Raw genomic sequence first — 230,686 nt, 5'->3', positions numbered from 1 at the left:
TTCAGGATATAAACATAATAATCCAGTAATCAGTAACAGCGGCACTAAACCAAACATCACACCTAAGTAAGCGAGTTGTTGAAGTGGGTTAAACTTATCAGTTTCAGTTGCTGCAAAAGGATGAGGTTCGCCTTTCATTATGCCATAAAGATAAAAGCGAGCTTGTTTGATACAACGACCAATTAGTCCACTAAATCTTACTTTATAATGCACACCGTTACTGGTTGTTAGATTGATAAGGATAAAACCAATCCAAAATGCAATCAGCACAAAGCCACAGATCTTATGTAATAGCACCATTGAAGTGACATTACCGATAGAGAAGTGCCCTAAAAATCCACTCAATAGTAATAGGATAAACAGTAAAGCATTACCCCAGTGCCAAAAACGAATTGCTTTAGAGTATAAATAAACGCGTTCTTCTTCATAATGACCAGAATGTTTTGGTGCAAGGGCATAGCGTAGTAGGCCGTGGATCACCAATACAGCTATCATAGCAACGATTAATAAACCGGCTGCCATTAACCATACAGGCCAATAATCTGGCGTATAATGGAGTTCTGCTCCCCAGATACTAGTCATGCTTTATCTCCCTGATGGATTTCTTTACGACGGAATAAACTTGGTTTTCCGACATTATCTAATTGGTATTGATAAACGGATTTTTGTTTGATCCAAGCCTGAATTTCAGGTGAGTCAATGCGACCAAAAGCAAGCGCATCTGTTGGGCATACCGATACACATGCAGGTAATTCACCTTCAGCTAATCGAGTATCAGAACAGAAGTTACATTTATCTGCGATATGCGTCATTGGGTTGATATAACGAACATGGTAAGGGCAAGCACCAACACAGTAATCACAGCCGATACACAGCTCTTTTTTCACCTGAACGATACCATTCTCGTCAATAAAAGAAGCGCCAGTAGGGCAAACAGAAACACAAGGCGCATCTTCACAATGCTGGCAAGAAACACGGAAAAATTGGTAATGTGGATTACCTGCTTCGTCGTCATGAGGACCTTGAATTTGGACTTGAAGTCGGCTAAATCCTTCAGGAATGTCATTGATGACTTTACACGCAACAGTACAAGCTTGGCAGCCGATACAACGTTTCTCATCATGTAACATGACAAATTGTTTATCATTATTGTTCATCGTTATTTTTTTCCTTAAGCCCGACTAATTCTGACACCTGATGTATGCACATCAGTACCTGATACAGGACTAATTTCATGAGGTAATAAGTTGCCACAGTGAACGCCTGTTGTAGTCGCTGCTGTTCTCGCACCTGCTTTTGCACCTGATCCCATATAAACAAATACAGTGTCAGGGCGAATGCCTTCTGTTATCAAAGCATGTGCTTTTTCTTTGCCTATACTGTTTTCCAGAATGATTTCATCACCATGTTTAATTCCATGGTTTTTAGCTGTTTCAGGGTGAAGCCAAACAGGGTTTTCCCACATTAATTCAGCTAATAACGGTACATATTGTGTTGCACCATTAGTATGAACGGCGACTTTACCTTGGATAAAATAAAGCTCGTCTTTTTCTTTTAATGGGAAGTTGTGGAAGCGTGGAATGCCGTAGTTTTCTAAACGGCTTTCTAATTCTTCAGAGTAGATTTCAATTAAACCACTTGGTGATTTAAATGAGAGGGCTTTTTCCATTGTATTGTTGCTATCAACATGCTTAATTGCATCTGGATATTGTTCAACAAAGGCTTTTACATAAGAAGGTTCGCGTAATAATAGTGGAACACCATAAGAGATATAGCCTTTTTTATGCATCTCTTTATAAAGTTCTTCGCTACCATTAACTTGATAAAGCTGCCTTACTCCCATGTTTTCCCAAGGGAAACAGGCTTCTAATCCTAATGCTTTACCTAATTCCATCCAAATTAACCAACTTGGTTTAGTATCACCAATAGGTTCGACAACTTGTTGGCGTAATGCATAAGCTGGGTTTAAACCTGAAACGTCAGCAACTTCTTCATCACGTTCTAAATAAGTACATTCAGGTAAAAGGTAATCGGCATAAGCAGCACTTTCACTTAAATAAACATCACAACTAACAATTAAGTCTAATTTTTGTGCGGCTTTTTCTAGCTCAGGGCGGCAACTGACTGTTTGGAATGGGTTATGACGAGACATAATCCATGCTTTTGTTTGATACGGTACACCTTCTAATGTTGAATCAATAATTGACTGAACAATTCCTCCACCTTTATTGATGTATTTAAATTGAGGTGCTGTGGCATCAATGCGTTTTGCGGTAATTTCAGGCATACCTTTAACGCTAGGTTTTGCTAATTCAGGCGCAACATTAATACCTGCTAATTTATTGTATTTTGCTGCTGCTTTTTTCTGATACATGCCGCCTTCACGTTCAATGTTGCCGAGTAACGCATTGAAGGTGAAGATCATTCTGCGCATATTAATTTCTTCTTTATTAAAGGTTGCGCGGTGACCAGGCATGATCAGTGCGTGAGGTGCTTTTGCTGCAATCTCACGAGCAATACGAACAATATCTTTAGCTGGAACATCAGAATGTGCTTGAGCCCATTCAGGTGTTGTATCTTGTAGAACTTCTTTTAATTGTGGTAAACCAACAGTAAATTTCTCAACGAAATCTTTATCGTAGAGATCTTCTTTAATTAAGATATGGCACATAGCCATTAGAACAGGCAAATCCCCACCTGGGCGGATCGCGAACCACTCATCTGCTTTACTTGAAATAACAGACAAACGAGGATCAAAACTGACGAGTTTTGCACCGCGCTCTTGTGCTGTCATCAGTTCATGTGTTTCGGCGACTTCAATACCTTCATAAAGGTTATGGCCAAAAGAGAGAATATATTTAGCATTCGCTAAATCCATTGCAAGATCACCACCCATCATAACGGATGCGGCAATGGCTTTACCTGCTGGGCAAGTGGTTGCGTGTGTAAACGTATTTGGAGAGCCAAATGCGGCTGCTAAATGGAAAAGGTGAGAAGAGAGTGAACCTGATTTAGATGAAAAAGAGATACTTTCTGCACCATAATTTTGTTTTATGGTGTTCATCTTTTCTGCAATTTCTTTATAAGCTTGTTCCCAGCTTATCACTTCCCATTCACCAGCACCTCTTGGGCCTTTGTGTTTCATGGGTTTGACAATCCGGTTTGGATCATTAACTAGGCTAACACCACTTCCGCCTCTTGCACAAACTCGGCTACTTTGGTGTTCAGCATTTCTATTTCCTTGGATAAAGACGGTCTTATTGTTAACAACCTGAGCTTCTATCGGACAACGATAAGAACACATTTCACACAGGCTAGGTGTTAATTTTGACTGACCCTTAAGAGAATCTACAGGATTAAATGCAAGTGCACCCGGTGAGTAAACTACTCACGGTACAACCCACACATCCTATCCCCATCCCCTTAATGAAAGAACGACGACTAATACTCATATAACCTCCAGTTTCTTCTTATAGCTAAATATTATATACGGACGGTTAAATAAATATTTGAAGGCGTCTCCATTTTATTAATCCATAAGTGATGAGTTAGTTGTAAATAATAAATAATAGAGAATAAGAAGTTAATAAATGTCACTAAATAAATTAACTAAAATAGACAAAATTAAATGATAATTATTTTCTTCTATTGAATACTATTATAGAAGTTTGGTGAAGGAAAAGGGGATTTTAATGGATATAGCAGTTACGGATACTCCTTTTAAATTCACTGACTTATGTTATTAATCTATTTTATTAAAGTGTATTTAAAATGTATGATTAATAATAATCAAAATTTGACAAAAAAGCCTATCGATATATAATTATTTATATACCGAAATGACATTATATTGTAATTAATTTGTTATTTAAAAATCAGAATAAATAATATTTTTGATGCTATTTAAATCCAGTTTCTTCTTAAATTATCTTCTTATGAAAAATAGCTAACTTATTATTTTGATGATAAATACAAATAAAGTAGAAAAATAAATAGGTGATTTTTAGTACAAAAAACACTCATCAAAACGTAATCAGACTGATACTGAATATGAGACAATTTATAAATTATTGTTCATTATGTTTAAATATTAATTAATGATATTAATCGTTATAGAACTGTATCGCGATTGTCAAAAAGAGACGTTCTTTTGTTTTATGTGTCTTAATAGCATTAACGCTAAGTGAAGGCGCGTAGGAAAAAGATGAGGTGAAATGTTAAAAAAATGGCGACTCTCTTGAATACTCAAAGCCACCATCTTATGTGTAGTCGTTATTGTTTTCTTCGTTGCTTGTTGTCTTTGTATCTTTTATATAGAAGAAAGGATTTAAAACAGCATGACAATTAAAACAAGGCTCAGTAACAGAGGATAAACTCTTGCGTGCCATTTATCAGGAATGCGAGATAAAAAACGTTCAGAGATCTTCAAGCCAACCCAAGTACTACAAATCAGAATAAGTGCAGCTTTTAGCCAAATATAACCAATAAAACCAGATTCACTATTTAAAGGTGACGTAAAAGAAAGGGCGATATAAGTAAATGTTGCCGTGAGAGCTAAAGGTAAGGTTAATGCATTTGCCATTGCTGCTGATTGCGCCATGGGGGTTCCTCTACGGCGCAATAAAGGTACTGTCATCACACTCCCGCCAACGCCTAGAAAAGCAGCAATAATACCAATTACTGTGCCATTAACTGTTTCTCTTGCTTTAGTTACTTTTTTTGAGTTGTGAGTAGGAGCCATAAAACCGGGGCGAAAATAGCAGTCTAAAATAGTGACAAAGAGATAACCAATAAAGATCCATTTGATCCACGTACCTTCAACTGTTAATGCGAGAAGAGCACCTAAGATCCCACCAAAAGCGATACCCATAAATAAAATAGACATGATATTCCAATCAAGCCTTTTGGCTTTATGGTGTTTAATGGTTGTGACTGTTGCAGAAAACAACATAATTAATGCAGAGGTAGCAACTGCGATTTGCATAGCATGTTCGGCAGGTAAGCTGTCTATTCCCCAAAGTGTCAGAATAAGTGTATAGAGTAAGGGAACCGTGACAAAACCACCGCCAAAGCCAAATAACCATGTTGTGATGCCTGAAATTAAACCAAAAGAAATCAGCCAGAGTGTCATTTCAAATCTCCTGTTGAGTCAGGAGATTAACAATATAGAATAAAGTGATGGCTTACCCACGCGATAATGACAAGTTTATACGAATTTAGGACAATTTAAATATTATGCGTAATATCGATATCAATAATGTGGATAATCTTCCTCGCGATATTTTGGCATTAGGCTCTGATTATCCTTATGACACATTACTTGAAGCTCATCATCACCGACGAGCGCAATTTTTATATGCTCCTAATGGAGTAATGAAAGTTAAAACAGAAGATGGTCAATGGATTGTATTACCTTACAGTGGTGTGTGGATACCTGCAGAAAAGGTACATCAAGTACTAATGTTGGGTAGTAGTACTTATAGCCTTTATATTGAGCCGAATAAGATTCCTCGCCATTCAGAATATTGTGAGGTTTTACAAGTTTCGCCTTTGCTTCATCAGTTATTACTTTCAGCCAATGAACTTCCTTTACTTTATGATTTAGGGGGACGAGATAGCGCATTATTGACGTTACTTTGTCATGAATTAGCTCAAGCTAAACCATTACCTTATTTTACGCCATTACCGCAACATGCTTTATTAGATGAATTGTGTACTGAATTTATGTCACAACCTAATATTCGCACGACACCAGAAATGTGGGCTGAAAAATTAAACAAGAGTCTACGTACTTTTACTCGTCTTTTTCATAAGGAGACAGGACTTTCTTTTCGAGATTGGCGTCAAAAAGCGTGTTTAATGTATGCATTAACCGCTTTAAAGAAAGGCGATTCAGTCACTGAAGTTGCTTTAGAATTGGGTTATGAAAATCCAAGCGCTTTTAGTGCAATGTTTAATAAAGAGATGGGATATTCACCGAAATTGTTTTTAAAGCAATTGAAAGAGTTTTAATAAAACAGACATATATAAGAATAAACATAATCAGTGATGATGATATTTATCAGATGCTTTTTAAGTCAAATTACATTGTTCAAAAAAGAAACAAAAAAATTCCTTCCAATATCAGTGCGTTAAAACTTGATTAATAGAGAGTGAGGGGGGTAAAATATAGTCCGTCCATAAGTCATACTTGATTTTCCCACGTATGTTCCCTTAGTTAAATGGATATAACAAGCCCCTCCTAAGGGCTAGTTACAGGTTCGATTCCTGTAGGGAACGCCATCTATTACCCAATTCTGTAAATTTAGAAATTATTCCTAGAGCAGTGTTTATCAATTCACGCTATTATCTCTATTGTTTTTCTTCCTCATTCAATAACCAAGAATAAATTTAGGTTTTTATATGGACATAAAATCAATTAATAATATTCGATATTTAAAGTTTTTATTTATTGCTTATTTTTTTCTGCTGATGGGGTGTAACTCTAGACCTACAGATATGCTTGTACCCCCTGAGAATTTTTATCAAGTTTCAGAAAAAGTTTACCGTTCAGGACAACCGACTCCGGGTGAAATGAAATGGTTAGAAGCTCAAGGTATAAAAACGATTATTAACTTACGTGAATATCATAGTGATAGTGATGATGTAAAAGGCACGCAATTAGAAACTTTTCACGTAAAAATGAATGCAGGTAGAATTACTGATAAGGACGTTATTGAGGTATTACGTAAAATAAATAGCACGTCTGATCCTGTGTTAGTGCATTGTTGGCATGGTAGTGATCGCACAGGAACTATTATAGCAATGTATCGGCTAATATTTGAGAATTGGACAAAAGAGCAGGCAATTGCTGAATTAAGAAAAAAAGAATATGGCTATCACGAACTCTTTTTTCCTAATATTGTTCAATACTTAGAAGAAGTTGATATTTCCGCAATAAAACAACAAGTATTTAATCAGCAAGTTACAGATAAATAAACAATTTATTGATTTAATACGCTATTTAAGAAATTAAAATAGCGTATTCTAAATAATAAAGATGATGTTTATAAATTTACGTGGAAATAAAATGTCAAACAATCAGATTAACTTGATGTCAGAAATTACTTGCCCGCATTGTCATACGAAAAAAATGGAAACAATGCCAACGGATGCTTGCCAATGGTTTTATGAATGCACACATTGTCATACTTTATTAAAACCCCTTGAAGGAGACTGCTGTGTATTTTGTTCTTATGGAACAGTGCCTTGCCCACCAATCCAAGAGGCGAGATTATCAGAGAAAACATCATGTTGTTGCCAACATGAGAGCAAATAATTATTTATCTATAACAGTTAAATAAAACAGTTTTATATTCAAAGAGAAATTAAACATCAATTAATTTATTGCTTTGATTTTAAAAATATATTCTTGTTTAAAAAATAAATTACTGCTAGATTTTATTTAGTCTATTTATAAGGTTTATTTTTATGTCATATTTTACAACCTCTCCAGCAATTATTATTACCATCACTTAGTGGTGGGGATTGGTTGTATTATGAACCCGCCAGATAAGCGGGTTTTTTTATTTTAAACTCCTTATCTGGTACAAAGATAAGGACAAAAAATGTTTACTCCACAAGAAGTTGATCAACATACCCTATCGCTAACACAACTAATTGCAAATGCAGACCAAGCTATCACTGACGAAAATTTTGAGTATCTAATGAATTTTTATACTGAAAATGGCACGTTGGTAGTTAAAGATGATTTGTATGTTTCTGGTAAGCCTTCACTAAAAAAAGCATTTATGGCGATCGCTGGATTTTTTAATCACTCATTACAAGTCTCTCAAGGAAAAGTAAAAGTTATTTTTGGTGAAGATTGTGCGCTTGTTTTAGCACAAACACTTTTAAGTGCAAATATGCCAAATGAAGGAAAGTTTAATACAATAAGAGAAGCCACTTATGTTTTTAAACTTATCAATGACCAATGGCTTTGTGTTATCGATAACTCTTATGGTACTGATTTATTAAAATCATCTTCTGATGCTCGTTTACATTTTTTCTGTGGAAAAATTGCTTCTGGTAAATCAACGTTAGCAAAATCATTTGCTAAATCACCCAGAACGGTATTAATCAATGAAGATGAATGGCTATCGCGGCTTTACCCAAATCAAATAAAGACAGTAGCTGACTATATTGAAAAAAGTGAGTTAGTGAAGAGTGTATTAAGCGAACATATTGCAGTTCTTCTTAAAGCTGGAAATACCGTTATTATGGATTTTCCGGCGAATACACCGAAGCAGCGACAATGGCTAAAATCATTAGCGGATAATACAGGGATGCCTTATTTATTCCATGTTTTGAAAGTAGAAAGTGCTGAGTGTAAAAAACGATTATCTTTACGTAATCAATCAGATGAGAACCCGTTTAAAACCACAGAAGTAGAGTTTGATTTTATTACACAGCATTTTTCGTACCCTGATCCAGAAGAGCGATTAGTGATAAAAGAATATAATTAAATAACCTCATGTATTTAAATATTAGTCCATAACATTGGGCTAATATTTTAAATCAGCTCAATAAGATAATCACAAAAACCGAATTATCTTATAAGATCAAAACCTAATAAAAGTACCACTTATCATGCATTGACAGTATTATGTGTAGAGTTTATGAATATGCGAACTATGATGCTGCCCATCATAAGATAATTAGCGGAGAACATTATGAAGTATCGCCTGTGCGGTGTTGCTCTTTCAGTCGCCTTACTTTCAGGATGTGCAAGTACCCCTAATAATGGGGAGGGGCGCTCTGACCCATTGGAAGGGTTCAACCGCCAGATGTTTGATTTTAACTACTATGTTTTAGATCCCTATATCTTACGCCCTGTTGCGGTTGTTTGGCGTGATTATGTGCCACCACCAGCAAGAAATGGCTTATCTAACTTTTTAGGTAACTTAGAAGAGCCTGCAAGTATGGTGAATAGTGTGTTGCGTGGTGACTTTGAGAAAGGTGCGAAACACTTTGGTCGTTTCTGGATTAATACCGTTTTTGGTATGGGTGGCTTAATAGATGTCGCTGGTATGTCTAAAGAAACGATGGAAAAAGAAGTCCCAATGCGATTTGGTAGCACGTTAGGTCATTATGGTATGGATTATGGCCCTTATGTGGTTGTACCGGGCTATGGTAGCTTCACTGTCCGTGAAGAAGGCGGTGACTGGGCTGACTTAACGTATCCTATGCTGAGTTATTTAACGTTTTGGATGTCAGCAGGTAAGTGGGCATTAGAGGGAATTGAAACACGGGCACAATTGCTCGATTCAGATGCGATTTTACAAAACTCTTCTGATCCATACTTAATGATGCGTGAAGCTTATTTCCAGCGTAACGATTTCCAAGCAGATGGCACTGTAAAAGAAAATCCTAATGCGAAAGCCATTGAAGATGACTTAGATTCTATCGATTAGTTTATTATCTTTGTTAGCTTGATGAATAAATAAAAAATGGTCTTAAAAAAAGACCATTTTTTGTATAAAAAGCACCGTGAAAAATTAGAAACGGTAGTTAAAGTTCATACCGTATAACCATGCTTTACCTGATGATTCAAACTCATAAGCAGGTAATGGTAAATCTTCAGATAATTTCTCTTTGATGGTGACTTTTTTACCGTGCATATACGCTAAGCCGACATCAACAGACATATCTTTATTAAATGCATAAGTTGCACCCGCACTTAACCAGAAACGGTCTTGGTCTGGAATAGAGATTGAGCGTTTATCAGCAGGAACTGGGCTATCATCGAAGGCAATACCAGTACGGAATGTCCAGTTATCATCGTGATAATAGGTTGTTCCTAATGCAACACGCCATGCATCACGGAAGCCTTCTTCTTTCTTGAATAGTTGCTGACCATCACTCTTACGTGTGGCTCTTAACTCTTCAAATGCGCTCCAGCTTGTATAAGCGAAGTTATAGTGAACTGCCCATTTTGGTGCTACACGATGATAAGCTGCAAACTCCCAAATTTCAGGTAGGTTAAGGTCAAGTTTACCTTTAATGGTTCCACCTTCTGTTCCAATAATAGAACTACCATTTGGAAGAGGGATTGTTTTTAAATCGCTCTGGAACTCACCGTCTTTAAATTTCACTTTAATTTTTGAACGGTAAGTAAAACTTACACGGTTGCCTTCGTCGAATTCATATAATAAACCCGCGTTCCAACCAAAGCCCCAAGCATCACCTTTCAATTGAGCAAAGCGATCACTTGGAGATAGACTGGACACATAGCCTCCTAACGGAGGTGGTAATTTATTTCCTAAAACTTTACCCGCTTCACCCACATGGCGAGTAATTTCAGCATCAGCATAAAGGGCATTTAAGCCTAAACCAACACTGAGTTGGTTATTAACACGATAACCTGCACTTAAGTTTAAGTTCATGGTTTTTAAATCGGTTTTGCCACCGATAAGCCCTGCTGGGTAATCGCTCGGAAAATCTGTTGCTAAACCAAAGTTTGTTGTACCTGATGCACCAATCGCCCATTTATCATTAATAGGGGCAACAAAGTGGATATTAGGGACTAATGCACTTGGTGCGATATCTTTTGCGGTGGTATCAGTACCAGTAAGAGGTGATTTACCTTTAACATCAACGCCTGGATTAATAATGATAGCACCGACAGAAATCTCAGGGCGATCGAACATGGTAAGAGCTGCTGGGTTACGGCTACCTACGCTTGCGTCATCGGCGATGACGCCTTCCCCTGAAAATGCACGCCCTAGTGCTGAAGTAGAATATTCATTTAACTGAAAACCGGCAGCGCCTGCTTGAGAGGAAATTGCTCCTACAATGGCAGCTAGTGCTGTGCGAGTAAACAGGTTTTTACGGTTCATGACCTAAACCCTCATAATTTTTTTAAGTTAGTAACTTCTGATTAGAAGCGCTGGATTTTAGGTGCGGTTGTCGTTATGACAAATCAGACCAGTTGATTAAGTATAAAGTTGATTACCCTAAATGTTGCAAGTATGTTTTACAAATATTGCCATTTAGATTCAATAATTGAGATTTGGTTAACATATTTTTCACAAAATATGCCAATAAAGATGTTTTTGATTGTTAAATAAACAGGATAATCAATTATTTTTGTAAATTTGTAATAAAATTTGAGCTAAAGCAGTTTATTTTATTTTTTTGCGATTATGATAGATAATTAACATTTCTTTCGTTGGGAGACTAAAATGGCAGACGCAATTAATCGTTGTAGTGCAGAAGAAACCGCTGCTTGCTGTTGTGTAGATGTGGGTACTATTATTGACAACAAGAATTGCACAGCGTCATATCAGCATGTCTTCGCTGATAAAGTACAAGCGCAAGCAATGTTAGATCAACTTAGTGCAAAAGCACAATCTATCGCTTCAGAGCCTTGCAAAATCAATCAACAATTTGCTGATGTTGATGGTGGTGTTCAACTTACCGCTGATTTTACATTCTCTTGTGAAGCAGAAAACCTAATTTTCCAGTTAGGATTACGTTAATCCTCTGAAATTAATAGATTTAAGGCTGTTGAAATTCAACAGCCTTTTTTATATCCCTCGAGCACCCCATTCTCTTTTCTATCACTATTGTTAAGTTTCAGACATTTCATCGAAATATTGAGCGCTAACTCCCACTTCTCGTAAAATGACGTTTCTGAAAAGTGAAATTTTTGTTAACACTATTGTCAGGTCAGACCTCTTTGGTGTCAGGAAATCATTTTATCAGGAGCCGTTATGAAGTCATCAACGAACAGTGCTATGAAAGATCGCATCGCTATTGTCAGCGGGCTACGCTTACCTTTTGCTAAACAAGCGACTGCGTATCGAGGAATACCTGCGGTTGAATTAGGGCGTTCAGTGGTTCAAGAATTAGTGACTCGCAATGAAATTCCTCCCGAAATTATTGATCAACTTGTTTTCGGTCAAGTGGTTCAAATGCCAGAAGCACCTAACATTGCCAGAGAAATTGTACTCGGCGCAGGATTAAGTGTAAAAACTGATGCTTACAGTGTAACAAGAGCATGTGCAACAAGCTTTCAGGCGATTGCTAATATTGCTGAAAGCATGATGGCAGGGCATGTTTCTGTCGGTATTGCTGGTGGTGCAGACTCTTCTTCAGTTTTGCCTATTGGTGTTAGTAAAAAGCTTGCAGATGTTCTATTAAGCCTTAATAAGGCCAAATCATTAGGTCAGAGATTAAGCTATTTAAGCCAATTACGATTTCGTGATCTCCTTCCTGTAGCACCTGCCGTTGCCGAATATTCAACTGGGTTACGTATGGGTGATACTGCGGAACAAATGGCCAAGACTTACCATATTTCAAGAGTTGCTCAAGATGAATTAGCACATCGCTCTCATCAATTAGCAACGAAAGCATGGGATATGGGTAAATTAAATGATGAAGTTATGACGGCGTTTTTCCCGCCTTACAAAGAAGGCTTTCATCAAGATAACAATATTCGTAAAAACTCCATTCTTGATTCTTATGCCAAACTCAAACCTGCCTTTGATCGTCGCCATGGCAGTGTCACTGCCGCAAACAGTACGCCATTAACCGATGGCGCAGCGGCTGTATTGATGATGAAAGAATCTGTTGCTAAAAGCTTAGGCTATCAACCTCTTGGTTATCTACGTAGTTATGCTTTTACAGCGACCGATGTTTGGAAAGATATGTTATTGGGACCATCATATGCCACGCCACTTGCACTTTCTCGCGCTGGTCTTGCATTGGGTGATTTAACGTTAATTGATATGCATGAAGCTTTTGCCGCACAAACATTAAGCAATTTGACACTATTTGCCAGTGAGCGTTTTGCTAAAGAGCAACTAGGATTATCCAAGGCGATTGGAGAAGTGGATATGGATAAATTTAATGTGCTAGGCGGTTCTATTGCTTATGGGCATCCATTTGCAGCGACTGGCGCAAGAATGGTCACACAGACACTACATGAGCTTAAACGTCGAGGCGGAGGGTTTGGGTTAACCACTGCTTGTGCGGCTGGTGGATTAGGTGCAGCGATGATTTTGGAGGTGGAATAATGGAACAACAACAAACAACACTAGAAAAATCATCTGTTTTTCAATTCTCAGTTCGTAATGACAAAGTGGGCGTTATCACTATTGATGTTATTGGTGAAAAAGTAAATACGCTAAAAGCCGAGTTTGTGCAGCAGTTTCAAGATGTTTTAAGGCAAGCTCAGCAACACTCTGGTGTAAAAGGATTGATTATCACTTCAGGTAAAACAGACAGTTTTATTGCGGGTGCGGATATCTCCATGATTGCGGGTTGTAAAACCAAAGAAGAAGCGAGTGCATTAGCCAAAGCAGGGCAGGATCTTTTTACGCAACTTGAAAACTACCCATTGCCTGTTGTGGCTGCTATTAATGGTGCGTGCCTTGGTGGGGGGCTTGAATTAGCTTTAGCCTGTCATGGGCGAATTTGTTCTGATAATAGCAAAACGCGTTTAGGACTTCCTGAAGTACAACTTGGATTACTGCCGGGCTCTGGCGGAACTCAACGTTTACCTCGTCTTATTGGTGTGACATCTGCGTTAGATATGATCTTAACGGGTAGACAAATTAATGCGAAACGAGCCTTAAAATTAGGTCTTGTAAACGATGTTGTTTCACAAGACATTCTATTAGAAGTTGCGGCTAAATGGATTTTATCGGGTAAAAAAGAGCAGAAAAAGCATTCGACAATGGATCGCTTTTGGGCAAATACGACTTTAGGTAGAAATATACTGTTTGGGCAAGCAAAAAAACGCACATTAGCCAAGACGAAAGGCCACTATCCAGCAGCAGAACGTATTCTTCATGTCATTGAACGAGGCCTTGAGAAAGATATTCAAACAGGTTTTAAAGAAGAGGCAAATGCGTTTGGCGAACTAGCGATGACACCCGTTTCATCGGCACTAAGGCATCTCTTTTTTGCCTCTACGGCACTTAAAAATGAAACAGGATCATCCGAAAAACCAGATAATTTACACCATATCGGTATTTTAGGTGGTGGATTAATGGGCGGTGGTATTGCTTTTGTGACTGCGACAAAAGGTAATTTACCAGCAAGAATTAAAGATATCAGTGATAAGGGAATTGCTCAGGCGCTTAATTACAGTTGGAAAGCGCTTTCAGCTAAAGTAAGTAAAAAAAGATTATCTGCACGCGAACGTCAGCGTCAAATGGGGTTGCTGTCAGGTTCATTGGATTACAGTGGTTTTCACCAATCAAATATTATTGTTGAAGCGGTTTTTGAAGATCTGACGTTAAAACAGAAAATGGTCGCAGATATTGAAGAAGTGGGGAAAGGTAAAATTATTTTTGCTTCAAACACCTCTTCACTCCCTATTCATAAAATTGCAGAAACAGCAAAATACCCAGAAAAAGTGATCGGGCTTCACTATTTTAGCCCAGTAGAAAAAATGCCTTTAGTTGAAGTTATTCCGCATGAAAATACCGATGAAAAAACCATCGCCACAACCGTAGCGTTTGCTAAAAAACAGGGCAAGGTTGCAATAGTTGTTGGTGATAAACCGGGATTTTATGTTAATCGTATTCTTGCACCTTATATCAGTGAAGCATTGACATGCTTAGTACAAGGAGAGCCTATTGAGAATATTGATAAAGCACTTGTTCAGTTTGGTTTTCCCGTAGGGCCTATTCAGTTATTGGATGAAGTGGGGATTGATATTGGTACTAAAATAACGCCAATATTAGTGAATGCATTTGGAGAAAGATTTGCCTCTCCTCCTGCTGTGGATGCCATTATTGCTGATGATAGAAAAGGTCGTAAAAATGGCCGCGGATTTTATCTCTATGCAAAACATGCATTACCTTTCTCATTAGGTAAAAATAAAAAACAGCCTGATCCTGCTATATATCGGTTATTACAAATTAAGCCGAAAAACCAATTGTCTTCCTCTGAAATTACGGAGCGTTGTTTATTATTAATGTTAAATGAGGCCGTTCGTTGTTTAGATGAAAATATTATTAAACAACCACGAGACGGTGATATCGGTGCTGTATTTGGTATTGGTTTTCCTCCATTTTTTGGTGGCCCATTCCGTTATATGGACAGTATGGGAACAACAAAAGTGGCAGAGAAGCTCAATCAACTTGCCGATAGGTATGGAGAGAAATATCGCCCTTGTGAGCGTTTAGTTGAAATGGCTAAACGAAATGAACGTTTTTACGATTAACATCATCACTTTACCATTGCTTTTTCCTTTTGTGACACTTGTTTTGATTGAGGCGCTTAGGCGCCTTTTTTCTTGTACTTTTTGCGTCAGATTAATAATTGGTGAATTTTTAATGGAAAAAGAGGTCGAAAGTGTTAATGATAGCCAGATATGGCAAAATAGTTATTTGAAAATAAATTTAAAAACGAAGTTTTTTAAAATAAAATTCTGAAAATGATGTTGATTTGTAAACCAACAGCATGATCTTAAAAAGATTAATAATGCTATTGCAATTAAGGTATTGAAGATTTTTATATGGGGATATATTGATTTAAACTGAATTAAATTAAGTATCTTAAAACTGTAAATACCAGTAATTACAAAAATAAAATAGGTTTGATAATTTACTATGCAAATTTTTATTATGCGCCACGGAGAAGCAGCTCTTGATGCTGCCAGCGATGCACTAAGACCACTGACTGAACGTGGAAAAAGTGAATCAATAAAAATGGCTGAATGGATGATAAAGCAAGGACATATAATTGATTATGTTTTAGTCAGCCCTTATTTGCGTGCTCAACAGACATTGGATGCAGTAAAAGTAGATTTAGCGCTACCTAATAAAATAGAAACAGATGATGGACTTATCCCTGGAGGTAATCCTTCACATGTTGCACATTACTTACGTGCCTTGGGTGATACAGGATATAAAAATATTCTTGTTATTTCTCACTTACCTTTAGTTGGTTATGTTGTCGCTGAACTCTGTCCTGCGGTATGTGCTCCTATGTTTTCAACATCAACCATTGCCTGTGTTGATTTTGATTTATCAAAAGGTGCAGGGGAATTGCTATGGCAAGTGTCGCCCTCAACATTGAAATAAAATTTAAATCAACTAACTAAGTAAATAATTAACACCTTATTTCACCCGATAGGTGATTTAAGGGTTAATGCAATAGAATTTTTGAGGTTTAGCGGCGAGCAATATCGTCGTTTTCCACGAGTACTAATAATGCAGCATCACCTCCCCATTCTTTAGGAGCTTGATGAAAAGCAATTACATCGGGGTGTTGTGCTAACCAAAGAGGTGTCTGTTGCTTTAAAATATGTTTGCCATGTCCGTGCATAATACAGGCACAATAAACATGTTCTCGTCTACATGCTGCAATCAATGCGCCAATCTCTTGTTTTGCAATTAACTGTGTTAATCCGTGTAAATCTAGAAAAAATTCAGGTACATAATCACCACGACGTAGCTTTTTTAATTCATAAGCATTAGCGCCTTCTCTTAAATAGCGCATTGGGCCTTCTGTGGCTAAGTTAGGCTGAAATTCATCTGAAAAATAATAAGAGGCATCAACTTGCTCTTGTTGCAGACGTTCAGGTGCGTAATGTGTCACTTTTTTACGTTTTGGCGAATGAAGTATTTTATCTTGAGGTAATTTCTTAGTGCCTTTTATCATCTCCTGAAACAACTCAATTTCAGAAGGCGGTAATGAAAATTTTTTATTCATTTTTTACGATTCTTCATAGTGTTACTGTCTTTATAAGGCAATAGTACATGAAATAGCGTCAGAGATAAAAAAGTATAGGCCATAAATTTAGCATAAAAAAAGGCAGGGAATTTACCCTGCCGAAATAGTCACATAGTTAGCAAATATAGGCTGGTTAACAAGTTGCTCTACTCATAATATCTGTGGAACATAAAACGTTGTTATATCTTCAGGTTGCGATAAAAAACGATAAAAAGATATTTAAATAGTCTTTAAAATTAGTTATTTGCTTTCAAGTGACTACATATTAAATGAAAAACATCTATAGGCGCATTTTGGTACACAGTTAATTCTTTCATGCTCTAAGTATGGTTCAATTCTATTAACTTGCTAATAAAAGTTAAATTAAAAGTATAAAACGCCAATCTTTATTTATGAATAGATTATAAATTTTGCTTTTGACTATATGATTGAAGCTTAAAACCGCAATAAGAGTGTGGTTATAGTAAAAGTAATAATAGCGTAATGATGTTTTTTTATGGTTTCCCGCTGATTTATCGCTATCTTCATGGCAAACTACAGACTTTCTATTTCTTCAGAGGACAACAGTTTTGGATATAACACTAAAAGAGGAAGCGGTTGCTGATCTAAGCACGATCCTAGATATGTTACGTTGGGCTATGAGTCAGTTTAATTCATCTGATATTTACTATGGTCATGGCACAGATAACGCGTGGGATGAAGCATTACAGCTGGTATTACCGACGATTGCGCTTCCTTTAGATATTCCAGATGCACTGTTATCAACCAAGTTAACAACTTCTGAAAAGATGGAAATTATTACGCTGATCGAAAGCCGTATTGAGCAGAAAATCCCAGTTCCTTATTTAACGCATAGCGCTTGGTTCTGTGGCCACGAATTTTATGTCGATGAACGTGTTCTTATCCCTCGCTCTCCTATTGGTGAATTAATCAATAATCATTTTGATGGTTTAATTCAGCAAGAGCCAGCACGCATTCTCGACTTATGCACTGGAAGTGGCTGTATTGCGATTGCTTGTGCTCATGAATTTGAAGATGCTGAAGTCGATGCGGTTGATATTTCTGAAGATGCACTGGAAGTGGCTGAATTTAATATTGAAAATCATGGTTTAGTGCATCGTGTTTATCCAATGCAGTCCGATTTATTTAATGCCATTGTTCCAACACCATACGATATTATTGTGACAAATCCGCCGTATGTTGATGTAGAAGATATGGGCGATTTACCTGATGAATACCAAGTTGAACCTGAATTAGCACTAGCTTCGGGTATTGATGGTCTTGATATCACAAGACAAATTTTACTAAAAGCCCCTGAATACCTGAGTGAAAAAGGTATTTTAGTGTGTGAAGTGGGGAATAGTATGGTTCATCTTATTGAGCAATTCCCTGAGGTTCCGTTTACATGGCTTGAGTTTGAAAATGGTGGACTCGGTGTCTTTATGCTGACTCGTGAACAACTCGTCGAATATTCAGCGTGTTTTTCTACTGATAAACGTTGATGTAACAGCAATGAGACGGTAGATTGTTATTTATTGCAAATAACATATTGATAACATCACACAGTAAAAGATAGGAATAAAGGGATGGCAGGAAACAGTATCGGACAATTATTCAGAGTCACGACTTTCGGTGAGTCTCATGGTATTGCATTAGGTTGCATTGTTGATGGTGTACCGCCTGGATTACCTTTAACAGAAGCCGATTTACAAGTTGATTTAGATAGACGTAGACCTGGAACTTCGCGTTATACCACTCAGCGCCGCGAACCTGATCAAGTTCGCATTTTATCAGGTGTATTTAATGGTGTCACAACAGGGACAAGCATTGGTTTACTGATTGAAAACACTGATCAGCGTTCTCAAGATTACAGTGAAATCAAAGATGTTTTTCGTCCTGGTCATGCTGATTACACCTACGAACAAAAATATGGTTTACGTGATTATCGTGGCGGTGGGCGCTCTTCTGCACGAGAAACTGCAATGCGTGTTGCTGCTGGTGCAATCGCAAAAAAATACCTAAAAGAGAAAATGGGTATTGAAGTAAAAGGCTATCTTTCTCAGTTAGGCCCAATTACTTGTGATCTTGTTGATTGGTCTATCGTTGAAACCAACCCATTTTTCTGTCCAGATCCTTCTCGTTTAGAAGCACTTGATGAATATATGCGTGCGCTTAAAAAAGAAGGTAACTCGATTGGTGCAAAAGTGACCGTGGTTGCAGAAGGTGTGCCAGCAGGATTTGGTGAGCCGGTTTTTGACAGACTAGATGCAGATTTAGCACATGCATTAATGAGTATCAATGCTGTTAAAGGAATTGAAATTGGTGATGGTTTTGGTGTTGTAACCTTAAAAGGCACTGAAAATAGAGATGAAATCACTAAAAATGGTTTTACTAGTAATCATGCAGGGGGCATTTTAGGCGGGATTAGCAGCGGTCAGCCAATCGTTGCACATATCGCTTTAAAACCAACATCGAGCATTACTATTACAGGTAAAACAATTAATCGTGATGGTGAAGAAGTCGATATGATAACCAAAGGTCGTCATGATCCTTGTGTAGGAATACGCGCTATTCCTATTGCAGAAGCAATGATGGCAATTGTTTTGCTCGATCATGCATTGCGCCAACGTGGTCAATGTGGTGATGTTGTACCTCCGTTAATGCAATGGTAATCATTCTACGTCAATAACGTGGTCGATAAACTGTTGTAAGTTTGATGTTAGCTTTAAAGGTGTGAGCGCCTAATTTTATTATGCTCAGATCGTGTTGCTGTGGTTTTTTTAAATAAATGAGATAAACACAGCAACACGTCCTTCATTCCTAATAATTCGGATAGATAAATGGATTGGCTCTTTTCAGATGGCATCTACCTTCTTCTCTTCTTTGTTGCTTTAATTGCAGGTTTTATTGATTCAATAGCAGGTGGCGGTGGGTTAATCACCATTCCAGCTTTGTTATCAGCAGGCATTCCTCCCGTTCAAGCTCTCGCAACAAATAAATTGCAATCAGTAGGTGGCTCGTTTTCGGCGACGCTTTATTTTATACGTCGAAAGGTTATTGATTTAAAAGCGCAACGATTTGCAATTTTAATGACTTTTATTGGTGCAGTTTCTGGCGCCATGTTAGTGCAGTTTATTAATCCCGAAATTCTTAAACAAGCGCTTCCTATTCTTACCATCGCCATTGGTCTCTATTTTCTTCTCACTCCATCAATAGGTGCTCAAGATAGTAAGCAACGTATTGGTTACTATACTTTTGGGGCAATATTAGGGGGTGGTGTCGGTTTTTATGATGGTATTTTTGGACCGGGTACAGGTTCTTTTTTCGCTTTAGGTTATGTCATGTTACTTGGATATAATCTTTCAAAAGCGACCGCTCATGCTAAATTGCTTAACTTCACCTCTAATTTTGGCTCTTTACTGTTTTTTATTATTGGTGGGCAGGTTATTTGGACTATTGGTTTAGTTATGCTTTGTGGGCAATTTATTGGTGCTCGTTTAGGTGCAGGCTTAGTATTAACAAAAGGGCAAAAATTAATAAGACCTATGCTGGTCATTATCTCCTTTTTGATGAGCATCAAACTGATTCATGACAATCATGGCGATACTATTACACTTTGGTTTTCTGCACTTTTTAATTAGGAATAGATGGTTTTTAAATGTCAGCACATCATTATCAACAGTTAATTGATATCTTTAATCAATGTTTTAGCGAAAGTTTCCAAACCCGTTTAGTTAAAGGGGATGATGAGCCGATTTATTTGCCTGCAAATGAAGAGACACCTTATCACCAAATCATTTTTGCTCATGGTTTTTATGCCAGTGCATTACATGAAATATCACATTGGTGTATTGCTGGAGAGGCTCGTCGCCAACAAGTTGATTATGGTTACTGGTATTGCCCAGATGGACGAGATGAAACCACTCAAGGGCAGTTCGAAGTTGTAGAAATCAAACCTCAAGCATTAGATTGGTTATTTTGCCAAGCTGCTGGTTATCCTTTTAATGTCAGCTGTGACAATTTAGAAGGTAACTTTGAACCTGACCGTTATGAATTTAGAAATAAAGTTAGAGAACAAGTACTCGCTTATTTACGAGATAAAAACACGCCACCTCGTGCACAGCTATTTATTAATGCGTTACATTTGTTTTACAATACCCCAGAGCTAACCGAAGAGATGTTTCCGTATCAGGAAAATCCTTTAGTTAATTAAGGATTGCGAGAATAATTATCGCCTATCCACTGTGAAGGTTTTACCCAATAGGGTGGAGTCTGAAGTAGTAAGGTTGCTAGAACACATGTATTTATATCCTGTTAATATGGGGTAAATATAAAAGATAGCAACATTATATATTGAGGATAAATAATGCTTTCTGAGTATGAAGCGTACTTATTAGATAAAATTGATAGCCGTGTTGAACAAGCCACTGATGATGAATTATTTGCAGGCGGATATTTACAAGGCCATATTACACTGGCTATTGCTGAACTCGAGCAAGAAAATAACACACAGTTAGAAGCGTTAAGAGCGCGTGTAGAAGAGAGCATTCAAAAGGCAATAAAAGCAGGTGAGCTTTCACCACCTGATCAAGCGTTAGTTTTATCTACTTGGCATGATTTAGTTAACTCAATTAATTAATCCTGCATGTCTATTAAGAGAACAACCGGCATAAATCGGTTGTTTTTTTCTTGCTTAATATCTTATTAAAATCACAGCCTCTAAGTTATATTTAAGATATTTACTGTTGAATTAGATTGGTTTTTATACAAAAATTGATCCTTACTATTTATCAATTGTTTTTATTTGATTTTTCAAAGTCGATGTATCTCTCATTGATTAAGCATAATAGTGCTATCTTTTGTAACTCCTTGCCATTTCTGTAAAATTACTTTTAAATGTTTTTTAGGAATGTTTCTCGGGATGCAAATGATTTGCATAGAATATTTATGATAAGGATAACGATACGATGAAAAATTTCTTTAAAATAGGCCTACTGACTAGCGCAGTTTTATTTTTATCTGCTTGTGATCAATTCGATTTGGATAATAAAAAAAATAAGTTTTATTACAGTAATCCAAGCGAAAAAGTCATTAGTTTTAGCGTCGATGGTAAAGAATATCAGGTTGAACCGGGTAAAAATGGTTATATAACGCTGTCACCTGGTGAGCATAGTTTAAAAAATAGTGCCGGTAATGATGCCCGATTTATGGTTTATGACCAGAATAATGGTGGCATACTAAATCCTGATAATTTTATGTATTACACCCTTTCAGAAGTTTATGCAGTAAAGGGAAAAACAGATCAATTTAAACCTGTCGATCACCCCGTTATTATTAATGGCTATGAATTTGAACTTCCAGTGCGTAGCACTAATGCCACATTAATCGATGGTAATATTTTTCAGTGTACTTATGCCTTAGGTGAACCATTTCCTAATGAAATTCGCACTCGAAATAAAAATAATGATGGTGGCATAAAAAATAAATGCTTTGATAAACCTGAATTTATTAAATATATTTCAGCGGAATACAACAAAGACTTAGAGCCGTTTACTCAAGAAGATGAATATCACGATTCTGTTAATCTTGATTTAGACTATATGTTGCCGACAGCAGAATTTACTGATCCTGATATTCAAGCTGAAGCAGAAGAGCTTGTTTCATTATTAAATCAAATTCAAGAAAGTGAAGATCCGAAGATCCATAACACACTAAAAGATAAACTTCATAAGGCGACACTTGCTGTTGTTCGCGCTTATAGTAACCGTGTGGTGAAGGATTCAGTAGAAGACAACATGTACTATAATCGTTTTATTATAGAGACTCAGAAGTTCCAATCTTACGGTATATTACCTAAAGATTAACGACTTAAAAATAAGAAGCCATTTTAGTATTAACATAAGCCATCCAACAGGATGGCTTTTTAATAAATTAAGCATAAAAGTATAAAAACACCTGAGCTGGAAAAAGAAATGACAACAACACAAAACAAAATAAAAAATAACGATATTACGATCCGTCAAACACAAATCGATGATGCCACTAAATTGCCTGCTATTGAGCAATCAGCAGGACAACTCTTTAGTACTTTAGAAGACTTACGCTGGATAAGTGAAAGTGGCGTACAAAGTGTTGAAAAACATTTAGTGTTTATTCATCAGCAAGGGCATTGGGTAGCAGTTAATAGTGATAACGAGCCAGTTGGTTTTATTATGACGACAGTTTTACCAGAAAGCTTATTTATTCATGAACTTTCAGTGAGCCAAGATTGGCAAAATAGAGGGATTGGTAAGTTACTTATTCAAAAAGTAAAAGATGAAGCAAAAGCACATAAATTTGACTCTGTTACGCTGACAACATTTCGCCATGTTCCTTGGAATGCACCGTACTATCAACGTTTAGGTTTTTCTATTTTACCAGAAAACGAAATTCCTTATTCTTTGCAAAAAATCTTAGATGATGAAGTTGAAAGCGGCGGCTTTTTAAAGGAAACGCGCTGTGCAATGAAGCTTGAGATTTAGCTTCTCTTTGGATGTGATGATCTCGGATATAACAGCGAGATAATCAAAAAGTAAAAAATAAGCAACCGAGGTCGGTTGCTTATACATTTATTTCACTTCAATCGGCTTCCCACGCAGTAATGGTCTTACCCAAAAACGATTAGGGTGTAAGGCATTCAACACATTATCTTCAACCGGAAAAGGTTCATCAAAAATTTGGCTTGCAAGAATTTCGGCTGATAAAGGCGCTGAACATAATCCACGAGAGCCTAATGCACTGATAATATAAAGTTGAGGATAAGCAGGAGCTAAAGCTGGCGTTTGTCTTCTGCGTTTAAATCTATCTAAATGCGTATATGCTACTCGCAATTTTTCAAAATCAGGTACTTCGCCTAATAACGGTAGGTGGTCACGTATAGTGCAACGAATACCTATTCGCGCTTCGTTTCGGCTAAAATCAACGTCTTTAACCCAAGGCGCATTTGCTAAACACTGAGTAAGATGAGCTTGGTTATTTTCTTGCTCTTGCGTTGAGACTGCCAAATCTAATCTATCGCGGCGAAAACTTGCTCCCACACAATGCAAATTATCTTGGGTGTCAACAGGTGTAAAATAGCCATCATAACAAAGCACCGTTTTTAGTTTTGATAATGTTTTTGTTGTTGGAATATGGCTAACTTGCCCTCTAACTGCGCTAATAGGTAATTTTGCACTTTGAGTAAAGTCTGTAATTCGATGTCCATTTGCCAAAATAACGCAATCATATTGTGACTGAAATTGTGTTGTACTTTCTCCATCGTGATGAACAACCTCTAAGCACCAAGACGCTTCTTGTACACTTATTTGAGTAACTTGATGATTAAATCGCAACGTTAACCCTAATTGTTCAGCGTATTTTAATGTATTGATTGTAAGCTCAGTCGGTGAAAGCCAGCCCGCTTGTGGGTAAAACAAAGCATCATAATTAACGCCTAATCCGCTGAGTTTATTGACTTCGTCTTCATCGAGGTAACACGCTAATTGCGTAAAGGGGATAGAGTTATCGATAATTCTCTGTGCTTTTTTACGAACTTTTTCGTTATAAATAATTTGTGCAACGCCAGACCATTGATGTGAAAAAGGAATACCTGCTTTACTTAGGTTGTCATAAGTGCGATGAGCAAATAAAAACGCGGTTGTAAAAAATTGTTCTAGTTCATCGGATTTGCCATTGAGTAAAGGATATAACACACCTTGTCGATTACCTGAGGCATTAGTTGCAGGTTGTCCATCTTCACAATACAAGGTGACATTGGCACCTCTTCTTAGGCAGGAAAGCGCGGCAAATGTGCTGGCAATGCCACCGCCTATAATTGCAATGTTCTGTGCTTTGGTTGCACTTGGTCTTGCATAGTAAGGGAGAAATTCAGGAGAGGGAGGATGTGGAAAAACACCTGTCAGCATCTCTCTTTTTTGGCCAAATCCTTTGATTTTATTTATCTCAAAACCAACACTTTGCAAACCTCGCTTGACAATCCCAGCAGCGGTAAACGTTGCAAATGTACCGTTTTCTCGCATTGAATCAGCCATCGATTGAAAGAGAGTTTCGCTCCACATTTGTGGGTTTTTAGAAGGAGCAAAACCATCTAAGAACCATGCATCCACTTTATTATGTAGTGCTTGGCGAGTTTGGGGTAACAAGATATTGATATCACCAAACCATAAATCCAGTGTAATTGCCCCATCAGCAAGAATAATGCGATGGCAACCCGCAATGGCTAATGGCCATTGAGCACAAAGCGATTGTGAATATTTTTCGAGTTCAGGCCAATGGCAGTGTGCCGATTGTAAGTCACTTTTTGTAAGAGGGAATTTCTCGAAACTAACATAATGAAGACGTTTTAAACGAGAGTCAGGGGATGTTTGCCTAAATTGCTCGAAAGCTTGCCACAGTGTTAAAAAATTAAGCCCAGTACCAAATCCTGTTTCTGCGATAACACATTCAGAGCGTACATGTGTACCAAAACGTGATGGAAAATGATTTCCATGTAAGAACACATGTCGAGTTTCTTCTAGACCGTCTTGGTTTGAAAAGTAAATATCGCCAAATTGTTCAGAGATAGGCGTACCAAGTTCATTCCAACTTAAAGACGCAGTATTTATCGGGCTATTATTCACGGAACTGCCTGTATTTCTCGAAAAAATTAACTAATATCTTAGCGCCGTTAGGTTGCTTGTGCCAGCCTTAAAGGGGAAAGTGTTTTATCAGCTTATCTGTATTTTTGTAAAAAAGATCCTGATCGGACTTGTTCGGCGTACAACTGTACGCTAAAGTGCTACTCAGAAATCCCGCAGCTACAACTATTATTGTAAAGAGGTATGAATGAAGCGCGCAGTGATCACGGGTCTGGGTATTGTTTCGAGCATTGGTAATAACCAGAAAGAAGTGCTGGATTCTTTAAAAGAAGGTCGTTCCGGGATAACTTTCTCAGAAGAATTTAAAGAGATGGGGCTTCGTAGCCACATTTGGGGCAACGTTAAGCTTGATACTGAAGGTCTTATTGACCGTAAAATCCGCCGTTTTATGAGCGACGCATCGGTTTATGCCTATTTATCTATGCAAGAGGCGATAGCTGATTCAGGTCTGACTGAAGACCAAGTTTCTAATATTCGTTCTGGCTTAGTCGTTGGTTCTGGTGGCGGTTCTCCACGTAACCAAGTCCAAGGTTCTGATGGCATGAGAGCAAAAGGTCTACGTGGCGTAGGTCCTTATATGGTAACTCGTGCAATGGCATCAGGTGTTTCAGCTTGTTTAGCAACACCGTTCAAAATTAAAGGCGTTAACTATTCAATCAGTTCTGCTTGTTCAACATCGGCACACTGTATTGGTCACGCCGTTGAGCTCATCCAGTTAGGCAAACAAGATGTTGTATTTGCTGGTGGTGGTGAAGAGCTAAGTTGGGAAATGACCTGCGAATTTGACGCAATGGGTGCACTCTCAACTAAATATAACGAAACTCCAACCAAAGCTTCTCGTACTTACGATAAAAACCGTGATGGTTTTGTTATCGCAGGCGGTGGCGGTATTGTGGTGGTTGAAGAGTTAGAACACGCATTAGCGCGTGGTGCACATATCTATGGCGAAATTGTAGGTTATGGCGCAACGTCTGATGGTGCAGACATGGTTGCTCCTTCAGGTGAAGGTGCTGTACGTTGTATGCAAATGGCAATGCAAGGTATTGATAAGGTTGATTATATCAATACACACGGTACTTCAACACCCGTTGGCGATCTAAAAGAGCTTGAAGCTATCACTGAGGTGTTTGGTTCGCATACACCAGCTATCTCTGCAACAAAAGCAATGACGGGTCACTCATTAGGTGCGGCTGGTGTGCATGAAGCAATTTATAGCTTACTGATGTTAGAACATGGATTTATTGCACCAAGCATCAATATTGAAGAATTAGACGATAAAGCAATGGGTATGAACATCATTACTCAACCAACAGAGCAGAAGCTGGAGACTGTAATGTCAAATAGCTTTGGTTTTGGTGGTACAAATGCTTCATTAGTCATGAGTAAATATAAAAAATAGTTAGATATACTTATATTTTCTTATTAAAAAAAGCAGGCTTCATTTAAATGGAGTCTGCTTTTTTATTTTAAATTCATTATGCAAAATAATTTATTATTCTAATAAAGATATTTTTCGAATAAAAATCATTAAAAAAAGATTATATAAATAACGCTTAAAAATACCCTCCCTAATAGTTACTTGTTTTATTATTCTAATAAAATAGACAATTTTTGTTAATATGTTGTTTACATTGAGAAAATTAAATCAGGTTCATTTTATTTCAATCGTTTAATTTATTTTTACCCAAAGTCATTAAATGTTTTGTTTTATATGGAGTTAGGGGAATGGAAAACTTGAATAAGACAAAAAGAGCGCGAAAAAATTGATCTGGGTTATTTTATTACAAATAAGTAGGAGCTATTTAATATAAAAGTTGGTAATGTTTGCCACGGATACTTGTATTACTTTATATTTTATACTTTGATTTCTTGTGTCAGTTTTATTTATTAAACCTAACATTATGAATGTGACCGGCTAAGAATTTAGCCGGCATTTTTTTATTGTTGTCTTTTTGACATTGACTCACATCTCCTGACGACAATCTGCTTTTTTCTGAGCAGACGGACGTCGGAAATTCAGTGGCGTTCTGAGTTGTTGCACTAAGAGCACGCCAAGTAACACAATACCACCACCCACTAAGTGATAACTATGCATTTCTTCACCAAGAAGCGCGATAGCGATCATTGCAGTAAATAATGGCATTAGGTTCATAAAAATAGAGGTCGTATTTGCACCTAATTTCATCACACCTAAAATCCACAAATAAGGCGCAAGAATAGAAGCCCCGATACCTGCGAAGATAACTAATCCAATATTATCTTTTGTTAACGCAACACTTTCGGCGAGAAAGAAGTTTGGCAATAATAACAGAACACCAAATCCAATTTGCACATAAAGTGATTGCCAGTTAGGTAGGGCAATTGACCAGCGTTTTGTTAATACTCCATAGAGGGCGTATGACGCCGAAGCAATAAACATCATCAGCTCACCATAACCCAAACCTTGGGAAAGCAACTGAGAAGGTTCGCCACGGCTAATTAACCAAACTAAGCCACTAATTGAAAGCACTGTGCCTAAAACAATACCTACTGTAGGTACAACACGTAGAACAAAAATACTAATAATAACGGTTAATAATGGGATGAGAGAATTCAAAATCCCCATAAATGTTGCGCTAACATAATGCGCTGCATAATAAGCCAAACTTTGGTACATCACCATCCCCAATGCACCAAGAATAAACAATTTCCACCAATATTGTTTGACGGTTTTACGATGATGCCAAACTGGCATGATCAAAAAAGGTGTCATAATTAAAAAGGCGAGGAACCAACGATAAAAAGAGATTGCAGCAGGATCGATAACAGACGCGGCTGCTTTATTGACGACTGCATTAATGGACCAGATTAACACCGCTAAAAGCGGAAAAATTGCGTTTTTCATTGTTCTCACATCTATTTTTAAACCAGGTGGCTATTGTAAGCCTGTCTGATTAGATATATATAATGAAAACCAGACAACTGATAAGCCAATAAAGACAACATGACAAGAGAACAATATAAAGATGACAATTGAACAACAAAAAATGCAATGGTTATTGTCTGATCCTGATACGGTTCGATTCCGTGACGAGCAACTATTAGCTGAAACAGAGTTTGTTTATCATCAACATGATTTTGGTCAGCTGCTTTATGTCATTTCCGGTGTCATGGACTTAGAAGCAGGGGGACAGCGATTTTTAGCACCACCAGAGTTTAGTGTGTGGATCCCAAAAAATGTAGGGCATGCCAGTTACAATAAAAAAACACTCTCTTTTAAGGTGCTAGATATCGCGCCAAATTGGTGTGAAGGACTATTAGATAAACCTTGTTTGATTCAATTGAGTGCTATTTTTTCAACCATATTTTCTGATTTCTTCCATCGTGGTGTGTGTAAACCACAAACAGAAGAAGATTTTCGCTTAGCCCAAGTACTGATTGATCAACTTAAAGCATCACCAATACATCATACTTATTTACCTTCCTCTAAAGATAAATTACTTGCCCCTATACTTTCTGTATTAGAGCAAAATCCGGCAGATAATACCTCGTTAGAAGAATGGGCTAAAAAACGTTATACCTCAGAAAGAACACTTTCTCGTCGTTGCCAACAGGAATTAGGTATGTCTTTTAGCGAATGGCGTAAGCGCCTACGCTTTTTACATGCAATTTCTTTATTAGAGCAAGGGAAAAGCGTGAATGAAATTGCATTTGATGTGGGATATAGCTCTTCATCTTCATTTATTGCGATGTTTCAACAATTTGCTGGCACAACACCGGAACGTTTTCGTCGATTACCCAATTGTTAAACCTTCTTTTCATATATTTACTTAAAATCTAGGCAGATTTTACTGTCAATAATAGGCTTTGCTGTGAATAAGTGGCAAAATAGACCGCTTAATTTTGTTTTTCGATTGATTGCTTACACACATAAATACCAAATCAGTGAGATAACACCGTGAAAATTCTGGTTGATGAAAATATGCCTTATGCGGAACAACTTTTCCGCCAATTAGGTGAGGTAAAAGCTGTTTCTGGTCGCCCATTACCTACTGATGAGCTTAATGATTCTGATGCCTTAATGGTGAGATCAATTACTAAAGTCAATGAATCTTTATTATCAGGCAAGCCAGTGAAATTTGTTGGAACTGCGACTGCGGGTTTCGATCATGTCGATATTGCATGGTTAGAACAACAACAAATTGGTTTTTCATCTGCCCCAGGTTGCAATGCTATCGCGGTTGTTGAATATGTATTTTCTGCACTGATGATGCTAGCAGAGCAAGATAGCTTTCAACTAACCGATAAAGTTGTCGGTATTGTTGGTGTGGGAAATGTGGGTGGTCGATTAGCAACACGCCTTCGTGCATTAGGTGTCAATGTTTTACTTTGTGATCCACCAAGAGCGGATAATGGTGATGATGAAGAATTTCATCCATTGGAAACATTGTTAGAAAAAGCAGATATTCTAACTTTCCATACACCTCTCAATAAATCAGGCCCATACAAAAGTTATCATTTAATTAATGAGAGCAATCTCGAAAAATTACCTGAAGGACGCATTTTAATTAATGCGAGCCGTGGCGAGGTTGTTGATAATCAAGCATTATTATCTGTACTTGAGAACGGTAAATCCTTACGCGTTGTATTGGATGTTTGGGAGCCAGAGCCAGATCTTTCTATTGAGTTATTAAATAAAGTTGATATCGCAACACCACATATTGCAGGTTATACCTTAGAAGGTAAGGCGCGCGGTACAACGCAGGTTTTCGAAGCTTATTGTGATTTTATTGGTCAGCCCCAAACAGTTGAATTATCAACGTTGTTGCCTGCGCCTACTATTTCCACCATTTGTGTGCAAGGCGAGTTAACACAAACACTTTTAAAACAACTTATTCATCTTGTTTATGATGTGCGTCGTGATGATGCTCCATTACGAAAAGTGGCGGGAATAAAAGGGGAGTTTGATAAATTACGCAAATTTTACCCTGTACGTCGTGAGTGGTCTTCACTACACGTCATTTGTGACAATCAAACCACCGTTGACACATTAAATGCAATTGGCTTTAGTGCTACATATAAAAGTGCTACACACAAATAAAGCAAAATATTATTTTAAAAATTTTATGGTATTGGAGGATATCTTATGGGAGAAGGTTGGAATATTGCAGTTGTTGGTGCAACAGGCGCTGTTGGCGAAGCGATTTTAGAACTGCTACAAGAGCGAGAATTTCCCATTGGTGAATTAACTGCAATCGCAAGTGAAGATAGCATTGGGAAATCAGTGCGTGTAAACAGCAAAAGTGTTGCGGTTCAAGGTATTCACAATATCGAGTGGGCTGATATTCAATTAGCTTTCTTTGCCGCACCGACAGAAATCAGTGCGCAGTATGCACAACAAGCGGCTGATGCTGGCTGTATTGTCATTGATTGCAGTGGCATCTTTGCAATGGATTGGGATGTGCCATTGGTTGTTCCGGGCGTGAACAGTGCAATGCTTGCGGAATACCGTACTCGTAATATTGTTTCAATTGCAGATAGCATGGTGAGCCAATTATTACGTGCCATTAATCCATTAACAGAATCTGCGGGATTAACGCGCCTCAGCGTGACAAACTTAATGTCCGTTTCTCGTTTTGGAAAACAAGCCGTCGATGAACTGGCTGGGCAAAGTGCTCGTTTACTTAACGGTATTCCTCCTGAATTAGGTCGTTTTAATAAACAGTTAGCATTTAATATTTTACCTTTAATGGTTGATGACGAAGGCTCTATACAAGAAGAGCGCCGTATGGTTGACCAAATTCGTAAAGTTTTACAAGATGAAGGCTTGCCAATCTCCGTTACTACGCTGCAAGCGCCTGTTTTCTATGGTAATGCACAGTCGGTTCAATTAGAAACCTCACGCCCGATGGGTAGTGATGAAGCGCGTGAAACATTACAAGAAAATGAAGATCTTAATATCAGTGATGAAAATGATTTTCCAACTCAAGTCACCGATGCATCTGGTAATGTGAGCTTAAATTTAGGTTGTTTCCGTAATGATTATGGTATGCCAGAAGCTTTACAATTCTGGTCAGTCGCAGATAACGTGCGCTTTGGTGGGGCATTAATGGCTGTCGAAGTTGCAGAGCAATTAATGCAGGAGCAGTTTTACTAATGAATGCGCAAGTGAGTGCTGAAGTAACAGAACAATCCTTGACTGAGTCAGTGGTTATTTCTGAAAGCACAACAATCAAAATTGCTCTAGGCGTTGAATATGATGGTAGCCGTTATTATGGCTGGCAACGCCAAAATGAAGTGCGCAGTGTACAAGAAAGGTTAGAAAAAGCACTTTCACAAGTGGCTAATGAACCTATATCTGTGTTTTGTGCGGGAAGAACTGACGCTGGAGTACATGCAACGGGGCAAGTTGTTCATTTTGAAACAACCGCGCACCGTAAAGATCCCGCTTGGACAATGGGCGTTAACACTCATTTACCTGCGGATATCGCAATACGTTGGGTAAAAACAGTTTCTGATGATTTTCATGCTCGCTTTAGTGCAACGGCAAGACGTTATCGCTATGTGATTTTTAATCATCGTTATCGTCCCGCTATCTTGTCATCTGGCGTGACGCATTTTCATTATCCTTTAGACGCTGAACGTATGCATCAAGCAGCGCAATGTTTACTGGGTGAAAATGATTTTACCTCTTTTAGGGCTGTCCAATGCCAATCGCGAACGCCGTGGCGTAACGTTATGCATGTCAATGTTTCTCGATATGGTGACTATGTTGTTGTGGATATTAAAGCGAATGCTTTTGTTCATCATATGGTGAGAAATATTGTTGGCAGCCTTTTAGAAATAGGGTGTGGCAATCAGGATATTACTTGGATGGCTGAATTATTAGCCTTAAAAGACAGAACCAAAGCCGCAGCAACAGCTAAAGCGAATGGATTGTATTTGGTCTCTGTGGATTATCCTGATCATTTTGAATTACCAAAACCTGCAATGGGCCCACTATTTTTAGCGGATAACCCTATTGAGATATCTCAATCATAAAGACACCCAGTTTTCTGAGGATTTATGGAAATATTAACGCAATTTGTTGATTTAATTAAATTTCTAATTGATTTCATTTTACATATTGATGCGCATTTAGCAGAGCTTGTTGCGCAATATGGTACATGGGTCTATGCCATTTTGTTTCTGATTATTTTTTGTGAAACAGGGCTTGTGGTAACGCCTTTCTTACCCGGAGACTCCTTATTATTTGTTGCAGGTGCTTTAGCTTCATTAGAAACCAATGATGTGAATGTTCATATTATTGTTTTACTGTTACTTTGTGCCGCCATTTTAGGTGATGCCGTTAACTATTCTATTGGGCGACTTTTTGGTGAAAAACTATTTAGTAAGCCTGATTCAAAGATTTTCCGTCGTGAATATCTAGATAAAACTCATGCTTTTTATGAAAAGCATGGTGGTAAAGCGATAATTTTGGCAAGATTCGTGCCGATTATCCGAACTTTTGCGCCATTCGTTGCAGGAATGGGTAAAATGTCATATCGTCATTTTGCCTTTTATAATGTTACTGGGGCAATTGTATGGGTACTGCTATTTACTTATGCAGGATACTTTTTTGGTGACTTAGATATAGTTCAAAAGAACTTAAAATTGCTAATTGTTGCCATTATTGTTATTTCTATTTTACCGGGCGTTATTGAGATCCTACGCCACCGCAGAGCGAGTGCAAAAGCAAAGAAAGAAAGTGATAACAAAGAGGTTTGAGCAGTTATCATAAGTTTTTGCCGTAGAATAGCCATAATAAAGAGATGCGCTGAAATTCAGTAAGCGGTATCATCATAAACTTTGCTAACCACACAGCCAGTGCATTGTGGTTGATACGCTAACAATAATTTTACTGGCGAAGGTCAGATTCAGACGAAAAGGTCCATTAATGAGCTGGATTGAAAAAATTCTAAACAAAAGCACTATCACAAGTTCACGTAAAGCCAATATCCCTGAAGGGGTTTGGACTAAATGTGACAGCTGTGGGCAGGTACTCTATCGCGCAGAATTAGAGCGCAATTTAGAGGTTTGCCCTAAATGTGATCACCATATGCGCATTTCAGCGCGCCGTCGCCTTGAGACTTTCCTTGATACAGGAAGCACAACAGAATTAGGTAGCGAATTAGAACCTAAAGATATTCTGAAATTCCGCGACTCTAAAAAATACAAAGACAGAATCAGCGCTGCTCAAAAACAAACGCAAGAAAAAGATGCATTAATCGTGATGAAAGGAACGCTGAAAAAGATGCCTGTTGTTGCAGCATCCTTTGAATTTGCGTTTATGGGCGGTTCAATGGCTTCTGTTGTAGGTGCGCGTTTTGTTCGTGCTGTTGAACAAGCATTAGAAGATAACTGCCCATTAGTTTGCTTCTCTGCAAGTGGTGGTGCGCGTATGCAAGAAGCGCTGATGTCATTAATGCAAATGGCAAAAACCAGTGCGGCATTAGCAAAAATGCAAGAACGTGGTTTGCCTTATATTTCAGTAATGACTGACCCTACAATGGGCGGTGTTTCTGCAAGTTTAGCGATGTTAGGTGATATCAACGTTGCTGAACCTAAAGCACTGATTGGTTTTGCAGGTCCTCGCGTTATTGAACAAACAGTACGTGAAAAACTACCTGCTGGTTTCCAACGCAGTGAGTTCCTGTTAGAAAAAGGGGCGATCGATATGATTGTTCGTCGTCCTGAAATGCGTGATGAGCTGGCTGAATTACTGGCTAAGCTGACTCAGTATGATTTAGTTGAAGATGAAAATGAAGATGAAATCATCAGTGAAGAAATGATTGCTGATGAAATTGAATCTACAGACAACGAGCCAGAAATTAACATCGAAACGAATAAAAAAGAAGATGTCTAATATCATAACTGCTCCTAAAGCCACATCGCCTTTGTCGGTGTGGCTTTCTTATCTTGAACATTTGCACTCCAGCGCCATTGATATGGGGTTAGAGCGAGTAGGCAAGGTAGGAAAAATATTAAATGTGTTACGTCCTGCACCTAAGGTAATTACTGTCTCAGGTACAAATGGGAAAGGCACAACCTGTCATATGCTAGAGTCAATCTTGATGGCATCAGGATTGAAAGTCGGCGTTTATAGCTCCCCTCATCTTGTTCGTTATACAGAACGTGTTCGTATTCAAGGCAAAGAACTGTCTGAAGATGCTTTTTGTGAAGTTTTTGCAGAAATTGAACAAGCTAGAGGCGATATCTCGCTGACCTTTTTTGAATATGGCACTCTGGCTGCGCTGAAGTTATTTCAACAAGCACAACTTGATGTTGTTATTCTTGAAGTAGGATTAGGCGGTCGATTAGATGCGACGAATATCGTTGATGCAGATATTGCTGCTATCACAAGTATTGCACTCGATCATACTGATTGGTTAGGTGCAGATAGAGAGCATATTGGTCACGAGAAAGCAGGTATTTTCCGCACTAATCACTACGCGGTTGTGGGTGAGCCAGATATGCCTCATTCTATTGCTGAAGTTGCCAATGAAAAACAGGCTAAGCTTTTCCGTCGAGGAACGGATTGGTCTTTTGTTATTGAAGGTGATCATTGGCATTGGCGTTGTGCTGATTGTGAATTTGATGCGTTGCCGATCCCTAATATTCCATTAGCTAATGCGGCGACAGCGATGGGTGTTATTCGTTGCTTGCTCAAGTCTGATGATAAAGTCAGCCAAGCAATAACACAGCAAAGTATTGTTGAAGGTATGTCTCGCGCGCAATTACCGGGTCGTTTTCAGGTAATTTCTCAACATCCTTTGGTTATCTTTGATGTGGCTCATAATCCTCATGCAGCAGGATATTTAGCGGAAAAATTATCACAATTACCACAAAAATCTGATACTCAGGTGCGTATTGTGGTTGGTATGCTGGGTGATAAAGATATTGCAGGAACATTAGCGTGCTTAACACCATTGGCTGATAGTTGGTATGTTGCTCCACTTAATGAGTTTCGTGGTGCTTCTGCGGATGTATTAGCTCAACATCTTGAAAAACCAATGGTATTTGATAGTGTTGAAAATGCATGGCAACAAGCAATGTCTGATGCTGCTCCTAACGATATTGTTGTGGTTTGTGGCTCATTTCATACTGTCGCGCATGTGATGGAACTTTTGGAAAAGGAGAGTGTGGGTGGCAAGTAAATTTCAAAATCGCTTAGTCGGTGCCGTTGTATTGGTGGCAGTAGGGGTTATTTTTTTACCTGCACTGCTTGACGGCGATAAGAAATATAACGAAGACCAGTTCGCCTCTATTCCTTTAGTACCCAAACCCGGTGATGAGCAAGAAATAGAATCTATCGCTCCGATAGAGCAAACTTCAGTGCCTTCTACTCCGTCAGAAGGCGCGTCTGAAGGTATGCTTTCTGAAGCAGTGACAGGTGTTGAGCAACCTACTGTTACAACACCTGAACCACCAGCTGTTGTACCTGTTACACCACCGGTACAACCACCACAACAGCCAACACAACAGCCAACACCTACACCAGAGCCTCCTGCTGTGGTTACGCCGCCAGTACAACCACCAGCGCCACCGGTGCAAGAAACTAAGCCACCGAAAGGCGAGGCTTGGGTTGTTCAATTAGGTGCGTTGAAAAATGCGGCGAAGGTAGAAGAAATTATTGCGAAAATGCATTTCTCAGGTTATCCGGTATACACCGTACCTGCCCGCCCAGTTGCAGGGCAAGTGACTCGAATTTATATCGGGCCTAGTGCCTCTAAGTCAGAATTACAGGCGATTTTGCCTCATTTAAAAGAGCTTACAGGCTTACAAGGTGAGGTAAGGGCATATAAGCCTTAATTTTTTCTAAACGAGTCATCAGATGAGTGATGTAACAAAGCGTTAACTTATTGCGGCGATTATGATTTTTCATATCGCCGTAAATTATTTTGAAATTAGCGAAAATTAGCATTACGCAAACGTTTTCGTTTTCTGTTAGAATGCTTCCGTATTAATGCGGAGCATCATTATTGGATAAAGAATTTATGGTCTGGATAGATTACGCCATCATTGCCATTATTGGTTTTTCCGCATTAGTCAGCCTGATCCGTGGCTTTGTTCGTGAAGCATTGTCACTCATCACCTGGGGTTGTGGTTTCTTTGTTGCTAGTCAGTTTTATCCTTATCTTGCCGTCTATTTTACCCGGTTTGAAGATGAGCTGGTTCGTAACGGGATTGCAATAGTCACGTTATTTATTGCGACACTAATTGTCGGTGCTGTTGTGAATTATGTGATTAGCTCTCTTGTTCAACGCACAGGGTTATCAGGTACAGATCGTGTATTGGGGGTCTGTTTCGGGGCTTTAAGAGGCGTGCTGATAGTTTCAGCATTACTTTTTGTTTTAGGCGCATTTACGCCTATGGCAGATAGCGCTGATTGGCAACGTTCTGAGCTTATTCCTCAATTCAACCATATTATTAGGTGGTTCTTTGACTACCTGCAAAATGCGTCAAGTTTCGTGTCGGAGAGAATATAACCTCTCCGTCTGGCTGATGAGGATCTATTCATGTGCGGTATTGTCGGTATCGCTGGAGCTAATCCAGTAAACCAATCAATTTATGATGCGTTAACGGTGTTACAACACCGAGGTCAAGATGCAGCAGGCATTGCAACGATAGACGGTAACAACGGTTTCCGTCTTCGCAAGGCTAACGGACTGGTTAAAGATGTGTTCGAAACCCGTCATATGTTGCGTTTAAAAGGTACTATCGGGATAGGGCATGTCCGTTATCCAACAGCGGGTAGTTCTAGTGCATCAGAAGCGCAGCCTTTTTATGTGAATTCACCTTTTGGTATTACGTTGGCGCATAATGGTAATTTAACCAATGCGCATTTGTTACGTCGCCAATTATTTGAAACAGCGCGTCGCCATATCAATACCACCTCTGATTCTGAAATTCTGCTTAATGTATTGGCATATGAATTAGACCGTTTTGACCATTTCCCTCTTGAACCTGATAATATTTTTGCAGCCGTTGCGGCAATGCATAAAAAACTCCGCGGTGCTTATGCTTGTGTTGCTTTGATCATCGGTCATGGTTTATTGGCTTTTCGTGATCCCTTTGGTATTCGTCCTTTAGTATTAGGTAAACGTACCTTAGAAGATGGCCGCCATGAATATATGGTCGCATCTGAAAGTGTTGCACTTGATACTTTAGGTTTTGAATTCTTACGTGATGTTGCACCGGGTGAAGCCGTTTATATCACAGAGCAAGGGCAACTCTTTACTCGCCAATGTGCTGAAAATCCGCAATTAATGCCTTGTTTATTTGAGTATGTTTACTTTGCTCGCCCCGATTCCTTTATCGATAAAATTTCGGTTTATAATGCACGTTTACGCATGGGGCAGAAATTAGGCGCTAAAATTGCGAAAGAGTGGGATGATTTACACATTGATGTTGTGATCCCAATTCCTGAAACATCTTGTGATATTGCCTTAGAAATTGCGCATATTCTCAATAAACCTTATCGCCAAGGCTTTGTAAAAAATCGCTATGTTGGCCGTACTTTTATTATGCCGGGTCAGCAAGAGCGTCGTAAGTCAGTTAGACGTAAACTGAATGCAAATCGCGCAGAGTTTCGTGATAAAAATGTTCTGTTGATTGATGACTCTATTGTACGTGGCACAACATCAGAACAAATCGTCGAGCTTGCAAGAGAAGCAGGTGCGAAGAAAGTCTATTTTGCATCAGCGGCACCAGAAGTTCGCTTCCCTAATGTGTATGGTATTGATATGCCAAATGCCAATGAGCTTATTGCTCATGGGCGTGAAGTGGATGAAATTCGTAAATTAATTGGTGCTGATGGGCTTATTTTCCAAGATCTCACTGATTTAATTGCCGCAGTACAAGAAGAGAATCCTGATATTAATCAGTTTGAATGTTCTGTATTTGACGGTGTTTATATTACGAAAGATATCGACCAAGATTATTTAGATTACTTAGAAAATCTACGTCGTGATGATGAACATAAAATTCGTGATCAGAATGAAATAGAAAATTTGGAAATCTATAACGAAGGCTAATTTTTCGGTAAGATATCCCCCTTATAAAGCGTCGATGCCAGCGTGTTCTGCATCGACGCTTGTTTTTTGAGGGTTAATCATCATAATGATTAACAAAGGTATATATTCTGAGGATCATAATGAAAAAGCTGATAGTTGGGCTAACAGGTGCCAGTGGTGCAATTTACGGTATACGTTTATTAGAGATACTAAAATCAGTGCCATCAGTTGAAACACATTTAGTGATTAGCCAAGCTGCACGCCGTACTATTTCATTAGAAACCGATTATTCGCTAAAAGATATTCATGCTTTAGCGGATGTGATTTATGATGATCGCGATATTGGCGCATCTATCTCTTCAGGATCGTTTCGCGTCAATGGAATGGTTATATTACCTTGCTCAATCAAAAGCCTGTCAGGCATTGTTCATAGCTATACAGATACCTTAGTGACTCGCGCTGCGGATGTGGTATTAAAAGAAGGGCGTAAGTTGGTGTTATGTGTGCGTGAAACACCACTGCATTTAGGCCATTTGCGATTAATGACACAAGCTTCCGAGTTAGGTGCAGTGATTATGCCACCTGTACCGGCATTCTATTTTCAGCCTAAAACCATCGATGATATTGTCAATCAAACCGTTAATCGTGTACTCGATCAGTTTGAGATTGATTTGCCTGATGATTTGTTTGAAAGGTGGAGTGGGGATAAGCCTGCTCGCTAAGTATACTCGTCATACTCTTACTCGTCATACTTCAAGCGTTCATTAGCACTAGTCACATACTATTGTATGCTCCTAGCGACTCATTTACTTGTCGCCTAGCTACACCTTGAATTATTTAGAGTATCGACTCGTTATGCTTCAAGCTGTAGCTCTTGGATTATTTAGAGTATCTATTAGGTAGAATATTTATTCGTACTAGTCACATCGAATTATTGAAAATAGAAAAAGAGATTATTTTCCTGTGGTAATAATATCTTTTAATGCCTCTTCTAAATGTGGGTAGCGAAATTCAAAACCAGCATTAAGTAATTTTTCAGGAATGGCTTGTTGCCCACCTAACACTAATGTGGCGCTTTCTCCCATCACTAAACGTAATATGCTTTCGGGTACCGTCATTAAAGCTGGGCGATTGAAGGCTTTTCCTAATAGGCGAGTAAACTCTTTATTTTGTACAGGCTCAGGCGCTGTTAAGTTAAAAGCGCCTTTAGCATCTTGGTTTTTAAGCAAGAAAATAATCGCATTGACCATATCATCAATATGGATCCACGGCATATACTGTTTCCCACTTCCCAATTTGCCGCCCAATCCTAACTTAAAGGGTTTGCTCATTTTAGGCAGCGCGCCACCGAGTGTTGAAAGTACAATCCCTGTACGTAACAAGCAAACTCGTGTTAATGGTGTTTGAGCTTCAAGTGCAATACGTTCCCATTTTGCACAAAGCTCATGTGTAAACTCTGGATTTGCTGGCGTCTCTTCAGTGACTCGAGTATCGCCTTGATCACCATAAAATCCCACTGCTGAGCCAGAAATAAAAACAGAAGGGGGAGAGTCGCTGGCTTTCATCAAATCAACCAATTTCTGGGTTAAATGACAACGGCTATTAACGAGTTTCTGCTTTTGAGAAGGTGTCCAACGATTATCAGCAATAGGCTCTCCAGCAAGATTAATAACGGCATCAAACTCATTAAGATTTTGTTTATCGTTGAGTTGAGTCCAACAGGTGATTTCATTACAAAAATGCGAATAGACTTTTTGAGGTGAACGAGAAAGCACCGTAATATCATTATTGGCGAGTGCAAGCTCACAAACTAATGCTTTGCCAATTAATCCTGTACCACCAGTGACAAGTATTTTCATCACAATCCTCCTGATCTGCTTGCTTGATAAAGAATAAATATCATCCTGATATATAAATTGCTTATATTAACCAAAGAGTTTTTTTGTTGCTGGGCGCTGGTTAATGTTGTTTAGCCATTTTTGAATTGCTGGGTAATTTGCTAAATCAATATTGTGGTGGTCATGCAGGCGAGCCCATGTATATGTGGCGATATCTGCAATGCTATACTCTTGTCCACCAAGGTAAGGTGATTGCGCTAATCTTTTCTCTAATACGCTATATAGACGCTGTGTTTCTTCAGTATAACGCTTAATTGCATAAGGGACTTTTTCTGTGGCATAACGAGTGAAGTGATGATTTTGCCCCAACATTGGACCAAATCCACCCACTTGCCAAAACAGCCATTGTAGTTGTGTTGTTTTTTCTCGTAAATTTTGACTAAGCAATTTGCCACTTTTTTCAGCTAGATAGATAAGAATAGCACCTGATTCAAAAATAGAGATAGGTTCACCGCCATCAGTAGGTGAGTTATCTACAATCGCGGGAATTTTATTATTGGGTGAAATTGCTAAAAATTCAGGCTTAAATTGATCGCCTTTACTAATATCAATGCGATGTAACTGATAAGGTATGCCTGTTTCTTCAAGAAAAAGCGTTATTTTTTGGCCATTTGGGGTATCTGCATAATATAAGTCAATCATTAAAAGCTCCAAAATAAAGTAGGCACTAAAGATACAAGATAATCACAGTCTGCCTTCTAACACCATAAAAAGCAAAAAAGCGCAAGATGGATAAAACAAGTCACGTATGATTATTGTAGTGGTGAAAAATAGTGATTTTGGTATATTCAGGATAAAAATTACGATCGTTTAGTATCGGTTAAAAAAGGTTTGTTGAGGATGGAACAAGAAAAGACGGCATTGGTTGAATGGGTTGATATTGTTGATGATAAAAATGAAGTCGTTGCACAAGCAACACGTCAACAAATGCGAGCTGAAAACCTAAGACATAGAGCAACTTATATCGTTGTTCATGATGGAATGGGAAAAATCTTGGCACAGCGTAGAACTGAAACAAAAGATTTTTATCCCGGTTGGTTAGATGCTACTGCGGGTGGTGTAGTTCAACAAGGTGAGAATTTACTTGAAAGTGCGCGTCGCGAAGCAGAAGAAGAATTAGGTATTGCTGGAGTCCCTTTTGCTGAGCATGGTCAATTTTATTATGATGATGAAAGTTGTCGTGTATGGGGAAGTTTATTTAGTTGCGTTTCTCATGGGCCTTTCGCACTGCAAGCAGAAGAAATTGAGGAAGTGTGTTGGTTAACTCCCTCTGAAATTACTGAGCGTTGTGATGAATTCACACCGGATTCATTAAAAGCCCTTTCTCTTTGGTTAACGCGTAACAACAGTACTCGCCTAGAAAGCAGAGAAACAGTAGATTAAGGGGTGCTTTGCCCTAGCTCAAATCGATAAGCATAGTTGATAACGGTATCTTCGAATATAGCGTTATCATCTTCGTCTCTCAAACGCTGTAAAAGTGCTATCAGATGTTTTCCTGCCTCTTTTCCCATTTTGTGATAATCAAAACGAATTGATGTGAGAGAAGGGGATATCTGATCGCTATTTTCAGATCCTTCTAAACAAGCAATAGCCAGATCTTGTGGGATCTTAATTAATCGACGTTGACACTCAAAAATCATACCTAGCGCAATACTTTCATGACTACAAATAACCGCATCTAGTTCTGGTTGGCGTAATAAAATCTCTGTTAATGCTTGTCGCCCGTATGCCATAGAAGCGGGATCGGGCGTGGTGACACTTTGTTCAGCATTTAAATAATTTTTGAGTAATGCTCGTGACCAACCTGTTATTTGCTGGTGGTGCAGGCGTTGCCCTTGTAACGCACCAATATAGCCAATACAACGCTTTCCTTGGGTGACTAAATGGTTTGTTAAATCATATGCAGCTTGCTCATAAGAACAATCAATACTAATTGCTGCCTGTTCATCCGATTGGCTGGCGACACTAACAACAGGCACATTGGCATTACTGATATGTAAAAAATGGGTTGGGCTAAGCTGTGAACCAAAAGCAACCAATGCAGCTGGATTACTTTGCAATAGCATATTAATCACATCGCTGGCTTTATGAGGCTGATGTTCATAGCAACCAACTAAAATTTGATATTGATGGCGATTGAGTATTTGTTGCAAAGACTGCATAAAATCCGCACTGGCTCTATCTGTAAAAGAGGGCAACAGTACCGCAATAATATGGCTTTGTGCCGAAGCTAAAGCCCCTGCTGAGGCATTAGGAATATAGCCAAGCTCTTCTACTGCTTGATTAACTTTTTCTCGTAACTTATCAGAAACTAATTCGGGGGTTCGCAATGCACGAGAGACGGTCATTGATCCGACTCCTGCATGTTTAGCGACATCTTGTAATGTGACGCGACCTGTATTTCGGCGCTTACGTGTTTTGATCATTTGTGATTATGCTGCTTAGCCTATTTTATTAACCGCAGATCCTACCTGAAATCTTCCTATTATGCTGAAACAATACAGTGTCAATTGTTGGCATTTTCTGCAATTAACATTTCATTAAAATGATAGCGCTATCACAATTACGAATGATCTATCTAGATAGCGCTACCATTAATGATTACTATCCTTAATAACGAAGCTCAAAGAGAGTCTTATTGAGGTTATAACTATGCTTAAAACGTTATTAACACCGGATGTGGTGCAAGTGGTTCCAAACGTTAGCGATTGGCGAGAAGCTGTTAAAGTGGCGTGCCAGCCATTAATTGCGAAAGGTTGTATTGAACCTCGTTATATCGATGCGATTTACAAATCACACGAAAAAATCGGGCCATATTATGTATTAGGTCCGGGGATTGCGATGCCTCATGCGCGTCCTGAGGATGGTGTTAATCAACTTTCTCTTGCATTAACCATTGTTGAGCAAGGTGTTGAGTTTGGTGCTGATGAAAACGATCCTGTGAAATTACTGATTGTTTTGGCTGCAACAGATAACGATAGCCATATTAATGCCATTGTGAAATTAGCCGAACTTTTTGATAACGATACAGATATTCAAAAGCTATTTAATGCGAAAAGCAAAGCGGATGTATTAGCCGTTATCAACAACTATTAATGACGATTTAAATTACCAAGGGGAATATCATGAAAATTACTGTTGTGTGTGGAAATGGTTTAGGTAGTAGCTTAATGATGGAAATGAGCATCAAAAGCATTCTAAAAGATCTTGCTGTGAATGCAGAAGTGGATCACGTTGATCTGGGTTCAGCAAAAGGCACACCAAGTGATATCTATGTAGGTACACGCGATATTGCTGAGCAACTTAACTCTCAAGCTGTAAACGGAAGAGTGGTTTCACTGGATAATATGATTGATAAAGTGGCGATGAAAGAGAAGCTTTCTGTCGCATTACGTGAATTAGGCGCGTTATAAGGAGCCTATCATGGACTTTTTCCGCTTTCTAATGAGTGATGTGCTTTCAGAGCCTGCTATTCTAGTTGGTTTGATTGCATTGATTGGCTTAATTGCCCAGAAAAAACCAGTTACAGAATGTATAAAAGGCACCGTAAAAACCATTATGGGTTTTGTGATTTTAGGTGCTGGTGCAGGTCTTGTCATTAACTCACTGGGTGATTTCTCAACGATTTTCCAACATGCATTTGGTATTCAAGGTGTTGTGCCTAATAACGAGGCGATTGTCTCTATTGCACAAAAAAGCTTTGGTAAAGAGATGGCATTAATTATGTTTTTTGCCATGTTGATTAATATCTTAATTGCACGTTTAACGCCGTGGAAATTTATTTTCTTAACCGGTCACCATACATTATTTATGTCAATGATGGTGGCGGTTATTTTGGCAACTGCGGGCTTAGAAGGCACAGTATTAGTTGCGGTAGGTTCATTAGTTGTTGGGATTTCAATGGTATTTTTCCCTGCCATTGCGCATCCTTATATGAAAAAGATTACTGGCTCTGATGATGTTGCATTAGGACACTTCTCAACTATTTCTTATGTCGTTGCGGGTTTTATCGGCAGTAAATTTGGTAATAAAGAGCATTCAACAGAAGAGATGAATGTTCCTAAAAGCTTACTATTTTTACGCGATACACCAGTCGCAATTGCCTTTACTATGGGCATTATTTTTATCATCACATGTTTATTTGCGGGCGATACTTTTGTTCGTGAAGTCAGTGGTGGTAAAAACTGGTTTATGTTCTCGTTAATGCAATCTATAACCTTCGCAGCAGGTGTTTATATTATTCTGCAAGGTGTGCGTATGGTTATTGCTGAGATTGTCCCTGCATTTAAAGGTATTTCAGATAAGTTAGTTCCTAATGCAAAACCAGCGTTAGATTGCCCAGTTGTATTCCCTTATGCACCCAATGCAGTTTTAGTGGGCTTTTTAAGTAGCTTTGCTGCGGGTGTTATCGGCATGTTTATTCTGTATGCCTTAGATTGGACAGTCATAATTCCGGGTGTGGTTCCTCACTTCTTCGTGGGTGCAACAGCTGGGGTATTTGGTAATGCAACAGGTGGACGTCGCGGTGCTATTTTAGGCGCATTCGTTCAAGGTTTATTAATCACATTCTTACCTGTGTTCCTATTACCAGTACTTGGTGATATCGGTATAGCTAACACTACATTTAGTGATGCAGACTTCGGTGTTATCGGTATTCTGTTAGGTATTATTGTTCGTTGATATTTTTGAATTTATTAATTAAAAAAACGCCTTGCTGAGTTAAATCAACAAGGCATTTTTTTTACAAATATTATTATTCAAATAAGTATCAGACTTTTAGCAATGTTTGGATTTTTTTCTATCATCCGTAATAGTTTCAAACTACTGCCTGTCGGAAATCTACGCTTTTGTTCCCATGCTCGAACTAAAGAAGTAGATACACCAAGAGCCGTAGCAAAATCAGTTTGTTTTAATTTCGTCAATTTACGGATTTCTTTCACATCGGGCTCTGTAACAGTAAATACTCGAGAAGGCATGACCTGTTTTTTATGTATTTGTATCGCTTCTTTTAAGCTATCAAACAATTCATTAAAAGAATTATCATCCATATACTGTTTTTGTTCTGTTGTCATAATATGCCTCTAAAGATCAAGATAATCAGCTTATCTAGAATGAATTTATTTGTTAATGATAATTCCATTCTTTTAGTAATAGAGTTAATGCTTTTAGCTTGTTGCATTGTTCTTGGCTTAAGTTATCTTGTTGATTTTTTGGATAAACATAAAGCATATAAATGATCCCATCTTCAGAAATATAGTAGTAGATAACACGTATGCCACCACTCTTTCCTTTGTTTGCTAACCGGCATCGTATTTTTCTGCATCCACCCGATCCAACAATAAGATCACCTCTTAGTGGGTTGGCAATAAGCATATTTTGAAACTCTGCGTATTCATCATCACTTATCAAATTAGTAATACATTTAGTGAAGATATTAGTTTCAATTATCTGCATATCAATCCCTTATTTTACAAACGGTCTGGTACCGTAGTAATACAGGGTGTTACTATAATAGTGATACCCTGTATTACTTTCAAGGAAAATATAACTCAAAAAAAGATTCACTTAAAAGAAAAAATAAATAATTTACAATTAAAACAATAAGTTAATTATTTCTGTAAGTTTTTTAGTGAATAAATAAACGAATTAATTCTAATTAAAACTTGTGAATTAATATGTTTATTTTGTGAATAATAATGCTATCATCCTGAGTGAATATTCACGATGTGTATATTTTCGTACCTAATTAATTATAAAAATAGGTTTAACATCACAATCACTAAGGAAAAAAAGATGTCTTTTGGTATTCGATATCTTGCGTTGTTACCACTTTTTGTTATCACTGCTTGCCAACAACCTGTTAATCACAATCCACCAGCGACTCAAACAGCTCAGGTTCAACCTGCAATTGTGAATAACTCATGGATTGAAATTTCACGTAGCGCGCTCGATTTTAATGTGAAAAAAGTACAATCACTTTTAGGTGATAAATCCTCGCTTTGTGCTGTTTTAAAGGGTGATGCATATGGTCATGATTTATCATTAGTTGCGCCTGTTATGATTGAAAATAATGTGCAATGTATTGGTGTAACGAATAATCAAGAGCTAAAAGAAGTGCGTGATCTAGGATTCCAAGGGCGTTTAATGCGTGTACGTAATGCCACAGAGCAAGAAATGGCTCAGGCGACAAGCTATAACGTGGAAGAATTGATTGGCAACTTAGATATGGCTAAGAAATTAGATGCCATTGCTAAACAACAAAATAAAGTGATCCCTATTCATCTAGCCTTAAATTCAGGTGGAATGTCTCGTAATGGATTAGAAGTGAATAACAATGCGGGGCTTGAAGAGGCGAAGCAAATAGCTCAGTTAGCTAACCTTAAAGTGGTTGGCATTATGTCTCATTATCCTGAAGAAGATGCGGATAAAGTAAGAGAAGATCTCGCTCGTTTTAAACAGCAATCACAAAAGGTATTGGATGTTACTGGACTAAATCGCAAAGATGTCACTCTGCATATGGCAAATACTTTTGCCACAATTACCGTACCTGAATCATGGTTAGATATGGTGCGTGTAGGCGGGATTTTTTATGGTGATACCATCGCAAGTACAGATTACAAACGTGTTATGACTTTTAAATCCAATATTGCCTCAATCAATTATTATCCTAAAGGCAATACTGTTGGGTATGATCGTACTTACACACTAAAACGTGATTCAGTATTAGCTAATATTCCTGTCGGTTATGCAGATGGTTATCGTCGAGTCTTTAGTAATGCAGGGCATGCTTTAATTGGTGGCCAACGTGTGCCTGTTTTAGGTAAAACATCAATGAATACGGTGATTGTTGATATTACCGATCTTAAAAATATCAAATCAGGGGATGAAGTCGTATTCTTTGGTAAGCAAGGTAATGCAGAAATCACTGCTGAAGAGGTTGAAGATATTAGTGGTGCACTGTTTACAGAGATGTCGATTTTGTGGGGTGCAACCAATCAGCGTGTACTCGTGGATTAAAGTAGGGTGCTTGTGATCACCAATCTCAACAACTTTTGAGAGAAATTGTGGGGGAATTTCCCCCACAAAACTATTTATCGCAAGATAAAATAGCTTGAACTACGGTGTCGCCACTACTGATATTAAAAGAACATAATCTTTCATGTTTCAGTAAAGCAAAACACAAAACTGTAATACATACAGTAATCAGCCCTAATAGGGCAAGCTTAGTCATTTCTCTTGACACTCCTTTATAAAGGAGACAGAATCAAGTTGTCTGGTTTTGAGACTGCCTCGGATTTTAGTAAATTAAAATTCGGGGCTTTCGTCTTTTTGGCTCTTGCAAATGCTTGAACCAAAATGATCCAAGCACCCACCAGCATACTAACAGAAACTCACCTCATTCCTATCTTTTTCTGAATAATAAAGACATGAATAAGCAAGTAAAATCAATGTGTTAATTGTTTTTATATTGGATGCTTATATGTGTGATTTTATTTGACACTCCTTTAGAAAGGAGACAGAATCAAGTTGTCGTGTTTTGAGACTGCCTCGGATTTTAGTCAAATAAGAATTCTGTAGAATAAAAAACGCCAAATGAAATTAATCATCTGGCGTTGTTTTATTTGAAGAGAACTTCAATAATTATGCGTTTTCTTGTTGGCTTGCTTGAATTGCTGTCAACGCAACGGTGTAGACGATATCGTCTACTAATGCACCACGAGAAAGGTCATTCACTGGTTTACGCATACCTTGTAACATTGGTCCGATTGAAACCAAGTCAGCTGAACGTTGTACCGCTTTATAGGTGGTATTACCGGTATTCAGATCAGGGAAGATAAACACAGTCGCTTTACCTGCAACTGGTGAGTTTGGTGCTTTAGATTTAGCAACATCAGCCATAACAGCTGCGTCGTATTGTAAAGGACCATCAATCATCAGATCAGGGCGTTTTTCTTGTGCTAAACGTGTTGCTTCACGAACTTTCTCTACATCGCTACCTGCACCAGAGTTACCAGTAGAATAAGAGATCATCGCAACGCGTGGGTCGATACCGAATGCAATTGCAGAGTCTGCAGATTGGATTGCGATTTCAGCCAGTTGCTCTGCGGTTGGATCTGGGTTAATTGCACAGTCACCATAAACATAAACTTGTTCTGGTAACAGCATAAAGAACACAGAAGACACTAATGAGCTACCCGGTGCAGTTTTGATTAACTGTAGTGGTGGACGAATAGTGTTAGCCGTTGTATGAACAGCACCAGAAACCAGGCCATCTACTTCGCCTTTTTCCAGCATTAATGTGCCGAGAACAACGTTATCTTCTAACTGTTCACGAGCAACAACTTCCGTCATACCTTTATTTTTGCGCAGTTCAACTAAGCGAGGTACATAGATTTCACGTACTTCTTTAGGATTGACTAACTCAATACCTGTGCCTAATTCAACACCTTGTGCAGTTGCTACGCGACGAATTTCTTCAGGATCGCCTAACAGTACGCAAGTTGCGATACCACGCTCAGCACAAATTGCTGCTGCTTTAACAGTACGTGGCTCATCACCTTCTGGTAAAACGATACGTTTTTTCGCTTTACGCGCAATTTCTGTTAATTGATAACGGAATGCTGGTGGTGATAAACGGTTAGGGCGTTCAGAGTTAGCAGTCAGTGAATCAATCCATTCTGTATTGATATGTTGAGCAACGTAGTTCTGAATTTTTTCAATACGTTCATGGTCATCAGCAGGCACTTCTAAGCTAAAGCTTTGCAGATTTAAAGAGGTCTGCCAAGTGTTCGCATTAACCATAAAGATTGGTAAGCCAGTTTCGAATGCACGTTCACAAAGTTGTTTGATTGGTGCATCGATTTGGTAACCACCTGTTAGTAGGATTGCACCAATTTCAACGCCATTCATTGCTGCAAGGCACGCTGAAACTAATACATCTGGGCGATCCGCTGAAGTCACTAAAAGTGAACCCGGACGGAAATGCTCTAACATGTGTGGAATACTACGGGCACAGAAAGTCACAGACTTAATACGACGGGTTTCAATATCGCCTTTATTGACGATAGTCGCATTTAAGTGTTTTGCCATATCTGTTGCACGAGTGGCGATTAAATCGAAGTTCCAAGGAATGCAACCCAGTAAAGGTAGTGGGCTGTTTTTTTCGATGGTTTTTAAATCGACATTAGAGATAATCGCTTTACTTGAATCATCAAAGATTTCAGATAAGTCAGGGCGAGTACGACCTTGATCATCAACAGGTGCATTGAGTTTGTTAACAATAACGCCTGTGATGTTTTGGTTTTTTACACCGCCAAATTCAGCACGCGCAAATTCGATACGCTCTTTTAGCTGTTCAACAGTGTTGTTACCTAATGCAGTAACGAAAACAATTTCAGCACCTAATGTTTTTGCAATTTCATAGTTTAATGATTGTGCAAAAGGATGCTTACGCATAGGTACCAGACCTTCGATGAGAATAACTTCTGCATCAGCGGTGTTTTCATGGTATCTAGCAACAATTTCTTCCATCAGAACATCTTTTTGGTTTGAGCTGAGTAGAGACTCAACATAATCCATGTTTAAAGGTTCTGATGATTGAATAGTGGAGTGAGAGCGGATAATCGCTGTTGTCTGATCTAAAGCGCCTTTTACACGAGGTTGTGCAATTGGCTTGAACACGCTAAGGCTAACGCCTTTTTGTTCCATAGAACGGATAACACCCAAGCTGACGCTGGTTAAACCTACGCGTGTATCAGTTGGGACTAGCATAATTGTACGGGACACGGAAACCTCTTTAAATATCGGTTGCTCGTTATGTAAAACAGTACTGCCAGTATGACACTGGCAGTACATCAAAGAACTTAAGCGGTCAGGCGACTTGCGTCCTGAGCGATAACTAACTCTTCGTTAGTTGGGATAACAACAGCAAGACGGCTGTTATCGGTAGTGATAGTGCCTGATTTACCGAAACGTGCATCTAAGTTACGTTGATGATCCACTTCAAAACCTAACAGAGCCAGTTTTTTCAGAGATAATTCACGTACCATTGCTGCGTTTTCACCGATACCACCAGTAAAGATAATAGCATCTAAACGACCTTCCATCAGTGCACAGTAAGAACCGATGTATTTTGCTAAACGATGGCAGTAAACATCCATTGCGCGTTTAGCATCTGCTTTAGTGTCGTAGTTATCTTCAACATAACGGCAGTCACTAGTGACTTCTGTTAAACCTAACAGACCAGATTCTTTAGTCAGCAGTTTGTTGATGTCTTCAACGCTCATACCTAAAGTGTCGTGTAAATGGAACACGATAGCAGGATCGATATCACCACTACGAGTACCCATTACTAAACCTTCTAATGGAGTCAGACCCATAGAAGTATCAACACATTTACCGTTAACAACAGCAGAAACAGAACCACCATTACCTAAGTGGCAAGTGATTACGTTCAGTTCATCAACAGGTTTGTTTAACATTTTAGCGGCTTCACGAGAAACGTAGAAATGGCTAGTTCCGTGAGCACCGTAACGACGGATGCTGTGATCTTTATATAAGCTGTATGGCAGAGCATACAAATAAGCTTCTTCTGGCATTGTTTGATGGAAAGCGGTGTCAAAAACAGCAACCATTTTTTCAATTAAATGAGGGAATGCTTTACGCGCTTCTTCAATACCAATAAGGTGAGCTGGGTTATGCAATGGTGCAAATGGGATAGCTGCTTCAATACCTTTGATAACTTCGTCAGTGATCACGACAGATTTAGTGAATTTCTCGCCACCATGAACAATACGGTGACCGATAGACGCGATTTGTGCAGAAAGTTCTGGTTTTTGAGCCAGAATAGTATTTACGATGAAGTTTAATGCTTCGCTATGAGCAGCACCTGCGCCTAACGCAGCTTCGTGTTTTTGGCCATCCATTTTCCACTTCAGGCGGGCTTCAGGAAGGTTGAAGCATTCAGCTAAACCTGACAGGAATTCTTCACCATTTTCTGGGTTGATAATTGCAAATTTAAGAGAAGAACTACCGCAGTTCAGTACCAGCACCAGCTTACTTGACATGGAATTACCTATTTATCTTGTTGTCGTAGTGTCTTTTATATTATAAAGACGGTGGTTAATAAAACGTCAATCATAAAAGCCTATCGCATTCCTATGATGACATTAATGACGCGCATCATGCTTAAAGTAAAAAACTTGATGCTAATTATAGTTGCCAATCATTAATTGGACGATTTTTATTCACCCATTAGCTTTTCGCGTTAAAATCGGCGAAAAGGGTTGAAAATCACGCCGGCAAACAAAATATAGCGCTTTATTGCCACAAACCTTTAGAATGGGCACAGGATACAGAGTAAAGGCAACAAAGACAAAATATACTTAATTCTACTAAAAGATTTTTATTCTTTATAGATATTTTTTAAAAGTTACAGAAGAAATTGATTGAGGTCATTATGAGCGAACCGACAGTGACTCCCCCCGGCTTTTTTAAGAAGCTTCGTTTGGGTAACGAGTATTTAAAAACCTGGCCGGTTGAAAAGCAGTTAGCACCTGTTTTCCCTGAAAATCGGATTGTCAAAGCCACACGCTTTGGTATTCGCTATATGCCACCTATCGCCATTTTTACAATGACATGGCAAATCGCATTAGGCGGTAATTTGGGACCTGCAATTACGACCGCGCTTTTTGCTTGTAGCTTGCCAATGCAAGGATTATGGTGGTTGGGGAAACGTGCAGCAACGCCACTCCCTGCTACGTTATTACGCTGGTTTTATGAAATTCGTGAGAAATTTGAAGAAGCAGGCATCGCTTTAGCTCCTGTTGAGCAAACACCCACTTACCTTTCTTTAGCTCATTTATTAAAACGTGCTTTTAAGCAACTTGATCGCTCTTTTCTTGATGATGTGTAGAACATTTGTTCTACCTTCTTCGTTTGTCATGATTGTCATCTGAATTACCCCGTTGAGATCAAAAAACGCGTAGTTAACACTACTCAATACTTTTGATTAATGTCATTCTCTCCTCAATGATTTCTTTGGAGAATTAATGATGGAAATGACACACGCACAACGCTTGATCCTCTCTAATCAATATAAAATGATGACTATGATGGATCCTGATAACGCTGAACGTTATCGTCGCTATCAGACAATTATTGAACGCGGGTATGGATTACAATTACGTGAACTTGACCGTGACTTCGATGAAATGTCAGAAGAGACCTGCCGTACCATTATTAACGTCATGGAAATGTACCATGCATTGCAAGTTTCTCGTGATAACTTAAAAGAGCAAGAAATGCCTGATGCTCGCCGTGTCGCATTTATAGGCTTTGATGCAGCGACAGAATCCCGCTATCTTAGCTATGTGCGTTTTATGGTGAATACAGAAGGGCGTTACACGCATTTCGATAGTGGTAGTCATGGTTTTAACTCTCAAACACCAATGTGGGAGAAATACCAAAGAATGCTTAACGTTTGGTTAGCGTGCCCTCGCCAATATCACCTTAGCGCCGTTGAAATTCAGCAAATACTTAATGCGTAATCATTAGCGCACCACTGTAAAGTAAAGGTAGGCATAAATTATGGCGATCACATGTAAAGGCTTTCTGTTTGATCTTGATGGAACATTAGTTGATTCATTACCTGTTGTTGAACATTGTTGGGCGTTATTTGGTGAGCGCGTAGGTGTATCAACACAAGAGATTAATGACTACATCCACGGAAAGCCTGCTATTGAGTCGATTCGCCATTTTATGCCTAATGCAACCGAACAAGAGATAACTGAAACTTTTCGTTGGTTAGAAAAATTAGAATCAACACAAACCGAAGGATTAGCACCACTTCCGGGTGCCATTGAACTGATTAACCGCCTTAATGACTTAAATATTCCTTGGGCAATTGTTACATCAGGCACTGTTCCTATTGCCTCAACGCGCCAATCTGTCACGGGTATTCCTGAACCTAAACATTGGGTTACAGCGGAATGTATTAGTAGAGGTAAACCTAATCCTGAGCCTTATCTTTTAGGTGCCAAGAAATTGGGTTTATTACCACAAGATTGTGTGGTTTTTGAAGATGCAGCTGCGGGTATTTACTCTGGTTTAGATGCAGGATGCCAAGTGGTTGCTGTTCACGCTCCTCTTTCTCTCCCTCGCCGTAATGAGATTCATTTAATTATTGATTCTTTAAACGATATTCAAATCGAGAAGCAAGCTGAAAAAGTGATAATAACGCACAAAAGATAGTCTTTTCTTTGATCATATTAGAAGACTTATTGTTGTAAAAATGGTCTACTTATCAATGTAGTGAATTGATGTCTTAAACTGTTTTCACTTATTGCTGATCGAGGCCATTTTGAATAGCGAATTATTATGGGTTTTAAGCCTGCTATTGATAGCTATTGTCCTTTTTACGACCAACAAAATCCGCATGGATGTGGTCGCTTTACTTGTCATCATCGCATTCGTTCTTAGCGGTACACTTTCATTAAATGAAGCCACGGTAGGATTTAGCGATCCAAACGTATTACTTATTGCTGCTCTTTTTGTTATTGGCGAAGGGTTAGTGAGAACAGGTGTGGCTTATCAAATGGGTGACTGGCTTGTACGTGTTGCGGGTAGCAGTGAAGTTAAAATGCTTGTGCTATTAATGATATGTGTTGCAAGCTTGGGGGCTTTCATGAGCTCAACGGGCGTGGTAGCTATCTTTATCCCTGTTGTGCTGAGCGTTGCTGCTCGGATGAAAACATCACCAGGTCGTTTAATGATGCCGCTAGGTTTTGCGGGCCTTATCAGTGGATTAATGACCTTAGTGGCAACACCGCCTAATATGGTTGTTAACAGTGAATTAGTTAGAGAAGGGTTACCAAGTTTTCAATTTTTCTCCATTACCCCTATTGGTATTGCCGTCTTATTCGCAGGCATTTTATATATGCTGGTGGTACGTCGGTGGCTAGGAAACAACGATAATGGTAAGCAAAAAGAAGCTTATCGCCGTACTTTCCGTGATCTTATTCGTGATTATCAATTAGCAGGACGTGCTCGCCGTTTAGCAATTCGTAAAGGTTCTCCGCTAGTAGGCCATTCACTTGATGAATTACACTTACGTTCTCGTTATGGTGCAAACGTTGTCGGTATTGAACGCTGGAGGCGGTTTCGGCGTGTTATGGTTAGCGCAACCGGTGGCACTGAATTAAGAGAGCGTGATGTTTTATTAGTTGATATGTCAGCCAGTGATGTCGATTTACGTGAGTTTTGCCGTGAACAGATGCTAGAGCCAATGGTGCTACGAGGTGAATATTTTTCTGAACAATCTCGTGACGTAGGGCTTGCTGAAGTATCAATGAATCCTGATTCAGAATTGTTAGGCAAATCATTAAGAGAAATTAAATTTCGTACTCGTTATGGCTTAAACGTCGTTGCTATTCGTCGTGAAGGAAACGCCTTACCGGGGAAAATTGTCGATGAGCCATTACGTCTTGGTGATGTGTTATTGGTGATTGGTGATTGGAAACTTATTCGCGTTTTATCCACTAAACCACGTAATTTTATCGTGTTAAATTTAGCTGCCGAAATTGAAACGGTTGCTCCTGCTTCATCTCAAGCACCTCATGCATTATTTTCGTTAGCATTAATGGTGGCATTAATGGTGACGAATGAAGTCCCTAACTTTATTGCGGCACTTATTGCTTGCTTATTAATGGGTAAATTCCGCTGTATTGATATGGAAAGTGCTTATCGCTCTATTCATTGGCCAAGTATTATTTTAATTGTGGGTATGATGCCTTTTGCTGCTGCATTGCAAAAAACAGGCGGTATCGAACTTATTGTAAATGGCTTAATGGATGTTGCGGGTAGTGCAGGTCCTCAAGTGATGTTGGTATGTTTATTTATACTTTGTGCATCAATTGGGTTGTTTATCTCAAATACGGCAACCGCTGTATTAATGGCACCAATTGCTATTGCGGCCGCAAACCAAATGCATGTATCACCATTACCATTTGCAATGGTGATTGGTGTGGCGGCTTCAGCCGCATTTATGACGCCAGTTTCATCTCCTGTTAATACACTTATCCTTGAACCAGGTGGTTATAAGTTTGCAGACTTTATTAAGATTGGGGTGCCATTTACCATTATTGTGATGTTTATTAGCGTATTCTTGATCCCATTATTATTCCCATTCTAATTATTAATACTTTTGTTTTGCTGAAACGCTGTTTGTTAATTAATAAACAGCGTTTTTTATTTATTGGTTGGTGGTTTTTTATTTGATGTATTATTTATATCTATGTATGTGTGTTTTTTGACATATTGAAACGTATAAAGGAGTAATCTATATCCAATAGATAATTTAGGAATGTTTAAAATGAAAATAGAATCAAATATATCATCTGTAATTAATGCTAAAATTAATATGAATGAAGGTGGAAGTAATAAAAGTACTCTTAAGGGTAATATTTCAAATATAGATAATAAAAATATTTTTATATCACTACCGATAATAGTAAAACCAAATATTAAAATCTATATGATGAAATTAGGTAATAAAAATTTGGAGAGTAGTATTACCAATATATCAAACTTTAAAAATGATAATATTGAGTTTTCAGAAAAATTTATCGCCAGTTTTTTAGCACCTAACTCAGATAAACTAGCTGCTAGTGGACAGAGTAAATTACAGAATATTAACAGAGCAATAAAGGTTGAAATTCCAAAAATAAATGATGAGAAAATGGCTGTTTTATCAAATGAAAAAAAAGATAGTGAAGCGATAAATAGCCAAATGAAAGGTGAGTTAGATAATATAGGAAAAGGTAGTCAAAAGAGTGAAGATAATTCTTTATATAGAAAAGATGGTGCATATAACAAATTGAGTAAAAGATATGATTTAAATAGTAGTAATTTTTCTCCTATTAAAAATCTTATTGATGATAAAAAAATATCAACTGAAGAAAAAGAAAGAGAATTAAAAAAATATTTAGCACGTAATGATTCTGAAATAAAAAAAATGAACAGGTTTGAAAGATTTAAAGATATATTTGGAATGTCAAAAAAAATAAATATACTGCGAAATCAGCAAGACAATGATGCTAAGATTATCTTTTATGGCTTAAGTAACTTACATAATTCTATAGTAAATAAAGATATTTCTTAGAGTGTAAAATTATTTCAGCTTTTTATGTAAGATGAGAGTCAATTGGTATACTCTCATCTTATATAGAATAATATTGCTTACTCACTAATCTCATCCAGCGATAAACTAAATCCCGGTACAAACACCTTTATAAAATAGTCCATCTCAAGGCTATGTCTTTCTGCTAATGTTTTTTCTAAGCGATTTTTGGCTAAATTAAATTCACTATTACCTGCGGCAAGCTCTTCAAGGCATTTTAAGTAAGCACATAAACTATCGGCTTGTTTGACAATAAAGGTTTCTTCCTCACTATGTAACTGCTCATCAATAAGAGGGCGAAAATCGTCTTGTAATTCTTTTGGTAACATTTCTATTAATTTTTGCTGGGCATATTTTTCTATTTTTTTATATTCATGAGCAATTTGTGGATTATGGTACTTAATCGGTGTTGGCATATCACCGGTGATCACTTCACTGGCATCATGATACATCGCTTGTAATGCAATACGCTCAGCATTGACGTTACCATTAAATTTACGATTCTTAATCACCGCTAGGGCATGGGCGACAAAAGCGACTTGTAAACTGTGCTCAGAAACATTTTCTTGGCGAATATTACGCATTAAAGGCCAACGAGTAATGAGTTTTAAGCGAGAAAGGTGGGCAAAAAAGTAACTCATAATATCTCCCAATTGCGTGATTGAAGACATTATTGTGAGTGGATAATAGATGGATGTAAACGTTAATAGAAAAGAAAATAAAAAAACGCAATATAACTGCTTGTTATACTGCGTTTTATTTTAGATGCAGGTAATCTTATTGATGATAACCGACAATAAAGCGACCGAATTTTTGAATTGCCATATCTAAGTCATCTTCACGCGGAAGAGTCACAATACGGAAATGGTCTGGGTATGGCCAGTTAAAGGCAGTACCTTGTACCAGTAATACTTTTTCTTGCAGTAATAAATCGAGGATCATTTTCTGATCGTCTTTAATACTGTAACGATTAAGGTCTATTTTAGGGAACATATACAATGCACCCATAGGTTTAACACAAGAAACACCCGGAATTTGATTAATCAGTTCCCAAGCACGATTGCGTTGCTCATATAAGCGACCACCCGGCAGAATAAATTCACTAATACTTTGATAGCCACCTAATGCAGTTTGAATGGCATGTTGCATAGGAACGTTAGCGCATAAACGCATAGACGCTAACATATTCAAGCCTTCAATATAGCTTTTAGCGTGTTTTTTAGGGCCGTTTAATACCATCCAACCTTGACGGAAACCAGCAACACGATAGGTTTTTGATAAACCATTAAATGTTACGGTTAATAAATCGGGCGCCATTGCAGCGATAGAATGATGTTGAGCATCGTCATACAAAATTTTATCGTAGATTTCGTCAGCGAAGATAATCAGGTCATGTTGACGTGCAATTTCAACGATTTCCATCAGAATGTCTTTGCTATATACCGCACCTGTTGGGTTATTTGGGTTGATAATAACAATACCGCGGGTATTTTTTGTGATTTTACTGCGGATATCATCTAAATCAGGAAACCAACCTTGTTGCTCATCACACATATAATGAACCGCATTTCCTCCTGAAAGAGAAACGGCTGCTGTCCACAATGGGTAATCAGGCGCAGGTACAAGCATTTCATCGCCATTGTTTAATAAAGCTTGCATCGCTTGTACGATTAACTCAGAAACACCATTACCAATATAAATGTCTTCAACAGTGATATCACGCATATCACGGGCTTGATAATGCTGCATGATAGCTTTACGCGCAGAAAACAGTCCTTTGGAGTCACTATAACCCTGAGAGCTTGGTAGATTGCGGATCACATCTACTAAAATTTCATCAGGCGCTTCAAAGCCAAAAGGTGCCGGGTTACCAATATTGAGTTTTAAAACTTTGTTACCTTCTTCTTCCAGACGTTTTGCTTCTTGCAAAACCGGACCTCTAATGTCGTAACAGACATGTTCGAGTTTGTTTGATTTTTTAATCTGATTCATAGCGCGTTTACCTAATAGGGTCTGACTCGTATCTTTTATTGTGATTGTGGCGACTTAGCGACATTTATCGCCGATTGCTATTCATATAGAAAGATACAAATGAAAAGGCTGTCCCAGCAAATAACTGTTCTATCACTCTACTCTTACGTTACAAACTTTTGAAGATGCTAGGTTATTTTTGGTGTAAAAGGTCAGTTTATTCTTAGAATGTTATTTTGATGACTGATTGTATTGCTTATGGTGGATTTATGTTTCAGTTTTGGTGAATAATCTGGATTATTATTCTATTGAAAAGGAGCTTTTTAGTGTGGTGATTAGAAACAAGTTGATGTGATAGAGAGGTAGACGGAATGTTGCATAATCAATTATTGAATAATTTTATCGGATTTGTATTATCTGACTTAATATATTAAATTTTCAAATAATATGGTTAAATCTACTTTATTCTATAGCAATCAATTAGTTTAAGTATAAATTAAATTTAAATCTTAAATTTAGTTTATAGGGGAAGATACTTAAACTCGAATGCATAGTTAAGATAATTTAAATTATTTTCAAAATGTTAAAATTTATGAATGAGAAAGCAATATAGTATGATCTAAGTCTAACTTGTGATGACGGTATACAGTTCTTTCTTGTGAATGCTTGAAATGATAATAAAATTTAATTTGTTACAAAAAGATGCAATTCCTTTCCATCTAGGAGGTGTAAACGATAAGAAACAAATGTAAAGTATTCGGTATGTCTTTGCTCTCCTTTTCAGAGTAGAGTACTGTCTGAATCGGAAGTCTTTTTTAGACTTTTGATATAAAACACCAGGTATATGTAATTTAAAAATCAAAAATAAGTGAAGAATAAACAATGATTAATGCAAATCGTCCGATAATGAATCTCGACCTCGATCTGCTTAGAACGTTTGTAGCTGTAGCAGATTTGAACACTTTTGCAGCAGCCGCTGCTGCTGTATGTCGAACCCAATCTGCTGTGAGTCAGCAGATGCAACGTTTAGAGCAATTGGTGGGTAGAGAGCTGTTCGCCCGTCATGGTCGTAATAAACTTTTAACAGAGCATGGTCTACAACTTTTAGGTTATGCGCGTCAAATTCTGCGTGCGAATGATGATGCAACGGCATCATTAACGTATAGCGATGCAGAAGGGGAGCTACGTATTGGTGCTTCTGATGACTCTGTTGATACTTTATTACCGTTTTTATTAAATCGTATCGCATCAGTGTATCCACGTTTAGCGGTTGATGTACGTATTAAGCGTTCTCAATATATTGAGACAATGCTAGATAATCATGAAATTGATTTAGCATTAACAACAGCTCGTATTGGTCATCACCCACGTACAGCGTTACGTACTGCACCAGTGCTATGGCATTGTGCGCCAGATTTCCAATTACAAATGAATGAGCCGATCCCTTTAGTTGTAATGGATGAAACGAACCCATTCCGTCAATTAGCGATAAACACGTTAGATGACGCAGGAATTCAATGGCGTATTGCTTATGAAGCAGCTTCTTTATCTGCTGTTCGTGCCGCGGTTAATGCAGAAGTGGGTATCACTGCACGTCCACTTGAAATGCAGAATGCTGATTTACGTATTTTAGGCGAAAGCGAAGGATTACCTCGTTTACCTGAAACACAATATTGGTTATATCGTAATTCAGATGAACAAAATGAAGCGGTGTTAACAGTATTCAATGCGATTGAAAACAAGAAAACACCTTATACCGTCACTGCACCTGAAGATATTAGCTCTACTGAACTTGAATAATCACATTAATAATTGTGTGAATTTTTTAGCGTTAAAACACAAAAATTAAAGATTAAAAAAGAGTCAAATAAAACTGGATAGTGATGAATAATGATAAACGGGAATAGATGCAATGAAGTGCATTTATTTCCGTTTTTTTATTGCCTTTTTTTGAAATAGTAACACTATGTTAATAATTATGTTGTTTTATGTATTTATCTTTGTGACATTTCATTCCATAACTACCTTAACTGCTTGTTAAAAAAATGTTTACCTTCCCCCTTGGTTAATCACTTGTAGGATTTGTTAACAAATAAAAAGATTGTCTAGGTTTTAAGAGAATAAAAAAGTAAATCTAAGCGGATATTTGACCTCCTCCACAATATTAGAAAGTTAATTTGTTAAAATTTGGATAAATTTTAAACTGATTAAGTATTTTTTCGACTATTTTGTGAGTTTGATCAAGAAAATAAGGCACATTTGCCTGTGTTGAGTCAGGTTTTTCCTGAGATACTGGTGTAGTAAAATCGAATTATCGGTTAGACTAAGCGTGTTAGCATAAAGTTTGTCGGTTGACTGACACGTTTTAGCATTAGCCAGTAATTGGGTGTTAAAAATGAGTGTTAAATTTGTTAAATCGCGATAGAAAACTGAGTGATTTGTCGCAAAGTTTTCTAAAAAAGAAGAAAGGTATAAATAGACTGTTATTATTTCTTTAATTAGCAAGTCTGTTTAATTCGCCTTTTTTTTCGTAATTAGAAATGTGGTGTAAACCGCCGGATAAGAGTTGGTTAATTGACACCACCTTTGATGAGTAAGCAATGAGTATGTCTACAACCACTGAAGTTATCGCCCATCATTGGGCATTTGCTGTCTTCCTCATAGGCGCATTGGGGTTATGTTCGCTCATGTTGTTGGGTGCCCGCTATTTAGGCGGACGCGCACAGGCAAGGGCAAAGCATGTTCCTTATGAATCTGGTCTTGATTCTGTTGGCAGCGCTCGTCTGCGCATGTCAGCTAAATTCTATTTAGTTGCCATGTTTTTCGTTATTTTCGATGTTGAAGCACTGTTTCTTTATGCCTGGGCTGTTTCCGTTCGTGAAGTTGGCTGGTTAGGCTTTATTGAAGCGTCAGTCTTCATCGCTATTTTATTAGCTGGATTATTCTATTTGGTTCGCATAGGCGCATTAGATTGGACGCCTGTTCGCTCTCGCCGTGAAACTGCGAGTAAAAGCCATGTTCGATTAACCAGCGGCAAACATCCGCAGCAGTAATAAGCGAGGCATTAGAAATGGATTATACGCTCACCCGCATAGATCCGAACGGTGAGAATGACCGTTATCCCCTGCAATCACAGGAAATTGTCAGTGACCCATTAGATGCTCACGTTCATCGCAGCGTGTATATGGGAAAACTGGAACATGCGTTGCATGACGTTGTGAACTGGGGACGGAAAAACTCTTTATGGCCATATAACTTTGGTCTTTCCTGTTGTTACGTTGAAATGGTGACGTCATTTACGGCTGTGCATGACGTGGCTCGTTTTGGTTCAGAAGTATTACGTGCATCACCTCGTCAAGCTGACTTTATGGTGGTTGCGGGTACTTGCTTTACTAAAATGGCACCCGTTATTCAACGTTTATACGACCAGATGCTAGAGCCTAAATGGGTTATCTCTATGGGGGCATGTGCAAACTCTGGTGGTATGTACGACATCTACTCAGTAGTGCAAGGTGTTGATAAGTTCATTCCAGTTGATGTGTATATTCCTGGATGCCCACCACGCCCTGAAGCTTACATGCAAGCACTAATGTTATTACAAGAGTCCATTGGTAAAGAACGTCGCCCATTATCATGGGTTGTCGGCGACCAAGGCGTTTACCGTGCCAATATGCAATCAGAACGAGAAAGAAAACACGGTGAACGTATCGCAGTGAAAAATCTGCGTACTCCTGACGAAATTTAAAGGCTTTTGCCTAAGACGTAACCAGAGCAATGTGTTGCGATCATAGTAACCCTGATCAAAGTTGTGGTGAATAGAAATGACCGATCAGATAGCGCAAAAAGGCGCTCGGCCAGCGTGGGAAACGACCGATCATATTGATGATCAGGTGGTTAATGAACTGCGTCAGAAATTTGGGCCAGATGCGTTTACGTTCCAACCTACTCGTACTGGCATGCCAGTTGTTTGGGTTAAGCGGGAACAACTTATTGAGGTAATGCTATACCTCAAATCTTTACCAAAACCTTATGTCATGCTGTTTGATATGCATGGTTTTGATGAGCGTCTTCGTACGCATCGTCAAGGCTTGCCAGCAGCAGACTTTTCCGTTTTCTATCATCTGATATCAATCGATCGTAATAAAGATATCATGCTGAAAGTCGCGTTAAGTGAAAATGATCTTAATGTTCCGACTATCACATCTATCTTTCCTAACTCGAATTGGTATGAGCGTGAAGTCTGGGATATGTTTGGGATTGTCTTTAATGGGCATCCAAATTTACGCCGTATTATGATGCTTCCTGATTGGGAAGGTCACCCACTGCGTAAAGATTATCCTGCTCGTGCGACAGAGTTCGATCCTTATGTGCTAACAAAGCAGAAACAGGATCTGGAAATGGAATCGCTGACATTCAAACCTGAAGAGTGGGGGATGAAACGCGGTACTGAGAATGAGGACTTTATGTTCTTAAACCTCGGTCCTAACCATCCATCATCTCACGGTGCATTCCGTATTATTCTTCAGCTTGATGGCGAGGAAATCGTCGACTGTGTACCTGATGTGGGTTATCACCATCGTGGTGCTGAAAAAATGGGTGAGCGCCAATCTTGGCACAGCTATATCCCATACACAGACCGAATCGAATACCTCGGCGGATGCGTTAACGAAATGCCTTATGTACTTGCAGTGGAAAAACTTGCCGGTATTGAAGTGCCTGAACGCGTTAAAGTCATTCGTGTCATGCTGTCAGAGCTATTCCGTATTAATAGCCACTTACTGTATATCAGTACTTTTATCCAAGACGTTGGTGCAATGACACCAGTGTTCTTTGCCTTTACTGACCGTCAGAAAGTTTACAACATCGTTGAAGCGATTACTGGATTCCGTATGCACCCTGCATGGTTCCGTATCGGTGGTGTTGCTCATGACTTACCTCGCGGTTGGGAACGCTTATTACGTGAATTCTTAGATTGGATGCCAAAACGTCTAGATTCTTACGTAAAAGCAGCACTGCAAAACAGTATCTTGAAAGGTCGTACTATTGGTGTTGCCTCATATAATGCTAAAGAAGCATTAGATTGGGGTGTGACAGGTGCAGGTCTTCGTTCAACAGGTGTTGAATTTGACGTCCGTAAATGGCGTCCATATTCAGGTTATGAAAACTTTGAATTTGAAATCCCTGTTGCAAGTAATGGTGACTGTTATGACCGCGTAATGCTGAAAGTAGAAGAACTACGCCAAAGCTTACGTATTCTGGAACAGTGCTATAAAAATATGCCAGAAGGGCCATTTAAAGCAGACCATCCACTGACAACGCCTCCACCAAAAGAGCGCACATTACAGCATATCGAAACCATGATTAACCACTTCTTACAGGTTTCATGGGGCCCGGTTATGCCTGCTAATGAATCATTCCAGATGGTTGAAGCCACTAAAGGGATCAACAGCTATTACTTAACCAGTGATGGCAGCACAATGAGCTACCGCACGCGTATTCGTACGCCAAGCTTTGCTCACTTGCAACAAATTCCAGCGGTTATCCGCGGTAGTCTGGTTTCTGACTTGATTGTGTATCTGGGAAGTATTGATTTTGTAATGTCGGATGTGGATCGTTAATCATGCAAAATGAATTAAACCAAAAAGATGATGCAGTGCAGATCGAAATCGTTGATGTCACGCATTCAAAGAAAGCAACGTTTGTTTTAACTGAAGAAGAACGTGCTGAAATTGAACAAGAAAAACATCACTATGAAGATCCGCGTGCAGCCTCTATTGAAGCACTGAAAATTGTGCAAAAGAACCGCGGTTGGGTTGAAGACGGCGCAATTTATGCGATTGCGGATGTTCTTGGGATCCCTGCAAGCGATGTTGAAGGCGTTGCTACGTTCTATAGCCAAATTTTCCGTCAACCCGTTGGCCGTCACATTATTCGTTTTTGTGACAGCGTGGTTTGTCATATTACAGGTTATCAAGGCATTCAGGCAGCAATTGAAAAGCACCTTAATATCATTCCTGGTCAAACTACACCAGATGGTCGCTTTACGTTACTGCCAACCTGCTGTTTAGGTAATTGTGATAAAGGTCCTACCATGATGGTAGATGACGATACTCACAGCTTTGTTAAACCTGAAGAGATTGAAACGTTACTGGAGCAGTATCCATGACAGCAATTTCAGGAGCAAAACCGATTATTCGTAGCGCAGAAACGCACCCGCTAACGTGGCGCTTACGTGATGATCGTCAGCCTGTATGGTTGGATGAATACCGTGCTACAAACGGTTATAAAGCGGCAGAAAAAGCATTAAAAGGTATGTCACCGACGGAAGTGACCACTGAAGTTAAAGATGCTGGCCTAAAAGGTCGTGGTGGTGCTGGATTCTCAACAGGCCTGAAATGGAGCCTGATGCCAAAAGATGAAAGCATGAATATCCGTTACATCCTTTGTAACGCAGATGAAATGGAGCCGGGTACTTATAAAGACCGTCTCTTAATGGAAGAACTTCCACATCTGTTAATTGAAGGGATGATTATCGGCGCTCACGCACTGAAAGCTTACCGTGGTTATATTTTCCTTCGTGGCGAATATATCGAAGCGGCTAAGAATTTACGCCACGCCATTGAGGAAGCAAAAGCAGCAGGCTTTCTTGGTAAAAACATCTTTGGTTCCGGAATTGATTTTGAACTGTTTGTTCACACAGGTGCAGGTCGTTACATTTGTGGTGAAGAAACAGCATTAATCAACTCATTAGAAGGTCGTCGTGCTAACCCGCGCTCTAAACCGCCATTCCCTGCAACATCAGGTGCATGGGGTAAACCAACTTGTGTCAATAACGTTGAAACATTGTGTAACGTGCCAGCGATTATTGAACACGGCAAAGATTGGTATATCGGCTTAAGTGAAGGCAAAAGCCCAGATGCGGGTACTAAATTAATGGGATTCTCGGGGCGCGTGAAATTTCCGGGCTTATGGGAATTGCCATTTGGTACAACAGCGCGTGAGATCCTTGAAGATTACGCAGGCGGTATGCGTGATGGTCTTAAGCTGAAAGCATGGCAACCGGGTGGTGCAGGTACTGACTTCTTAACGGAAGATCACCTCGATCTCCCAATGGATTTTGGCACGATTGCAAAAGCAGGTAGCCGTTTAGGTACTGCACTTGCGATGGCGGTAGATAATGAAATTAATATGGTTTCATTAACCCGTAATTTAGAAGAGTTCTTTGCTCGTGAATCTTGTGGCTGGTGTACACCTTGTCGTGATGGCTTGCCATGGAGTGTCGAAATCTTACGTGCGATAGAAAATGGTAAAGGTCGCCCTGGTGATATCGAAACACTTGAGCATTTATGTCGTTCTTTAAGTCCGGGACACACATTCTGTGCTCACGCACCGGGTGCAGTAGAACCTTTACAAAGCGCCATTAAATATTTCCGTGAAGAATTTGAGGCAGGCATTATTCAAGAAGATTATACCAATGCCAACTTGATCAGAGGTATTCAGCCTAACTTGCTGAAAAGCCGCTGGTAATTTTTCACGACACATTCTAGGTTTAACGCCTGCTGTGCAGGCCTTTGGGAAGCATGCTGACTATGGCTACGATTCATGTAGACGGCAAAGAATATGAAGTTAACGGGGCTGATAACCTGTTAGAAGCCTGTCTTAATTTAGGCTTAGATATTCCTTATTTTTGCTGGCACCCAGCGCTGGGAAGCGTTGGCGCTTGCCGCCAGTGTGCGGTGAAGCAGTATCAAAATGCTGAGGATACCCGCGGTCGTTTAGTGATGTCTTGTATGACACCAGCGACTGATGGCACGTTTATCTCTATTGACGACGAAGAAGCGAAGAAATTTCGTGAAAGCGTTGTTGAATGGTATATGACAAACCATCCTCATGACTGTCCAGTTTGTGAAGAAGGCGGTAACTGCCACCTTCAAGATATGACGGTAATGACAGGTCATACTATGCGTCGCTATCGCTTTACGAAGCGTACACATAGAAACCAAGATCTGGGACCGTTTATTTCTCATGAAATGAACCGTTGTATTGCTTGTTACCGCTGTGTTCGTTACTACAAAGACTATGCCGATGGTACTGATCTTGGCGTCTTTGGTGCACATAACAACGTATTCTTTGGACGCGTTGAAGATGGCACATTAGAGAGCGAATTCTCGGGTAACTTGGTTGAAATTTGTCCAACAGGTGTGTTCACTGATAAAACTCACTCATCACGTTATAACCGTAAGTGGGATATGCAGTTTGCACCAAGTATTTGCCAAGGTTGTAGCATGGGTTGTAACACAAGCCCAGGTGAACGCTATGGTGAATTACGTCGTATTGAAAACCGTTATAACGGGACTGTAAACCGCTATTTCCTCTGTGACCGTGGTCGTTTTGGCTATGGTTATGTGAATTTAGCAAGCAGACCTCGTCAGCCTAAAAAACGTTTAGGCAGTAACTGGTTAGAAATTAATGCTGTTCAAGCAACTCAAGCCGCTGCAGATATGCTGAAGAAAAGCCAGCGTATCGTAGGTATTGGTTCCCCGCGTGCAAGCATTGAAAGTAACTTTGCATTACGTGAAGTTGTTGGTGCTGAAAACTTCTATAGCGGTATCTCTGCATCAGAGCAAAAACGACTGACATTAATGTTAGATATTTTACAAAAAGGTGGCGTTCATACCCCATCTCTACGTGAAATTGAAGATTACGATGCGGTTTTAGTGTTAGGTGAAGATTTAACACAAACCGGTGCTCGTATGGCATTGTCTGTACGTCAAGCCGTGAAAGGTAAAGCGCGTGAAATGGCAGCCGCTCAAAAAGTAGCTGACTGGCAAATTGCTGCGATTATGAATATCGGGCAACGTGCAAAATACCCGCTGTTTGTCACTCATGTTGATGAAACCCGCCTTGATGATGTTGCTGCATGGAGCTACCGCGCACCCGTTGTTGATCAAGCGCGTTTAGGTTTTGCGATTGCCAATAACATTAACGGTGAAGCACCTGCAGTTGATGGCATTGATGAAGCGCTGAATAAACATATCGAGATGGTTGTTCAAGCACTTTCTCAAGCGAAGAAACCATTAATTATCAGTGGTAGTCATGCAGGTAGCGAAGACGTTATCAAAGCAGCTGCTAACATTGCGTTTGCATTAAAAGCAAAAGGTAATGAAGTAGGGCTTTCTTTCGTTGCTGATGATGCAAATAGCATGGGCCTTGCCATGATGAATGCACAACCACTTGATGATGCATTAAAAATGATGCGTAGTGGTCAAGCTAACACGGTTGTTGTAATGGAAAACGATTTATATCGCCATTACGATGCAGACGTGATTGATGATGCGATTGCTAAAGTTGATAACGTTATTGTTATCGACCACCAGCAAACAGACATTATGGCGAAAGCACATCTTGTTCTCCCAGCTTCTTCATTCGCTGAAAGCGATGGAACCATGGTGAGTCAAGAGGGCAGAGCACAGCGTTACTTCCAAGTTTTCGAACCTTCTTTCTATAACAAAGAAGTGGTGATGCATGAAAGCTGGCGTTGGTTGAGTGCTGTTGATTCTCAATGGCATGAAAGAACGTTGGATTGGACACAGTTAGACAGTGTTATTGAGCATTGTGCAACTAGTCTTCCTCAGTTTGCTGGCATTGTTGATGCTGCACCGAATGCATCATTCCGTATTCGTGGACAGAAACTGGCTCGTGAACCGCATCGTTATAGTGGTCGTACTTCTATGTTGGCAAATGTGTCTGTTCATGAACAGCGTCAACCAAAAGATATCGACACGCCATTTGCGTTCTCAATGGAAGGTAATAACAGCCCAACAGCACCTCGTCAGCAAATTCCATTTGCATGGGCACCGGGTTGGAACTCACCTCAAGCATGGAATAAATTCCAAGCAGAAGTGGGTGGCAGCTTACGCTTTGGCGATCCGGGTGTGCGCTTAATCGAATGTGGTGATAATACACTTGGCTACTTCACTGATATTCCTGCGCCATTTAATGCACAGAAAAATCAATGGACTGTCGCACCTTGCTACCGTTTATTTGGTAGTGAAGAGTTATCACAACGCGCTGAAGTTATCCAATCTCGTATGGAAACTGCTTATTTAACATTGAGTGAATCTGATGCACAGGCATTAGCGTTAACTCAAGGTCAGCAAGCGATGTTTACTTACGAAGGCCGTGAATTCACCTTACCTGTGAAAATCAGTGCTCACCTGACTCAAGGTCAAATTGGCTTGCCGTTAGGTATGGCAGGTATTTCTCCATCGCTGGTGGGTGTATCGGTTCGTCAACTGCGGGGTATTGCATAATGAGCTGGTTATCTCCTGAAGTTACAGAGATTTTACTCACCGTTTTAAAAGCCGTCGTGATCTTGCTTGTCGTGGTCACTTGTGGTGCTTTTATGAGTATGGGGGAACGCCGTTTACTGGGTTTATTCCAAAACCGTTATGGGCCTAACCGTGTAGGCTATGCAGGTTCAGCGCAGCTAATTGCGGATATGATCAAAATGTTCTTTAAAGAGGACTGGATCCCGAAATTTGCTGACCGCTTTATCTTCACCATTGCGCCAGTGATTGCGTTTTCATCTTTACTGCTGTCATTTGCAATTGTACCTGTTAGCTCAACATGGGTTGTCGCTGACTTAAACATCGGTATTTTGTTCTTCTTGATGGTTGCCGGTATTGCGGTGTATGCCGTGTTATTTGCAGGCTGGTCAAGTAATAACAAATATTCACTGTTAGGTGCAATGCGTGCATCAGCACAAACCGTAAGTTATGAGGTGTTCTTAGGGCTCTCAATCTTAGGTGTTGTTGCACAAGCGGGCTCTTTCAACCTGACTGACATCGTAAACTCACAAGCAAATGTGTGGAATATCATCCCACAATTCTTTGGCTTTATTACGTTTGCGATTGCAGGGGTTGCTGTTTGTCACCGTCACCCATTTGACCAACCTGAAGCAGAGCAAGAGCTGGCTGATGGTTATCACATTGAATATTCTGGTATGAAATTCGGTTTATTCTTTGTTGGTGAATATATCGGTATCGTTGCGGTATCGGGTCTTATCGTGACGTTATTCTTTGGTGGTTGGCAAGGTCCTTTCTTACCGTCATTCGTTTGGTTTGCACTGAAAACAGGATTCTTCATGATGATGTTTATCCTTATTCGTGCCTCGTTACCGCGTCCGCGTTACGACCAAGTGATGTCTTTCGGTTGGAAAATTTGCTTACCGTTAACGCTTATTAATCTGCTGGTAACTGCTGCAGTGATACTTTACAACGCTCAATAAGGGGTGATTGAACCATGACTTTAAAAGAGTTATTGACTGGTTTCGGCACCCAGGTACGAAGCATTTGGATGATTGGCTTACATGCCTTCGCCAAACGCGAAACACAGATGTACCCGGAAGAACCTGTCAATGTTGCACCACGTTATCGTGGACGTATTGTGTTGACGCGTGATCCCGATGGTGAAGAGCGCTGTGTTGCTTGTAACTTGTGTGCAGCAGTCTGTCCAGTAGGCTGTATTTCATTACAGAAAGCAGAACATGAAGATGGTCGTTGGTATCCGGAATTTTTCCGTATCAACTTTTCTCGTTGTATCTTCTGCGGTTTATGTGAAGAAGCTTGCCCAACAACGGCACTGCAATTAACGCCTGATTTCGAAATGGGTGAGTTTAAGCGTCAGGATCTGGTTTATGAAAAAGACGATCTGTTGATTTCTGGACCCGGCAAATATCCTGAATATAACTTTTACCGTAAAACAGGTATGGCGATTAACGGCAAAGACAAGGGTGATGCGGATGATGAAGCTAAACCTATCGATGTCAAAAGCCTGTTACCGTAAGGAGCGATATTCATGGAATTTGCATTTTACATCGCGGGGCTGATTGCCATCCTTGCAACATTGAGAGTTATCACTCATACCAATCCAGTACACGCATTGTTGTACTTAGTGATTTCATTGATTGCGCTCTCTGTGGTTTTCTTCTCGTTAGGCGCTTATTTTGCTGGTGCATTAGAAATCATCGTTTACGCTGGCGCCATTATGGTGTTGTTCGTTTTCGTGGTGATGATGCTCAACTTAGGTAAATCCGTCGTTGATCAAGAGAAAAAATGGCTACAACCGAAGTTTTGGATTGGGCCGGCACTTTTATCTCTCACTTTACTTGTGGTGTTAGTGTACGCCATCAGTACTGTGACTCACGGCGAAATTGCTGGAGATGTGATTGGCGCGAAAGAGGTCGGTATTAGCTTATTTGGACCTTATATTCTGGCTGTTGAGTTAGCATCTGTTCTTCTATTGTCTGGGTTAATAGTTGCTTATCACATTGGTCGTGATCAGAGCCATGACGATCTCGTCGAAAACGAAAACGCAGGGGAGCAAAAATGATACCTCTTCAACATGGTTTGATCTTGGCTGCGGTACTGTTTGTGTTAGGTTTTACCTGCTTAGTACTTCGCCGCAACCTGTTGTTTATGTTGATCGGACTAGAAATTATGATTAATGCGGCTGCGCTGGCATTTGTTGTCGGTGGTAGCTTTTGGGGTCAAACGGATGGTCAGATAATGTATATTCTGGCAATCAGCTTGGCAGCGGCAGAGGCAAGTATTGGTCTGGCATTGTTGTTACAGCTTCATAGACATCGCCAAAATATCAATATCGATACAGTCAGTGAGATGCGCGGATGAATATACTCTATTTAACCATTCTGCTACCACTGCTGGGATTCTTACTGCTTGCTTTCTCACGTGGTCGTTGGTCTGAAAACGTATCAGCATGGATTGGTACAGGTTCTGTTGGTTTATCTGCCCTTGTTGCATTTTGGGCTGGTATGGATTTCTTTGCTAACGGGCAAGAAACTTATGTTCTGACTTTATGGAACTGGATGTCAGCAGGGAATTTCAATATTCCGTTTACACTGGTTCTTGATGGTCTTTCATTAACAATGCTGGGTGTTATCACTGGCGTTGGCTTTCTTATTCATATGTATGCATCTTGGTATATGCGTGGCGAAGAAGGGTATTCTCGCTTCTTTGCTTATACCAACTTATTTATCGCAAGTATGGTCGTCTTAGTACTGGCTGATAATATGATGCTGATGTATATGGGTTGGGAAGGGGTTGGTTTATGTAGTTACCTGTTAATTGGTTTCTATTATAGCAATCCTGCCAATGGCGCAGCTGCGATGAAAGCGTTTATCGTAACGCGTATCGGTGATGTGTTCTTAGCTATCGGTATGTTTATCCTGTTTGACCAATTAGGTACATTGAGCTTCCGTGAAATGGCAGTACTTGCTCCTGAGCAATTAGCAGTGGGTTCAAGTGTCATTAACTGGGCAATGTTAATGGTATTAGGCGGTGCAGTAGGTAAATCAGCACAGCTTCCATTACAAACTTGGTTAGCCGATGCAATGGCAGGTCCAACACCTGTATCTGCATTAATTCACGCCGCAACCATGGTCACGGCGGGTGTGTACTTAGTCGCACGTAGCAATGCGCTATTCTTAATGGCACCAGAAGTACTGGAATTGGTCGGCATTATCGGTGCAGTCACATTAGTGTTAGCGGGCTTTGCAGCTTTAGTACAAACAGATATCAAACGTATTCTTGCTTATTCAACCATGAGCCAAATTGGTTATATGTTTTTGGCTTTAGGCGCTCAAGCATGGGATGCGGCAATTTTCCACTTAATGACTCACGCTTTCTTTAAAGCATTACTGTTCTTATCAGCAGGTTCGGTGATTGTTGCCTGCCACCACGAGCAGAATATCTTTAAGATGGGCGGATTACGTAAGAAGATCCCATTTGTTTATGCCTGTTTCCTAATTGGTGGTGGCGCATTAGCGGCATTACCGCTGTTAACAGCGGGGTTCTTCAGTAAAGATGAAATCTTATGGGGTGCGTATTCAAACGGGCATTTTAACTTAATGCTTGCAGGTTTAGTTGGCGCGTTATTTACGTCACTTTATACCTTCCGTTTGATTTTCATCGTATTCCATGGTGAAACCAAAACCGAAGCACACCAAGTTAAAGGGTTTACTCATACTTTCCCATTAGCGGTATTAGCACTGTTATCAACATTTATCGGTGCGTTAATTACTCAACCGTTAGGTGCTGTTTTCCCTGAAGGAAACGCATCGCACGATGGTAAATATGTGTTAGAAATTCTTTCTGGTGTGGTAGCGATAGTAGGCGTTGCCATTGCAGCATGGTTATACCTAAAACAGCGTCAATGTGTTTCTAAGGTTGCCAATACTCGCACAGGCCGTTTCTTCTCAACATGGTGGTTCCATGCTTGGGGATTCGATGCGCTGTATGAAGTGCTGTTTGTCAAACCTTATAAAGGGGCGGCGTGGCTTATCCAGAATGATCCTGTTAACCAATTCTTTAATTTATTTGGTTGCCTGCTTAAAGGTACCAATAAAGGATTAAGTTTCAGTGAGAATGGATTAGCACGTTGGTATGCGGCTTCTCTCGGTTTAGGTGCAGTGCTGGTCATCGCTCTGCTGCTTCTGGTTTAATTAAGGGACACATTGCGCCATGTTATTACCCTGGCTAATACTTATTCCCTTCATCGGTGGCCTGCTAAGTTGGCAGGCTGAACGAATCGGCTCGCAAGTCCCTCGCTGGGTTGCGTTGCTGACGATGGGATTAACACTCGTTATTTCTGTGCAACTTTGGTTGCAGGGCGATTATCAACTACTTAGTGCTGATGGAGCACCACGCTGGACAGAGTATTACTTTGTGCCGTGGATCCCTGCTTTAGGGATTAATATCCAATTTGCACTTGATGGTATGTCATTACTGATGACTGTATTAACTGCGATTTTAGGTATCTTAGCGGTACTTTCATCGTGGAGTGAAAATCAGCCATCACAAGGTGCTTTCCATTTTAACCTGCTGTGGATCTTAGCAGGTGTAATGGGTGTATTCTTAGCGACTGACCTGTTCTTATTCTTCTTCTTCTGGGAAATGATGTTGATCCCAATGTATTTCCTAATTTCTTTATGGGGACACAAAGGAAGTAGCGATAAAAAACACGTTAGTGCGGCAACAAAATTCTTTATCTATACACAGGCAAGTGGCCTGTTAATGTTGCTGGCCATTATCGGTCTTGCGGTGGCTTTCTACCGTGAAACAGGTATTTGGACGTTTAACTACGATACCTTATTACAAGCACATACGGTTTTAAGCTCTGAACTACAATTTATCCTGATGTTAGGTTTCTTCGCTGCATTTGCAGTGAAAATGCCAATTGTTCCTGTACATGGCTGGTTAGCAGATGCTCACGCAGAAGCACCAACAGCAGGCTCTGTTGACTTATCAGGTATTTTGCTAAAAACAGCAGCTTACGGCCTATTACGTTTTAACTTACCGCTCTTCCCAGAAGCGTCAGCGTTGCTGGCACCTGTGGCGATGTGGTTAGGTTTAATTACTGTATTTTATGCAGCATTACTGGCATTTCGTCAGACAGATATTAAACGTCTTGCGGCTTACAGTAGTATTTCTCACATGGGCTTTATCGTAATTGCGATTTATGCCGGCTCTGTATTGGCTTACCAAGGTGCGATTATTCAAATGATCACCAATGGTTTGTCAGCAGCAGGTCTCTTTATCATGTGTGGCATGCTGTATGAGCGTTTAGGTACGCGTGATATGAACCAAATGGGTGGATTGTGGAAAAGCATCCGTTTCTTACCAGCGTTTTCATTGTTCTTTGCGGTTGCCTCTTTAGGTATGCCAGGAACAGGTAACTTCGTTGGTGAGTTTATGATCCTGTTTGGTACTTATGGTCACTTTAAGCTGATCACGATTATTTCGGTCTTTGGTTTAGTTTTTGCTTCTGCCTACGCATTGTGGATGATGCAACAAGCTTACTATGGTTCACCGAAAACAGCTGAAAGAACCTATAAAGGGTTAGATCTGAGAGAGTTCTTTATCCTGATCACATTGGTTGTTTTACTGGTTATCTTGGGCTTCTTCCCTCAACCAGTATTAGACACATCAATATCAGCGATGGAAAATCTCCAGACTTGGTATTCCGCTTCTATTTCAACAGTAAGGCCGTAATTCGCCATGACAATAACTCCTGAACAATTGATCGCAATGCTACCGCTATTGATCGTCGGATTGACGGTGGTGGTTGTGATGCTGTCCATTGCGTGGCGACGCGATCATTTTACTATTGCCACTTTGACAGCAACAGGTTTCATCATTGCGCTGGGATCACTCTATTACGTTAATGCATTAGGCGTAGTGGACGTTACCACGCTTTACCATGTTGATGGATACTCTAGCTTCTTTACCGCGCTAGTGATCCTTTCTGGTATTGGAACTATTGCTTTTGCTTATCCTTGGTTAGAAGGCTATCAAGATAACAAAGAAGAGTTTTATTTGCTGATTGCGATTGCGGTTATTGGGGGGATCTTACTCTCTTCCGCTCACCACTTCGCATCAATGTTTATTGGTATTGAATTACTGACATTGCCACTGTTTGGTCTTATCGGTTATGCATTCCAACAACGCCCATCACTGGAAGCAGGTATTAAATATATGCTGCTTTCGGCAGCAGCATCTTCTTTCTTACTGTTTGGTATGGCACTTCTCTATGCAGAAGCAGGAAACCTCTCCTTTACCGCAATGGGACAAAGTTTAAGTGATAGCAATATCCATAAACCATTAGTACTTGCAGGTTTAGGTATGATGTTAGTGGGGATTGGATTTAAATTATCTTTATTCCCATTCCAACTGTGGACACCCGATGTTTACCAAGGCGCGCCAGCACCAACAGGCGCATTCTTAGCGACAGCAAGTAAGATTGGTATTTTTGCTGTTGTTATGCGTTTATTCCTTGAAGCACCCGCAGCAGATAGTGAAACCTTACGAATGATCTTAGGTTTCATGGCAATTGCCTCTATCTTGTTTGGTAACATCATGGCATTAACGCAAAAGAGCGTGAAGCGCTTACTGGGTTACTCTTCAGTATCGCACCTTGGTTATCTGCTAGTGGCATTAATTGTATTGCAATACAGCCCTGTATTAGCACAAGAAACAGCTGAAATTTATTTAGCGGGTTACTTGTTTGCAAGCTTAGGGGCGTTTGGTGCTATTGCAGTTGCTTCTAGTCCTTATCGTGAAAGCGAAATGGATTCACTGGAAGATTACCGAGGATTATTCTGGCGTCGTCCTGTGGTTGCTGTGGTGATGTCACTGATGATGTTATCACTGGCAGGTGTACCAATTACATTAGGCTTTATTGGTAAACTGTATGTCATCATTGCAGGTATCAGCTCAAGCTTGTGGTGGTTAACTGGCATGGTTGTGTTAGGTAGTGCGATTGGCTTATTCTACTATCTACGTGCTGCGGCTATTGTCTTTTTACGCAAACCAGACAATGACAACACTCCTGCAATTTCAACAACATCACAAAATATGGCGACATTTGTTGCGCTAATCTGTGCAATTGTTGTTATCGCATTAGGTGTGTGGCCACAACCACTTATTGAATTAACTAATTTTGCGATTATTGCTCCAGCAGTAAATTAATCGACATTATAAGATAATAAGATAATAAAACGGCTCTGTAATACAGAGCCGTTTTTTTAGTTAGGGTGTATTGCTGTTTAGCTTTTCTGACGTATCGTAATATAAAGAAAAATCATCTAAGAATAAAAATAGAGGAATAATAATATCTTCTGTTAATAAAATATTATTTTTTAACTCGTAAAACTGTAAATTAATATTATTCCAATATTTATTTAATTGTTCTAGTTGTTCAATAAACACTCTTAGGTAATAGTCGATATCAATTAGTTTATAGTAATGTTTTAGAACAAATAGGGCATTTTGTTTTTTGTTTCTTAATTGGTTGAGTTGTTTAATTTGTTCTAGGTAATTTGCCGTTAACTGGTGACGCGTTTCAACGATTTTAGTATAAGAAAAACCATGACTTAAAGTTGAAAATAAATTATTAAGTATTTCTATCAATGAAGATAGCAGGTTTTTCTCTTTAGGTTCAATGTTAAGTCCTTCAATTTCTGATTTTGACGGAATAGAACCTTTGAAAAGATCGAAAAAATGTCTTTTATTTAAGATATCTTCACTCTCTCGAATAATATTCAGGTCTTGTTTTGTTTTTTCTGAATCTATCTCTAAAGTTGAAATGCTTTTTGTTAATTCATTAATTAAATTCTTTTTATCAATAATAAAGGGAGTGACCTTATGAGTGATAAACTGCTTTTTAAGTTGCTTTATTTCAGTTGATAGAAATAAATTATGTTCACTAATTAGAGTGCTTGTTTCGTTTATCTCGTTTAGATATATATCTATGATCTCTTTTTTTTCTACTTCCAGTTTTAATTTTAACTCTACATCAAGAGTTTCTTTTTTTATCTCTTCATCAATTTCATTAATGGTTTTAAATATATCATTGAGTAATTTTTGTCTTAATCGACTTTTTAATACTAGAGAAAAATAAATAATACTCTCAATATTTTTATTATTTTTCTCTAAAAATAAGGTTAGCTCATTGTCAAAATCATTATTCATATAACATTTATTATTACTTAAATGAAGAATGTTTCTATATGCATGAAAGAGTTTATTATGTTCAAAAGATATTTCTGAAATGATGAGAGTTTCATTATTATTCATAACAATTTCCTTTTGTTAATTTGAGGAGTAAAAAGAAGAGAGAGCACTATCGAAAGAGAATAAGATCTCTTTTGAATAACCAATGACCATATACCAAGGTGAGATGATTTTTTCTAAATAAATACTAAATTTAATAAGCTCTAATGCATTGTTTATTTTATTGAAATTATTAATTGATGCTTCTATCTCTGTTAATATGGCTTGCCAAACATACTCAATATGCTCTAGTGCCATATTTGTATCTTCAATAAGCTGTTCTATTTCTTCCAGCTCAATATAAAGTGAATTTAAATGTAGTGATAGATTGGTATAAATATCTATCTCTTTATTAAGTTTTTTTACTTTATCGATCAATTGATTTCTTTTTTTACGAATATTTTCAGCTTTCGCACCAAAAATTCCACCTGTAATAATAACGCCGATAATGCCTGCAGCAAGTCCTGTAAAAGCAAGCGCAACATAATTTTTATATTCTTCTCTGAGTATTGATATATCTTCAATCAGTAAATCACGTTCGTCACTTAATAACACATTATTTTTATTATAAAATTCATTTATGAGTCTTTTTTTATTAATAATTTCGTGATAGATAGAGTGATGAGCAATATTTTGACTATCTTTTCCTCCCATGATTTTACTTCTGAATGTGGATAAACTCTCTTTGAGTTTAAGTGTTTTTTCTCGCTCAATTTCAATATCTTCTTTCATACTTTCCAATATATGAATAAGTTGAATAGAAACTTGTTTATCTTGAGAAGTATATTTGATGTTGATTAACTCTTGCTCAGAAAGATCATGCATGGTTGTTGATATTTTAGTAAGTAACGGCATTTGATTAATAAAGGAAATAATATTTTCACCTGTAGAAGTAATTTCTCTACCAATAATTTCCAAATCAATGGCTTGCTGTTTTATTGAATATTCTATCTTATTCCATTCGAGTGCATGCTCTCGCATTTTGATAAAAAGAGATAAAATATTTTCGGGTGAAAGTTGTTGTATGCTTATTTGGTTGTAACCAATAAAATCTATTACATCATCTAATTTGTAAGGAAGTAAAAGTGCTTTATTAATATAAGTTTTTATCTTAATTAAATCAGGAGAAGTCACAATACCCGGTAATCGACCATTTTCGATATCTATTCCTAATATTAAACCGAGTGCAACTTTAGGAACATCGGGCGCTTCGATAAATTTATCTACTTGTTCAAAGATGGTTGTATCCATATAACCCCTCTTATGTATAATGTTTTTCGTCTATACAGTTCAGCCTTAAATGATTGGTTCACGATTTAAGTTTTTAGATTAATGCATCTACTTTGTAACATGAAAAATACAAAACTTTGATAAATGACAAAGGTTATAATTAATCAACCCTTTGATAATTTGTATAGAGACGTATAATCTCCCTTTTAATTAGTTGTGGGTATTTGGAGTGGAAAAGGTTAATCCTGTGTTTTCGACACTGTACGAAAAAGTTAAAAATATAAATCTGACAGCACAAGGTAATCTTTTACATTTGAAAGTCACCTTGCCATCAGAGGTTTCATTTTCATTGCTCTCATGGCTTGCTGCACAGTCGTATTATCCCCAATTTTATTGGCAACATCGCGATGAGCATGAAGAAGTCGCCGCTTGCGGGCAATTACGTTGTTTTAATCATATTGAAGATGCTTGCCGATTCTTAGGTTTACATCATTGTGATACAAACAGTGACGATGTGCGTATTTGGGGCTTAAATGCGTGGGATACCATTATTCCAGGTCGCATTGATAAAATAAAAGGCGATGATGCCTATCTTTTTTTGCCTCGCATTGAGATTAGACGCCACCAGCAACAGCTTTCTGTTCATCTAAATATGTTGGATGAAGGTGATAAGCAAAAAACATTAGATTTTCTGCAAACATTAAATCAAGCCGTAGAAATTGAACCGCTTTCTGTTTCTGTTACTCATGTTAATCACTCTTTAACGCAAGAGCAGTGGACTCACTATCTCAATATTGCCTTAGATGAAATTAGCCAAGGTTTATTTGAAAAAGTTGTCCCTGCAAGAGCGACATGCTTAACGCTGGATAACCCACTGAAAGCGATCCAATTTATGAAGGCGAGCCGTGATGTTAATCATCATTGCTATCACTATATGCTGGCATTTTCACCTTCAGATGCATTTATGGGAGCGACACCAGAAAGATTATATAAGCGTGATGAGTTGATGCTTTATACCGAAGCGTTAGCGGGTACAGTAGCGAGTTCTGATAATGAACAACAAGCCACTAAATTTGCAAATTGGCTGATGAATGATAAAAAGAATCAGCATGAAAATCTGGTTGTAGTTGATGATATTTGTCAACGATTACAAGGTGGAGTTGACGGTATCGATGTGTCACCCGCAGATGTTATCCGGTTGCGTAAAGTGCAGCATCTTCGTCGCTATATACATGGTAAATTAATTGATTCTGATGATATCGATTGCTTAAAACGATTACAGCCAACAGCCGCCGTATGTGGCTTACCAAGAAGTGTCGCGCGTGCATTTATTCGTAAGCATGAACCTTTCGAGCGCCGTTGGTATGCGGGCTCTGCGGGATATATATCTCTTCCTCATGCAGAGTTTGCGGTTAGTTTACGTTGTGGTGAGTTGCATGATGATGCTTTAACTTTATATGCTGGTGCAGGTGTCGTTGCAGGCTCAGATCCTCAGCAAGAGTGGACTGAAATCGAGAATAAAGCGGCAGGTTTACGCACATTGCTGGAAAAAGAGAGTTAATTTCTTACAGATAATCTCAGTTTGAATAAATAACATCAGCGTAATAATCAAAATTTGATGAGTAGTTTTTTAAAGTCAGTTATTTAGTGCTACTCTTCAAATAACCACTGCTAATTGTTAACTAATTGATGCTATCCTTTAGAGCACTAGCGCTATTTATTCCTATTCTTAACGATAAAAAAGAGCTCATTGAAAATAGAGTGGATGATTAGCCTAAATAATGCACTCTTTGAGTGTTTTCTTTAACGATTTATTTAACGAAAACTTCTGTTCATTGAACTAGGCTAAGGAAAAGTATTTAGGAACAGATATTATAATAGCAATTGCAGGTTTTCGTTGTTGGGATGATCAATGTCTAATAGTTCGTTTAATCGCCAATGGGCTAAAGTTATACTCGAAACTTTGACTCGTCATGGCTTACGCCATATCTGTATTGCCCCCGGATCTCGCTCGACCCCTTTAACACTTGCGGCGGCTGCCAATCAAAAGTTAGTTTGCCATACGCATTTTGATGAGCGCGGTCTTGGTCATTTAGCTTTGGGACTCGCAAAAGCAACCAAAGAGCCTGTCGCTGTTATCGTGACATCTGGAACCGCCGTTGCCAATTTATATCCAGCGTTGATTGAAGCCGGATTAACGGGTGAACGTGTTGTCTTTTTAACCGCAGATAGACCGCCTGAATTAATCGATTGTGGTGCAAACCAAGCTATCCGCCAGCAAGGTATTTTTGCAACGCATCCTTCACAGACACTCTCTTTACCAAGACCAACAGCAGATATTTCTGCAAGCTGGTTAGTTTCTACCCTTGATAATGCAATGAATACATTGGTTCATGGTGCATTACACGTCAATTGTCCTTTTGCAGAACCTTTATATGGGGATGATGTTGAAACATCAACACCATGGACTGAAGCATTAGGGAATTGGTGGCAAAGTGATAAACCGTGGCTACAAGAAACACTTTTTACCTCTGTCACTATGCATCCTCAGTGGAATGTACTACGTCAGAAAAAAGGTGTGGTTATTGCAGGGCGTATTAGCCCAGAAGAGGGTGTTGAAGTTGCAAAATGGGCTTCACAATTAGGTTGGCCTTTATTGAGTGATGTATTATCACAAACTGGGCAACCGTTACCTTGTGCCGATTTATGGTTGAATAATCCACAGATAAAATCAGAATTAAATAAGGCTGAAATCGTTATTCAATTTGGTTCAAGTTTAACAGGAAAACGCTTATTACAATGGCAAGTAGGATGTTCTCCAAAAACGTATTGGATTATTGATCCTATTCCGGGACGCTTAGATCCTGGTCATCATCAAGGTGAGAAATTTACATTACCACCTATGCAGTGGTTAACGGCACATCCTGCGATTGATAATTCACTGTGGACAAATGCATTAGCTAATATAGCCAAACAAACCTACCAGAAAGTCAGTGAAATAACTGATTATTTCGGTGAAGCACAGGTTGCGCACCAATTAGATAAATTACTTCCTAATGATGGACAGCTATTTGTTGGCAATAGTCTGATAGTGCGATTAATTGATGCATTTGCTCAATTGCCTCAAGGTTATCCTGTGATGAGCAATCGAGGTGCGAGTGGTATTGATGGCTTAATTTCAACATCTGCGGGTGTTCATCGAGCAACAGGAAAGCCAACATTAACAATATTAGGTGATTTATCTGCACTGTATGATTTAAATAGTTTGGCGTTGCATCAACAAGTTTATGCGCCTAATGTTATTATCGTAGTGAATAATAACGGCGGGCAAATATTCTCAATGCTACCAACGCCAGAGGCAGAGCGCGAACGCTTTTACTGTATGCCTCACTCATTAAATTTCAAACATGCAGCCGCAATGTTTGGCTTGCATTATGTATCACCAACAAGTTGGGATGCACTGCTAACGACTGTTCAGGCATGCTGGACAGGGGCGCCAACAACGACATTAATTGAATTAATTGTTGATGATACTGATGGTGCAAAAACATTAAATCAGCTGGTAAAACAGGTAACATCTCATGACTTTAGCATGTCAGCGATATAATACCCATAATGAAGGGCCTTGGTTAGTTTGGTTACATGGGCTATTAGGTGAAGGTTGTGAATGGGAGCCAGTCATTCAGGCTTGCCATGAATATCCATCACTTGTGATTGATTTGCCTCGTCATGGTGGCTCTGCATCTATCAGCGCAAAAGATTTTGTTGAAGTTAGTACGTTACTAACAGACACACTTAAAGAGCAAGGTATTGACCACTATTGGTTAATTGGTTACTCGTTAGGTGGCAGAATTTCTATGTATCACGCATGTTTTGGTGATACTACGGGATTAATGGGATTGATTGTAGAAGGTGGAAATCCGGGTTTATATGATGCAACGGAAAGACAAAGTCGCATTGCACATGATAAACGCTGGGCCGAGCGTTTTCGTAATGAACCTATCTGTGACGTATTAACGCAGTGGTATCAGCAACCAGTATTTGCCGATTTAAGTGATGAGAAACGTCAGCTACTCGTTGAGAAACGACGCCGTAACGCGGGTTTTTGTATTGCAGAAAGTTTAGAAACACTTTCTTTAGGTCATCAGCCTTGGCTTGTCACAGAATTACAGCAACTCACTTTGCCGTTTATTTGGCTTTGTGGTGAAAAAGATAATAAGTTTCAATCTATTGCGCAGCAATATTCGCTGCCATTAACGACTATCCCGCATGCTGGTCATAATGCCCATCAGGCACAGCCTGTTGCTTATGCTGCGGTGATAAATCATGTTTTATCCCTCTTTGGTTAAAGGAACCTAATTATGCTTTACCCGAGCGAAGAAAAATTATATGCACCGATTGAATGGCAGGATTGTTCTGAAGGTTTTGAAGATATCCTCTATCATAAATCAGTCGATGGCATTGCAAAAATTACGATTAACCGCCCGCAAGTGCGTAATGCTTTCCGTCCTTTGACAGTGAAAGAGATGATCCAAGCATTAGCTGATGCACGTTATGATGACACAATTGGTACTATCATTTTAACGGGTGCTGGTGAAAAAGCATTCTGTGCAGGTGGTGACCAAAAAATTCGTGGCGACTACGGCGGATATCGCGATGATAGCGGTACTCATCACCTGAACGTGTTAGATTTCCAACGTCAAATCCGTACTTGTCCGAAACCTGTTGTAGCAATGGTTGCCGGTTATTCTATCGGTGGTGGTCATGTACTTCATATGATGTGTGACTTAACTATCGCTGCTGAAAACGCTATTTTTGGTCAAACAGGACCTAAAGTGGGTTCTTTTGATGGTGGCTGGGGCGCTTCTTATATGGCTCGTATTGTTGGTCAAAAGAAAGCACGTGAAATCTGGTTCTTATGCCGTCAATATGATGCAAAAGAAGCATTAGAAATGGGCTTGGTTAACACTGTTGTTCCTTACGCAGATCTTGAAAAAGAAACCGTACGCTGGTGTCGTGAAATGCTGGAAAACAGCCCAATGGCATTACGTTGCCTGAAAGCAGCATTAAATGCAGACTGTGATGGTCAAGCAGGCCTTCAAGAATTAGCGGGTAATGCAACTATGCTGTTCTATATGACTGATGAAGGTCAAGAAGGTCGCAACGCCTTTAATGAAAAACGTCAACCTGATTTCACTCGATTTAAACGTAACCCATAATGCGAAACGCCAAACTCTATTCATTCAGCCTACCTGTAGATGCAGGCGTTGTTCTGCGCTATCAAAGGCTAAAAACGCGTGATGGTTTTCTTGTCTGTTTAGAGCAAAATGGCAAACAAGGATGGGGTGAAATTTCACCTCTTCCTGAGTTTAGCCGTGAAACTTTAGAACAAGCACAAGAAGCCGCACAATCTTGGTTAACAGCTTGGTGTGCGGGTGAAAACCCTGTTCATAGTGAACTGCCAAGTGTGGCTTTTGGTATTAGCTGTGCACTAGCAGAGCTTGAAGATACATTGCCACAAGCCGCGAATTATCGTGCTGCACCTTTATGTAATGGCGATCCTGATGATTTGATTTTAAGCCTTAATGATATGGAAGGCGAAAAAGTCGCTAAAATCAAGGTTGGATTATATGAAGCAGTGCGTGATGGGATCGTTGTTAACCTGTTATTAGAAGCTATCCCTGACTTAAAACTAAGACTTGATGCCAATCGAAGCTGGACTCCAGCAAAAGCAGAAGGCTTTGCGAAGTATGTGAATCCGCAATGGCGTGACCGTATTGCATTTTTAGAAGAGCCTTGCAAAACACCTGAAGAGTCACTGGCTTTTTCTCAAGCAACCGGTATTAATATCGCTTGGGATGAAACGGTGCGTGATGATGGTTTTGAAGTAAAACCACAGCCTGGTGTGACAACGATTGTTATTAAACCTACGTTAGTGGGAAGTCTTGAGCGCTGTCAAATGCTTGTTAAACAAGCACATGCGTTAGGGTTAGATGCCATTATTAGTTCAAGCATTGAAAGTAGTTTCGGACTCACTCAATTAGCCAGAATTGCACAATGGTTAACGCCTAATAGCATTCCGGGGCTTGATACGGTTGATTTGATTAAACAACAACTTATTCGTCCTTGGCCAAATGTGGATATTCCGCTTATCTCTCTTGAACAGCTAGAGACAGTATGGCAACAGTAGTTCCATTTAAGCAATGGCCGTGGCATCACTGGGCACAATTATACCCAAATGAAACGGCCATCATTTCAGGTGTTTCACCTATTACATGGCAACAACTAAGTTGTCATATTAATCACTTAGCTAGCAATTTTGCTAAACAAGGTGTTGGTACACAAAGCACTGTGTTGTTGCGTGGAAAAAATCACATCAATCTTGTTTTTGCACTGCTTGCTGTTTTTCAATGTGGTGCAAAGGTTTTACCCTTAAATCCACAGCTTCCAAAATCTTTACTTGATGAATTATTGCCTCACTTATGCATTGATTTTTATGCTGATTTGAGTGAAACGCCGTTAGATTTAAATGCAACATTGCTTGATCTTAGTGGTATTGAGCTAGATAACACGTCACGTCAATATAAAACTCAAACAGTAAATGATGTCCAATGGACGCCATCTCGTATGGCAACACTTATTTTGACATCAGGCTCATCAGGTTTACCTAAAGCCGCAGTACACACCTTTGATGCTCATCTTTGCAGTGCAATGGGTGTTTTATCATTAATGCCTTTGGAAAAAGGAGATAGTTGGTTACTTTCTTTGCCTCTATTTCATGTTTCAGGACAAGGTATACTTTGGCGCTGGTTATTACGTGGAGCAACGCTGGTGGTGCGTGAAATGCACCCATTTGTAGATGCTTTGCAAGGTTGTACCCATGCCTCTTTAGTTCCCACACAATTATGGCGTTTTTTACAAAATAGAGCGCAGCAAAATAATCAACAACCTATTACCCTAAAATCTGTTTTATTAGGGGGAGCAATGATCCCTATTGAGTTAACACAAGAAGCAGAACATTGGGGAATTCAATGCTGGTGTGGTTACGGCATGACAGAAATGGCATCGACCGTTTGTGCCAAGCGTGCGGATGGTAAAGCAGGAGTAGGGCTTCCACTAAAAGGCAAAAATATTAGGTTAGTGGATGATGAGCTTCAGATAATGTCTGACAGCGTCGCATTAGGATATTGGTTTGATGGTAAATTAAAACCGCTATCGCTTACGGCTGATGGTTGGTATTCAACGCGAGATAAAGGCTGTTTTAATGCCGAAGAGTGGTGTGTTTTAGGCCGTTTGGACAATCTTTTTTTCAGTGCTGGCGAAGGGATCCAACCAGAAGATATTGAAAAAATTATTAATACACATCCAAGTGTTAGCCAATCTTTTGTTGTCCCTATCGATGATGCTGAATTTGGGCAACGCCCAGTCGCAGTTGTTGATGCTGATATTGAAGCCATCAATCAATTACCACAATGGTATCACTCCCGATTAGCCGGATTTCAAAGACCGGTTGCTTGCCTTCAACTTCCTGAAAGTCTTAAAAATGGGGGAATTAAAATCTCCCGTAAACAAGTACAGCAATGGGTGAAAGGGCAATTGTTGAAGTGATATTAAAGAAAGGCGCCCGAAGGCGCCTTATTATTTTTGCCGAGTTGCTCACAGGGCTTCTTATTATAAGTTACTTAGCGTCTTTTTTTGCTAGCGCTTTTATTGCTTTTTCAACGCCCGCACCATATTCAGGGTGAACTTTCTTAAATAAGGCAATTTGACGTTTTTGTGTATCTTTACTTGCCTGTATTAATTCACCTGCAATACGAGCAAACATACGTTGATGCTCTTCATCACTCAGTAATTCATACAGCGCACGAGGTTGGCTGAAGTAATCTTCATCTTCACGATGATTCCAGTGATCTGCCGCACCTTCAATTGATAATGGTGGCTCTTTAAAATTAGGCTGTTCTTGGAACATACCACCATTATTTGGCTCATAAGTAATACCGCTACCACTATTACCATCAACACGCATTGCACCATCACGATGATAATTATGGAATGGGCATTGTGGCGCATTCACAGGGATTTGATGATGATTAACACCTAAACGATAACGGTGAGCATCACCATAAGAGAATAGGCGACCTTGTAACATCTTATCTGGAGAGAACCCAATACCCGGAACGATGTTTGCAGGGCTAAATGCCGCTTGCTCTACATCAGAGAAATAGTTTTCAGGGTTACGGTTTAGCTCGAAATAGCCCACATCAATTAATGGATAATCAGCATGAGGCCAAACTTTAGTTAAATCGAAAGGATTATAAGGGACTTTTGACGCTTCTTTTTCTGGCATGACTTGAATTTGTAAATTCCAGCGAGGGAAATCACCACGTTCAATAGCATCAAATAAATCACGTTGTGAGCTTTCTCTGTCTTGACCTACGAGAGTTTGTGCTTCGTCATCCATCAGGTTTTTAATGCCTTGTTGGCAACGGAAGTGGAATTTAACCCAAAAGCGCTCATTATCTTTATTAATAAAGCTATAAGTATGGCTACCAAAGCCGTGAATAAAACGATAGCTTTGTGGTAAACCACGGTCACTCATATCAATGGTTAATTGGTGCAGTGCTTCTGGCAAATGAGAGAAGAAATCCCATTTGTATGCCATATTACGGAGGTTAGTTTTAGGGTCACGTTTTACAACGTGGTTTAAGTCTGGGAACTTCAGAGCATCGCGAAGGTAGAAAACAGGGGTGTTATTACCCACCATATCCCAGTTACCTTCTTCAGTATAAAATTTTAACGCAAAGCCACGAATATCGCGTTCGGCGTCTGCGGCACCTCTTTCACCCGCAACGGTTGAAAAGCGAGCAAACATTTCTGTTTTTTTACCCACTTTAGAGAAAATTTTAGCGCGAGTATATTTCGTAATATCGTGAGTGACTTTAAATGTACCAAAAGCACCAGAGCCTTTTGCGTGCATACGTCTTTCTGGAATAACCTCACGATCAAAGTGAGCTAGCTTTTCTAAAAACCAGACATCTTGAAGTAACATTGGACCACGAGGGCCTGCTGTCATCGAGTTATTATTGTCTACAACAGGTGCACCTGACGCCGTTGTTAGCTTTTTCTTTTCCATCACATATCTCCAGTTTATGAAATAGTAAACGATCTAAAAAAAATAGCATGTGTGAATAAAACGAAGCGAACAGCCTTATATTTATTATGGTTAATATTGACTGTAATTCCACTTTAGCAATATTGAACTCATTAATAAAACCAATTAGACCAATAATATTGATAGCCGTAACTTATTTACATAGATTGAAAATTCTACAGATTATCTTTCAATTTTGAGCCAAGTTGTTTAATAAATTTGTTGTATAATTATAAGTTAGGACAATTATTTGCTGGAGTAATAAAAATGAAAAAATATTTATTGGTCGGTGCGATAAGTGCGCTGTTTGTGGCTGGAAATGCCAATGCAGTATCAATGAATATTCAAGCAGGGGAACATTATACAGATGTTCGCGCTGGTTTAGGTGATCCTAATGCGGGTCTTTCTTTTAATGGTAACTGGGCTCGTAGTGATCACGATGGCCAAGTAGGAAGCTTAGGTGCAAAATTTGCGTTACCTTTAGGACCTTTTTCAGCAAGTGTTGGTGGTAAAGCTCTCTATTTAGCACCCAAAAATGGTGATGATGGTGCTGCTTTAGCGGGTGGTGTGGGCCTTAACTGGAATGTTCTGCCTTCTTTAAGTGTGTATGGCGAAGCCTATGCATCTCCTGAAGGATTAACCTCTGGTAGTAAATCTTATTATGAAGCTGATGTAGGGGCTCAATTAACGGTATTTAAACCATTGCATGTTAATGCAGGTTATCGTGTGATTGAAATCGAAAACTCACATAATAGAAGCAATAATAAATTAGCTGATGGTTTCTATGTGGGTGCAGGTTTAAGCTTCTAACCTAGACGCTATATCTGAATCAAAAAAAGCAGGTGTCTAAAATTAGCACCTGCTTTTTTGTTATCTATAAGAAAGCGATATAAGAAAGCGATATAAGAAAGGGAGTTAGCCAACTTGAGGTAATAAACCAAAAGTAATAGCGATTTGAATACCTATAACTATCAGACCGCAAACAAACACAATACCTAATGCGCCTTTACCACCTTTAACTTTGTATTTATCAGCACCGTTTTGTTCTTGTCTAACTTTCCATACTAATAAAGCAGGTAGAAGCAATGCTAAAATTGACAGTGCGATAGCCGCATAAGCTAATGCTTGCACAAAGTTAGGGAAATAAAGCGCACAAACTAAAGGTGGAACAAAGGTTAATAAGCTTGATTGCGCACGCCCAGTTGCACGATTACTGCGCTTAAAGAGATCCGCAAGATAATCAAATAGACCTAATGCAACACCAAGGAACGAAGTCGCTAAAGCTAATGCCGCAAATAGGTTAACTGCAATATTCACACGAGGTGTAGCAACAACATCACGAATAGCGGTAAGTAAGCCATTTAACCCAGATTGTTGCGCCATAATTCCCATAAAAGTATTTGTTGGGATAGCACCTAATGTGGCAATTTGCCATAAGATATAAGCAACAAGCGGAATAGCACTACCAATAATAAAGATAATACGTAGCTTTTTAATATCACCATTCATGTAACTTACGATACTTGGCACACTACCGTGGAAACCAAATGAGGTAAAAATAACAGGAATAGCAGAAAGAATCAGCCCATATGCCACAGGCATTGAGGTTAAGTTTACTGACTCAACGTGAGGTAACATCACAATCAGCATAAATATGAGGAAGAAAACTTTTGCGGTAAACAATAGACGGTTAATCATATCAACCGATGTTGTACCAATTCCTACCACAGCTCCGCCAATCACTGTAAAGATAATAATACCTTGTGTGACAGAAAGCTCATGTCCAATCCAAGATGAAAGGGTGGCTGAAAGTAATTCACCCGCACCACTAATATAAGCGGTCGTTAACGCGTACATTAACAGCAACAGTGCGAGCCCAGTGATAACTTGACCACCTACACCGAGATAGCGTTTTGCGATAGAGCCAAGACCTGTATGAGGATCGTTGTATTGATAAACTTCCACCAGCAGTAATGCGGTATAGCTCATCAATAACCATAAGCCAACAAGCAATAGCATCATCGTGCTAAAGCCGATACCCACAGCAGCTAGTGGCATTGCCAGCATACCTGCCCCAATTGTTGTTCCTGCAACAATAAAAACACTGCCTATAGTGCGATTCTTCACAAGATCCTCTGTTCACTAGACTATTTTATTTACTTAAAAAGCAGAGTATAAGAATGGTAAATTTCTGTCAAATTTTAATTACGTATAGTGTAATGATTAGTTTACAAAAAAGATTTTATGAATAAAAAAACGCCAATCATAAATATGAATTGGCGCTTTAAGAGAAGGGCTTATAAGAGCGCTAATCGTCAAGCTCTACCATTCGTCTTATTTGATCACGATTAATCTGTTTAATCTGTCCGGTTTCTGAATCTTTGTAGGTAATTAACCCAGTTGCTTCATCTTCTTGGGGTTTATCTGTCGTTAAAATTGTTTCCCCATTTACTGTTTCTATTTTTTGTGGACTTGAACAGCCTGCAACAAGCAGAATTGATGTAGAAATAGCAATGACTGAGAAAATAGACTTTAATTTCATAATGCTTTTCCTTTTTTTATCGTGTTAACTTAACCTTAGTCAAAGTTGAACAAGAGTGTTAGAAAAAAGCTCAAATTAAGATAATTCAAATTATTCAGAGTAAATTTCTATTTCGATATCACTGATGGGATGGCAGCTACAAGGTAAAATTTCATCGGGTTGGATAAACGCTAAAGGTTCATTACGATAACAAACTTTGCCTTTCACTAGGCGTAGACGACAAGAGCCACAATAGCCTTCACGACATTGGTATTCGACTTGGACTTTTCCATGTTCTAATGCATCAAGCAAAGAAGGATGGGTGTCAGTATGAAATTCTAAAGGTTTTGAAAGACCCTGCTGATGCAGGGTCACTTTATGAGATGCCATAACGTATCGGTGTTATTTCTCAGTATTACAGTTCAAAGTTACTTAAATCATCAGTATCAACTTGTGAATCGATTTGACCCACTAAGTAAGAACTGACTTCAACTTCTTGAGGCGCAACTTGAACGTTGTCAGACACTAACCATGCATTGATCCATGGAATAGGGTTAGAACGCGCTTTAAATGGTAATTTAAGACCCACTGCTTGCATGCGAATGTTGGTAATATATTCAACATATTGGCAAAGGATATCTTTATTTAAACCAATCATAGAGCCTTCAGAGAATAGGTATTCAGCCCACTCTTTTTCTTGCTCTGCGGCTTCAACGAACAGGTCATAACACTCTTGCTCACATTCTGCTGCGATTTCTGCCATTTCAGGATCATCTTGACCTGAACGCAGTAAATTCAGCATGTGCTGTGTACCTGTTAAGTGTAGCGCTTCGTCACGAGCAATTAGTCGAATGATCTTCGCGTTACCTTCCATCAGTTCACGTTCAGCAAAGGCAAATGAACAGGCAAAGCTAACATAGAAACGGATTGCTTCTAGTGCGTTGACGCTCATTAAGCACAGATAAAGCTGTTTCTTTAATTTGCGTAACGTGACATGAACCGTTTTACCTTTAACTTGATGGTCGCCTTCGCCATACATGTGATAAAGATTTGTTAGTTTGATTAACTCGTCATAATAAGAAGAAATATCACGCGCGCGTTTTAAAATTTCTTCATTTTCAACGATATCATCAAACACAACTGACGGATCGTTAACAATATTACGAATAATATGAGTATAAGAGCGAGAGTGGATGGTTTCAGAGAATGACCATGTTTCAACCCATGTCTCTAACTCTGGGATCGAGATTAAAGGTAAAAATGCCACGTTAGGGCTTCTTCCTTGAATCGAATCCAACAGTGTTTGATATTTTAAATTACTAATAAAAATATGTTTTTCATGATCAGGTAAAGCATTGTAGTCAATGCGGTCACGAGAAACATCCACTTCTTCTGGACGCCAGAAGAAGGAGAGTTGTTTTTCAATTAGCTTTTCAAAAATAGGATATTTTTGCTGATCATAACGCGCTACGTTAACAGGTTGCCCAAAAAACATGGGCTCCTGAAGTTGATCATTTTTAACTTGTGAAAAAGTAGTATAAGACATAGCTTCCTCAATTAAATTTTACACGCGCCGCCTTCACAATCTGAATCTTCCGTCTCAACGACTTCTTCCAGATCACCCTGTACATCATCAGCACCATCACGGGTATTGTGATAATAAAGTGTTTTCACACCGTATTTGTAAGCGAGCAGCAAATCTTTCAGCAGTTGGTTCATTGGAACCTTACCGCTAGGGAAACGAGTAGGATCGTAGTTAGTGTTCGCTGAAATTGCTTGGTCAACGAATTTCTGCATGATGCCCACTAACTGCAAGTAACCTTCAATACTTGGCATTTGCCACAGTAATTCATAAGCGCCTTTCAAACGCTCATACTCAGGAACCACTTGACGTAAAATACCGTCTTTAGAGGCTTTAATACTGATATAACCACGCGGTGGTTCGATACCATTTGTTGCATTCGAAATCTGTGAAGATGTTTCTGATGGCATCAGTGCAGACAGTGTTGAGTTACGTAAACCGTGCTCTTTAATGTCTTTGCGTAAACTTTCCCAATCGTAATGCAGAGGTTCTTTTGTCAGTACATCCAATGATTTTTTATAGGTATCAATAGGTAAAATACCGTCAGCGTAAGTGGTTTCATTAAACCATGGGCATGCGCCTTGTTCTTTCGCTAATTCATTAGATGCTTTTAATAAATAGTATTGAATTGCTTCAAATGCACGATGAGTTAAGTTATTTGCACTACCATCAGAGTAGCGAACACCGTGTTTTGCTAAATAATAAGCAAAGTTAATAACACCAATACCTAAGGTACGACGACCCATTGCACCTTGTTTGGCAGCTAAGATTGGGTAATCTTGGTAATCTAACAGCGCGTCTAATGAACGAACGGCTAAACGAGCAAGTTCTTCTAAATCATCAAGATTTTCAATTGCGCCTAAGTTAAATGCAGATAACGTACACAGTGCAATTTCACCATTAGGATCTTTAATATCATTTAATGGTTTAGTTGGCAGTGCAATTTCTAAGCATAAATTTGATTGGCGAATTGGGGCAACAGCCGGATCAAATGGGCTATGTGTATTACAATGGTCAACGTTCTGAATGTAAATACGGCCAGTTGATGCACGTTCTTGCATCATTAATGAGAATAACTCAACCGCTTTAACTTGTTTTTGGCGGATGCTTTTATCTTTCTCATATTGCACGTATAAACGTTCAAATTCATCTTGATCAGCAAAGAATGCATCATATAAACCCGGGACGTCAGAAGGGCTGAATAAAGTAATATCCTGACCTTTGATTAAACGTTCATACATTAATTTGTTTAACTGAACGCCGTAATCTAAATGACGAACACGGTTATCATCAACACCACGGTTGTTTTTCAGTACCAGCAGGCTTTCAACTTCTAAATGCCATAATGGATAGAATAAAGTTGCCGCACCACCACGAACACCACCTTGCGAGCAAGATTTTACCGCAGTTTGGAAGTGTTTATAGAAAGGGATACAACCTGTGTGGAATGCTTCACCATTACGAATAGCACTACCTAATGCACGAATACGACCTGCATTAATACCAATACCTGCACGCTGAGAAACATATTTCACAATGGCACTTGATGTTGCATTGATAGAATCAAGGCTGTCGTCACACTCAATTAATACACAAGAGCTAAATTGACGAGTTGGTGTTCTTACACCCGCCATGATTGGCGTTGGTAATGAGATTTTAAAGGTTGAAACCGCATTATAAAAACGTTCGATATAGTCCATACGTGTTGCTTGTGGATAACGAGAGAACAAGCAAGCCGCAACTAAAACATATAAGAACTGTGCGCTTTCATAAATTTCACCTGTAATACGGTTTTGAACGAAGTATTTACCTTCTAATTGTTTAACCGCAGCGTAGGAGAAGTTCATATCACGTTGATGAACAATAAAGTTATTCATCTGTTCGAACTCTTCTTGTGTGTAATCTTCAAGAAGATGGCGATCATATTTGCCTAAATCGACTAATTTTTTAACGTGATCATACAGTGTTGGTGGCTCAAATTGGCCATACGCTTTTTTACGTAAATTAAATACGGCAAGACGGGCAGCGAGATACTGATAATCAGGCGTTTCACCAGAGATTAAGTCTGCAGCAGCTTTTACCAGCGTTTCATGGATATCAGCAGTTTTGATACCATCATAAAACTGAATCTGAGAACGTAATTCAACTTGAGATACAGAGACATTTTCTAGACCTTCAGCGGCCCAGGCGATAACACGGTGAATTTTGTCTAAGTCAATGCGTTCTTTATGACCATCACGTTTTGTGACGAGCAGGCTGTGATTCATGAGCGATGCACCTTTCTTGCATTAGTGTTACCTGAAATTTTATACCGCAAAAAAACGCTCCCGATGACAATCTGTGTCAAGGAGTCTTGTGGTGTGAAATTTAAGGAAACACAATATATAGGGGTTGGTTCAAATGGTGATAACAAGATAAAGGTAATTGAGAGATTGATCAAGTGTACAAATCTGATTGTTTCTGTGGATAAATAGGGGATAAATTTTTTAACAACTGCCTGTACCCTGCATAAATACAGGCAGTAAGAAACACAAATTCAAGTGACAACGATGTAAAGTCAATTTTAAAAAATGTGATCGTTTGATGTTTTATTAAACCAAATCAAACTTTCAGTTTCACGAATTCGAGTTATGTGTCGATTGTGTGTGCACCATATAATTCACATCGACATTTGGCGCTAATCGGAATTTGTCAGTGATCGGGTTATAATGTAAACCAATCATATTTTTGCTACGCAAATCGGTTTCATCGACCCAACTCAGTAATTCTGACGGGCGAATAAACTTATTAGCATCATGTGTGCCCTTAGGCACCATATTCAGAATATACTCCGCCCCTACCACCAGCATCAGCCACGCTTTTTTATTACGATTGATGGTTGAGAAGAAAACATGTCCACCGGGTTTTACCAATTTGGCACAGGCTCTTACAACAGAAGAAGGGTCAGGAACGTGCTCTAACATCTCCATACAGGTAACGACGTCGTAAGTTTGTGGGTTTTCATTCGCGTGGTTTTCAACAGTATCTTGAATGTAAGTGACAGGAATACCTGATTCCAGCGAATGCAAACGAGCAACTTGTAATGGCTCTGCACCCATATCAAGACCAGTTACTTCAGCTCCAGCACATGCCATACTTTCAGACAAAATACCGCCACCGCAACCAACATCTAGGACTTTTTTCCCAAATAGGCCGTCTGCGCGTTCTTGAATATAGTTGAGTCTTAATGGGTTGATGCGGTGCAATGGCTTAAATTCACCTTCAAGATCCCACCACCGTGATGCGACGCTTTCAAACTTGTCGATTTCATGCTGATCCACGTTAGCATGTAAAGAGGTTGTTTTATCATTCATCAGAAAGTATTACTCCTATTTTCATATTGCCATGATTCTACCAACGTTAGACGGTGAAATCGAAGAGAATAGCGAAAGGATCATTAATTTAGTTGTTTCCTTTTTCCAAAAATTGGCGATTTGTGGTATAGTTCTAAACCTTTGAATCCGTAGTATGAGGGACAGTGGCTCCATGAGCGACATTGCCAGAGAAATCACACCAGTTAATATCGAAGAAGAGCTGAAAAGCTCATATTTGGATTATGCGATGTCTGTTATTGTAGGACGCGCATTACCCGATGTTCGAGACGGACTGAAGCCAGTACACCGCCGAGTGCTTTTCGCGATGAATGTACTAGGAAACGATTGGAATAAACCTTATAAAAAATCAGCCCGTGTTGTTGGGGATGTTATCGGTAAATATCACCCGCACGGTGACAGTGCTGTTTATGAAACGATTGTTCGTTTAGCACAGCCTTTTTCTATGCGTTACATGTTGGTTGACGGGCAGGGTAACTTCGGGTCAGTTGATGGTGACTCGGCGGCTGCAATGCGTTATACCGAAGTTCGTATGGCGAAAATCGCCCATGAACTGCTGGCGGATTTGGAAAAAGAAACGGTTGATTTTGTTCCTAACTATGATGGAACAGAACATATTCCGGCAGTAATGCCAACCCGTATTCCAAACTTGTTAGTCAATGGTTCTTCAGGGATTGCGGTAGGGATGGCAACAAACATTCCTCCACATAACCTAGGCGAAGTTATCGACGGCTGTCTTGCTTATGTTGATAACGAAGACATCACGATTGAAGAGTTGATGGAACATATTACGGGGCCTGATTTCCCGACTGCCGCTATTATTAATGGTCGCAGAGGAATTTTAGATGCCTACCGTACTGGTCGCGGAAAAATTTATATCCGTGCTCAGGCTGATATCGAAACTGATGAGAAAACAGGCCGCGAAACTATTATCGTGACAGAAATTCCTTATCAGGTGAATAAAGCTCGTTTAATTGAAAAAATTGCAGAGCTTGTTAAAGATAAGCGTATTGAAGGTATTAGCGGATTACGTGACGAGTCTGATAAAGACGGTATGCGTATTGTCGTTGAAATCAAACGTGATGCTGTGGGTGAAGTGGTATTAAATCACTTATTCTCACAAACACAAATGCAGGTTTCTTTCGGTATTAATATGGTTGCGCTTCACCAAGGCCAGCCAAAATTATTAAATCTAAAAGAAATTATCTCTGCCTTTATTCGTCACCGTCGTGAAGTTGTTACTCGTCGTACTATTTACGAATTACGCAAAGCGCGTGACCGTGCTCATATCTTAGAAGCACTGGCTGTTGCATTGGCGAACATCGACCCAGTTATTGAAATGATCCGTCAAGCACCAAATCCAGCAGAAGCAAAAGCAGCATTAATTGCACAGCCTTGGGATTTAGGTAGCGTTTCTACCATGTTAGAGCGTGCTGGCGACAGCAACGTTGCTCGTCCTGAATGGTTAGAGCCACAATATGGCGTGCATGACGGTAAATACTATCTAACAGAGCAACAAGCTCAAGCTATTTTGGATCTGCGTTTGCAGAAACTGACCGGCCTTGAACATGAAAAACTGTTAGATGAATATCGTGAGTTATTACTCCAAATTGCTGAGTTATTACATATCTTAAGAAGCCCAGAACGTTTGATGGAAGTTATTCGTGAAGAGCTAAATGCGATTAAAGATCAATATAACGATCCTCGTCGCACCGAGATCACTGAAAACACGGCTGATATTAATATTGAAGACTTGATCAATGAAGAAAATGTTGTTGTGACACTTTCTCACCAAGGTTACGTTAAATATCAACCACTTACTGATTACGAAGCACAGCGTCGTGGCGGTAAAGGTAAATCAGCAGCAAGAATTAAAGAAGAAGACTTTATCGATCGTCTATTGGTGGCTAACACCCATGACACGATTTTATGCTTCTCAAGCCGTGGTCGTCTCTACTGGATGAAGGTTTACCAGTTACCAGAGGCAAGTCGCGGTGCTCGTGGTCGTCCAATTATCAACTTACTACCTCTTGAGCAAAATGAACGTATTACCGCTATTTTGCCAGTAAGAGAGTATGAAGAAGGTAAGTTTGTCTTTATGGCAACGGCAAGCGGAACTGTGAAGAAAACACCTCTGCAAGATTTCAGCCGTCCTCGTAGTGCAGGTATCATTGCCGTTAACTTAAATGAAGGCGATGAATTAATCGGTGTTGATTTAACCGATAGCACAAACGAAGTTATGTTGTTCTCTGCTGAAGGCAAAGTGGTTCGCTTTGCGGAAGATTGTGTTCGTCCAATGGGTCGTACTGCGACAGGTGTTCGTGGTATGAAACTGAGCGATGACGATAAAGTGGTTTCACTTATCATCCCTCGCGGTGAAGGTGATATCTTAACCGTAACTGAAAATGGTTATGGTAAACGTACTGCTCAAAGCGAATACCCAACGAAGAATCGTGCAACACAAGGCGTTATCTCTATTAAAGTGAGTGAGCGTAACGGTAAAGTTGTTGGTGCAATTCAAGTTGAAGAAACTGACCAGATTATGATGATCACCAATGCGGGTACATTAGTTCGTACACGTGTTTCTGAAGTCAGCATTGTTGGACGTAATACACAAGGTGTTACCTTAATTCGTACAACAGAAGATGAATTGGTTGTTGGCTTGCAACGTGTTGAAGATGAAGACGATGCATTAGATGACGACGAAGTTAATGAGGTTATTAGCGAAACGCCATCAGAAGCACCTGATTCAGATTTAGCAGATGATGCGGACGAAGAATAATATTTATCATTATTGTGATGTATAAATAAAAGAAAGCAGGCATAATTGCCTGCTTTTTTTATGTGGTAGGATCAGTTTATCATCAGAAATAATTATCCTGATGATAAAGATCATATCATTCAGACATTCAGTAACTTCTGCTAGAATAGAATAAGTTTCTTGTGCGGTAGGAATATTGATTAGGGTGGTTGTTTGAGATATCTCTCGTCCTTTAAAACATCGTTAAAAATTTCCCGCTACCTTTTTCGCATATTAGGTATCATGTTGTGGGCGATGGGTGCATTGCTAACCATGTTTTACCTCATCAATATCTTCAATGATACTAAGTCTGATATTCGGCAGGAGTATAGTAATAACTATACTAATCTCCTTGGTTTCTTTAGGCAAACCTCCGGCACCATCCGCGATTTACAATACCTCGCAGAACGTCACCAAGAACAAATTAATTTAAACCCGAGCATGAAAAACTCATTATTTTATGAAGGACCATTCTCACTTCATAAACTTAATGACACCGCAGATTGTGAATTATTTAAGGGGCAAACAAACAACTATTTCCGCTCCTTTAACAGCATCTTATATTATTGGAAAGATAACACTCCGGCATTACAAGGGATAAACCAAGTCTTTATGGTTGGCTCCCATAGCATGTGTATGATTAACTTCCCTTTGCGCGCATCCCCTGTTGATACTGAAATGTTGAAAAAAATGGTTTACGAAAATACACGTAACTATGTTAATCAACGCGCACAAGGTAAAGAAGTTAACCAATATTGGATAGTGCCAGATGCAAAAGGGGATAGTGGCATTTTATATGTTATGTCGCCAGTTTATGCCTCAGGTAAATTCATTGGTCTGATTGGTATTGAAAGAGCTATTCGTCTTGAATATTTTTCTCCTGCCAAAGATAGGGTGATTTCAATTCACCTTCTTAACAGTAGGAACACTACTGTTTTAAGCTATCCAGCAGAAAATAACTATCATGCAGTTAAACAGGTTCCTGATGTCAGTGCTCCTTATTTTGGTTTTGATGAAGACTTTAGTGATTTAGTTGCTAAGCGTAAATTATTACCTTCATCTTTTAGTGTGGTGTATTCATTACCACTCAAACAAATTTTAAATGAATTTAAATTCACGATTTTTAATGCGCTGATCTTAAATATTATTTCAGCCATTATGATTTTTATTTTCGTCTGGATCTTTGAGAGAAAAATATTCTCTCCAGCCGAAAATAATGCCTCTCGTCTAGAAGAGCACGAACAGTTTAACCATAAGATTGTGGCATCAGCGCCAGTCGGGATCAGTATTCTTAGAATACGTGATGGCATGATCATCTTAAGTAACGAGCTAGCACACAACTATTTTCGTTTGCTTAGCCATAGCGATAAACAAAATATCCTTTCTATTATTGCTGAGAAAAGTAGCAATATGGTCGATGTAGTGACCAACAATCGTAATCATCTGCAAATAAGCTTTGTTAACTCACGTTATCAAAATGAAGATGTGGCTATCTGTGTTTTAGTGGATATTAGCGCGCGAGTTAAAATGGAGCGCTCACTACAAAATATGGCGACAGCTGCGGAGCAAGCTAACCAAGCTAAATCGATGTTTTTGGCAACGGTCAGCCACGAATTACGAACACCACTTTATGGCATTATTGGTAATCTAGAATTATTGCAGTCGCTTACACAAAATGATGATACTTCTCGATTACTAAAGACGATGGATAACTCCTCATCGTTATTGCTAAAAATTATTAGCGATATCCTCGATTTCTCGAAAATTGAATCTAAACAGTTAAAAATTGATATTAAGCCATTTAATTGTCGCCAAGTGCTCTCTTTTGTTATTTCTAACTATTTACCTTTGATTGCGAAAAAAGACTTGGCTATTTACTGTTTTATCGAACCTGACGTACCAAAAATTGTAAATAGTGATCCTGTTCGCGTACAACAAGTTATCTCTAATTTATTGAATAACAGTATTAAATTTACCACGACGGGATGTATTACCTTACATCTTTATAAAGATGATTATTATCTCTATTTTGATATTCACGATACAGGGCGAGGCATTAGCGATAAAGCATTACATGAGCTGTTTGAACCATTCTTCCAAGTATCTCAAAATACAGAAAGTGCATCAGAGGGAACAGGATTAGGTTTGGCTATTTGTGAAAAACTGATCAACTTAATGGATGGGGATATCAGTGTTGTTTCCCAAGAAAATATTGGTAGCCGCTTTACGGTTCGTATACCTCTTTATGGTGCCTTAGAAGGAATAGAGTCGTCTTCTAAACTGAATATTTATAAAGAAAGTAATGTTCGTTGCTTTATAGATATTAAAAATCTTTATTTGGAAGGTTTTATTGGTCGATACCTTCGTTATTTCGGTTTGAGCTGTGAATTACTTACTGAAGAAGTGGTGATATCTTCAAACGATTTTATTATTACGGACTACGATCTACCAAGAAAAGATAACTGCCAATTTATTAGGATCAATGAGCATTACTTTGAGCCATCGAAGAAAATAGCTGAAAATGTATGGGTATGCAGTACTTACAAACTAAATGAATTAACAAAAATAATACTGCAATTACCACAAAACAAAGTTGAAGCTAATTGCGTAGAGATGGTGGAGCAAGCTACAGATTGTAGCTTACAAACCTTAACGGTTCTTATTGTCGATGATCATCCAATAAACCGCTTATTGTTGACCGATCAACTGAAAAAAATCGGTTTTAATACAGCAACAGCAGAAGATGGCTGTGATGCATTAACGTATTTAGCTAAGAATCATGTTGATATCGTGCTGACGGATGTCAATATGCCGAATATGAATGGCTATCAGTTGGCAACACATATAAGAGAAATGGGTAGTGATATGCCTGTTATAGGTGTGACAGCGAATGCGATTGCCGAAGAGAAGCAACGTTGTATTGATGCTGGAATGAATGATTGTGTATCTAAACCTGTTTCACTTTCTATTTTAAGAGAAGTGTTGGTGAAGTATATTCCTAAAGAATAATTCTAGATCGCGAACGATAAAACGAGTAAATAAAGACTAATTTATTAGTCTTTATTTATTTTTAAGCTCAAACAAGGCGAAAAATGATGTATTTAAAAAGCATTTTGATAGAGAAGAGAAAACAAAACAGAATCATAACAAGTTAAGTTGATTAAAAAGCAGGGTAAGAAAGCCTCTACAACGGTCTGTAAGCCTGGAAATAAATAAAGGTATGAAGAAATAGAAGAATAATTTATACAGCTTATAGGAGTTTGTGAACAAGGAGGATATTACAAGGAAAGAGAAAGATAAACCCAAGGAGAATGAGGAATAAAGAGTAAAAACTAAAAAGCAGAGAAGCTCCCACAAAGGGTTGAGCTTCCTGATTTTATCGGTGCGACTAAGGTAACTACGGTAAAATTAATCTGGGCCGTTAATTTCCTTATCAATAGTCACTGATGACAAGTAATTAAGTAATGCGATATCGTTATCGACACCTAATTTCATCATGGCTGATTTTTTCTGGCTACTAATCGTTTTAATACTGCGATTAAGTTTCTTCGCAATTTCAGTCACAAGGAAGCCTTCAGCAAATAATCTCAGCACTTCACTTTCTTTTGGTGATAAGCGTTTATCGCCATAGCCATTCGCATTGACTTTTTCAAGTAGCTTAGCAACGCTTTCAGGCATAAATTTCTTGCCTTTTTGTAGCGCCGCCAATGCTTTTGGCAGATCAGTCGGAGCACCTTGTTTAAGCACAATACCTTCAATTTCAAGATCAAGGACTGCGCTCAAAATAGCTGGGTTGTTATTCATGGTAAGTACAATAATCGACAAATTAGGATAATGTCTTTTTATGTACTTAATGAGTGTAATACCATCACCATACTTATCGCCAGGCATGGACAAGTCAGTAATTAACGCATCCACATTTAACTTAGGTAAGTTATTGATAAGTGAAGTTGAATCTTCAAATTCACCTACAACATTGACCCATTCAATTTGTTCTAAAGATTTACGGATACCGAATAAAACGATTGGGTGATCATCGGCAATAATAATATTAAGGTTATTCATGTTTAATTGTTACCTTGCTGCAGCAACTGTTGAATCCATTTATCCAGTTGAGTGATACGTTCTTTGATCTCTAATTCATTATGATTTTTTATGTCATGCTCTAAATATTCACAGCTTTCTCTGAGATATTCTAAATCTAACATGGCAAAAACCCCTTTTAGACGATGAGCTGTCTGGGCTAGAGAATGAAAGTCTTTATTTGTTGCTTCTAAGTGTAGTTTTTCAACATCAATAGGAACAGTACTGATAAATAGTTCCTTATAATCACTACCATTCAACGTCTTCCTATAATTATTAAGAATTACTTCGTATTTATCAAGGTTATTATTTTCATCCCAAATACTCTCTTTAGTTGTATCTAGGGGAAATGACTCATTTTCTTCAATTAAATAAGTAATAGCCTCTATTAAAGGATCACCGAAGTTATAGTTACACTTTATTAAATCTTTTGATATTTTTTCAAATCCAACAATAGAGCTCATTAATAATATTGTTGGCGATTCAGGATTATCATTCGGCGTATCCCTAAGTATGATATCGTATTCAGGATAAAGATTCTCTCTATTTTTATCAAAGTATGTAGCGCCATATTTATCAAGCTGTTGGCAGATGATTTTTTCTATTTCAGGGTTTTTTATGGCGAGTTTTGCGTTTATTCCCTCTAATAATACGTTAAAAGTTCGTTCTTCCGTATCTATATGCTGGTATGGGAGTACAATTCGGAAATGAGAACCAATACTTTCTTGGCTCTTAATCGTTAATTCTCCCTGTATTTTATTACATAACAAATGACACAAATAAAAAATGATACCTGAATTAGAATAATATTTGTCTCCCATTGCTTGGCCTAAGAATGGGTATTTTATATTAGCAATGTCTTGGGGTGTAAGCCCACTTCCACTGTCAATAATATCAATAAGTATTTCTTCTTTATCTTTATTTTGAGCTAAATTTAGATTAACGGTTATCTTTCCATAATTAGTCGTACTAATGGCATAATTAATCAATGATAAAATAATCTTACTTAAAGCTGGCCCATCGTTAATTAAAAGTAAGCCAGGTCTTATATTATTGTGGAAATAAAGTGTTAGGCCTTTTCTTATCATAAAAGGTGATGCCGTTATCAGAATAGATTCAACTAATGTTGAGAGTTCAAATTCATCCTTATGAATTTTCCATTCTTGATTTTCTAACTTATTAATTAATGTAATGTTTTCTATCCACTCAGAAATGTAATTTGTTTTCTCTAATAATAAGCTAAGTAATTGCTGGTGGGTATCTTCGGGTAATAACTCTTTGAATTGATAAACCATCTCATTTATATCTTTGATGGGACGCATCAATTCTAATGACATATTAGATAAAATCTTGCGTCGTGCGATAGTGTTTTTCTCATATTCTTGCTGTGCAAGTTGTAATTTTTTATTGATTAGTGCTTCATTATCTTTATTCAGAAATATGAATAATGATGTATTGTCAATATTGTTGTTATTACTGGTTCTTATTTCATAAATTTCGTTGTTGATAGCCGTTTGGATTAAGCCATTGTGCTCAACTGCCATTTGGCGGATCTTAGATAAATCGATATGAGGCAGCAATTTTTCCGCATGACTATTACTAATAATCTTATGGTTAGAGGAAAAATTATAGACTAATAATCCTATCGGAAGGTTCGAAATGATGTCGTTTGTCATCTCTTCTTTGATCCGTAGATTACGAGTCATAGAGATATAAGGGAAAACGTACTTATTACGAATATAGATATGGCCAAAAACGGAGATAGAAATAAATACCAGCAGGCTGATTAATAACCAAATATTTTTGTAGGCAATCTCTTTTATAATCGATTTCAACGGATATTCATAAGAGAGTGAATAGGGGATACCTGCAATCGGCTGAGAAAAGATCAGTGAAGAGCCATCAGTTGATACTTCAATGCTATTTTTGTCGTAAATAGATTGCTGACCTGTTGGAAGTAGCCTTAAGTAGTGTGGAGACAATTCTGAAGGTAAGAAATTATTGATAGGTAAATCAAACGCCACTACGCTAGTTAACTGACCTGGTACATTAAACATAATACGATAAGTGTAGTAATAGATGTTTTCTGTAGACATCTTTCTAATAGGAGAAAGACTCTCTTTTTCATCTAATGCCGTTGATTGCATCAATAACTCAGACCGTTTATTTTCAGCCGTTAATGTTAAATAGCTTTCTTTGTAACGGATTTCTGGTTTTAGCACAGAATGAGTCGTAATTAAGATAAGATCATTCCCTTTACCATTTAGATAATAAAGTGAACTGTAATCATTACGTACTCCCCAAAGAATTTCGAGTGAATTTGCAAATCGTTGTGCTAGCTGAAAGGTTTGTTCATTGGGTTTGCCGAATATAATGGAATCGACAGTTTGATCTCGCCCTTCAAGCCAAAACACATCAGAACGTAATTTTATTGGATTAAGTGGCAATACAGGGAACGTTGAGGTATCGGTTATTTTATTTGATAGCTGAAAAAGCTGATTAGAGTGGTAACGGTAATCTTCAACCTGTCGAGCAAATTTGAGAGTCGTATTGTTGATAGCATTTTTTTTGCTATCCAGCCAAGTGTCAAAATAACTGTAAGCGTATAGAAAAAGCGATATGACCATAAAAAGAAGAAATAGGGCATATAGACGAGTTAGTGTATTTGGCTTGAGTTGGTTCAATGTACGCATTCAGTTTGCGAGCCTTTAAGAGACAATGTAATTAAAAATAGAAAATTGAATAAACAATCACCATTATTCAGTCATTATATTAACAGGTTATCACTTTAAAAGGGATATTCGGATGAACTTTGAGCAAACAAACAAAAAAATCCAATTTTTTTACAATCGGAGCTAGACAGCGGGGTCAGAGATAGGCATAATTCCGCGCTATGGAAGGATGGCCGAGTGGCTGAAGGCAGCGGTCTTGAAAACCGCCGATGGGAAACCATCCTAGAGTTCGAATCTCTATCCTTCCGCCAGAATTAGCCGGCTTAGCTCAGTTGGTAGAGCAACTGACTTGTAATCAGTAGGTCACCAGTTCGACTCCGGTAGCCGGCACCATATAAGAACCCGTTATCTCGTAAGAGATAGCGGGTTTTTTCTTATCTATAATTCTATTTTTCATTTTCCCTCTTATTTATTTTTATTTAATTCCTTTTGGATTACTTCGTTTATTTCTCGATATCACTATGGTTTTTTATCTCTAGTTATCAAAAATTAATCAATATATTAGTGGGTTAGCATTTTTTAAGCAGAAAGCGCTTGAAGATTGAGCAAACAGATAAAAAGTCATTTTTTTTACAATCAGGACTAGACAGCGGGGTCAGAGATAGGCATAATTCCGCGCTATGGAAGGATGGCCGAGTGGCTGAAGGCAGCGGTCTTGAAAACCGCCGATGGGAAACCATCCTAGAGTTCGAATCTCTATCCTTCCGCCAGAATTAGCCGGCTTAGCTCAGTTGGTAGAGCAACTGACTTGTAATCAGTAGGTCACCAGTTCGACTCCGGTAGCCGGCACCATATAAGAACCCGTTATCTCGCAAGAGATAGCGGGTTTTTTCTTGGGTAAATTTTATGGGTGTAAATTAAAAAAACACCACATAAAAGAGAGTAGTGTTTTCGTGTATTACATGATTATCGAGCTATCACGATCACCAACCCATGACGGACCAATTAAATACTCGCCCCAAAATTTTCACTTCTTCTAATGTAGAACGCTCATCTGGGTAATCAATAGTATTATAGCTACGAATGATAATGGTGTTATTGGGAAGTCGATGTAAAATTTTGACTCTCAAAAGATCACCTTGTTGAATCGCATAAATACCGCCATCAACAATTTTTGTATGTCCTGTACTGATAGTGACAATTGATCCGTCAGGAATAACAGGGGACATACTGTCACCATGAACTTTAAAAGCAACGGCATCACTAGGTTGAACGCCATAGCGATTAAATGTAGAACGAGAGAATCTCAATAATTCCACCTTCTGATTATCAGTGGTACAACTACCGAAACCGGCAGCTAATTCAATAGTAGTATAGAAGGGGATCTCGACTTCATCTCGTTCTATTGGTGTATTATTATCCCAATCATCAACGGGTGTCATCTCATTGACCGAAACACCATCGTTTCTTTTTGCTCCCCGTCCATATTCTAACCATTCTGCTCGAATATCGAGCCATTGACTTAATGCTAAGATATTTGTTGGATCGGGAATTGACTCACTGTTTAGCCATTTCCACACTGCTGGAGCACTGACTTTTATACCTTGTTCAGCGAGTGCATCTGTAATTCTTTTACCTAACCCACGTCCTGCGATCCCTGAATCTAAACAAGCTTCTTGAAGCCTTTTTGTGAACTCCGTTTTATTATCATTTTTAACCATTGGTTAATTTCCTTTGCTACTTGACGTTACTTTGGTTAAAATATAACATTAACTATTAGTTAATAAAAGTATGAAAAGTACAAAAAAGTAACTAAATAAACCAATGCAAGAGTGGTAAGTAAAAATCACGTTGAGATAACGCCGTAAAATGCGGGTGATTTAGATGCATAAATGCCATGCCTTGTCGTGGTACATGGATGACCAATTAGTAGTAGTGATAGGAAATCAAAAGGAGCATTAAATGAGACTAGCAGACTTACCTAAATATTTTTCACCCAAAAGCATTGTATTGAGTGATGTAAGAACTGTTAAAGCAGTAGATTCGCTTTCAGTAACCGATGTAATGACATCAATTAGCCTAGTAACGCGAAAAGGACGCATGGGAATAGAATTGTTTTTAGCTAAACATAATATTAGTAACCCAAGCGAAGCGATAGAAAGCCTTTACCAATATGCATTAACCCAAGCTTATCAATATAAAGCGATTGATAAATTAACTGAAAACGATAAAGCCAAAGTTTTACATATTATTGCTAATTATGCTTTTCAAGATTACGCAAGAAGTGCCGCAAGTAAGAAAGCGTGCCCTGATTGCAGTAATGGGTTTATTGAGGTTGAAGTTTTTACCACTAAAAGCTACACCTCAAAATCGGTTAAAGGGCTTGAGCAAAACTTTAAAGATGGGCTGAAAGTTAAACCAATAAATAAGACTTCTTATCGTGAAGTGAGAGAGACAACTCGTGTTGTTTGCCCTACATGTAAGGGGAAAGCCGAAATTCGTTTAGCATGTCGTTGTCATGGGCGTGGTCAAATTTTAGATAAAAAAGAGAGCGAAAAGCAGGGAATGCCTGTTTTCAAACCTTGCAATCAATGTTCAGGACGCGGGTATCCTCGTTTAAAATTCAGCGAAGTATTAGAACAAGTACAAACGGTAGTGGGTGTTTCTAAAACTGTTGCGTACAGTAACTATAAGCCGTTATTTGAACATTTAGTTGAAGAATGCTTTAAAGAAGAGTCTCTGTCAGAAAAAATTCTTCAAGAAGTGACTGTTAATTAATAATTTTCTATGTTTATTTGTTTTTGTAGAAATTAGTTATTGACCTTCAGGAAAAAAAAGCATACTATCTCCCCACAATGAGAGATTTGTATCTAAAGACCTCACAACAGAATATAAATAGCCTCACTTCGGTGGGGCTTTTTTGTATCTCGATTTTCTTAACAAAGATAATTAACGATATCTGTTAAATTTTATTTTTAATTGAAGACCACAATGTGGTCTTTTTTTATATCCGCCATTTATCTAATTAGATAAATAAAACACAAACATACTCATGTTAAAACAGTGCTTAAATTTAAGTGCTGTGGATGAGTATATTATTTATTACAGTTCCTCCTATTGGAGGTAAGCCATGAGAAACAATGAAAGAAAATCCAGATCTATGGGAACAGATATTTATCGTTCTTTCTTCAATGAAAGAGCAAGGAATATCAGCCTCTCTAGCTGGAGGAATGGCTATTCTTCGAGGTTTATATAACGGCGGGGGATGGAAAAAAACCTCTATAGATGGGCTGATGTGTGCAATGTTTGCTTGGTTTATTAAAGATATTCTAATTTTATTTAATATTAATCATGAGTTTGCTTACTTAGCCAGTGTGTTTATCGGTTATGTCGGAGTAGATTCCGTGAGTAAACTCCTTAAAGGAAGAGCAGGAGTTAAAAATGGCTAAAATAGCACGAGGTGAGCGTAATAATAACCCTGGTAATATTCGGCATGGTTCGAAATGGCAGGGATTATCCTTTGAGCAAACAGATAAAGACTTTTGCCAATTTATTTCATCTGAATATGGAATACGAGCTATCTACAAATTATTACAGACATACCAGAAAAAATATGGTTTAAATACCATTAGAACAATTATCAACCGTTATGCTCCACCTAACGAAAATAATACAGAAGGCTATATTAGCCGAGCATCAAAAGAAATTGGTATTGATGCTAATAACCCAATTAATACACAATTAAAAAATGTCACCATTCCTTTAGCAGTTGCGATTGTTAATATTGAACTTGGCTATCAACCTTATTCAGAAAAAGTGTTTGAAGATGCTTGGTTGTTACTATGAATTATTTATCAAAAATAATGCTAATAGCGATTTTATGCTTAGGAATAGGATTGCTTTGGTTAATTGATAAAAATAAATCCTTACAACAGGAATACGATAATATTAACCAATCTCTTATTCAGCAGATTGCAGAGAATAAAGATTATCGATTAAGAATAAATCGGCTTAATCAACTTGATAATCGTCATTTACAGGAACTTGTTCATGCAAAAAAAGAAATTGATCAGTTGCGTGATATTAGTGAGCGCGCTCCTGAGCGGGTGTATATCAAAGCCGAGTGTCCTAAAGCCTCAGCCACTTCCACCACCAGCTTGGTTGATGCAAACACCGCCAGACCTACTGACACCGCTATCCGAAATTATTGGATACTCAGAGAACGAATTGCGCAATCAGAACAGATAATTTTAGGGTTACAAGATTATATTCGCCAAGAGTGTATTAATTAAAAATCCCTTTAATTAATTTATAATCAATAAAATTATTTATAAAACAAAATTAATTAAATGTTTTTAAAGAAAAGGAGAGTTATATTAAGGAGGTGAAATGAAAGATAATGATATTAATATTGCCATTCGTGAACAACTATTAAAACAATTTAAATCAGCAAATATTAATGTTGAGGTTGTTGCTGGTTTTCAGCCAGAGAAAAGACAAGATAGTAATATTATTATGTTTTTTCCTATAAAGGAGGTTGGCCAAGGTTGGCAAAAAAGGAATTACAATGTTCAAGGTAATAATGCAAACCATAAAGAACAACAACTGATTGAATTAACATTTCAGGTTCAAGGTTTTATTAAACAACATCCAAATTTAACAGCAGGTGATTTAGTTAGAATGACTCGAATGATTATTAATTCGTTGTCTTTTGTTGAATCAATGAGAAAAGTGGGAATAGGGATACAACGGGCGAGCGAAATTAGACGAGCGCCGATAATGAATGCTGGAAATAGCTATGAGCATAATCCTTCATTTGATTTTAATATCACTTTTTCCAGTACGTTATCTTTAGACACTGCTGCAACAAATTTACTTATTTCTAATCTATTTCGTATTTAAGGATAAATATGTCTATTAAACAAACTCGCTATATTGATATTGCGAGCGCGGTTGTTGGTGCATCAGCTGCACCTATGCGCAAACTTACAGCCCGTATTTTCTCAACAAACCCTAAAATTCCAGCAGGTAAAGTACTTGAGTTTGCCAGTGGGCAAGTGGATGAGTTGCTTGGTGCAGGATCACCAGAAGCGAAATTTGCTCGCCAATATTTTAGTTATGTTAGCCCTGCGCCTATTAGTAAACCTAAAGAGCTACAAATTGCTTCTTTTGAACCTGTAGGTCGGGCGCCGACATTATTTGGCACACCAGCAGCAACTCTTGATAAATTAAAGCTGATTGAAGAAGGTGCATTTACTTTGACTATCGGTGATATCTCTAAAAATATTACTGATATTTCTCTAAAAGATGCAGAGTCTTATGCTGATGTTGCCTCTCTGATCCAAGCTAAATTAAACGCTGAAAGTGAACCTCAATTTGTAAATTGCTATGTCACTTTTAATGCACTTGATGGTGCTTTCTTGATGAGTGGCGGTGTACAAGAAAAAGCGAAGATCACTATGGAACATTCACCTTTAGCCGATGCTATGGGGTTAAGTGATGGTGAAGCATCTGAAGGGAATGTGGCACAAACGGCTCTTCAGGCATTTATTGCTGCCGAAACAATTTCTGATTCATTTGGTAGTGCAACATTCTTGACCGAACTTACGGTCGAGCAAAGCGTTGAACTAGCAGAGTACATTGCAGGCGAAAATGTAAAATATCAGCTCTATTTGTCAGTTCCGGATAAACAAGCCGAGATTTACAGTAAAGCATTAATCGGTACCGCATCAACTGGCTTAAATTTAAAAACAGATGATGGCTTTTTTGTTCAAGCTCTACCTATGGCAATTATGGCGGCAACAGATTTTGATCGCACAAACGCGACCACTAACTATATGTATCGCCAATTTGGTATCACTTTCCCATCTCAAGTTAAAACAGATATTGCGGCTGATCGATTAGATAAATTACGCATTAACTATTATGGCGAAACGGCTGTTACTGGCACTGATATTAGTTTCTATCAACGTGGATTTTTATGTGGAAATGCCTCTAATCCATTAGATATGAGTGTTCATAGTAATGAGCAATGGCTAAAAGCCTATATCGCACAGCAATGGTTAAGCTTATTACTTTCCACCCGCGGTATTCCAGCTAATAAAGATGGTGAAGCAAGAGCAATGATGGTTATTGCCGGCGCTGTTACGAAAGCATTAAACAATGGCACTATTCTTACCAGTAAAAAGCTGACTGAAGTACAAAAAATCGCAATTACAGATGCAGCGGGTGATGATTTAGCGTGGCACGATGTACAAAACAAAGGTTATTGGTACAACGCTGAAATCGTTGAAGAAACAGGCCCTTCAAATTTACCCGAATACACCATGAAATATGTATTAATTTACGGTAAAGGCGATTGGGTTCGTAAAGTTGAAGGCTCACACAATTTAGTTTAAGGAACAAACAATGAACGATATTTCAGCAACAGGTTTGAGTTTAATTATTCAGGCAAGCAACACATTTCCTGCAGGTATTCCTATTACCACATTTTCGGATGAGGGTGATCCATTAGATTTACCGGCTGTCGATATTACAGCAACCGCAGTAGATATTAATGGTAATTTAGTGAGTTGGTCGGCACCTACACCTCAAACTGTGACAATCAACGTATTAGCAGGAAGCGAAGAAGATGAAAACTTGGCTATTTTACTTGATGCAAATACAGCAAGACGAGGACGTCGTCATGCAAGCGATATTATTACACTAGTGGCTTCTTATGGTGATGGTTCTATTACCACTGCTCGTAATGGCCGAATTACTAATGGTAGCCGTGGTAATTCAATATCAAACAATGCTCGCCTTAAATCTAAGCAATACACCTTCATTTTCCAAGACTTTGATCGTGTCAGAGCACGTTAATTTTTAGCGTTATTCTTATTCATCTAATGGCGACTTCGGTCGCCTTTTTTATGGAATTTAATTATGTTAATTAAACCAAAAGAGATCACTGTTATTGATAGTGATCGTGAAGAACACACTTTTATTATTAGCCGATTGCCTGCAACGATTGGACGAGAAATTCTTGCTAAATACCCTTTATCAAATGCACCCAAAATTGGTGATTATGAAGTTAGCAAAGAAGCTATGTTAAAAATGATGGCTTATGTAGCAGTCGAAAAAGAAGGGCAAGAAATTTATCTAAAAACCAGCACATTAATTGATAATCATGTGCCCGATGGGGAAGCTTTGATCCGTCTGGAACTCGAAATGCTGAAGTATAACACCAGTTTTTTCGGCAAAGACGGGAGCCAAAATTTCCTACAATACCTTCTAGGCAAGTTCAGCGGTTCTCTCCCGTCGATTATAAAAACGCTGATGGCTTCTTTGCAGTCATCATCTCCGCGGGTTTCGCCTCCTTCACAGAACTCAAAACAACCATAGATCTAGAAGAAGCCTTTGATCTGTGGGAGATCGCGATTACTAATCGTTATAACGAGGCGCTTGCGGCGTCAAAGGAGAGATAATGTCTCTATTACAGGTATTTTCTCAGGTACTGATGTTGGAGGCTGAAGTATCTGATAGTGCATTAGCAAATATCAGAAAGTCAGCAGATGAAATTCTTGCTGAAATGAAAAATATTGAGCAGGGTGTTTCAGGCGGCATTACTAGTTTCTATAACTTTGTTCAAGAAATTCATCTCAATCTTGGTGAATTACCTGAAGATCATGACATAAGTATTTCATTTAATAGTGATGAAATTACAACTGCTTCTGTAACCATTGAAAATTCAATTCAAAGCATGATCAAAAGTGCGCTAATGGGGACGCAAGAGTTTGATAAATTCTTGCAAGAAATCTTAGTGGGCATGTTGGGCTTATCACTCAATGAGCCAATAAATATTGATCTTAATATTAGTGAAACTCAAGATAAAATTAATTCAGTAACACAAAGTATTGATGACCTGAAAAGTTCTATGTCGGTGTTAGATTACCAAAGAGGATTGGTCAATAACAATGGTGCAGCTGAAGCTCACATTTTAGCAAGCCTTAATGCTGAATATGATGCGATGGAGGATCAACTATCCTCACTGAATAATGAATTGGGATCTTTAACTGAAGCAGAGAAGAAAAATAAAGAAAGTAAAATTGTTATTGATGCACTGATTAAACAATTAGGTGCCGATTACGATACTTTTATTGGCACAATGCAAACTCAAGGTATTGATGCTGCGATTAAAGAAGCAAAGGCTCAACGTCGATTAGGCGAGAGCGTTGATGAAACAGGTAAAAGCTATCAAAAAGCCGTAGAAAAAATGAAGGATTATATTCTTAACGCCATGGGAGTTAAGGATATTACGGGAGCTTTGCAAAAGGTTTTCACTGCTTCATTAGATCGCGCCAAAGAAATAGAGTCACTAGATAAACTAAGTAAAAAGATAGGTATCGCGGCTATCGATATCGATGCTTTTTCCGGGGCGATGGCTGAAATGGGAGGCACAAAAGAAGCCGCTCAAGCCGATTTAACTGCAATGGCAAATGCATTTACTGATACAGAAGATCCTATTGAACAACTTTTAAAAACCGCAGATAAAGTCAAAGGAATGAGCTTTGACGGTGCCCAAAAAGAACTGGAAAAATTGGGTGTTGTGGATGAAAAAACCATTGAACTAATGATGAAAGGTCGGGAAGAATTAGAGCGCACAATGGGCGTGCAAAAACAATTCTCTGGTATTAATGATGAAAGTATCGAAAGTTCTATTCAACTTAATGCAGTAATGAATAAATTTGATCAATTAGCGGGGCAATTAAAAAATAACTTTTTGGAGATAATCATTCCTGTTCTTGCAAAAGGAATAACGTGGTTTGATAAATTAGTTAATTTCTGTATTGAGAATAAAGATTTTGTTATCGGTTTTTTCTCAGCTATTGGTAGCGCTGTTGCTATTTATTATCTGCCCGCGATGGTGTCTGCGGCAGTTGCTTCACTTGCAACTGCGCTTCCTATATTAGCGATTGCAGCTGTTATTGGTCTCTTAGCGACGGCATTTAAACTCGTCTATGACGATATTATGAATTTTATTAATGGTAATGATTCAATGATAGGCAGTATTTTGGATCAATACCCCGCGCTTAAAGACGCAATAATGGTGGTATGGGAAGCATGGCAAGTTTTTGTTCAATCTTTAAAGATTGCTTCAAAGGTTATTGCTGAACAATTTATTGCTGCTTGGAATTATATATCTGACGCATTTAATCAATTCGTTATAGCGCTTAATGCGGGCATTAATAATATTATCGAGTGGGGGCAATCAATAATTAGTGTCTTTATTTTTGTCTCTGATGCAGTGGTTAGTGTATTTAGTTGGATGTGGGAATATATAGAGAAAATATTAGGTTGGGTTAATGAAGGTATTGACTCTATAAAAGGAATTTGGCAATCAGCAAAAAGCTTTTTGGGAATGGACGATGCTGAAAAAGAGGTCACTGTTGTTCAAAAAGTAGAGCGACAATTATCTGATGAAGGTAGTCTCAATTACACCATACCACAGCCAAAACCAGCAACACGGTATTACAATCCAGCACTAGATGTAAATGCGTTAAATAATGGATTAACACTGTCTTCGACAAATAGTTTAAACCCAATAACCAGCCAAATGATCAGTAACCAATCAAGCATCAAACATGAAAATAATGTTCAAGTTGGTGAAATCAGAATTGAAACACAAGCCACCGATGGCCCAGCTGTTGCGAAAGCTTTAGGTGAAGTATTGTATGATAAAAATGCTAAAGAAATTACACAGCAACACTCTAGCGGATTAAAGAGTTAATTATGATAACTGAAGTTAGGATCTTTGATTTAGAGTCATTCGCAACGCTATTTGATAGCGTTAATCCGATGAAAGTTTCAATTACTGATAGTCATCAAGTCATTAAATTTGCGGTTGAAAATGGCGAAAATCGCAGCGACCACGTCATTATTAATCCTATTAGTATAGGTGTCGAGTTGCTATTAACGGGTGATATTGCGGATCGTTATTCTATTATAAAGCAGCTTTATGATGAACACACATTAGTGGGAATTCAAACCAGAGTTAAAACCTATCAACCAATGTTGTTAGAAAGTTTGACCCACGATGAAGATCCCCAAAAAGTGAATGCCATCGAATTAAAACTTAAATTTACAGAATGGAAAACAATAGAGCCCGAATATAATAAAAAATCCTCTAAATCAACCAAAAAACCAAAGCAAATCTCAACAGTTAATCGTGGCAATGTCAAAAGTAAAAAATCAACACAAGCAGGAAAAAAAGAAAAATAGGAGATAGATAAAATGCAGGTTATTCCATTACAAGCTATTCCTAATCAGCGGTTTTCTGTCGAAATAGCCGGTGTTGATTGGACATTTACGCTAAAAGTCGCTAATCAAACAATGTTTTGTGATATTGAGCGAGATGGCGAAGTCCTTATTACGGGTATTCGCTTGGTTGCTAATACACCTATTATCCCTTATCGCTATTTAAACCAAGGGATTAATTTAATCTTTCTAACAGAAAATGATGCTTTACCGTGGTATGAGGAATTTACAAAAACACAATCATTAGTGTATTGGAGTGATGAAGATGGATCTTCGGCGAATAAGGGTGGGGATTGAGGTCGGTGAAAGACTTCAATGGTATGAAGGATTGCGTATATCTGCAGGAGGAAAGAAATATGCAAATCCATTACAAAACGAATGTCAAATCGCTATTACAGGGCTTAATACCGAGACAAGAGATTATTTGCTGACGGAAACAAGTCCTTATAATAAAAATAAGCAAGTTCGACGAATTTATTTAGAAGTTGGTCGAATTAACTCTGGGTTATTCTCACTTTTTATTGGCGATATTGTCAGTGCAGAAATAGATTCTCCTCCAGATGTCACCGTAACGTTATCTGCAAAAACCAGTCATCATTGTTCTGGAAAAATTATTTCCTCTAGTGGTGGCGCTATTCAAAAATTGAGTGAAATTGCGTTAGCCATTGCCAATGATTGTGGTGTGAAATTGGATTTTCAGGCGACCGATAAGAATATTGCTAATTGGTATTATTGTGGCTCTGCATTACATCAAATAGAGCGTTTACAAGAGTCGGGAAATGTTAAAGCTTTTATTGATGATGACACGTTATTCGTAAAAGATGACGATAAAGCATTAAAAAGCCGATTTCGTATTTTGAATATGAACTCAGGTATGATTGGCATTCCCAAAGCCACAGAAAGTGGATTAACGGTGAGTTATCTTATCGATAGTACCTCTGAATTAGGCGGAATGCTTCGCCTCGATAGCAAATTAAATACCTCACTAAATGGTGACTACATTATTGAACAACTTGAATTTAAAGTGGCTTCACATGATGCAGATTTCACTTATACCGCAACGTGTAAACGAGCTTAATTATGAGTAAACCCAATAATGATATTGCCAGTGTTGGTTCATTGGCAGGGGCTTTTTCGTCTGCATTTCGCCATTTAATGATGAATACCGATGATATGTTACCCGCAACCGTCATTAACTATGATGAACAAACCAATCGAGCCATGATCAAACCCTTGGTCATGATGCTAACTACGGATGATGAAAAAATCTCTCGGGCACCGGTTGCTAATATTCCCGTGTTTCGATTTGGTGGTGGCGGTTTTTTTATTAGAGCGCCAATTAAACCGGGTGACTTTGGCTGGCTAAAGGCGAGCGATCGCGACATTAGCCTTATTTTTCAACGTGGTGGTTTGGAAGATCAACCTAATACAACACGATTACATTCGTTTAGTGATGCGATGTTTTTTCCTGACACGATCAAAGGATGGGCAATTGATGGGAAGAATATTGATGCCTTAGTTATTCAATCAATGGATGGCTCAGTCTGTTTCTCTCTTCACAACGATAAAGTTGTATTAGAGGCCCCAAAATATGAAATCAATGCACCTGAAACGATATTTACTGGCAATGTGACTGTTAACGGTAATTATGCCGTAAATGGTAATAGCGATTCACAAGGTGGACTGATGCGCCATAACGGAAAAGATATCGGCTCAACACATACTCATAGTGGGGTGCAATCAGGGAAAGATAATACAGGGAGTCCAATATGAGGACATTTTCAATAAACCAGCAGAATGATTTTGCGATAGGTGCTGATGGTAACCTTCAAATTTGTGACAACGATGAAGCTGTAAAAAACGTTTGTCAGCATTTTATTAAAGCTGTACGCGGTGAAATGCTACATAAAAAAGATAAAGGAATTCCTTATTGGTCTGCAACATTTAGCCGACAAGTTGATATTCCTTTATTCGAAATGGCATTTCGACAACGTATTGCTGAAATAGAGGAAGTTGTTGCTATCACTTATTTCCATGCTTTTCTAGAAGAGGGGACATTGAAATATCAGGCAGATATACGCACGATATATGGAGGATTTACATTGAATGGCTGACTATCGTTATATTAATAATAAAGGGGTGATTGTTCCAGACACATCGATGTTACGAAATAATGTCGAAGATGAATTCCGCGCTGTATTTGGTCAATCTATTAATTTATCGCCAGAAACCCCACAAGGGGTATTGGCAACTATGGAAATTGAAAATAGAGATGCCATTGTTCGTAATAATGCCGAGCTTGCAAATCAAATAAATCCCGATATTGCTGGTGGTGTTTTTCTCGATGCAATATGGGCGTTAATGGGCGGAGAGCGTATTAATGCCACACATTCCTATTTAAGTGATGTCGAGTTTACTGGTATTCCCGGTACTATTATTCCTAAAGGCTCTCAGGCGCTCACAATAACAGGTGCTACTTTTGAAACATTATCACCATTAATTATCGCTAATAATGGGAAAATTAAAGGCGATATGCGAGCTAAAGAATATGGCCCTATTACTTGTGGCGTTGGGCAATTAAATAAAGTGGCAAGTTCTGTATTAGGATGGGAAAAAGTGAATAACTTAACCCATGCTGTTGTTGGTCGCTATGCTGAGTCAGATATAAAGGCAAGGCGTCGGCGTAAACAAACATTAGCTAAAAATACAGTCAGTGTTGCAGAAGCAATTACCTCTTCGCTATATGAATTAGAGGGCGTTAATTCTCTTTCTTTTCGTGAAAATTTTAATGATAAAGCGTTGGTTGTCGATGGGATCTCATTATTACCTCATAGCATTTATGTGTGTGTAGAAGGTGGAGATAGCCATGAAATTGCTAAATCATTATTAAGAACAAAAACAATAGGCGCTGCATTTAATGGTGATATTGAAATAAATGTAATAGAGCCAGCAAGTGGGCAAGAATATCCTATTAAGTTTTCACGTCCGAAAGAAGTGCCTGTGTTTTGCCGTGTGTCTGTAAAAAAATCCAATATTGATGCGCAAACCATTATTCCTAATGCGTTAGAGAAATGGGTTCAGGGCGAAATAGATGGAGATAATGGGCTGGTGGTTGGGCGAGAGGTTTCTCCTTTTGAAATTTCAGCAGCGATTAATGCGGTTGAGCCTCATTTATTTGTCACTAAAGTTGAGATTTCAACAGATGGGAAAAATTGGAATGTTGCATTAATTCCTATCAAACTTAATCAAATTGCCCGATTACCAAAAGGGGCGGTACAAGTGGTGATCGCATGAATATTCAAGAATTTGATTTTCATTCTGATCTACTAAAAGCGATCCTCTGGCAATATGAAAATGCAGATAAATTAAAAGCATTAGCACATTTAAAAGCCACTTACTTTAATCAATCTACGGTTTCATTTTGGCAAAACTGGTATCGAGATGTCTTTAATATTGATACAGCTAACGATTTTGGTTTATCAGTATGGTCACGTATTTTAGATGTGCCTTTAGGCATTGATATTCCTCCTAGTGATAAAAATAAGATAGGTTTTGGCTTTGGTAAAAAGAAAACCAATTTTAAGGCAAACTTTCGACGAAATGCTGATTACACGTTATCGCTAACTTTAGATCAAAAAAGAATGCTAGTGAGAATGCGTTATTTCAATCTCACTCAAAGCCCTACCGTAACCAATATTAACGAATTTCTTAAACGTTTTTTCTGGCGTGAAGATAGCAAAGTCTTTGTGCTCGACCCTTTTGATATGACGTATATGTATTACGTTTTTAATTTTAATCCAGATGAACGTTTACGTCTTTTATTAGAAAACTTCGATTTAATGCCTCGCCCTTCAGGTGTAGGTGTCAAATATCGCATCATAACCAAAAAAGCTTTTGGCTATGGTCAATATCGTAAAAACTTTCTGAAGAGTAATTTCGGAGAATAATTCCTATGACTAAAATATTTAAAACCCCCTTTGCAACACAAGGGGATAAAACAGTTGTGCCTGTTGAAACCCAACCTGATGGCTCAGTCTCTTATACACAAGGTTATGGTTATGACTATGAACGTGACCAAGTGACTGATCCGGCGGCGAAAGATATTGAACGTGAAAAAATGAATAGTTTATTTCACGATATCACCGAGTCTATTGGTGAAATGCAATTGCAGGGTTTTGCTAAGTGGTCGGAAGCGGGTAAACCTTATCCTATTCGTAGTGTGGTTTATCATAAAAACAAAGCTTGGCAGTCTAAAATCGAAAATAATAATGTTGAGCCAGTCGCAGGTAATGCATGGATTGAATTAAAAGCTGATATTAATGCAAATGATGTTGGCGCTTATTCTAAAGGTGATGCAGATAAACGCTTTCAACCAGTAGGTAAATATCAAGCTGAAGGTTATGGCTATTCAAAAGTAGAATCTGATACCAAATATCAGCCTAAAGGGAATTATGCTCCTGCTGGAAATTATGCTAATAAAGGTGAGAGCTATACCAAAGCAGAATCGGATGGTAAATATCAGCCAAAAGGAAGTTATCAACCATCAGGAAATTATGCAACTAAAGGTGAAAGCTATACTAAAGCAGAGTCTGATAGTAAATATCAGGGGAAAGGAAATTACCAAGCTGCGGGTTATAGTTACTCAAAATCTGAAGCAGATAATAAATATCAAGCTAAAGGTAGTTATGTTTCCACAACGCGTAAAGTTAATGATAAGCCATTGAGTGGTGATGTAACGGTAACATCGCAAGATATTTTTTCTAATCAGGCGATTTCAATTGGTGCAAATCAAAATTTAAACAACTATAAAACGGCGGGTATCTATTTTCAGCCAGCAAATTCTAATGCAACGGCAAATTTAAATTACCCAGAAGCGATGGCGGGGACGTTAATTGTTTTAAAAAACGCGGGTATTACTCAGCTGTATTATGTTTATAACACTAGCCGTATTTATTCTCGTAGCCAGTATGATAAAGGTAATTTTACACCTTGGGCTAAAGAGTTTAATAGCCAAAATAAACCGACCGCAGGTGATGTGGGAGCGTATTCAAAAGGTGAGTCTGATGGGAAATATCAACCGAAAGGGAATTATTTAGCATCAGGTTATAGTTATTCCAAAGGCGAATCAGATGGAAAATATCAGCCAAAAGGGAATTATCTAGCATCGGGTTATAGTTATTCCAAAGGCGAATCAGATGGAAGATACCAGCCAAAAGGGAATTATTTAGCTTCTGGTTATAGTTATTCCAAAGGTGAATCTGATGGTAAATATCAACCAAAGGGAAACTATGCATTAGTTGGTAATAGTGGAGCTAAAAATACAGCTAAAAAAGATTCTAATGGATGGTTGAAATGCGGTGATACAGGGGTTATTCAACAATGGGGTAAGGAAGAATGGTTTCATGATGGAAGTTCGCGGGACTATAAATTTCCTATTCCTTTTCCTAATGCAATTTTCGTTATTGTTGTGACAAATAATAGTGGATGGGGAAGGTTGGGAACGAGCAGACACACTAAAGAAGGGTTCACTTTGGATGGTGACACTGAAAGAGCATATTTTTCCTATATAGCCATAGGATATTAGAAATTAAACATCCAATCAGAAATAAGTAAATCACTTCTGATTAATTTATAGTGAGCTATAAATAATCTAATATAGAATGTATGTTATAACTAATTGAAACTGCAATTTAACACCATGAAAATCATTCCAGCCACACACCACCATCTTTCTGCGCTTATTGAGTTAGATACTTATGCTCAACAGGATGCTTCGCGTATTGAAGAAATTAAAGCTTGGCTATCTAGCCAAGCTGTTTATCTTCTTGAAGTGGATGCGCAGATTGTGGGTTATGGTGTTATTCATCATCACTTTTTTAATCAGCCATTTATTGAACTTGTGATGATAGATAAGAGGTATCGCCAAAAAGGTTATGGAAAATGCTTGATGACTTATTTTCAAGAAAATACACAAGGAAATAAACTATTTACATCAACCAATAAATCTAATCATGCAATGCGAAATATGCTGGCTCAGTTAGGATTTATTGAAAGTGGCTGTATTGAAAACCTTGATGAAAATGATCCTGAATTTATCTATTGTTTTATTAAGTAAAAAAGAATTTCTTATAGCGTATTAAATAAAAAACCATCTAGAAATAGATGGTTTTGAACAAAATTATTTTATCTTATTTTTATCGTTAAGCTCAATTTCGATAGGAATATAGTAATTCACGTCTTTCACTAAAGGAATTGGTTTATAAGCTAGGCTAGAAACTGGATATTCCTCTTTAAAAATATACTCTTCAATATCAGGTGATCCTTTCTTTCTGGGTATATTTAATTTTCTAAGTAAAATACCATAAATATTATAGATAATATCTTTATACTCTAATGTGAGTAATTTTTCAGGGATCGTGAATTTAAGATATTTAGCATTCTCGATATGCGCTTTATGCAAAAATTGTGCGTTATACACTTCAGGTTTATTTTCCATCATAGTTGCATATTTTATCGTTAATTCATTATTTTTCTTAGATAAAATATTATGTAAAGCATAAACCCGCTCATGTTTGTAGAGCGCATTTTGAAAAAATACCTTCCAGTACTCTTCTCGTGATTTTTCTGTACTAAAATTCCAATCGATTGCATTGGCTTTATAGGTGTGATCTATTCCCGTTAAAGAGAGAGAATCAATAGTGACGATTTCGATATCTAAATTAAAACCACTAAATTTTCTTAACGGTAATGTAAAGCCATGAGCCTGCCAATTCTCTTTTCTGCGATAATTATAGGGCGTCATATTAAACAGCTTTTTAAACGCTCTTGAGAAAGTTTGTTGCGAGTCAAAACGATATTTTAACGCAATATCAAGTAGTGGTGTTCTTTGTAAGCGTAATTCAACCGCGGCACAAGAAAGTCGTCTTGCTCGAATATAAGACGCCAATGTTAATCCTGTTTGCTCTTTAAACATGCGTTGAAGATGCCATTTGGAATATCCTGATTTCTGTGAAACATTCTCAAGTTTTAGATCTTTCTCTAAATTTTCTTCAATCCAATAGATAATATCTGTAATGACATTTTCACTAAACATATTCTAGCTCTAATTAAAAAATTATTATTGGTGATAGTAAATAATACGCGTATTCGACCAATTTACATAAGATACTGTAATGAAATTAAGTTTGATTGTAAATTTATAAAAATATTTACTCGAATATTGGGTTTTAAAATGGTGCTCTATTTTCGATAAACTGAGTGTTAATTATAACATACTGATATTACTTGATAAGGTTGTAATTGATTAAATAAAATAACGAGCAATTAGATATTCTTTTTTAGATAAAATCTAAGCTAAAAGTGTTATTTTTACAAAGTAATAAATATATTTATTCAAGAATAGAAAAGCAAATAGCTATTATTCTAATTTAATAGAATATAACTACTGTTATTAAGTTTAAATTAAAAGAATTAACTAAAAATAGAGAAGATAAGTGCCATAGGAAAGCTAAGAGGCCAAGTTAAGGCAATTAATAACGCACTTAAAAGACGCATGGCAAGACTAGGATCTTTGGTTAAAAAGAAAGTAATAATAAACGATATTACAGCCCCAATAAGGTAGCTTATTCCAATAATAGAGATAGCAGACATAACAGATCATTCAGTAAATAGACTGAAACAATTGTACTCCAAAATTGTTAAAGAAACAGAGGAATAGGGCAAACTTTTCAATAAATGTCATCACTAATGTGCAAATTTTAAACATTCATCTCACTTTTGATCTCTGGTTTCTTTTCGGTGTAATCACACAAGATAATAACAAGGTTAAAGCCGAAAAATTAAAAGTTAAAATCTAATATATTGATTTGATTGATTATTTATAACAATCTTTATTGTCATAAAATGACATTTTTTAAAAAAATAAAATAAGACGGTATAGATCTTTTTTAGTGGTTTCACTATAAAAATTAAAATTTTTAAATGCTGATTTTTAAGGCAATGTAGTGATACAGAAATAAATTTGATGTTTGTAAAATGTGCAGGCTAATTAAATTACACCATAATATCGACAGAATGTAACAAATGGCATGAATACCATTTTATACAGACTTGTAGATAAATTGGCTTATGGATGGCGCGACTTAATGGATTTAAGCGTTAGCTAGGAAGCATTTTAAATCCCCTTTAAAGATTAAAAAGGGGATTTATTTTTATGTCTATTTCGGATAGGGGTTTATAGCCGTCGCTGTATTAAAATGGTAACTTACCAAAGTAGTAACCCGTCAATGACGTTTATTTTGATGAAAATAAACGCTGTTTTGATTAATAAACAATTAGCGTGGTAGTTTTTTATGATCCCTTATCAATCAACTTTGACGTTTTGGTTTGAAGAATGCACACCAGAGCAATGGTTTAAAAAAGATACTCAGTTTGATAAAGAAATTAGCCGCAGATTTGGTGAATTATGTTTAAGTGCGAGTCGTGGCGAATTGGCATCGTGGAGAGAAACGATAGAAGGGCGTTTAGCTGAGATTATTATTCTTGACCAGTTCTCACGCAATATTTGGCGTGATACTCCTAAAGCCTTTGCTCAAGATAATATGGCATTAATCTTAGCGCAAGAAGCTATCCGGTTACCTGAATATCTGACATTAACCCCCGTTAAACGTAAGTTTATGATAATGCCATTTATGCATTCAGAATCACCTAAAATTCATCAAGATGCGGTTATATTGTTTTCTCAGCTTAATGATGAAAGTACTTATCAATATGAACTAAGACACAAAGAAATTATTGATAAATATGGTCGTTATCCTCATCGCAATGACATTTTAGGTCGAACATCTACCCCAGAAGAATTAGATTTTTTACAGCAACCTGGCTCTTCATTCTAAAAAAAATGCATACCTTTTCGGGTATGCATTTTTGTCTCTTTTCTATGACTGACTAATCAGCCATAACATCAAGATCACATGGTAATATGCCATAAATTATAAAAGGCGATACGGCCTGATAATTCAGCAATAATGACTGCGGCTGCACAAGTTGCTAGCGTCATTTTTGAAGCTTGCGCTTTTACTGCAGTAAATCCTACGATAACCACACCTAATGCTAATACAGCTAACTGGAACCCCCAAAATAGAGATTGATCAGCGCTGAGTTCTGGGCCTGTAAAGCCAAGGAAGCTAACATAACCAGAGCGAGTCGCAAAAGTAATAATGGCACCGATAATAAAGGACAATGCACCTAAACGTCTTGCACCTGTAGCCATTGCTAATACACCGCCGCCAACTAACAGCGTCATCCAAAATTGCAATGTGGTGTAATCTGTATTCCAGTTAGCAATTGTTGGAATATGATAGACTTGTGGAATTGACCAAACAAATGCTAGACCAAAAATAACGGTAAATAGGTTACAAATTTCACGTAACCCTTTCCATTTTTTCATGATAGTGAGTGCAACAGTTGCAAAAGCAAAACCTGTAAACACACCACTTAAAAATGCCTCGTTACTCATTGGAGAACGACCAACGCCTAATAGCATATTGAAAAAACGCAAAGGTTGACCAACGTGTAATCCACCAATACCTAAGCCAACTAATGTTAAAATCAGGGCTAAAATATTGGCATTACGTAGTTGGTTTTCATCAATTTGACCTAATTTTTTACTGATATAAGCAATAAGAAACAAGCCTGCTGCTGAAGAACCTAAAACAGTAAAAAAGACTAGAGGAAGTTCATGCATGGTTTATACCTCCGCCGCATTTTGAACTGAGCCGGTTTTATCACCAGAAGGTTTAGCTTCTTTGTGTGCTTTGATCACGATATTTGGATTGGTCAAGCTAGGATCTGGCATTGGTGCGATACCACATTCAGTACCGTGTTTTGCTCTGATCACTTCAATATCATCAAAATCAAGCGCACGTTGAGGACAAGACTCAACACAAACCGGTTTCATGCCTTGTGCTACACGTTCGTAGCAACCATCACACTTAGACATGAGTTTTTTCTTCTCATCGAATTGTGGCGCACCATAAGGGCAACGCAATTCGCAATAACGGCAACCAACACAAATATCTTGGTTAACAACCACTAAACCATCTTCTTCACGTTTATGCATAGCGCCAGTTGGACAACCCGCAACGCAAGTAGGGTTTGAACAATGGTTACAAGAAATGGATAAATAATAACTATAGATATTTTGTGTCCAGATCCCGTCTTGTTTTGCCCAGCTACCACCACCGTATTCATAAACACGACGGAATTTAGGGCCTAAATCTAAATCTTTTTCATCCTTGCAACTGACTTGACATGTTTTACAGCCAGTGCATTTAGTGGAGTCAAAATAAAAACCATATTGCTTCATGAGTTAACTCCTTATGCACGTTTCACTTCAACAAGGTTTGTATGTTGTGGATTTCCTTTAGCAAACGGCGATGGGTGCCAGCTTGTTAATGTATTAATACATCCACCTGTATCTACACCTGTTGTATCAAGTGAACGCCATGCACCTTGCGGTACTGCAATCACACCAGGTAATACACGATCTGTAACTTTGACGAGAATATTTAAACGACCACGTGCATTATAAATCTCAGCGATATCGCCAGATTTTAATCCGCGCTCAGCCGCATCAATTGGGTTTAACCAGAATTGATGAGGAATAGCTTCACGTAACATAGCAACGTTATAGTAACTTGAGTGAACGTGGCCTTTATCGTGGAAACCGGTCATTTGCAGAGGGAATTTCTCTTTAAGCTTAACGTTTTCTACGCCTTCTTCATTCTTACAATATTCTGGAATTGCTGGGATACGATCGCCTTCTGGTAACACCCAGCCATCAGTATCTTGCATTAGTTTTTCAGAATAAATTTCAATCTTACCTGACGCTGTTTTTAATGGATTAGCGATAGGATCTTGACGGAATGCTTCAAGTGCAACGTATTGATTACGGTTAGGTAATTTACGATCGATAATTCCTACATCATTAGTTTCTGCAAATGTAGGCAGCGCTGGGTTTTTCTCACGCATTTGATTATAGCAATATTCAATCCACTCTTCGTAAGTACGTCCTTCAGTGAATTGCTCTTTGGTACCCATTTTTTCTGCAATGTCGGTTAAGACATCATAGCAAGGGCGGTTTTCCCAAAGCGGTTTAATCGCATTTTGTAAACGGACGACATAGTGGTAAGCACCACTTGCGTAAGAGTTATTGATAAGATCGTTCGTCTCAACCGTCGTCACATCTGGCAGTAAAATATCAGCGTATTTTGCAGATGGTGTCATGTGGTTATCCCACACTAAAATAAACTCACATTTTGATTCATCTTGCAGTAAATCATGTGTTTTATTCAAATCAGCGTGTTGGTTACCAATCACGTTACTGGAATAACACCACATAAATTTAATACCCGTATCGAGTTTATCTTTATTTCTGACACCCGCATTTTTGCTAGTCAGTTGATCACCACGAGCAATTGCTTCAGACCACATAAATGTTGGGATCAATGTCTTAACTGGGTTAGGCAAAGCAAAGCTTGCAACTGGGTAAGCAACGTTACCACCCCAACAACCTGTATTTGTACCAGGGCGACCGATATGGCCAGACATTAATGGTAGCATCATAATCGCACGACATGCTTGCTCACCATTTGAAGTACGCTGGATACCCCAACCTTGAGAGATCCACGCCGCTCTTGCGCCGCCAATTTCACGCGCTAATTGGATAATACGTGCAACGGAAATACCGGTTAATTTACTCGCCCACTCAGGTGTTTTTGCAATGCCATCAGGGCCATTACCTAAAATGTAATCTTTATAAGAGCCATTTTCAGGTGCTGATGCAGGTAATGTTTGTTTATCCCAACCGACACAATATTCACGTAAGAAATCTTCATCAGTGATGCCTTCTTGGATCATCACATAGCCTAATGCAGCCACTAATGCAGCATCAGTACCCGGATAAATTGGGATCCATTCGGCGCCTAGTGTTGTTACACTGTCGGTACGACGAGGGTCGATGATGATAACTTTACTTTTGCTCTTATCTAACGCATTTAACGTTTCATAGAACTGACCACCACCAGACATACGTGTTTCAGCAAGGTTATGACCAAACATTACCACTAAGTCTGAATTCTCAATTTCTGTTAACAGTGACTCCAGCATATCGCCATAAACATAAGGCACAATACCGGTTAATTGAGAGTATGAATAAGTACCATAGTCACTTAAAAAACCACCGACAGTACTTAATAAACGTTTACATGCAGTTCTACCGTGTAAGTTTGCACCGGTAGAGCCTGTACCGTATTGGTAATAAATGGACTCATTACCGTATTTTTCGATGGTATATTTTAATTTTTCCGCGATGATTGAAGTTGCTTCATCCCAAGAAATACGCTCAAATTTACCTTCACCACGCTTACCAACACGCTTCATTGGGTATTTTAAACGATCTGGGTTATACGTTTTCCAACGTACAGAACGACCACGCAGACACGGACGAATTTGGTGAAGACCAAATGTTGAATCGTCATACATAGTTTCATTAGAAATACGACGAATAACACCATCTTTCACATGAACTTTTAATGGACAACGGCTACCACAGTTCACTAAACATGCACTGTATTTGATAGTTTCAGAAGTCTCATCAGGACGAATACCCTGGGGAGTTTGAGCATTAGCAGCGAATGGTAATGAAACCGTTCCTGCAACAGCGGCAGCACCAGAAATAACTGCTGCAGACTGAATGAATCCACGCCGACTCATTTCAGTAATAGAAGTATTATTTTTAATTTTTGACATTGACATTACCCTAACATTTTTCACAACAAGTAAAGTTGTATATATATGTTAAGTTATAACCCTTCTACCTATAATGATTTATATCAATATAAAAAATGTTAATAACGTTATATAAAAAAATAATTATTAAACAAATGGTTACAATTTCTGATTAATACCACTTTAGTGGTAAATAAAATATCAAATAAATAGGAATCAACAATCGATCGATATATAAAAAATAACATAACGATTTTTATTAATATATAGAAAAACAAGATTGTTAACATGATAACAAAATAAGAGATTAAAAATATTTGTTAATAAGAAAAGTAAAAAAGAAGAATAATTCTCCTTTTTTACTTAATACGAAAATGATTTATTGCGGATTATTTTCGGCAGGAAATCTGAGTGCTCTTACATCATTTCCAGTTGGAGATTGATGAACTCGTAAGCCAAATTGAGGCAAAATAGCAAAGATATGATCAAATATATCTGATTGAATCGCCTCGTATTGAACCCAGACAGTGGTGTTAGTAAAAGCATAAATTTCAATAGGAAGCCCATCCGAGGTAGGCGCTAATTGTCTTACCATAATCGTCATTTGCTTATGAACGTTAGGATGGTTTTTTAAATAGGCTTCAACATACGCACGGAAGGTTCCAATATTGGTCATGCCACGTTGGTTTAATGGCGTTTGACATTCATTGCTCAAAGTTGCATTGAATTGATTAATTTCGCTTTCCTTATTTTTGATATAAGGCGCTAATAAGTGAGCTTTTTCTAGATCATCAAGTTGTTTTTTATCTAAAAAGTGGATGCTATTAATATCAAGAGCAAGACTTCGCTTAATACGACGTCCTCCAGATTTTGTCATTGCTTGCCAATTTTTAAAGGAATCTGAAATCAGAGAATAAGTTGGAATAGTGGTGACAGTATTATCCCAATTACGCACTTTAACGGTTGTTAAACTAATATCAATGACAGCACCATCAGCGCCATATTTAGGCATTTCTAGCCAATCACCAAGGCTTATCATATTGTTTGCTGATAGTTGAATACCGGCGACTAATCCCATAATAGGATCTTTAAACACCAACATTAATACAGCCGTCATGGCACCTAAACCACTGAGTAAAATAAGTGGTGATTTGCCAATAAGTAGGGAAATAATCATTATCCCAATCAGTACAGAGGCGGCGAGTTTTAAGCTTTGAAAAATACCTTTTAAGGGTAATCGACCCAATGAGGATGAATTTCTCATGATCTGCATACAGAGATCCATAATAGAGAAAAGCATCAACAAGCCGAAAATTAAACACCACGCTTGGGCGCTGGTGGTGAGAATTTCTTGTGTTTTACCTGATCCCATCCACACCAGCGCTTGGATATTAACAACAACGCCTTGGATTAAAAAAGCAAAACGACTAAATAGTTTATTTATTTCTAAAGAGAGTTGCCATTTCTGATCGTACTGAGTTATTGCTTTAGAAATTCTAGGCAAGACTAACTTGTGCAAAATAAAATGGAGAATGATTGCGACAAGGAAAATAATGGCTAAAACGAGTAGGAGAGAAGCGACTTGGGCATACTCCTCATTGAATTGACGTATCCATGTAAGCAGTTGCTGCTGCATAAAATATCCTCGTAGTTAATATGGGTTGTATATTAAGAGTACAGAAATGAGAGCTTAGTTCAAGGAGGTGAATTTTTTGTTACGAAAAATACGAGAGTAAACGAGATGATAGATAAGTGTAAAGAGGGGAATAAAAGCCAGAAATAGTCTTTTGTGCGATGAGGGTGCTATTTCTGGCTTTGAACTGTATTTTATTTTTAAATCAAATAATTACAGTAAACGAGTTGATGATAATTGTACAACAACTTGGTGCAGGTGAGTAATAAAAGAAGTCATTGATTTCATATTAAGTATCCTATTAATAAAATGTGATTCATGTCACAAATATTTTCTGAGATTGATTTTAATCACATTTCCATAACAGTCAATAGCTTTATGCAAAAATATTTTAAAATTTAAATTATTTTTTATATTGAAAGTGTTTTCCAGCGATAAATTAGCGAGAATCCCATTAGGTGTTTCTTTTATCTTGTTGTTTATTAAGTGTTTATTGCTTCCATCTAACAACAATACTTAGTTGACTTTTTTCTATTGTGATTTTCACTCAAAATTTTTGCTTTAAGCTAAAAATGGAATCGGAAAAAGAAAGGAAATCACTCAATGAATATCGAAACAAAAGAAGAACGCCTGCAAAAAATCATACAAGGTGAGAAGGCTACTCAGGCTTTTCAGCCCCCTGTTTATAATACACAATCACAAGTTGTTATTGATGCTGATGTGAAGATTGAATTTAATCAGATCAAATCATCTCCAGATGAGGCTGATAACGAAGTCAAAATGAACAGAGTTATCAAATATGAGGTTATTGTCACGGGGATTAATCTGCGTTTAGCCGAATGGCGTACAAGCCCTAAAGGAATTTTAGTTTTACCTAATAATAAAGATGTCTATATTACGATAGTGGATAACAATAGAACAGAGATCTCTTTAACGGGAAATCGTAATGGTGTAGCGTCATTGCAATTGATATTAAAAGATGAAGATGATGAAAGCATCGTGTATTACGCAACGCCGATCCAAATTCGAGTTACGCCTTCAAAGCCTAATCCTAATACTGATTGTATGGCGGCTAATTGTGAGAAGTTTGATGACTTACTGACAATACGTTCAGAATCTATGCAATGGCCAAGCAAATGGGAAAGTGTGTCTAAAAGTTTTGTTGTGCATTTACAGGATAAAGAAGGAGAAGATGTTTCAAATAAAGAGGTAAAGCTCGTTTACGATACGGATAATAGTAGCTTAGAGGTTGAACCAGAAATTTATAATTCCGATGGTGAAAAAATTAATATAGGAAAAACTAATAAGTACGGTATCGCAAATTTTAAAGTGAAAATTAAGAAGAGTGAACCTAAGCAAATTGCTGTTTTTCATGCTGAATCTGAAAATAGCGAAGAGCCGGATAAACCTCTTAAATCAAGAGATTACTATGTTGAAATGACAACCGAAAAATTACCATCGCCAAAAGTTCCGGCAACGTTAAATGGTATTTTAAGCTATCACAGCGAAAATTATTGTGTGAATGCAAACCTAATTTTAGGACGCGATATTAGCGAAAGCACACAGGTTGGTTTTTATTTTAATGACCAATTAAAAATGTTGCCTTGTACTGACAAGTCAGCTGTTTCGGTAAGGCTGGAAAATCAAGCGTTAACTAATGGTATTCATTATATCTCTTTCTTTACGGTTGATATCTTCGATAATATTTGTTTCTCTCGCCGTGAGCGTATTATTGTCGATAACTCTTTAACGGGGGAGTGCAGTAAGCAAATTAAAAATATTGCACCAAAACCTTGTATAAGTGTCACTATTCCACAAATTTGTGATCGCTATTTTAACTCTGTAAATATCAGGCTTGTACCTTCATTATGTTTACAGATTAAGAACCGCGTTGCCAAAATGAATATCCAAAAAATGGTTATCATCTTTAATGGCTACTCTAAAGTAAATGGCAGTGAAAGAACGTTAGTGTATCGTTCTACACTGGAAATCTATGCTGATGATCCTCGTTTAGGGAATTTCTTGCATGATACAACGGCAAATAATGATCCTGTTAATATGGTTGAATTATTTGAGCCAGCTTTAGAAAGTATTTTAGCAGATGCGTTGCCAAATATTGAAGTCGGACAATTGGGTATTCAAGTCATGGTCTTTGAAAATACAGGTAATTGTTACCTTTGTGGGGAAAATATGTATACGGTGTCTCTACGCTTACCTTGTGCTTAATATCACTGTTTCGTATTCCATAAATTAAGAGCCACTTATGTGGCTCTTAGTCTATATAAAATCGATAAGATAATTATTACTGAATAGTCAATTAATGGGTCATTCTTTTTATTGCACTGGTTATCGATAATATTGTGATAGAACTTAAAATAAGTTGTATACCAATCAATGCCATCACTAATGCCACTGAGGCTTCAGGGCCAAAAGCAAGCAAGAAATAGGCAATCACTAAATCTAAAAATCCAATCAAGATATTAAACCAACCATAAAAATTCTCTTTGATCTGTTTAAAACCTATATTTAGGCGCAGTATCCCCGCAAAAATAAATAAAAAACCGATAAAAAAGGCGAGGCTAAGCATACCTTTTAGTGGGTCGGTGACAAAGATGTAGCCAAGCAGAAGATAAATAAAACCCGTTAATAACGTGATCAACATTGACCAACCAGAAGAGACTTGAGCATTAAAACCACCAATAAAGCTGGATATCGCACAGGCAAAAAATACAACACCAAGTAATACACTGATAACAATGCCAGAAGAAAGTGGATTAATAATACAGATAAAACCTGCAATGAAACCTAATGTGGCAATAACAGTCATTAAAGTACATTGTTTTTTAACCAGTTTCTCTGTTAGCTGAGATAAATTGTTTTTATTAATATCTAACATAGCCACCTCTTATCCTTATATTTGGTACATAAGTTAAATTATAGCAATTTCTGCTTATATAACATGACTTAATTACATAAAACTATAATTAAAAAGAGGTAGGAATGTGGAAGATCGCCTTTAAAATAGAAAACTGAAAGAGTAAGGTAGTGGATTAAGATAAATTGTTAATAAAATTTATAACGGAGGTAAAATGCCTGATATCGTGTATTTAGACAGTCACTTTGTACCTAAAGAGCAGGCTAAAATATCTGTTTTTGACCGTGGTTTTTTATTTGCAGATGCCGTTTATGAAGTTACTGCTGTTATCGATGGTCAGCTCATTGACTTTAATGGACATTTTCAACGATTGCAGCGTTCATGCAAAGAATTAGCTCTATCGCTTCCTATTACCAAAGAGCAGCTAATTGATGTTCATCATCAACTTATCGAAAAGAATAACCTTCATGAAGGGCTTATTTATTTACAAATAACACGAGGTACTGATTCCTCTCGTTTTTTTGATTTTCCGGCTTCATCTGTTCCTTCGACAATAGTTGCTTTTGTTCAGCACTCCACAGTTATTAACCATCCTAATGCAAAAAAAGGTATTTCAGTAGTGAGTGTTGAAGATATTCGCTGGCAACGTTGTGATATTAAAACCGTGGCATTATTAGCAGCATGTTTAGCAAAACACCATGCACATCAACAAGGTGCTGATGATGCTATTTTAATTAAAGATGGCTATATAACAGAAGGGAGTTCAAGTAATTTCTTTATTGTTAATCACGATAATGAAATTATTACACGGCCACTGAGTCAGAATATTTTACCCGGTATTACGCGCCAAGCGATTATTCAATTAGCGCAAGAAGAAGGGCTTAAAATAACAGAACGTCTATTTACGCTTGATGAAGCGAAAAAAGCAAAAGAAGCTTTTATTAGTTCAGCAACCACATTAATTTGGCCGGTTGTTTCAATCGATAATGAAGATATAAATCAGGGAGAAGTTGGGCATTTATCTCAACGGCTACGAGAGATCTATCTTGATAAAGCACTTAAGAAGTAATTGAATAAGCAGATATTCTTTATAAAATTACCGCACTGCGTTTCGGATTTTTATTACAGTATAGCAGTGCGGTAAACTCATCGTTTTACTATATAAATTCGTTTCACTACATTAATTTGTTTTACTATCTTAATTCTGATGTTCAATAATCATGACGGCAGTTGTGTCAGGTTCTAAAGCGCGTAATACATGAGTAACATCACCGGGATAGCAAATATAATCACCGGGTTGTAATTCTTGCTGATCATCTAAAGTGCCCACCATTGCACTACCACTGATAATAATAATATGTTCAGTGACATTCTTACTGTGGGGATCTGAAACTCTATCTTTTCCCGGCTGTGCGATTACTGTGTATATATCGCGTTTTGCACCCACTGGGCAGGAAGAAAGTAAAAAAGCATGGTAATAGGCTTTTTCTGCGCTAATTTTAAAGCCATCACCTTTACGTATTACCTTCACTTCAGGCTGTGGCGCTGAAATAAGTTGAGAAAAAGGGATGTTTAACGCAACACAAATTGCCCAAAGTGTTTCAATACTTGGATTTCCTTGTCCTGCTTCTAATTGAGATAATGTTGATTTTGCAACACCTGCTCGTCTTGCTATTTCAGCAAGTGAAAGACCCGCTTTTTTTCTTTCTCTAGCTAGTGCTTGAGAAATAATTTCAATAGGCGCACAAGGCGATGACATCATAGCTTCCTTCAAAAATCATCTTGCAAAAAAATAAATCGTTCAACATAATGAACGAATGGTTCGATAAAAAATACTATATTCTATGCAAATTAACAGTCGTCTTGATAATAACGTACTTAGAGATATTGTGCTTGTTTCATTAGCAGATGGCATCGTTGGTATCTCTTATGGTGCTTTAGCTCATACCCAAGGTTTTGATTTTTGGGTGCCATTGGTGTTATCCATTTTTGTTTTAGCGGGCGCTTCTGAATTTCTTTTTATTGGCGTTGTGGCGATGGGAGGAAGTGCAATATATGCTGCTCTTGCTGGATTAATGGTCAATGCACGACATATTCCCTTTAGTATGGCAGTAAAGGATTTACCGGGAAAAGGACTTAAATCATTATTAGGTTTTCATATATTAAATGATGAAAGTGTTGTATTTGGTTTATCTCAACGTACTGCTGAACAAAATAAATTAGCGTTTTGGGCTTGTGGGTTGGGTATTCTATTTGTTTGGCCTTTAGGAACCATGCTTGGGGTTTATTTAGGGTCATTTATTGTAGATATAAAGATGTTAGGGCTAGATGCGATGTTTCCAGCCATCATTCTCGCATTAAGTTTACCCGCATTAAAAAATAAACTAACACGCCATGCAGCAATAATAGGGAGTATTCTTGCACTCGCAACCACATTATTCCTCCCTGTTGGGATCCCCGTTTTATTATCGTTATTAGGCGTATTGTTTGTGATAAGGAAAATATAATGTCCACGGCATCTATTATTACAGGAATTATTATTCTTGCTGTTGGTACATACGCTATGCGTCTTTCCGGCATATTACTCAATAATAAAGCGGGTGTATCAGAGAGAGTGAAAGAGATCCTCTCATTATCGGCGATTGTTATTCTGTTTTCAGTGGCGATGACATCGACATTTTTTGATGGTGACCAACTTGCTGATATCTCAAAAATTATTGGGGTTGGTGTGGCGGGCATACTTACTTGGCAGAAAAAACCTTTTATTATAATTGTGCTTAGTGCCGCAATAGTGACGGCAGGTTTACGTTGGTTAATTAATCTTTGGGGATAACCCCCTTTAGCGCATCACTGTAATAAAATAAAAAGGAGGTACAATTACCTCCTTTATTGTGGAATATCAGTTATCTATTAATCGCTGTCTGATGATTTAGCCTCTAAAGGCAGAACAATAATAAAACCAATTCCTTTATTATTTAGCCCTTCAGTAACTATTAACGATGCTTGAATTTTATTAGCGAGATTTTGTGCAATAGAGAGACCTAATCCACTCCCTGTTTCGTTAGAGCCAGGAACACGGTAAAAACGTGAAAATAGAACATTGATATGTTCTTTTGCAACACCTGGGCCATTATCACGCACGATAACATGAACTCCTTCCGCGTATCGATTCTCAATAGTTACCTCAACTTGGCTACCTTTGGGGCAATATTTGATGGCATTATCAAGCAGATTATTAAATATAGAGAGTAAAGCCTGTTTATCAGTTTTAAGCGTTAAAGCGTGGCCTTCATTAAGTGATAGCTCAATATTTTTAGTAATTGCATAAGGAACACGTTGTGCTATTGCATTTCCAATAACGTTATAGATATCAAGAGATTCTATTTTTAATGGAAAATCGTCACATTCTAATCGCGCCAAATCAATTAATTGATGAGAAAGAGCCGCCGCTCTATCAAGAGATTGTTTCATATCATCAATAATTTCTTCACGCTCTTGTTGATCATCGACTAAAGAGAGCAGGTGTAATTGAGCAATAACAGCGGCTATTGGTGTTCTTAATTCATGGGCGGCATCCGCCATAAATTGTTTTTCACGAATATTAGCAGCATCAATTCTTGCCATTAATTGGTTTAATTCTTTAAAGATAGGGCGAATTTCTTTAAATTGCTGGCCCACATTAATCGGCGTTAAATTACGAGGTTTACGATTAGAGATAAGCTCTGCAGCTTGTCTTAGTGGTCGTAAACTAAAATAAGCAGTAATTAAGATTGCAAAAATAACAGTCGCAAGAATAAATAGGAAAGGAACAAAGGTGCCTTCAACAGGGTTACCAATAACATGGCCCCTATCTTCAACCGACTCACCAATAAAGACTTTTATTTTATGTTTCTCACCCCAACTAAAAGAGAGTATCCATTTTTCACCTGCCACAGATACTCTTTCTGAGGCTAATGAAAGCACTCTTGTAGGAATAGGCAACTCAGGGCGGTTAGTATAAATCAGGGTGTTATTTGCATCTAAGGCAATAAACCACGGCAGATATTGTAATTCATCATCTTCACCATTAAGCATGGCATCGATATACATACCTTGTAAGTTATGAGCAACTTCTTTAAGAACTTCTGGCTGATCAGAAACAATTTCTAAGGTATTAGCAAAACCCTCAGCAATAATTTCTTGCTGTTTATTATAAATTTTTTCGAAATCAGCAAGATAATCAAATTGTATCCAAGCTAACCAAACGCCCCAAAGCATAACTATGGAGATAATCTGAAGGACAATGGTGTAAATAAAGAAGGAGCGGATCTTCATTTAATTAGCTTCTTTTTTTAATAAATAACCCACGCCACGAACCGTGATAATGCGCTCTTTGCCTATTTTTCTCCGTAAATTATGCATATGTACTTCAAGAGAATTACTTTCAATTTTATCGTCTAAACCAAATAGACGTTGTTCCAGCTCTGATTTACGCACCACATTGTCAGTATTACGCATTAATTCATATAAGAGTTGGTATTCTTTACCTGATAATAAAAGTAATTCGTCATTTAACGTGACTTGATGGTTTGCTGGATTAAGTTGTAAATCGCCAATAGACCATATTTGTGAAGAAAAACCAGCCATTCTACGGCTAACCGCTTTTACACGAGAAATAAGTTCAGGCATAGCAAAAGGCTTTGGTAAAAAATCATCTGCACCTGAATCTAAAGTTTGTACTAAATTATCAATTTGTGTGCGGGCAGTTAAAATGATAATTGGAATTTTCTCACCACTTTTTCTAAGTGCGATCAGTTCGTCTTGCCCGTCACCATCAGGTAGACCTAAATCTAATAGCATTAAATCAAAAGGGCGCTGGCTTAATTGAACACGAGCATCCGCAAGTAATCTGACCCAACATGGTTGAAAACCTGCAATTTCAAGCCCGCGACAAAGCGCTTTACCAAGTTGTAAGTCGTCTTCAACTAATAAAATATTCATAATAATACCTACCTAAAATCGTCTTAAGAAAGTATAAGAGCCAAATAAAAATTGAGCAATATAATAAAATGTAAAGCAAGGTTTGATTAATGAACTCTTAATGTAAGATAAATTTTTATTTAATATTTTTTACTAAAAATAAATGACTAGAATTTTTAGGAGCAGATTGAGATAAGCATACTATTTATTTCATTTTTATCACGTGAAGGCATTTAATGTTAATTTTAAAGATTTATTTTAGATAGAATTAACGTAGATATCCTAATGTGAATAAAGAATATCACATACTATTATGCTAAGGTAACTTAAATACTTTATTTAAGGTTTTTTAGATTTAAAAGTAAAGTCTATTAAAAAACAATATTTAACAAATAAGGTTTTATATTTAAAATAATATAAATATAGAATGTTGATTTTATTGAGTAATATAACTATTAAATTGATGTCTTATTCTTTTATTGAAAATAAATAATTGTTTTAATATATCCCTGTTGTGCAACATTTTTATCAGATTTAAATTATTTACTCTATTCATCTATACTCTTGCAGTAAAAGTTAACGACTTGAAAGGAATTAAATTTTCAATAAAAGGAATTTACATGAAATTAGATGGTGTTATTTAGTATAAATTAAATCATTCTGTGTCAGAAATGCTCCCAACCCTCTGGGAGCATTTCACATATTATTATCACTTGCAAAGTGAGTTATCCCACAACATTAAATTAAATGGTAAATTTAATGGTTTCACCAATTCATTCGCGGTAGTTTGAAGCTCGGCTTTTGCTTGAGCCAGTCGTTGTTTATCTATATCAGGAATAAAGCCATCTTTCGCAGGTAAATCATCTAATGTGTACTCTTCCACTAAAACGCCATTAGCCCAACGTTGAAATAGCCAATAGCTTTCTGGCATTAAAGTATATTTTGTACCGTCAATAATTGTTGTTTTATCTTCCTGATAACGAACAGGAATAAGCTGATTTGCAACATTATCCCAAATCCAACCTTTGTATGTCCCATCCTCTAATCGATTAATTGACCAATGCATATCATCCGGCTGATAAAAATATAGCTCAGTTAATGCAACATAAGATGTGTTTTTTGTTGATAAAGAAGCTTGAATAAGGCCATTAGTAAAATAAGAAATATAAAGTGTTTTATTATCAGCATTCAGTTCAATACTGCAGGTATCCCAATGGGTTATTGTTAAACCTTCTTTAGCTGGTTTTTCTGGAATGGAGATCACCGCATCTGTTGCATCATCTTCTGCTGGTGGGTAGTAATGACCTGTAATATATTCACCATTATTGCCATAGAAGTGCCAGGTCGCCAAAGGTGAGCTTTTTAAAAATTTATTAATAGTCAAAAAAGAGAGCAGTGCAATAGTCAAAAAAAGAAATATACATCGTATTTTTTTAGCCATTTTAATTAATTGCCTATTTTCCATTTGCTGGCGAGAATTCTATAAATTCAGAGAAATAAAAGCGAGACATTTAATTAAGAAACGTAATATACTTTTCCGTAATTAAGATAATAAGTACACTTTAATGACCTTAAGATAAATACTTAGATAAGGATGTTCGTAATGATTAAAAATAAAGTACTAGCAGAGCATTATTTTTTAAAAGAAATGGACAATGATAATTATTATCCAACACATCTTGTGAAGAAAGGGCAAGAGTTATTAAAAGCACTTTGTTTAAAAATAGAAGCAACTTCACCTAAAAATTTGGCAGAACTTTATATTCTCACGCAAGAAACCACGGATCAATTTAATGAGCTAGCTGAAGAGTTTTATGAAGAAGATAGCGAGATCGAAACAGTAGCAAGAGAGTGTATTGCTGAAGATTTTGGCGTTATCGCTGATGAATATGGCTTTGAAGATGCTGATATAGAAGAATTAATTGCAACAAGAGATTGGTAGAAAAAAGGTGAGAAAACCCTATTGTGTTTTCTCATCTAGATGAACTTTAATTTTATCAATTATCGCCTAAATGATAATGAGAATAATTTAGTTGACAAAGAAATATTTATTAATAAACTAGCTCTCAGTTTGGTCAAAAAGACTCGTAAGCGTTTACGTTAATCAACGCATATAACTTTTTTTAGCCTGTTGTATTGGCAGTTATGTGCTGTTGTACAATCGTATTATTGGAGTCTTTATCTATGTCTTTTCAGGACAAAAATTACTTTTTAGGTATTCCTAAACTTCCTACTCGAGCAATGATTTTTCTTGTTCCCTTTTTCCTTTCTTTTATTATGTCAGGTATTGTTGCATTTATTAGTACCGTCAAATCGCTAGGAATGGGAATGCATGTTATCTCCCCGTGGTTAACTTCTTGGGGGATCTCTTGGATGATTGCCTTTCCTACGGTTTTATTTGTCTTGCCAATCGCAAGACGTTTTTCACTATTATTGGTGAAACCTGCCAAATCTAATGATTAATTAACAAAGAGATCAGTAATTGATGCTGATCTCTTTGTTTTTCACAATGTGAAGTAAAACATCGCCTAAATGAATAAGATCCGATAGCCTTAAACTTGTATATTTAAATGGTATATCGAAAAGCGAAGACATTTTCTTTGCATAAATTCTTATTGATAGCAGGAGGCTTTAAATGAGTTTGTTGTTCTCCCCTAAAAAATTAGGCCCCCATCAGTTAGATAACCGTATTATTGTTGCACCTATGTGTCAATATTCAGCACAAGAGGGTTACCCAACCGCATGGCACACTATGCATTACGGACAGCTAGCACTATCTGGTGCTTCGTTAGTGATTGTTGAAGCAACAGCGGTTGAGCCTAGAGGTCGTATTAGTTATAAAGATTTAGGTATTTGGTCTGACCAACATGGTAATGAACTAAAAAAGTTGGTTGATAATGTTAAGCAGTATTCATCTGCAAAAATCGGTATACAGATTGCACATGCCGGACGTAAGGCATCGACTGATTTACCTTGGAATGGTGGGGCATCATTAGCGCCAGATTCTCCTAATGGATGGCAAAAAGTCGCGCCTTCAGAAATACCTTTTGGAAAGAATCATCAACCTCATGCGCTGGCTGTCGATGAAATTGAAGAGATAAAACAAGCTTTTGTTGATGCTGCTAAAAGGGCTGAGTCAGCAGGATTTGACGTTATTGAGATCCACGGTGCTCATGGATATTTATTGCACGAATTCCTATCTCCATTATCTAATCACAGAACGGATCAATACGGTGGTGATTTTAATAATCGTAGTCGGTTATTAGTGGATGTCTTTGTTGCAGTGAAAAATGCAGTTTCTGATAATGTCTGTGTTGGTATCAGAATTTCCGCAACAGATTGGGTTGAAGGTGGTTGGGACTTAGAAAGTACGATTGCTTTAACTCAGCATCTTGAAGAGTTAGGTTGCCATTATATTCATGTTTCTTCTGGTGGATTATCAGAAAAGCAAGAAATTAAACTAGGCCCTAATTACCAAGTACCATTTGCTCAAGCAATTTATAATGAAACACAACTGCCAGTTATTACAGTTGGTCTTATTACCGAGCCAGAACAAGCAGAAGCCATTTTACTGACAGAGCAGGCTGATTTTATCGCTTTAGGCAGAGGTATTCTTTATGATCCTCGCTGGCCTTGGCATGCGGCGGAAAAACTCAAACAAACCATAAAAGTAGCACCTCAATATTTACGTTGTGCGCCTCATGGTAGTAAAGACTTTTTTAAATAATATTATCAAGCCACGGGTAATCGCTGATTGTAATTAAGGTTATCCGTGGCTTTTTCTTTGATAATCTTTATCATGGTGCAGATAAACTGCAAGCATAAGTGTATTGCGTTGGAAAAGTTGGTCGTAAACAAGATGAAAAAAAATCCCTTATTACTTCAACCAAGGATTGCTTAAGACGATGTGTTTTGAATGCGAACACATCATCAGAGAATGAAGCATTCTTTGATGACTCATTAATTTATAGCGAGTCATATTATGAAAAATAAACATTGGTCGCGTGTAGAATATCTGCACGAAACAGTTAAAAATAAAAATATTATCATCAAAGGGCAACACAGTTATTACAGTGATTGTTGGGATGATGGTTTTGAAACTTCAGTTGTCCGTTATCTATATGGTGACGAGGTTAGCCTGCAATGGGAACCATTGTGGGAAATTGATAAGTTATATATTGGCGATTATGTCTGTATTGGTGCGCAAGCGGTGATATTAATGGGCGGCAACCATACTCACCGTATGGATTGGTTTTCACTTTATCCTTTTATGGACAAGATTGAGGAAGCCTATATTGGTAAAGGTGATACCCATATTCATGATGGTGCATGGATAGGAATGCGTGCAATGATAATGCCTGGCGTGACGATTGGTGAAGGCGCTATTGTTGCGGCGAATAGTGTTGTTTCCAAAAATGTTGAACCTTATAGCATTGTGGGCGGAACACCTGCGCAACACCTTAAATATCGTTTTGAGCCTAAAGTTATTGAGCAACTTTTATCTTTAAAGATTTACCAATGGTCAGAAAAGAAATTTGAAGCACTCAGACCTCTTTTATGCCAATCATCAATTGATAAATTATTAATTGCAGAAGCACAATTTATTGAATAATACTGCCCCCTAAGTGGTAATAAGCTTAGGGGTTTTACTTAGTATTTCTTTTAATATATTTAAAAAATAGTATTCATATTTATAGAGTAGCACTATCTTTTATTTGATCATTATCTCAAAAGTGGAAATATTTTATTTTTATAGATAATCAATAATTTTATTTTTCAAGCTTGAGTTTTATTTTTATTTTTTAACTGTTTTCCTTTAGTTATTGATTGTTATTTAAATATAAATTAAAGCACAATGTTTATTTATAATAAAGTTAATTGTGTGACGATGTTATTATCTTTAATTAATAGAGTTTCAATTTATTATTAGTTTATTTTATAAGATATATAATGTGTAAAAAATAAAATACATATTATTCTATATATGACTTTATTAATTATGGAGTGATGTGGATATGATTAAAAATAAAGATTTCAAGGTAAGGTTATTAGTGATTTCATTATTATCATCACCTTTATCTTATGCAAATAATACAACCTTATTGGGTGGGAATAGTAAAGCCGATGGTAATGAATCTACGGCAGTTGGATATAATACGTGGGCGCATTCTGATCAATCAACGGCGATAGGTGCTAATGCAGGGGCTGAGGGTGAAAATGCAACCGCAATAGGTCATAAAAGTACAGCAATTGGTGATAATGCGATGTCATTGGGAAGTGGTGCAATGGCAATTGGTGAGGGTTCTCTTTCTATTGGTTCTCAGGCTTATAGTGAAAGTAAGGATTCAATTAGTATAGGGAAAGGGACAATCAATAATGCTGAGAATGGTGTTATTTTAGGTAGTGGTAGTCGCCTTTCTGATAATGCAGATAATTCAGTGATTATTGGTAGTAAGTCTTCAGGATCAGCAAGTAATGCGATTATATTAGGTGATAATAGCAGTAATAATCGTAATAATACATTATCAATCGGTAGTGATAAAAATCAGCGACAAATTATTAATGTTGCAGCGGGTACAGAAAATACAGACGCCGTTAATGTTTCTCAATTAAGAAAAGAAAAAGATAATATTCTTATTGAGGCAGATAAGCGTATTAATGACAATAATACCACTATTTATAATAAAATTGAGCAAGAAAAAAATACGGTTATTGAAGCAACAACTCAACAGATAAATGAAAATAATGAGGTAATACAAAGAGATATCACAAAGGCAAATGAAGCAGTCTTAAAAGAGAGTGAGTTGAAGGCAAAAACATTCGCAGAAAATGCAGAAAAAAAATCAAACCAATATACTGATAATAAAATCAATGAACATCAGGCTAATACTGTTAATTATATCAATGAAGTTAAAAATGAAATGTATCTTTATAATGAAGGAAAGTTATCTGATGTAAAAACAGAGGCTGAAAATTATACAAATAAAAAGACAGATGAAATAAAAAAAGGTGCGGAAAATTATACTGATAATAAAATAAATAATATTAAGGAAGTAATAGAGAAAAACACAAATAATAGGATCAATGAGTCTGAAAAACAGATCAAAGAACACACAAATAATCAATTTATTGAAGTTGAAAATAAAGGTAAAGAATACACTGACTTTAAAGTGAATGAACATGATAAGAAAATAGTTGAACATGTTAATAATATTAAAGATGAAGTTATTTTTTCAACAGAGCGAAAGGTTAACGCATCAGAAAAAAATGCCAATAGTTATACCGATATTGAGATTAGTAAAATAGCATCGGGTATGGAAGGGCTTATTGGAAAAAATAATGAGAAATTAACCAAAGAACATCAAAGCTATGTTACTCAAAAAGGGAATGAGTATATAAATGTGGCCAACACGATAATTAATGAGAGAGATGAATCGCTGAAGGAATATATTGAAAAATCAAAACACGATTCTATCTCTATCGCAAATGAATATACCAATAATAAGTTTAAGAATATCTTTATTGATAATGATATTGCACTTAAGAATATGGATAATAAAATCGATAAAGCAGATAAAAGAGCAAGTGCTGGGATTGCTTCTGTCGCAGCGATGGCTAATATTCCTTACGTGACTAATCACACATTTAGTTTAGGTGTCGGAGTGGGTAATTATCGCGATGCTAATGCATTTGCAACGGGTGCTCAGTATCAAATAACAGAAAGCGCCATTATTCGTGTTTCAGCTTCATGGAATACAGAAGATCGCGGTGTTGTTGGCGGCGGTGTTTCTTATGGTTGGTAAAGCACTTTTGTATTGTGTTTAATAGGATAAAAAGTAGAGATAAGGTTGTTGCTTTTTTATCATTCTGCTGGCTTTTATGCCTTTGATTTGAATAATAAAGGTAACAGCCTTTGTTTTCTATGTGAGTAAAATATGATTTATCTTCATTCAGGTGGTGGTGATTTTGAAAAACAAGCAAGAGTTAATCAAGTCGCAACGGAAAAAGCACAAGAAATTGCTAAAAATAAGATAAAACAAGTGGTGCAATTTAGATCACTTGCAGACTTTCCTGTTGAACTTGAAAAGATTGGGGTGATCTTACTGATTGAACCCACCATTGAATTAGCGCTTGAAGTAGGGCGACAGTATTCACAATTAACGGATATTGTTATTGCTGAAAGTGCAACGGCGGGAAGGAAATTGACCATTTGTCAGATTGAATTTGCAGTAACAAAAATCTGTGTTCTCTAATTTTTGGACTTATTCAGTTATCCACATTAACTGTGGATAACTCTTGTCTTACATGTTAGTAATCGTATTATTCATTGATTTTATTGGGTATTTTGTATTGCTTGAAAAACATCCATTTAAATTAATGATCTTAATACTTTGTTATTATTCAAAATAATAAAGAACATAATAAAATAATGTTGTTTTTAACTAAGAGAGATAAAAAGTATGACAAATCTCTCTATAAATACTATTTATCGAATAATGGCGTTGGTTTTCCGTCACTATCAACCGCAACAAAATTAAACTGACCGTGGATCACTTCTTCACGGCCTTCTGCGTACATATCTTCAAGAAAAATAGAAACATTTACCGTTAAACTTGTACGTCCAACACGAATAACTTCACCCACCAATTCAATAATCGTACCTGATGGAATAGGGTGATTAAAATTTATTTTCTCAGTTGAAACTGTTACTAGACGTTTACGGCTAAAGCGGGTGGCGGTGATAAATGAAACTTCGTCCATCCAAGCTAATGCTGTGCCGCCAAAGAGTGTTGAGTGGTGATTGGTGGTGGTAGGAAATATGACTTTAGAAACACGGGTGACTGAATTTTTAATTTTATCTTGTAGTTCAGGAGATAAGTCAGAGATGGACATAACAATAAAGCCTTCTTCTTTAATACTGTAGGGAGAAATTCCCCACAGTATAAAATAGAGTAAATTGAAAGCAAAGTAGATGAATGACTGATTATGCCGTCTGTAATTAAAAGGTTATTTCGCCAGTTAAAAAGAGTGCAGCATCTCCTGTCAGTAAAACGCGATTATCTTTTAGCACACAGTCAATATTTCCACCGCGTTTTGAAACTTGTCTTGCTTGTAACTGTGTTTTATTGAGTTTATTACCCCAAATTGGCGCTAATACACAATGTGATGTGCCAGTAACAGGATCTTCATTTACGCCTTTTACGGGGGCGAAGAAGCGAGAAATAAAGTCAAAAGGAGCATGACCTTTAGCTGTGATAATAACGCCAGGTAAAGGCAACTGTGCGATTTGAGTGAAATCAGGTTGGTAGTTAATGACTGTTTCTGGATCAGATAAAAAGCAAACATAGCGATCACGTGCTTGCCAAACTTCATCGATTTGTAATGCTAATTTTTCTTCAAGAGCTGACTTTATATCGTTATTTAATGTCGCAGGTATCGCTGGGAAATTAAGTGTAAAAAGGGCGTCATGGCAAGAAACAGTGAGCTCACCTGAAAGAGACTGGAATTTAAAGAGATCATGAGGGGACTGTTTTATGGTTTTTAGTACAAAAGCAGTGGCTAATGTTGCGTGTCCACAAAGAGGAACTTCAATTTTAGGTGTAAACCAACGAATATGGTCGCCAACTAAAAAAGCGGTTTCAGGTAAATTAATCTCACTAGCAAGTGTAATTAAGGTGTCATCAGGCAACCATTCTTCTAACAAAACGACAGCTGCGGGATTTCCTGAAAAAGGCATAGAGGAAAAAGCATTAACATAATAAATAGGAAGAACAGTCATCGCATTACCTTAGTAATAAACTATCAATAAATGGAAGGTAATGAGATTAAGTGTTTTAAATATCGGGTGCAATACTTAAAAACAGTGTTTGAATTGTAGGATATAAAAGCAAAAAGCCATGCCTAAGTAATTAGACATGGCTTTAATAATTAACGCATTAGATTAAGCTTGTGCTTTCTCTTTGTTATCTGCGCTTTGTAAAAGCTTACGAACTGGAATAATCAGTGCAGCAAGAACAACGGCACAAATAACCAGAGCGATAGAAACATGAGAGAAGAAATCAGGCATGACATCGAGTTTGTCTGGACGGATATTTCCACCCATTAGACCTGCTGCCAAATTACCTAATGCGCTTGCACAGAACCATAATCCCATAACCTGACCACGCATTTTAGCAGGCGCTAAAATAGTCATTGTGGCAAGCCCAATTGGGCTTAAGCATAATTCACCTAATGTCAGTAATAAGATACTGCCAATTAACCAAAGCGGTGAAACACCTTGTCCTGTTGCAATAACGCTTTCAGATGCAAACATCATGACGGTAAAGCCACCCGCTGCAAATAAAATACCAATTACAAACTTACTCATGCTGCTTAAATTCATATTCTTACGTGCCATCATTGGCCATAACCAGCTAAATACTGGCGCAAGAATAATAATAAACAGGGCGTTTACAGATTGGAACCAAACCGCAGGGATCTCAAATCCCATAAAGTTTAAGTCAGTATAGTCGTTAGCAAATAAGTTAAATGATGTCGGCTTTTGTTCGAATGCAGACCAGAAAAGGGCTGCTGAAACCAATAAGAGGAAACAAACAAATAAGCGAGAGCGGTCACTACTACTTAATCCAGCAAATAGGAATAAATAGATAAAATAGGCAATAACACTACCGGAAATTACATAGACCATAAAGTTGGCCACAACAACTGGGTTAAAAGGAATAACGCCAGAAATAATAAGACCAACAATTGCCATAAGAACAACAGATAACGCTAAGATCCATTGACCGACATTACGACGAACAACAGTTGGGCGATCCCAACTTGAATCTAAACCGACTTCGCTATCAAAGCGACGCATGGTAGGTACTGCGTAAAAGCGGAAAATCAGTAACGCAACAAGCATACCAATCCCACCAATACCAAAGCCCCAATGCCAGCCATAATCACGTACTAAGAAACCCGTGATGAGTGGTGCAATAAATGAGCCCATATTGATACCCATATAAAATAAGGAGAATCCACCATCACGGCGAGTATCATCCCTTTTATATAAGGTTCCTACCATCACAGTTACGCAGGTTTTAAATAGCCCCGTACCCAATACAATCAGTAATAAACCGATAAAGAATAGGTCTTGTGACCAAAACGCAGAAAGTGCGATGGATAGGTGCCCTAAAGCGATAAAGATAGAGCCATACCATACGGCTAGGCGTTGACCTAACCAGTTATCAGCGAGCCAACCTCCAGGCAGTGATGTTAAATAAACACCGCCTGCGAAAATACCCACAATAGCAGATGCCTGCTCTCTGGGGATTTCCATGCCACCCTCATAAACGGTTGCCGCCATAAATAGGATTAATAATGGGCGAATACCATAGAAAGAAAAGCGTTCCCACATTTCGGTGAAGAAAAGGGAGCTTAATGGATATGGGTGGCCAAAGAAAGTTCGGCTAGATTTTGAGTGAGTAGATTGCATCTTAAATTCCCAAAAAAAACCTCTACAGGTCGTTTGCAAGTAAAAAGAACAAAATAGCAGCAAGTGGTGAAACAAAATTATTTCATTCTGTTATCAATATCCACTGCATTTAATTAATATATTTTTAACATACTTTTGTCAGAATTCAGCGACTAAAAGTATATTTAATACTTTATAAACCATTTTTTGGTGCAAAAGTCGATAAAAATCTCATTTTGCAATAGTTAACCTTGCAATTTTTTGAAAAAAGAGGACAAGAAAATTTTAGAGGTCTTAACAAATAGGGGGTGAGAATATTCTTAATAAACAATAAATTACAAAAAATAGAATAAAAAAAGTAACAATTGGGCATTTAAATGTAAAAGTGTAATTTTTTGAAGAAAAAAAACTATTAACTGATCTTATTTGTAGATTTTTTGACTACTTTTCTTGTGGTCTTCTAAAGCTTAACCAAGAGTAAATTAGATTAAAAAAGACAACGGCTGCGGTGAAATAAAAAACAGCTCTAAATCCATAGCTTGCAGCAACAAAAGCGCCCATTAACGGTCCTGTAACATTTCCAACATCTCTTAGTGCTTGGTTATAGCTGAAAATTCGACCTGCAATCGCAGGCGTAATGTTATAGAGGATAAGTGTTTGCACTGCAGGTAACATAGCGGCATTGACTGCACCAAGTAAAAAACGTAGTGCACCAAGCTCCCAATAACTACTGACCAGCGCCATTGGAATTAACATAAAAATAGAGAGCCCTAGGGTAAAGATAAGGACTTTATCAGGGCCAATTCGGTCACCTAATTTACCAAAACGAGGGGCGCTAATAAGTGCAGCGATACCGGGTACAGAGGCGATAACACCACTGATAAAGGCAAGATTGTTGACTGATCCTGTTAATTCTCGGATATAAAGCGTCAAAATAGGCGTAACAGAGCCCGTTGCCACTTGAATGATCATTGTGGTGAAAAACAGGCATACCACGAGTCTTTTGTTCTTAAGCGATGAAAAGACCTGTTTTGTGGTTAGTGCGTCTTTTTTAGAAACAGGCGTAAAGTTCTCGCTGACGAAAAAGAGGGTGACTAAAAAGCAAATAAATAAAACGGCTGAAGTAATAAAGAAGACAGGACGTAAACCATAGAGATCGGCAAGCATACCGCCAATTAGAGGGCCTATTAACGCACCACTCACTGCACCTGTTGAAAGTGTACCTAATGCCCAGCCGCTTTTTTTAACGGGGACTTGAGTGGCAATTAACGCATTTGCATTCGGAACAAAGCCACCTAATACACCTAGCAAGGCACGTAATACCAGTAATTGCCATATATTTTGTGCAAATCCAATTAATACCATCACGATCGCCATACCAAGAGCTGAACGCAACAGCATTAATTTTCGACCTTTTCTATCTGATAATTTTCCCCAAAAAGGCGCTGCGATAGCAGAAAAAAGGAAGGTAATACTAAATGCAACACCCGTCCAAAGATTAAGCTCTTCATGGTCGGTTATACCCAGTTCTTCTACATAGAGAGGAAGAAAAGGCATGATCAGACTAAAACCAGCGCCGGTTAGAAAACAGCCAAACCAGACAATATAGAGATTACGTTTCCAAGAATTATTTCGGGGCTTGAGATCCATGTTACTCCTTTAGCCGAGAACGAGAGAGCAAACCAAGAGAATAGGCTGAAAATAACCGTAGCGATGTTGAGCGTGGCAACAGCGAGTCGGTTTTCTTATTTTATGATGAATAAGAATATAGCCATGATACAGAATAAGTGCGATAGGTCTTGCTCTTATAATGTGTTTTTGCAGGAGTTTACAGCTTGTGCTGTTATTGATTTTATTATTGTTATTTCAGTATATCGTAATATTACAAAGTGGCTGTTTTGGAATAGAACAGCCACTTTGTGATTAGTGTACTTTCTTTATTTCGTTATATAAAGAAGCGTCACCTTCTGGGCGAGTTTTAAAGCGACGATGCAACCACATATATTGGTCTGGTGCGCGTAAAATCTCTTGTTCAACCACTTTATTCATCGCTCTAGCGGTATTTTCCTCATTATCAACAGGAAAATCAGCAACAGGAGGAGAGATAATTAACTCATAACCCTTACCTTCAGGTAAGCGTTTTGGGGTAAATGGAATGAGTGCGGGTTTGCTGGTTCTTGCCAGAATATAAGTTCCCGTTGTTGTTGCCGCTTTATCAACTGCAAATAAAGGCACAAAAACACTTTTACGAGGGCCATAATCATGATCAGGTGCATACCAAACAATTTCACCTGCTTTTAAACTGCGGATCATGCCTTTGACATCTTTTCTGTCGATCATAAATTTATTAGAACGTAATCGACCCCATGTTTGTAGCCAGTCCATAACGGGATTATCGTTAGGGCGATAAACACCAACTCCAGGGTTATAGATACCAAAAATTCGAGCACCCAGTTCAAGTGTTAGAAAATGGATGCCAATGAGCAAAATGCCTTGTCCTTTTTCTTGAATCATTGAGACATTTTCAAGTCCGCTGACTTTAAACCAACGTTTGACGCGCCATTCAGGCCAAAACCATGCCATGCCAGTTTCGAATAATCCCATACCAACGGATTCAAAATTTTTATTAACTAAGGCTTCTCGCTCACTTTTTGGCATCTGTGGAAAACAGAGCTCAAGATTACGTTCCGCTATTTGGACGCGTTTCTTTAAAAAAACTTTCGAAAAGCGGCCTAAGCGTGTCCCTAGCCAATAAATGACAGGATAAGGAAGGAGAACCAGAATATAGAGTAATCCGATCCCGAACCAAGTCAGCCAATATTTAGGCTGCAAAAATGATTTTTTAAATGGGGGTGACTTTATCATAAGCCTATCTATTTACTATTTTTCCAATGAATATCTTATATTGTGACACTTTTTAGCGCAGATAAGAAATTTTGTCATAAATTAGGTGAAATTATTTCGATGCCTTGTAGTGCAGTCACCAATTCAGCAATATTTTTAGCTGCCATTTTGTCCATCACTTTTGCTCGATGAACTTCGACGGTTCTTATTGAAACACAAGCAACTTCTGCTATTTCTCGGTTCATTAATCCTTGAATAACATAATAAGCAATATCTTTTTCTCTTGGGGTTAATGAAGCATAACGGCGGCGAATATCATGTGCGGTAAAACGTGTATTGGTTTCAAGAAATGCTGCATCTAATGCAGATAACAATGCATTGCTATCAACGGGTTTTTGCAGGAAGTCGATAGCTCCTTTTTTGATCTCTTCAACTGCCATAGGAATATCGCCATGACCAGTTAAAAAAATCACAGAAAGTGTACTGTGTTTATCAATTAAATGCTGGTGGACTTGTCTGCCGTCGGGTTTTGGCATTCTCATATCTAACAAGACAACACCTTGCTGATAGAGATTGACATTGTTGATAAAGAACTCGCTATCATTCCAAACATGGGCTGAATAACCTAAGCTTTCTAATAAAAACTGACAAGCATCAGTGACAGCAAGATCATCATCAACAAGATGAATTGTTGGCATTTTTTCTCCGTTATTTATTTTTGTTAGGGAAAATAAGTGTAATTTTTATTCCAACTTTATTTTGTTCATTCTTTTGGTTTTCAATATGAATATCAGCACCTTGAGAAAGTAATAAACGTTGGCAAATCACCAAACCTAATCCAAGTCCTTCCGTTTTTGTTGTTTGGAATGGGGAAAAGGGTTGTTCAAGTTGGCTATGGCTCATTCCACCCGCATCATCTTCAATGACAATAAGCAATCTATCAGGAGCCTTATGAGTACTAATTTTTAGTACTTTAGCGCCAGCTTGGAGACTATTGGTGATTAAATTCGATAAAATTTGCTCTAATAATGTTTCGGGTAAACACAGGGTATCATGTTCATCAACATGGGTGATCAATGAAACCTGTGGATATTTATCTTCTACGCGTAAGAGCTTCCAGATATGTTGAATACACTCCGCAATATTTTGATGAGAAAGCAAAATTGTATCGGTGTTAGGTGTTTGTTTTCCAACCCATAAACGTAGATTTCTAATGATATCAGCACCGCGCTGTGCCTGATTATCTATTTGTTGCAATGCAGGTAGCAATGGGTGCGATTCACTCTCTTTTTTAAGGCGAATAACACTCCCTTGTGCATAGCTTTTAATAGCAGAAAGAGGCTGATTAAGTTCATGAGCAAATCCCGATGCCATTTCTCCCAATATATTTAAGCGCTGAGCGTGTTCTAGCTCTTCCTTCTGTTGTCTTAATCGATTGTGGGCATGTTCTAGTTGGCGACTACGACGCCTAACTAAATAGCTGATCCAGACTTGGTTTAGGATGAGAAAAAGAATGGCTGCCAATGAAAGGCCAATAATAAATTGGTGCTGAATAGCCCAACTTTGTGCATCTTGCCAAAGCTGTCTTTGTCGAGGGTGTTGATTGACTTCTCTTAATAGATTTTCAACTTGAGTATGTGAAGCTGGTGCTCCCCATTTCATCGGTTTACTGTCATCGGTGAGTAAAACGCGAGTGACTTTATCAACAAGCTCATCAGGAACAGTATCTAGTGCTGCAAATGACCAATTAGGGTAGAGCGGTGTACTGGTTAAGCAAGGAGTATTGGTTTGATAGGAAATCACGGGGCGGTAATCACTTTTACGAATAAGCCCTTCATGATCCATATTTTCCAGTAAACAAACAGGGATAATTGCTGCGTTAATATCTTCATCTCGTAAGAGATAAAGCAAAGCGTCGGCTGGAAAACCCGTGAAACGCAATGTGAAGTCTTTATCAGGATCAATGCCTTCTTCTCGTAGCGCTTTATAACCTAAAAGATAGCCGCCAAAGGCGTCTGGTGCGATGGCGCCAACGCGTTTTCCGATTAATTCATGGGCAGAAGTAATCGGGCTATCGTTACGAACGAGAATTAGGCTACCAATGACATTTCGCGTGGTGTTATCAGGCTCATAGCCGGAGCGTAAAGAGAGCAGCCAACGTAATGGAAATGCATTATCTAATTGAACAAATTGCGCAGGATTTGTGAGTAAGAAATCAACATTTTTCTTTGCAACCGCTAATTTCATCTCTTCCAGATTTAACGGCACTAATACAAACTTTTCTGACGGAAATTGTTCATTTAAGGTGTCAACAAGCGGATGCCAGTGTCTTTGAGTTGATGCATCACCACGTAATGCTAAAACACCGATTGTCCACTCTTTTGCAGTGGCTTGTAGAGGAAGTACAAAAAAGAGCAGTAATAACCCGATGCTTACTGCGTTTCTTATCCCAATTGTCTGTTTTATCGTCATAAATATCTAATGTTAAATATTGTTTTGGATCAAGTTCGCACTTGGTATGTGGTAAACCACAATAGGTGTTGTCTTCAGTAATTTTTACAATGCACTTATAACAAAACACATACTTTTAAATTTCTATTTCCTTCACTCATTGTGAGATTGTGTTATTGAGTGATGCTGGAGACAAATATGGATCTTGGAAAACGAAAATTTCTACAACAATTAGGGGTCCTTACTGCGGGTGCTTCACTGGTTCCTTTAGCTGAAGCCGGCATTAAATTATCACCTGAGCGTCGTGAGGGCTCGGAAGATAAACGCTACGGAATGCTGATTGATTTACGTCGTTGTGTAGGATGCCAGTCCTGTACAGTAAGCTGCAATATTGAGAATCAGACTCCTCAAGGACAATTTAGGACGACAGTAAACCAATATCAGGTTGCTATCAAGGGGCAAGAGGGGATAACCAACGTCTTACTGCCTAGATTGTGTAACCATTGTGATGAACCACCTTGTGTGCCAGTTTGCCCTGTTCAAGCAACTTTCCAACGCAAAGACGGTATTGTCGTTGTTGATAATGAACGTTGTGTTGGCTGTGCTTATTGTGTTCAAGCATGTCCTTATGATGCTCGTTTTATTAATCACTCAACACAAACAGCAGATAAATGTACTTTCTGTGCACATCGCCTCGAAGTTGGATTACTGCCAGCGTGCGTTGAATCTTGTGTCGGCGGTGCTCGTATTATCGGCGATATGAAAGATCCTAATAGCACTATCAGCAAAATGCTGCGTACACATGAAAAAGAGCTGAAAGTATTAAAACCAGAAAGCGGCACATTGCCACAAGTTTTCTATCTCGGCCTCGATGATGCATTTGTACAACCGTTAGCAGGTCAAGGACAACCCGCATTATGGCAGCAGGAGGTTCACTCATGATCCCGCAAGTTTCTCAAATTCAAGAAGTCATCGCGATCCCTCAAGAATATTTTTGGTTACCTTGGGCTGTGCAATATTTCTTTTTTATTGGTATTGCTTGTAGTGCAACGCTTTATGCGTGCTGGCAGTGCTGGAAAGGCAGTGCAGGTAATCAACGTTTAGAAGCGGTTGCTGTATTTATTGCAGTAACAGCCGGTATTACGGCACCTCTTGCATTAACGGCAGATTTACACCAAACAGCTCGTGTGTGGCATTTCTATGCTTATCCAACACCGTGGTCATGGATGGCATGGGGTTCACTGTTACTACCGTTATTCTCAGCGTTTAGTATGCTCTACTTTGCAGCGATGGTTGTTCGCTTAGTGTGGAAGCGTGAATATAAATTAACGCGTTGGGTTGCATTAGCTTGCTCATTAACGGCGATTGGTTTGCTGTTATATACAGGTCGTGAAGCCTCTATCTTAAAAGCAAGACCTGTGTTGTATACCTATTGGTTACCAATACTGTTGTTCTTTAGTGCAATGCAAGTGTTACCAACATTACTGGCATTAGGAACGCGTCGTGAACCGGTACATCAGCGTGAATTAGCGATGTGGTTTGTCAGTTCACTGATGTTATTAGCAGTATGTACGGGCTTTTGGGTTGCTGGCGATACGATTTCAGGTCAAGCAATCAGAGAACAATTAGCAATGGGAAGTCTTGGCTGGTGGAGTGCTATGGGGGTTATCACACTATGGGTTATCTCTGTCGCGATGGGACTTTTGATGGCAAAACAAGCACGTTCGGTTGCATTTATTACCATCATGGCATTTGTATCAATGGGACTTGCGTGGGTATTACGCTGGTTGATGTTGATGGGTGCTCAATACATTCCAAAATATAACATAATTACAAACCCTTATGAGTTTACGCTAGGTAATGATGGACTGATGGCAATTGTTGGTACATTTGGATTATGGATAGCGTTAACCATTTTATTTAGAGAAAGTATTCGTTGGGTTGTCAGGAGAGTGCAGCATGGCTAAGTTTACAAGACGTCAATGGCTTAAAGGTGGGTTAGTTATCGGTGGTATTGCCGCATTTGCTGCCAGCTACCGCGATGTTGCTAAACGTGCCATAGATGGTTTAGTTGATGGCACCTCGGGCAAAGTGACACTTGATAGGATCAACGGAAACTCTTTATTACCTGAAGGTAAAGTCGTAAAAGACGCAAAATGGCAAGCGAATACAGATCAATCTGTTTGTATGACACAATGTTTTGGTTGTTGGACACAATGCGGTGTTCGTGCCCGTGTTGATAGAGCAAACAATAAAGTTTTACGTATTGCAGGTAACCCTTACCACCCACTTTCTCATGATCACCACTTTGGCTATAACATGCCAATTAAAGAAGCATTTGAAAAAATGGGGGGTGAAAGTGGTTTAGAAAACCGTTCTACAGCTTGTGCTCGTGGTGCAACCATGATGGAAAGCTTAGATAGCCCAACTCGTATTCTTGAACCGATGAAACGTGTGGGTAAACGCGGTGAAGGTAAATGGAAACGCATCAGTTTTGAGCAGTTGATCCAAGAAATTGTAGAAGGTGGCGATCTCTTTGGTGAAGGTCATGTTGATGGTTTACGTGCTATTCGCGATTTAGATACTTTAATCGATCCAAAGCAACCTGCTTTAGGCCCTAAAGCTAACCAATTATTAATGACAAATGCGGGTGATGATGGACGTGATACGTTTATTCGTCGCTTTGCTCAAAACTCATTTGGTAGTAAAAACTTTGGTGCTCATGGCTCTTATTGTGGATTAGCGTACCGAGCGGGTTCTGGTGCGTTGATGAACGATTTAGATAAAAACGCCCACGTTAAACCTGACTGGGATTACGTTGAATTTGCGCTGTTCTTAGGAACATCACCGGCACAATCAGGTAACCCATTTAAGCGTCAAGGTCGTCAATTAGCTAATGCTCGTATTCGTGATTCGTTCAATTATGTAGTTGTTGCGCCGGCATTACCGTTAACAACGACATTAGCTAACGATCATGGACATTGGGTTCCTGTTCAACCGGGAACAGATGCGGCTTTAGTCATGGGGATGATCCGCTGGATCATTGAAAACAATCGCTACAATGCAGAATATCTGTCAGTGCCAAGCGAAGTTTCAATGAAAAATGTGGGTGAGAAAAGCTGGACAAATGCGACTCACCTTGTGATCAGTGATGAAAAACACCCTCTGTCAGGGCAAATGCTGACAACTGCACATTTTAATGATGTTGCAGAAGGGGAAGAGCAAACCTTAGTTTTATCACTTGAAGGTGAATTAGTTCCATCAACCCAAATTGATAAAGCCCAATTGTTTGCTACGCATACAGTGACATTAAAAACTGGCGCTACTGTTACGGTTAAATCAAGTTTCCAATTACTTGATGAAGCCGCTAAACGTATGACACTGGCAGAATACAGTGAGCGTTGTAAAGTACCAGAAACAACTATTGCTGCATTAGGGCGTGAATTTACGGCATATGGTCGAAAAGCCGCAGTTATCTCTCATGGTGGCATGATGGGTGGTAATGGTTTCTATACAGCATGGAGCGTAATTATGCTTAATGCGCTAATAGGTAACTTAAACCTTAAAGGTGGAGTATCTGTTGGTGGCGGTAAGTTTAATGGTGCAACTGATGGTCCATGTTACAAAATGGATAGCTTTAAAGGCAAAGTTAAACCAAAAGGCATGGTGTTATCACGCAGTAAAGCAGCCTATGAAAAATCTGATGAGTACCGTGAGCGCGTAGAGAAAGGGGAATCTCCATATCCTGCAAAAGCACCTTGGTATCCGTTTGCGGCTGGACAATTAACTGAGCAACTAGGCTCTGCATTAGCAGGTTATCCTTATTCATTGAAAGCATGGATAACGAATATGACCAACCCTATTTATGGGATTGCAGGTATTCGCCAAGTGATGGAAGAGCGTCTGAAAGATCCGAAGCATCTACCTTTAATTATTGGTATTGATGCCTTTATGAATGAAACAACAGCGCTAGCCGATTATATTGTTCCTGATACGCATAACTTTGAAAGCTGGGGTTTTAGTGCACCTTGGTCTGGTGTTCAAACTAAAGCAAGTACAGCGCGTTGGCCGATTATTGAACCGCGTGTTGCAAAAACAGCAGATGGTCAGCCAATTTCAATGGAAACATTCTGTATTGCTGTGGCAAAAGCTTTAGATTTACCGGGCTTTGGTGAGAAAGCAATTGAAGATATGGATGGCAATTTCTATCCAATCAATAGTGCAGAAGACTACTATTTACGTGTTGCAGCTAATATGGCATTTATGGGTGAGAAACCTGTCGCACCAGCAACCAATGAAGATATTCTATTGAGTGGTGTAGACCGTATTTTACCTGCGATAACGTCAACGTTAAAAAATGAAGAAGTTCTTCAAGTTGCGTATATCTATACACGTGGCGGTCGTTTTGCTCCTTATGAAAAAGCATGGAATGGCGATGAAACTGGGCCACAGTGGAAAAAACCATTGCAGATTTGGAATGAAGAAGTTGCTAAAAACCATCATGCAATAACCGGTGAACGTTATAGTGGCTGCCCGACTTATTATCCACCGCGTTTATCAGATGGTAGTGATATTCATCAGCACTATCCTGAAGATCAATGGCCATTAAAATTAATGTCCTTTAAATCTCATGTGGTAAGTAGTTCGACAGGCATGATCCAACGTTTAAGAATGGTGAAACCGAGTAACTTAGTCGCAATTAACCCTCAAGATGGCAAAAAATGGGGTGTTAATCATGGTGATAAAGTTCGCATTGTTACACCTGGTGGGCAAGTTGAAGCAGAAATCAGCTTACTAGACGGCGTAATGCCGGGTGTTTTAGCGATTGAACATGGATATGGGCATCAAGAGTTAGGCTCTCGTCAGCATTACTTAGATGAACAACCATTACCAATGGATAAAGGTATTGGTAACGGTATCAACCTTAATGATTTAGGGTTTGCCGATCCAACACGTCAAATCACTAATACATGGTTAGATTGGGTATCTGGTGCATCTGTTCGTCAAGGCTTGCCTGCTAAGATTGAGCGTATAGCTTAATTATTAGTTTAGTCTTTTAAATAATCACTTCACTCTTTATTAAAAACAAGAGTGAAGTGATCGCACTACAAATCAGTTTTACTTTATCTTTTATAAGATAGAACTATATCAGTTTAATTATTTTAATATCACATGTACCCTACATACATAATATTATAATAAATTTAAGGTGGCCAACACGCATATTAGCCACCTCACTTACAGTGAGTAATAATGGGAATTGGACTCCTTTTTTCTTCTGCTTATTTTTTCTATTAAAATATAATCGGATTATTTCTCATATATGTATTTTAAAATGTTATATATGAAAAATAACTCAATTCTATTTTTTACATTAATCTTCTCAGTAATATGCCTTTTATGTGAATATACAGTACTACTACTAATAGACAGCTTTTTTGCTATTTGATGATTAGGTATTTCGCTCATCCAGTAATTAATTATTTTTTGCTCTTGTAAACTAAAAATAGAGCATAATGAATGTTTATAGGTTGGAAAGAAAACTTGGCACCGAGAAGTGAATAAAGATGTCTTTTCAAGCACCCAAGGAAGGATCTTTTTAGGAAAGATAAAACAGTTATTTGTCAATGCGATAGGTCTTTCTTTGTCTGGGTAGTTTGCATCAATATAAAGATAAAGACGGCAACTTCTTGTTGAAATAAAAAAGAACTGCAAATGTGGACAATGTGCTATTTCCCGACAATATCTTGTAAGATCAATAAATATAATATCTGGCATTGAGTGATTAATATAATTATTTGCTTCTTGTATAGATGATATGTCAACTATTTCATGTCTTACATTTCTCTTCGAAAAATAATGTTTTATACCATTACGAGTAAAAAAACATTCATCAATAATTAATACTTTCACAAATAACTTCCTTGTTTGTAGCCGTTTTAATTTATTAAAATAAAGACAACATCATTTTATGTCAATTCGGCTTATATGTTCTTTTTTTGAAGATATATCGAATAAAAAGGTTATGATTATTTTTCCATTAAATAGAAGTTGATTTATTAATATAACTAATTATTTTTATACCGAAAGAGTTGGTTTATATATGGATATAATCAATATGTGATGGTGGATTATAGAGAGGTAAAAATGAGAACAGGAGTACCAAGTACTCCTGCTTTGCGTTCGCTATCTTTTCTAGATCTTTTTATTAATGCTTGGTGTTGTCTGAAACAGAATCTTCAGATGATTCAATTTTATCAATACCTGCTTGAAGAATATGAATCAACTGCTTAGCTATGTCTGTTGTGAGCCAAAGTGTCTTATCTACAACTGCGTTTTCTGGATGATGTTCGTTTTCAGGAAGATAATGTAAACGCAACATCATGGCATCGTAGATGTCAACGGTACTGATGTCCCAGCCTACAACAGGATGTGTCTGAATAACTTCATTTTTTCTACTCATAATACCTCCTAATCATACAACCGGTTTTGACTAAGAGAGAAGCTCCCACACAAAGTGGTTACTTTTCAGTATACGAGATTTATCGTGATTAAAAAGATAAATTTTTGTTATAACAAAAAAATGTGTGCTGGCTCTGATAAAAGAGTAATGCACCATTAACTGTCGAACAAATGTTATATGGTGCATTTTAGATAAATATCAAGGGGAAGGATTAATCGACAGTGATATCCCAATGAATATTTTCATTTGCTAAGAAAGGAATAAGCGCTTCATTGCCACAAAGGATTTGTGCTGGAGCCTCAACTGTTTTTTCAGTTAATGTGATTGTACCTTCATTAACAGGTAAACCGTAAAAACGAGGGCCATTTAGAGAACAGAAGGCTTCAAAGTGTTGTAATGCATTAAGTTCTTTAAATACGGTTGCGTAAGCTGCCAGTGCGGTTGGTGCGTTAAATACTCCCGCACAACCACAAGATGACTCTTTGCGGTGTTGTAAGTGAGGTGCAGAATCTGTACCTAAGAAAAAGCGAGAATTTCCTGATGCAACAGCTTGTCTTAATGCTTCTTGGTGAACGTTGCGTTTAAGAATAGGCAAGCAATATAGGTGAGGTTTAACACCACCAACCAACATGTGATTACGGTTAAACATCAAATGTTGCGGAGTAATGGTAGCGCCGAGAAATTCATTTCCTTCTAACACATACTGAGCTGCTTCTTTAGTTGTAATGTGTTCAAAAACAATTTTTAGCTCAGGAAATTGCTTACGCACAGGAGACATAACGCTATCAATAAAACGCGCTTCTCTATCAAAAATATCAATATTTGAAGCGGTTACTTCGCCATGGATAAGTAATGGCATGCCAATTTTTTCCATCACACTTAAGATTGGGTAAATCTTTGTGATATCTGATACGCCATGACTTGAGTTAGTTGTTGCATTCGCAGGATAAAGCTTACAAGCAGTAAAAACACCTTGTAAGAAACCTTGTTCGACTTCTGAAGGCCGTGTGCTATCTGTTAAATAGCAGGTCATTAACGGTTCGAAGTTATCTCCCGCAGGAATAGCTGCTTTGATGCGATCACGATAAGTACGAGCAGCTTCAATCGTTGTAACAGGTGGGACAAGGTTTGGCATAACAATAGCTCTGCCAAAATAGCGACTGGTATAAGGAACAACAGTTTTTAGCATGTCATCATCACGAAAGTGAACATGCCAATCATCAGGACGGCGAATAGTGAGGGTGATAGGTTGTGCAGTGGTCATATACCGGCTCCGTGTGTCTTAGGAAAATCGAAAGATCAAGGATTGGATTGGACTAGATAGTCAAGCCGGAAACGAATGCTAATACGAAAACGATTAAATAGCTACCATTTAATCGCATTTTTTTATTATGTTTTTGGAATTATGTAAGGTGAAACAGAGAATAAAATCAAAAGGTTACGAGGGTGACACAAAGAGAAATGGCTCCTCCAACTGGACTCGAACCAGTGACATACGGATTAACAGTCCGCCGTTCTACCGACTGAACTATGGAGGAACAACATTAAGTGGCGTGTATCATATAGTGAGTGATTTGATATGTCAAAGGACAATCAACGATATTTGTTTAAGTGCGTAGATAAACAACATATTGTGTATTTCTAAAACGGATAATCTAATAATGAGGCGGTAAACATTTTTAAATGGCTATTTTCTCTACATTGAAGATTGAAAACAAAGATAAAAAATAAAGAGATAACGTATTTGAGACGACACAGAGATCTAAAAAATAAAAGAGGAGAAGAATAGGAATGGTATTGATAATAGAGAAGGTAGAAAGCAAAAAGCCCGCACTGTGATAGCGCGGGCTTTTCTAAATTTGGCTCCTCCAACTGGACTTGAACCAGTGACATACGGATTAACAGTCCGCCGTTCTACCGACTGAACTATGGAGGAAGCGAGTTCTCGTGAGAACGAGACGGATAATAGCGAGGGCGATGAAGTTTGTAAAGTAAAAAAAGTGAAATAATAGTTTAAGTGGTTAAAAAATAACTAATTTATAGTTTTTAAATTAAATAAGGTGGTTTTGAGTTTAAAAAATAGTCAGTGGCATAGTGTTAATTTAAATTATCCTATTAGAACGCACTCTTTTATTGATGATTTTGAGTGGAGATAAAATTGAAATCATGGATACATCGGTGGATATATAAGAGCACAAAGAAAATAAATTAAGAAAATCGAGGAATAAAAATAATGGATGAGCAGAAAGCAAAAAGCCCGCACTATAATAGCGCGGGCTTCTCTAAATTTGGCTCCTCCAACTGGACTTGAACCAGTGACATACGGATTAACAGTCCGCCGTTCTACCGACTGAACTATGGAGGAAGCGAGTTCTCGTGAGAACGAGGCGAATAATAGCTATCCTCGGTCACCTTGTAAAGTAAAAAAATGAAAAAAATAACTGTTTGCTCAAGAGTGCATCAGATTGTTTCTTTTTTGACAAAAATGTATAAAAAATAAATGGTTATCAGTAGAAATAATACTCGAAATTACATTTCTACTAGATGAAATATGTCTTACCTTGGTAAGAAAAGATAAGGCGCTTTTTTAAAAGAAAGTTTTTCAAACTATTTAGTAATACAATCTGACGAATTCACAGAATAAATTGAAGAATCAGAGACTATGGATACTGCGAATTTATCAACGCCAATAGTATTAGAGTTTGAACATTTTAAAAAAACACTTCTTCTATATACAAGAGATAAAGAAGGGGGATGGGATACGGTTGTCTCTGGTTTAGCATTATGTCGGTATAGTTCTATTACAGAGCCAGAAGGTTGGATGTATGAACCAAGTTTGGCTATTGCTGCGCAAGGTGCAAAGCAGATAACAATAGGAGTAGAGACAAATTGCTATCGTCCTATGAATATGCTTTTAACATCATCAGAAATACCGACCTTTGCTAAAGTTTGTGAGGCTTCAAAAGAGACACCTTTTTTAGCGATATTACTAAAATTGGATCTCTCTCTATTACCTGAGTTGCTAACAGAAAACAAATTTGAGTTACTACAAGAAAATAAAGAGATCCGAGCTCAACAAGTTGTTCAAGCAACTGCACCAATCCTACAAGCAGTAACCAGGCTTATAAAACTAATAGATACACCCGAAGACGCACCGTTTATTGCACCTTTGATCCAAAAAGAGATCCTTTATTACTTATTACGATCAAACGATGGTGCGCGTCAGCAACTACTCGCTTCGCAACATCCCCAGTGTCGGCAAATTAATCATGCTCTTGATTGGATTAAACAACACTACCGCGAAACAATCCGGATAGAAGATCTTACAATGTTAGTGGGTATGAGTACCTCTTCATTTCATTTTCACTTTAAAAATCGAACAGGCATGACGCCGTTGCAATATCAAAAATGGTTACGACTGAATGAAGCGAGAAGGATCATGTTGATTGAAATGAGTGATGTCTCTGAGGCGGCATTTATTGTGGGTTATGAAAGCCCATCACAGTTTAGTCGCGAATATCAGCGATTATTTGGGTTATCACCTCTAAAAGATATTCAACGATTAAAAGCCTCTGGATCTGAAAGTGTATATTTGGATTATTAGGCAAGAATAATGGAGAAATGAGTTAAGGCAGTAATAGATAATTGCGTTACAGTCAGTTTATTAACTATGTGTATGTAAAGGGGTTTAGACGTGACGAATGTTTTTATTATTAATGCGGCAAAAGAGTTTGATGGGTCTGAAGGGAAGCTCAATGACCATTTGACGCAAATTGCCACAGAATTATTATCTTCACATCAGATAAATGTGCAATCAACACGCATTGATGATGGTTATGATAATGATGAAGAAGTCGATAAATATTTATGGGCAGATGTCATCATTTATCAAATGCCAGCATGGTGGATGGAAGGTCCTTGGATCTTAAAAAAATATATTGATGATGTGTTTAGTGCGGGGTACGGCAAAATGTATATTGATGATGGCCGTACACGAAAAGATCCTTCGAAAAAATATGGTTCTGGTGGGTTATTACAAGGCAAAAAATATCTTCTTTCTGTAACTTGGAATGCGCCTTTTGAATCATTTGAAGAGCAAGAACAGTTCTTTGAAGGAAAAGGGATTGATGCTGTCTATTTCCCATTCCATAAAGCGAATCAATTTTTAGGTATGGAAGGATTAAAAACCTTTGGAATGTTTGATGTAGTGAAACAACCACAAATTGAACAAGATATTGAAGCGTATAAAAAACATTTAGAACAAGAAATCGTTGGGAACGCTGATTAGATATTTATCTTGCTAGATATAAATTAGCTATCTGATAATCAATCAAGATAACGATCCAGATTGGATTTAGGTAGCTGATTTTGACGATATGGATTTACAAAGCAAAAAGCCCGCACTGTAATAGCGCGGGCTTTTCTAAATTTGGCTCCTCCAACTGGACTTGAACCAGTGACATACGGATTAACAGTCCGCCGTTCTACCGACTGAACTATGGAGGAAGCGAGTTCTCTTGAGAACGAGGCGCATAATAACGATGATATATCAGAGTGTCAACGTTAAAAGTGGATTAAATATCTGTTTGGTTGGTTTATCGACAAAGTGGTTAAATAATAGAAGTTATTCTCCGTGTTTTACGTGTAACACGGAGAATCAATTAGGCTTGAGGGGATAATTGTGATGCTGAAATTGATTGTTGAACGGGATCAAATGCCATCAAGTACACATCGTAAAAATGAATTTCTTGTTTTTTACTAATAATCTCACGAATGTCTTTTTTTATTTGTTGAGATATCGCTGGGTGCTGGTGGATCTCATTTATGGCTTCATCAGAGAGTTTTTCAAAGGTATACCATTCACCGTTATAGCAAACTCTCAAATCGAGAACACCAATATCCTCAAATTTATAGATAGGTTTAATATCAAATAACAAGATACCAGCCATAACTAAGAACATCACAGTAAAAAGAACGAGTGAGATAACCCCAAAGTAAGGTGAATAAATTAATAACGCAGCGAGTAATACATAAGAGAGAACCATGCTGATACATAACCAGATATGGTTTTTTAAAAACTGACTATTAAAATGTGGTTTCCCGTCTCTTTTCTCTGCTTTATTGATCCGGTCTAAATCACGCTCTAAGATTTCTTTTAATACATTCATTGTAAACACCTTAAGAGATGAATGTTGCAAACTTGTTTCTTATTACTAGATTATCACGGGGACAAGATAAGCGGGTAGAACAGTTTTTTTAAATTATGGTATTAACTGTTATTGTCAAACCATTAAGAATATTCTTAGTTGTTGTTAATAATAGAGATAAAATATCAAATAAATTTTATGCACAGTGATAAAAATAGAGGAAGAATTGTATTTTTAATGTGCAATTCGCATTTTTTTAATCTTTAGACGCATAAAACTATTGCTATTAAACTTGTCTCATGCGTTAATGAGTAAGGCCTCAATACAGACCTGATTTATGATTGACATTCTAAGTTAATGAGTTTTAAACAGCATCGCTTTTTGACCGTTTTCTTCATGTGTGCCCATAAGTTATAGGTAGTTCAGGCCAGTAGATGCCGAGAAGGCAACGTTTTATTGATATATAGGAAAGTCACATGTCTGACAAAATGAAAGGTCAAGTTAAGTGGTTCAACGAGTCTAAAGGCTTTGGTTTTATTACTCCAGCAGACGGAAGCAAAGACGTATTCGTTCACTTTTCTGCCATTCAAGGTAACGGTTTCAAAACTCTGGCTGAAGGTCAGAACGTAGAATTCACAATTGAAAACGGTGCAAAAGGTCCAGCAGCTGCTAACGTAACAGCTCTGTAATTTAAAGCCTTTTAAAAATTTTCTTCAAGCCTGTCACCTTATGGTGGCAGGCTTTTTCTTTATGGGTAAAATAAAGAAAAAGAGAATGATAATATTTATCAGGAGAACAAATGCAGGTTAATGATAGCGTTGTTGTGAAAACAGATGGTATTGACAATCGTGAAGGGACTATCCTACTTATTGAAGAATTTAATGAAGGTATAATGTATTTAGTATCACTCCCTGAATATCCAAAAGGAATTTGGTTTTTTAATGAAAAAGAGGGGGGTGAAGGCACATTTGTTAGACCAATACAGCAAAAGTGACTTACGTTTAGGTACGGTTCATTTACATTTTTAAATCAGCTACTTATACTTTTGCCAAATTTTAGTTAGGAGAAAACACCTTGGATACACAAAGTTGTAGGTTAATGATAAACCCATTAACTGAGAATAATTTTATTCAAAATAATAGGTAGGCTGTTTTCTTCACTAAAACTGCTTACCATTTTGGTGGGCAGTGCATTGTAATATTTCTTTCTTATATATTCCTATTCAGCACTTACCCAAATGATTTCCCTTATGCAGCTAAAATACGAAGGGTAACTCCATGTGCTACATTTTTTTCTCTTTATTTCCTCCACCTAAGGCGATGAATTAATTTCAACACTCTGAACTATCAGAGCAAAATTTTCATATCGATTTTAATCATCATGTAGAGGAAATAAACATGACGATGACGCCTTATATTTTAAATCTCATAATTGCAATGTGCCTTGGTGCTTTGATTGGTGCCGAACGTCAATGGCGACAAAGAATGGCTGGTTTAAGAACAAACGCTTTAGTTGCAACGGGTGCGGCTGTTTTTATTTTAAGTTCAATAGAAACTTCGCCAGATAGCCCTGGTCGTATCGCAGCTCAAGTTGTTTCGGGTATCGGATTTCTTGGGGCAGGTGTGATCATGCGTGAAGGAATGAATATACGTGGACTTAATACGGCAGCAACGCTTTGGTGTTCAGCAGGAATTGGCGTGTTATGTGGCTTAGGTTTATATCAACTGGCGACCATAGCAACACTTCTTATTCTTTGTGCGAATATTTTACTACGAGAAGCTGCTCAACGGATAAACGCTCAGCCACAACATCAAGCAATAGATATTGAACAACGCTACTCAATACGAATTATTTGTCACGAAGAAGATGAAGTTTTAGTTAGAACACTCATTTTACAAGCAATAAATGGACTACATGTTCGATTACAGTCTTTAAGTAGTGCTGATACATTGATGCCTAGCCAGTTGGAAGTTTGTGCTGAATTACTTGCAACACCTGTTGAGCAAAAAGAGATAGAAGCGATTGTTTGTAGAGTAAGTTTAGAAAAGAGTGTGAGTGCAATTAATTGGAAGATAGCGGCAGAGCATCCTGCTTAACAGATCTTTTGAAAATAATGTCTTTCTAATCAAGGCTCCCTGTATTGAATATAGGGAGCTTTTTGCCATTTGGATACTGGATAGATATCAACTTACAAGGTTATTTCAAAAAGGAATATGAATATTGATAAAAGTTATAAAGAATATAACGTTGTAATTTATAAGTAAGAGTTTTGTCATATTTCTAGCTGTTGTGTGGGCGATTACGCTTATTCGCACCAGCCACATACTTCGTATGCTCTTAGTAAATCATTTATTTTTGCCTATCCAAACCTCAAATTATTCAGAACATCAACATAATACTTAATTTAAGATTTAACTCCTCCGATGAGAATAATGAGATCTTAGTCATGTATTACGTATTATTACTAATATATAGAAATAAAGTATTTTGTTTGTGTAATTATTATTTTTGTAACTATTACTTTATGGAATAAAAAATAGAAAAATGTATTCAAAAAAAGCTAATTTAAATACGCAATAGGATGGAATATATTCATTTTCGTTTTAATAAAAACAAACATTTTTGCCTAAATTGATTAATGTACAATTATTTGTATTGTGGTTAACCCGTATATAATGAGTTATGAATGAAAAATGTTTAACAGCGTTCGAGTATATTTGGCGTGATTTCTCATCTTTATTAATCTCGCGTTTTAGGTTGATTTGATTTATCTCTGTTTATTTTGTTTTTAATAAACAGGAAAAACTAAAATCAAGTAAGCGGTTGCTACCCATGGTTTACTTATTAAATGAGGCACTTAGGCGTATTGTAGGACAAAAAGTCGTTATTAAGGGGCTTAGCGCAGTATAGAATCTGGGGTGAAAATCGATGTTTTCCATTGATTATATTGGATTTTTTTTTAATACCTAAATTATACTCTCAAATTATTTCAATGTATTTGGCGAAAATTTTATCAATATTTTCTATCGTATTTAATTTAAGTTTGATTTTTTGAGTAATGTTTTTAATTTAATCAAATTAGACTCTCAAAAAATGGGGATAAATTCAGGAAAATGGTGAGTTTAAACCGCTACAGTAAAGCTGATGAATTGCTGTGGCATGATGTTTGTAATCACTAATCAATGATGAATGAAAATCTTTTGAAAAATTATAGGATTTTTTGTAAAAACCATGTAGAGGAAATGATACCAATAAGTAATCTTATAATAAGCGTAGAAAAACCACACCACTCTTTTCATTCGATAAAATAATAATTTCAAAATTATATTGTTTATAACTTTGTCAAGGATGTAAATCTTACTTATTACAGAAGGAGAATTATCTTAGTATGAAATAGATGTGCCATTAGTATTTACTGTGAAAATATATATAAAGGATAATTGTGCTACTGACCTTTTTCGATTTACCAAAAAAGATAAAACCAAGTATAAGAGGAATGCTAATTTAAAAAATTGCCGGTATAAAAGGGGGAGTAATCATTTCATGTTTGCTTACTAAAAAACGATGTAACTCATTTCAATAGAACTGAAAGCAATACACAAAGTATTTGCATTCACAGTATGAATAATCTCAATTATTACTTTTGAAAAATACGGTTACAATATTTTTCAAAAGCTTCCTTTTACAAAAATTTAGAACACTTTTGGGGGTATAGAATACTAAGCACTGTTATTGGTTTTTAAGATTAATCTAATAAATGAGATATAGGTCTTGATTATTTAGATACATCAATATTTTTATTAGGCTTTGATAGAGAGGAAAAGCCTTTTTAAACTCGGAATTACTCATAAAAAGGGTAATAAAATGAGTCAAATTAGTGGTTAGAATAGGGGAATATTTAGAGATATATTTTAGTGGTTTAAGTAAAGATATATCGATATTTAAATCTTTATACTCTCCTAAGCCCGTCAACATCAACTTTTGTTAAGTAATGGTGTTGTTACGAAGTCAGCACTTTTGGTTCTGTAATGTCTTGAGACTTGTGCTAGCTAGGTTGAAAAAAAGAGGCTAACCGCATGATAAGAGGAAAAGTGAAACAATACTCATCATTTGTAAGAGTAAAACAAATTGCTGTTAAGAGATGTTTTGGGGCAAAAAGTAACATTTGATATTTTTTAGTTCGAAGTAATGCCAATGGAATAATCAATAAGATGCTATTTTGATCATATTTGTTTTTCTGTCTTTACATTGAAAAAGTCGATGTGTACAAGTGTTAACTCTAGAGCGTCATATTTGTCATTACCGCCATTTATTGTGTAGAGGTAATACTGATAACAGGAAAAATAGAATTTATATTTTGCCTTATTATTTTATGAATTAATTACTTTGCATTGGAGATCTTGGAAGCTTTTTTTATCAAATTGAAATTTATATTTCAAAAAAATGTCTTTTTTATAATAAAAGAGGTGTGGTTATATAAAACATAATTTATAAATCTTCTTTTTTTCTTTATGCTTTTTTACGGGATGTTATATTTTTAATTAATTGTAGATTGTTTGATAAATATATATCTATATACAGTGAAAAATAAGATGATTTTTATTTCATTTTTTATTTTAATAAAGTTGGGCTTTATTTTATAAAAAAATGATTGTTTTTTTAAATTTAACTTAAGTTAAATATTGTATTATTTTTATATTCCGTTTTAAATTGATAATTAAATTACAGGTGTTATTTATTTAATTAAATAAAAAGCATTCTTTTATTTTTATATTAAACTTGTGACAGTTTTAAATTTTAACTGCTCATAATATATACCGCAATTCATAAATAAAACTTATTTGTATGTGGGTATTATTTCTCTGTGACTAATTTACAGTCAATAAAACTCTTATTAAGAGTTCTGTAATTTAAGTGTTAAATAGTACTTAATAATCATTAGTTAAATTGTATTGTTACGATTGAAACTTTAATAATGTGGAAATAAATATTCAATGATTTAAGGGTGAAGATGCATAACTAAGAATTTAATTTTATATGACTTATCGTTCTGTCCAATAAATTCATCATTGTATAATATTGATTTTAAAGGATAATTTTAATAATGAAATAATAAAAAAATTTAGGATAACTATAAATAATTAGAATAGGTTATTTTTCAAACAAATTGTAAATAAAAAGTGATCATTTCTGAAGGTTTACGTAAATGATGAAAAAAATAATATCTATAGAAATATTTATTAAAACTGGGAAGCTTGTTTAGATAAAGATGAGGAGGAGATATATCAATATATGTTACTGTGATCAAAAAAATCTCCAATTGTGGATTTGTCAAATTTTTATGCTGTATTTTTAGGTTTATAAGTTTAATAGATCGTATAAAATAAAAAATTATCATTAATATTTTAATTTGGGTAGATTAGCTTATTAATTTACACCAAGTTTTATTACTTTTATCACTTGAATAGTTAATGAACTAATTCCATAATAATGATTATCTTTTTGTGATGTGACTCACATAGTATTTAAATTAGACTACTTTATCCGTTGAATAACTTAATCGTTAAGGAGTAAAGTTTACTTTTAATTTAAATGTTTTTTTCGCTACTTTTGAAAATGACCGTAACTAAGTAATACAAGGTAGTGTTACTACGTGTCATGTTCATAAAATGGGGCCTGGAAATTTAATATTACATTTATATTAATTTCCTCGGGATCTTTCATTAGGAAGATCCTCTTTGTTCAATATAATCGGACGGGATGTAAAGAGATGAGTACGGTTGAATTGCTTAAGCATATTTATGACATAAATTTATCGTATTTGCTTTTGGCGCAAAGGTTAATTAACCAAGAAAAGGCTTCCGCAATGTTTCGGCTTGGGATTAGTGACGCCATGGCGGATGCACTAGCAGAGCTTACATTGCCTCAATTGGTTAAGTTGGCTGAAACAAACCAACTAATCTGTAATTTCCGGTTTGAAGACAGCGAAACAATAGAACAACTCACTAAAGAATCTAGAGTGGATGATTTACAACAAATTCATACTGGCATTCTTCTTTCTTCTAACTTGTTTCGTCAGTTATCGGAACAAGATACTACTGCGACAAAGAAACGGGCATAACAATGAGTGAGAAAAGTATCGTCCGAGAAGCGAAAGATATTCGCTTAGCAATGGAATTAATCACCTTGGGTGCCCGCTTACAAATGCTTGAAAGTGAAACTCAATTAAGTCGGGGGCGTTTAATTAAATTATACAAAGAATTAAGAGGGAGCCCCCCTCCAAAAGGAATGCTGCCATTTTCAACGGATTGGTTTATGACATGGGAACAAAATATCCATTCCTCAATGTTTTATAACGCTTATCGCTTTTTATTAAAAAATGGTGGCTGTGTTGGCGTTGAGGCTGTTGTTAAAGCTTATCGTTTATACTTAGAGCAATGTCCGCCTGTTAAAGATCAAGAACCTATTTTAGCACTAACAAGAGCATGGACATTAGTACGCTTTGTTGAAAGTGGCATGTTGCAACTTTCCGTTTGTACCAAATGTAATGGTTCATTTATTACACACGCACACCAGCCAGCTAGCAATTATGTTTGTAGTCTTTGCCAGCCACCTTCTCGCGCAATAAAAAAACGTAAACTTTCCGCCAATCCTGCCGATATTAACTTACAACTGTTGGATGGTCTTGAACAGTTTGCAATGTGATTCGAGATTGAAAGTTAAATATCAGGTTATAGAGCTTAGTTATCTATAACCTGAGCCGTTTCCTCTCCCCCTCCTATCTCTTGCTGCTATGTTCGCCATTCTCTCTATAACGAAATTAGCTAAAGGGATATCGCGTGTTAGTACTCTTAGGATATATCGTGGTTATGAGCGCCGTCATCGGGGGATATCTTCTCGTCGGTGGTAGTTTAGGCGCCTTGTACCAGCCAGCCGAATTTATAATCATCTTTGGTGCCGGTATCGGTGCTTTTATTGTAGGTAATAATGGTAGAGCAATTGTATCGACAATGAAGATCCTACCGAAATTACTTCGTAGCACAAATTACAATAAAGCGATGTACATGGATTTAATGGCACTCATGTTTCGTTTATTGTCAAAAGCTCGTCAAAACGGGATGTTGGCATTAGAGAGAGATATCGAAAACCCACAACAAAGTGACATTTTTTCCCAATATCCTCGCATTATGAAAGATGTTTATATGCTCAGTTTTATCACTGACTATATGCGTCTGATGGTGACGGGGAATATGAATCCTTATGAAATTGAATCTCTGATGGATGAAGAGATTGCAACTTTTGAGGAAGAAAGCGAAGTGCCTGCAACAGGTTTATCAGCGATGGGTGATTCATTACCTGCGTTCGGTATCGTTGCTGCGGTTATGGGTGTTGTTAATGCGTTAGGTGCCGCGGATAGACCTGCTGGCGAAATGGGCGTATTAATTGGACACGCAATGGTTGGTACTTTCTTAGGTATTTTATTAGCTTATGGTTTTATTTCACCATTAGCTTCTAGACTCAGACAGCGCTCTAGTCAGCAAATGAAAATGATGGAGTGCATCAAAACAACATTGTTATCTAGCATGAATGGATATGCGCCACAGATAGCTGTTGAATTTGGACGTAAAACCCTCTTTCTGGCAGACAGACCTTCTTTTATTGAGTTGGAAGAACATGTACGTCAGGTACGGACACCAATGCAGGCAAATCCTGATGCAATGAAAGAAGAGTAATTATGAAGAGTAATTCACAAATCATTCGAGTTAAAAAGCGAGGGAGAAAGCAACATCACGCTCACGGTGGTGCATGGAAGATAGCTTATGCTGACTTTATGACCGCAATGATGGCTTTCTTTCTGGTGATGTGGTTACTTTCAATCTCTAGCCCACAAGAATTAACTCGTGTAGCAGAATATTTTCGTACGCCATTAAAAGTCGCTATTGAAAAAGGGCGATTTAGTGGGGATGCAACCAACCCTATTCCTGGAGGAGGGCGTGATCCTGTTTATAACGAAGGTGATATTTTGCCAAAAGGTCAGGAAGATAAACAGCTTAATGAAAAGCAACAATTCCGCCGATTAAAAGAGAATTTAGAACAAGTCATTTTAAATGATCCTAGATTAAAAGATCTGAAGCCTCATTTATTAATCGACATGATGGATGAAGGTTTACGTATCCAAATTATCGATAAAGCAAATCGACCTATGTTTAGAGTCGGTAGTGCTACCGTTGAACCTTATATGAAGGATATTTTGACGGCAATTGCGCCTATTTTAAATGACACGCCATACAAAATCAGTTTATCGGGTCATACCGATGATATTCCTTATGCAAGTGGCGCTTTTAAATATAGTAACTGGGAACTATCAACGGATCGCGCGAATGCCTCTCGTCGAGAGTTAATTGGTGCTGGCTTAGGTGAATGGAAAGTGTTGCGTGTTGTAGGTATGGCATCAACAGTTCACTTGGTCAAAGAAGATGGTTTTGCACCTGCTAACCGACGGATCAGTATTCTGGTCTTAACGAAGCAAGCAGAACAAAAAATTGTACAAGAAAATGAGCGGGTTGCACCGACAGTAACAGAGGCTTCAGAAATTGAACCTCTACTTTCAGGGCAAGAAACCCCACAAGAAAAAGCAGAAAATACACAGACGGGTTCGTCTGTGTCTTCTGCATCTGAGCTTCCCGAATCAAAAAAGGAAAATGTTGAAACAGGAGTTTCTGGGGAAAGTTTGCCATCACAATCGACAAATATTACTACAAAGCAGGGAACAGCCCCCTAATTTGTTGGTAATCGCGTAAAGGTGAATGAGTAACGATGGATATTACTGAGTTTTATCAAACATTTTTTGATGAAGCAGATGAGTTGTTAGCTGATATGGAACAGCATTTGCTGTTACTTGATCCTGCAAATCCAGATCAAGAACAGATGAATGCGATTTTCCGTAGTGCGCACTCCATAAAAGGAGGGGCTGCAACATTTGGCTTCGTTAAACTTCAACAGACCACTCATGTGCTTGAAAACTTGCTCGATAGTGCAAGACGTCATGAGATGGCGCTCACCGACGACATTATTAACCTGTTTCTGGAAGCGAAAGATATTATGCAACAGCAATTGGATGCACATAAAAACTCACAAGAACCTGATGAGGAAACATTTAACTATATTTGTGAGAAGTTGCGTCAGCTGGCTCTCGATGTAAAAGAAGAACAATCCGCTCCTCAAGTTGAGGTTGTTGCTGGATCTGAAACTTCAGACTCACAGGCCGCAATGACTGAAACTCCTGTTTTGTCATCTGACTCTGAAAGTGTGCAAAGTGAAACTATAGAAACTATGGTCGAAGCAACATCGACAATGGTGGCTGATGGACATTATTACCACCATATTATTTTGTCTGATCTTAAAGAGACAGATATTGCTTTAATGCTTGATGAATTAAAACACCTTGGTGAAGTTAGCCAAGTTGAAAAACAGCATCATGGTCTTGAAGCAATATTAAAAACGACAGCAACAGAAGAAGATATCAGCGCTGTACTTTGTTTTGTGATTGAACCTGAACAAATTTCGTTTAAAAAAGTGGCTGTTGCAGAAAAAGCACCAGAAGAAAACACAGTTACAGAAGAAAGTACAACATCTGTTGATGATGTTCATGTTGAAAGCCAAGTAGAACAAGCGACACCTGCACAAAAACCAGTTGCTGAAAAAGTGACACCATCAGCAGAACCTTCTAAAGCACCAGTGGCATCGGCAGCACCTGCGAAAAGACCTGTTGCAGCTGCTACGCCAAAAACAGAATCAAGCAGTATTCGTGTTGCGGTTGAAAAAGTTGACCAATTAATCAACTTAGTGGGTGAATTGGTTATCACACAGTCAATGTTGGCACAGCACAGTGGTAGCCTTGAGCCTGCAATATATAGTGATTTACTAAGTTGTATTGCTCAGTTACAGCGTAATTCTCGTGATTTACAAGAATCTGTTATGTCAATTCGTATGATGCCGATGGAATATGTTTTCAGTCGCTTCCCTCGAGTTGTGCGTGATGTTGCAGGTAAAATGAATAAGAAAGTTGAGTTAAACATGATTGGTAGCTCAACAGAACTTGATAAAAGTTTAATTGAAAAAATTATCGATCCTTTAACTCACTTAGTTCGTAACAGTCTTGATCATGGTATTGAAATGCCGGCCGATCGTGTTGCAGCGGGTAAACCGGAAGCGGGGCAATTAACCCTGTCTGCGGAACATCAAGGCGGTAATATTTGTATTGAAGTGACTGATGATGGTGCTGGATTAAACCGCGAACGTATTTTGAAAAAAGCGATTTCCTCTGGGCTTGCAGTTTCTGAAAATATGAGCAACGAAGAAGTTGCTATGCTGATCTTTGCACCGGGTTTCTCTACCGCGGAAGTCGTCACGGATGTTTCTGGTCGTGGTGTGGGTATGGATGTTGTAAAACGAAATATCCAAGAGATGGGCGGTCAAATTCAAATCAGTTTTGAAGTGGGTAAAGGAACGCGCATTCGTATTTTACTTCCACTGACATTAGCAATTTTGGATGGTATGTCTGTTAAAGTTCATGACGAAGTCTTTATTTTACCATTAGGAACGGTAGTCAGTTCTTTACAACCGGAAGAAGAAGATATTTATCCATTGGCTGGCGATGAGAAATTATTGCAGGTCAGAGGGGAATATTTACCACTGATTGAACTGCATCGTACATTTAATATTGAAGGTGCTCAAACCGATATTACCCAAGCAATTGCGGTAATTGTTCAAAGTGCCGGACGTCGTTATGCTTTATTGGTAGATCAATTAGTTGGTCAGCATCAAGTTGTTGTTAAAAATATAGAAAGCAATTACCGAAAAGTGCCTGGAATATCTGCTGCAACAATTATGGGCGATGGTAGTGTGGCTTTAATTCTTGATGTACCAGAATTGCAACGTTTAAGTCATACACAAATGACAAATAAGAAAAAGAATACAACTGCAAGCGCAGTCATTTAATAGTGAGGATAAAATAAGATTATGGCTTCGGAACATTTCGAGAAATTATCCGGTGAAACTGTTGGACAAGGATTTCTAATTTTTACGCTGGGCGATGAAGAATATGGAATTGATATTTTAAAGGTTCAAGAAATTCGTGGATATGATCAAGTTACACGTATTGCTAATTCACCTAGCTTTATTAAAGGTGTAACTAATTTACGGGGCGTTATTGTTCCGATAGTTGATCTGCGTATTAAATTTTCACAAGAAAGTGTAACTTATAATGACAATACTGTTGTTATTGTGGTTAACTTATTAAATCGAATTGTGGGAATTGTTGTTGATGGCGTTTCTGATGTTCTTACGCTAAAGCCAGAGCAAATCTGCCCTGCGCCAGAGTTTGCAGTCACAATGTCTACTGAGTATTTAACAGGTTTAGGTACTTTAGATGAAAGAATGCTTATTCTTGTTGATATTGAAAAATTACTCAACAGTGAAGAAATGGAATTAGTCGATAGCGCAACAATTCAAGCTAAATAAGTTTTTATTTTTTAAAAAATAATCTAAATACTGTTCCGGTAATTTTGCCGGAATAGCTATTTCTATCTTTTTTATTTTATTAGCGAGTGCTAAAGCATCAAATTAACTTTAAGTAAAATTAAAAGATAAAAAAGAACTAATAATTTTAGTTAAGTTCTATTTTATTATTTATTAACTTATAAGTAGCTATCACCTAGCTGTAATATTTTTCTACTGACGGAAATAACTTTAAAGTTTTTTATACTTATAATTTTAATTAAAAACAGTATTACCACCGCTTTCTAATGGGGCAAAAACGTGACTAAGACGAAATGAAACCTATAAAGTTTCTCTTAAGTCTGCCGATAACTTGCTCATTACCGTTTATTATAAAAAGGGAAACTATGTTTAGCCGAATGAAAATAGTGACTGGATTATTATCCATTCTTCTGTTGTTTGGTGTTTTGCAATTTGTCTCAGGGGGTGTTTTTTACTCAAATATCGTTGAGACAAGAAACGACCTTAATAAAACACTGACAATACAAGATCAACGTGAGCGCCTAGATGAAAGCTGGGCTAACTTACTGCAAGCTCGTAATAACATTAACCGCGCCGCGATTAGTTTCTTATTACAAGATAAAAATCTTAATGTAGATGATTCTCTATCTGTTGACTATCTGACGGGTCTTGCTCGCAAAAATATGTCTCGTGCAGATGAGAAATTTAAAGAATTTGAAAAGAATATCACCGCTTATCAAGTTCACTCAGAAGATGATGTTCGTAGCCTAAAAGGGCGTTTTATCGAATATTACTCTGCATTAAACCAACTGGAAATTTTACTTCAAGATAAGAACTTAAAAGACTTTTTTGAGCAACCAACTACGGGTTATCAAGACGCTTTTTATAAAGAATATCTTGCATACGTCATGCGTAATGAGAAATTTAACGAAGAGTTAAATGTGGCATTAGAAGCTTCTCACCAGCGTACTGTCATTACTATGGTTGTATTAGCCATTATCGTGATCTCGGCATTAATTCTATGCTGGTTTGCATTACGTAATGCCTTAATTAGACCATTAAATTCACTTCTATTAAGTATCAAAACCTTCTCTGAAGGTGATTTACGTCCAAATATCGAAGTGAATGGCCGCAATGAAATGAGCTTGTTAGCAAATGGTTTAAAACATATGCAACAAGAGCTTATTCAAACCGTTCGTGGTGTCTATCAAAGTACGGAAAACATTTATAACAGCACAAGCGAAATTGCTGCTGGAAATAATGATTTATCTGCTCGTACAGAAGAGCAAGTGGCTTCATTAGAAGAAACTGCTGCAAGTATGGAACAGTTAACGGCGACCGTAAAACAGAACGCAGACAATGCTCGCCAAGCAAGTAACCTTGCTAATGACGCCTCAGATATTGCCCGCCAAGGCGGAAAAGTTGTTGCTAATGTGGTGCAAACAATGCACGACATAGCCGGAAGTTCTCAGAAAATCACCGATATCACAGCTGTTATCGATGGCATTGCATTCCAGACCAATATTTTGGCACTGAATGCGGCTGTTGAAGCAGCAAGAGCCGGTGAGCATGGTCGCGGATTTGCGGTAGTTGCCGGAGAAGTTCGTAACCTTGCACAGAGAAGTGCAGAAGCTGCTAAAGAAATAAAAACACTGATTGAAGATTCTGTAAGTCGTACTGAAACGGGTTCTGTACTCGTTGAAAGTGCGGGTGAGACGATGACGCGTATCGTGGATTCAGTAACACGTGTTACTGACATCATGGGCGAAATCGCTTCTGCATCAGATGAGCAAAGCCGAGGTATTTCACAAGTTGGCCTTGCGGTTTCTGAAATGGATCGCGTCACTCAGCAAAACGCCTCTTTAGTAGAACAATCTGCAGCCGCTGCTGCTGGTCTTGAAGATCAAGCAGTTGCATTAACCCGCTTAGTTTCAATCTTCAAATTACCGGGTCAGGAAGAAAAAACGCTAGAAAGAAAGGAATCGGATGCAACCCCTGTAGTTAAAGCCGCTGCTCCACTTATAAAACCAGGAACCTCAGAAAAGAAAAAGAGCAGCAGTGTTGAAGATCCCGCTAACTGGGAAACTTTCTAACAACAACAAGTGGCTGACAAGCGGTGGCTTTTAACCACCGCTTTAAACGAGGTGAAGGCATGTTTAGGTTTCGCAAATTAAAGATATCCACCAGTCTCTATTTATTGCTGATGATGTTTTGCGTTATGCAGGTGATTTCTAGTGGTATTTCGCTAGGGATCGTTCATTTGAATAACGAACAGATCACCAGAGTAGATATAGATACATCTAAGCGAGATGAATTAGGATTAAGTTGGGCATCTTTAATACAAACACGTAATGCGATTAATCGTGTAGCTATTGCAGTGAAAACTGAACAGTCAACGGATTATATTCAATCTATTGAATCAATTGCACTTTCACGTTTGGAAACGGCGAATACTCATTTTCAAAATTTCCTTGCTGATATTAATAAAGAGGCAATCCCAACAGAAGAAAAAGAAATCGTTGAAGCAGTAAAAAACGATTACCACGTTTTATATGGTGCATTAACTGAATTACATAGCATGTTAAAAAACGATAACTTCCAAGGTTTTTTAGATCAACCAACAGAACGTTATCAAACAGCGATGGAAAATTCATTTAACACTTATATGAATTATGTTCAGACTGAAATTACTGAATCTATAGAGCAAGGACATCGCTCTTATACTATTGCTATCTTGATGTTTATCGGTGCAATAGCGATGGTTATTGTTGTATCAATCGCCGCTCATCGTTGGCTAAGTTTTAATATCATTAAACCTTTCGCAAGTTTAAGCCGTTATTTTAATGATGTTGCCACCGGTAAATTAAATCGTGAAATTCTTGTCTTCACCGATGATGAAATAGGGGATGTGTTTAGACGACTACGAGATATGCGTGGTGAGCTCGCGCGTTCTATTCGTATCGTTCGTGATAACAGCCATGCTATGTATTCTGGTATTCAAGAAATTTCCAAAGGAAATACGGATTTATCCTCAAGAACTGAACAACAAGCTGCTTCGTTAGAAGAAACTGCGGCAAGCATGGAAGAGTTAACAGCAACGGTAAAACAAAATGCTGATAACGCCCTGCAAGCGAGCAAACTCGCAGAGTCTGCTTCTGAAACAGCGATACGTGGTGGAAAAATCACGCATAGTGTTGTTGAAACCATGGATGCGATTACACAAAGTTCTCAAAAGATAGGGGCTATTATCAGTGTGATTGATGGTATTGCGTTCCAAACCAATATATTAGCACTTAACGCCGCGGTTGAAGCTGCGCGCGCAGGTGAACAAGGGCGTGGATTCTCTGTTGTTGCTGGAGAAGTTCGTAACCTTGCTCAACGCAGTGCTGATGCTGCAAAAGAGATCAAATTATTGATTGATGAATCTGTTTTACGAGTCTCTCAAGGTTCTCAACTCGTTAATAATGCAGGGCAGACAATGGAGGAACTCGTCACATCAGTAAATAAAGTCACTGAATTAATGGCAGAAATCGCCTCAGCTTCTGATGAACAAAGTCGAGGTATTCACCAAGTCGCTGATGCAGTCAGTCAGATGGATCAGGTGACACAGCAAAACGCTGCTTTGGTGGAGCAATCAGCATCTGCTGCCGCAGCATTGGAAGATCAGGCTAATAACCTTGTTGATGCTGTATCGGCATTCGAGTTGCCTGACACGGATGAGAGTAATAATTCTTCATCCCTAGAAGGTAATGGGTTGAAAAAAGCAGATAAAAAATCATTTTTTAAAAAGACCCATTAAAAAACAATGAAACGTAATGTTACTGAAGTCTTATCAGATATCGCTGCTCAACCGTTGGATATTTTTACCCAACGGTTCATGTTGTCCGATGATCAGTTCCAATCTATATGCCAATTGATTTATCAAAAGGCAGGTATTGTGCTGACTAACAACAAAAGGGAGATGGTTTATAACCGTCTCACTAGGAGGTTACGTGAATTACGGATGAATAACTTTGGTGACTATCTTGCGTTTCTTAAAAGTGATGTACGCAACCCTGAATGGCAAGAGTTTGTAAATGCATTAACAACCAATCTCACCGCATTTTTCAGGGAAGCGCATCATTTTCCTATTCTGGCTAAACATGCCAGAAAAAGAGCAGGAGGTGTCTACCGAGTATGGTGTGCAGCCGCATCTACTGGAGAAGAACCTTATTCAATTGCGATGACTTTACGCGATGTTTTTGGGAATAACCCTTATAAAACCAAAATTATTGCCAGCGATATCGATACTAATGTGTTGGATAAAGCACGAAAAGGTGTTTACCGACAGGAAGAGCTTAAAACTTTAAATGATGAATATTTGAAAAAATATTTTCTCAAAGGTGTCGGCGATTTTGAAGGATACGTGAAAATTAGACAACAAATCAGCGAGATGGTCTCTTTTCAGTATTTGAACTTACTCGACAAGCAATGGGATTTAGAAGGCAGTTTTGATGCGATTTTTTGTCGTAATGTCATGATTTATTTTGACAAAGCGACACAACAAACCTTACTTAACCGCTTTACCTCATTACTTAAGCCAGACGGAATGCTGTTTGTTGGACATTCTGAGAATGTAAGCCAGCTTAGCAAGGATTTCTACTTGCATGGGCATACCGTTTACGGGCTGACACCAGCAAGGAGAGGTTATGAATAAAATAACGGTACTCTGTGTTGATGATTCGGCGTTAATGCGTCAAATCATGCGAGAAATCATCAACAGTCATAGCGATATGGAAGTTGTTGATTGTGCACCAGATCCTATAGTGGCTCGTGACTTAATAAAAAAGTACAACCCACAGGTATTAACGTTAGACGTTGAAATGCCACGTATGGATGGTATTGATTTCTTGGAAAAACTGATGCGATTAAGACCAATGCCTGTCGTTATGGTCTCATCATTAACAGCAAAAGGTTCAGAAGTGACGTTAAAAGCGTTAGAACTGGGTGCGGTTGATTTTGTGACTAAACCACAGCTTGGTTTGCGTGAAGGTATGATGGCTTATAGTGAACTGATTGCTGAGAAAATTCGTGCCGCAGCATTGGCGCGGATTAATCGCCGAGAAGTACAAGCAGCGCCTTCTAAATCATTGTCATTTACACCGATGATTTCGAGTGAAAAGTTGATTGCTGTAGGGGCATCAACTGGTGGCACAGAGGCTATTCGTAATTTTCTAGAACCATTACCTATTACCAGCCCTGCGATATTAATTACGCAACATATGCCCGCAGGGTTTACACACTCATTTGCAGAACGATTAAATCGTTTATGCCAAATTAGTGTAAAAGAAGCAGAAGACGGCGAACGTGTATTGCCTGGGCATGCTTATATTGCGCCAGGTGATTATCACATGGAGCTTCGTCGTAATGGTGCTAACTACCAGATCCACATTAATAAAGAGCCAGCAGTAAATCGTCATCGTCCTTCTGTCGATGTGCTATTTAGGTCTGTCGCAAAATATGCGGGGCGTAATGCTATCGGTGTGATTTTAACCGGAATGGGAAGTGACGGTGCTGCGGGTTTATTAGAAATGCGTCGTGCTGGTAGTTATACCTTTGCACAAGATGAAGCGAGTTGTGTCGTCTTTGGTATGCCACGCGCTGCGGTTGAATTAGGCGCAGTAGACGAAGTGAAAAGCATAAGCGCAATGAGTAAAGCGGTGCTGATGAAAATCAGCAGCACACAATCATTGCGTATCTGATTAAGTTCAGTTTAAAAAGCAACACAGTAATTTGCCGATATATTTTGAAGGAGTTTTCAATGGCAAGTAAGGATCTGAAATTTTTAGTGGTTGATGATTTTTCAACAATGCGCCGCATAGTTCGTAATTTGCTAAAGGAATTAGGATTTACGAATGTAGAAGAAGCAGAAGATGGTGCTGACGCGTTAGCTAAATTACGCAATTCGGCAATTGATTTTGTGATCACAGACTGGAACATGCCAAACATGGATGGTCTAGAGCTTCTTAAAAATATTCGTAGTGATGCGGGACTTGCAGCAACACCAGTACTTATGGTTACCGCTGAAGCTAAAAAAGAAAATATCATTGCAGCAGCGCAAGCGGGTGCAAGTGGATATGTTGTTAAACCTTTTACAGCAGCAATTCTTGAAGAAAAACTAAATAAAATTTTTGAAAAACTGGGCATCTAAGGAGTCGCAATGAGTGGGAATCCAATTATGCCGAAAGATAATATTGAAATGACATCTGATATTATCAGCCGGATCGGACAATTGACGCGGATGTTACGCGACAGTTTGCGAGAATTAGGATTGGATAAAGCAATAGCCGAAGCAGCAGAAGCCATCCCTGACGCTAGGGAACGATTGGACTATGTTGCTCAAATGACCGCTCAGGCAGCTGAGCGTACATTGAACTGTGTCGAAGCTGCGCAGCCTAAACAGGATGCGTTAAGTGCCGATGCGACTAAGCTTACTGAGCGTTGGGACCAATGGTTTGAACAGCCAGAAGAGCTGAAAGATGTACGCTCTCTTGTAACCGATACCCGCAATTATTTGCGGGATATCCCTGAGAGTACGGCTTTTACTAACAGTCAGTTATTGGAAATTATGATGGCACAGGATTTCCAAGATCTGACCGGTCAGGTAATTAAACGCATGATGAGTGTTGTTCAAGAAATTGAAAAACAACTCGTGATGGTATTAATGGAAAACCTGCCACCAGAGCAACTTGAAAAGTCTAATGTGAAGAAAGAGACCGACTCTTTATTAAATGGTCCACAGGTTAATAAAAACAACGCTGGCGTGATCAAAAATCAAGATCAAGTTGATGATTTACTGGAAAGTTTAGGTTTCTAACCTTCTAATGAGTTTTAGGGCGATAAGGACGTTGAGATATGCAGGACGCATTCGCTCTATGCTCAGCTCTTTTAGGATGGTGTATTTTATGGATAAAAAATCACGTAACAATGCTTTAATAGCACACGCTATTGAAGAAAATGTAAGCCGCTTTTTTTAAGCGGCTTTTGAAGTTGTCGAAATAAACATCAAAAATAAAATTACTCAATTTTGCTGTGAATTTTGCTGATTTCCTTATAATCAGCGTCAATATTGCTTATATCTTCATTTTTATCATTGGGTTGTTTTTTAAGTACATACTGTCATAGCCCAAAAAGCCCCGTAAATTTGCGATTGTTCAGCCCATCAATTTCCTCTGAATTTGTCATGCTTAGAGTCATTTCATTCATGCTTTTAATCTCAATATCTAAATCGGACAGACTGTGGCTGAAGATAGCGATCTCGAAAAAACAGAGGACCCCACACCCCATAAACGGGAAAAAGCCAAAAAGGATGGACAAATTGTCCGTTCTAAAGAGCTATCGTCCGTATTAATGATCTTGGGTGGTGTGAGTTTGCTGTGGATGAGTGGTGGGTTTATCACTCGTGGGCTACATGCCATGTTAACAGAAGGGTTTACGTTTAATCATCACCTTATTGGTAATGAGAATTTGCTGATCCCTCGATTTGGTAGCTTGATTAAACAAGCTGTGTTTGCGCTATCACCTGTGTTTTTGGGTTTAGTGCTTGTGGCAATTGGTGGCTCGGCCTTATTAGGCGGGATTAACTTTAGTAGTAAATCCATTAAGTTTGATCCGAAAAAATGGAACCCTATTTCCGGGTTAAAGCGCATTTTTTCAATGAATGCGTTAGCTGAGTTATTTAAAGCGATACTGAAATCAACCTTTGTGGGGATCGCTGCAACCGTTTTTTTATGGCACAACTGGAACGATATTCTTCATCTGATCACGCTTCCACCACTGAGTGCGCTAGCGAATGCGATGCAACTGCTGATATTCGCCGTCTATATCACGGTGTTTATGCTGATCCCGATGGTGGCATTCGACATTATTTTCCAAATTCGTAGCCATTTGAAAAAGCTACGCATGACGCGCCAAGAAATTAAAGATGAATTTAAACAGCAAGAGGGTGATCCGCAACTTAAAGCGCGTATCCGTCAGCAACAACACGCAATGTCTCGCCGTCGAATGATGGCGGATGTGCCGAAAGCTGACGTTATTGTTACGAACCCAACACACTATGCTGTTGCACTGCAATATAACGACAAAATGACAGCGCCTAAAGTTTTAGCAAAAGGCGCAGGGGCCATTGCGTTAAAAATTAAAGAGATTGGTGCAGAAAATCGAATTCCGCTTCTAGAAGCGCCACCGCTTGCTAGGGCGTTATATCGTCACAGTGAAATAGGCCATGCAATACCTTCAACCCTCTATGCTGCGGTTGCAGAAGTACTTGCATGGGTTTATCAACTGAAACGATGGAAAACCGAAGGTGGTTTAAAACCTAAACAACCTATGAACTTGCCAGTGCCTCCCGCACTGGACTTTGCTGGAGAAGATAATCGTCATGGCTAATTTGGCCTCATTACTCCGCTTGCCGGGAAATTGGAAAAGTTCTCAGTGGCAGATACTGGCAGGGCCAGTGCTTATCTTGTTGATACTGTCAATGATGGTATTGCCATTGCCACCTTTTCTATTGGATTTATTATTTACCTTCAATATCGCACTCTCCATCATGGTGCTGTTGGTTGCAATGTTCACTCGACGTACTTTGGACTTTGCTGCTTTCCCGACTATTTTGCTGTTTACCACGTTGTTACGTTTATCATTAAACGTGGCTTCAACACGTATCATCTTAATGGAAGGGCATACAGGACCAGAAGCTGCAGGGCGCGTTGTTGAGGCCTTTGGCCATTTCCTTGTTGGCGGTAACTTTGCTATCGGTATTGTGGTCTTTATCATCCTTATTTTGATTAACTTTATGGTTATCACCAAGGGTGCGGGACGTATTGCTGAAGTAGGTGCGCGTTTTGTGTTAGATGGAATGCCGGGTAAACAGATGGCAATCGATGCTGACCTGAATGCTGGTATTATCAACGAAGACGAAGCAAAGAAACGCCGTAAAGAAGTTTCATTAGAATCCGACTTTTACGGCTCAATGGATGGTGCGAGTAAGTTCGTTCGTGGTGACGCCATTGCCGGCTTAATGATCCTTGTGATTAACGTGGTGGGTGGTCTTATCGTCGGTGTCGCTCAACACGGAATGGCATTAAACGATGCAGCAACGACTTATACCCTTTTAACTATCGGTGATGGTCTGGTTGCTCAAATTCCTGCATTGATTATCTCAACAGCAGCGGGTGTTATCGTTACTCGTGTTGCAACAGACGAAGACGTTGGGCAACAGATGGTTACCCAACTGTTTGACAATCCTCGTGTTCTACTGTTAACCGCAGGCGTGCTAGGTCTGTTAGGTTTAGTGCCGGGAATGCCTAACTTTGTTTTCCTTTTCTTCACAGCTGCATTAGGTGGATTAGGTTGGTATATCTTACGCCGCAACGCCAATCCTGAAGTGCAACAACAAAAAGAGATGGAAGAAGTTGAAAAACAAAACCGTGTTGTTGAAGCTTCATGGGAAGATGTACAACTTGAAGATCCATTAGCCATGGAAGTAGGGTATCGCTTAATTCCAATGGTAGATAACCGCCAAAATGGTGAGTTGTTAGGCCGAATTAGTGGTATTCGTAAAAAGTTTGCTCAGGAAACGGGATACCTTCCTCCAGTTGTTCATATTCGAGACAATATGGAATTAAGGCCTTCCTCCTATCGCATTCTAATGAAAGGGGTTGAAATTGGTCACGGTGAAGCGCATCCGGGTCGTTGGCTAGCAATCAATCCGGGTAATGCCGTTGGCTCTTTAGATGGCGATATAACTCAAGAGCCTGCATTTGGTTTACCCGCAGTTTGGATTGATGACAGCTTAAGAGAGCAAGCACAGGTTCAAGGCTATACCGTTGTGGCTGCAAGTACCGTTATTGCAACGCACTTTAACCATGCATTAGCGAAATACGCATCAGAATTATTTGGTCGTCAAGAAGCTCAAATGTTGTTTGATAGGGTGAGTAAAGAGCTCCCTAAAATGACAGAAAATATGATCCCAGATATGCTTTCGCTTACTGTATTGCACAAAGTATTACAGAACTTGCTGTCTGAACAAGTGCCTATTCGTGATATGAGAACCATATTAGAAGCTTTAGCAGAGCACGCGCCAGAGCAGAAAGATCCCGCTGAATTAACCGCCGTTGTTCGTGTTGCACTTCGCCGTGCGATCACACAACACTGGTTTGGTGATCAAGATGAAATTCAAGTCATTGGTTTAGATGCAAGCTTAGAGCGTATTCTTGTTCAAGCTATGCAAAGTGGCGGTGGTTTAGAGCCGGGACTAGCTGAGAATATTGAACAACAAGCAGCAGATGCTGTGCGTCATCAAGAGATGTCCGGTGGAGCTCCAGTATTGTTAGTGAATCATGCGTTGCGTTCATTATTGTCACGTTTCTTACGTCGCAGCCTACCGCAATTAGCCGTATTGTCGAATATGGAAGTCAGTGAAGGTCGTCGCATTCGTATGACGTCGATGATTGGTGGGCAACCTCATTAATCATTCATACAGATAAACTGTTGTTAAAGCCAAGGCCACTTTATTAAGTGGCCTTTTTTATATGTTGATATAACTGAAAGGTGTAATGGGGTAGAAAGTAGGAGGGTAATAACGGTTTATTGATGACAAGGTGCATCAATAAATAGATAGCCTAGTGATATCTATTTTAGCGTTATAAAAAGTACAGTCATGGTGTGATGATGGTGTGATAATCAAGATCCAAGCAAGAGTTAAGGTTTTAGATAAGAGAAGTGTCACAAGAAGATGATAGATAACAGCGGAGTGTTATCTGTTGTTGCTGGTTTAAAGTGAGTCGTGTTTTATCGGCAAAGCAAAACGCCATCAATATTGATGGCGTATCGTGTGAATTCTGATAATTATCGAGAAAGCCTAAACCTGAATTTTACGCCCAGCCAGTGTTGAACGCTGTGCTTGCCCATCAGAACCATAAAGGGTTGGGCTGTGGTTCTTCTGCAAAAAACGGATAGCATCACTATTACGAGTGATATGTTGATCGAGTAGTAATCCGTTATGTTGATTCAGATATTTTAACTCCGCCGTGATGTCTATTATCTGTGTCCATAAATCAGATAAGAACGGCAACCCTGAATAAGGTTTTTCTACACCGGCTTGTAGGCTTAGCGTATGACGCTGTTGGTCTGTATGACCTAAAGCCGACAAGACAAAATTCTTCTGTTCAGTTACTTCGTGTAGGGCATTGATATCAATATTACCTGCGCATAATAACTGTTGTTCAGCACGTAAAATACCCGCAATGGTATTAAGCTGTGATAATTGAAGATCTAAAGTCTGGCGGAGTTCTTCCATCATAATCATTAAAATATTATTGAGTTATGCTTTCAGCAGCTTCACGGAAAAGAGCGTCCGCAATTTTACCGCTGTCCATGGTTAATGTGCCGTTGGCAATTGCTTCTTTTAAGCGAGCAACTTTCTCAACGTCAATGTCTTTATTTCCAGGTTGAACAAGTTTTTTCTGCGCTTCACTTAGTTTTACAGAAGTGTCACCTGTTGCAGTTTTTTGTTCAGTTGTTCCCGATTTACGTGAACCCTGTGTGACTTCACTTGGGTTACGTTGTGCAATTGCGTTAATCGGAAGCAGTGGATTCGCGCGTTCAATACTCATAGGAAAATCCTTTGTTAGGCATCAATTAATAGTCAGATGAAGCCATTGTAAAACAACCTATGTGTTTTCGCCTATCATCTTGTTTCTTTATATCGGCTGTTGAATCAAAAACTTTAATCTTAGTATTACTCGTCATACTTCAAGCCGTAGCGTTGTTGACTGCACTCACTCACACTAGTCACATACTTATGTATGTTCCTAGCGATTCGTTCATTTGTCGCCTAGCTACATCTTGAATTATTTAGAGTAAAAAATGTATACAAATACAGTTTTTGTTCAAATTGTAATGCAAGAGAGTTTACCTTGGCTTGCCATAACTGAAACGGGTAACAAGCAATTCAATATAGGCTTATTCTGCTTATCAGCTTTTTAATCTATTAAAGAGGGATGCGTACAGAGCCGTCTTCAAGTGCTTCGCCGGTGACGATTTGGCCTGATTTAACTCTTACTCGAATCGTTTCATTGGCGACAGCATTGTTTACGGCTTTACCTTCATAACGGATCTGAAAGTGAGGGCCTTGTGCAAATACAGTGACTGTTTGTCCTGCCAAAATAGCCCAAGGGCGACGAACCATTGTGGACGTTAAAGGTTTTCCTGCGGATATTTGTCGCATTGCGATCGCATTTTTAATTAATGCTGGATCACGTAATACATCATAAGGTAATTTTTCTAACTCACCCGTTGCCATGCTAACGGCAGAAGTTTCAATAATGTCATCACGATTAATGTCTTTTTTCGCGATTAAGTATTCACCATTAACGCTAACATCAATTTGAATAAACCGACGTTGTTTATCACACTGAATTGGGATTGAAAGACGTCCCCAATTACGCGCGCCAGCATGACGTTGGATCTCTTGTGTTTGGCAGACAGGCCATTTATCTTCTGGTGTTAAAACTGTCACAGTCACTTTATCGCCTTGTTGATGAAGTGCGACAAAGAAATCTTGTAGTTCTTCAGGGAGTGATTTTGCGACACTCACATTCATCATAAAGAAAAAAGAAAATAGACCGATAAGAGTTCTAACTAACATAATTTGTATCACCTTACAGAGTTGATGCTAATTGTGCGTTTGTCATTATTTAGCAATAACAGTGTACATCGACTTTGCACGCCTTAAACGCATAAATAGCAATCCAATTTACGCCTATTCCTCCAATCATCTTTTTTTTGAGCGTTTATTCTGTCAACTGAAATTGTTTTATCAGCTGAGGTAAGTGGCTTAGCCACCAAGGATAGAAGATGCTCGATAAATTAGAAAATACGTTTCATTTTCAACAAGAAGCGCTCTCAATACGCAATAAACGCCAAGAAATTCTCGCTGCGAATATCGCTAACGCAGATACCCCAGGCTTTCAGGCTCGTGATATTGATTTTGCTTCTGAATTGAAGAAAACCATTGAAAATGGACGTACAGGTACTCATGGCATGCAATTGGCTATGACATCTGAACGCCATATCCCAATTAAACCCGGTTATCGCTTAGAAGCGGACTTACTTTATCGCGTGCCTCATCAAACGGCGATGGATGGTAATACCGTGGATATGGACATGGAACGTAGTAATTTTGCTGACAATAGCCTTAAGTATCAGGCTGATGTGACATTTATTAACTCGCAAGTTAAAAGCATGATGGCTGTATTGCAACAGTAGGGTAACGAGCATGTCTTTATTTAGTATTTTCGATATTTCAAGTTCAGCACTTTCAGCGCAATCACAGCGTTTAAACGTGAGTGCCAGCAATATGGCAAACGCTGACAGTGTTGCGGGTCCAGATGGCGACCCTTATCGTGCAAAACAGGTTGTTTTTCAGGTGAACGCACCTGCTGGTCAAGAAGTTGGTGGTGTTCGTGTCACTGAAGTGGTGGATGATCCTGCGCCATTTCGTATGGAATATCAGCCGGGACATCCCTTTGCCGATGAAAAAGGGTATGTACGTATGCCGAATGTTGATGTTGTGGGTGAAATGATTAACACCATCTCTGCATCAAGAAGCTACCAAGCTAACGTCGAAGTGATGAACACGGCAAAATCGCTGATGCAAAAAACACTGATGATAGGTCAATAGGGAGAATAAATTGTGGGTATTTCCTCCTCAATGAATGAACCTTATGATAATACCATTATCGGGGATGCTCCTTCTTCATACCATACGAAAAAAAGTGGTAGTGATGATATTAAAGGGAATTTCCTGACACTTCTCATCACCCAGATGAAAAATCAAGACCCAACAAACCCAATGCAAAATAATGAGTTAACTTCCCAGTTAGCTCAGATTTCAACTGTTGAAGGCATTGAAACACTGAATAAAACAGTGAATAACATTGTTGGGCAGATTGACCAAAGTCAGGCGTTAAAAGCCTCTTCACTGGTGGGACGAGGTGTTATGGTCTCTGGGAATAAAATTGTTGTCTTTCAGCCAGCCGACGGTAAAGGTGAGACTGAAAAACCCGGTGATGGGGATGACACAATTCCAACACCTGACACTCAAAATGAAAAAACACGTCAGCAAATGGGATCGTATAAAGCAGATGATACGGACCCAAATACACCTGACAGTGAACACCTTTTTTCAACACCTTTTGGTTTTGAATTACTCAGTCCAACCGATTCTCTTACGATAAACATCACCAATGCGAGTGGTGTGACCGTTCGTACAATCAATATGGACAAAAAGATGCTACCGGATGTTTATAACTTCTCTTGGGATTGTACTGATGAAGATGACAATCCTGTTCCACCGGGAAGTTATAAATTTACCGTTAACGCCACGCTTAATGATGCTCAGGTCCCTGTTAAGACACTGAATTATGCGCTGGTGAATAGTGTGTCCATGGTGGATGGTGGTGCCCGCCTTGATGTTGGCTTAGGTAATACCGTTTCATTGGATGAAATTCGTCAGGTTCTTTAACTAACACATATTCAACTTGGAGGGCGCATGTCCTTTTCACAAGCAGTAAGTGGTTTAAACGCAGCAGCCGCTAACTTAGATACTATCGGTAACAATATTTCTAACTCCGCAACCTACGGTTTTAAAGGTGCAAGCGTTTCTTTTGCAGACGTTTTTGCCGGTTCAGGTGCTGGTCTGGGTGTTAAAGTTGCAGGTATTAGCCAAAACTTTAAAGACGGTAGTATCACTACTACTAACCGCCCAACAGACGTAGCGATTTCTGGCGGTGGTTTTTTCCGTATTGAAGATCAAAACGGTGGCGTTTTCTATTCACGTAACGGTGAATTCGGTAAAGATAAAAATGGTTTCCTGACTAATATGCAAGGTATGCGTGTAACAGGTTACCCAGTACAAGTTGTTGATGGTAAAAACGTTGTTCAAAAAGGGGCGACACCAACACCTATCGTTATTCCTACCGATATGATGAACGCCAGTGCAACCGATAAAATCAATATGGCGGTTAACCTGAATTCAGGTGAAGAGAAACCCGCTAAAGCGCCATTTGATTCTAAAGATGGTGATACTTATAACTTTAGTACTAACGTTACCACTTACGATAGCTTAGGTAACGAACATAACCTGAACTTATTCTTTGTAAAAACAAATGACAATGAATGGAAAGTTTATGGGCAAGATACATCCACTAAGGATACAACTGGTGCACCATCGGCACATCAGGAATTAGGAACGTTAGACTATTCAACAGGTGGTGTTTTAAATAGCTTTACACCTGCTGCAGTGACTCCTCCAGCAACACCAGGCTTTGCTATTGCTTCTTTAAATGGTTCTGCTCCAAGCACGATCACACTGGATTTCAGTGGCAGTACTCAGCAAAAAGTCTCTGAATCAAGCGTATCTAAATTAGCGCAAAATGGTTACCAAGCGGGTGAATTCACCAATTTCCGTATTGAGCAAGATGGCTCGATCATGGCAACTTACTCAAACCAACAAAGCCAAGTTGTTGGTCAAATCGCATTAGCTAACTTTGCAAACCCAGGCGGTTTAAGCTCACAAGGCGACAACATGTGGTCTGAAACTAACGGTTCAGGTTCACCAATCGTCGGTGTTGCAGGCTCTGGTGTATTCGGCAAATTAACTAACAACGCATTAGAAGCGTCTAACGTTGATATGAGCCAAGAGTTAGTCAACATGATCGTTGCTCAACGTAACTATCAATCAAACGCACAAACCATCAAGACTCAGGATCAGATCCTGCAGACTCTGGTTAGCTTGCGCTAATAACGCCGGAAATAATCTGTTATGGATCATGTGATTTATACCGCGATGGGCGGCGCCAGACATTCGATGGAAAATCAAGCTGTCGTGGCGAACAACTTAGCAAACGCATCAACGCCGGGATTCAAAGCGCAGCTTAGTGCAATGCGAGCCGTACCTGTCAATGGCGATACCTTACCGACTCGTACATTAACGGTAGCATCAACGCCAGGTAGCGATCAGAGCCAAGGAACGATGAACTATACCGGCCGATCAATGGACGTTGCTTTAAGTGATAACGGCTATTTAGCGGTTCAACTTGAAGATGGCACAGAAGCCTATACCCGAAACGGGAATATCCAACGTAACGCTGACGGCATGTTGATGGTACAAGGGCGTTTGTTAATGGGCGATAACGGTGCAATTGAAGTACCAGCTCAAGCAAATGTCAGTATTGCCAATAACGGTATTGTGACTGCGCATGTACCTACTGATCCACCCAAAATGCTGGGTCAAATTGGTCGTCTGAAAATGGTAAAACCAGAGCAAAACGATTTAGTTCGTGGCGATGATGGTTTATTCCATTTATCTCAGCAAGGAACAGTGCGAGCGGGTGAACAATTACCTGCTGATGATAGCGTGAAGGTGTTAGCTGGTGTGTTAGAAGGCAGTAATGTTAATCCAGCAGAAGCCATGGTCGATATGATAGCAAACGCAAGACGTTTCGAAATGCAAATGAAGGTTATTCATAGCGCTGATGATAATGCGCAACGAGCTAACCAATTGCTATCACTGAGTTAAATAGTGTAAGGGGAAAACCATGATCCGTTCTTTATGGATTGCTAAAACTGGGTTGGATGCACAACAGACAAACATGGATGTGATTTCCAACAACCTCGCGAACGTCAGCACCAATGGTTTTAAACGCCAACGTGCGGTTTTCGAAGATTTACTGTATCAAACAATTCGTCAACCGGGTGCAATGACATCAGAACAGACGAATGCGCCGTCAGGTTTACAAATTGGTACAGGTGTTCGTCCTGTTGCGACTGAGCGTTTACACAGCCAAGGTAACTTAGCGCCAACAAACGGAACACGTGATGTGGCGATTAAAGGACAGGGTTTCTTCCATGTTCAGTTACCCGATGGTACAGACGCTTATACCCGTGATGGTGCATTCCAAATGGACCAAAATGGACAATTAGTGACAACCAGTGGTTTCCAAGTTGTGCCGGCAATTATTCTGCCTGAAACTGCGAAAAAGGTCATGATTGGTCGTGATGGTACTGTCAGTGTTGAGATTGAAGGTGATCCTGCTCCTCAACAAGTGGGTCAATTGACACTAACAACCTTTATTAATGACAGCGGATTAGAAAGTGTTGGTGAAAACTTGTACTTAGAAACCGCAAGTTCTGGCGCACCAACTGAAAATGCCCCTGGTATCAACGGCGCAGGTTTGTTGTATCAGGGATATGTTGAAACCTCTAACGTTAACGTAGCTGAAGAGCTGGTCAATATGATCCAGACTCAACGTGCTTATGAAATTAACAGTAAAGCGATTTCAACATCTGATCAGATGTTACAGAAACTAACGCAACTCTAATTTCGTTTGTTCATTAGCCTGACAGGGTTTCCTGTCAGGCGTATTACTAAAAGAGTATCGAAGATGGATACAAAGGTCATTACTGACAATTCTGGGGCAAGAAAGCTTAGTGTCAGATGGCGTCGTCATCAACGTTTAGGTACCGCCCTGTTGGTACTGACACTGTCGGGATGCGCATATATACCCAAAAAACCGTTAGTAGAAGGTAATACAACGGCGGTTCCAACGGCACCGACTGCACCGGCACCCAATGGCTCTATTTTTCAGGCAACTCAGCCTGTTTATTTTGGCTATCAACCTCTATTTGAAGATAGACGTCCTCGAAATATAGGCGATACGCTGACGATTACATTGCAAGAGAATGTCAGTGCAAGCAAAAACTCATCTGCAAATGCCAGCCGTAATGGTAAAGCAGGATTCCTTGCTGCGATTACGCCGGGATTCTTGGAAGGGGTGTTTGGTAATAAACGTACAGATATGAGTATGGAAGGAAATAGTGACTTTGGCGGTAAAGGTGGCGCAAATGCGAACAATACCTTTAAAGGCACCATTACTGTTACCGTCGATCAGCTTCTTGCCAATGGAAACCTGCATGTTATTGGCGAAAAGCAAATTGCTATCAATCAAGGTACTGAATTTATCCGTTTTTCAGGTGTTGTGAACCCAAGAACTATCAGTGGTGCTAATACCGTAAATTCAACCCAAGTTGCTGATGCTCGTATTGAATATATCGGAGACGGTTATATCAATGAAGCACAGTCTATGGGATGGCTACAACGCTTCTTCTTAAATGTATCACCTTTTTAATGAGTAGGGTCCAGATGAAAAAAATAGCGATGAGCCTTTTCTTTATCGTGATGACATGTGTCGGTTTTTCCGCTCATGCCGAACGGATCAGAGATCTCACCTCTGTTGAAGGGGTAAGAGAAAATGCGCTGATTGGTTATGGTTTGGTCGTGGGATTAGATGGAACGGGTGACCAAACAATGCAAACCCCGTTTACCACGCAAAGTCTGAATAACATGCTCTCACAATTGGGGATCACAGTACCACCCGGCACCAATATGCAATTGAAAAACGTTGCTGCGGTAATGGTAACTGCAAAATTACCGCCTTTTGGTCGTACAGGGCAATCCATCGACGTTGTTGTTTCATCCTTAGGTAATGCAAAAAGCTTACGTGGTGGTACGTTGCTGATGACACCGTTAAAAGGTGTTGATAATCAGGTTTATGCTTTAGCACAAGGCAATATTATTGTCGGGGGAGCGGGTGCATCTGCGGGTGGTAGTAGTGTTAAAGTTAACCAGTTAGCGGGTGGACGCATTAGTAGCGGTGCTATCATTGAACGTGAACTGCCTTCGCAGTTTGGTCAAACAGGTCTGCTGAACTTACAACTGAATGAAGAAAACTTCACTTTGGCACAACACATCTCTGATACGGTTAATAAATTACGAGGTGTGGGTACTGCTATTCCTTTAGATGCACGTACAGTTCAATTACGTGTTCCTATTGGTAAAAGTGAACAAGTACGTTTCTTGGCTGAAGTACAGAATCTCGAAATTAAACGTGTTGTTGCAGATGCGAAAGTGATCATCAATGCAAGAACGGGTTCTGTTGTTATGAATCGTGATGTGACATTAGGAAGCTGTGCGATTGCTCAAGGTAACCTTTCCGTTACGGTTGATAGCCAAGTGAATGTAAGCCAGCCTAATACTCCGTTTGCGGGTGGTAGCACTGTTGTAACGCGTAATACCAGCGTAAATATGAGTGAACAAGGTGGCTCATTACAGCAAGTGAATGCAAGCGCAAGCTTAAACGAAGTGATCCGCACATTAAATGCACTGGGTGCAACACCAACAGATTTAATGTCAATTTTGCAAGCAATGGAAAGCGCGGGTTGCTTACGTGCGAGATTGGAGATTATCTGATGAAAGATTTATCTCTGCTTTCTTCGATGCCGACGATGTCAGCGCCGGCATATGATAGTAATGCATTGAATAAACTCAAATATCAGGTTGGACAAAATGCTGATCAGCAAGGGCTGCGCCAAGTGGCGCAGCAACTTGAAGGCGTTTTCGTTCAAATGATGTTAAAAAGCATGCGTGATGCTATTCCTCAAGAAAGCATGTTCAACTCAGAAAGTACCAAGATGTACACCTCTCTTTATGATCAACAAATCGCTCAAGACTTATCACAAAAAGGCTTGGGCTTTGCTGACATGATAGAAAAACAACTTTCTGCCAAAGTCACGATGGACCCTAGCGAAATGGCGGGTAAAACACCGATGCCATTAGATGGCAGTGATATTTTTCAATCCATGCCAACACAAGCCTTGGGGCAAATTTATCGTGCTATGCAGCCTTATCAAAATGCAGTTGAAAGTACGATTGGTAAGCTTAAGGGCTTATCTGAAAGCAGTGCTTCTTTTGCATCAAAACTGTTAGGACCTGCGAAGCAAGCCACAGAAGGTACTGGTGTACACCATCTTTTAGTTGTTGCTCAAGCCGCGCTTGAATCAGGTTGGGGTAAACGTGAAATTCTAACCGGTGACGGCAAACCAAGTTATAACCTGTTTGGTATCAAAGCAGGAAGTAGCTGGAAAGGGCCTGTTACGAATATCATGACAACCGAAGTGATTGATGGTAATTCGATTAAAATGCGTGATAATTTCCGTGTTTATGGCTCCTATGTTGAAGCTATTCAAGATTACCTCAGACTTATCACTGAAAGCCCTCGTTACGCCAAAGTACCTCAAGCTCAAACCCCTGAACAAGCGGCTTATCGTATTCAAGAAGCGGGTTATGCCACCGATCCGGGTTATGCGAAAAAACTGGTTTCAATTATTGGTCAATTAAAAGAAAGTGGTGAGCAAGTTGCTAAAACTTATACTCACGATTTAAGCGACCTATTTTAATTACTTTCCCCTCAAGTTTAGAGGGGAAGAACCGATAATAAAGACCAGAGCATCCATTTAACTTGCCAGCTATGCTCCGTGCATACGGGTGATGACTAAACGTAAAAGGATAGACAAATGTCCAATAGTTTAATTAATACAGCGATGAGCGGACTTAATGCGGCACAAGCTGCGATGAGCACTGTGAGTAATAATATCGCTAACCAAAATGTAAAATGGTACAACCGTCAAATGACTGTTTTTAATGAAAACAGCGGCACAATGACCGGTAATGGTTATATCGGTAATGGTGTTAATGTTAGCCGTATTCATCGTGAGTATAACGAATTCCTTGCCGGTCAAATGAACCGTGCAATGTCAAAACAAAGCGCACTTAATAGCTATACCCAAAATATCTCACAAATTAATGATTTGTTAGCAGATAAAGGGAATGACGTTTCAAGTGCGATTGACGAATTTTTTACCAGCTTACCCAACGTGACCAATAATGCAGAAGATAATCCTGCACGTACAACGGTTATTGGTAAAGCGGAAGCAATGGTTAATATGTTTGCTAAAGCAGACCAATCATTGCGTGATCTAGAAAAAGATATTAATAGTCAGGTGACTAACACCTCTAAAAATATCAATGAATATACAAAACAGATCGCAAAACTAAATAACGAAATTAGTCGTTCTAAAGGCTTTAATGGTGCTGATCCTAACGACTTATTAGACCAACGTGATCGTTTAATTCAAGAACTAAACACACTGGTTGATGTTCAAGTAACTCAACAAGACGGCGGTTTTGTTAACGTCACATTTGCTAATGGTTTGCCATTAGTATCTGGTACTCGCTCTTATGAAGTTTCTGCTGTTCCATCAAGCAAAAATAGCGAACGCCTTGTTATTGGTTATAGCAACGGTATTGATGAAGTTCGTGAAGTGGATGCAAAACGTATTAAAGGTGGCGAACTTGGCGGTGCATATCGTAGCCGTGAAGAAGTATTAGATCCAAGTCGTAACCAATTAAATCAATTAGCTTTAGTGTTGGGTGATCAATTTAATAAACAACACGAGCAAGGTTTTGATTTAAATGGCGACAAAGGTGAAAAATTCTTCGACCTTGGTGGTGCTCATGTTATGCCTAACGGTAAAAATAAAGGTGATGCTAATTTTACTGTTGAATATGCAGATACGAAACAAGTTAAAGCCGCCGAATATACAGTTAAATATGAAAGTGGCAAATGGAACGTCACTGTAGAGCCGGGTAATCGTAAATTTGAAGCGACTCCTGATGCTACAACAGGTGAATTGAAATTCGAAGGCATGAGTATCAAGGTCAATGGTACAGCACAAGAAGGTGATTCCATTGTTGTTCAATCCGTAGGTAATGTGATTGCAGGTATGGGTGTTGCAATTACCGATCCAAGTAAGATTGCGGCAGCAGGCTCTAAAGATACAGGCCCTAGTGATAACGAAAACATGAAAAAACTGTTTGAGTTACCCGATGCAAAAGTTATTGATGGAAAAACAACAATTGCTGGTGGCTATGGTTCACTGATCAGTATGGTCGGTAACAAAGTAAATACCGCACAAGTTGACTTCGATGCTCAGGTTTCTATCACTAAAAGTATTGTAGAACAACAACAGTCTGTTTCTGGTGTGAACTTGGATGAAGAGTACGGTGAGATGTATCGCATTCAAGAATACTACATGGCAAATGCAAAAGTTATTCAAACTGCAAACAGTATGTTTGATGCCATTATGCAAGTTTTCTAAGTAACCCTTCATCAGAATAAGGAATATCACTGTGCGTTTAAGTTCAAATCAAATTTTTAGCCAGCGAGTGGACAATATCACTAGTTCACAAAGCAAATGGATGACTGAAGGAAATAAAATCTCCAGTGGTCGTCGTGTTGAAAAACCATCAGATGATCCAATGGCGGCATCTCAAGCGGTAATGGTTAAACAATCTGAATCTCGTAATCAGCAGTATGCGACAGCGCGTGGATTTGCAAAAAATAGTATGTCTTTGCAAATGAGCTTAGCAAGCCAAATGGTTAATATTACGACTAAAATTCAAGAAACACTGGTTGCAGCGGGTAACGATGCAACATTAAGTGATGAAGACCGTTCATCACTAGCTGATCAATTACAAGGTTTAAAAGATCAGTTAGTGGGTATTGGTAACACAAAAGATGGTGTTGGCCGTTATATTTTTGCAGGTTTCCAATCTGATAAACCACCTTTTGTGGCTGATGCAACAGGTAAAATCACCTATCAAGGTGGTGATAAGCAAATTACCCAAAAAGTAGATAGTAATATTGAAATGGTCACTAACTTTACAGGGATCGAAACATTACAATCTTCAGGGAGTAAAGGGACTGCGCCAGATATTTTTGAAGCATTAGACGGTGCTATCACTGCGTTACGTGAACCTTTAGCAGGTAAACCACAAGCTGATCGCGATGCGGCATTAGAAAAAATTGATGAAGCAAACCGTGTTAACCGTGCAACGTTAAATAACATTTCAAGTGTAGAGGCTAAATTAGGTTTACAACTTCAAGAGCTTGATAACTTAGATGATTTAGGTGCGGATACTTCTTTAAGAAATGCAAAACGTTTAAGTGAACTGCGTGAATTAGATTGGACACAAGCGATTTCAGATTATTACCAAGAAGAGTCTGTATTACAGGCTTCTTATAAAGTCTTTAACGACATGAAAGATATGTCGATGTTCAAAATGTATCGCTAATTATTTAGTATCGTCTTAAGATATTTTGATATCACCCCTGGTATTTATTTATCAGGGGATTTTTTTATTTATAAAAGCAATAAACTATATTTTCTTTTTTAATGCCAAGAATAAGATTTTTTCTTGAGTCGAAGAAGCTTTGAAACCATGATGAAGATAAAAATGTTTTGCGCTTTCAGTTAAAGCATGAACCATAATCGCTCTAACACCAATGTTTTCAGCTACATGATGACAACGCAAAACAGCATCTCTTAACAAATCGGCACCAAGGCCTCTTCCATGAAAAGTTTTATCAACAGCCAGTCTAGCTAAAATGATCACGGGTATTGGATCTGGCATATTACGACGAATATGACTAATTGCTTCAGTATGGTTAACACTACCTGTCGCTAAAGAATAGTACCCAACAACACGTTTTTTATTTTTTTCACAGACCACAAATGTACGTGATGCACCTAAGAATTGGTTTTTTAAACCTCTTTGTTTTATCCAGTTATCTAATACATTTTCACTACTATAAAAATCAGCCACTTCATGTGAATTTGATAACGGCTCAGGTGCTGTTACTTTTCCCATAATGGTTTTCTCATTAATAACTTTTCAAGAGCAGGGTCAATATCAACCGGCGCATCAATAATTTCTATAAATTCCGCATATTGAGCATCATTTAAATTAAAGGTTCTACGGTCTAAAATGACGTCTTCAGCAGCTTGGCACGCTGTCTCAAGAATAAAGTCAGTACGAGATTTATGGAGAATTTCAGCAGCAGTATCAATAAGTGCGCGTTGTGATTCTTTAGCGCGAATATTGAGTTGTACGTCAGCTTTCATATCACGCCTCCTTGTATAGCAATTGATATACAAGGATTGTAGAATAAACAAACAATATTAGCTACAAAAAAGCGGATAAATTTTAATTCGAGGACTGCGATTAAAAATAAGTCGATTTAAATCTCAAGAAACCAACTGCTGTAATATTAAAGTGATGCGATTAAACGTATCGCTAAAGACGCGCTCTGTAAATACAGGTAATGCAGGCATAATCATGGATAAGGCTAACATACCGATAGTCAGCGTAAGAGGGAAACCAACCACAAAGACAGAAAGCTGTGGTGTCATACGGTTTAGAATACCTAATGAAAGATTAAGTACCAAAAGTAGGGTGATTAATGGCATGGCTAGCATCATACCGTTAATAAAGATTGTGCCACCACTTTGCACTAAAGTAAGAATACCTAAAGAGTTAAAAGTCTGATTTCCAATAGGAACAACATAGAACGTATCAACTAATATAGACAATAGCCATAAATGACCATCAAAGACCATAAATAACAGCATTGTTAGCATATTAAAAATACGCGCCAGAATAGGCATATTAGGGCCACCCGATGGATCGACGAAAGTAGCGAATGAAAGCCCCATCTGTAAACCAATCACTTCACCAGCATGGCGAACAGAAGCGAACGCCAACTGCATCGATAACCCTAGAATTGTACCAATCAAAATTTGTTGCAATAGTACCCAAAAGGCAATAAGCGAGAATAAAGGCACATTACTTTGGGGTAAGCCCGGTGCAACTAATGCGGTAATCAAAAAGGCGAGTGCAATGCGAAATTTTTTAGGTGTTTGTCTTTCACTAAATAGCGGTGCAGTGCTAAAAAGGGCGAGTATACGCACAAATGGCCAGAAAAAATCACTAATGTAGCCGTTAAGCATTTCACTGGTCAGGGTTATCATTGCTATTAACCAATCATCCCAGGAATGCCAGTAAATAAGTTATGCATATAATCGACAAGTAAACTTAACATCCAAGGGCCGGCAACTAAAATCGCGGCTAATACAGCAAGAATTTTCGGGATAAACGATAATGTCATTTCGTTTATCTGTGTTGCAGCTTGGAGCATACTGATCACAAGACCCGTCACCAGAGCGGACAATAAAAGAGGGCCTGCTAGTGATAAAGCGATTTTCATCGCTTCAGTACCTAGTGCTAAGACGGATTCTGGTGTCATGGGGTTACCTCTGCGCTAATTGAAAAAGCTTTGTGCAAGCGAGCCTAATATTAATTGCCAACCATCGACTAAAACAAAAAGCATAAGTTTAAATGGCAATGAAACTGTGGCAGGTGGCACCATCATCATACCTAGCGCCATCAACACACTGGCAACAACTAAGTCGATAATAAGAAAAGGAATAAAAATCATAAAACCGATCTGGAAGGCGGTTTTTAGCTCACTCGTAATATAAGCGGGCACCAAAATACGCATTGGTACACTTTCGCGAGTTTCAAACGCAGGTGCATCGGCAAGGCGAGCAAATAGAGCTAAGTCAGTTTCACGAGTTTGTTGCATCATAAACTGGCGCAAAGGTTTAGAGCCATTTTCTAAGGCTTGTTCAAAGGTAATTTGATCTTCAGTAAATGGCATATAGGCATCTTGATAAATTTTATCAAAAACCGGTGCCATAATGAAAAAGGTCATAAATAACGCCAAACCAAGAACGACCTGGTTTGGTGGTGCAGAAGGTGTACCTAAAGCATTACGTAATAATCCAAGGACAATAATAATGCGGGTAAAACTCGTCATCATCAGCAAAACAGCAGGAATAAACCCTAAAGCTGTAATGAAGATTAATGTTTGAACTGGCAATGACCAACTTTGGCCACCACCCGGTAAAGGCTGTGTAATAACGCCCGGAAATTGGGCAAACGCACTGCTAGGTAACAAGATTAAAACCAGCACACTAGCGAAGAGACGCCAACGCTTTAATGCGTTAAAAAAAGTGACACACTGATGCATTATGAGTTGCCTTTATCTCGCTTTAGCGTTTTTTGTAATATTTGAGTAAACAATGGCGATGTTGGTGATGAGGTCGCTTCCTGCGAGGCTTTATCAGGGACGGGTAATTTATGCAACAGATTTACCTGTGATGCAGTTACCCCTAATACGAGCCATTCCTGTTCAATTTCAACAACCACCACACGTTCTTTCGCACCTAATGAACAACTTGCTTTGACGCTAAGTTGTGCTGTTGTTCCTTTAAATGAACCACGGGTAAAGCCAAAACGGCGAAATAACCACATAGCAACAATAATAAGAACGATGATGCCTGCAAGTGCCGTGCTAACTTGAGCAAGGCTTTGACCCACAGGCAACGGTTGTGTAGGTGTTTGAACAGTTTGTGTTGTAGCGGGTGCGGTAGTATTTACCGCACCTTGGCTGGAAAAGGAAGGAAGCTGTTCCATAGATTAACGGCTCAGACGACGCATACGTTCTGATGGTGTAATGATATCGGTAATGCGAATACCGTATTTATCAGAAACAACCACAACTTCACCTTGAGCGATTAAATAGCCATTGATAAGAATATCAAGAGGCTCACCAGCTAAACCATCGAGTGAAACGACAGAGCCTTGCGACAGGCTAAGTAATTTTTTAATGGTCATTTTGGTGCGACCTAACTCTACTGTTAATTTGACGGGAATATCCATAATCAAATTGATGTCAGAGAGATGATTCAGCGCATCGTCTTCAGGTAAAAGATGTTCAAATAGATCGGAACTATTATCCTGGCTTTTCCCAGTTTGCTGTTCCATTGCATCAGCCCACATATCCTCAGCCGATTGTGAATTATCAGTTGGGCGATTTGCATCACTCATTGGTTTGTTCCTCATCCAGAGCGTTTAAAACAGGGTTAATTAGGTGTTCAACACGAAGGGCATATTGCCCATTTACTGTACCGTATTGGCTTGTTAATACGGGCACACCATCAACATGTGCAATCAATCTTTCTGGTTTATCAATCGGGATAACATCCCCTTCTTTAAGTGTTAACACTTTTGATAAACGCAGTGGGATGTCAGTAAAGTTTGCGACCAGTTCAAGCTCTGAATGCTGAACTTGGTTGACTAAACTATCTAACCAAACCCCATCTTCTTGACGAACATTTTCAATTGGTGGATTGATCAGTCGTTCACGTAATGGCTCAATCATGGCAAATGGGATACAAATACTAAATTCCCCAACCATTGAGCCAATTTCTACCTGAAAAGGTGTCGTAACAACAATGTCATTCGGTGATGAGGTGATATTGGTAAATTTCACCTGCATTTCAGAACGAACATATTCCACCTGAATTTTGAATATGGAATCCCAAGCATCACGGTAGGCATCAAGTGCCAGTTTCAACATTTTGTTGATGATCCGTTGCTCAGTGTTGGTAAATTCACGTCCTTCCACAGGGATTGGAAAACGGCCATCACCACCAAACAGGTTATCTACCGCGATATAAACCAGATTTGGTTCAAAGGTAAATAACGCTGTTCCTCGTAACGGTTTTAAATGCACCAAGTTAAGGTTTGTTGGCACAGGTAAGTTACGAGCAAAGTCGTGATAAGGGTGAATTTTAACGCCACCAACAGTAATGTCAGGACTCCGACGGAGCATGTTAAACAGCCCCATACGGAATTGACGTGCAAAGCGTTCGTTAATAATTTCTAACGACTGTAAACGTTCTCGAACCACACGACGTTGCGTGTTGGGGTCATAAGGCTGAATATCCGGTTCATTCGGATCCTTCGCTATCGCAGGTTCCCTGTTCGCGCTTTTTTTGGCGTCGTCACCTGATGTGTCATCATTCAGCAGAGCATCAATCTCTGCCTGTGAAAGGATATTATCGCTCATAATGATTATCGCAGAATAAACGTGGTAAACAGTACATCGGAGAGGATCTGTTCAGATTCTCCCGGTACGAGAGTCGGTCTCAGCGTTTCTTTTACATCCGTCATTAGCTGGAGTTTTCCATTGTCTGTCGCGAGCTTATTAGCCTGTTGACGAGAAAGCAGTAATAACAAGCGGCTACGAACCTCAGGTAAATAATCATGTAGACGCTTACGAGTGTCTTCATTATGCAATCTTAATGTGATCCCTATGTAGAGCACTCTGTCTAAGTGTTCTTCGTCATCAATTAGATTTACCGTAAAGGGTTCTAATGACATAAAAACGGGTGCTGGTATAACTTTTTGCTGACTAGTGCCCGCTGAACCTGATTTAGCATGCTTCAATGCCCACCAACTATATCCACCGAATGCCGCTGCAATAATGGCGATCACCAATAAAACGATGATCAGAATTAAGCTATAGCTTTTACGTTCATTGCTGTAATTAGACATGGACAGTTAAATTCCTGTTTTGTAGTGGATACGTGTTCACTGTTGTGGACTTCCATATCCATCTAAATCAACCTTAATTATCCCGCTATTTCTGTTTTTTAATTGCAGAAACAGATAGGGAAAAAACCATTAACTCTTACGTTTATTGACATAGTGTGTCCTCCCAATACATTTGTATTAGGCGAAAATATCAACACCACCACGAGCAGATGCTAATTCTTGAGGCGTAAGGGTTATCTTTTGTAGTGCCGTTTCAGAGGCTAATTGCAGAGAATTACCCTCGCTTCCTTGATGATTATCGGCACCATCTCCACTAAATTGAGAGGAATCTGACATATTTTGTTGTTGCCAACTGTCATTAGTGTCGCTAGACACCTGACTCTGCGTGAGCTGGATCCCATTTTCAGAGAGAGCTTGACGCAATTGATGCATGGCATTTTCTAATACAGAACGAACTTGCCCGTTTTGTGACGCAAGGTGTAACTGCGCTTGCCCATCTTCTATTTTCATGCGGATATGCAATGAACCTAGCTCTTCAGGGTGTAAACGTAGCTCTGCCTTTTGTAAGCCATTACGGCTAAACATCACAATTTGTTGATTAAGTTGCTGTTGCCACTCTTGTGTTCCCACTTGTGCATTTAATACCTGTGTTGCCATTGGTGAAAATTGCATTTGTGGTTGTGCTGAAGAGTGAGCATGGCCTGTAATACTTTGTGAAGCCAAAGAAGAAGAGGTAGAAAGGGTGTTGTGAAGATCAGTTTCTACAACACGATTACCCGTCACCATTTGCTGAGCAACATTGTCCGCTAATTTTGTATTTGCAACTTGCTTATCGCCGTTTAGCAATGCATTCACTTTTTCTGCTGTAGGCGTTAAAAGTGTTGCGATGCTATCGGCTTTTTTGGCAGAAGGTTTTTCTGTTTGATTAGCAGCGGTAAGTGTACTTTCTGTTGCTAATGTCGCTGTCTCTGGACGTAGCTGGGTTAACAAGGACTTTTCATCTGATTTTGATAGATTAAGCTTGTCGGTAAGGTTGAAGTCCGACATATCGTTATCTTTTGAAATAGTACGTGCTAACGAGGCTAAACCTTCATCTCGTTTAACTGATCGAGGCTGTTGTAATGCTTGAGTCAGTTGTTCTGAGGGAAGGGTAAGGCGCTTTAATCCGGGTAGTCCTGCTAACTGAACAGGAAGTTCAGCGGCAAGCTCTTCTGCTGACATTAATAAAGAAGGGGTTTTGTTTTCAACAATAGCCGCAAATTGTTCATTATCCGGCAAAGTAAGAGTCAATTGAGATTTCTCAAGAGATGACTCTTCTATCACATTGGGTTCTGTGGTGACAGACGCAAGATGACTACCGTCTTCTTTTGTTTTGTCTTCATCAGAGTGTGAATGTGCTTTGTTTTCTTTCGTTGAAGGGTTTGTGATATTAGCTGTCTTTTTATCACTCTGTGCATTTTGAGGTTGAGAGCCCAAAAGCTGAGCAAATGTCGGGGCATTATCACCGGGCTGACTATTTGAAGCGGATGTCGTTCCCGGAGAGGCTGCGGCGACATCCATGGTCAGAAGCGTTATCTCCATCAAGTTGTTCTCCGTAAAGTACTACGCTGTGCGTACTCGTCCATTTGTTTCTGTTCAATACGATCAAGATGTCGCTTACGGCTATCTTCAGCGCGTTGCTCCAAAGTCTCAAATGCATTGAGTCGTTGCTGTTTTTCTCTCCATTGTTCAGTTGCAAGATCAAGTTGCGCCTGCCAATGTTGAAGTTGTTGTTTATGTTGTTCGATAGTCAATTCGAGCGTTTTGAGAAATTGTTGGTAGTTTTGCCACGATGCTGACGACATCCCCCCTAAATTTAACGTTTCATTTAGACGTACACGGTATTCATCCTGATACCCAATCAACATATTGAGTTGCTGTTCCATTTGTTGATGACTCTGCCGGACCTGAGCCAGTTGAATAGCGGCTTGTTCAGCCGCTGTCTGTGCCAGTTCTCTCAGTGTCACTAAAGGTGACTGCTCCCGCATTGGAACCCTCTTTACTTTCTCTGATTATGTTCAGAATTAGTTTACTGTGATCAGTTGATTAAGTTGCTCACATGCACTTTGATAACTGCATTGCTCTTGGATATCTTGTTGTAAGAACTTCGCGAGGGACGGATAAAGAGCAATCGCTTTATCAAGCATAGGATCACTGCCCGCAGCATAAGCACCTACGTTAATTAAATCGCGGTTACGTTGATAACTCGATAAAAGCTGTTTAAACACTTGCACACGACGATAATGTGTTTTATCAATCAGTGACGTCATTGCACGGCTAATAGATGCTTCGATATCGATAGCAGGGTAGTGCCCAGATTCTGCAAGAGAACGCGAAAGCACGATATGGCCATCTAAAATCGCACGCGCGGAGTCTGCAATTGGATCTTGCTGATCATCACCTTCCGTTAAAACAGTATAGAAAGCCGTGATAGAGCCACCACCATCAACACCATTTCCCGCACGTTCGACCAGCGCTGGCAATTTAGCGAAGACAGAAGGCGGATAGCCTTTGGTTGCAGGCGGTTCGCCTACGGCAAGGGCAATTTCACGTTGAGCCATACTGTAACGTGTAAGTGAATCCATAATCAGTAAGACGTGTTTTCCGCGATCACGAAAATCTTCAGCAATACGTGTTGCATAAGAAGCACCTTGCATACGAAGAAGTGGTGATACGTCAGCAGGTGCTGCTACAACCACAGAGCGCGCTAAGCCTTCAGTACCGAGAATATTTTCGATAAAGTCTTTAACTTCACGTCCACGTTCACCAATTAATCCAACAACAATCACATCTGCCTGAGTAAAACGCGCCATCATGCCTAATAGCACACTCTTACCCACACCAGAGCCTGCAAAAAGCCCCATACGCTGACCACGACCCACCGTTAACAGTGAGTTGATTGCACGCACGCCCACATCCAATACATCAGTAATAGGAGTACGTTGTAGCGGGTTGATAGGCGGTGTGATCAGGGGTGCGCGATAACCGGTATCTGGTGGTGGTAAACCATCTAAAGGATAACCAGAGCCATCTAAAACACGCCCTAACAGCGCATCACCAAGAGGCAATTGGCGACCTTCGTTTTCACCACCCGGAGTTGCCTGTGCATAAACACGGGCACCCGGTGTTAATCCCTCGACTTCCTGTAAAGGCATTAACAACATTTGGCTACCGTTGAACCCAACGACTTCACTTTCAACTTCTTCAACAGTTTTACCAATGGTACGTTCTATTAAACACGTAGAGCCAAGGGGCATAACAAGCCCCTTAGCTTCCATGACTAAACCTGTTGCTCTGGTTAAACGACCATATTGACGTACACGCGGAATTTTATTTAAACGCGCTTCTGCATCACTGAGTTTTTCTAACCAACGCCCTAATCTTGCTGTCATTACAACGCCTCCGGAGCAGCAAGACGACAAAGCTCATGCCAACGAGTTGCAATCGTGGCATCGAGATCGCCATCATTTGTCACAACACGGCATCCACCAACATGAATACTGTTATCGGCAACCACTTTCCAACCATGAGCAGAAAGTGAATCACCCAGCTCTTTTTCAATCTGTGGAATATGTTTTGGGTTAACTCTTAACTGTGGGTTGTTTGAGAACATTTGTTCTTGTTGCAACATTAAGGTTATTTGCGCCAGTAATGCAGAACCATCACAAACAGCAGGCTGACCTAAAACTTCTTTTGCTGCTGTGAGGGCGATTTGCATTAAACGTGAAGCAATAACACTGTCTAACCCATTTAAAGAGTGCCTAAACTCAGCCAATAATCCTTGCCATTCATTAATTAATGGTGATTGTTGAGCAATGCCTTGGCGAATACCTTCTTCAATACCTGATTGTAATCCAGCCTGATAGCCTTCCTGATAACCCTGGTTTTTCCCTGCCTCAAAGCCCTCAGCGTGGCCCAATTTCTGGGCCTTGTCTTTCATGTCATCAAGCATATTAATTTGCTCAAGAACTTTCTGTTGCTGAACGACTTCTTTTTCCTGTTTTTCGACTTCCTTTTCGTCTTCTGTCGTTTCCTCGACAGTTAATGCCCAATCAGTGAGTTCTTTTGGAACCCAAGGCTTCCAGTTAGTATCAGTATGTTTATCAGACATAGGTATCGTCTCCTCCATGAAGAACAACCTCTCCAGTCTCTGCTAATTTGCGTACCACAAGCAGAATTGCTTTCTGCTCTGCTTCCACTTGAGACATGCGAACAGGGCCGCGAGAACTCAAGTCATCACGCATGATCTCAGCAGCACGTTGCGACATATTGTTGAGGAAGTGATCGCGCAGCTCTTGATCGCATCCTTTCAATGCCACAACCAAGGAGTCGGATTCCACTTCCTGTAGAATGCGCTGGATAGAACGGTTGTCGATATCGATAAGATTTTCGAACAGGAACATTTCGTCGATAATTTTTTGTGCCAATTCGCCGTCGTAATCGCGAACCGCAGTGATGACATTCTCTTCTTGCTGGCTCTTCATCAAGTTGATGATTTCAGCAGCAGTACGAACACCACCCATTTTACTGCGTTTGAGGTTTTGACCATCAAGCAGGTTATTCAGTACTTCAGTTAACTCTGCTAATGCTGACGGCTGAACACCACCAAATGTTGCGATACGTAACATCACGTCATTACGTAATTTCTCATCAAACAGGGCAAGAATATCTGCCGCTTGACCCCGTTTGAGGTGAACCAAGATAGTTGCGATAATCTGCGGATGTTCGTCGCGGATAATATCGGCAGCCATTTGTGGTTCCATAAAGTTAAGTGTCTCGATACCCGTTGTTGTTTCACGAGTTTCAGAGATCTCATCTAATAGATTATTCGCACGTTCTTCACCCAAGGCTTTAACCAGAACAGAGCGTAAATAATCGTTCGCATTGACGTTCAATGCTGCGTATTGAACTGCGTCTTCTTCAAAGCTTGCCATAACATCAATCAATTGCTGATTTGAGATATGACGCATTGATGACATTGCAATACTCAGCTGTTGAACTTCGCGTGTACTTAGATGTTTAAATACTTCCGCCGCTCGGTCTTCACCGAGTGTTAGTAACATAACGGCGCTTTTTTCGGTTCCAGTTAAGTTATTACTCATTGCTCTTTACTCATCCATTGACGAATTACCATTGCGACGACACGAGGATCTTTCTCTGCCATTTCACGGATACGTTGGCTCTGCAATTCGGCACTCACACGTTTACGTGCTTGTTTACGTCTTGCTTCGTCATCTAATTCTGCTTCATCAACATCATCTTTAACTTGTAGCTTGGTTTTCAGTACAGCTTTCTGTGCCGCAACTTCAGCTTCACGGCGTTTCTCAAGCTGTGGTTTCACCAGTTTGCGCCATAAGATCCATGCGATGATGACAAGTAATAACCAGCGACCTAAATCTAATGCTTTCGCCAGAATTTCTGGATTTTCCCATACTGGAACAGTGATCACTTTCTCTTCAATATCGTTGAACTGCGAGTTTACGACACTTAAAGAGTCACCACGTTCTTGGGAATAGCCCATCGCTTCACGAACAAGCCCTTCAATTTGCTGAATTTGTTCATCAGTTAGCGGAACAAGTTTAGTTTCAACAATAGGCTCTTCGCCTTCAGCCGCTTCTTTCTTATCTTCAACTGTTTTGTAGTTCACAATAACAGCGACAGAAAGACGCTCAACATTACCGACTGGACGTTTGATATGGCGAATTCGGCGATCAACTTCATAGTTGGTTGTTTCATCTAAACGGCTATTGCTGTTTGGATTACGCGTTAATGTGCGATTCGTGCCCGTACCCGTTGCATTGGCGTCATCTGTTTTCTCACCTTCTTGCGCTTTTGGTGCTTCAATAGGCGCTTGAGGTGGAGCAACAGGCTGATTAGATAATGCACCAGGAACACCGCCAGCTAACATGCCACCATTTTGCTCACTTTGGCTCAACTGTTTTGAACGTACAGCGGCTTGGTTTGGCGGCTGGTTTGGTTTGTACTCTTCCGCTGTTTCTTCGGTATGAGAGAAATCAACTTGAGCCGTCACCTGTGCATGAACATTTCCACGACCTACAATTGGGCCTAATAACGTTTCAATGCGTTGCTGGTAACGATTTTCTAGCTCTTGAACATATTTCAGTTGGGTAGAGTTAAGGTCACGACCCATTGCATCAGGTTGTGTCAATAATTTACCGCTTTGATCAACGATGGTCACACTGCTGTCGGGCATGCCCGCAACACTGCTCGCAACGATATGCACGATGGCATTAATTTGACCTTCATCCAGCGCTCTACCCTGTAAAAGACCCACCGTAACGGATGCAGAAGGGGATTTCTGTTCACGAACAAAAAGAGATGGCTTTGGTAGTGCTAAATGAACACGAGCATTTTGTACAGGACCTAATGTCTCGATAGTGCGAGCAAGCTCACCTTCAAGTGCACGTTGATAGTTAATCTGTTCACTAAATTGGCTGATCCCGAACTTTTCTTTATCTAACAGTTCAAAACCGGCAGCGCCGCCTTTTGGAAGTCCCGCTTGCGCGAGTTTCAGGCGTAATTCATGAACCTGATTGTCAGGCACCATAATCGCCGTGCCATTTTGTGACAAGCGATAAGGTACATTCATCTGTGTTAACTGTGTGACAATTTCGCCACCGTCTTTATCGCTAAGATTACTATAAAGCACTTTATAATCAGGGCTTTGTAACCATAAAAATGCAGCAACAAAAATGGCAATAGCCGCCGAACCCGCAATAATGAGCGGAATTTTCGGATCGGCTTTTATCCGGTTAATAATGGCGTTAAAACCCTTATTCTGGTTCACAACGTCGGTTTTTTCGGCATTCATAGACAATCCTTGCCTTGTAGTTCGGGATGAATACTAAAAGCGTGGCGTAACAAAACAGACTCCCCTTACGCAAATAAATAAACCTACTCTCAGGTGTCTCATTATTGGCCTTTTGCGTTTCATTTAATGGCGTAATTAGCCCTTAACTTTTGCGTTAATTACTCGCTTTGGAATGAAGCCCCTGTGTTAGGGTATAACTCGGTAAGCGTGTTGGTTCACTTCCTTACTATGACATTGATTCAGTAATTGAATTAGATGATTAACGCAGAGGTTTATATGTCAATTCCAGCTATTGAAAGTGTTCTGGATAAAATGCAAATCCAGACTTTGCAAGCATCCAATATTGCGAAACCCCAGCCAGTACAAGCAGGATTTGCAACTCAGCTTGTTCAAGCCGTAGGTAAAATTAATGAAACTCGTGTGAATGCAACCAACAAAGTTCAAGCGTTTACCTTAGGTACACCGGGTGTTGAATTAAACGATGTGATGGTGGATATGCAAAAATCCAGTATCTCATTACAAATGGGCGTACAAGTACGTAATAAACTGGTAGCCGCTTATCAAGAAATAATGAGTATGCAGGTGTAGTACCTTATCATTTGATAAAGGTGACTTTTCTTTTATATAGCTATTCTTTTATGTAGCTATAAAGAAGCACCTAATCAAAACAGAATGGGGCATCTTGCTCAATATCATTAAATGGATGATATAAGCTTTCGAATGTGATTAAACATTCGAATACTTATACTATTGTCTGTTATTTATGGTGATGAGTGCCCCGATTTGTGCACAAAGGATAAACACATCATTTTATAGATGTGCGCTTTTGCACATCTAGATTAAAGTATATTAAAGCCACTCACTCTTTTATTATTTAATTTTTCAAGTTTTAGCTTCAATCAGTTTCTAATGATGCATTACATTGTTTTCTGATCTCTTTGATATTTCTTGATAAATCATCACTGTATATTTCAGGATAAAAGAAGTAACTCACGGAAATATCATAATTTCCTTCCTCATTTTTCTTGTATTGAATTTTCTGATCTTGGTTTATGATATCTCTAGAACTAAAATAAGAACGTTGAATATTATTTGCATCATAAGTAAGAAATCCACCATCTCTGGTAGTAACTACTTTTTTATATTGGCTATATTGAGAATCAAGACTTTTGATAATATTACTATCTTTAATTTTAAATTTATTTAAATCATTTGTTTCATAGGAGTAGACGACGCCATACAATCCCGTGAACTTTAATTCTTTGAATTTATTATAAAAATAAACCGTATAATTTCCTTCTTTTTTTCCATCAATAATTTCATCAAAGGCTATTGCCGTCATTGGACAGGTTGAGGGATATTTATCGATAGGTTTTATTGCGAAATCTGTTTTCTTCTGAAAATCATTAAAAGACATTCCCCATGTTAATCCCAATGGAGCGGGTTCGTTATAAATAGTGGTTTCTGCACAGGCGCCAAAACTAATTAACATCATACAGCCTATAATCATTTTCTTTTTCATAGCTATCTCATATTTATTACTATCTATGTGTAAAACCTAGATATAGGAAATCACATTGATTAATTATCTGTTATTACAGATTTTGACTACCCAATACATCTTAGATTCTTTATCTGCTTTATAAGCTTTCAACACACCAAGGGACAATTTTTTTAACTGGTCAATAGCTGACATCTTAAGTAAAGACACTTATAAATAAACCTAACGATAATAGCCTGAAGTTCAGGGGGCACTAAGCAGAATAATATAAAGTGGTGCTACTAGAATAAGACTTATCGCTTGTAGTGGCATTACTGCGATTGTTTTTAATGTATCTGATGGCTTTAAATGTTTGGAATAATAATTAACGTTGGCAAAAACGGGTTTAGGTAAGGAATATTTTTCTAATAATTCATCTTTATTGGATAAATTAACCATCTCTCCATTAGCATAAAATTTTCCAATAATAAAAAATCTATTTTCATAATTAGGTATCTGATTTTTAATCATTTCCTCATCATTATTAGACTGATAGTTGCTTCTATAAAAATGATAAGTACTAGCAAGATCATCGAGTTCATCTATAGTGAAATCTTTAGGATCTAAATAAATCATATAGCTACCGTTAACAACATTCCCCATTATTCCTAGGCTAGCACTAAAATAAATCACTTTTTCATTATATTTAGATGTGGCGAATTTTTTTAACGCAGTGATAGCCTCACCTTTAAAATGATAATTAGTAGAATCACTAACAATATATAAATTATCATTTTCGATAAGTGCTGATTTAACCTTAATGACATCTCCACTTTTGTTGCTATCAATTTGTGTATATGAAGAACAGGCATTAAGAAATAAGATCATCAATAATATTTTAAAAAATATTTTCATTGAAACCTCCATGTTAAATAAGTTTTTAAATCTTATTAGAGAGTTATAGTGAACAATACTTAAATATAATTAAAGTATAGCAAAGGATGGATAAAGTTAAATTTTGCAAAGAGAATTATTGTGAAGAAGCTCAAATTAAGGTGCGGAAAGACAATTGACAAAAATACGGATTAAATAACAAATCCATACTAGACCTTCCTCTTAGTGTAAGCCCTATCATCTTTTTAAACGTGATTTAAGGAGATGATTATGTGGGAACTTCTAAGAGATAATTGGTTTATTTTGATGTTATTACTTTGTCCGTTAATGCACCTCTTTATGCATAAACATCATCATGGCGAAAACAGTTCACATGATTGTTGTAAGAATAAAGAAGAAACAACGGCAACAGAAAAAAAGAAAACACATTTAGATGCTTAAGAATGCGACTTTATATTGCTTTTGAGCTAAATAACTAGATTTAGCTCAATTCTATTTCTTGAGATGTACATTACCCTTCTGATTTAGCTGTGCCTTGATGAAACCGTAGTTGCTAATCACTTTGAACATTTTTTATAAAGTTCTTCCATCGGGTTTTTTCGCTTTTTTCTATTTTATTTTTTCTTTATTTGACTAATCGTGAATATGTTATGTGTTATTTACTTTTATCTTTTTGATTATATTGTCGTTATTTTATTTTCTGAAATTTAGTATAGAGGTTGTTATTTAGTAATTATACTGTATATTTAAACAGTCTTTTGAGTGTGTTAAATAATGGAAATGTAAATAAGGATATTACTATGACAACTGTAACTACAAATAAAGCGCTTGTTTTAAGCGGTGAAAGTAAAAATGCCATTTTAACGTTAGATGAGCAAATCGTTAATTGTATTGGTGAAGATGCCCAAATTATTCATACCGGCAAAAAAGCTAAGATTTATAATTTAATTGATGAAGATATAGAGCGTCAGAAAGAGATCCAAAAATCACTTTTTATTACGACTGGAGACGATGCTTATGTAGAAACATCGAATGACTCACTAGTCTTCTCTGCGGGAAAAAATTCTAAGGTTTATGCAAAAGTATGTTTTGCAGAAGAAAGTGATGAGAATAATCCATGTAAAAATAAATCAACAGTCATTGCGTGTGGAGAGAATTCAGTGGTTTCTGGTTACACTAATGATTCTCTTGTCGTGACAACGGGTAATGATTCAGTAATTACTGAATTAGAAAGTTCTGGATCTGGTATTGCAACAGGAAACAACTCAATTATTGAAGCTGAAAGTATTTTTAAAAATGCAGCTATTTTTGGTAATGAATCAGAGATAAATGGCGAATTATATGGAACAGCTTTTGTAGGTGGCGAGGATTGTGTGGCTAATGTTGGGAATGGTGCTATTTTATTATCTGTTTATCCATTAAAGGAAGTTATGGCGGGTGAAGGTTCCGTTATTGTTGTGGGTTGGCATGATGGAACACGTAAGCGTTTTTCAACTTATTACCAAGGGATAGACTTTGAAGGTAATATTGAGTGGATCACGGAAGATCCGCTAACTGGAACTAAAACAATACATTACCGAACGAACACCTATATAACAACAGAGTTGGGTGAATTAGAACTAACCGGAACTTATGACTATGAACGTAATATTTCTTAGAAATTAAGTATCTGATTTATTCCTAGATCGTTAAATAACTTTTTAGGTAAAAAGCTCAATAATGTTATTGGGCTTTTTCTAATGAGCCGTATTTAATCGTATTTTAAACCGCAAAAAATAAAATCAGCTCACATACAAATATGAATAGGTATGATAGTACTAAGGTTTTTATAACTTGATGAAAAAATAATGGGATTACTGGTTAAAGCACTGATAGGTGCGTTTGTCGTGGTATTAATCGCCGTTTTATCGAAATCTCGCCATTACTACATTGCGGGATTGGTTCCGTTATTTCCCACTTTCGCACTTATTGCACACTATATTGTGGGCTCTGAACGCTCTATTGAAGCGTTACGCACCACCATTATTTTTAGCCTGTGGGCTGTTATTCCTTATATGGTTTATCTAATTTCACTCTATGTGATGATCAACTATGTAAAATTATTTACGGCACTGGCTACGGCAGTGATTTGCTGGGTTATTGCTGCTTGGTTACTTATTCAATTATGGAACAAATTTCATGGATAGGGCCTTTGCTCTTTCCTATTTATTACTAGGTTGAAAAATAAAAATAGAGAGAATATGAGAAAATCACTACAACAAAAAATAATTCAAATATGTAATGACAAGATTTCAGCTAAAGGAGAGGGCGTGGGATTATCTTTTTATGCTTTTTTCGCAAATAAAAATGACAACCCTGAATTATTAATGGAAGCTGCAACATGGTGGATTATGACACATAAATTGGATCACTTTGAAAAAGCAGTAAAAATAAAGAAAATGATCCAATCAGAAATGGATTGTGATGCTTAAAATTTCCTCTATTGCATTAATCTTTTTATAAAACGATTTTATTAAACTAAAAATTATTGATTATTATCACATTAAAGCAGGTCATAAACGGCTATGGTAATTACATGATTAATAACGTAAACGGTGATGATATGGAATATTGGTTTATTGCGTATAAAGTGCGTTCCAGAAATGGTGATACCTACGCCGGACATAAAATTGTAGAAACAGAAAGTGGGATCACACCCCATATTGCGTTAGAAAAAGCATGTCAGGAAGTTGCTGAAGGAGCACAAGCTGATATTCCTGCGGTGAGAGTAGTTGCTTTTAATCGTTTATAAGACATTCTACCTAATAGAAAATCCTGCATTTATTAATGTGGGATTTTTTTTATTTTGAATTCAAAAATTGGTTATTTAATACACTATATTTATAAGCTAATTTACTAATAGAAATAATAAAAAAATAAAGAATTTATTTTTATTATTTAATTACATTGATCTGATAGAGTTTTTTCATTTCTTTTACTTAAATAAAATTCAATTATGTGATCTCAGCTCTACTAATTTACTTTTAATAATTGAATAAAAAAAGGCTTATGGTTAATGTGCTGGTGGGCTAAGGAATAGCTCAATACAAGGAAATAAAAATCATCATTTTGATTTTTTAGTTATTAATAAAAGGAAATTTAAACTATGACAGTATTAACCGTTTATTTATGTGGTACCGGCTCTAACTCATTTGATAATAATAATCCTACCTTTTGGCAAGGCGAATTAGTTTCCACTTTAGCGCAAAACAACCAAGGACGAGAGTTTGCACAGTGGTTTATTGTTGATGGCCCGGGTAGTGGCAATCTACAAGAAGATGATTTATGGGTTGAAAGCCCTAATTACTCTGATATCAAAGGTTCGCTATTTGGTAGTGGTTGGGAAGAAAATGTTAATCACGCACTTTGCTTAATGAAAGGTAACTTTGATTGGCAACGTGAAAAATTGACAGAAGAGCAGTATAACCAACTGAAAAAAGCAGGCATCCCTATTGAAGATGTCAAAGTAACAGGCTCTTTTTTATGGCGTAAATATGACTATGGCGATCGTCAAGTCACTCAACAACAACTTCAGCAACAAATTATTCGTATCTTCCGTAAAGATGGCATTATTCCAACGCAAGTTAACTTAGTGGGTTGGAGTCGTGGTGGTATTACTTGCCATATGCTAGCGAATGCAATGTTGGCAGACTCTCAATTAAAAGATATTCCAGTGAATATTTTTGCGATTGATCCTGTTCCGGGTCCACTGAATTTCCAACCTGAAAAAGTGACGCTTGGTAAAAACGTCAAAGAATATGTCGGATTTTATGCAAAAGATGAGCGCTCTAAAGGATTTACTTGTGTCATCCCAACGGTTGCCGCCGATACCAAAATGCATATTTTCCCTATTTCAGGCCGTCATGCCACATTAGTCGGTAATGCGTCTATTGATGGTAGTGAAGGTGAAAATGCATTATATGCACCAGGTTTAGTGGTTCGTCATTTTGCAGAAGTTTGTTTAACTCGTTGGGGTTGTGATTTAGCCAATAAATTAGCTTTAACGGATGCACAAATTACGGGCTATCACACCGATATTGCTAATGATGTCGATAAATATACAGCAATGCGTCGTAAAACTTATTCTATCCATGAAAGTACGGGTAAAGACGAGCGTAAAGTATCATTAGGCAAAGAGGGCAAAGCATTCTCTGAGATCGTTGGCGTACAATATAATCCATCAGTAGGCTTAACAGCGGATTATTTATCAAATCAGCAACTCTATGATGTGATTAAATAAATTATTATTTATCAGATTATTATGAGCTAATAGGTCGCCCACAGTGAAGTGGGCGATTTTTATTTTAATCATTATCACACTATTTATCACAGTTTCTTACTAGGAAAATGATTGTTGATTTAATATACTTCCTTTCGAGAGCTAACAGAATTTTATTAGACATAGACAGACTGTAGGAGGTTTCTATGCCTGAGTTTACTGTTAGAGTTGAGTTATCCGATCCTGAAAATGCAGATTATGTGTTATTAACACAAAAGATGGTAAAAGAAGGATTTAAAAAAGAGATTGATGGTTTGAAAGGTAAATATGTTCTGCCTCTTGCAGAGTTTAATTACCATACAGAAACGAAAGATCACAAAGAAGTTATCGAGTTGGCTTTTTCAATTGCAGAAAAAATAACCTTAAATCCAGCCATTTTAGTGACTGAAGTAAAAAATAGAGCGTGGAAAGGGTTAGAACGACTTTAAGATTATCTTTATAGAAGTCTATAAGAGAAGTTATCAAGGCTCGTGGGGAGTCTGAACGTATTTAGGTTTACGGCTTTATTGCCGATTTTTCTGCATTAAGTCTCTACCCTTCTGCGTTTTTACTATAAAAACGTACTATCAACATCACTATTTCACTCTTTATATTAAACCAAGCGATGAAACAAAGTTCTTGTCGATGATATTGCATTATCATTGATTGTTTTTTATTACTTTAAACTGCGGGATAAAGCGCATGAATTGGATTTTAAAATCATTCTCACAACTCACGACAGATGAGCTTTACGCCATTTTGGCATTAAGAAATCAGGTTTTTATTTGTGAACAGCAATGTGCTTATCAAGATCTGGATGGGATAGATCAAAATACATTGCACTTGTTTGCCAAAGAAGAAAATAACCAGAAACTTATTGCTTATGCACGTCTGTTGCCTCAAGGCATCGCATTTAAAGAAGCCTCAATAGGGCGGGTGATTGTTGCTCAAAATCAGCGGGGAAGTGGTATTGCGCATCAGTTAATAAAAGAGGCGATTGCAACTACGTGCCGTCAATTTAATACCCATACAATAAAAATAATGGCACAGGCATATTTAGTTTCATTTTATCAATCACATGGTTTTGTTATCGATTCAGAAACGTATCTTGAAGACAACATTCCACATATTGATATGGTTTTAGTGCAATCTGTACAATCTATGTAACCAAAAAAACAAGAAAACAAAAAAGCAAAAAAATAAAAATATAAAAGGGTAACCGTTGATTTTTACGTTACCGATAACAAGTTAAGCTGAATAATAAGAGTGACTTTTTCTAAGTAAAGACGCCATTAGCTAATAAAACCGCTTTTGGCGCAGAGGAGAGTTATTTAAGATTGAGATCAGGATAATAACTATGTTCTGTAAACTGACCATAGCTATTTTGTACCCTCTGCTCTTGTTCAGTCTGTCTTATTAATATACCAAGCTCATCTAGACGAGCCCGTAATAAATTTCGCGTCTCATTTTCGTTTTCTAAGATTTTCTTTAGCATATCCGTGAGGCGTTGTTGTAGTCTCAGCTCACCGTCAGCAGGTTTTATCATCTTAGTGATACTTTCTACGCTTTTTAAATAATCCATTTCCATTTCTATCAGCTTGTCCCATTGCTGATCTTTGGCAAGCGTTAACATTTGCTCACTTGATTTTAAAACCTGCTCGTAAGCCGCCATAATATCCATATTGTTGTCCACTCTAATTTAATAAGAATTAATCTGTGTGCCGATTTGTTGCCAAGCATCAGAAATTTCAGTTAAGAGCTTGATGACTTCATGAATTTTCTCTGGATTATTTTTTAAGTTAGCATCGAGTAGCTGATTAACCATATAGTCATAAAGGAGCTCCAGATTCTCTGCAAGCTCGCCTCCTTTCTCTTTATCCAAACCTTGTTTTAATCCGTTACCAATAATATTAATGGCTTTAGAAATATTTTCGCCTTTACCAGCGATATTTCCTTGCTCCATTAAGATTAAAGCACGGCGAAGGGCGCTAAGCGCCCCATTAAATAGGATCTGGATCAGCTGGTAAGGCGTGGCATTTAAAATCTCGCTTTCAACGTCGATTTGAGCATACATTTTACTGGCTGATTGTTGATACATAGTGTCCTACTTTTAAAAAATTACATTAATAGACGGCCAATTGAGGCACTGGAGTTAGTCATGGAGTTGACCATTTTATCTAACTGTTGGAACTGGTTTTTATAACGTTCCATCGTAGCCGCAATATTGCGTTCCGTATTTTTAATTTGCTTATCTAATGTTTTTTTGCGTTTTTTTACGCCATCAGTGGCAATATCTAAAGTACCATCATTAGATTGCAGGGTTTTCTTTAGGTAATTATAGGTTTGTGTACCAAAACCGGTCTCTTTACCATCACCCATAAAAAACTCTTTCACGTTAGCCGGTTTTTCTTTTAACGCTTCATCCAGTTTTTTATTGTCGATTTCTAATGTGCCATCGACTTTAAATTTAATCCCCATTTTATTTAGGGTATCTATATCTGAGGTATTTTGTGAACTAGTCACAAAGCTTTTTAGCTCAGACATAATCATACGGCTAGTACTATCACCTAATAACACACCGTTGTCTTTTGCCGACTCTTCACCTTTTTCAACTTGGGTATATTTGGTGAGATCTTTATACGTTTTACTTAACTCATTGTAAGCGTCAGTCCAAGCCTTAATGGCTTTTTTCATTGGCTCAATATCACGAGCAACAGTCACTATTTCAGGTTTATCAACACCTTCTTTATTGTTATCCGTCGTCTTCTTTAGATTTAAAACAATACCTTCAGGGGCATCTTTTATCTCATTGGTCTGACGCTCAATATCAATACCATTGATCGTTAACTGTGCATTATTTGCAGCAACGATTTGTTTCATACCTGATGTATGTGGTGCACTATCCGCGTCGGGTGAATTAGATAAGAACTTATTTAGTTCTTCATCACCTTCAACTTTAATCGTCATCATTGAATCCGTACCCTCTTTACGAGAAGTCAGGATCAAATGGTTAACACCATCTTCAGCTTTAACGATTGAAGCAGAAACATTACCTTCTTTTTTATTGATTGCATCACGCAATTCAATCATTGAAGTTTGTTCATCGGTTAGTTCAATGCGTAAAGGTTCTTTCTCACCAGGTTGGGTTATTACTAATGTGCGTGTTTTACCTGCACCTAACGTTTCTCCAATCTGGCTTTTTACGTTATTAACTGGAATTGATTTTAATGTTTGTGCATGAGCAAGTTTTTTTACTGAAACAGTATAGTTACCTACACTAGCTTTACCGTCAGTAGTCACTTTAAAAGCATCAAACTCATCATCAACTTTCGTGGCAACAATTTTATCGAATTTTTTTAAATCTTCAGAAGCTTTCTGTAATTTATCAAGTTGGCTACGGATCTTACCGTAAGCGGTAATTTGCGCTTCGTAGCTTTTCATCTGTTTATCTAGGGGTTCAAGGCGTTTATTTTCCGCCGCCTCTAATTGTGCCAATGTTTGGCTAAGAGGCATCCCTGAGCCCACGCCTAGTGAAGCAATACCAGCCATACCGGTCTCCTTTCTGTGTTCGTAAAATAATCCTCAAAAACCGTTATCGGTAGAATCGGCGAAAAGTTTACGTCTATTTGGTATTTTTGATGACGTAAACAGGCTGCCATATAGAAGCCTTTTATTGCTATTGATGACCAAAGTCGAATTTAGAAGGGTAAGAAAAGGGTTAAGACGAAAATTGATAAAAAATGAATAAAAAAATAATAAATTAATTTCGTTATTTATCATTGACTTGATATTAATTCTATAAAAAATTGCAGAAATATTTGTAGGAAAAATTAAAGGTTGTATGTGGGGTGCCGATAAACTTGTTGCCGGTGATTGACACCGTAAATGAATAGGCAAACTTTTATTTTATCGACTTGATTTTAAAGGAATCTAGCTATGGCACAAGTCATTAATACCAACTATCTATCTCTGGTAACTCAAAACAACCTGAACAAATCTCAGGGAGCTTTAGGAAGTGCAATCGAGCGTCTGTCTTCTGGTCTACGTATCAACAGCGCTAAAGACGATGCAGCGGGTCAAGCGATTGCTAACCGTTTCACTTCAAACGTAAATGGTCTAACTCAAGCAGCACGTAATGCGAACGATGGTATCTCTATCGCTCAAACTACTGAAGGTGCACTGAACGAAATCAACAACAACTTACAACGTATCCGTGAGTTAACAGTTCAAGCGAAAAACGGTTCTAACTCAGAATCAGATATCAAATCAATCCAAGAAGAAGTTGGCGAGCGTTTAAAAGAAATCGACCGTATTTCTGAACAAACTCAATTCAACGGCGTTAAAGTACTGAGCGGCGAAAAAGAAAAAATGACCGTTCACGTTGGTACTAACGACAAAGAAAAAATTGAATTTGAACTGAAAAAAGTTGACAGCAAAACGCTGAAAGTTGACGAATTAGAAGTTGGTGCAGAAGCATTTGGTGGTGTTAAAGCTTCTGATTTAACTGCTAAAACTGCTGCTGAATTAGCTCCAGCTGATGCTGATGGTAAAGTTGCTGCTGACTTAGGTAAAATCACTGTAGATTACAAAGGTCACACTAATACTGACGCAACTATCAAATCTGCAAGTGTTGATAAAAATGGTCAACATTACATCACTGCAGAACTTGAAGATGCTGATGGTAACAAGAAAGATGTTACGTTTAAAGCTGACATGAAAGTGACTAACCCAGCTGCAGCTACAGATGCTAAAACTATTGAGTTCTCTTCTCTGAAAGAAGTTGAAGTTGCAACTGCTGATGACGTAACTAAAGCAGAAGCTAAAGCAGAAGCTCAACTGAAAACTTTAGATGATGCAATCAACACTGTTGACGGTATGCGTTCTTCTTTAGGTGCGATTCAAAACCGTTTTGAATCAACTATCAATAACCTGAACAACACTGTTAACAACTTATCTGCTGCACGTAGCCGTATCTTAGATGCTGACTATGCAACAGAAGTTTCTAACATGAGCCGTGGTCAAATCCTGCAACAAGCTGGTACTTCAGTACTTGCTCAAGCAAACCAAGTACCACAAACTGTTCTGTCTCTGTTACGTTAATTCGTACACTGACACAAAAGATACCTTTCTATATCCAAAAGGTCCTCGCAAGAGGGCCTTTTTTTGTTTTTTGTGTTTTATATTTAAACCCACTCTTTTTTAGTTTTTATTTTTTTCTCAATTTAATTCTCTTTTCTTTTAAATCAATAAGTTCTTAAAAATTAACTGACTGGCTTTTATTGCTATTTTCGCGACGCCAAAAACCGTAAAACCCTCGAAATTGATGACGATAGTGTTTAGGCAACGTTATTACCGTGGCGTAATAACAAACCTATTCATGAAAAAAATTTTTAAAATCAAGTCGAAGGAATATCGTATGGCACAAGTTATTAATACCAATTACCTGTCTTTAGTGACTCAAAATAATTTAAATAAATCACAAGGTGTTTTAGGCTCAGCGATTGAGCGTTTGTCTTCTGGTCTACGTATCAATAGCGCAAAAGATGATGCCGCAGGTCAAGCGATAGCTAACCGTTTTACTTCAAACATTAACGGCTTAACTCAAGCCTCTCGTAATTCAAATGATGGTATTTCAGTTGCTCAAACCACTGAAGGGGCATTAAATGAAATTAATAACAACTTACAACGTATCCGTGAACTGACTGTTCAAGCTAAAAACGGTACTAATTCAAATTCTGATATTAGTTCTATTCAAAATGAAGTCACTGAACGTTTTGCGGAAATTGATCGTATTTCGGAACAAACACAATTTAATGGTGTGAAAGTGTTGAATGGCGATACCGAAATGACAATCCAAGTCGGTACCAATGATAAAGAAACGATTAAATTTAAATTGGATAAAATTGATAATGACACTTTAGGGGTGGGAAACGATAAGTTATATACCGAAACAACGACTAAAAAAGGTGTGACTGAAGTAGGGACTGCTGTGCCAACAGGTGATCTTGGTTCAATTTTAACAGGCGCAACTAAAATGTCAGGTAGTGACACTTTATCTACCTATAAAGAAGATGGTAAAGAAGTCAAAGGAAAATATATCTATCATGATGATGCTAATTCTAAAGACTATTTAGTTTCAGCATCTGACCTCGAGTTAACAGGTGCTTCAAATGATGAAGTGAAGATCAAGGCAACATCGGCAGTAGCTACTAACGAATTTACTGCCAATGCGGGTGTTGATGTAAAAACACTCACTGTAAATGATGATGCACTTGCAACATTAGATAGTGCAATTAATAAAGTTGATGAAGCGCGTTCTAAATTAGGTGCGGTACAAAACCGTTTTGAATCTACTATTAATAATTTAAATAACACTGTGAATAATTTATCGGCTTCCCGTAGCCGTATTTTAGATGCGGATTATGCAACAGAAGTATCAAATATGAGCCGTGGACAAATTCTGCAACAAGCAGGTACTTCAGTATTGGCTCAAGCAAACCAAGTTCCACAATCTGTTCTTTCTCTATTACGTTAATCTTCTCTTTAAATAATCCTCAATTGACACCCACTGCAATTTTTGTAGTGGGTGTTTTTTCATCAAAACAATCGTTTTTTTAATTAATCATTTATGAGTATTTTAACTCGCCAATTAGACGCTAAAATCTTACAAAATAAAATACTATGATTTATATGTTATTTTTTTATGAACAGAATGCATATTCAATGCGTTGATTTCTTTTAATGAGATAAAATATCAATTTAATTAACGGTTTTTCTAAGGATTAAGACCGAGTGTTTTAAGGTAAAGTAGTTCTCGTAATGCAATGACAAATTAATTTATCAATGAAAACCCAACTTTTGCTGAAAATTTGGCATAGGTGAAAAAGAGGCGCTTTTGCTTCACTGTTCAGCCGATTGCTAAATCTATTTCGCCAGATAATGGTTTCCGGTCTTTTATCCAAAGGTGTCTTTTGTTGTGAGTGATTTGTATACCGCCGAAGGCGTGATGGACAAAAATAGCCTCTGGGAGCGATATGTCCCGTTGGTTCGCCATGAAGCATTACGATTACAGGTCAAGTTACCTGCGAGTGTTGAATTGGATGATCTTTTGCAAGCAGGTGGAATTGGGCTGCTAAATGCCGTTGAGCGTTATGACTCAATGCAAGGCGCTGCCTTTACCACTTATGCTGTTCAACGTATCCGTGGCTCTATGCTAGATGAGCTGCGCAGTCGAGATTGGGCGCCACGTAGCGTGCGTCGCAATGCAAGAGAAGTAACGCATTCTATTCATCAATTAGAGCAGGATCTAGGACGACCACCATTAGAACAGGAAGTTGCTGATCATTTGCAGATTGAGTTAGCAGAATACCGGCAGATCCTATTGGATACGAATAACAGCCAATTGTTCTCTTATGACGAATGGCATGAAATTTACGGTGAAAGCTGTGAACCGTCTCAAGACGAAGATCATGATGACAATCCATTACAGATGTTATTAGAAAGTGATATTCGCCAAAGAGTCATAGACGCGATAGAATTGCTTCCCGAAAGGGAAAAAATGGTTCTTACACTGTATTATCAGGAAGAACTTAATTTGAAAGAAATAGGCGCAGTGCTTAATGTCGGGGAATCCCGCGTGAGCCAGCTACACAGCCAAGCCATAAAAAGGCTGCGAGCACGCTTAAACCCAGAGAAATAGAAGTTTTGCTTATTTTTGTTTTTGTTTATTAAGACTACAACACAGGGCTTTATCTCTTATGTCTGTTTCAACACAAAAGAAACGGCCGCTAAGCCGTTACATTAAAGACTATAAACACAGCCAGACTCATTGTCTACATTGCCACAAGGCGCTTGATCGGATCTCTCTCGTATTCAATCGCCAAGTTATCAATAAAGAAGCCATTTCTGAAATGACGGATTTAATTGATGATGAAACGTGGGAAACGTTACAAGAGAAGTTCTCTGCGCTATGCCGTTTTTGTAGTGAGATTTACTGTAATAGTGAAACTGACTACTTTGACATTATGTCTTTTAAGCAGTATTTGTTTGAACAAACGGAGATGAGCCACAGTACTGTTCGTGAGTATGTGGTTCGTTTACGTCGGCTCGATGAATTACTGACTTCAACTAATTTTCCTCGTCAAGAGTTTACGACAGAGAAAATTCAGTCAGACTTGAGTAAAAAGCTCACTCCCTCTGCATTTAGTAACTACAATATTGCACTACGTAAGTACGAGCAATATCTTGATTGGTGCCAAGAGCCCCCATCAATGAGTAGCAGTCACTAATTGCGCTCAAGAGAGACCTTAAAAGGAGTAGCCTAGCCTGCTCCTTTTTCTTTTCTATTAATTCTAAATCCTTCCTATTTTTTCTTACTCAATTTCTTTTTTATTTCTAAATTTATCTATCAACGATGAAAAGCAATGTTGTACTGAGTAAATTGCATCAATAGATAAAAAAAAGCGCCCACAGTGGGGCGCAAGTTTCAGGTATTCATAAAGATATAATTAAATCAACTTCTAGGTTGACTTGGACGTAAGTATATTTACTAAACTAATTCGTCGCGAATAATAAATATAAAAAGGGTGAGAATAGTCACAGCATTAAAAAAATAACACTTTTAACTATCTCTTTAGAAATAATAGGGTAGCAAAATAAAAAACCACCTTTAAGAAAACAGACTTTAAAGGTGGTCTCAAAGACAAGGAGAGAAAGAGAAGGGGAAATTAACTAATCGTCATTAAGCTTGCATTACCTCCAGCTGCCGCTGTATTAATGCTTAATGCTCTTTCATGTAGTAAACGTTCTAACAATATACCTGTTTCACCACGAGAGAATCCTTGAACAGAAATTATAGCTCCTTTGCGTTGAGCAATTTTCTGGCAAGTTTCACGTAATTGGTCACCATCACCATGGTAAATCACCGCATTTATTTTCAGTGACTCATCATTCCAGTTTTCAGTCAATGTAATGGCTTTTCTGACACTATCAGGTAATTCACGATATGTTTTTTGTGAGAATGGGCTATTAACCACAACAGCATGACAACCAGAAGCGAGAACAGCGGCAATTTGAGTCAATGCATCTTGCTCGTTATCTGAAATACACAACACATTACCACAAGGGACTAATTGATAAGTATTGCGTTCGCCAGTAGGGCCCGGTAATACACGCAGTGTTCCTGCTTGTGATGCAAGGGCATATTTCTCTAAAGCTTCATAGTGTGGTTTATCCGCTTTGTTTGATAGCCATTCCATATACTTATGATAAGTCTGTAATAACGTATTACGCATAGAAGTATCAAGAGGAAGTGTTTCATCTTGGCGTGCTAATGTTTGCGTTGCGGCATTTTCAGGGCGTTTAGATAATAAGCGATATAGATAAACAGGGCCGCCTGCTTTCGGACCCGTACCCGATAATCCTTCACCACCAAAAGGCTGAACACCCACAACTGCGCCAACCATATTACGGTTAACGTATAAATTTCCGACTTTGGCATTTGAGGCAACATAAGCAATGGTTTCATCAATACGTGTATGAACGCCCATTGTTAACCCGTATCCGGTTGCATTAATCTCTTCTAATAATGCAGGTAAATCTTGGCTTGCATAACGTACAACATGCAACACAGGGCCAAAGATTTCTTTCTTCAATGAACTGACTTTATCTAATTCAATTAAAGTCGGCGGAACAAAGGTACTGTTACTTTCAGCGTGTTTTGACAAACTATTGTGTGATGCTTGATAAATCTCGAAGCCAGTTGTACGCATAGATTGAATATGTTTCTCTATGCCTGATTTTGCTTCTTTATCGATAACAGGACCAATATCTGTAGATAGTAAACTTGGATCACCCATTGTTGCTTGAGCCATCGCACCTTTAAGCATCTCGATAGTACTCTCAGCCACTTCTTCTTGAATACATAACAGACGTAAAGCAGAACAACGTTGACCAGCACTATCATAAGCGGATGCCATTACATCAGTTACCACTTGCTCTGTTAATGCAGATGAATCAACAATCATGGCATTTAAGCCCCCCGTTTCTGCCACTAAAGGCACTGGGCGACCTTCGCTGTCTAATCGACCCGCTAAGGTCTTTTGTAAAATATGAGCAACCTCCGTAGAACCTGTAAACATCACACCTCGAACACGCTCATCAGCCACTAAGCGTGCACCAATGGTTTCACCTTGCCCCGGTAGCAGTTGTAGTGCAAAAGAAGGAACACCTGCTTGATGGAAAAGCGCAACGGCTTTCGATGCAATTAAAGGTGTCTGCTCTGCGGGTTTTGCTAGAACGGTATTACCTGCTGCTAAAGCTGCCGCAATTTGTCCGCTGAAGATAGCTAATGGGAAGTTCCAAGGGCTGATACAAACCACAGGCCCTAAAGGTCGATGTGTATTATTATCAAAGTCTTGAGCGACTTGAGCTGCATAATAGTAGAGAAAATCAATGGCTTCGCGGACTTCAGCAATCGCATTACTGTAAGTTTTACCTGCTTCGCGCACGAGTATTCCCATAAGAGGGCCCATTTGTTGTTCCATTAACTCCGCAGCACGGATCAAAAATGAAGCTCTTTGCGCTGGTGGTGTAGCAAACCAGATTTCACCTTTTTCTTGAGCAATGGTTAAGGCAAAATCTGCCTCGGCTTCTGTTGCTTCTCTTACTGTACCGACAATATCAGCATGATTGGCTGGATTTAACACAGATTGAGGTTCTTGTGTTTTCTCTGAAGAATTAAACGTATCACCTAATAAAGGTTCGCAATGTATATTTTCAGTTGCTGATGTTAATAAGGCACTAGAAAGTGATGCCAAGCGATGTTCGTTTGACATATCAATGCCCGGTGAGTTTTTACGTTCATCACCATACAGTTTATGAGGAAGCGGAATTTTAGGATGAGAAAGTCCAACTTGGCCTTCGGCTTGAGCCATTCTATTCACTTCTTTGACCGGATCTGCCACTAATTCATCAAGAGAAATTGTGGTATCAGCAATTCGGTTTACAAATGACGTATTCGCCCCATTTTCAAGTAAGCGACGCACTAAATAGGCAAGTAATGTTTCATGAGTTCCTACGGGCGCATAAATACGACAAGGGCGACCTAGTTTCCCGTCTGCAATTTTACCAACAACTTGAGCATAAAGTGGTTCACCCATACCGTGTAAACACTGGAACTCGTATTGTCCGGGGTAATAGTTTTGACCCGCTAAATGATAAATTGCTGACAGTGTGTGCGCATTATGTGTAGCAAATTGCGGATAAATAAAATTAGGTGATGCGAGTAGTTTTTTCGCACAGGCAAGGTAAGAGACATCGGTATACACTTTGCGAGTATAGACAGGATAATCTTCAAGACCATCAATTTGAGCGCGTTTTACTTCGCTATCCCAATAGGCACCTTTTACTAAACGGATCATTAAGCGACGACGGCTACGACGTGCCAAATCAATCACATAATCAATAACTAATGGACAACGCTTTTGGTAAGCCTGAATAACAAAGCCAATACCATTCCAACCTGCTAATTCAGGTTCAAAACAGAGTTTCTCAAGTAGATCGAGTGAAATCTCAAGTCTATCAGCTTCTTCTGCATCGATATTAATACCAATATCGTATTGCTTTGCTTGTAATGTTAATGAGAGTAGGCGAGGGTAAAGCTCGGACATAACACGCTCATATTGAGCACGGCTATAACGAGGATGTAATGCTGAAAGCTTGATAGATATTCCAGGACCTTCATAAATACCTCTGCCGTTAGAGGCTTTACCAATTGCGTGGATGGCTTGTTGATAAGAGACTAGATAATCTTGTGCATCTTTCTCTGTTAATGCGGCTTCTCCTAACATGTCATAAGAGTAGCTAAAGCCTTTTTCTTCAAGTTTGCGTGCATTTGCGAGTGCTTGAGAAATAGTCTCACCAGTAACAAATTGCTCGCCCATTAAACGCATCGCCATATCAACGCCTTTACGAACTAATGGCTCGCCACTTTTGGTGAGAATGCGATTTAAAGAGTTAGATAGCTTTTCTTCATTATGGGTCGAAACTAATTTGCCTGTGAATAATAAGCCCCATGTTGCCGCGTTCACAAACATAGATTGGCTTTGTCCCAAGTGTGAGCGCCAGTTTCCATGACTGATTTTATCGCGGATAAGTGCATCACGAGTGGCTTTATCAGGAATACGCAATAAAGCTTCTGCTAAACACATTAAGGCGACACCTTCTTGTGAAGAAAGTGAGAATTCCTGTAATAGACCTTGAACTAGCCCTGAGCGTCCAACACCATTTTTCTGTTTACGTAATTTTTCGGCGATGGAATAGGCTAATTTATGCGTTGCTTGGGCTTCATTTTCAGGTAATGTCGCTTGTTGCAATAACATAGGTACAGCTTGTGTTTCAGGTGTCCGATATGCAGAAGTAATTGCTGAGCGTAGAACAGATTGCGGATGAATATGTTCAGCAAACTCTAAGAATGGCTGATAATGAGCGATTGGTATTTCAGTGCTTTCATCAATATCTTGTTCTGCAAATGTTGAGTTACCAAGATTAACCTGATCATTTTCGATTTGTTCTAGATAATCGAAAATAGCCTGCTTAATTAACCAATGCGATGTTCTATCTAATTTCTGTGCAGCTTCTTTTAATCTATTGCGGGTTTCTTCATCAAGTCTAACACCCATTGTTGTGCTACTCATGCAGTGCTCCTATATTCTATTTCTAATTCGCAAGTACAGTTACCCGTTATTTTTATTAATATCATTCATGTTGCAACTTTGTGCAACATTGTTAACAATTTATTTATAAATAATGTGAAAGTAGTCAGGTTTTGTGAGTGATTAAAAATAGTGTAATTTATTTTTTCTATATATTTATATATAAATCAATAAATTATATTTATCTTATTGATGTTTACATTTATAATGTGTCTTCTAATTAAGAC

The 230,686-nt window shown here is 38.3% G+C and carries 211 protein-coding genes, 9 tRNA genes and 2 pseudogenes (1 of these 222 running past the window's edge); 142 read left to right on the top strand and 80 right to left on the bottom strand.

Features of this window, described 5'->3' with window-relative positions:
* From phsC to EHE21_RS12640, 4 genes and pseudogenes are all read right to left on the bottom strand, one after another.
* On the bottom strand, positions 1-582 hold the 5' portion of the coding sequence (gene phsC / locus EHE21_RS12655; protein WP_194950850.1) for a thiosulfate reductase cytochrome B subunit. 198 nt of this gene lie to the left of the window's left edge; the window shows 582 of its 780 coding nt (coding positions 1-582); it begins with the start codon at positions 580-582; its stop codon lies beyond the left edge, outside the window.
* Positions 579-1,157 carry a 4Fe-4S dicluster domain-containing protein gene (locus EHE21_RS12650; RefSeq protein WP_023581663.1) on the bottom strand — a complete coding sequence of 193 codons (579 nt, stop codon included), beginning with the start codon at positions 1,155-1,157 and terminating at the stop codon, positions 579-581. The genes phsC and EHE21_RS12650 overlap by 4 nt, the downstream gene beginning before the upstream one ends.
* Positions 1,158-1,171: 14 nt before the next feature.
* Positions 1,172-3,452, bottom strand: a pseudogene (gene phsA / locus EHE21_RS12645) (thiosulfate reductase PhsA).
* An 875-nt stretch (positions 3,453-4,327) separates the two neighbouring features.
* A complete protein-coding gene (locus EHE21_RS12640) occupies positions 4,328-5,131 on the bottom strand; it encodes a sulfite exporter TauE/SafE family protein (protein WP_194950849.1) in 804 nt (267 codons plus the stop codon).
* Positions 5,132-5,235: 104 nt separating this feature from the next.
* Between EHE21_RS12640 and EHE21_RS12635 the strand changes: the two genes are divergently transcribed.
* The 6 genes from EHE21_RS12635 to mlaA all read left to right on the top strand — a co-directional run bounded on the left by EHE21_RS12635 (position 5,236) and on the right by mlaA (position 9,452).
* Complete coding sequence (locus EHE21_RS12635) at positions 5,236-6,012, top strand: AraC family transcriptional regulator (protein WP_194950848.1); 777 nt, start codon at positions 5,236-5,238, stop codon at positions 6,010-6,012.
* A 195-nt stretch (positions 6,013-6,207) separates the two neighbouring features.
* Positions 6,208-6,282: transfer RNA gene (locus EHE21_RS12630), tRNA-Arg, on the top strand.
* Positions 6,283-6,498: 216 nt separating this feature from the next.
* Positions 6,499-6,978 (top strand): fused DSP-PTPase phosphatase/NAD kinase-like protein, encoded by a 480-nt coding sequence (locus tag EHE21_RS12625; protein WP_194950847.1) that lies wholly within the window; start codon positions 6,499-6,501, stop codon positions 6,976-6,978.
* Between the two features lie 91 nt (positions 6,979-7,069).
* Complete coding sequence (locus EHE21_RS12620) at positions 7,070-7,318, top strand: GDCCVxC domain-containing (seleno)protein (protein WP_194950846.1); 249 nt, start codon at positions 7,070-7,072, stop codon at positions 7,316-7,318.
* Between the two features lie 289 nt (positions 7,319-7,607).
* Positions 7,608-8,504, top strand: a complete 897-nt coding sequence (locus EHE21_RS12615) for an AAA family ATPase (RefSeq protein WP_228766678.1) — start codon at positions 7,608-7,610, stop codon at positions 8,502-8,504.
* A gap of 207 nt (positions 8,505-8,711) precedes the next feature.
* The gene (gene mlaA, locus EHE21_RS12610; RefSeq protein WP_075670556.1) at positions 8,712-9,452 is read left to right on the top strand and encodes a phospholipid-binding lipoprotein MlaA; all 741 of its coding nucleotides are present in this window, start codon (positions 8,712-8,714) and stop codon (positions 9,450-9,452) included.
* 84 nt (positions 9,453-9,536) lie between these two features.
* Here mlaA and fadL read toward each other — a convergent pair whose 3' ends face one another.
* Positions 9,537-10,877, bottom strand: coding sequence for a long-chain fatty acid transporter FadL (gene fadL, locus EHE21_RS12605; RefSeq protein ID WP_194950845.1), 1,341 nt, complete (start codon positions 10,875-10,877; stop codon positions 9,537-9,539).
* 345 nt (positions 10,878-11,222) lie between these two features.
* Between fadL and EHE21_RS12600 the strand changes: the two genes are divergently transcribed.
* The 4 genes from EHE21_RS12600 (at position 11,223) to sixA (ending at position 16,079) form a co-directional block, all read left to right on the top strand.
* Complete coding sequence (locus EHE21_RS12600) at positions 11,223-11,519, top strand: YfcZ/YiiS family protein (protein ID WP_006533378.1); 297 nt, start codon at positions 11,223-11,225, stop codon at positions 11,517-11,519.
* Positions 11,520-11,753: 234 nt separating this feature from the next.
* On the top strand, positions 11,754-13,058 hold the full coding sequence (gene fadI / locus EHE21_RS12595; protein ID WP_194950844.1) for an acetyl-CoA C-acyltransferase FadI: 1,305 nt from the start codon (positions 11,754-11,756) through the stop codon (positions 13,056-13,058).
* Positions 13,058-15,217, top strand: coding sequence for a fatty acid oxidation complex subunit alpha FadJ (fadJ, locus tag EHE21_RS12590; protein WP_416384035.1), 2,160 nt, complete (start codon positions 13,058-13,060; stop codon positions 15,215-15,217). Before fadI ends, fadJ begins: the two co-directional genes overlap by 1 nt.
* Before the next feature lie 388 nt (positions 15,218-15,605).
* Positions 15,606-16,079: a phosphohistidine phosphatase SixA gene (sixA, locus tag EHE21_RS12585; protein ID WP_088495091.1), complete on the top strand. Its 474-nt coding sequence runs from the start codon at positions 15,606-15,608 to the stop codon at positions 16,077-16,079.
* An 88-nt stretch (positions 16,080-16,167) separates the two neighbouring features.
* Here the strand turns inward: sixA and smrB are convergent, their stop codons facing one another.
* Positions 16,168-16,710, bottom strand: a complete 543-nt coding sequence (gene smrB / locus EHE21_RS12580; protein WP_075670570.1) for an endonuclease SmrB — start codon at positions 16,708-16,710, stop codon at positions 16,168-16,170.
* 590 nt (positions 16,711-17,300) lie between these two features.
* Here smrB and prmB point away from each other — a divergent pair.
* From prmB to EHE21_RS12545, 7 genes are all read left to right on the top strand, one after another.
* A complete protein-coding gene (prmB, locus tag EHE21_RS12575) occupies positions 17,301-18,233 on the top strand; it encodes a 50S ribosomal protein L3 N(5)-glutamine methyltransferase (RefSeq protein ID WP_161711361.1) in 933 nt (310 codons plus the stop codon).
* A gap of 84 nt (positions 18,234-18,317) precedes the next feature.
* Entirely contained in the window at positions 18,318-19,403 is a 1,086-nt protein-coding gene (gene aroC / locus EHE21_RS12570; RefSeq protein ID WP_194950843.1) for a chorismate synthase, read from the top strand.
* A 168-nt stretch (positions 19,404-19,571) separates the two neighbouring features.
* A complete protein-coding gene (locus tag EHE21_RS12565) occupies positions 19,572-20,372 on the top strand; it encodes a sulfite exporter TauE/SafE family protein (RefSeq protein ID WP_194950842.1) in 801 nt (266 codons plus the stop codon).
* Positions 20,373-20,389: 17 nt separating this feature from the next.
* Positions 20,390-20,944, top strand: a complete 555-nt coding sequence (locus tag EHE21_RS12560) for an elongation factor P hydroxylase (RefSeq protein WP_088495095.1) — start codon at positions 20,390-20,392, stop codon at positions 20,942-20,944.
* A gap of 153 nt (positions 20,945-21,097) precedes the next feature.
* A complete protein-coding gene (locus EHE21_RS12555; protein WP_194950841.1) occupies positions 21,098-21,370 on the top strand; it encodes a YfcL family protein in 273 nt (90 codons plus the stop codon).
* A gap of 328 nt (positions 21,371-21,698) precedes the next feature.
* The gene (locus EHE21_RS12550; protein WP_194950840.1) at positions 21,699-22,595 is read left to right on the top strand and encodes a hypothetical protein; all 897 of its coding nucleotides are present in this window, start codon (positions 21,699-21,701) and stop codon (positions 22,593-22,595) included.
* Positions 22,596-22,703: 108 nt separating this feature from the next.
* The gene (locus EHE21_RS12545; RefSeq protein ID WP_194950839.1) at positions 22,704-23,252 is read left to right on the top strand and encodes a GNAT family N-acetyltransferase; all 549 of its coding nucleotides are present in this window, start codon (positions 22,704-22,706) and stop codon (positions 23,250-23,252) included.
* Positions 23,253-23,339: 87 nt separating this feature from the next.
* On the opposite strand, the gene mnmC is transcribed toward EHE21_RS12545, so the two are convergent.
* Positions 23,340-25,388, bottom strand: coding sequence for a bifunctional tRNA (5-methylaminomethyl-2-thiouridine)(34)-methyltransferase MnmD/FAD-dependent 5-carboxymethylaminomethyl-2-thiouridine(34) oxidoreductase MnmC (gene mnmC, locus EHE21_RS12540; protein ID WP_194950838.1), 2,049 nt, complete (start codon positions 25,386-25,388; stop codon positions 23,340-23,342).
* A gap of 205 nt (positions 25,389-25,593) precedes the next feature.
* Between mnmC and fabB the strand changes: the two genes are divergently transcribed.
* Positions 25,594-26,805 carry a beta-ketoacyl-ACP synthase I gene (fabB, locus tag EHE21_RS12535; RefSeq protein ID WP_109370920.1) on the top strand — a complete coding sequence of 404 codons (1,212 nt, stop codon included), beginning with the start codon at positions 25,594-25,596 and terminating at the stop codon, positions 26,803-26,805.
* A gap of 564 nt (positions 26,806-27,369) precedes the next feature.
* Here the strand turns inward: fabB and EHE21_RS12530 are convergent.
* The gene (locus EHE21_RS12530; protein ID WP_088495100.1) at positions 27,370-28,290 is read right to left on the bottom strand and encodes a DMT family transporter; all 921 of its coding nucleotides are present in this window, start codon (positions 28,288-28,290) and stop codon (positions 27,370-27,372) included.
* A gap of 121 nt (positions 28,291-28,411) precedes the next feature.
* Here EHE21_RS12530 and EHE21_RS12525 point away from each other — a divergent pair, with 121 nt between their 5' ends.
* The 11 genes from EHE21_RS12525 (at position 28,412) to EHE21_RS12475 (ending at position 39,162) form a co-directional block, all read left to right on the top strand.
* A complete protein-coding gene (locus tag EHE21_RS12525; RefSeq protein ID WP_075670590.1) occupies positions 28,412-29,194 on the top strand; it encodes an AraC family transcriptional regulator in 783 nt (260 codons plus the stop codon).
* A gap of 149 nt (positions 29,195-29,343) precedes the next feature.
* Complete coding sequence (gene pdxB / locus EHE21_RS12520; RefSeq protein WP_194950837.1) at positions 29,344-30,486, top strand: 4-phosphoerythronate dehydrogenase PdxB; 1,143 nt, start codon at positions 29,344-29,346, stop codon at positions 30,484-30,486.
* Between the two features lie 45 nt (positions 30,487-30,531).
* A complete protein-coding gene (locus EHE21_RS12515) occupies positions 30,532-31,542 on the top strand; it encodes an aspartate-semialdehyde dehydrogenase (RefSeq protein ID WP_194950836.1) in 1,011 nt (336 codons plus the stop codon).
* Positions 31,542-32,426, top strand: coding sequence for a tRNA pseudouridine(38-40) synthase TruA (gene truA, locus EHE21_RS12510; protein ID WP_228766677.1), 885 nt, complete (start codon positions 31,542-31,544; stop codon positions 32,424-32,426). Before EHE21_RS12515 ends, truA begins: the two co-directional genes overlap by 1 nt.
* Positions 32,427-32,450: 24 nt before the next feature.
* The gene (locus tag EHE21_RS12505) at positions 32,451-33,152 is read left to right on the top strand and encodes a DedA family protein (RefSeq protein WP_194950835.1); all 702 of its coding nucleotides are present in this window, start codon (positions 32,451-32,453) and stop codon (positions 33,150-33,152) included.
* A gap of 169 nt (positions 33,153-33,321) precedes the next feature.
* Positions 33,322-34,290: an acetyl-CoA carboxylase, carboxyltransferase subunit beta gene (gene accD / locus EHE21_RS12500; RefSeq protein ID WP_194950834.1), complete on the top strand. Its 969-nt coding sequence runs from the start codon at positions 33,322-33,324 to the stop codon at positions 34,288-34,290.
* Positions 34,283-35,581, top strand: a complete 1,299-nt coding sequence (gene folC, locus EHE21_RS12495) for a bifunctional tetrahydrofolate synthase/dihydrofolate synthase (protein WP_194950833.1) — start codon at positions 34,283-34,285, stop codon at positions 35,579-35,581. The genes accD and folC overlap by 8 nt, the downstream gene beginning before the upstream one ends.
* Complete coding sequence (gene dedD / locus EHE21_RS12490; RefSeq protein ID WP_194950832.1) at positions 35,571-36,236, top strand: cell division protein DedD; 666 nt, start codon at positions 35,571-35,573, stop codon at positions 36,234-36,236. Before folC ends, dedD begins: the two co-directional genes overlap by 11 nt.
* Positions 36,237-36,421: 185 nt before the next feature.
* Positions 36,422-36,913 (top strand): colicin V production protein, encoded by a 492-nt coding sequence (cvpA, locus tag EHE21_RS12485; protein WP_023581692.1) that lies wholly within the window; start codon positions 36,422-36,424, stop codon positions 36,911-36,913.
* 30 nt (positions 36,914-36,943) lie between these two features.
* Positions 36,944-38,461: an amidophosphoribosyltransferase gene (gene purF / locus EHE21_RS12480; protein WP_075670606.1), complete on the top strand. Its 1,518-nt coding sequence runs from the start codon at positions 36,944-36,946 to the stop codon at positions 38,459-38,461.
* Between the two features lie 119 nt (positions 38,462-38,580).
* Positions 38,581-39,162 carry a UbiX family flavin prenyltransferase gene (locus EHE21_RS12475; protein ID WP_194950831.1) on the top strand — a complete coding sequence of 194 codons (582 nt, stop codon included), beginning with the start codon at positions 38,581-38,583 and terminating at the stop codon, positions 39,160-39,162.
* Between the two features lie 231 nt (positions 39,163-39,393).
* Here EHE21_RS12475 and EHE21_RS12470 read toward each other — a convergent pair whose 3' ends face one another.
* Both EHE21_RS12470 and EHE21_RS12465 read right to left on the bottom strand, forming a co-directional pair.
* On the bottom strand, positions 39,394-40,299 hold the full coding sequence (locus EHE21_RS12470) for a TIGR01777 family oxidoreductase (RefSeq protein WP_194950830.1): 906 nt from the start codon (positions 40,297-40,299) through the stop codon (positions 39,394-39,396).
* 66 nt (positions 40,300-40,365) lie between these two features.
* Entirely contained in the window at positions 40,366-40,980 is a 615-nt protein-coding gene (locus EHE21_RS12465; RefSeq protein ID WP_194950829.1) for a glutathione binding-like protein, read from the bottom strand.
* A gap of 198 nt (positions 40,981-41,178) precedes the next feature.
* On the opposite strand from EHE21_RS12465, the gene yfcD reads away from it, so the two are divergent.
* Positions 41,179-41,721 (top strand): NUDIX hydrolase YfcD, encoded by a 543-nt coding sequence (gene yfcD, locus EHE21_RS12460; protein ID WP_072063189.1) that lies wholly within the window; start codon positions 41,179-41,181, stop codon positions 41,719-41,721.
* Here yfcD and EHE21_RS12455 read toward each other — a convergent pair.
* Positions 41,718-42,764, bottom strand: a complete 1,047-nt coding sequence (locus EHE21_RS12455; protein ID WP_088495111.1) for a LacI family DNA-binding transcriptional regulator — start codon at positions 42,762-42,764, stop codon at positions 41,718-41,720. The genes yfcD and EHE21_RS12455 overlap by 4 nt on opposite strands.
* Before the next feature lie 226 nt (positions 42,765-42,990).
* On the opposite strand from EHE21_RS12455, the gene EHE21_RS12450 reads away from it, so the two are divergent.
* From EHE21_RS12450 to EHE21_RS12440, 3 genes are read left to right on the top strand one after another with little or no spacing between them, the layout of a single operon-like run.
* Positions 42,991-43,434, top strand: coding sequence for a PTS sugar transporter subunit IIA (locus EHE21_RS12450; protein WP_088495112.1), 444 nt, complete (start codon positions 42,991-42,993; stop codon positions 43,432-43,434).
* 29 nt (positions 43,435-43,463) lie between these two features.
* On the top strand, positions 43,464-43,751 hold the full coding sequence (locus EHE21_RS12445; RefSeq protein ID WP_088495113.1) for a PTS sugar transporter subunit IIB: 288 nt from the start codon (positions 43,464-43,466) through the stop codon (positions 43,749-43,751).
* Positions 43,752-43,761: 10 nt separating this feature from the next.
* Entirely contained in the window at positions 43,762-45,018 is a 1,257-nt protein-coding gene (locus EHE21_RS12440) for a PTS ascorbate transporter subunit IIC (protein ID WP_006533327.1), read from the top strand.
* Positions 45,019-45,095: 77 nt separating this feature from the next.
* On the opposite strand, the gene nadS is transcribed toward EHE21_RS12440, so the two are convergent.
* Positions 45,096-45,410, bottom strand: coding sequence for a NadS family protein (gene nadS, locus EHE21_RS12435; RefSeq protein ID WP_228766676.1), 315 nt, complete (start codon positions 45,408-45,410; stop codon positions 45,096-45,098).
* 52 nt (positions 45,411-45,462) lie between these two features.
* Positions 45,463-45,792: a type II toxin-antitoxin system RelE/ParE family toxin gene (locus EHE21_RS12430; protein ID WP_194950828.1), complete on the bottom strand. Its 330-nt coding sequence runs from the start codon at positions 45,790-45,792 to the stop codon at positions 45,463-45,465.
* A 339-nt stretch (positions 45,793-46,131) separates the two neighbouring features.
* Here EHE21_RS12430 and alr point away from each other — a divergent pair, with 339 nt between their 5' ends.
* The gene (gene alr / locus EHE21_RS12425; protein WP_194950827.1) at positions 46,132-47,355 is read left to right on the top strand and encodes an alanine racemase; all 1,224 of its coding nucleotides are present in this window, start codon (positions 46,132-46,134) and stop codon (positions 47,353-47,355) included.
* 70 nt (positions 47,356-47,425) lie between these two features.
* Here the strand turns inward: alr and EHE21_RS12420 are convergent, their stop codons facing one another.
* The 3 genes from EHE21_RS12420 to ackA all read right to left on the bottom strand — a co-directional run bounded on the left by EHE21_RS12420 (position 47,426) and on the right by ackA (position 51,404).
* Positions 47,426-47,569 carry a Hok/Gef family protein gene (locus tag EHE21_RS12420; protein WP_072063187.1) on the bottom strand — a complete coding sequence of 48 codons (144 nt, stop codon included), beginning with the start codon at positions 47,567-47,569 and terminating at the stop codon, positions 47,426-47,428.
* 410 nt (positions 47,570-47,979) lie between these two features.
* Positions 47,980-50,124 (bottom strand): phosphate acetyltransferase, encoded by a 2,145-nt coding sequence (pta, locus tag EHE21_RS12415; RefSeq protein WP_194950826.1) that lies wholly within the window; start codon positions 50,122-50,124, stop codon positions 47,980-47,982.
* A 77-nt stretch (positions 50,125-50,201) separates the two neighbouring features.
* Positions 50,202-51,404: an acetate kinase gene (ackA, locus tag EHE21_RS12410; protein WP_023581716.1), complete on the bottom strand. Its 1,203-nt coding sequence runs from the start codon at positions 51,402-51,404 to the stop codon at positions 50,202-50,204.
* Between the two features lie 392 nt (positions 51,405-51,796).
* Here ackA and yfbV point away from each other — a divergent pair, with 392 nt between their 5' ends.
* The 5 genes from yfbV to EHE21_RS12385 all read left to right on the top strand — a co-directional run bounded on the left by yfbV (position 51,797) and on the right by EHE21_RS12385 (position 56,497).
* Positions 51,797-52,252: a terminus macrodomain insulation protein YfbV gene (gene yfbV / locus EHE21_RS12405; RefSeq protein WP_069367978.1), complete on the top strand. Its 456-nt coding sequence runs from the start codon at positions 51,797-51,799 to the stop codon at positions 52,250-52,252.
* A gap of 139 nt (positions 52,253-52,391) precedes the next feature.
* Entirely contained in the window at positions 52,392-52,886 is a 495-nt protein-coding gene (locus tag EHE21_RS12400; RefSeq protein WP_088495118.1) for a YfbU family protein, read from the top strand.
* A 40-nt stretch (positions 52,887-52,926) separates the two neighbouring features.
* Positions 52,927-53,589 carry a sugar phosphatase gene (locus tag EHE21_RS12395; RefSeq protein ID WP_075670624.1) on the top strand — a complete coding sequence of 221 codons (663 nt, stop codon included), beginning with the start codon at positions 52,927-52,929 and terminating at the stop codon, positions 53,587-53,589.
* 109 nt (positions 53,590-53,698) lie between these two features.
* Entirely contained in the window at positions 53,699-55,528 is a 1,830-nt protein-coding gene (locus tag EHE21_RS12390) for an SLC13 family permease (protein WP_194950825.1), read from the top strand.
* Positions 55,529-55,708: 180 nt separating this feature from the next.
* On the top strand, positions 55,709-56,497 hold the full coding sequence (locus tag EHE21_RS12385; protein WP_194950824.1) for a hypothetical protein: 789 nt from the start codon (positions 55,709-55,711) through the stop codon (positions 56,495-56,497).
* 77 nt (positions 56,498-56,574) lie between these two features.
* Here the strand turns inward: EHE21_RS12385 and yfbR are convergent, their stop codons facing one another.
* Positions 56,575-57,156, bottom strand: coding sequence for a 5'-deoxynucleotidase (gene yfbR / locus EHE21_RS12380; protein WP_194950823.1), 582 nt, complete (start codon positions 57,154-57,156; stop codon positions 56,575-56,577).
* A 136-nt stretch (positions 57,157-57,292) separates the two neighbouring features.
* Positions 57,293-58,507 carry a pyridoxal phosphate-dependent aminotransferase gene (locus EHE21_RS12375; RefSeq protein WP_194950822.1) on the bottom strand — a complete coding sequence of 405 codons (1,215 nt, stop codon included), beginning with the start codon at positions 58,505-58,507 and terminating at the stop codon, positions 57,293-57,295.
* Between the two features lie 861 nt (positions 58,508-59,368).
* On the opposite strand from EHE21_RS12375, the gene hexA reads away from it, so the two are divergent.
* The 14 genes from hexA (at position 59,369) to nuoN (ending at position 76,035) form a co-directional block, all read left to right on the top strand.
* Positions 59,369-60,286, top strand: a complete 918-nt coding sequence (hexA, locus tag EHE21_RS12370) for a transcriptional regulator HexA (RefSeq protein WP_075670634.1) — start codon at positions 59,369-59,371, stop codon at positions 60,284-60,286.
* A gap of 800 nt (positions 60,287-61,086) precedes the next feature.
* On the top strand, positions 61,087-61,539 hold the full coding sequence (locus EHE21_RS12365; RefSeq protein WP_036912633.1) for an NADH-quinone oxidoreductase subunit A: 453 nt from the start codon (positions 61,087-61,089) through the stop codon (positions 61,537-61,539).
* 17 nt (positions 61,540-61,556) lie between these two features.
* Positions 61,557-62,231, top strand: coding sequence for a NuoB/complex I 20 kDa subunit family protein (locus EHE21_RS12360; protein ID WP_004243697.1), 675 nt, complete (start codon positions 61,557-61,559; stop codon positions 62,229-62,231).
* A gap of 76 nt (positions 62,232-62,307) precedes the next feature.
* Entirely contained in the window at positions 62,308-64,104 is a 1,797-nt protein-coding gene (gene nuoC / locus EHE21_RS12355) for an NADH-quinone oxidoreductase subunit C/D (RefSeq protein ID WP_088495124.1), read from the top strand.
* A 2-nt stretch (positions 64,105-64,106) separates the two neighbouring features.
* Complete coding sequence (gene nuoE, locus EHE21_RS12350) at positions 64,107-64,652, top strand: NADH-quinone oxidoreductase subunit NuoE (RefSeq protein ID WP_006533305.1); 546 nt, start codon at positions 64,107-64,109, stop codon at positions 64,650-64,652.
* Positions 64,649-66,013 (top strand): NADH-quinone oxidoreductase subunit NuoF, encoded by a 1,365-nt coding sequence (gene nuoF, locus EHE21_RS12345; RefSeq protein ID WP_088495125.1) that lies wholly within the window; start codon positions 64,649-64,651, stop codon positions 66,011-66,013. The genes nuoE and nuoF overlap by 4 nt, the downstream gene beginning before the upstream one ends.
* Positions 66,014-66,066: 53 nt before the next feature.
* Positions 66,067-68,799, top strand: a complete 2,733-nt coding sequence (gene nuoG / locus EHE21_RS12340; protein ID WP_194950821.1) for an NADH-quinone oxidoreductase subunit NuoG — start codon at positions 66,067-66,069, stop codon at positions 68,797-68,799.
* Entirely contained in the window at positions 68,799-69,776 is a 978-nt protein-coding gene (nuoH, locus tag EHE21_RS12335; protein WP_194950820.1) for an NADH-quinone oxidoreductase subunit NuoH, read from the top strand. The genes nuoG and nuoH overlap by 1 nt, the downstream gene beginning before the upstream one ends.
* A gap of 14 nt (positions 69,777-69,790) precedes the next feature.
* Positions 69,791-70,333, top strand: coding sequence for an NADH-quinone oxidoreductase subunit NuoI (nuoI, locus tag EHE21_RS12330; RefSeq protein ID WP_006533299.1), 543 nt, complete (start codon positions 69,791-69,793; stop codon positions 70,331-70,333).
* A gap of 12 nt (positions 70,334-70,345) precedes the next feature.
* Positions 70,346-70,879 carry an NADH-quinone oxidoreductase subunit J gene (gene nuoJ, locus EHE21_RS12325; protein WP_194950819.1) on the top strand — a complete coding sequence of 178 codons (534 nt, stop codon included), beginning with the start codon at positions 70,346-70,348 and terminating at the stop codon, positions 70,877-70,879.
* The gene (nuoK, locus tag EHE21_RS12320; protein ID WP_023581731.1) at positions 70,876-71,178 is read left to right on the top strand and encodes an NADH-quinone oxidoreductase subunit NuoK; all 303 of its coding nucleotides are present in this window, start codon (positions 70,876-70,878) and stop codon (positions 71,176-71,178) included. Before nuoJ ends, nuoK begins: the two co-directional genes overlap by 4 nt.
* The gene (nuoL, locus tag EHE21_RS12315) at positions 71,175-73,010 is read left to right on the top strand and encodes an NADH-quinone oxidoreductase subunit L (RefSeq protein ID WP_165122930.1); all 1,836 of its coding nucleotides are present in this window, start codon (positions 71,175-71,177) and stop codon (positions 73,008-73,010) included. The genes nuoK and nuoL overlap by 4 nt, the downstream gene beginning before the upstream one ends.
* 19 nt (positions 73,011-73,029) lie before the next feature.
* The gene (nuoM, locus tag EHE21_RS12310; RefSeq protein WP_194950818.1) at positions 73,030-74,559 is read left to right on the top strand and encodes an NADH-quinone oxidoreductase subunit M; all 1,530 of its coding nucleotides are present in this window, start codon (positions 73,030-73,032) and stop codon (positions 74,557-74,559) included.
* 6 nt (positions 74,560-74,565) lie between these two features.
* A complete protein-coding gene (nuoN, locus tag EHE21_RS12305) occupies positions 74,566-76,035 on the top strand; it encodes an NADH-quinone oxidoreductase subunit NuoN (protein ID WP_109401836.1) in 1,470 nt (489 codons plus the stop codon).
* Positions 76,036-76,095: 60 nt separating this feature from the next.
* Here the strand turns inward: nuoN and EHE21_RS12300 are convergent, their stop codons facing one another.
* Both EHE21_RS12300 and EHE21_RS12295 read right to left on the bottom strand, forming a co-directional pair.
* A complete protein-coding gene (locus EHE21_RS12300; protein ID WP_194950817.1) occupies positions 76,096-77,142 on the bottom strand; it encodes an alpha-xenorhabdolysin family binary toxin subunit B in 1,047 nt (348 codons plus the stop codon).
* Positions 77,143-77,157: 15 nt separating this feature from the next.
* Positions 77,158-78,369, bottom strand: coding sequence for an alpha-xenorhabdolysin family binary toxin subunit A (locus EHE21_RS12295; RefSeq protein WP_194950816.1), 1,212 nt, complete (start codon positions 78,367-78,369; stop codon positions 77,158-77,160).
* Between the two features lie 208 nt (positions 78,370-78,577).
* On the opposite strand from EHE21_RS12295, the gene EHE21_RS12290 reads away from it, so the two are divergent.
* The 6 genes from EHE21_RS12290 (at position 78,578) to menE (ending at position 85,956) form a co-directional block, all read left to right on the top strand.
* Positions 78,578-79,909, top strand: coding sequence for an isochorismate synthase (locus EHE21_RS12290; protein WP_194950815.1), 1,332 nt, complete (start codon positions 78,578-78,580; stop codon positions 79,907-79,909).
* 351 nt (positions 79,910-80,260) lie between these two features.
* A complete protein-coding gene (gene menD / locus EHE21_RS12285; RefSeq protein ID WP_194950814.1) occupies positions 80,261-81,955 on the top strand; it encodes a 2-succinyl-5-enolpyruvyl-6-hydroxy-3-cyclohexene-1-carboxylic-acid synthase in 1,695 nt (564 codons plus the stop codon).
* A complete protein-coding gene (gene menH / locus EHE21_RS12280) occupies positions 81,930-82,697 on the top strand; it encodes a 2-succinyl-6-hydroxy-2,4-cyclohexadiene-1-carboxylate synthase (protein WP_194950813.1) in 768 nt (255 codons plus the stop codon). Before menD ends, menH begins: the two co-directional genes overlap by 26 nt.
* 12 nt (positions 82,698-82,709) lie before the next feature.
* Positions 82,710-83,567: a 1,4-dihydroxy-2-naphthoyl-CoA synthase gene (gene menB / locus EHE21_RS12275; protein WP_075670662.1), complete on the top strand. Its 858-nt coding sequence runs from the start codon at positions 82,710-82,712 to the stop codon at positions 83,565-83,567.
* Positions 83,567-84,538 carry an o-succinylbenzoate synthase gene (menC, locus tag EHE21_RS12270; RefSeq protein ID WP_194950812.1) on the top strand — a complete coding sequence of 324 codons (972 nt, stop codon included), beginning with the start codon at positions 83,567-83,569 and terminating at the stop codon, positions 84,536-84,538. The genes menB and menC overlap by 1 nt, the downstream gene beginning before the upstream one ends.
* Complete coding sequence (menE, locus tag EHE21_RS12265; RefSeq protein WP_194950811.1) at positions 84,526-85,956, top strand: o-succinylbenzoate--CoA ligase; 1,431 nt, start codon at positions 84,526-84,528, stop codon at positions 85,954-85,956. Before menC ends, menE begins: the two co-directional genes overlap by 13 nt.
* 70 nt (positions 85,957-86,026) lie before the next feature.
* Here menE and EHE21_RS12260 read toward each other — a convergent pair whose 3' ends face one another.
* The gene (locus EHE21_RS12260) at positions 86,027-87,481 is read right to left on the bottom strand and encodes a catalase (protein WP_194950810.1); all 1,455 of its coding nucleotides are present in this window, start codon (positions 87,479-87,481) and stop codon (positions 86,027-86,029) included.
* A gap of 285 nt (positions 87,482-87,766) precedes the next feature.
* Here EHE21_RS12260 and EHE21_RS12255 point away from each other — a divergent pair, with 285 nt between their 5' ends.
* Entirely contained in the window at positions 87,767-88,309 is a 543-nt protein-coding gene (locus EHE21_RS12255; RefSeq protein WP_088495143.1) for a YfaZ family outer membrane protein, read from the top strand.
* Positions 88,310-88,414: 105 nt separating this feature from the next.
* On the opposite strand, the gene tyrP is transcribed toward EHE21_RS12255, so the two are convergent.
* From tyrP to ubiG, 6 genes are all read right to left on the bottom strand, one after another.
* Positions 88,415-89,626, bottom strand: coding sequence for a tyrosine transporter TyrP (gene tyrP, locus EHE21_RS12250; protein ID WP_088495144.1), 1,212 nt, complete (start codon positions 89,624-89,626; stop codon positions 88,415-88,417).
* A 181-nt stretch (positions 89,627-89,807) separates the two neighbouring features.
* Positions 89,808-90,041 carry a YgdI/YgdR family lipoprotein gene (locus EHE21_RS12245; protein WP_036935606.1) on the bottom strand — a complete coding sequence of 78 codons (234 nt, stop codon included), beginning with the start codon at positions 90,039-90,041 and terminating at the stop codon, positions 89,808-89,810.
* A 90-nt stretch (positions 90,042-90,131) separates the two neighbouring features.
* Entirely contained in the window at positions 90,132-90,410 is a 279-nt protein-coding gene (gene yfaE / locus EHE21_RS12240; RefSeq protein WP_075670674.1) for a class I ribonucleotide reductase maintenance protein YfaE, read from the bottom strand.
* Between the two features lie 25 nt (positions 90,411-90,435).
* Positions 90,436-91,566, bottom strand: a complete 1,131-nt coding sequence (nrdB, locus tag EHE21_RS12235; protein ID WP_075670676.1) for a class Ia ribonucleoside-diphosphate reductase subunit beta — start codon at positions 91,564-91,566, stop codon at positions 90,436-90,438.
* Positions 91,567-91,577: 11 nt separating this feature from the next.
* A complete protein-coding gene (nrdA, locus tag EHE21_RS12230; protein ID WP_194950809.1) occupies positions 91,578-93,869 on the bottom strand; it encodes a class 1a ribonucleoside-diphosphate reductase subunit alpha in 2,292 nt (763 codons plus the stop codon).
* 348 nt (positions 93,870-94,217) lie between these two features.
* Complete coding sequence (ubiG, locus tag EHE21_RS12225; protein ID WP_194950808.1) at positions 94,218-94,955, bottom strand: bifunctional 2-polyprenyl-6-hydroxyphenol methylase/3-demethylubiquinol 3-O-methyltransferase UbiG; 738 nt, start codon at positions 94,953-94,955, stop codon at positions 94,218-94,220.
* A 172-nt stretch (positions 94,956-95,127) separates the two neighbouring features.
* Here ubiG and gyrA point away from each other — a divergent pair, with 172 nt between their 5' ends.
* Together gyrA and rcsC are read left to right on the top strand one after the other, a co-directional pair.
* On the top strand, positions 95,128-97,755 hold the full coding sequence (gene gyrA, locus EHE21_RS12220) for a DNA topoisomerase (ATP-hydrolyzing) subunit A (protein WP_088495147.1): 2,628 nt from the start codon (positions 95,128-95,130) through the stop codon (positions 97,753-97,755).
* A gap of 192 nt (positions 97,756-97,947) precedes the next feature.
* Complete coding sequence (gene rcsC, locus EHE21_RS12215; protein WP_194950807.1) at positions 97,948-100,782, top strand: two-component system sensor histidine kinase RcsC; 2,835 nt, start codon at positions 97,948-97,950, stop codon at positions 100,780-100,782.
* Positions 100,783-101,181: 399 nt separating this feature from the next.
* On the opposite strand, the gene rcsB is transcribed toward rcsC, so the two are convergent.
* Positions 101,182-101,838 (bottom strand): response regulator transcription factor RcsB, encoded by a 657-nt coding sequence (gene rcsB, locus EHE21_RS12210; protein WP_006533269.1) that lies wholly within the window; start codon positions 101,836-101,838, stop codon positions 101,182-101,184.
* A 2-nt stretch (positions 101,839-101,840) separates the two neighbouring features.
* Positions 101,841-104,549, bottom strand: a complete 2,709-nt coding sequence (gene rcsD / locus EHE21_RS12205; RefSeq protein WP_194950806.1) for a phosphotransferase RcsD — start codon at positions 104,547-104,549, stop codon at positions 101,841-101,843.
* A gap of 202 nt (positions 104,550-104,751) precedes the next feature.
* Between rcsD and EHE21_RS12200 the strand changes: the two genes are divergently transcribed.
* The 4 genes from EHE21_RS12200 to EHE21_RS12185 all read left to right on the top strand — a co-directional run bounded on the left by EHE21_RS12200 (position 104,752) and on the right by EHE21_RS12185 (position 105,380).
* Positions 104,752-104,839 (top strand) — tRNA-Ser (locus tag EHE21_RS12200).
* A 6-nt stretch (positions 104,840-104,845) separates the two neighbouring features.
* Positions 104,846-104,921 (top strand) — tRNA-Thr (locus tag EHE21_RS12195).
* A gap of 289 nt (positions 104,922-105,210) precedes the next feature.
* Positions 105,211-105,298, top strand: a tRNA-Ser gene (locus tag EHE21_RS12190).
* Between the two features lie 6 nt (positions 105,299-105,304).
* Positions 105,305-105,380 (top strand) — tRNA-Thr (locus tag EHE21_RS12185).
* 131 nt (positions 105,381-105,511) lie between these two features.
* Here EHE21_RS12185 and EHE21_RS12180 read toward each other — a convergent pair.
* The gene (locus tag EHE21_RS12180; RefSeq protein WP_088495150.1) at positions 105,512-106,249 is read right to left on the bottom strand and encodes a S24 family peptidase; all 738 of its coding nucleotides are present in this window, start codon (positions 106,247-106,249) and stop codon (positions 105,512-105,514) included.
* A 241-nt stretch (positions 106,250-106,490) separates the two neighbouring features.
* Here EHE21_RS12180 and EHE21_RS12175 point away from each other — a divergent pair, with 241 nt between their 5' ends.
* The 19 genes and pseudogenes from EHE21_RS12175 (at position 106,491) to EHE21_RS12085 (ending at position 120,939) form a co-directional block, all read left to right on the top strand.
* A complete protein-coding gene (locus EHE21_RS12175) occupies positions 106,491-107,306 on the top strand; it encodes an antitermination protein (protein WP_194950805.1) in 816 nt (271 codons plus the stop codon).
* Between the two features lie 362 nt (positions 107,307-107,668).
* Positions 107,669-107,977: a phage holin, lambda family gene (locus EHE21_RS12170; protein WP_088495157.1), complete on the top strand. Its 309-nt coding sequence runs from the start codon at positions 107,669-107,671 to the stop codon at positions 107,975-107,977.
* The gene (locus EHE21_RS12165) at positions 107,970-108,374 is read left to right on the top strand and encodes a structural protein (RefSeq protein ID WP_165122950.1); all 405 of its coding nucleotides are present in this window, start codon (positions 107,970-107,972) and stop codon (positions 108,372-108,374) included. The genes EHE21_RS12170 and EHE21_RS12165 overlap by 8 nt, the downstream gene beginning before the upstream one ends.
* Positions 108,371-108,820: a lysis protein gene (locus tag EHE21_RS12160; RefSeq protein ID WP_194950804.1), complete on the top strand. Its 450-nt coding sequence runs from the start codon at positions 108,371-108,373 to the stop codon at positions 108,818-108,820. Before EHE21_RS12165 ends, EHE21_RS12160 begins: the two co-directional genes overlap by 4 nt.
* Positions 108,821-108,917: 97 nt before the next feature.
* Positions 108,918-109,430: a phage gateway protein gene (locus EHE21_RS12155; protein WP_088495160.1), complete on the top strand. Its 513-nt coding sequence runs from the start codon at positions 108,918-108,920 to the stop codon at positions 109,428-109,430.
* 8 nt (positions 109,431-109,438) lie between these two features.
* Entirely contained in the window at positions 109,439-110,926 is a 1,488-nt protein-coding gene (locus tag EHE21_RS12150) for a DUF3383 domain-containing protein (RefSeq protein ID WP_194950803.1), read from the top strand.
* A gap of 10 nt (positions 110,927-110,936) precedes the next feature.
* Positions 110,937-111,389, top strand: a complete 453-nt coding sequence (locus EHE21_RS12145) for a phage tail fiber protein (protein ID WP_075674211.1) — start codon at positions 110,937-110,939, stop codon at positions 111,387-111,389.
* 63 nt (positions 111,390-111,452) lie between these two features.
* Positions 111,453-111,911 carry a hypothetical protein gene (locus EHE21_RS12140; protein WP_156733698.1) on the top strand — a complete coding sequence of 153 codons (459 nt, stop codon included), beginning with the start codon at positions 111,453-111,455 and terminating at the stop codon, positions 111,909-111,911.
* An 82-nt stretch (positions 111,912-111,993) separates the two neighbouring features.
* Positions 111,994-114,297, top strand: coding sequence for a hypothetical protein (locus tag EHE21_RS12135; RefSeq protein ID WP_194950802.1), 2,304 nt, complete (start codon positions 111,994-111,996; stop codon positions 114,295-114,297).
* Positions 114,298-114,299: 2 nt separating this feature from the next.
* Positions 114,300-114,788 carry a phage baseplate protein gene (locus EHE21_RS12130; RefSeq protein ID WP_194950801.1) on the top strand — a complete coding sequence of 163 codons (489 nt, stop codon included), beginning with the start codon at positions 114,300-114,302 and terminating at the stop codon, positions 114,786-114,788.
* A 12-nt stretch (positions 114,789-114,800) separates the two neighbouring features.
* Positions 114,801-115,121, top strand: coding sequence for a phage baseplate plug family protein (locus EHE21_RS12125; protein WP_109420401.1), 321 nt, complete (start codon positions 114,801-114,803; stop codon positions 115,119-115,121).
* Positions 115,090-115,902 (top strand): baseplate hub protein, encoded by an 813-nt coding sequence (locus tag EHE21_RS12120; RefSeq protein WP_194950800.1) that lies wholly within the window; start codon positions 115,090-115,092, stop codon positions 115,900-115,902. Before EHE21_RS12125 ends, EHE21_RS12120 begins: the two co-directional genes overlap by 32 nt.
* A 2-nt stretch (positions 115,903-115,904) precedes the next feature.
* Positions 115,905-116,597: a Gp138 family membrane-puncturing spike protein gene (locus EHE21_RS12115; protein WP_088495168.1), complete on the top strand. Its 693-nt coding sequence runs from the start codon at positions 115,905-115,907 to the stop codon at positions 116,595-116,597.
* A complete protein-coding gene (locus EHE21_RS12110; protein ID WP_075674204.1) occupies positions 116,594-116,938 on the top strand; it encodes a hypothetical protein in 345 nt (114 codons plus the stop codon). Before EHE21_RS12115 ends, EHE21_RS12110 begins: the two co-directional genes overlap by 4 nt.
* Positions 116,931-118,118 carry a baseplate J/gp47 family protein gene (locus EHE21_RS12105; RefSeq protein ID WP_194950799.1) on the top strand — a complete coding sequence of 396 codons (1,188 nt, stop codon included), beginning with the start codon at positions 116,931-116,933 and terminating at the stop codon, positions 118,116-118,118. Before EHE21_RS12110 ends, EHE21_RS12105 begins: the two co-directional genes overlap by 8 nt.
* On the top strand, positions 118,115-118,771 hold the full coding sequence (locus EHE21_RS12100; protein WP_102949488.1) for a DUF2612 domain-containing protein: 657 nt from the start codon (positions 118,115-118,117) through the stop codon (positions 118,769-118,771). The genes EHE21_RS12105 and EHE21_RS12100 overlap by 4 nt, the downstream gene beginning before the upstream one ends.
* 5 nt (positions 118,772-118,776) lie before the next feature.
* A pseudogene (locus EHE21_RS12095) lies at positions 118,777-119,157 on the top strand (hypothetical protein); the annotation flags it as partial.
* Positions 119,140-120,408 (top strand): pyocin knob domain-containing protein, encoded by a 1,269-nt coding sequence (locus tag EHE21_RS18930; RefSeq protein WP_228766785.1) that lies wholly within the window; start codon positions 119,140-119,142, stop codon positions 120,406-120,408. The pseudogene EHE21_RS12095 and the gene EHE21_RS18930, both read left to right, overlap by 18 nt.
* 114 nt (positions 120,409-120,522) lie before the next feature.
* Positions 120,523-120,939, top strand: a complete 417-nt coding sequence (locus tag EHE21_RS12085) for a GNAT family N-acetyltransferase (RefSeq protein ID WP_194950798.1) — start codon at positions 120,523-120,525, stop codon at positions 120,937-120,939.
* A 63-nt stretch (positions 120,940-121,002) separates the two neighbouring features.
* Here EHE21_RS12085 and EHE21_RS12080 read toward each other — a convergent pair whose 3' ends face one another.
* Together EHE21_RS12080 and EHE21_RS12075 are read right to left on the bottom strand one after the other, a co-directional pair.
* Positions 121,003-121,917 carry a helix-turn-helix domain-containing protein gene (locus EHE21_RS12080; RefSeq protein WP_194950797.1) on the bottom strand — a complete coding sequence of 305 codons (915 nt, stop codon included), beginning with the start codon at positions 121,915-121,917 and terminating at the stop codon, positions 121,003-121,005.
* A gap of 377 nt (positions 121,918-122,294) precedes the next feature.
* Positions 122,295-122,474 carry a GhoT/OrtT family toxin gene (locus EHE21_RS12075; protein WP_036912664.1) on the bottom strand — a complete coding sequence of 60 codons (180 nt, stop codon included), beginning with the start codon at positions 122,472-122,474 and terminating at the stop codon, positions 122,295-122,297.
* 701 nt (positions 122,475-123,175) lie between these two features.
* Here EHE21_RS12075 and EHE21_RS12070 point away from each other — a divergent pair.
* Positions 123,176-123,718, top strand: coding sequence for a DUF924 family protein (locus EHE21_RS12070; RefSeq protein ID WP_194950796.1), 543 nt, complete (start codon positions 123,176-123,178; stop codon positions 123,716-123,718).
* A gap of 74 nt (positions 123,719-123,792) precedes the next feature.
* On the opposite strand, the gene EHE21_RS12065 is transcribed toward EHE21_RS12070, so the two are convergent.
* The 4 genes from EHE21_RS12065 to EHE21_RS12050 all read right to left on the bottom strand — a co-directional run bounded on the left by EHE21_RS12065 (position 123,793) and on the right by EHE21_RS12050 (position 129,249).
* On the bottom strand, positions 123,793-124,569 hold the full coding sequence (locus EHE21_RS12065; protein ID WP_088495175.1) for a dimethyl sulfoxide reductase anchor subunit family protein: 777 nt from the start codon (positions 124,567-124,569) through the stop codon (positions 123,793-123,795).
* Between the two features lie 3 nt (positions 124,570-124,572).
* Complete coding sequence (locus tag EHE21_RS12060; protein ID WP_023581764.1) at positions 124,573-125,190, bottom strand: DMSO/selenate family reductase complex B subunit; 618 nt, start codon at positions 125,188-125,190, stop codon at positions 124,573-124,575.
* Positions 125,191-125,201: 11 nt separating this feature from the next.
* Positions 125,202-127,634 carry a DMSO/selenate family reductase complex A subunit gene (locus tag EHE21_RS12055; RefSeq protein WP_088495176.1) on the bottom strand — a complete coding sequence of 811 codons (2,433 nt, stop codon included), beginning with the start codon at positions 127,632-127,634 and terminating at the stop codon, positions 125,202-125,204.
* Between the two features lie 358 nt (positions 127,635-127,992).
* Complete coding sequence (locus EHE21_RS12050) at positions 127,993-129,249, bottom strand: mechanosensitive ion channel family protein (protein WP_194950795.1); 1,257 nt, start codon at positions 129,247-129,249, stop codon at positions 127,993-127,995.
* 600 nt (positions 129,250-129,849) lie between these two features.
* Here EHE21_RS12050 and EHE21_RS12045 point away from each other — a divergent pair.
* Entirely contained in the window at positions 129,850-131,472 is a 1,623-nt protein-coding gene (locus EHE21_RS12045; protein ID WP_194950794.1) for a hypothetical protein, read from the top strand.
* 91 nt (positions 131,473-131,563) lie between these two features.
* Here EHE21_RS12045 and EHE21_RS12040 read toward each other — a convergent pair whose 3' ends face one another.
* Positions 131,564-132,142, bottom strand: coding sequence for an HdeD family acid-resistance protein (locus EHE21_RS12040; protein ID WP_156733679.1), 579 nt, complete (start codon positions 132,140-132,142; stop codon positions 131,564-131,566).
* A 193-nt stretch (positions 132,143-132,335) separates the two neighbouring features.
* On the opposite strand from EHE21_RS12040, the gene EHE21_RS12035 reads away from it, so the two are divergent.
* On the top strand, positions 132,336-133,190 hold the full coding sequence (locus tag EHE21_RS12035) for a D-amino-acid transaminase (RefSeq protein WP_088495180.1): 855 nt from the start codon (positions 132,336-132,338) through the stop codon (positions 133,188-133,190).
* A gap of 129 nt (positions 133,191-133,319) precedes the next feature.
* Here EHE21_RS12035 and EHE21_RS12030 read toward each other — a convergent pair whose 3' ends face one another.
* Positions 133,320-133,880, bottom strand: a complete 561-nt coding sequence (locus EHE21_RS12030) for a helix-turn-helix domain-containing protein (protein WP_088495181.1) — start codon at positions 133,878-133,880, stop codon at positions 133,320-133,322.
* A gap of 85 nt (positions 133,881-133,965) precedes the next feature.
* Here EHE21_RS12030 and EHE21_RS12025 point away from each other — a divergent pair, with 85 nt between their 5' ends.
* Together EHE21_RS12025 and EHE21_RS12020 are read left to right on the top strand one after the other, a co-directional pair.
* Positions 133,966-134,628: an AzlC family ABC transporter permease gene (locus EHE21_RS12025; protein WP_194950793.1), complete on the top strand. Its 663-nt coding sequence runs from the start codon at positions 133,966-133,968 to the stop codon at positions 134,626-134,628.
* The gene (locus EHE21_RS12020; protein ID WP_088495183.1) at positions 134,625-134,954 is read left to right on the top strand and encodes an AzlD domain-containing protein; all 330 of its coding nucleotides are present in this window, start codon (positions 134,625-134,627) and stop codon (positions 134,952-134,954) included. The genes EHE21_RS12025 and EHE21_RS12020 overlap by 4 nt, the downstream gene beginning before the upstream one ends.
* A 77-nt stretch (positions 134,955-135,031) precedes the next feature.
* Here EHE21_RS12020 and EHE21_RS12015 read toward each other — a convergent pair whose 3' ends face one another.
* From EHE21_RS12015 to EHE21_RS12005, 3 genes are all read right to left on the bottom strand, one after another.
* The gene (locus EHE21_RS12015; protein WP_194950792.1) at positions 135,032-136,435 is read right to left on the bottom strand and encodes an ATP-binding protein; all 1,404 of its coding nucleotides are present in this window, start codon (positions 136,433-136,435) and stop codon (positions 135,032-135,034) included.
* Entirely contained in the window at positions 136,436-137,101 is a 666-nt protein-coding gene (locus tag EHE21_RS12010; RefSeq protein ID WP_088495185.1) for a response regulator transcription factor, read from the bottom strand. It abuts the gene before it with no gap.
* Positions 137,102-137,789: 688 nt separating this feature from the next.
* A complete protein-coding gene (locus EHE21_RS12005) occupies positions 137,790-138,431 on the bottom strand; it encodes a hypothetical protein (RefSeq protein WP_194950791.1) in 642 nt (213 codons plus the stop codon).
* A gap of 252 nt (positions 138,432-138,683) precedes the next feature.
* Between EHE21_RS12005 and EHE21_RS12000 the strand changes: the two genes are divergently transcribed.
* From EHE21_RS12000 to EHE21_RS11975, 6 genes are all read left to right on the top strand, one after another.
* Positions 138,684-139,022 carry a DUF5713 family protein gene (locus tag EHE21_RS12000; RefSeq protein ID WP_228766675.1) on the top strand — a complete coding sequence of 113 codons (339 nt, stop codon included), beginning with the start codon at positions 138,684-138,686 and terminating at the stop codon, positions 139,020-139,022.
* 242 nt (positions 139,023-139,264) lie between these two features.
* Entirely contained in the window at positions 139,265-139,543 is a 279-nt protein-coding gene (locus tag EHE21_RS11995; RefSeq protein ID WP_088495188.1) for a DUF2798 domain-containing protein, read from the top strand.
* Between the two features lie 172 nt (positions 139,544-139,715).
* A complete protein-coding gene (locus tag EHE21_RS11990; protein WP_194950789.1) occupies positions 139,716-140,807 on the top strand; it encodes an NADH:flavin oxidoreductase/NADH oxidase in 1,092 nt (363 codons plus the stop codon).
* A gap of 255 nt (positions 140,808-141,062) precedes the next feature.
* Positions 141,063-141,692, top strand: coding sequence for a CatB-related O-acetyltransferase (locus EHE21_RS11985; RefSeq protein WP_088495190.1), 630 nt, complete (start codon positions 141,063-141,065; stop codon positions 141,690-141,692).
* A gap of 403 nt (positions 141,693-142,095) precedes the next feature.
* On the top strand, positions 142,096-143,883 hold the full coding sequence (locus EHE21_RS11980) for a YadA-like family protein (RefSeq protein ID WP_194950788.1): 1,788 nt from the start codon (positions 142,096-142,098) through the stop codon (positions 143,881-143,883).
* 132 nt (positions 143,884-144,015) lie between these two features.
* A complete protein-coding gene (locus EHE21_RS11975; protein WP_156733666.1) occupies positions 144,016-144,333 on the top strand; it encodes a hypothetical protein in 318 nt (105 codons plus the stop codon).
* Between the two features lie 229 nt (positions 144,334-144,562).
* On the opposite strand, the gene EHE21_RS11970 is transcribed toward EHE21_RS11975, so the two are convergent.
* The 7 genes from EHE21_RS11970 to ttrS all read right to left on the bottom strand — a co-directional run bounded on the left by EHE21_RS11970 (position 144,563) and on the right by ttrS (position 152,852).
* Positions 144,563-144,973, bottom strand: coding sequence for an acyl-CoA thioesterase (locus EHE21_RS11970; protein ID WP_088495192.1), 411 nt, complete (start codon positions 144,971-144,973; stop codon positions 144,563-144,565).
* A gap of 106 nt (positions 144,974-145,079) precedes the next feature.
* Entirely contained in the window at positions 145,080-145,859 is a 780-nt protein-coding gene (locus EHE21_RS11965) for a PhzF family phenazine biosynthesis protein (protein ID WP_194950787.1), read from the bottom strand.
* A 162-nt stretch (positions 145,860-146,021) separates the two neighbouring features.
* Entirely contained in the window at positions 146,022-147,557 is a 1,536-nt protein-coding gene (locus EHE21_RS11960) for a peptide MFS transporter (RefSeq protein ID WP_088495194.1), read from the bottom strand.
* Positions 147,558-147,977: 420 nt separating this feature from the next.
* A complete protein-coding gene (mdtG, locus tag EHE21_RS11955) occupies positions 147,978-149,186 on the bottom strand; it encodes a multidrug efflux MFS transporter MdtG (protein WP_161711396.1) in 1,209 nt (402 codons plus the stop codon).
* A 273-nt stretch (positions 149,187-149,459) separates the two neighbouring features.
* On the bottom strand, positions 149,460-150,401 hold the full coding sequence (locus tag EHE21_RS11950) for a Kdo(2)-lipid IV(A) acyltransferase (RefSeq protein ID WP_194950786.1): 942 nt from the start codon (positions 150,399-150,401) through the stop codon (positions 149,460-149,462).
* Positions 150,402-150,475: 74 nt separating this feature from the next.
* The gene (ttrR, locus tag EHE21_RS11945; RefSeq protein ID WP_075673842.1) at positions 150,476-151,078 is read right to left on the bottom strand and encodes a tetrathionate respiration response regulator TtrR; all 603 of its coding nucleotides are present in this window, start codon (positions 151,076-151,078) and stop codon (positions 150,476-150,478) included.
* Between the two features lie 10 nt (positions 151,079-151,088).
* Positions 151,089-152,852 carry a tetrathionate respiration histidine kinase TtrS gene (ttrS, locus tag EHE21_RS11940; RefSeq protein WP_194950785.1) on the bottom strand — a complete coding sequence of 588 codons (1,764 nt, stop codon included), beginning with the start codon at positions 152,850-152,852 and terminating at the stop codon, positions 151,089-151,091.
* Positions 152,853-153,029: 177 nt separating this feature from the next.
* Between ttrS and ttrB the strand changes: the two genes are divergently transcribed.
* From ttrB to ttrA, 3 genes are read left to right on the top strand one after another with little or no spacing between them, the layout of a single operon-like run.
* Entirely contained in the window at positions 153,030-153,773 is a 744-nt protein-coding gene (gene ttrB, locus EHE21_RS11935; protein ID WP_072068548.1) for a tetrathionate reductase subunit TtrB, read from the top strand.
* Complete coding sequence (ttrC, locus tag EHE21_RS11930; protein ID WP_075673844.1) at positions 153,770-154,798, top strand: tetrathionate reductase subunit TtrC; 1,029 nt, start codon at positions 153,770-153,772, stop codon at positions 154,796-154,798. Before ttrB ends, ttrC begins: the two co-directional genes overlap by 4 nt.
* A complete protein-coding gene (ttrA, locus tag EHE21_RS11925; RefSeq protein ID WP_194950784.1) occupies positions 154,791-157,871 on the top strand; it encodes a tetrathionate reductase subunit TtrA in 3,081 nt (1,026 codons plus the stop codon). Before ttrC ends, ttrA begins: the two co-directional genes overlap by 8 nt.
* 270 nt (positions 157,872-158,141) lie before the next feature.
* Here ttrA and EHE21_RS11920 read toward each other — a convergent pair whose 3' ends face one another.
* From EHE21_RS11920 to EHE21_RS11895, 6 genes are all read right to left on the bottom strand, one after another.
* Positions 158,142-158,744 (bottom strand): response regulator transcription factor, encoded by a 603-nt coding sequence (locus EHE21_RS11920; protein WP_194950783.1) that lies wholly within the window; start codon positions 158,742-158,744, stop codon positions 158,142-158,144.
* Positions 158,745-159,039: 295 nt separating this feature from the next.
* Positions 159,040-159,294 (bottom strand): biofilm formation regulator BssS, encoded by a 255-nt coding sequence (bssS, locus tag EHE21_RS11915; protein WP_064720401.1) that lies wholly within the window; start codon positions 159,292-159,294, stop codon positions 159,040-159,042.
* A gap of 211 nt (positions 159,295-159,505) precedes the next feature.
* On the bottom strand, positions 159,506-160,558 hold the full coding sequence (gene pyrC / locus EHE21_RS11910) for a dihydroorotase (RefSeq protein ID WP_194950782.1): 1,053 nt from the start codon (positions 160,556-160,558) through the stop codon (positions 159,506-159,508).
* Between the two features lie 198 nt (positions 160,559-160,756).
* Positions 160,757-160,832: transfer RNA gene (locus EHE21_RS11905), tRNA-Asn, on the bottom strand.
* A gap of 322 nt (positions 160,833-161,154) precedes the next feature.
* Positions 161,155-161,230: transfer RNA gene (locus EHE21_RS11900), tRNA-Asn, on the bottom strand.
* A gap of 353 nt (positions 161,231-161,583) precedes the next feature.
* Positions 161,584-161,659, bottom strand: a tRNA-Asn gene (locus tag EHE21_RS11895).
* Positions 161,660-161,956: 297 nt separating this feature from the next.
* Between EHE21_RS11895 and EHE21_RS11890 the strand changes: the two genes are divergently transcribed.
* Complete coding sequence (locus EHE21_RS11890) at positions 161,957-162,898, top strand: AraC family transcriptional regulator (protein WP_194950781.1); 942 nt, start codon at positions 161,957-161,959, stop codon at positions 162,896-162,898.
* A 90-nt stretch (positions 162,899-162,988) separates the two neighbouring features.
* On the top strand, positions 162,989-163,582 hold the full coding sequence (locus EHE21_RS11885; RefSeq protein ID WP_194950780.1) for an NAD(P)H-dependent oxidoreductase: 594 nt from the start codon (positions 162,989-162,991) through the stop codon (positions 163,580-163,582).
* 142 nt (positions 163,583-163,724) lie between these two features.
* Here the strand turns inward: EHE21_RS11885 and EHE21_RS11880 are convergent.
* A tRNA-Asn gene (locus tag EHE21_RS11880) sits at positions 163,725-163,800 on the bottom strand.
* Positions 163,801-163,955: 155 nt separating this feature from the next.
* Positions 163,956-164,462 carry a YlaC family protein gene (locus EHE21_RS11875; protein ID WP_194950779.1) on the bottom strand — a complete coding sequence of 169 codons (507 nt, stop codon included), beginning with the start codon at positions 164,460-164,462 and terminating at the stop codon, positions 163,956-163,958.
* 455 nt (positions 164,463-164,917) lie between these two features.
* On the opposite strand from EHE21_RS11875, the gene cspE reads away from it, so the two are divergent.
* From cspE to flhA, 17 genes are all read left to right on the top strand, one after another.
* On the top strand, positions 164,918-165,130 hold the full coding sequence (gene cspE, locus EHE21_RS11870) for a transcription antiterminator/RNA stability regulator CspE (RefSeq protein ID WP_004243573.1): 213 nt from the start codon (positions 164,918-164,920) through the stop codon (positions 165,128-165,130).
* 110 nt (positions 165,131-165,240) lie between these two features.
* Positions 165,241-165,435, top strand: a complete 195-nt coding sequence (gene dsrB, locus EHE21_RS11865) for a protein DsrB (protein WP_194950778.1) — start codon at positions 165,241-165,243, stop codon at positions 165,433-165,435.
* Positions 165,436-165,838: 403 nt separating this feature from the next.
* A complete protein-coding gene (locus EHE21_RS11860; RefSeq protein WP_088495205.1) occupies positions 165,839-166,537 on the top strand; it encodes an MgtC family protein in 699 nt (232 codons plus the stop codon).
* Positions 166,538-170,211: 3,674 nt separating this feature from the next.
* On the top strand, positions 170,212-170,562 hold the full coding sequence (gene flhD, locus EHE21_RS11855; RefSeq protein ID WP_072063484.1) for a flagellar transcriptional regulator FlhD: 351 nt from the start codon (positions 170,212-170,214) through the stop codon (positions 170,560-170,562).
* Positions 170,563-170,564: 2 nt separating this feature from the next.
* Positions 170,565-171,146: a flagellar transcriptional regulator FlhC gene (gene flhC / locus EHE21_RS11850; protein ID WP_006533207.1), complete on the top strand. Its 582-nt coding sequence runs from the start codon at positions 170,565-170,567 to the stop codon at positions 171,144-171,146.
* Positions 171,147-171,280: 134 nt separating this feature from the next.
* Entirely contained in the window at positions 171,281-172,174 is an 894-nt protein-coding gene (gene motA, locus EHE21_RS11845; protein WP_036935706.1) for a flagellar motor stator protein MotA, read from the top strand.
* Between the two features lie 2 nt (positions 172,175-172,176).
* Complete coding sequence (motB, locus tag EHE21_RS11840) at positions 172,177-173,223, top strand: flagellar motor protein MotB (protein ID WP_088495206.1); 1,047 nt, start codon at positions 172,177-172,179, stop codon at positions 173,221-173,223.
* Positions 173,224-173,258: 35 nt separating this feature from the next.
* Positions 173,259-175,442, top strand: a complete 2,184-nt coding sequence (gene cheA / locus EHE21_RS11835; RefSeq protein ID WP_194950777.1) for a chemotaxis protein CheA — start codon at positions 173,259-173,261, stop codon at positions 175,440-175,442.
* Positions 175,443-175,463: 21 nt separating this feature from the next.
* On the top strand, positions 175,464-175,964 hold the full coding sequence (gene cheW, locus EHE21_RS11830) for a chemotaxis protein CheW (RefSeq protein WP_023581802.1): 501 nt from the start codon (positions 175,464-175,466) through the stop codon (positions 175,962-175,964).
* Positions 175,965-176,347: 383 nt separating this feature from the next.
* Positions 176,348-178,054 (top strand): methyl-accepting chemotaxis protein, encoded by a 1,707-nt coding sequence (locus EHE21_RS11825; protein ID WP_088495208.1) that lies wholly within the window; start codon positions 176,348-176,350, stop codon positions 178,052-178,054.
* A 59-nt stretch (positions 178,055-178,113) separates the two neighbouring features.
* Entirely contained in the window at positions 178,114-179,760 is a 1,647-nt protein-coding gene (locus tag EHE21_RS11820; protein ID WP_161711401.1) for a methyl-accepting chemotaxis protein, read from the top strand.
* A 78-nt stretch (positions 179,761-179,838) separates the two neighbouring features.
* Positions 179,839-180,657 (top strand): protein-glutamate O-methyltransferase CheR, encoded by an 819-nt coding sequence (cheR, locus tag EHE21_RS11815; protein WP_228766784.1) that lies wholly within the window; start codon positions 179,839-179,841, stop codon positions 180,655-180,657.
* The gene (locus EHE21_RS11810) at positions 180,650-181,702 is read left to right on the top strand and encodes a protein-glutamate methylesterase/protein-glutamine glutaminase (protein ID WP_100160431.1); all 1,053 of its coding nucleotides are present in this window, start codon (positions 180,650-180,652) and stop codon (positions 181,700-181,702) included. The genes cheR and EHE21_RS11810 overlap by 8 nt, the downstream gene beginning before the upstream one ends.
* A 59-nt stretch (positions 181,703-181,761) precedes the next feature.
* Complete coding sequence (gene cheY, locus EHE21_RS11805) at positions 181,762-182,151, top strand: chemotaxis response regulator CheY (RefSeq protein ID WP_023581807.1); 390 nt, start codon at positions 181,762-181,764, stop codon at positions 182,149-182,151.
* Positions 182,152-182,160: 9 nt separating this feature from the next.
* A complete protein-coding gene (gene cheZ / locus EHE21_RS11800) occupies positions 182,161-182,817 on the top strand; it encodes a protein phosphatase CheZ (protein WP_023581808.1) in 657 nt (218 codons plus the stop codon).
* Positions 182,818-183,239: 422 nt separating this feature from the next.
* Positions 183,240-184,388, top strand: coding sequence for a flagellar biosynthesis protein FlhB (gene flhB / locus EHE21_RS11795; RefSeq protein WP_036912700.1), 1,149 nt, complete (start codon positions 183,240-183,242; stop codon positions 184,386-184,388).
* Positions 184,381-186,471, top strand: coding sequence for a flagellar biosynthesis protein FlhA (flhA, locus tag EHE21_RS11790; protein ID WP_088495213.1), 2,091 nt, complete (start codon positions 184,381-184,383; stop codon positions 186,469-186,471). The genes flhB and flhA overlap by 8 nt, the downstream gene beginning before the upstream one ends.
* Before the next feature lie 390 nt (positions 186,472-186,861).
* Here flhA and EHE21_RS11785 read toward each other — a convergent pair whose 3' ends face one another.
* From EHE21_RS11785 to flgA, 3 genes are all read right to left on the bottom strand, one after another.
* Positions 186,862-187,302, bottom strand: a complete 441-nt coding sequence (locus EHE21_RS11785; RefSeq protein WP_088496016.1) for a flagella synthesis protein FlgN — start codon at positions 187,300-187,302, stop codon at positions 186,862-186,864.
* A gap of 13 nt (positions 187,303-187,315) precedes the next feature.
* Positions 187,316-187,615, bottom strand: coding sequence for a flagellar biosynthesis anti-sigma factor FlgM (gene flgM, locus EHE21_RS11780; RefSeq protein ID WP_156733636.1), 300 nt, complete (start codon positions 187,613-187,615; stop codon positions 187,316-187,318).
* A 377-nt stretch (positions 187,616-187,992) separates the two neighbouring features.
* A complete protein-coding gene (flgA, locus tag EHE21_RS11775) occupies positions 187,993-188,649 on the bottom strand; it encodes a flagellar basal body P-ring formation chaperone FlgA (RefSeq protein WP_194950776.1) in 657 nt (218 codons plus the stop codon).
* A gap of 209 nt (positions 188,650-188,858) precedes the next feature.
* On the opposite strand from flgA, the gene flgB reads away from it, so the two are divergent.
* From flgB to flgL, 11 genes are all read left to right on the top strand, one after another.
* The gene (gene flgB / locus EHE21_RS11770; protein WP_075673034.1) at positions 188,859-189,269 is read left to right on the top strand and encodes a flagellar basal body rod protein FlgB; all 411 of its coding nucleotides are present in this window, start codon (positions 188,859-188,861) and stop codon (positions 189,267-189,269) included.
* A gap of 10 nt (positions 189,270-189,279) precedes the next feature.
* On the top strand, positions 189,280-189,684 hold the full coding sequence (flgC, locus tag EHE21_RS11765) for a flagellar basal body rod protein FlgC (protein WP_069367469.1): 405 nt from the start codon (positions 189,280-189,282) through the stop codon (positions 189,682-189,684).
* A 12-nt stretch (positions 189,685-189,696) separates the two neighbouring features.
* A complete protein-coding gene (locus tag EHE21_RS11760; RefSeq protein ID WP_194950775.1) occupies positions 189,697-190,527 on the top strand; it encodes a flagellar hook assembly protein FlgD in 831 nt (276 codons plus the stop codon).
* A 27-nt stretch (positions 190,528-190,554) separates the two neighbouring features.
* Positions 190,555-191,805 (top strand): flagellar hook protein FlgE, encoded by a 1,251-nt coding sequence (gene flgE, locus EHE21_RS11755; RefSeq protein ID WP_194950774.1) that lies wholly within the window; start codon positions 190,555-190,557, stop codon positions 191,803-191,805.
* Between the two features lie 21 nt (positions 191,806-191,826).
* On the top strand, positions 191,827-192,582 hold the full coding sequence (locus EHE21_RS11750) for a flagellar basal body rod protein FlgF (RefSeq protein WP_088495218.1): 756 nt from the start codon (positions 191,827-191,829) through the stop codon (positions 192,580-192,582).
* A 19-nt stretch (positions 192,583-192,601) separates the two neighbouring features.
* Positions 192,602-193,384 (top strand): flagellar basal-body rod protein FlgG, encoded by a 783-nt coding sequence (gene flgG / locus EHE21_RS11745; protein WP_088495219.1) that lies wholly within the window; start codon positions 192,602-192,604, stop codon positions 193,382-193,384.
* Between the two features lie 63 nt (positions 193,385-193,447).
* Entirely contained in the window at positions 193,448-194,191 is a 744-nt protein-coding gene (locus EHE21_RS11740; protein ID WP_099075766.1) for a flagellar basal body L-ring protein FlgH, read from the top strand.
* A gap of 14 nt (positions 194,192-194,205) precedes the next feature.
* Positions 194,206-195,312: a flagellar basal body P-ring protein FlgI gene (locus EHE21_RS11735; RefSeq protein ID WP_194950773.1), complete on the top strand. Its 1,107-nt coding sequence runs from the start codon at positions 194,206-194,208 to the stop codon at positions 195,310-195,312.
* Positions 195,312-196,298, top strand: coding sequence for a flagellar assembly peptidoglycan hydrolase FlgJ (flgJ, locus tag EHE21_RS11730; protein WP_194950772.1), 987 nt, complete (start codon positions 195,312-195,314; stop codon positions 196,296-196,298). Before EHE21_RS11735 ends, flgJ begins: the two co-directional genes overlap by 1 nt.
* A 117-nt stretch (positions 196,299-196,415) precedes the next feature.
* A complete protein-coding gene (gene flgK, locus EHE21_RS11725) occupies positions 196,416-198,059 on the top strand; it encodes a flagellar hook-associated protein FlgK (protein WP_194950771.1) in 1,644 nt (547 codons plus the stop codon).
* Between the two features lie 31 nt (positions 198,060-198,090).
* Entirely contained in the window at positions 198,091-199,035 is a 945-nt protein-coding gene (gene flgL, locus EHE21_RS11720; RefSeq protein ID WP_194950770.1) for a flagellar hook-associated protein FlgL, read from the top strand.
* Between the two features lie 84 nt (positions 199,036-199,119).
* Here the strand turns inward: flgL and EHE21_RS11715 are convergent, their stop codons facing one another.
* The 15 genes from EHE21_RS11715 to fliF all read right to left on the bottom strand — a co-directional run bounded on the left by EHE21_RS11715 (position 199,120) and on the right by fliF (position 211,075).
* Positions 199,120-199,611 carry a GNAT family N-acetyltransferase gene (locus tag EHE21_RS11715; protein ID WP_194950769.1) on the bottom strand — a complete coding sequence of 164 codons (492 nt, stop codon included), beginning with the start codon at positions 199,609-199,611 and terminating at the stop codon, positions 199,120-199,122.
* Positions 199,599-199,865, bottom strand: coding sequence for a DUF1778 domain-containing protein (locus EHE21_RS11710; RefSeq protein ID WP_075673024.1), 267 nt, complete (start codon positions 199,863-199,865; stop codon positions 199,599-199,601). The genes EHE21_RS11715 and EHE21_RS11710 overlap by 13 nt, the downstream gene beginning before the upstream one ends.
* A 123-nt stretch (positions 199,866-199,988) precedes the next feature.
* A complete protein-coding gene (gene fliR, locus EHE21_RS11705) occupies positions 199,989-200,771 on the bottom strand; it encodes a flagellar biosynthetic protein FliR (protein ID WP_088495227.1) in 783 nt (260 codons plus the stop codon).
* Positions 200,772-200,776: 5 nt separating this feature from the next.
* Positions 200,777-201,046 carry a flagellar biosynthesis protein FliQ gene (gene fliQ / locus EHE21_RS11700; protein WP_069367481.1) on the bottom strand — a complete coding sequence of 90 codons (270 nt, stop codon included), beginning with the start codon at positions 201,044-201,046 and terminating at the stop codon, positions 200,777-200,779.
* A gap of 15 nt (positions 201,047-201,061) precedes the next feature.
* Positions 201,062-201,832 (bottom strand): flagellar type III secretion system pore protein FliP, encoded by a 771-nt coding sequence (gene fliP / locus EHE21_RS11695; RefSeq protein ID WP_023581828.1) that lies wholly within the window; start codon positions 201,830-201,832, stop codon positions 201,062-201,064.
* Complete coding sequence (gene fliO, locus EHE21_RS11690) at positions 201,832-202,278, bottom strand: flagellar biosynthetic protein FliO (RefSeq protein ID WP_023581829.1); 447 nt, start codon at positions 202,276-202,278, stop codon at positions 201,832-201,834. Before fliO ends, fliP begins: the two co-directional genes overlap by 1 nt.
* 3 nt (positions 202,279-202,281) lie before the next feature.
* The gene (gene fliN, locus EHE21_RS11685) at positions 202,282-202,692 is read right to left on the bottom strand and encodes a flagellar motor switch protein FliN (RefSeq protein WP_023581830.1); all 411 of its coding nucleotides are present in this window, start codon (positions 202,690-202,692) and stop codon (positions 202,282-202,284) included.
* Positions 202,685-203,716: a flagellar motor switch protein FliM gene (gene fliM, locus EHE21_RS11680; RefSeq protein ID WP_023581831.1), complete on the bottom strand. Its 1,032-nt coding sequence runs from the start codon at positions 203,714-203,716 to the stop codon at positions 202,685-202,687. Before fliM ends, fliN begins: the two co-directional genes overlap by 8 nt.
* A 5-nt stretch (positions 203,717-203,721) precedes the next feature.
* Positions 203,722-204,204 (bottom strand): flagellar basal body-associated protein FliL, encoded by a 483-nt coding sequence (gene fliL, locus EHE21_RS11675; RefSeq protein ID WP_006533151.1) that lies wholly within the window; start codon positions 204,202-204,204, stop codon positions 203,722-203,724.
* 177 nt (positions 204,205-204,381) lie between these two features.
* Positions 204,382-205,785 (bottom strand): flagellar hook-length control protein FliK, encoded by a 1,404-nt coding sequence (locus EHE21_RS11670; protein ID WP_194950768.1) that lies wholly within the window; start codon positions 205,783-205,785, stop codon positions 204,382-204,384.
* Positions 205,785-206,231: a flagellar export protein FliJ gene (gene fliJ, locus EHE21_RS11665; protein ID WP_006533149.1), complete on the bottom strand. Its 447-nt coding sequence runs from the start codon at positions 206,229-206,231 to the stop codon at positions 205,785-205,787. The genes EHE21_RS11670 and fliJ overlap by 1 nt, the downstream gene beginning before the upstream one ends.
* Before the next feature lie 36 nt (positions 206,232-206,267).
* Positions 206,268-207,635, bottom strand: a complete 1,368-nt coding sequence (gene fliI, locus EHE21_RS11660; protein ID WP_088495230.1) for a flagellar protein export ATPase FliI — start codon at positions 207,633-207,635, stop codon at positions 206,268-206,270.
* Positions 207,635-208,354, bottom strand: coding sequence for a flagellar assembly protein FliH (gene fliH / locus EHE21_RS11655; protein ID WP_023581834.1), 720 nt, complete (start codon positions 208,352-208,354; stop codon positions 207,635-207,637). The genes fliI and fliH overlap by 1 nt, the downstream gene beginning before the upstream one ends.
* Positions 208,347-209,345, bottom strand: coding sequence for a flagellar motor switch protein FliG (gene fliG, locus EHE21_RS11650; protein ID WP_023581835.1), 999 nt, complete (start codon positions 209,343-209,345; stop codon positions 208,347-208,349). The genes fliH and fliG overlap by 8 nt, the downstream gene beginning before the upstream one ends.
* Positions 209,342-211,075, bottom strand: coding sequence for a flagellar basal-body MS-ring/collar protein FliF (gene fliF / locus EHE21_RS11645; RefSeq protein WP_194950767.1), 1,734 nt, complete (start codon positions 211,073-211,075; stop codon positions 209,342-209,344). Before fliF ends, fliG begins: the two co-directional genes overlap by 4 nt.
* Positions 211,076-211,351: 276 nt before the next feature.
* On the opposite strand from fliF, the gene fliE reads away from it, so the two are divergent.
* Entirely contained in the window at positions 211,352-211,663 is a 312-nt protein-coding gene (fliE, locus tag EHE21_RS11640; RefSeq protein WP_004248328.1) for a flagellar hook-basal body complex protein FliE, read from the top strand.
* 307 nt (positions 211,664-211,970) lie between these two features.
* Here the strand turns inward: fliE and EHE21_RS11635 are convergent, their stop codons facing one another.
* Positions 211,971-212,597 (bottom strand): hypothetical protein, encoded by a 627-nt coding sequence (locus EHE21_RS11635; protein ID WP_194950766.1) that lies wholly within the window; start codon positions 212,595-212,597, stop codon positions 211,971-211,973.
* A gap of 222 nt (positions 212,598-212,819) precedes the next feature.
* Positions 212,820-213,470 carry a hypothetical protein gene (locus tag EHE21_RS11630; RefSeq protein ID WP_194950765.1) on the bottom strand — a complete coding sequence of 217 codons (651 nt, stop codon included), beginning with the start codon at positions 213,468-213,470 and terminating at the stop codon, positions 212,820-212,822.
* A 249-nt stretch (positions 213,471-213,719) separates the two neighbouring features.
* On the opposite strand from EHE21_RS11630, the gene EHE21_RS11625 reads away from it, so the two are divergent.
* The 8 genes from EHE21_RS11625 (at position 213,720) to EHE21_RS11590 (ending at position 218,913) form a co-directional block, all read left to right on the top strand.
* The gene (locus tag EHE21_RS11625; RefSeq protein WP_201161568.1) at positions 213,720-213,890 is read left to right on the top strand and encodes a DUF2933 domain-containing protein; all 171 of its coding nucleotides are present in this window, start codon (positions 213,720-213,722) and stop codon (positions 213,888-213,890) included.
* Between the two features lie 359 nt (positions 213,891-214,249).
* Positions 214,250-215,107: a hypothetical protein gene (locus EHE21_RS11620; RefSeq protein WP_194950764.1), complete on the top strand. Its 858-nt coding sequence runs from the start codon at positions 214,250-214,252 to the stop codon at positions 215,105-215,107.
* 189 nt (positions 215,108-215,296) lie between these two features.
* Positions 215,297-215,635: a GlpM family protein gene (locus tag EHE21_RS11615; RefSeq protein ID WP_072068506.1), complete on the top strand. Its 339-nt coding sequence runs from the start codon at positions 215,297-215,299 to the stop codon at positions 215,633-215,635.
* Between the two features lie 54 nt (positions 215,636-215,689).
* On the top strand, positions 215,690-215,920 hold the full coding sequence (locus tag EHE21_RS11610) for a DUF6500 family protein (protein WP_109401696.1): 231 nt from the start codon (positions 215,690-215,692) through the stop codon (positions 215,918-215,920).
* A gap of 104 nt (positions 215,921-216,024) precedes the next feature.
* On the top strand, positions 216,025-216,240 hold the full coding sequence (locus EHE21_RS11605) for a hypothetical protein (protein ID WP_023581839.1): 216 nt from the start codon (positions 216,025-216,027) through the stop codon (positions 216,238-216,240).
* Between the two features lie 354 nt (positions 216,241-216,594).
* Positions 216,595-217,728 (top strand): hypothetical protein, encoded by a 1,134-nt coding sequence (locus tag EHE21_RS11600; protein ID WP_194950763.1) that lies wholly within the window; start codon positions 216,595-216,597, stop codon positions 217,726-217,728.
* Between the two features lie 185 nt (positions 217,729-217,913).
* Entirely contained in the window at positions 217,914-218,195 is a 282-nt protein-coding gene (locus EHE21_RS11595) for a hypothetical protein (RefSeq protein ID WP_075673016.1), read from the top strand.
* 253 nt (positions 218,196-218,448) lie between these two features.
* A complete protein-coding gene (locus EHE21_RS11590; RefSeq protein ID WP_194950762.1) occupies positions 218,449-218,913 on the top strand; it encodes a GNAT family N-acetyltransferase in 465 nt (154 codons plus the stop codon).
* Between the two features lie 160 nt (positions 218,914-219,073).
* Here EHE21_RS11590 and fliT read toward each other — a convergent pair whose 3' ends face one another.
* The 3 genes from fliT to fliD are packed head-to-tail and all read right to left on the bottom strand — an operon-like array spanning position 219,074 to position 221,295.
* A complete protein-coding gene (fliT, locus tag EHE21_RS11585; protein WP_088495238.1) occupies positions 219,074-219,427 on the bottom strand; it encodes a flagellar protein FliT in 354 nt (117 codons plus the stop codon).
* Positions 219,428-219,445: 18 nt separating this feature from the next.
* Complete coding sequence (gene fliS / locus EHE21_RS11580) at positions 219,446-219,844, bottom strand: flagellar export chaperone FliS (protein WP_023581844.1); 399 nt, start codon at positions 219,842-219,844, stop codon at positions 219,446-219,448.
* A 20-nt stretch (positions 219,845-219,864) separates the two neighbouring features.
* A complete protein-coding gene (fliD, locus tag EHE21_RS11575) occupies positions 219,865-221,295 on the bottom strand; it encodes a flagellar filament capping protein FliD (RefSeq protein ID WP_194950761.1) in 1,431 nt (476 codons plus the stop codon).
* 387 nt (positions 221,296-221,682) lie between these two features.
* Between fliD and EHE21_RS11570 the strand changes: the two genes are divergently transcribed.
* The 4 genes from EHE21_RS11570 (at position 221,683) to fliZ (ending at position 226,034) form a co-directional block, all read left to right on the top strand.
* Positions 221,683-222,846 (top strand): FliC/FljB family flagellin, encoded by a 1,164-nt coding sequence (locus tag EHE21_RS11570; protein ID WP_194950760.1) that lies wholly within the window; start codon positions 221,683-221,685, stop codon positions 222,844-222,846.
* 316 nt (positions 222,847-223,162) lie between these two features.
* Entirely contained in the window at positions 223,163-224,281 is a 1,119-nt protein-coding gene (locus tag EHE21_RS11565) for a FliC/FljB family flagellin (RefSeq protein WP_194950759.1), read from the top strand.
* Between the two features lie 441 nt (positions 224,282-224,722).
* Complete coding sequence (locus EHE21_RS11560; RefSeq protein ID WP_036912728.1) at positions 224,723-225,445, top strand: RNA polymerase sigma factor FliA; 723 nt, start codon at positions 224,723-224,725, stop codon at positions 225,443-225,445.
* A gap of 58 nt (positions 225,446-225,503) precedes the next feature.
* Positions 225,504-226,034, top strand: coding sequence for a flagella biosynthesis regulatory protein FliZ (gene fliZ / locus EHE21_RS11555; protein ID WP_075673009.1), 531 nt, complete (start codon positions 225,504-225,506; stop codon positions 226,032-226,034).
* Positions 226,035-226,472: 438 nt separating this feature from the next.
* Here fliZ and putA read toward each other — a convergent pair whose 3' ends face one another.
* Entirely contained in the window at positions 226,473-230,441 is a 3,969-nt protein-coding gene (gene putA / locus EHE21_RS11550) for a trifunctional transcriptional regulator/proline dehydrogenase/L-glutamate gamma-semialdehyde dehydrogenase (protein ID WP_194950758.1), read from the bottom strand.
* Between the last annotated feature and the right edge of the window lie 245 nt (positions 230,442-230,686).

The sequence above is a fragment of the Proteus sp. GOKU genome (assembly GCF_015475555.1).
Taxonomy (GTDB): domain Bacteria; phylum Pseudomonadota; class Gammaproteobacteria; order Enterobacterales; family Enterobacteriaceae; genus Proteus; species Proteus mirabilis_B.
This window is presented reverse-complemented; position numbering and strand designations above follow the sequence as displayed.

What these genes read in the sequence shown, in the direction of transcription:
- flgM (WP_156733636.1), bottom strand. Translation starts at nt 187,615, where the DNA reads ATGAGTATTGAACGCGCGAATCCACTGCTTCCGATTAACGCAATTGCA.
- EHE21_RS12000 (WP_228766675.1), top strand. Translation starts at nt 138,684, where the DNA reads ATGATTAAAAATAAAGTACTAGCAGAGCATTATTTTTTAAAAGAAATG.
- EHE21_RS11975 (WP_156733666.1), top strand. Translation starts at nt 144,016, where the DNA reads ATGATTTATCTTCATTCAGGTGGTGGTGATTTTGAAAAACAAGCAAGA.
- EHE21_RS12050 (WP_194950795.1), bottom strand. Translation starts at nt 129,249, where the DNA reads ATGCAGCAGCAACTGCTTACATGGATACGTCAATTCAATGAGGAGTAT.
- fabB (WP_109370920.1), top strand. Translation starts at nt 25,594, where the DNA reads ATGAAGCGCGCAGTGATCACGGGTCTGGGTATTGTTTCGAGCATTGGT.
- cspE (WP_004243573.1), top strand. Translation starts at nt 164,918, where the DNA reads ATGTCTGACAAAATGAAAGGTCAAGTTAAGTGGTTCAACGAGTCTAAA.
- EHE21_RS12160 (WP_194950804.1), top strand. Translation starts at nt 108,371, where the DNA reads ATGAATTATTTATCAAAAATAATGCTAATAGCGATTTTATGCTTAGGA.
- rcsB (WP_006533269.1), bottom strand. Translation starts at nt 101,838, where the DNA reads ATGAATAACCTTAATATTATTATTGCCGATGATCACCCAATCGTTTTA.
- fliN (WP_023581830.1), bottom strand. Translation starts at nt 202,692, where the DNA reads ATGAGTGATGCAAATCGCCCAACTGATAATTCACAATCGGCTGAGGAT.
- fliI (WP_088495230.1), bottom strand. Translation starts at nt 207,635, where the DNA reads ATGACAGCAAGATTAGGGCGTTGGTTAGAAAAACTCAGTGATGCAGAA.
- EHE21_RS12085 (WP_194950798.1), top strand. Translation starts at nt 120,523, where the DNA reads ATGAAAATCATTCCAGCCACACACCACCATCTTTCTGCGCTTATTGAG.
- EHE21_RS11995 (WP_088495188.1), top strand. Translation starts at nt 139,265, where the DNA reads ATGTCTTTTCAGGACAAAAATTACTTTTTAGGTATTCCTAAACTTCCT.
- cvpA (WP_023581692.1), top strand. Translation starts at nt 36,422, where the DNA reads ATGGTCTGGATAGATTACGCCATCATTGCCATTATTGGTTTTTCCGCA.
- EHE21_RS12170 (WP_088495157.1), top strand. Translation starts at nt 107,669, where the DNA reads ATGAAAGAAAATCCAGATCTATGGGAACAGATATTTATCGTTCTTTCT.
- cheZ (WP_023581808.1), top strand. Translation starts at nt 182,161, where the DNA reads ATGAGTGGGAATCCAATTATGCCGAAAGATAATATTGAAATGACATCT.
- EHE21_RS11950 (WP_194950786.1), bottom strand. Translation starts at nt 150,401, where the DNA reads ATGATAAAGTCACCCCCATTTAAAAAATCATTTTTGCAGCCTAAATAT.
- fliL (WP_006533151.1), bottom strand. Translation starts at nt 204,204, where the DNA reads ATGTCTAATTACAGCAATGAACGTAAAAGCTATAGCTTAATTCTGATC.
- EHE21_RS12300 (WP_194950817.1), bottom strand. Translation starts at nt 77,142, where the DNA reads ATGAATAATAATGAAACTCTCATCATTTCAGAAATATCTTTTGAACAT.
- fliS (WP_023581844.1), bottom strand. Translation starts at nt 219,844, where the DNA reads ATGTATCAACAATCAGCCAGTAAAATGTATGCTCAAATCGACGTTGAA.
- EHE21_RS11785 (WP_088496016.1), bottom strand. Translation starts at nt 187,302, where the DNA reads ATGATGGAAGAACTCCGCCAGACTTTAGATCTTCAATTATCACAGCTT.
- menH (WP_194950813.1), top strand. Translation starts at nt 81,930, where the DNA reads ATGACTTTAGCATGTCAGCGATATAATACCCATAATGAAGGGCCTTGG.
- menD (WP_194950814.1), top strand. Translation starts at nt 80,261, where the DNA reads ATGTCTAATAGTTCGTTTAATCGCCAATGGGCTAAAGTTATACTCGAA.
- sixA (WP_088495091.1), top strand. Translation starts at nt 15,606, where the DNA reads ATGCAAATTTTTATTATGCGCCACGGAGAAGCAGCTCTTGATGCTGCC.
- nuoF (WP_088495125.1), top strand. Translation starts at nt 64,649, where the DNA reads ATGACAGCAATTTCAGGAGCAAAACCGATTATTCGTAGCGCAGAAACG.
- EHE21_RS11960 (WP_088495194.1), bottom strand. Translation starts at nt 147,557, where the DNA reads ATGCAATCTACTCACTCAAAATCTAGCCGAACTTTCTTTGGCCACCCA.
- EHE21_RS11605 (WP_023581839.1), top strand. Translation starts at nt 216,025, where the DNA reads ATGATTAATAACGTAAACGGTGATGATATGGAATATTGGTTTATTGCG.
- ackA (WP_023581716.1), bottom strand. Translation starts at nt 51,404, where the DNA reads ATGTCAAGTAAGCTGGTGCTGGTACTGAACTGCGGTAGTTCTTCTCTT.
- cheR (WP_228766784.1), top strand. Translation starts at nt 179,839, where the DNA reads ATGTTGTCCGATGATCAGTTCCAATCTATATGCCAATTGATTTATCAA.
- EHE21_RS12150 (WP_194950803.1), top strand. Translation starts at nt 109,439, where the DNA reads ATGTCTATTAAACAAACTCGCTATATTGATATTGCGAGCGCGGTTGTT.
- EHE21_RS11610 (WP_109401696.1), top strand. Translation starts at nt 215,690, where the DNA reads ATGAGAAAATCACTACAACAAAAAATAATTCAAATATGTAATGACAAG.
- EHE21_RS12120 (WP_194950800.1), top strand. Translation starts at nt 115,090, where the DNA reads ATGGATCTTCGGCGAATAAGGGTGGGGATTGAGGTCGGTGAAAGACTT.
- fliQ (WP_069367481.1), bottom strand. Translation starts at nt 201,046, where the DNA reads ATGACACCAGAATCCGTCTTAGCACTAGGTACTGAAGCGATGAAAATC.
- EHE21_RS12505 (WP_194950835.1), top strand. Translation starts at nt 32,451, where the DNA reads ATGGAAATATTAACGCAATTTGTTGATTTAATTAAATTTCTAATTGAT.
- EHE21_RS12065 (WP_088495175.1), bottom strand. Translation starts at nt 124,569, where the DNA reads ATGCATGAACTTCCTCTAGTCTTTTTTACTGTTTTAGGTTCTTCAGCA.
- EHE21_RS12365 (WP_036912633.1), top strand. Translation starts at nt 61,087, where the DNA reads ATGAGTATGTCTACAACCACTGAAGTTATCGCCCATCATTGGGCATTT.
- EHE21_RS12550 (WP_194950840.1), top strand. Translation starts at nt 21,699, where the DNA reads ATGAAAAATTTCTTTAAAATAGGCCTACTGACTAGCGCAGTTTTATTT.
- EHE21_RS12175 (WP_194950805.1), top strand. Translation starts at nt 106,491, where the DNA reads ATGAGACTAGCAGACTTACCTAAATATTTTTCACCCAAAAGCATTGTA.
- flgE (WP_194950774.1), top strand. Translation starts at nt 190,555, where the DNA reads ATGTCCTTTTCACAAGCAGTAAGTGGTTTAAACGCAGCAGCCGCTAAC.
- EHE21_RS12060 (WP_023581764.1), bottom strand. Translation starts at nt 125,190, where the DNA reads ATGAAGCAATATGGTTTTTATTTTGACTCCACTAAATGCACTGGCTGT.
- fliR (WP_088495227.1), bottom strand. Translation starts at nt 200,771, where the DNA reads ATGATAACCCTGACCAGTGAAATGCTTAACGGCTACATTAGTGATTTT.
- nuoC (WP_088495124.1), top strand. Translation starts at nt 62,308, where the DNA reads ATGACCGATCAGATAGCGCAAAAAGGCGCTCGGCCAGCGTGGGAAACG.
- EHE21_RS11625 (WP_201161568.1), top strand. Translation starts at nt 213,720, where the DNA reads ATGTGGGAACTTCTAAGAGATAATTGGTTTATTTTGATGTTATTACTT.
- EHE21_RS11810 (WP_100160431.1), top strand. Translation starts at nt 180,650, where the DNA reads ATGAATAAAATAACGGTACTCTGTGTTGATGATTCGGCGTTAATGCGT.
- nuoI (WP_006533299.1), top strand. Translation starts at nt 69,791, where the DNA reads ATGACTTTAAAAGAGTTATTGACTGGTTTCGGCACCCAGGTACGAAGC.
- fadJ (WP_416384035.1), top strand. Translation starts at nt 13,058, where the DNA reads ATGGAACAACAACAAACAACACTAGAAAAATCATCTGTTTTTCAATTC.
- EHE21_RS12255 (WP_088495143.1), top strand. Translation starts at nt 87,767, where the DNA reads ATGAAAAAATATTTATTGGTCGGTGCGATAAGTGCGCTGTTTGTGGCT.
- EHE21_RS11820 (WP_161711401.1), top strand. Translation starts at nt 178,114, where the DNA reads ATGTTTAGGTTTCGCAAATTAAAGATATCCACCAGTCTCTATTTATTG.
- EHE21_RS12375 (WP_194950822.1), bottom strand. Translation starts at nt 58,507, where the DNA reads ATGAATCAGATTAAAAAATCAAACAAACTCGAACATGTCTGTTACGAC.
- fliF (WP_194950767.1), bottom strand. Translation starts at nt 211,075, where the DNA reads ATGAATGCCGAAAAAACCGACGTTGTGAACCAGAATAAGGGTTTTAAC.
- truA (WP_228766677.1), top strand. Translation starts at nt 31,542, where the DNA reads ATGAATGCGCAAGTGAGTGCTGAAGTAACAGAACAATCCTTGACTGAG.
- EHE21_RS11860 (WP_088495205.1), top strand. Translation starts at nt 165,839, where the DNA reads ATGACGATGACGCCTTATATTTTAAATCTCATAATTGCAATGTGCCTT.
- EHE21_RS12015 (WP_194950792.1), bottom strand. Translation starts at nt 136,435, where the DNA reads ATGAAGATCCGCTCCTTCTTTATTTACACCATTGTCCTTCAGATTATC.
- fliG (WP_023581835.1), bottom strand. Translation starts at nt 209,345, where the DNA reads ATGAGTAATAACTTAACTGGAACCGAAAAAAGCGCCGTTATGTTACTA.
- EHE21_RS12620 (WP_194950846.1), top strand. Translation starts at nt 7,070, where the DNA reads ATGTCAAACAATCAGATTAACTTGATGTCAGAAATTACTTGCCCGCAT.
- fliP (WP_023581828.1), bottom strand. Translation starts at nt 201,832, where the DNA reads ATGCATCAGTGTGTCACTTTTTTTAACGCATTAAAGCGTTGGCGTCTC.
- aroC (WP_194950843.1), top strand. Translation starts at nt 18,318, where the DNA reads ATGGCAGGAAACAGTATCGGACAATTATTCAGAGTCACGACTTTCGGT.
- ttrS (WP_194950785.1), bottom strand. Translation starts at nt 152,852, where the DNA reads ATGACGATAAAACAGACAATTGGGATAAGAAACGCAGTAAGCATCGGG.
- EHE21_RS12555 (WP_194950841.1), top strand. Translation starts at nt 21,098, where the DNA reads ATGCTTTCTGAGTATGAAGCGTACTTATTAGATAAAATTGATAGCCGT.
- EHE21_RS12165 (WP_165122950.1), top strand. Translation starts at nt 107,970, where the DNA reads ATGGCTAAAATAGCACGAGGTGAGCGTAATAATAACCCTGGTAATATT.
- nuoN (WP_109401836.1), top strand. Translation starts at nt 74,566, where the DNA reads ATGACAATAACTCCTGAACAATTGATCGCAATGCTACCGCTATTGATC.
- fadL (WP_194950845.1), bottom strand. Translation starts at nt 10,877, where the DNA reads ATGAACCGTAAAAACCTGTTTACTCGCACAGCACTAGCTGCCATTGTA.
- EHE21_RS11980 (WP_194950788.1), top strand. Translation starts at nt 142,096, where the DNA reads ATGATTAAAAATAAAGATTTCAAGGTAAGGTTATTAGTGATTTCATTA.
- EHE21_RS12515 (WP_194950836.1), top strand. Translation starts at nt 30,532, where the DNA reads ATGGGAGAAGGTTGGAATATTGCAGTTGTTGGTGCAACAGGCGCTGTT.
- EHE21_RS12385 (WP_194950824.1), top strand. Translation starts at nt 55,709, where the DNA reads ATGAAAATAGAATCAAATATATCATCTGTAATTAATGCTAAAATTAAT.
- alr (WP_194950827.1), top strand. Translation starts at nt 46,132, where the DNA reads ATGTCTTTTGGTATTCGATATCTTGCGTTGTTACCACTTTTTGTTATC.
- menB (WP_075670662.1), top strand. Translation starts at nt 82,710, where the DNA reads ATGCTTTACCCGAGCGAAGAAAAATTATATGCACCGATTGAATGGCAG.
- EHE21_RS11595 (WP_075673016.1), top strand. Translation starts at nt 217,914, where the DNA reads ATGCCTGAGTTTACTGTTAGAGTTGAGTTATCCGATCCTGAAAATGCA.
- EHE21_RS11985 (WP_088495190.1), top strand. Translation starts at nt 141,063, where the DNA reads ATGAAAAATAAACATTGGTCGCGTGTAGAATATCTGCACGAAACAGTT.
- pyrC (WP_194950782.1), bottom strand. Translation starts at nt 160,558, where the DNA reads ATGACCACTGCACAACCTATCACCCTCACTATTCGCCGTCCTGATGAT.
- EHE21_RS11600 (WP_194950763.1), top strand. Translation starts at nt 216,595, where the DNA reads ATGACAGTATTAACCGTTTATTTATGTGGTACCGGCTCTAACTCATTT.
- nuoM (WP_194950818.1), top strand. Translation starts at nt 73,030, where the DNA reads ATGTTATTACCCTGGCTAATACTTATTCCCTTCATCGGTGGCCTGCTA.
- nuoK (WP_023581731.1), top strand. Translation starts at nt 70,876, where the DNA reads ATGATACCTCTTCAACATGGTTTGATCTTGGCTGCGGTACTGTTTGTG.
- EHE21_RS12650 (WP_023581663.1), bottom strand. Translation starts at nt 1,157, where the DNA reads ATGAACAATAATGATAAACAATTTGTCATGTTACATGATGAGAAACGT.
- EHE21_RS12130 (WP_194950801.1), top strand. Translation starts at nt 114,300, where the DNA reads ATGATAACTGAAGTTAGGATCTTTGATTTAGAGTCATTCGCAACGCTA.
- EHE21_RS11570 (WP_194950760.1), top strand. Translation starts at nt 221,683, where the DNA reads ATGGCACAAGTCATTAATACCAACTATCTATCTCTGGTAACTCAAAAC.
- EHE21_RS12105 (WP_194950799.1), top strand. Translation starts at nt 116,931, where the DNA reads ATGGCTGACTATCGTTATATTAATAATAAAGGGGTGATTGTTCCAGAC.
- EHE21_RS12070 (WP_194950796.1), top strand. Translation starts at nt 123,176, where the DNA reads ATGATCCCTTATCAATCAACTTTGACGTTTTGGTTTGAAGAATGCACA.
- EHE21_RS12030 (WP_088495181.1), bottom strand. Translation starts at nt 133,880, where the DNA reads ATGTCATCGCCTTGTGCGCCTATTGAAATTATTTCTCAAGCACTAGCT.
- fliO (WP_023581829.1), bottom strand. Translation starts at nt 202,278, where the DNA reads ATGGAACAGCTTCCTTCCTTTTCCAGCCAAGGTGCGGTAAATACTACC.
- EHE21_RS11620 (WP_194950764.1), top strand. Translation starts at nt 214,250, where the DNA reads ATGACAACTGTAACTACAAATAAAGCGCTTGTTTTAAGCGGTGAAAGT.
- EHE21_RS12455 (WP_088495111.1), bottom strand. Translation starts at nt 42,764, where the DNA reads ATGATCAAAACACGTAAGCGCCGAAATACAGGTCGCGTCACATTACAA.
- cheW (WP_023581802.1), top strand. Translation starts at nt 175,464, where the DNA reads ATGGCTTCGGAACATTTCGAGAAATTATCCGGTGAAACTGTTGGACAA.
- nuoE (WP_006533305.1), top strand. Translation starts at nt 64,107, where the DNA reads ATGCAAAATGAATTAAACCAAAAAGATGATGCAGTGCAGATCGAAATC.
- EHE21_RS12010 (WP_088495185.1), bottom strand. Translation starts at nt 137,101, where the DNA reads ATGAATATTTTATTAGTTGAAGACGACTTACAACTTGGTAAAGCGCTT.
- flhD (WP_072063484.1), top strand. Translation starts at nt 170,212, where the DNA reads ATGAGTACGGTTGAATTGCTTAAGCATATTTATGACATAAATTTATCG.
- fliZ (WP_075673009.1), top strand. Translation starts at nt 225,504, where the DNA reads ATGTCTGTTTCAACACAAAAGAAACGGCCGCTAAGCCGTTACATTAAA.
- fliH (WP_023581834.1), bottom strand. Translation starts at nt 208,354, where the DNA reads ATGTCTGATAAACATACTGATACTAACTGGAAGCCTTGGGTTCCAAAA.
- folC (WP_194950833.1), top strand. Translation starts at nt 34,283, where the DNA reads ATGTCTAATATCATAACTGCTCCTAAAGCCACATCGCCTTTGTCGGTG.
- EHE21_RS12025 (WP_194950793.1), top strand. Translation starts at nt 133,966, where the DNA reads ATGCAAATTAACAGTCGTCTTGATAATAACGTACTTAGAGATATTGTG.
- EHE21_RS12140 (WP_156733698.1), top strand. Translation starts at nt 111,453, where the DNA reads ATGTTAATTAAACCAAAAGAGATCACTGTTATTGATAGTGATCGTGAA.
- EHE21_RS12615 (WP_228766678.1), top strand. Translation starts at nt 7,608, where the DNA reads ATGTTTACTCCACAAGAAGTTGATCAACATACCCTATCGCTAACACAA.
- yfaE (WP_075670674.1), bottom strand. Translation starts at nt 90,410, where the DNA reads ATGGCATCTCATAAAGTGACCCTGCATCAGCAGGGTCTTTCAAAACCT.
- EHE21_RS12245 (WP_036935606.1), bottom strand. Translation starts at nt 90,041, where the DNA reads ATGAAATTAAAGTCTATTTTCTCAGTCATTGCTATTTCTACATCAATT.
- flhC (WP_006533207.1), top strand. Translation starts at nt 170,565, where the DNA reads ATGAGTGAGAAAAGTATCGTCCGAGAAGCGAAAGATATTCGCTTAGCA.
- EHE21_RS12125 (WP_109420401.1), top strand. Translation starts at nt 114,801, where the DNA reads ATGCAGGTTATTCCATTACAAGCTATTCCTAATCAGCGGTTTTCTGTC.
- EHE21_RS12145 (WP_075674211.1), top strand. Translation starts at nt 110,937, where the DNA reads ATGAACGATATTTCAGCAACAGGTTTGAGTTTAATTATTCAGGCAAGC.
- EHE21_RS12360 (WP_004243697.1), top strand. Translation starts at nt 61,557, where the DNA reads ATGGATTATACGCTCACCCGCATAGATCCGAACGGTGAGAATGACCGT.
- EHE21_RS12525 (WP_075670590.1), top strand. Translation starts at nt 28,412, where the DNA reads ATGACAATTGAACAACAAAAAATGCAATGGTTATTGTCTGATCCTGAT.
- EHE21_RS11715 (WP_194950769.1), bottom strand. Translation starts at nt 199,611, where the DNA reads ATGGGAAAAGTAACAGCACCTGAGCCGTTATCAAATTCACATGAAGTG.
- EHE21_RS11740 (WP_099075766.1), top strand. Translation starts at nt 193,448, where the DNA reads ATGGATACAAAGGTCATTACTGACAATTCTGGGGCAAGAAAGCTTAGT.
- nuoG (WP_194950821.1), top strand. Translation starts at nt 66,067, where the DNA reads ATGCTGACTATGGCTACGATTCATGTAGACGGCAAAGAATATGAAGTT.
- yfcD (WP_072063189.1), top strand. Translation starts at nt 41,179, where the DNA reads ATGGAACAAGAAAAGACGGCATTGGTTGAATGGGTTGATATTGTTGAT.
- motB (WP_088495206.1), top strand. Translation starts at nt 172,177, where the DNA reads ATGAAGAGTAATTCACAAATCATTCGAGTTAAAAAGCGAGGGAGAAAG.
- EHE21_RS11750 (WP_088495218.1), top strand. Translation starts at nt 191,827, where the DNA reads ATGGATCATGTGATTTATACCGCGATGGGCGGCGCCAGACATTCGATG.
- yfbV (WP_069367978.1), top strand. Translation starts at nt 51,797, where the DNA reads ATGAGCGAACCGACAGTGACTCCCCCCGGCTTTTTTAAGAAGCTTCGT.
- EHE21_RS11965 (WP_194950787.1), bottom strand. Translation starts at nt 145,859, where the DNA reads ATGACTGTTCTTCCTATTTATTATGTTAATGCTTTTTCCTCTATGCCT.
- EHE21_RS11890 (WP_194950781.1), top strand. Translation starts at nt 161,957, where the DNA reads ATGGATACTGCGAATTTATCAACGCCAATAGTATTAGAGTTTGAACAT.
- gyrA (WP_088495147.1), top strand. Translation starts at nt 95,128, where the DNA reads ATGAGCGACATTGCCAGAGAAATCACACCAGTTAATATCGAAGAAGAG.
- EHE21_RS11565 (WP_194950759.1), top strand. Translation starts at nt 223,163, where the DNA reads ATGGCACAAGTTATTAATACCAATTACCTGTCTTTAGTGACTCAAAAT.
- EHE21_RS11630 (WP_194950765.1), bottom strand. Translation starts at nt 213,470, where the DNA reads ATGAAAATATTTTTTAAAATATTATTGATGATCTTATTTCTTAATGCC.
- menC (WP_194950812.1), top strand. Translation starts at nt 83,567, where the DNA reads ATGCGAAACGCCAAACTCTATTCATTCAGCCTACCTGTAGATGCAGGC.
- flgK (WP_194950771.1), top strand. Translation starts at nt 196,416, where the DNA reads ATGTCCAATAGTTTAATTAATACAGCGATGAGCGGACTTAATGCGGCA.
- hexA (WP_075670634.1), top strand. Translation starts at nt 59,369, where the DNA reads ATGATTAATGCAAATCGTCCGATAATGAATCTCGACCTCGATCTGCTT.
- flgA (WP_194950776.1), bottom strand. Translation starts at nt 188,649, where the DNA reads ATGTTAGTTAGAACTCTTATCGGTCTATTTTCTTTTTTCTTTATGATG.
- ttrC (WP_075673844.1), top strand. Translation starts at nt 153,770, where the DNA reads ATGATCCCGCAAGTTTCTCAAATTCAAGAAGTCATCGCGATCCCTCAA.
- EHE21_RS11710 (WP_075673024.1), bottom strand. Translation starts at nt 199,865, where the DNA reads ATGAAAGCTGACGTACAACTCAATATTCGCGCTAAAGAATCACAACGC.
- EHE21_RS11825 (WP_088495208.1), top strand. Translation starts at nt 176,348, where the DNA reads ATGTTTAGCCGAATGAAAATAGTGACTGGATTATTATCCATTCTTCTG.
- EHE21_RS12260 (WP_194950810.1), bottom strand. Translation starts at nt 87,481, where the DNA reads ATGGAAAAGAAAAAGCTAACAACGGCGTCAGGTGCACCTGTTGTAGAC.
- EHE21_RS12430 (WP_194950828.1), bottom strand. Translation starts at nt 45,792, where the DNA reads ATGCAGATAATTGAAACTAATATCTTCACTAAATGTATTACTAATTTG.
- ttrA (WP_194950784.1), top strand. Translation starts at nt 154,791, where the DNA reads ATGGCTAAGTTTACAAGACGTCAATGGCTTAAAGGTGGGTTAGTTATC.
- dsrB (WP_194950778.1), top strand. Translation starts at nt 165,241, where the DNA reads ATGCAGGTTAATGATAGCGTTGTTGTGAAAACAGATGGTATTGACAAT.
- EHE21_RS12530 (WP_088495100.1), bottom strand. Translation starts at nt 28,290, where the DNA reads ATGAAAAACGCAATTTTTCCGCTTTTAGCGGTGTTAATCTGGTCCATT.
- cheA (WP_194950777.1), top strand. Translation starts at nt 173,259, where the DNA reads ATGGATATTACTGAGTTTTATCAAACATTTTTTGATGAAGCAGATGAG.
- EHE21_RS11875 (WP_194950779.1), bottom strand. Translation starts at nt 164,462, where the DNA reads ATGAATGTATTAAAAGAAATCTTAGAGCGTGATTTAGACCGGATCAAT.
- EHE21_RS12100 (WP_102949488.1), top strand. Translation starts at nt 118,115, where the DNA reads ATGAATATTCAAGAATTTGATTTTCATTCTGATCTACTAAAAGCGATC.
- EHE21_RS12565 (WP_194950842.1), top strand. Translation starts at nt 19,572, where the DNA reads ATGGATTGGCTCTTTTCAGATGGCATCTACCTTCTTCTCTTCTTTGTT.
- accD (WP_194950834.1), top strand. Translation starts at nt 33,322, where the DNA reads ATGAGCTGGATTGAAAAAATTCTAAACAAAAGCACTATCACAAGTTCA.
- nuoL (WP_165122930.1), top strand. Translation starts at nt 71,175, where the DNA reads ATGAATATACTCTATTTAACCATTCTGCTACCACTGCTGGGATTCTTA.
- EHE21_RS12440 (WP_006533327.1), top strand. Translation starts at nt 43,762, where the DNA reads ATGGACTTTTTCCGCTTTCTAATGAGTGATGTGCTTTCAGAGCCTGCT.
- EHE21_RS12110 (WP_075674204.1), top strand. Translation starts at nt 116,594, where the DNA reads ATGAGGACATTTTCAATAAACCAGCAGAATGATTTTGCGATAGGTGCT.
- EHE21_RS12135 (WP_194950802.1), top strand. Translation starts at nt 111,994, where the DNA reads ATGTCTCTATTACAGGTATTTTCTCAGGTACTGATGTTGGAGGCTGAA.
- fliD (WP_194950761.1), bottom strand. Translation starts at nt 221,295, where the DNA reads ATGGCTGGTATTGCTTCACTAGGCGTGGGCTCAGGGATGCCTCTTAGC.
- EHE21_RS11970 (WP_088495192.1), bottom strand. Translation starts at nt 144,973, where the DNA reads ATGTCCATCTCTGACTTATCTCCTGAACTACAAGATAAAATTAAAAAT.
- fadI (WP_194950844.1), top strand. Translation starts at nt 11,754, where the DNA reads ATGAAGTCATCAACGAACAGTGCTATGAAAGATCGCATCGCTATTGTC.
- flgG (WP_088495219.1), top strand. Translation starts at nt 192,602, where the DNA reads ATGATCCGTTCTTTATGGATTGCTAAAACTGGGTTGGATGCACAACAG.
- EHE21_RS12470 (WP_194950830.1), bottom strand. Translation starts at nt 40,299, where the DNA reads ATGAAAATACTTGTCACTGGTGGTACAGGATTAATTGGCAAAGCATTA.
- fliM (WP_023581831.1), bottom strand. Translation starts at nt 203,716, where the DNA reads ATGAGCGATAATATCCTTTCACAGGCAGAGATTGATGCTCTGCTGAAT.
- EHE21_RS12625 (WP_194950847.1), top strand. Translation starts at nt 6,499, where the DNA reads ATGCTTGTACCCCCTGAGAATTTTTATCAAGTTTCAGAAAAAGTTTAC.
- EHE21_RS12075 (WP_036912664.1), bottom strand. Translation starts at nt 122,474, where the DNA reads ATGTCTGCTATCTCTATTATTGGAATAAGCTACCTTATTGGGGCTGTA.
- nuoJ (WP_194950819.1), top strand. Translation starts at nt 70,346, where the DNA reads ATGGAATTTGCATTTTACATCGCGGGGCTGATTGCCATCCTTGCAACA.
- EHE21_RS12600 (WP_006533378.1), top strand. Translation starts at nt 11,223, where the DNA reads ATGGCAGACGCAATTAATCGTTGTAGTGCAGAAGAAACCGCTGCTTGC.
- EHE21_RS12040 (WP_156733679.1), bottom strand. Translation starts at nt 132,142, where the DNA reads ATGTTAGATATTAATAAAAACAATTTATCTCAGCTAACAGAGAAACTG.
- EHE21_RS12080 (WP_194950797.1), bottom strand. Translation starts at nt 121,917, where the DNA reads ATGTTTAGTGAAAATGTCATTACAGATATTATCTATTGGATTGAAGAA.
- EHE21_RS12635 (WP_194950848.1), top strand. Translation starts at nt 5,236, where the DNA reads ATGCGTAATATCGATATCAATAATGTGGATAATCTTCCTCGCGATATT.
- smrB (WP_075670570.1), bottom strand. Translation starts at nt 16,710, where the DNA reads ATGAATAAAAAATTTTCATTACCGCCTTCTGAAATTGAGTTGTTTCAG.
- fliJ (WP_006533149.1), bottom strand. Translation starts at nt 206,231, where the DNA reads ATGCGGGAGCAGTCACCTTTAGTGACACTGAGAGAACTGGCACAGACA.
- nuoH (WP_194950820.1), top strand. Translation starts at nt 68,799, where the DNA reads ATGAGCTGGTTATCTCCTGAAGTTACAGAGATTTTACTCACCGTTTTA.
- flgC (WP_069367469.1), top strand. Translation starts at nt 189,280, where the DNA reads ATGTCTTTATTTAGTATTTTCGATATTTCAAGTTCAGCACTTTCAGCG.
- flgJ (WP_194950772.1), top strand. Translation starts at nt 195,312, where the DNA reads ATGAAAGATTTATCTCTGCTTTCTTCGATGCCGACGATGTCAGCGCCG.
- putA (WP_194950758.1), bottom strand. Translation starts at nt 230,441, where the DNA reads ATGAGTAGCACAACAATGGGTGTTAGACTTGATGAAGAAACCCGCAAT.
- EHE21_RS12395 (WP_075670624.1), top strand. Translation starts at nt 52,927, where the DNA reads ATGGCGATCACATGTAAAGGCTTTCTGTTTGATCTTGATGGAACATTA.
- mdtG (WP_161711396.1), bottom strand. Translation starts at nt 149,186, where the DNA reads ATGGATCTCAAGCCCCGAAATAATTCTTGGAAACGTAATCTCTATATT.
- EHE21_RS11615 (WP_072068506.1), top strand. Translation starts at nt 215,297, where the DNA reads ATGGGATTACTGGTTAAAGCACTGATAGGTGCGTTTGTCGTGGTATTA.
- fliT (WP_088495238.1), bottom strand. Translation starts at nt 219,427, where the DNA reads ATGGATATTATGGCGGCTTACGAGCAGGTTTTAAAATCAAGTGAGCAA.
- EHE21_RS12035 (WP_088495180.1), top strand. Translation starts at nt 132,336, where the DNA reads ATGCCTGATATCGTGTATTTAGACAGTCACTTTGTACCTAAAGAGCAG.
- EHE21_RS11670 (WP_194950768.1), bottom strand. Translation starts at nt 205,785, where the DNA reads ATGGAGATAACGCTTCTGACCATGGATGTCGCCGCAGCCTCTCCGGGA.
- EHE21_RS12295 (WP_194950816.1), bottom strand. Translation starts at nt 78,369, where the DNA reads ATGGATACAACCATCTTTGAACAAGTAGATAAATTTATCGAAGCGCCC.
- nrdA (WP_194950809.1), bottom strand. Translation starts at nt 93,869, where the DNA reads ATGAATCACAGCCTGCTCGTCACAAAACGTGATGGTCATAAAGAACGC.
- EHE21_RS12545 (WP_194950839.1), top strand. Translation starts at nt 22,704, where the DNA reads ATGACAACAACACAAAACAAAATAAAAAATAACGATATTACGATCCGT.
- EHE21_RS12465 (WP_194950829.1), bottom strand. Translation starts at nt 40,980, where the DNA reads ATGATTGACTTATATTATGCAGATACCCCAAATGGCCAAAAAATAACG.
- EHE21_RS12640 (WP_194950849.1), bottom strand. Translation starts at nt 5,131, where the DNA reads ATGACACTCTGGCTGATTTCTTTTGGTTTAATTTCAGGCATCACAACA.
- nrdB (WP_075670676.1), bottom strand. Translation starts at nt 91,566, where the DNA reads ATGTCTTATACTACTTTTTCACAAGTTAAAAATGATCAACTTCAGGAG.
- yfbR (WP_194950823.1), bottom strand. Translation starts at nt 57,156, where the DNA reads ATGAGTTACTTTTTTGCCCACCTTTCTCGCTTAAAACTCATTACTCGT.
- EHE21_RS11635 (WP_194950766.1), bottom strand. Translation starts at nt 212,597, where the DNA reads ATGAAAAAGAAAATGATTATAGGCTGTATGATGTTAATTAGTTTTGGC.
- EHE21_RS12450 (WP_088495112.1), top strand. Translation starts at nt 42,991, where the DNA reads ATGCTTAAAACGTTATTAACACCGGATGTGGTGCAAGTGGTTCCAAAC.
- purF (WP_075670606.1), top strand. Translation starts at nt 36,944, where the DNA reads ATGTGCGGTATTGTCGGTATCGCTGGAGCTAATCCAGTAAACCAATCA.
- EHE21_RS12180 (WP_088495150.1), bottom strand. Translation starts at nt 106,249, where the DNA reads ATGGTTAAAAATGATAATAAAACGGAGTTCACAAAAAGGCTTCAAGAA.
- flhA (WP_088495213.1), top strand. Translation starts at nt 184,381, where the DNA reads ATGGCTAATTTGGCCTCATTACTCCGCTTGCCGGGAAATTGGAAAAGT.
- EHE21_RS12045 (WP_194950794.1), top strand. Translation starts at nt 129,850, where the DNA reads ATGAATATCGAAACAAAAGAAGAACGCCTGCAAAAAATCATACAAGGT.
- cheY (WP_023581807.1), top strand. Translation starts at nt 181,762, where the DNA reads ATGGCAAGTAAGGATCTGAAATTTTTAGTGGTTGATGATTTTTCAACA.
- ttrB (WP_072068548.1), top strand. Translation starts at nt 153,030, where the DNA reads ATGGATCTTGGAAAACGAAAATTTCTACAACAATTAGGGGTCCTTACT.
- ubiG (WP_194950808.1), bottom strand. Translation starts at nt 94,955, where the DNA reads ATGAATGATAAAACAACCTCTTTACATGCTAACGTGGATCAGCATGAA.
- EHE21_RS11735 (WP_194950773.1), top strand. Translation starts at nt 194,206, where the DNA reads ATGAAAAAAATAGCGATGAGCCTTTTCTTTATCGTGATGACATGTGTC.
- EHE21_RS12055 (WP_088495176.1), bottom strand. Translation starts at nt 127,634, where the DNA reads ATGTCAAAAATTAAAAATAATACTTCTATTACTGAAATGAGTCGGCGT.
- fliE (WP_004248328.1), top strand. Translation starts at nt 211,352, where the DNA reads ATGTCAATTCCAGCTATTGAAAGTGTTCTGGATAAAATGCAAATCCAG.
- ttrR (WP_075673842.1), bottom strand. Translation starts at nt 151,078, where the DNA reads ATGCCAACAATTCATCTTGTTGATGATGATCTTGCTGTCACTGATGCT.
- EHE21_RS12420 (WP_072063187.1), bottom strand. Translation starts at nt 47,569, where the DNA reads ATGACTAAGCTTGCCCTATTAGGGCTGATTACTGTATGTATTACAGTT.
- EHE21_RS12560 (WP_088495095.1), top strand. Translation starts at nt 20,390, where the DNA reads ATGTCAGCACATCATTATCAACAGTTAATTGATATCTTTAATCAATGT.
- EHE21_RS12115 (WP_088495168.1), top strand. Translation starts at nt 115,905, where the DNA reads ATGAGTAAACCCAATAATGATATTGCCAGTGTTGGTTCATTGGCAGGG.
- EHE21_RS12400 (WP_088495118.1), top strand. Translation starts at nt 52,392, where the DNA reads ATGGAAATGACACACGCACAACGCTTGATCCTCTCTAATCAATATAAA.
- nadS (WP_228766676.1), bottom strand. Translation starts at nt 45,410, where the DNA reads ATGACAACAGAACAAAAACAGTATATGGATGATAATTCTTTTAATGAA.
- EHE21_RS11990 (WP_194950789.1), top strand. Translation starts at nt 139,716, where the DNA reads ATGAGTTTGTTGTTCTCCCCTAAAAAATTAGGCCCCCATCAGTTAGAT.
- EHE21_RS12155 (WP_088495160.1), top strand. Translation starts at nt 108,918, where the DNA reads ATGAAAGATAATGATATTAATATTGCCATTCGTGAACAACTATTAAAA.
- EHE21_RS11590 (WP_194950762.1), top strand. Translation starts at nt 218,449, where the DNA reads ATGAATTGGATTTTAAAATCATTCTCACAACTCACGACAGATGAGCTT.
- bssS (WP_064720401.1), bottom strand. Translation starts at nt 159,294, where the DNA reads ATGAGTAGAAAAAATGAAGTTATTCAGACACATCCTGTTGTAGGCTGG.
- EHE21_RS12445 (WP_088495113.1), top strand. Translation starts at nt 43,464, where the DNA reads ATGAAAATTACTGTTGTGTGTGGAAATGGTTTAGGTAGTAGCTTAATG.
- mlaA (WP_075670556.1), top strand. Translation starts at nt 8,712, where the DNA reads ATGAAGTATCGCCTGTGCGGTGTTGCTCTTTCAGTCGCCTTACTTTCA.
- flgB (WP_075673034.1), top strand. Translation starts at nt 188,859, where the DNA reads ATGCTCGATAAATTAGAAAATACGTTTCATTTTCAACAAGAAGCGCTC.
- EHE21_RS12475 (WP_194950831.1), top strand. Translation starts at nt 38,581, where the DNA reads ATGAAAAAGCTGATAGTTGGGCTAACAGGTGCCAGTGGTGCAATTTAC.
- menE (WP_194950811.1), top strand. Translation starts at nt 84,526, where the DNA reads ATGGCAACAGTAGTTCCATTTAAGCAATGGCCGTGGCATCACTGGGCA.
- rcsD (WP_194950806.1), bottom strand. Translation starts at nt 104,549, where the DNA reads ATGCGTACATTGAACCAACTCAAGCCAAATACACTAACTCGTCTATAT.